198 protein-coding genes, 4 tRNA genes, 3 pseudogenes and 1 riboswitch (1 of these 206 only partly in view) are annotated in these 226,071 nt (G+C 71.4%); of the genes and pseudogenes, 145 read left to right on the forward strand and 60 right to left on the reverse strand.

The window, feature by feature from the left end; genetic code table 11:
- The 4 genes from ACZ4Z2_RS11345 to ACZ4Z2_RS11360 form a co-directional block, all read right to left on the reverse strand.
- Window positions 1–655, reverse strand: a 655-nt coding sequence (locus ACZ4Z2_RS11345; RefSeq protein ID WP_468074709.1) for a 2-oxoacid:acceptor oxidoreductase family protein, incomplete at its 3' end; no start/stop codon positions are given.
- A gap of 411 nt (window positions 656–1,066) precedes the next feature.
- Window positions 1,067–1,726, reverse strand: a complete 660-nt coding sequence (locus ACZ4Z2_RS11350) for a LuxR C-terminal-related transcriptional regulator (RefSeq protein WP_468075095.1) — start codon at window positions 1,724–1,726, stop codon at window positions 1,067–1,069.
- 931 nt (window positions 1,727–2,657) lie between these two features.
- On the reverse strand, window positions 2,658–3,998 hold the full coding sequence (locus ACZ4Z2_RS11355; RefSeq protein WP_468074711.1) for a sensor histidine kinase: 1,341 nt from the start codon (window positions 3,996–3,998) through the stop codon (window positions 2,658–2,660).
- Window positions 3,999–4,156: 158 nt separating this feature from the next.
- Window positions 4,157–5,380: a sensor histidine kinase gene (locus ACZ4Z2_RS11360; protein WP_468074713.1), complete on the reverse strand. Its 1,224-nt coding sequence runs from the start codon at window positions 5,378–5,380 to the stop codon at window positions 4,157–4,159.
- A 285-nt stretch (window positions 5,381–5,665) separates the two neighbouring features.
- Between ACZ4Z2_RS11360 and ACZ4Z2_RS11365 the strand changes: the two genes are divergently transcribed.
- The 12 genes from ACZ4Z2_RS11365 to ACZ4Z2_RS11420 all read left to right on the forward strand — a co-directional run bounded on the left by ACZ4Z2_RS11365 (window position 5,666) and on the right by ACZ4Z2_RS11420 (window position 17,666).
- Window positions 5,666–6,079 (forward strand): NADH-quinone oxidoreductase subunit A, encoded by a 414-nt coding sequence (locus ACZ4Z2_RS11365; protein WP_055523485.1) that lies wholly within the window; start codon window positions 5,666–5,668, stop codon window positions 6,077–6,079.
- Window positions 6,070–6,861: an NADH-quinone oxidoreductase subunit B gene (locus tag ACZ4Z2_RS11370; protein ID WP_468074715.1), complete on the forward strand. Its 792-nt coding sequence runs from the start codon at window positions 6,070–6,072 to the stop codon at window positions 6,859–6,861. The genes ACZ4Z2_RS11365 and ACZ4Z2_RS11370 overlap by 10 nt, the downstream gene beginning before the upstream one ends.
- Window positions 6,858–8,423, forward strand: a complete 1,566-nt coding sequence (locus tag ACZ4Z2_RS11375) for an NADH-quinone oxidoreductase subunit C (RefSeq protein WP_468074717.1) — start codon at window positions 6,858–6,860, stop codon at window positions 8,421–8,423. The genes ACZ4Z2_RS11370 and ACZ4Z2_RS11375 overlap by 4 nt, the downstream gene beginning before the upstream one ends.
- Window positions 8,420–9,388 carry a complex I subunit 1/NuoH family protein gene (locus ACZ4Z2_RS11380; protein ID WP_468074719.1) on the forward strand — a complete coding sequence of 323 codons (969 nt, stop codon included), beginning with the start codon at window positions 8,420–8,422 and terminating at the stop codon, window positions 9,386–9,388. Before ACZ4Z2_RS11375 ends, ACZ4Z2_RS11380 begins: the two co-directional genes overlap by 4 nt.
- 2 nt (window positions 9,389–9,390) lie before the next feature.
- Window positions 9,391–9,990 carry a NuoI/complex I 23 kDa subunit family protein gene (locus ACZ4Z2_RS11385; protein ID WP_468074721.1) on the forward strand — a complete coding sequence of 200 codons (600 nt, stop codon included), beginning with the start codon at window positions 9,391–9,393 and terminating at the stop codon, window positions 9,988–9,990.
- A complete protein-coding gene (locus ACZ4Z2_RS11390) occupies window positions 9,987–10,646 on the forward strand; it encodes an NADH-quinone oxidoreductase subunit J family protein (protein WP_468074723.1) in 660 nt (219 codons plus the stop codon). Before ACZ4Z2_RS11385 ends, ACZ4Z2_RS11390 begins: the two co-directional genes overlap by 4 nt.
- Window positions 10,646–10,999, forward strand: a complete 354-nt coding sequence (gene nuoK, locus ACZ4Z2_RS11395; RefSeq protein WP_468074725.1) for an NADH-quinone oxidoreductase subunit NuoK — start codon at window positions 10,646–10,648, stop codon at window positions 10,997–10,999. Before ACZ4Z2_RS11390 ends, nuoK begins: the two co-directional genes overlap by 1 nt.
- A complete protein-coding gene (locus tag ACZ4Z2_RS11400; protein WP_468074727.1) occupies window positions 10,996–12,987 on the forward strand; it encodes an NADH-quinone oxidoreductase subunit 5 family protein in 1,992 nt (663 codons plus the stop codon). Before nuoK ends, ACZ4Z2_RS11400 begins: the two co-directional genes overlap by 4 nt.
- 6 nt (window positions 12,988–12,993) lie before the next feature.
- Window positions 12,994–14,568: a complex I subunit 4 family protein gene (locus ACZ4Z2_RS11405; RefSeq protein ID WP_468074729.1), complete on the forward strand. Its 1,575-nt coding sequence runs from the start codon at window positions 12,994–12,996 to the stop codon at window positions 14,566–14,568.
- A complete protein-coding gene (locus tag ACZ4Z2_RS11410; RefSeq protein WP_468074731.1) occupies window positions 14,565–16,136 on the forward strand; it encodes an NADH-quinone oxidoreductase subunit N in 1,572 nt (523 codons plus the stop codon). Before ACZ4Z2_RS11405 ends, ACZ4Z2_RS11410 begins: the two co-directional genes overlap by 4 nt.
- A 271-nt stretch (window positions 16,137–16,407) precedes the next feature.
- A complete protein-coding gene (gene htpX, locus ACZ4Z2_RS11415) occupies window positions 16,408–17,271 on the forward strand; it encodes a zinc metalloprotease HtpX (RefSeq protein ID WP_468074733.1) in 864 nt (287 codons plus the stop codon).
- The gene (locus ACZ4Z2_RS11420) at window positions 17,268–17,666 is read left to right on the forward strand and encodes a YccF domain-containing protein (protein WP_468074735.1); all 399 of its coding nucleotides are present in this window, start codon (window positions 17,268–17,270) and stop codon (window positions 17,664–17,666) included. The genes htpX and ACZ4Z2_RS11420 overlap by 4 nt, the downstream gene beginning before the upstream one ends.
- On the opposite strand, the gene ACZ4Z2_RS11425 is transcribed toward ACZ4Z2_RS11420, so the two are convergent.
- The gene (locus ACZ4Z2_RS11425) at window positions 17,660–18,961 is read right to left on the reverse strand and encodes an APC family permease (RefSeq protein WP_468074737.1); all 1,302 of its coding nucleotides are present in this window, start codon (window positions 18,959–18,961) and stop codon (window positions 17,660–17,662) included. The genes ACZ4Z2_RS11420 and ACZ4Z2_RS11425 overlap by 7 nt on opposite strands.
- 121 nt (window positions 18,962–19,082) lie before the next feature.
- On the opposite strand from ACZ4Z2_RS11425, the gene ACZ4Z2_RS11430 reads away from it, so the two are divergent.
- Window positions 19,083–19,349 (forward strand): GlsB/YeaQ/YmgE family stress response membrane protein, encoded by a 267-nt coding sequence (locus ACZ4Z2_RS11430; protein ID WP_055539388.1) that lies wholly within the window; start codon window positions 19,083–19,085, stop codon window positions 19,347–19,349.
- 104 nt (window positions 19,350–19,453) lie between these two features.
- Here ACZ4Z2_RS11430 and ACZ4Z2_RS11435 read toward each other — a convergent pair whose 3' ends face one another.
- A complete protein-coding gene (locus ACZ4Z2_RS11435) occupies window positions 19,454–19,942 on the reverse strand; it encodes a YajQ family cyclic di-GMP-binding protein (protein WP_159771632.1) in 489 nt (162 codons plus the stop codon).
- A gap of 246 nt (window positions 19,943–20,188) precedes the next feature.
- Here ACZ4Z2_RS11435 and ACZ4Z2_RS11440 point away from each other — a divergent pair.
- Together ACZ4Z2_RS11440 and ACZ4Z2_RS11445 are read left to right on the forward strand one after the other, a co-directional pair.
- Window positions 20,189–20,270 (forward strand) — tRNA-Tyr (locus tag ACZ4Z2_RS11440).
- Between the two features lie 399 nt (window positions 20,271–20,669).
- A pseudogene (locus ACZ4Z2_RS11445) lies at window positions 20,670–20,819 on the forward strand (XRE family transcriptional regulator); the annotation flags it as partial.
- 235 nt (window positions 20,820–21,054) lie between these two features.
- On the opposite strand, the gene ACZ4Z2_RS11450 reads toward ACZ4Z2_RS11445, so the two are convergent.
- Both ACZ4Z2_RS11450 and ACZ4Z2_RS11455 read right to left on the reverse strand, forming a co-directional pair.
- Entirely contained in the window at window positions 21,055–21,570 is a 516-nt protein-coding gene (locus ACZ4Z2_RS11450) for an RDD family protein (RefSeq protein WP_468074739.1), read from the reverse strand.
- A 650-nt stretch (window positions 21,571–22,220) separates the two neighbouring features.
- Window positions 22,221–22,661 carry a cupin domain-containing protein gene (locus ACZ4Z2_RS11455; RefSeq protein WP_468074741.1) on the reverse strand — a complete coding sequence of 147 codons (441 nt, stop codon included), beginning with the start codon at window positions 22,659–22,661 and terminating at the stop codon, window positions 22,221–22,223.
- A 201-nt stretch (window positions 22,662–22,862) separates the two neighbouring features.
- Here ACZ4Z2_RS11455 and ACZ4Z2_RS11460 point away from each other — a divergent pair, with 201 nt between their 5' ends.
- Window positions 22,863–23,069: a hypothetical protein gene (locus ACZ4Z2_RS11460; RefSeq protein ID WP_468074743.1), complete on the forward strand. Its 207-nt coding sequence runs from the start codon at window positions 22,863–22,865 to the stop codon at window positions 23,067–23,069.
- Between the two features lie 146 nt (window positions 23,070–23,215).
- Here the strand turns inward: ACZ4Z2_RS11460 and ACZ4Z2_RS11465 are convergent, their stop codons facing one another.
- Window positions 23,216–23,872 (reverse strand): SDR family oxidoreductase, encoded by a 657-nt coding sequence (locus tag ACZ4Z2_RS11465; RefSeq protein ID WP_468074745.1) that lies wholly within the window; start codon window positions 23,870–23,872, stop codon window positions 23,216–23,218.
- A 121-nt stretch (window positions 23,873–23,993) separates the two neighbouring features.
- On the opposite strand from ACZ4Z2_RS11465, the gene ACZ4Z2_RS11470 reads away from it, so the two are divergent.
- Window positions 23,994–25,067: a hypothetical protein gene (locus tag ACZ4Z2_RS11470; RefSeq protein ID WP_468074747.1), complete on the forward strand. Its 1,074-nt coding sequence runs from the start codon at window positions 23,994–23,996 to the stop codon at window positions 25,065–25,067.
- A 180-nt stretch (window positions 25,068–25,247) separates the two neighbouring features.
- Here ACZ4Z2_RS11470 and ACZ4Z2_RS11475 read toward each other — a convergent pair whose 3' ends face one another.
- Complete coding sequence (locus ACZ4Z2_RS11475; protein ID WP_468074749.1) at window positions 25,248–26,528, reverse strand: amidohydrolase family protein; 1,281 nt, start codon at window positions 26,526–26,528, stop codon at window positions 25,248–25,250.
- Between the two features lie 422 nt (window positions 26,529–26,950).
- Here ACZ4Z2_RS11475 and ACZ4Z2_RS11480 point away from each other — a divergent pair.
- The 8 genes from ACZ4Z2_RS11480 (at window position 26,951) to ACZ4Z2_RS11515 (ending at window position 32,258) form a co-directional block, all read left to right on the forward strand.
- Window positions 26,951–27,023 (forward strand) — tRNA-Thr (locus ACZ4Z2_RS11480).
- Window positions 27,024–27,069: 46 nt separating this feature from the next.
- Window positions 27,070–27,142, forward strand: a tRNA-Met gene (locus ACZ4Z2_RS11485).
- Window positions 27,143–27,232: 90 nt separating this feature from the next.
- Complete coding sequence (gene rpmG / locus ACZ4Z2_RS11490; RefSeq protein WP_003948671.1) at window positions 27,233–27,397, forward strand: 50S ribosomal protein L33; 165 nt, start codon at window positions 27,233–27,235, stop codon at window positions 27,395–27,397.
- A 170-nt stretch (window positions 27,398–27,567) separates the two neighbouring features.
- Window positions 27,568–28,020, forward strand: coding sequence for an FAS1-like dehydratase domain-containing protein (locus tag ACZ4Z2_RS11495; protein ID WP_468074751.1), 453 nt, complete (start codon window positions 27,568–27,570; stop codon window positions 28,018–28,020).
- A gap of 2 nt (window positions 28,021–28,022) precedes the next feature.
- A complete protein-coding gene (locus ACZ4Z2_RS11500) occupies window positions 28,023–28,451 on the forward strand; it encodes a MaoC family dehydratase (protein WP_468074753.1) in 429 nt (142 codons plus the stop codon).
- Window positions 28,452–28,558: 107 nt separating this feature from the next.
- Complete coding sequence (locus tag ACZ4Z2_RS11505; RefSeq protein ID WP_468074755.1) at window positions 28,559–29,128, forward strand: TetR/AcrR family transcriptional regulator; 570 nt, start codon at window positions 28,559–28,561, stop codon at window positions 29,126–29,128.
- Window positions 29,129–29,214: 86 nt separating this feature from the next.
- Window positions 29,215–30,648: an MFS transporter gene (locus ACZ4Z2_RS11510; RefSeq protein WP_468074756.1), complete on the forward strand. Its 1,434-nt coding sequence runs from the start codon at window positions 29,215–29,217 to the stop codon at window positions 30,646–30,648.
- A 554-nt stretch (window positions 30,649–31,202) separates the two neighbouring features.
- Window positions 31,203–32,258: a UDP-N-acetylmuramate dehydrogenase gene (locus ACZ4Z2_RS11515; protein WP_468074758.1), complete on the forward strand. Its 1,056-nt coding sequence runs from the start codon at window positions 31,203–31,205 to the stop codon at window positions 32,256–32,258.
- Between the two features lie 18 nt (window positions 32,259–32,276).
- On the opposite strand, the gene ACZ4Z2_RS11520 is transcribed toward ACZ4Z2_RS11515, so the two are convergent.
- Window positions 32,277–33,311 carry an adenosine deaminase gene (locus tag ACZ4Z2_RS11520; RefSeq protein ID WP_468074760.1) on the reverse strand — a complete coding sequence of 345 codons (1,035 nt, stop codon included), beginning with the start codon at window positions 33,309–33,311 and terminating at the stop codon, window positions 32,277–32,279.
- A 192-nt stretch (window positions 33,312–33,503) separates the two neighbouring features.
- Window positions 33,504–34,730 carry a pyridoxal phosphate-dependent aminotransferase gene (locus ACZ4Z2_RS11525; protein WP_468074762.1) on the reverse strand — a complete coding sequence of 409 codons (1,227 nt, stop codon included), beginning with the start codon at window positions 34,728–34,730 and terminating at the stop codon, window positions 33,504–33,506.
- 250 nt (window positions 34,731–34,980) lie between these two features.
- Between ACZ4Z2_RS11525 and ACZ4Z2_RS11530 the strand changes: the two genes are divergently transcribed.
- The 10 genes from ACZ4Z2_RS11530 (at window position 34,981) to ACZ4Z2_RS11575 (ending at window position 48,416) form a co-directional block, all read left to right on the forward strand.
- Window positions 34,981–35,053 (forward strand) — tRNA-Trp (locus ACZ4Z2_RS11530).
- A gap of 115 nt (window positions 35,054–35,168) precedes the next feature.
- Entirely contained in the window at window positions 35,169–35,456 is a 288-nt protein-coding gene (gene secE / locus ACZ4Z2_RS11535) for a preprotein translocase subunit SecE (protein WP_033528314.1), read from the forward strand.
- A 76-nt stretch (window positions 35,457–35,532) separates the two neighbouring features.
- Window positions 35,533–36,366 (forward strand): transcription termination/antitermination protein NusG, encoded by an 834-nt coding sequence (gene nusG / locus ACZ4Z2_RS11540; RefSeq protein ID WP_468074764.1) that lies wholly within the window; start codon window positions 35,533–35,535, stop codon window positions 36,364–36,366.
- Between the two features lie 159 nt (window positions 36,367–36,525).
- A complete protein-coding gene (rplK, locus tag ACZ4Z2_RS11545) occupies window positions 36,526–36,960 on the forward strand; it encodes a 50S ribosomal protein L11 (protein WP_037858373.1) in 435 nt (144 codons plus the stop codon).
- Between the two features lie 113 nt (window positions 36,961–37,073).
- Window positions 37,074–37,799 carry a 50S ribosomal protein L1 gene (gene rplA / locus ACZ4Z2_RS11550; RefSeq protein WP_468074766.1) on the forward strand — a complete coding sequence of 242 codons (726 nt, stop codon included), beginning with the start codon at window positions 37,074–37,076 and terminating at the stop codon, window positions 37,797–37,799.
- Window positions 37,800–38,050: 251 nt separating this feature from the next.
- Window positions 38,051–38,956 (forward strand): SCO4651 family lipoprotein, encoded by a 906-nt coding sequence (locus ACZ4Z2_RS11555; RefSeq protein ID WP_468074768.1) that lies wholly within the window; start codon window positions 38,051–38,053, stop codon window positions 38,954–38,956.
- A 293-nt stretch (window positions 38,957–39,249) separates the two neighbouring features.
- On the forward strand, window positions 39,250–39,780 hold the full coding sequence (gene rplJ, locus ACZ4Z2_RS11560) for a 50S ribosomal protein L10 (protein WP_468074770.1): 531 nt from the start codon (window positions 39,250–39,252) through the stop codon (window positions 39,778–39,780).
- Between the two features lie 121 nt (window positions 39,781–39,901).
- Window positions 39,902–40,291: a 50S ribosomal protein L7/L12 gene (rplL, locus tag ACZ4Z2_RS11565; RefSeq protein WP_283288197.1), complete on the forward strand. Its 390-nt coding sequence runs from the start codon at window positions 39,902–39,904 to the stop codon at window positions 40,289–40,291.
- Window positions 40,292–40,937: 646 nt separating this feature from the next.
- On the forward strand, window positions 40,938–44,423 hold the full coding sequence (gene rpoB / locus ACZ4Z2_RS11570) for a DNA-directed RNA polymerase subunit beta (RefSeq protein WP_359698672.1): 3,486 nt from the start codon (window positions 40,938–40,940) through the stop codon (window positions 44,421–44,423).
- A 93-nt stretch (window positions 44,424–44,516) separates the two neighbouring features.
- On the forward strand, window positions 44,517–48,416 hold the full coding sequence (locus ACZ4Z2_RS11575; RefSeq protein ID WP_468074772.1) for a DNA-directed RNA polymerase subunit beta': 3,900 nt from the start codon (window positions 44,517–44,519) through the stop codon (window positions 48,414–48,416).
- 154 nt (window positions 48,417–48,570) lie between these two features.
- Here ACZ4Z2_RS11575 and ACZ4Z2_RS11580 read toward each other — a convergent pair whose 3' ends face one another.
- Window positions 48,571–48,978: a hypothetical protein gene (locus tag ACZ4Z2_RS11580; RefSeq protein ID WP_468074774.1), complete on the reverse strand. Its 408-nt coding sequence runs from the start codon at window positions 48,976–48,978 to the stop codon at window positions 48,571–48,573.
- Between the two features lie 287 nt (window positions 48,979–49,265).
- Window positions 49,266–49,343, reverse strand: a pseudogene (locus tag ACZ4Z2_RS11585) (Crp/Fnr family transcriptional regulator); the annotation flags it as partial.
- A 323-nt stretch (window positions 49,344–49,666) separates the two neighbouring features.
- On the opposite strand from ACZ4Z2_RS11585, the gene ACZ4Z2_RS11590 reads away from it, so the two are divergent.
- The 9 genes from ACZ4Z2_RS11590 (at window position 49,667) to ACZ4Z2_RS11630 (ending at window position 61,412) form a co-directional block, all read left to right on the forward strand.
- Window positions 49,667–50,218, forward strand: a complete 552-nt coding sequence (locus ACZ4Z2_RS11590; RefSeq protein ID WP_468074776.1) for a DUF1707 and DUF4190 domain-containing protein — start codon at window positions 49,667–49,669, stop codon at window positions 50,216–50,218.
- 962 nt (window positions 50,219–51,180) lie between these two features.
- Window positions 51,181–51,552: a 30S ribosomal protein S12 gene (rpsL, locus tag ACZ4Z2_RS11595; RefSeq protein WP_003948652.1), complete on the forward strand. Its 372-nt coding sequence runs from the start codon at window positions 51,181–51,183 to the stop codon at window positions 51,550–51,552.
- Between the two features lie 2 nt (window positions 51,553–51,554).
- The gene (gene rpsG, locus ACZ4Z2_RS11600) at window positions 51,555–52,025 is read left to right on the forward strand and encodes a 30S ribosomal protein S7 (protein WP_009330725.1); all 471 of its coding nucleotides are present in this window, start codon (window positions 51,555–51,557) and stop codon (window positions 52,023–52,025) included.
- 39 nt (window positions 52,026–52,064) lie between these two features.
- Window positions 52,065–54,191: an elongation factor G gene (gene fusA / locus ACZ4Z2_RS11605; RefSeq protein WP_055537300.1), complete on the forward strand. Its 2,127-nt coding sequence runs from the start codon at window positions 52,065–52,067 to the stop codon at window positions 54,189–54,191.
- Between the two features lie 156 nt (window positions 54,192–54,347).
- Window positions 54,348–55,541 (forward strand): elongation factor Tu, encoded by a 1,194-nt coding sequence (gene tuf / locus ACZ4Z2_RS11610; RefSeq protein WP_055537301.1) that lies wholly within the window; start codon window positions 54,348–54,350, stop codon window positions 55,539–55,541.
- A gap of 226 nt (window positions 55,542–55,767) precedes the next feature.
- Window positions 55,768–56,319 (forward strand): RNA polymerase sigma factor, encoded by a 552-nt coding sequence (locus ACZ4Z2_RS11615; RefSeq protein ID WP_468074779.1) that lies wholly within the window; start codon window positions 55,768–55,770, stop codon window positions 56,317–56,319.
- On the forward strand, window positions 56,316–56,921 hold the full coding sequence (locus ACZ4Z2_RS11620) for a hypothetical protein (protein WP_468074781.1): 606 nt from the start codon (window positions 56,316–56,318) through the stop codon (window positions 56,919–56,921). The genes ACZ4Z2_RS11615 and ACZ4Z2_RS11620 overlap by 4 nt, the downstream gene beginning before the upstream one ends.
- 165 nt (window positions 56,922–57,086) lie before the next feature.
- On the forward strand, window positions 57,087–60,263 hold the full coding sequence (locus ACZ4Z2_RS11625; RefSeq protein ID WP_468074783.1) for a glycosyl hydrolase 115 family protein: 3,177 nt from the start codon (window positions 57,087–57,089) through the stop codon (window positions 60,261–60,263).
- A 69-nt stretch (window positions 60,264–60,332) separates the two neighbouring features.
- Window positions 60,333–61,412, forward strand: coding sequence for an endo-1,4-beta-xylanase (locus tag ACZ4Z2_RS11630; protein WP_468074785.1), 1,080 nt, complete (start codon window positions 60,333–60,335; stop codon window positions 61,410–61,412).
- A gap of 12 nt (window positions 61,413–61,424) precedes the next feature.
- Here the strand turns inward: ACZ4Z2_RS11630 and ACZ4Z2_RS11635 are convergent, their stop codons facing one another.
- From ACZ4Z2_RS11635 to ACZ4Z2_RS11645, 3 genes are all read right to left on the reverse strand, one after another.
- On the reverse strand, window positions 61,425–62,030 hold the full coding sequence (locus ACZ4Z2_RS11635; protein WP_468074787.1) for a Uma2 family endonuclease: 606 nt from the start codon (window positions 62,028–62,030) through the stop codon (window positions 61,425–61,427).
- Window positions 62,031–62,079: 49 nt separating this feature from the next.
- Window positions 62,080–62,970, reverse strand: coding sequence for a helix-turn-helix domain-containing protein (locus ACZ4Z2_RS11640; protein ID WP_468074789.1), 891 nt, complete (start codon window positions 62,968–62,970; stop codon window positions 62,080–62,082).
- Between the two features lie 199 nt (window positions 62,971–63,169).
- Entirely contained in the window at window positions 63,170–63,661 is a 492-nt protein-coding gene (locus ACZ4Z2_RS11645) for an ATP-binding protein (protein WP_468074791.1), read from the reverse strand.
- A gap of 155 nt (window positions 63,662–63,816) precedes the next feature.
- Between ACZ4Z2_RS11645 and ACZ4Z2_RS11650 the strand changes: the two genes are divergently transcribed.
- Together ACZ4Z2_RS11650 and ACZ4Z2_RS11655 are read left to right on the forward strand one after the other, a co-directional pair.
- Window positions 63,817–64,692: a helix-turn-helix domain-containing protein gene (locus tag ACZ4Z2_RS11650; RefSeq protein ID WP_468074793.1), complete on the forward strand. Its 876-nt coding sequence runs from the start codon at window positions 63,817–63,819 to the stop codon at window positions 64,690–64,692.
- Window positions 64,689–64,895 carry a DUF397 domain-containing protein gene (locus ACZ4Z2_RS11655; protein ID WP_468074795.1) on the forward strand — a complete coding sequence of 69 codons (207 nt, stop codon included), beginning with the start codon at window positions 64,689–64,691 and terminating at the stop codon, window positions 64,893–64,895. The genes ACZ4Z2_RS11650 and ACZ4Z2_RS11655 overlap by 4 nt, the downstream gene beginning before the upstream one ends.
- A 15-nt stretch (window positions 64,896–64,910) precedes the next feature.
- Here ACZ4Z2_RS11655 and ACZ4Z2_RS11660 read toward each other — a convergent pair whose 3' ends face one another.
- Window positions 64,911–65,075, reverse strand: a complete 165-nt coding sequence (locus ACZ4Z2_RS11660) for a PIN domain-containing protein (RefSeq protein ID WP_468075097.1) — start codon at window positions 65,073–65,075, stop codon at window positions 64,911–64,913.
- A gap of 386 nt (window positions 65,076–65,461) precedes the next feature.
- On the opposite strand from ACZ4Z2_RS11660, the gene ACZ4Z2_RS11665 reads away from it, so the two are divergent.
- On the forward strand, window positions 65,462–66,289 hold the full coding sequence (locus ACZ4Z2_RS11665; RefSeq protein ID WP_468074797.1) for a hypothetical protein: 828 nt from the start codon (window positions 65,462–65,464) through the stop codon (window positions 66,287–66,289).
- Window positions 66,290–66,310: 21 nt separating this feature from the next.
- On the opposite strand, the gene ACZ4Z2_RS11670 is transcribed toward ACZ4Z2_RS11665, so the two are convergent.
- Complete coding sequence (locus ACZ4Z2_RS11670) at window positions 66,311–69,364, reverse strand: poly(A) polymerase (protein ID WP_468074799.1); 3,054 nt, start codon at window positions 69,362–69,364, stop codon at window positions 66,311–66,313.
- 5 nt (window positions 69,365–69,369) lie between these two features.
- Window positions 69,370–71,118, reverse strand: a complete 1,749-nt coding sequence (locus ACZ4Z2_RS11675) for an RNA ligase family protein (RefSeq protein WP_468074801.1) — start codon at window positions 71,116–71,118, stop codon at window positions 69,370–69,372.
- A gap of 126 nt (window positions 71,119–71,244) precedes the next feature.
- Here ACZ4Z2_RS11675 and ACZ4Z2_RS11680 point away from each other — a divergent pair, with 126 nt between their 5' ends.
- Complete coding sequence (locus ACZ4Z2_RS11680) at window positions 71,245–71,370, forward strand: hypothetical protein (protein WP_468074803.1); 126 nt, start codon at window positions 71,245–71,247, stop codon at window positions 71,368–71,370.
- Window positions 71,371–71,580: 210 nt separating this feature from the next.
- On the opposite strand, the gene ACZ4Z2_RS11685 is transcribed toward ACZ4Z2_RS11680, so the two are convergent.
- From ACZ4Z2_RS11685 to ACZ4Z2_RS11700, 4 genes are all read right to left on the reverse strand, one after another.
- The gene (locus tag ACZ4Z2_RS11685) at window positions 71,581–72,780 is read right to left on the reverse strand and encodes an HTTM domain-containing protein (RefSeq protein WP_468074805.1); all 1,200 of its coding nucleotides are present in this window, start codon (window positions 72,778–72,780) and stop codon (window positions 71,581–71,583) included.
- 1 nt (window position 72,781) lies between these two features.
- Window positions 72,782–73,582, reverse strand: coding sequence for a DUF5819 family protein (locus tag ACZ4Z2_RS11690; protein ID WP_468074807.1), 801 nt, complete (start codon window positions 73,580–73,582; stop codon window positions 72,782–72,784).
- Window positions 73,583–73,735: 153 nt separating this feature from the next.
- On the reverse strand, window positions 73,736–74,479 hold the full coding sequence (locus ACZ4Z2_RS11695) for a hypothetical protein (RefSeq protein WP_468074809.1): 744 nt from the start codon (window positions 74,477–74,479) through the stop codon (window positions 73,736–73,738).
- A gap of 373 nt (window positions 74,480–74,852) precedes the next feature.
- Entirely contained in the window at window positions 74,853–75,569 is a 717-nt protein-coding gene (locus ACZ4Z2_RS11700) for a hypothetical protein (protein ID WP_468074811.1), read from the reverse strand.
- A 938-nt stretch (window positions 75,570–76,507) separates the two neighbouring features.
- On the opposite strand from ACZ4Z2_RS11700, the gene rpsJ reads away from it, so the two are divergent.
- From rpsJ to truA, 31 genes are all read left to right on the forward strand, one after another.
- Window positions 76,508–76,816, forward strand: a complete 309-nt coding sequence (gene rpsJ / locus ACZ4Z2_RS11705; protein WP_003948644.1) for a 30S ribosomal protein S10 — start codon at window positions 76,508–76,510, stop codon at window positions 76,814–76,816.
- Between the two features lie 16 nt (window positions 76,817–76,832).
- Window positions 76,833–77,477: a 50S ribosomal protein L3 gene (gene rplC, locus ACZ4Z2_RS11710; protein WP_103781446.1), complete on the forward strand. Its 645-nt coding sequence runs from the start codon at window positions 76,833–76,835 to the stop codon at window positions 77,475–77,477.
- Window positions 77,478–77,484: 7 nt separating this feature from the next.
- Window positions 77,485–78,141 (forward strand): 50S ribosomal protein L4, encoded by a 657-nt coding sequence (gene rplD, locus ACZ4Z2_RS11715; RefSeq protein WP_468074813.1) that lies wholly within the window; start codon window positions 77,485–77,487, stop codon window positions 78,139–78,141.
- On the forward strand, window positions 78,141–78,560 hold the full coding sequence (gene rplW, locus ACZ4Z2_RS11720) for a 50S ribosomal protein L23 (protein ID WP_468074815.1): 420 nt from the start codon (window positions 78,141–78,143) through the stop codon (window positions 78,558–78,560). The genes rplD and rplW overlap by 1 nt, the downstream gene beginning before the upstream one ends.
- A gap of 38 nt (window positions 78,561–78,598) precedes the next feature.
- Window positions 78,599–79,435, forward strand: coding sequence for a 50S ribosomal protein L2 (gene rplB / locus ACZ4Z2_RS11725; RefSeq protein ID WP_055517283.1), 837 nt, complete (start codon window positions 78,599–78,601; stop codon window positions 79,433–79,435).
- A 12-nt stretch (window positions 79,436–79,447) separates the two neighbouring features.
- The gene (gene rpsS, locus ACZ4Z2_RS11730; RefSeq protein WP_010036728.1) at window positions 79,448–79,729 is read left to right on the forward strand and encodes a 30S ribosomal protein S19; all 282 of its coding nucleotides are present in this window, start codon (window positions 79,448–79,450) and stop codon (window positions 79,727–79,729) included.
- A gap of 44 nt (window positions 79,730–79,773) precedes the next feature.
- On the forward strand, window positions 79,774–80,121 hold the full coding sequence (gene rplV, locus ACZ4Z2_RS11735; protein WP_055517281.1) for a 50S ribosomal protein L22: 348 nt from the start codon (window positions 79,774–79,776) through the stop codon (window positions 80,119–80,121).
- Window positions 80,121–80,942 (forward strand): 30S ribosomal protein S3, encoded by an 822-nt coding sequence (gene rpsC, locus ACZ4Z2_RS11740; protein ID WP_468074817.1) that lies wholly within the window; start codon window positions 80,121–80,123, stop codon window positions 80,940–80,942. The genes rplV and rpsC overlap by 1 nt, the downstream gene beginning before the upstream one ends.
- Window positions 80,943–80,947: 5 nt before the next feature.
- Window positions 80,948–81,367, forward strand: a complete 420-nt coding sequence (gene rplP, locus ACZ4Z2_RS11745) for a 50S ribosomal protein L16 (RefSeq protein WP_055710749.1) — start codon at window positions 80,948–80,950, stop codon at window positions 81,365–81,367.
- Window positions 81,367–81,591 carry a 50S ribosomal protein L29 gene (gene rpmC, locus ACZ4Z2_RS11750; RefSeq protein ID WP_007494763.1) on the forward strand — a complete coding sequence of 75 codons (225 nt, stop codon included), beginning with the start codon at window positions 81,367–81,369 and terminating at the stop codon, window positions 81,589–81,591. Before rplP ends, rpmC begins: the two co-directional genes overlap by 1 nt.
- Entirely contained in the window at window positions 81,591–81,878 is a 288-nt protein-coding gene (rpsQ, locus tag ACZ4Z2_RS11755) for a 30S ribosomal protein S17 (protein WP_006130775.1), read from the forward strand. Before rpmC ends, rpsQ begins: the two co-directional genes overlap by 1 nt.
- Window positions 81,879–82,189: 311 nt before the next feature.
- Complete coding sequence (rplN, locus tag ACZ4Z2_RS11760; RefSeq protein ID WP_003998823.1) at window positions 82,190–82,558, forward strand: 50S ribosomal protein L14; 369 nt, start codon at window positions 82,190–82,192, stop codon at window positions 82,556–82,558.
- A 2-nt stretch (window positions 82,559–82,560) separates the two neighbouring features.
- The gene (gene rplX / locus ACZ4Z2_RS11765; RefSeq protein ID WP_055517275.1) at window positions 82,561–82,884 is read left to right on the forward strand and encodes a 50S ribosomal protein L24; all 324 of its coding nucleotides are present in this window, start codon (window positions 82,561–82,563) and stop codon (window positions 82,882–82,884) included.
- Complete coding sequence (gene rplE / locus ACZ4Z2_RS11770) at window positions 82,884–83,441, forward strand: 50S ribosomal protein L5 (RefSeq protein ID WP_020135807.1); 558 nt, start codon at window positions 82,884–82,886, stop codon at window positions 83,439–83,441. The genes rplX and rplE overlap by 1 nt, the downstream gene beginning before the upstream one ends.
- A 5-nt stretch (window positions 83,442–83,446) precedes the next feature.
- A complete protein-coding gene (locus ACZ4Z2_RS11775) occupies window positions 83,447–83,632 on the forward strand; it encodes a type Z 30S ribosomal protein S14 (protein ID WP_049567381.1) in 186 nt (61 codons plus the stop codon).
- A 213-nt stretch (window positions 83,633–83,845) separates the two neighbouring features.
- A complete protein-coding gene (gene rpsH, locus ACZ4Z2_RS11780; RefSeq protein ID WP_007384075.1) occupies window positions 83,846–84,244 on the forward strand; it encodes a 30S ribosomal protein S8 in 399 nt (132 codons plus the stop codon).
- 24 nt (window positions 84,245–84,268) lie between these two features.
- Window positions 84,269–84,808: a 50S ribosomal protein L6 gene (rplF, locus tag ACZ4Z2_RS11785; RefSeq protein ID WP_468074821.1), complete on the forward strand. Its 540-nt coding sequence runs from the start codon at window positions 84,269–84,271 to the stop codon at window positions 84,806–84,808.
- A gap of 3 nt (window positions 84,809–84,811) precedes the next feature.
- Window positions 84,812–85,195, forward strand: coding sequence for a 50S ribosomal protein L18 (gene rplR, locus ACZ4Z2_RS11790; protein WP_159771704.1), 384 nt, complete (start codon window positions 84,812–84,814; stop codon window positions 85,193–85,195).
- A 36-nt stretch (window positions 85,196–85,231) separates the two neighbouring features.
- On the forward strand, window positions 85,232–85,837 hold the full coding sequence (rpsE, locus tag ACZ4Z2_RS11795; RefSeq protein WP_058923758.1) for a 30S ribosomal protein S5: 606 nt from the start codon (window positions 85,232–85,234) through the stop codon (window positions 85,835–85,837).
- A gap of 2 nt (window positions 85,838–85,839) precedes the next feature.
- Window positions 85,840–86,022 carry a 50S ribosomal protein L30 gene (gene rpmD / locus ACZ4Z2_RS11800; RefSeq protein WP_003974250.1) on the forward strand — a complete coding sequence of 61 codons (183 nt, stop codon included), beginning with the start codon at window positions 85,840–85,842 and terminating at the stop codon, window positions 86,020–86,022.
- Between the two features lie 2 nt (window positions 86,023–86,024).
- Window positions 86,025–86,480: a 50S ribosomal protein L15 gene (rplO, locus tag ACZ4Z2_RS11805; RefSeq protein ID WP_055517269.1), complete on the forward strand. Its 456-nt coding sequence runs from the start codon at window positions 86,025–86,027 to the stop codon at window positions 86,478–86,480.
- Window positions 86,481–87,004: 524 nt separating this feature from the next.
- The gene (gene secY / locus ACZ4Z2_RS11810) at window positions 87,005–88,318 is read left to right on the forward strand and encodes a preprotein translocase subunit SecY (protein WP_468074823.1); all 1,314 of its coding nucleotides are present in this window, start codon (window positions 87,005–87,007) and stop codon (window positions 88,316–88,318) included.
- Window positions 88,318–88,980, forward strand: a complete 663-nt coding sequence (locus ACZ4Z2_RS11815; protein WP_468074825.1) for an adenylate kinase — start codon at window positions 88,318–88,320, stop codon at window positions 88,978–88,980. The genes secY and ACZ4Z2_RS11815 overlap by 1 nt, the downstream gene beginning before the upstream one ends.
- 131 nt (window positions 88,981–89,111) lie before the next feature.
- Complete coding sequence (gene map / locus ACZ4Z2_RS11820) at window positions 89,112–89,948, forward strand: type I methionyl aminopeptidase (RefSeq protein WP_468074827.1); 837 nt, start codon at window positions 89,112–89,114, stop codon at window positions 89,946–89,948.
- A 256-nt stretch (window positions 89,949–90,204) separates the two neighbouring features.
- Window positions 90,205–90,426 (forward strand): translation initiation factor IF-1, encoded by a 222-nt coding sequence (gene infA, locus ACZ4Z2_RS11825; RefSeq protein WP_003948620.1) that lies wholly within the window; start codon window positions 90,205–90,207, stop codon window positions 90,424–90,426.
- 71 nt (window positions 90,427–90,497) lie between these two features.
- A complete protein-coding gene (gene rpmJ / locus ACZ4Z2_RS11830) occupies window positions 90,498–90,611 on the forward strand; it encodes a 50S ribosomal protein L36 (protein WP_003998809.1) in 114 nt (37 codons plus the stop codon).
- Between the two features lie 196 nt (window positions 90,612–90,807).
- The gene (rpsM, locus tag ACZ4Z2_RS11835; protein ID WP_030571236.1) at window positions 90,808–91,188 is read left to right on the forward strand and encodes a 30S ribosomal protein S13; all 381 of its coding nucleotides are present in this window, start codon (window positions 90,808–90,810) and stop codon (window positions 91,186–91,188) included.
- Between the two features lie 66 nt (window positions 91,189–91,254).
- Window positions 91,255–91,659 (forward strand): 30S ribosomal protein S11, encoded by a 405-nt coding sequence (rpsK, locus tag ACZ4Z2_RS11840; RefSeq protein WP_003956432.1) that lies wholly within the window; start codon window positions 91,255–91,257, stop codon window positions 91,657–91,659.
- 154 nt (window positions 91,660–91,813) lie between these two features.
- Entirely contained in the window at window positions 91,814–92,836 is a 1,023-nt protein-coding gene (locus ACZ4Z2_RS11845) for a DNA-directed RNA polymerase subunit alpha (RefSeq protein ID WP_003966937.1), read from the forward strand.
- A gap of 162 nt (window positions 92,837–92,998) precedes the next feature.
- On the forward strand, window positions 92,999–93,508 hold the full coding sequence (gene rplQ / locus ACZ4Z2_RS11850) for a 50S ribosomal protein L17 (RefSeq protein WP_468074829.1): 510 nt from the start codon (window positions 92,999–93,001) through the stop codon (window positions 93,506–93,508).
- 143 nt (window positions 93,509–93,651) lie between these two features.
- Entirely contained in the window at window positions 93,652–94,515 is an 864-nt protein-coding gene (truA, locus tag ACZ4Z2_RS11855; protein WP_468074831.1) for a tRNA pseudouridine(38-40) synthase TruA, read from the forward strand.
- A 20-nt stretch (window positions 94,516–94,535) separates the two neighbouring features.
- Here truA and ACZ4Z2_RS11860 read toward each other — a convergent pair whose 3' ends face one another.
- Window positions 94,536–95,426, reverse strand: a complete 891-nt coding sequence (locus tag ACZ4Z2_RS11860) for a hypothetical protein (RefSeq protein ID WP_468074833.1) — start codon at window positions 95,424–95,426, stop codon at window positions 94,536–94,538.
- Window positions 95,427–95,793: 367 nt separating this feature from the next.
- Between ACZ4Z2_RS11860 and rplM the strand changes: the two genes are divergently transcribed.
- The 3 genes from rplM (at window position 95,794) to glmM (ending at window position 98,410) form a co-directional block, all read left to right on the forward strand.
- Complete coding sequence (rplM, locus tag ACZ4Z2_RS11865) at window positions 95,794–96,237, forward strand: 50S ribosomal protein L13 (RefSeq protein WP_134040861.1); 444 nt, start codon at window positions 95,794–95,796, stop codon at window positions 96,235–96,237.
- A 42-nt stretch (window positions 96,238–96,279) separates the two neighbouring features.
- Window positions 96,280–96,792 carry a 30S ribosomal protein S9 gene (gene rpsI / locus ACZ4Z2_RS11870; RefSeq protein ID WP_055517251.1) on the forward strand — a complete coding sequence of 171 codons (513 nt, stop codon included), beginning with the start codon at window positions 96,280–96,282 and terminating at the stop codon, window positions 96,790–96,792.
- 259 nt (window positions 96,793–97,051) lie between these two features.
- Window positions 97,052–98,410 (forward strand): phosphoglucosamine mutase, encoded by a 1,359-nt coding sequence (gene glmM / locus ACZ4Z2_RS11875; RefSeq protein ID WP_468074836.1) that lies wholly within the window; start codon window positions 97,052–97,054, stop codon window positions 98,408–98,410.
- Window positions 98,411–98,512: 102 nt separating this feature from the next.
- On the opposite strand, the gene ACZ4Z2_RS11880 is transcribed toward glmM, so the two are convergent.
- Together ACZ4Z2_RS11880 and coaA are read right to left on the reverse strand one after the other, a co-directional pair.
- Window positions 98,513–99,454, reverse strand: coding sequence for a DUF389 domain-containing protein (locus tag ACZ4Z2_RS11880; RefSeq protein WP_468074838.1), 942 nt, complete (start codon window positions 99,452–99,454; stop codon window positions 98,513–98,515).
- Window positions 99,455–99,518: 64 nt separating this feature from the next.
- Window positions 99,519–100,508, reverse strand: a complete 990-nt coding sequence (gene coaA / locus ACZ4Z2_RS11885) for a type I pantothenate kinase (protein ID WP_468074840.1) — start codon at window positions 100,506–100,508, stop codon at window positions 99,519–99,521.
- 190 nt (window positions 100,509–100,698) lie between these two features.
- Between coaA and ACZ4Z2_RS11890 the strand changes: the two genes are divergently transcribed.
- Window positions 100,699–100,908, forward strand: a complete 210-nt coding sequence (locus tag ACZ4Z2_RS11890; RefSeq protein WP_055536765.1) for a hypothetical protein — start codon at window positions 100,699–100,701, stop codon at window positions 100,906–100,908.
- A gap of 36 nt (window positions 100,909–100,944) precedes the next feature.
- Here the strand turns inward: ACZ4Z2_RS11890 and ACZ4Z2_RS11895 are convergent, their stop codons facing one another.
- Window positions 100,945–102,384, reverse strand: coding sequence for an NAD(P)H-hydrate dehydratase (locus tag ACZ4Z2_RS11895; RefSeq protein ID WP_468074842.1), 1,440 nt, complete (start codon window positions 102,382–102,384; stop codon window positions 100,945–100,947).
- A gap of 281 nt (window positions 102,385–102,665) precedes the next feature.
- Complete coding sequence (locus tag ACZ4Z2_RS11900) at window positions 102,666–103,037, reverse strand: holo-ACP synthase (RefSeq protein WP_468074844.1); 372 nt, start codon at window positions 103,035–103,037, stop codon at window positions 102,666–102,668.
- Window positions 103,038–103,229: 192 nt separating this feature from the next.
- Here ACZ4Z2_RS11900 and ACZ4Z2_RS11905 point away from each other — a divergent pair, with 192 nt between their 5' ends.
- Entirely contained in the window at window positions 103,230–103,382 is a 153-nt protein-coding gene (locus ACZ4Z2_RS11905) for a hypothetical protein (RefSeq protein ID WP_468074846.1), read from the forward strand.
- A gap of 20 nt (window positions 103,383–103,402) precedes the next feature.
- Here the strand turns inward: ACZ4Z2_RS11905 and glmS are convergent, their stop codons facing one another.
- Entirely contained in the window at window positions 103,403–105,250 is a 1,848-nt protein-coding gene (gene glmS, locus ACZ4Z2_RS11910; protein ID WP_468074848.1) for a glutamine--fructose-6-phosphate transaminase (isomerizing), read from the reverse strand.
- A 243-nt stretch (window positions 105,251–105,493) separates the two neighbouring features.
- Between glmS and ACZ4Z2_RS11915 the strand changes: the two genes are divergently transcribed.
- The 5 genes from ACZ4Z2_RS11915 to ACZ4Z2_RS11935 all read left to right on the forward strand — a co-directional run bounded on the left by ACZ4Z2_RS11915 (window position 105,494) and on the right by ACZ4Z2_RS11935 (window position 109,940).
- Complete coding sequence (locus tag ACZ4Z2_RS11915) at window positions 105,494–106,408, forward strand: L,D-transpeptidase (RefSeq protein WP_468074850.1); 915 nt, start codon at window positions 105,494–105,496, stop codon at window positions 106,406–106,408.
- Between the two features lie 58 nt (window positions 106,409–106,466).
- The gene (gene alr / locus ACZ4Z2_RS11920) at window positions 106,467–107,633 is read left to right on the forward strand and encodes an alanine racemase (protein ID WP_468074851.1); all 1,167 of its coding nucleotides are present in this window, start codon (window positions 106,467–106,469) and stop codon (window positions 107,631–107,633) included.
- A gap of 189 nt (window positions 107,634–107,822) precedes the next feature.
- Entirely contained in the window at window positions 107,823–109,070 is a 1,248-nt protein-coding gene (locus tag ACZ4Z2_RS11925) for an alpha/beta fold hydrolase (protein ID WP_468074853.1), read from the forward strand.
- Window positions 109,036–109,596, forward strand: coding sequence for a tRNA (adenosine(37)-N6)-threonylcarbamoyltransferase complex ATPase subunit type 1 TsaE (gene tsaE / locus ACZ4Z2_RS11930; RefSeq protein WP_468074855.1), 561 nt, complete (start codon window positions 109,036–109,038; stop codon window positions 109,594–109,596). The genes ACZ4Z2_RS11925 and tsaE overlap by 35 nt, the downstream gene beginning before the upstream one ends.
- A gap of 158 nt (window positions 109,597–109,754) precedes the next feature.
- The gene (locus tag ACZ4Z2_RS11935) at window positions 109,755–109,940 is read left to right on the forward strand and encodes a hypothetical protein (protein ID WP_468074857.1); all 186 of its coding nucleotides are present in this window, start codon (window positions 109,755–109,757) and stop codon (window positions 109,938–109,940) included.
- Window positions 109,941–110,054: 114 nt separating this feature from the next.
- Here the strand turns inward: ACZ4Z2_RS11935 and ACZ4Z2_RS11940 are convergent, their stop codons facing one another.
- Entirely contained in the window at window positions 110,055–110,615 is a 561-nt protein-coding gene (locus ACZ4Z2_RS11940; protein ID WP_468074859.1) for a L,D-transpeptidase, read from the reverse strand.
- A 124-nt stretch (window positions 110,616–110,739) separates the two neighbouring features.
- On the opposite strand from ACZ4Z2_RS11940, the gene tsaB reads away from it, so the two are divergent.
- The 4 genes from tsaB to ACZ4Z2_RS11960 are packed head-to-tail and all read left to right on the forward strand — an operon-like array spanning window position 110,740 to window position 113,234.
- Complete coding sequence (gene tsaB / locus ACZ4Z2_RS11945) at window positions 110,740–111,393, forward strand: tRNA (adenosine(37)-N6)-threonylcarbamoyltransferase complex dimerization subunit type 1 TsaB (RefSeq protein WP_468074861.1); 654 nt, start codon at window positions 110,740–110,742, stop codon at window positions 111,391–111,393.
- Window positions 111,390–111,893, forward strand: coding sequence for a ribosomal protein S18-alanine N-acetyltransferase (gene rimI / locus ACZ4Z2_RS11950; protein WP_468074863.1), 504 nt, complete (start codon window positions 111,390–111,392; stop codon window positions 111,891–111,893). The genes tsaB and rimI overlap by 4 nt, the downstream gene beginning before the upstream one ends.
- On the forward strand, window positions 111,886–112,983 hold the full coding sequence (gene tsaD, locus ACZ4Z2_RS11955) for a tRNA (adenosine(37)-N6)-threonylcarbamoyltransferase complex transferase subunit TsaD (RefSeq protein ID WP_468074865.1): 1,098 nt from the start codon (window positions 111,886–111,888) through the stop codon (window positions 112,981–112,983). Before rimI ends, tsaD begins: the two co-directional genes overlap by 8 nt.
- Window positions 112,980–113,234, forward strand: coding sequence for a hypothetical protein (locus tag ACZ4Z2_RS11960; protein WP_468074866.1), 255 nt, complete (start codon window positions 112,980–112,982; stop codon window positions 113,232–113,234). The genes tsaD and ACZ4Z2_RS11960 overlap by 4 nt, the downstream gene beginning before the upstream one ends.
- Before the next feature lie 33 nt (window positions 113,235–113,267).
- On the opposite strand, the gene ACZ4Z2_RS11965 is transcribed toward ACZ4Z2_RS11960, so the two are convergent.
- Entirely contained in the window at window positions 113,268–114,104 is an 837-nt protein-coding gene (locus tag ACZ4Z2_RS11965; RefSeq protein WP_468075100.1) for an alpha/beta hydrolase, read from the reverse strand.
- Window positions 114,105–114,533: 429 nt separating this feature from the next.
- Complete coding sequence (locus ACZ4Z2_RS11970) at window positions 114,534–115,244, reverse strand: PH domain-containing protein (RefSeq protein ID WP_468074868.1); 711 nt, start codon at window positions 115,242–115,244, stop codon at window positions 114,534–114,536.
- Between the two features lie 88 nt (window positions 115,245–115,332).
- Between ACZ4Z2_RS11970 and ACZ4Z2_RS11975 the strand changes: the two genes are divergently transcribed.
- Both ACZ4Z2_RS11975 and ACZ4Z2_RS11980 read left to right on the forward strand, forming a co-directional pair.
- Window positions 115,333–116,181, forward strand: a complete 849-nt coding sequence (locus tag ACZ4Z2_RS11975) for a helix-turn-helix domain-containing protein (protein ID WP_468074870.1) — start codon at window positions 115,333–115,335, stop codon at window positions 116,179–116,181.
- Window positions 116,178–116,429 (forward strand): DUF397 domain-containing protein, encoded by a 252-nt coding sequence (locus ACZ4Z2_RS11980; RefSeq protein ID WP_468074872.1) that lies wholly within the window; start codon window positions 116,178–116,180, stop codon window positions 116,427–116,429. The genes ACZ4Z2_RS11975 and ACZ4Z2_RS11980 overlap by 4 nt, the downstream gene beginning before the upstream one ends.
- Window positions 116,430–116,437: 8 nt before the next feature.
- Here the strand turns inward: ACZ4Z2_RS11980 and ACZ4Z2_RS11985 are convergent, their stop codons facing one another.
- From ACZ4Z2_RS11985 to ACZ4Z2_RS12000, 4 genes are read right to left on the reverse strand one after another with little or no spacing between them, the layout of a single operon-like run.
- The gene (locus ACZ4Z2_RS11985; protein WP_468074874.1) at window positions 116,438–118,753 is read right to left on the reverse strand and encodes a beta-xylosidase/alpha-l-arabinosidase; all 2,316 of its coding nucleotides are present in this window, start codon (window positions 118,751–118,753) and stop codon (window positions 116,438–116,440) included.
- 54 nt (window positions 118,754–118,807) lie between these two features.
- Entirely contained in the window at window positions 118,808–119,713 is a 906-nt protein-coding gene (locus ACZ4Z2_RS11990; protein ID WP_468074876.1) for a carbohydrate ABC transporter permease, read from the reverse strand.
- Between the two features lie 4 nt (window positions 119,714–119,717).
- On the reverse strand, window positions 119,718–120,620 hold the full coding sequence (locus ACZ4Z2_RS11995) for a carbohydrate ABC transporter permease (RefSeq protein ID WP_468074878.1): 903 nt from the start codon (window positions 120,618–120,620) through the stop codon (window positions 119,718–119,720).
- Window positions 120,617–121,951, reverse strand: coding sequence for an ABC transporter substrate-binding protein (locus ACZ4Z2_RS12000; protein WP_468074880.1), 1,335 nt, complete (start codon window positions 121,949–121,951; stop codon window positions 120,617–120,619). The genes ACZ4Z2_RS11995 and ACZ4Z2_RS12000 overlap by 4 nt, the downstream gene beginning before the upstream one ends.
- Window positions 121,952–122,160: 209 nt before the next feature.
- On the opposite strand from ACZ4Z2_RS12000, the gene ACZ4Z2_RS12005 reads away from it, so the two are divergent.
- From ACZ4Z2_RS12005 to ACZ4Z2_RS12025, 5 genes are all read left to right on the forward strand, one after another.
- Window positions 122,161–123,222 carry a LacI family DNA-binding transcriptional regulator gene (locus tag ACZ4Z2_RS12005; protein WP_359696033.1) on the forward strand — a complete coding sequence of 354 codons (1,062 nt, stop codon included), beginning with the start codon at window positions 122,161–122,163 and terminating at the stop codon, window positions 123,220–123,222.
- A 155-nt stretch (window positions 123,223–123,377) separates the two neighbouring features.
- Window positions 123,378–124,769 (forward strand): glycoside hydrolase family 10 protein, encoded by a 1,392-nt coding sequence (locus ACZ4Z2_RS12010; RefSeq protein ID WP_468074882.1) that lies wholly within the window; start codon window positions 123,378–123,380, stop codon window positions 124,767–124,769.
- Between the two features lie 91 nt (window positions 124,770–124,860).
- Window positions 124,861–125,919, forward strand: a complete 1,059-nt coding sequence (locus ACZ4Z2_RS12015; protein ID WP_468075102.1) for an LCP family protein — start codon at window positions 124,861–124,863, stop codon at window positions 125,917–125,919.
- Window positions 125,920–126,073: 154 nt separating this feature from the next.
- Complete coding sequence (locus ACZ4Z2_RS12020; RefSeq protein ID WP_468074884.1) at window positions 126,074–126,430, forward strand: YciI family protein; 357 nt, start codon at window positions 126,074–126,076, stop codon at window positions 126,428–126,430.
- A 47-nt stretch (window positions 126,431–126,477) separates the two neighbouring features.
- The gene (locus ACZ4Z2_RS12025; protein WP_468074886.1) at window positions 126,478–127,845 is read left to right on the forward strand and encodes an RNA polymerase sigma factor; all 1,368 of its coding nucleotides are present in this window, start codon (window positions 126,478–126,480) and stop codon (window positions 127,843–127,845) included.
- Between the two features lie 52 nt (window positions 127,846–127,897).
- Here the strand turns inward: ACZ4Z2_RS12025 and ACZ4Z2_RS12030 are convergent, their stop codons facing one another.
- A complete protein-coding gene (locus tag ACZ4Z2_RS12030; RefSeq protein WP_468074888.1) occupies window positions 127,898–129,109 on the reverse strand; it encodes a class I SAM-dependent methyltransferase in 1,212 nt (403 codons plus the stop codon).
- Between the two features lie 739 nt (window positions 129,110–129,848).
- Between ACZ4Z2_RS12030 and ACZ4Z2_RS12035 the strand changes: the two genes are divergently transcribed.
- From ACZ4Z2_RS12035 to groL, 3 genes are all read left to right on the forward strand, one after another.
- Window positions 129,849–130,415, forward strand: a complete 567-nt coding sequence (locus ACZ4Z2_RS12035; RefSeq protein ID WP_468074890.1) for a polysaccharide deacetylase family protein — start codon at window positions 129,849–129,851, stop codon at window positions 130,413–130,415.
- 238 nt (window positions 130,416–130,653) lie between these two features.
- Entirely contained in the window at window positions 130,654–130,962 is a 309-nt protein-coding gene (gene groES, locus ACZ4Z2_RS12040) for a co-chaperone GroES (RefSeq protein ID WP_468074892.1), read from the forward strand.
- A gap of 112 nt (window positions 130,963–131,074) precedes the next feature.
- Window positions 131,075–132,703 carry a chaperonin GroEL gene (groL, locus tag ACZ4Z2_RS12045; RefSeq protein ID WP_468074894.1) on the forward strand — a complete coding sequence of 543 codons (1,629 nt, stop codon included), beginning with the start codon at window positions 131,075–131,077 and terminating at the stop codon, window positions 132,701–132,703.
- 74 nt (window positions 132,704–132,777) lie between these two features.
- On the opposite strand, the gene ACZ4Z2_RS12050 is transcribed toward groL, so the two are convergent.
- The 3 genes from ACZ4Z2_RS12050 to ACZ4Z2_RS12060 all read right to left on the reverse strand — a co-directional run bounded on the left by ACZ4Z2_RS12050 (window position 132,778) and on the right by ACZ4Z2_RS12060 (window position 135,275).
- Window positions 132,778–133,485 carry an ester cyclase gene (locus ACZ4Z2_RS12050; RefSeq protein ID WP_468074895.1) on the reverse strand — a complete coding sequence of 236 codons (708 nt, stop codon included), beginning with the start codon at window positions 133,483–133,485 and terminating at the stop codon, window positions 132,778–132,780.
- Window positions 133,486–133,595: 110 nt separating this feature from the next.
- A complete protein-coding gene (locus ACZ4Z2_RS12055; RefSeq protein ID WP_468074897.1) occupies window positions 133,596–134,369 on the reverse strand; it encodes an SDR family NAD(P)-dependent oxidoreductase in 774 nt (257 codons plus the stop codon).
- 216 nt (window positions 134,370–134,585) lie between these two features.
- Window positions 134,586–135,275: an MOSC domain-containing protein gene (locus ACZ4Z2_RS12060; protein WP_468074899.1), complete on the reverse strand. Its 690-nt coding sequence runs from the start codon at window positions 135,273–135,275 to the stop codon at window positions 134,586–134,588.
- Window positions 135,276–135,355: 80 nt separating this feature from the next.
- On the opposite strand from ACZ4Z2_RS12060, the gene ACZ4Z2_RS12065 reads away from it, so the two are divergent.
- On the forward strand, window positions 135,356–136,252 hold the full coding sequence (locus ACZ4Z2_RS12065) for a LysR family transcriptional regulator (RefSeq protein ID WP_468074901.1): 897 nt from the start codon (window positions 135,356–135,358) through the stop codon (window positions 136,250–136,252).
- Between the two features lie 105 nt (window positions 136,253–136,357).
- On the opposite strand, the gene ACZ4Z2_RS12070 is transcribed toward ACZ4Z2_RS12065, so the two are convergent.
- On the reverse strand, window positions 136,358–136,687 hold the full coding sequence (locus ACZ4Z2_RS12070; RefSeq protein WP_468074902.1) for a WhiB family transcriptional regulator: 330 nt from the start codon (window positions 136,685–136,687) through the stop codon (window positions 136,358–136,360).
- 391 nt (window positions 136,688–137,078) lie between these two features.
- Between ACZ4Z2_RS12070 and ACZ4Z2_RS12075 the strand changes: the two genes are divergently transcribed.
- The 4 genes from ACZ4Z2_RS12075 to ACZ4Z2_RS12090 all read left to right on the forward strand — a co-directional run bounded on the left by ACZ4Z2_RS12075 (window position 137,079) and on the right by ACZ4Z2_RS12090 (window position 141,498).
- Entirely contained in the window at window positions 137,079–137,690 is a 612-nt protein-coding gene (locus ACZ4Z2_RS12075; RefSeq protein ID WP_003948568.1) for a response regulator transcription factor, read from the forward strand.
- A gap of 257 nt (window positions 137,691–137,947) precedes the next feature.
- Window positions 137,948–138,523: a sigma-70 family RNA polymerase sigma factor gene (locus ACZ4Z2_RS12080; RefSeq protein WP_005481141.1), complete on the forward strand. Its 576-nt coding sequence runs from the start codon at window positions 137,948–137,950 to the stop codon at window positions 138,521–138,523.
- Between the two features lie 226 nt (window positions 138,524–138,749).
- On the forward strand, window positions 138,750–140,255 hold the full coding sequence (guaB, locus tag ACZ4Z2_RS12085) for an IMP dehydrogenase (protein ID WP_468074904.1): 1,506 nt from the start codon (window positions 138,750–138,752) through the stop codon (window positions 140,253–140,255).
- Window positions 140,256–140,373: 118 nt separating this feature from the next.
- Window positions 140,374–141,498 carry a GuaB3 family IMP dehydrogenase-related protein gene (locus ACZ4Z2_RS12090; protein WP_055522669.1) on the forward strand — a complete coding sequence of 375 codons (1,125 nt, stop codon included), beginning with the start codon at window positions 140,374–140,376 and terminating at the stop codon, window positions 141,496–141,498.
- 661 nt (window positions 141,499–142,159) lie between these two features.
- Here ACZ4Z2_RS12090 and ACZ4Z2_RS12095 read toward each other — a convergent pair.
- Complete coding sequence (locus ACZ4Z2_RS12095) at window positions 142,160–143,368, reverse strand: nucleotide sugar dehydrogenase (RefSeq protein ID WP_468074907.1); 1,209 nt, start codon at window positions 143,366–143,368, stop codon at window positions 142,160–142,162.
- 280 nt (window positions 143,369–143,648) lie between these two features.
- Between ACZ4Z2_RS12095 and ACZ4Z2_RS12100 the strand changes: the two genes are divergently transcribed.
- On the forward strand, window positions 143,649–145,355 hold the full coding sequence (locus tag ACZ4Z2_RS12100) for a glycerol-3-phosphate dehydrogenase/oxidase (RefSeq protein ID WP_468074908.1): 1,707 nt from the start codon (window positions 143,649–143,651) through the stop codon (window positions 145,353–145,355).
- Between the two features lie 31 nt (window positions 145,356–145,386).
- Here ACZ4Z2_RS12100 and ACZ4Z2_RS12105 read toward each other — a convergent pair whose 3' ends face one another.
- Entirely contained in the window at window positions 145,387–146,520 is a 1,134-nt protein-coding gene (locus tag ACZ4Z2_RS12105) for a serine hydrolase domain-containing protein (RefSeq protein WP_468074910.1), read from the reverse strand.
- 386 nt (window positions 146,521–146,906) lie between these two features.
- Here ACZ4Z2_RS12105 and ACZ4Z2_RS12110 point away from each other — a divergent pair, with 386 nt between their 5' ends.
- The 5 genes from ACZ4Z2_RS12110 to ACZ4Z2_RS12130 all read left to right on the forward strand — a co-directional run bounded on the left by ACZ4Z2_RS12110 (window position 146,907) and on the right by ACZ4Z2_RS12130 (window position 158,722).
- On the forward strand, window positions 146,907–149,096 hold the full coding sequence (locus tag ACZ4Z2_RS12110) for a serine/threonine-protein kinase (RefSeq protein ID WP_468075103.1): 2,190 nt from the start codon (window positions 146,907–146,909) through the stop codon (window positions 149,094–149,096).
- Between the two features lie 533 nt (window positions 149,097–149,629).
- Window positions 149,630–152,368, forward strand: coding sequence for a protein kinase (locus tag ACZ4Z2_RS12115; RefSeq protein WP_468074912.1), 2,739 nt, complete (start codon window positions 149,630–149,632; stop codon window positions 152,366–152,368).
- 178 nt (window positions 152,369–152,546) lie between these two features.
- Window positions 152,547–154,604: a protein kinase domain-containing protein gene (locus ACZ4Z2_RS12120; protein WP_468074914.1), complete on the forward strand. Its 2,058-nt coding sequence runs from the start codon at window positions 152,547–152,549 to the stop codon at window positions 154,602–154,604.
- Window positions 154,605–154,935: 331 nt separating this feature from the next.
- Window positions 154,936–156,822: a serine/threonine-protein kinase gene (locus tag ACZ4Z2_RS12125; RefSeq protein ID WP_468074916.1), complete on the forward strand. Its 1,887-nt coding sequence runs from the start codon at window positions 154,936–154,938 to the stop codon at window positions 156,820–156,822.
- A gap of 115 nt (window positions 156,823–156,937) precedes the next feature.
- The gene (locus ACZ4Z2_RS12130; protein ID WP_468074918.1) at window positions 156,938–158,722 is read left to right on the forward strand and encodes a serine/threonine-protein kinase; all 1,785 of its coding nucleotides are present in this window, start codon (window positions 156,938–156,940) and stop codon (window positions 158,720–158,722) included.
- Between the two features lie 34 nt (window positions 158,723–158,756).
- Here ACZ4Z2_RS12130 and ACZ4Z2_RS12135 read toward each other — a convergent pair whose 3' ends face one another.
- A complete protein-coding gene (locus ACZ4Z2_RS12135) occupies window positions 158,757–161,045 on the reverse strand; it encodes a glycosyltransferase family 4 protein (protein WP_468074920.1) in 2,289 nt (762 codons plus the stop codon).
- A gap of 362 nt (window positions 161,046–161,407) precedes the next feature.
- On the opposite strand from ACZ4Z2_RS12135, the gene ACZ4Z2_RS12140 reads away from it, so the two are divergent.
- The 5 genes from ACZ4Z2_RS12140 (at window position 161,408) to ACZ4Z2_RS12160 (ending at window position 169,443) form a co-directional block, all read left to right on the forward strand.
- Window positions 161,408–162,799: a diacylglycerol/lipid kinase family protein gene (locus ACZ4Z2_RS12140; protein WP_468074921.1), complete on the forward strand. Its 1,392-nt coding sequence runs from the start codon at window positions 161,408–161,410 to the stop codon at window positions 162,797–162,799.
- Window positions 162,800–162,918: 119 nt separating this feature from the next.
- Window positions 162,919–164,700 carry a serine/threonine-protein kinase gene (locus tag ACZ4Z2_RS12145; protein ID WP_468074923.1) on the forward strand — a complete coding sequence of 594 codons (1,782 nt, stop codon included), beginning with the start codon at window positions 162,919–162,921 and terminating at the stop codon, window positions 164,698–164,700.
- 183 nt (window positions 164,701–164,883) lie between these two features.
- Entirely contained in the window at window positions 164,884–166,539 is a 1,656-nt protein-coding gene (locus tag ACZ4Z2_RS12150; RefSeq protein WP_468074925.1) for a succinic semialdehyde dehydrogenase, read from the forward strand.
- 79 nt (window positions 166,540–166,618) lie between these two features.
- Entirely contained in the window at window positions 166,619–168,430 is a 1,812-nt protein-coding gene (locus ACZ4Z2_RS12155; protein WP_468074927.1) for a GMC oxidoreductase, read from the forward strand.
- Window positions 168,431–168,714: 284 nt separating this feature from the next.
- The gene (locus ACZ4Z2_RS12160; protein WP_468074929.1) at window positions 168,715–169,443 is read left to right on the forward strand and encodes a hypothetical protein; all 729 of its coding nucleotides are present in this window, start codon (window positions 168,715–168,717) and stop codon (window positions 169,441–169,443) included.
- Window positions 169,444–170,281: 838 nt separating this feature from the next.
- Here ACZ4Z2_RS12160 and ACZ4Z2_RS12165 read toward each other — a convergent pair.
- Window positions 170,282–170,731, reverse strand: a complete 450-nt coding sequence (locus ACZ4Z2_RS12165) for a chorismate mutase (RefSeq protein ID WP_468074931.1) — start codon at window positions 170,729–170,731, stop codon at window positions 170,282–170,284.
- A gap of 458 nt (window positions 170,732–171,189) precedes the next feature.
- Between ACZ4Z2_RS12165 and guaA the strand changes: the two genes are divergently transcribed.
- A complete protein-coding gene (gene guaA / locus ACZ4Z2_RS12170) occupies window positions 171,190–172,770 on the forward strand; it encodes a glutamine-hydrolyzing GMP synthase (protein WP_468074933.1) in 1,581 nt (526 codons plus the stop codon).
- Between the two features lie 62 nt (window positions 172,771–172,832).
- Here guaA and ACZ4Z2_RS12175 read toward each other — a convergent pair whose 3' ends face one another.
- Window positions 172,833–173,342, reverse strand: a complete 510-nt coding sequence (locus tag ACZ4Z2_RS12175; RefSeq protein WP_468074934.1) for a pyridoxamine 5'-phosphate oxidase family protein — start codon at window positions 173,340–173,342, stop codon at window positions 172,833–172,835.
- 211 nt (window positions 173,343–173,553) lie between these two features.
- Between ACZ4Z2_RS12175 and ACZ4Z2_RS12180 the strand changes: the two genes are divergently transcribed.
- Complete coding sequence (locus tag ACZ4Z2_RS12180; protein ID WP_468074936.1) at window positions 173,554–174,348, forward strand: class II aldolase/adducin family protein; 795 nt, start codon at window positions 173,554–173,556, stop codon at window positions 174,346–174,348.
- A 42-nt stretch (window positions 174,349–174,390) separates the two neighbouring features.
- Here the strand turns inward: ACZ4Z2_RS12180 and ACZ4Z2_RS12185 are convergent.
- Window positions 174,391–175,114, reverse strand: a pseudogene (locus tag ACZ4Z2_RS12185) (DUF4429 domain-containing protein).
- 333 nt (window positions 175,115–175,447) lie between these two features.
- Here ACZ4Z2_RS12185 and ACZ4Z2_RS12190 point away from each other — a divergent pair.
- The gene (locus ACZ4Z2_RS12190) at window positions 175,448–176,701 is read left to right on the forward strand and encodes a hypothetical protein (RefSeq protein ID WP_468075105.1); all 1,254 of its coding nucleotides are present in this window, start codon (window positions 175,448–175,450) and stop codon (window positions 176,699–176,701) included.
- Between the two features lie 316 nt (window positions 176,702–177,017).
- Window positions 177,018–177,551, forward strand: a complete 534-nt coding sequence (locus tag ACZ4Z2_RS12195; protein ID WP_468074938.1) for a DoxX family protein — start codon at window positions 177,018–177,020, stop codon at window positions 177,549–177,551.
- Between the two features lie 600 nt (window positions 177,552–178,151).
- On the opposite strand, the gene ACZ4Z2_RS12200 is transcribed toward ACZ4Z2_RS12195, so the two are convergent.
- Window positions 178,152–179,741 (reverse strand): PspC domain-containing protein, encoded by a 1,590-nt coding sequence (locus ACZ4Z2_RS12200; protein ID WP_468074940.1) that lies wholly within the window; start codon window positions 179,739–179,741, stop codon window positions 178,152–178,154.
- 166 nt (window positions 179,742–179,907) lie between these two features.
- On the opposite strand from ACZ4Z2_RS12200, the gene ACZ4Z2_RS12205 reads away from it, so the two are divergent.
- Window positions 179,908–181,197 (forward strand): PspC domain-containing protein, encoded by a 1,290-nt coding sequence (locus ACZ4Z2_RS12205; protein ID WP_468074942.1) that lies wholly within the window; start codon window positions 179,908–179,910, stop codon window positions 181,195–181,197.
- Complete coding sequence (locus ACZ4Z2_RS12210; RefSeq protein ID WP_468074944.1) at window positions 181,194–182,096, forward strand: LuxR C-terminal-related transcriptional regulator; 903 nt, start codon at window positions 181,194–181,196, stop codon at window positions 182,094–182,096. The genes ACZ4Z2_RS12205 and ACZ4Z2_RS12210 overlap by 4 nt, the downstream gene beginning before the upstream one ends.
- 254 nt (window positions 182,097–182,350) lie before the next feature.
- Here ACZ4Z2_RS12210 and ACZ4Z2_RS12215 read toward each other — a convergent pair whose 3' ends face one another.
- Window positions 182,351–183,430, reverse strand: a complete 1,080-nt coding sequence (locus tag ACZ4Z2_RS12215; protein WP_468074946.1) for a C40 family peptidase — start codon at window positions 183,428–183,430, stop codon at window positions 182,351–182,353.
- 482 nt (window positions 183,431–183,912) lie between these two features.
- On the opposite strand from ACZ4Z2_RS12215, the gene ACZ4Z2_RS12220 reads away from it, so the two are divergent.
- On the forward strand, window positions 183,913–184,266 hold the full coding sequence (locus ACZ4Z2_RS12220; protein ID WP_468074948.1) for a hypothetical protein: 354 nt from the start codon (window positions 183,913–183,915) through the stop codon (window positions 184,264–184,266).
- 76 nt (window positions 184,267–184,342) lie between these two features.
- On the opposite strand, the gene ACZ4Z2_RS12225 is transcribed toward ACZ4Z2_RS12220, so the two are convergent.
- Complete coding sequence (locus ACZ4Z2_RS12225) at window positions 184,343–185,542, reverse strand: C40 family peptidase (RefSeq protein ID WP_468074950.1); 1,200 nt, start codon at window positions 185,540–185,542, stop codon at window positions 184,343–184,345.
- 9 nt (window positions 185,543–185,551) lie between these two features.
- Window positions 185,552–185,726, reverse strand: a riboswitch (cyclic di-AMP (ydaO/yuaA leader).
- A gap of 273 nt (window positions 185,727–185,999) precedes the next feature.
- On the opposite strand from ACZ4Z2_RS12225, the gene pcrA reads away from it, so the two are divergent.
- Window positions 186,000–188,498, forward strand: a complete 2,499-nt coding sequence (gene pcrA, locus ACZ4Z2_RS12230; protein WP_468074952.1) for a DNA helicase PcrA — start codon at window positions 186,000–186,002, stop codon at window positions 188,496–188,498.
- 103 nt (window positions 188,499–188,601) lie between these two features.
- On the opposite strand, the gene ACZ4Z2_RS12235 is transcribed toward pcrA, so the two are convergent.
- Window positions 188,602–190,176 carry a M23 family metallopeptidase gene (locus ACZ4Z2_RS12235; RefSeq protein WP_468074953.1) on the reverse strand — a complete coding sequence of 525 codons (1,575 nt, stop codon included), beginning with the start codon at window positions 190,174–190,176 and terminating at the stop codon, window positions 188,602–188,604.
- A gap of 462 nt (window positions 190,177–190,638) precedes the next feature.
- A complete protein-coding gene (locus ACZ4Z2_RS12240) occupies window positions 190,639–191,487 on the reverse strand; it encodes a lipase family alpha/beta hydrolase (protein WP_468074955.1) in 849 nt (282 codons plus the stop codon).
- 693 nt (window positions 191,488–192,180) lie between these two features.
- Between ACZ4Z2_RS12240 and ACZ4Z2_RS12245 the strand changes: the two genes are divergently transcribed.
- Window positions 192,181–192,597 carry a cobalamin B12-binding domain-containing protein gene (locus ACZ4Z2_RS12245; protein ID WP_059127249.1) on the forward strand — a complete coding sequence of 139 codons (417 nt, stop codon included), beginning with the start codon at window positions 192,181–192,183 and terminating at the stop codon, window positions 192,595–192,597.
- A 210-nt stretch (window positions 192,598–192,807) separates the two neighbouring features.
- On the opposite strand, the gene ACZ4Z2_RS12250 is transcribed toward ACZ4Z2_RS12245, so the two are convergent.
- Both ACZ4Z2_RS12250 and ACZ4Z2_RS12255 read right to left on the reverse strand, forming a co-directional pair.
- Window positions 192,808–194,436, reverse strand: a complete 1,629-nt coding sequence (locus ACZ4Z2_RS12250) for a DUF5691 domain-containing protein (protein ID WP_468074957.1) — start codon at window positions 194,434–194,436, stop codon at window positions 192,808–192,810.
- 190 nt (window positions 194,437–194,626) lie between these two features.
- Window positions 194,627–195,985: an SWIM zinc finger family protein gene (locus ACZ4Z2_RS12255; RefSeq protein ID WP_468074959.1), complete on the reverse strand. Its 1,359-nt coding sequence runs from the start codon at window positions 195,983–195,985 to the stop codon at window positions 194,627–194,629.
- A 133-nt stretch (window positions 195,986–196,118) separates the two neighbouring features.
- Here ACZ4Z2_RS12255 and ACZ4Z2_RS12260 point away from each other — a divergent pair, with 133 nt between their 5' ends.
- The 7 genes from ACZ4Z2_RS12260 (at window position 196,119) to sucD (ending at window position 207,815) form a co-directional block, all read left to right on the forward strand.
- The gene (locus ACZ4Z2_RS12260; protein WP_468074961.1) at window positions 196,119–197,312 is read left to right on the forward strand and encodes an ATP-binding protein; all 1,194 of its coding nucleotides are present in this window, start codon (window positions 196,119–196,121) and stop codon (window positions 197,310–197,312) included.
- Window positions 197,291–199,912, forward strand: a complete 2,622-nt coding sequence (locus tag ACZ4Z2_RS12265; RefSeq protein ID WP_468075107.1) for a DUF5682 family protein — start codon at window positions 197,291–197,293, stop codon at window positions 199,910–199,912. The genes ACZ4Z2_RS12260 and ACZ4Z2_RS12265 overlap by 22 nt, the downstream gene beginning before the upstream one ends.
- Window positions 199,913–200,066: 154 nt before the next feature.
- The gene (locus ACZ4Z2_RS12270; protein WP_468074962.1) at window positions 200,067–201,269 is read left to right on the forward strand and encodes a vWA domain-containing protein; all 1,203 of its coding nucleotides are present in this window, start codon (window positions 200,067–200,069) and stop codon (window positions 201,267–201,269) included.
- A gap of 379 nt (window positions 201,270–201,648) precedes the next feature.
- Entirely contained in the window at window positions 201,649–202,734 is a 1,086-nt protein-coding gene (locus tag ACZ4Z2_RS12275) for a hypothetical protein (protein WP_468074964.1), read from the forward strand.
- Window positions 202,735–202,992: 258 nt separating this feature from the next.
- On the forward strand, window positions 202,993–205,149 hold the full coding sequence (locus ACZ4Z2_RS12280) for a hypothetical protein (RefSeq protein WP_468074965.1): 2,157 nt from the start codon (window positions 202,993–202,995) through the stop codon (window positions 205,147–205,149).
- A 583-nt stretch (window positions 205,150–205,732) separates the two neighbouring features.
- Entirely contained in the window at window positions 205,733–206,911 is a 1,179-nt protein-coding gene (gene sucC / locus ACZ4Z2_RS12285; protein ID WP_468074967.1) for an ADP-forming succinate--CoA ligase subunit beta, read from the forward strand.
- A gap of 19 nt (window positions 206,912–206,930) precedes the next feature.
- A complete protein-coding gene (gene sucD, locus ACZ4Z2_RS12290) occupies window positions 206,931–207,815 on the forward strand; it encodes a succinate--CoA ligase subunit alpha (RefSeq protein WP_055523184.1) in 885 nt (294 codons plus the stop codon).
- A 241-nt stretch (window positions 207,816–208,056) separates the two neighbouring features.
- On the opposite strand, the gene ACZ4Z2_RS12295 is transcribed toward sucD, so the two are convergent.
- Window positions 208,057–209,091, reverse strand: coding sequence for an RNA polymerase sigma factor (locus ACZ4Z2_RS12295; protein ID WP_468074969.1), 1,035 nt, complete (start codon window positions 209,089–209,091; stop codon window positions 208,057–208,059).
- Window positions 209,092–209,340: 249 nt separating this feature from the next.
- Here ACZ4Z2_RS12295 and ACZ4Z2_RS12300 point away from each other — a divergent pair, with 249 nt between their 5' ends.
- Window positions 209,341–211,467 (forward strand): cell division protein PerM, encoded by a 2,127-nt coding sequence (locus ACZ4Z2_RS12300; RefSeq protein ID WP_468074971.1) that lies wholly within the window; start codon window positions 209,341–209,343, stop codon window positions 211,465–211,467.
- A gap of 45 nt (window positions 211,468–211,512) precedes the next feature.
- On the opposite strand, the gene ACZ4Z2_RS12305 is transcribed toward ACZ4Z2_RS12300, so the two are convergent.
- Window positions 211,513–212,301, reverse strand: a complete 789-nt coding sequence (locus ACZ4Z2_RS12305; RefSeq protein ID WP_468075109.1) for a hypothetical protein — start codon at window positions 212,299–212,301, stop codon at window positions 211,513–211,515.
- A 537-nt stretch (window positions 212,302–212,838) separates the two neighbouring features.
- Here ACZ4Z2_RS12305 and purN point away from each other — a divergent pair.
- A complete protein-coding gene (purN, locus tag ACZ4Z2_RS12310; protein WP_055521971.1) occupies window positions 212,839–213,468 on the forward strand; it encodes a phosphoribosylglycinamide formyltransferase in 630 nt (209 codons plus the stop codon).
- Window positions 213,465–215,048: a bifunctional phosphoribosylaminoimidazolecarboxamide formyltransferase/IMP cyclohydrolase gene (gene purH / locus ACZ4Z2_RS12315; protein ID WP_468074973.1), complete on the forward strand. Its 1,584-nt coding sequence runs from the start codon at window positions 213,465–213,467 to the stop codon at window positions 215,046–215,048. The genes purN and purH overlap by 4 nt, the downstream gene beginning before the upstream one ends.
- Window positions 215,049–215,379: 331 nt before the next feature.
- Here purH and ACZ4Z2_RS12320 read toward each other — a convergent pair whose 3' ends face one another.
- Window positions 215,380–215,961, reverse strand: coding sequence for a hypothetical protein (locus ACZ4Z2_RS12320; RefSeq protein ID WP_468074975.1), 582 nt, complete (start codon window positions 215,959–215,961; stop codon window positions 215,380–215,382).
- 396 nt (window positions 215,962–216,357) lie between these two features.
- Here ACZ4Z2_RS12320 and ACZ4Z2_RS12325 point away from each other — a divergent pair, with 396 nt between their 5' ends.
- From ACZ4Z2_RS12325 to ACZ4Z2_RS12335, 3 genes are all read left to right on the forward strand, one after another.
- Entirely contained in the window at window positions 216,358–217,212 is an 855-nt protein-coding gene (locus tag ACZ4Z2_RS12325) for a bifunctional methylenetetrahydrofolate dehydrogenase/methenyltetrahydrofolate cyclohydrolase (protein WP_055521975.1), read from the forward strand.
- Between the two features lie 340 nt (window positions 217,213–217,552).
- On the forward strand, window positions 217,553–218,068 hold the full coding sequence (locus ACZ4Z2_RS12330; protein WP_468075111.1) for a DUF3017 domain-containing protein: 516 nt from the start codon (window positions 217,553–217,555) through the stop codon (window positions 218,066–218,068).
- Between the two features lie 374 nt (window positions 218,069–218,442).
- The gene (locus tag ACZ4Z2_RS12335) at window positions 218,443–218,934 is read left to right on the forward strand and encodes a helix-turn-helix domain-containing protein (protein ID WP_468074977.1); all 492 of its coding nucleotides are present in this window, start codon (window positions 218,443–218,445) and stop codon (window positions 218,932–218,934) included.
- A 66-nt stretch (window positions 218,935–219,000) separates the two neighbouring features.
- Here the strand turns inward: ACZ4Z2_RS12335 and ACZ4Z2_RS12340 are convergent, their stop codons facing one another.
- Window positions 219,001–219,534: a peptidoglycan-binding domain-containing protein gene (locus ACZ4Z2_RS12340; RefSeq protein ID WP_468074979.1), complete on the reverse strand. Its 534-nt coding sequence runs from the start codon at window positions 219,532–219,534 to the stop codon at window positions 219,001–219,003.
- Between the two features lie 560 nt (window positions 219,535–220,094).
- On the opposite strand from ACZ4Z2_RS12340, the gene ACZ4Z2_RS12345 reads away from it, so the two are divergent.
- The 3 genes from ACZ4Z2_RS12345 to ACZ4Z2_RS12355 all read left to right on the forward strand — a co-directional run bounded on the left by ACZ4Z2_RS12345 (window position 220,095) and on the right by ACZ4Z2_RS12355 (window position 224,019).
- Window positions 220,095–221,393: a helix-turn-helix domain-containing protein gene (locus ACZ4Z2_RS12345; RefSeq protein ID WP_468074981.1), complete on the forward strand. Its 1,299-nt coding sequence runs from the start codon at window positions 220,095–220,097 to the stop codon at window positions 221,391–221,393.
- A gap of 521 nt (window positions 221,394–221,914) precedes the next feature.
- Window positions 221,915–222,904 carry a malate dehydrogenase gene (locus ACZ4Z2_RS12350; RefSeq protein WP_468074983.1) on the forward strand — a complete coding sequence of 330 codons (990 nt, stop codon included), beginning with the start codon at window positions 221,915–221,917 and terminating at the stop codon, window positions 222,902–222,904.
- 170 nt (window positions 222,905–223,074) lie between these two features.
- Window positions 223,075–224,019 (forward strand): hypothetical protein, encoded by a 945-nt coding sequence (locus ACZ4Z2_RS12355; protein WP_468074985.1) that lies wholly within the window; start codon window positions 223,075–223,077, stop codon window positions 224,017–224,019.
- Between the two features lie 16 nt (window positions 224,020–224,035).
- Here ACZ4Z2_RS12355 and ACZ4Z2_RS12360 read toward each other — a convergent pair whose 3' ends face one another.
- Window positions 224,036–225,178 (reverse strand): FAD-dependent oxidoreductase, encoded by a 1,143-nt coding sequence (locus tag ACZ4Z2_RS12360; protein WP_468074986.1) that lies wholly within the window; start codon window positions 225,176–225,178, stop codon window positions 224,036–224,038.
- Between the two features lie 123 nt (window positions 225,179–225,301).
- Here ACZ4Z2_RS12360 and ACZ4Z2_RS12365 point away from each other — a divergent pair, with 123 nt between their 5' ends.
- On the forward strand, window positions 225,302–226,071 hold the 5' portion of the coding sequence (locus ACZ4Z2_RS12365) for a TetR family transcriptional regulator (RefSeq protein ID WP_468074988.1). Its footprint extends 91 nt past the window's final position; 770 of the gene's 861 nt are visible here — the first part of the coding sequence; it begins with the start codon at window positions 225,302–225,304; the stop codon falls past the right edge of the window.

Below are 226,071 nucleotides of genomic sequence, written 5' to 3' on the forward strand. Positions count from 1 at the left end.
TGGCGAACTTGGTCTTGAGGAACTTCTCGGTGCCTTCGGTGGGGCGGTGGTACATCCAGGACAGCAGGCCGAGCGCGAACATGTTCTTGCTGCGTTCGGCTTCTTTGCGGGTGAGGTCGAAGTCCTTGAGGGCCTCGACGGTGAGGGTGGTCAGGGGGACGGGGTGGACGTGGTAGGCGTCCAGGGAGCCGTCGTCGAGGGGGCTGGTGGTGTAGCCGACTTTCTGCAGGGCGCGTTTGGTGAATTCGTCGGTGTTGACGATGATCTCGGCGCCGCGGGGGATGTCGGTGATGTTGGCTTTGAGGGCGGCGGGGTTCATGGCGACCAGGACGTCGGGTGCGTCGCCGGGGGTGAGGATGTCGTGGTCGGCGAAGTGGAGCTGGAAGCTGGAGACGCCGGGCAGGGTGCCGGCGGGGGCGCGGATCTCGGCGGGGAAGTTCGGCAGGGTGGACAGGTCGTTGCCGAACGAGGCGGTCTCGGAGGTGAAACGGTCACCGGTGAGCTGCATACCGTCACCCGAATCACCCGCGAACCGGATGATCACCCGATCGAGGCGGCGGACGTCCTTGGTCCCCGTCGGTTTGCGCTGTTCCCCCAGCTCTCCCAGAACGGCCTCGTCGGCCTGCTCCGCTGGGCTGCTGACCTGGCTGGTCACTGAACTGGACCTCCCTTGAGGCGGCTGTCCGGGAACGACCGTCCCAGCGGCCCTCCCGAGACCAACCCTACGTCGGTGCTGCGGACCTTCCCTTGACCGTTCGACTGTTCGACGCGCTTTTTCGGCCCCTCGCCGCCCTCGCTCCACCCCGTCCCGCACACCCACTGAACCGCCACCCAAGACGCTCCCCCGGAAGTGACGGTTCTAGTACCGGCGGGTCGGGCGCGTCGGGCGGAGAGGGGGCGGGCGGCTGGTGTTAGGGGGGTGAGACGGGGGCGGTAGGGGACGGGCGGCGAGTGTAGGAGGCGCCGGGTGGGACCGGTATGCCAGGCCGGTCAGAATGTCAGACAGGCGGGGCCCATCAGACTTCGTACAGGCGGGGCCATCAGGACTTCGTGCAGGTGGGGCCGGTCAGGAATTCAGATACGTGAGGACGGCCAGCACCCTCCGGTGGTCCCCGTCGCTCGGGGACAGCCCGAGCTTCAGGAAGATATTGCTGACGTGCTTCTCGACGGCACCGTCACTCACCACCAGCTGCCGGGCGATCGCGGAGTTGGTCCGCCCCTCCGCCATCAGCCCCAGCACCTCGCGCTCCCTCGGGGTGAGCCCCGCGAGCACATCCTGCTTACGGCTGCGCCCCAGCAGCTGGGCCACCACCTCGGGGTCGAGCGCGGTGCCGCCGCCGGCCACGCGCACCACCGCGTCGACGAACTCCCGCACGTCCGCCACCCGGTCCTTCAGCAGATATCCGACGCCCCGGCTGGACCCGGCGAGCAGCTCGGTGGCGTACCGCTCCTCCACGTACTGCGACAGCACGAGCACCCCCAGCCGCGGGTGCTCCTTCCGCAGCTGCACGGCGGCCCTGACGCCTTCGTCGGTGTGGGTCGGCGGCATGCGCACATCGGCGACGACGACATCGGGCAGCTCCCCCTGCGCGGCGAACTCCCCGATTGTCTTGATCAGCGCGTTGCCGTCCCCGACCCCCGCGACGACCTCGTGCCCCCGGTCGGTCAGCAGCCGGGTGAGGCCCTCCCGCAACAGCACCGAATCCTCGGCGATGACCACCCGCACCTTGTCCTCCACGATCCCGTCCCCCCGCAAGCCCGAAGCCGGCCGTCATCCTGGCCGGCCCACCCGACGGCCCCAGCATCCCAGCATCCCGGTCCCTCCACGCCACCCCGACACCCTCGCGCGCAAGAACCCCGCCACGTCTTGGCCGGTTACCGCCGCCGGGGCGCCCGCGCTACCTGCGCTGCCGGTCCGCCGGGCTGCCGGTCCGCCCGCGTTACCTGCGCTGCCGGGCTGCCGGTCCGCCGGGCTGCCGGGGCGCCCGTGCTACGTGCGCTGCCGGTCCGCCGGGCTGCCGGTCCGCCGGGCTGCCGGGGCGCCCGTGCCACGTGCGCTGCCGGTCCGCCGGGCTGCCGGGGCGCCCGTGCTACGTGGGCTGCCGGTCCGCCGGGCTGCCGGGGCGCCCGTGCTACGTGGGCTGCCGGTCCGCCGAGCTGCCGGGCCGCCCGCGCCATCGGACCGCCGGGCCACCTACGCCACCGGGCTGCCAGGCCTCCGCGCCTCCGCGCCACGGTGCCCCCCGGTCCGCCGGGCTGCCAAAACCCCGCGCCCCGCGCCTCAGCGCCCCGCGCCTCCGCGCCACCTTGCCGCCGGGCCGCCGGGCCGCCGGGCCGCCGGGCCGCCGGGCCGCCGGGCCGCCGGGCCGCCGGGCCGCCGGGCCGCCGGGCCGCCGGGCCACCGGGCTGCCAGGCCCTCGCGCCTCCGCACCCTGGGAGCCGCCGGGCCGCCGGGCCACCCGCGCCTCCGCGCCACCGCGACCCGGCCCCCGGGACACCGCCACCCACCACACGGCGAAGCGCGCCCGGAGCCTCCGCTCCGGACGCGCCCTGGTGGTCCCGCCCGCAGTGCCGCCGAACGCCACGCCCCCGCTCCCGCTGCCGCCGAACGCCACGCCCCCGCCCCAGCGGCCGGGCCGGGGGGCCGGGGGCCCCGATCAGGCCCGCCAGGGCAGCTCCGCCGTGACCCTGGTGGGTCCGCCGGCCGGTGAGTCCACGACCAGCACCCCGTCGACGGCCCCCAACCGCTCCGCCAGCCCGGCCAGCCCCGACCCGGCCGCGATGTCGGCGCCGCCCCTCCCGTCGTCGATGACCTGGAGCATCAGCCGCCCCTCGACCTTCCACACGTCCACCACGGCCCGGGAAGCACCCGCGTGCTTGCTGACGTTCTGCAGCAGCTCGGACACCGTGAAGTAGACGATCCCCTCGATCGCCGGCACCGGCCGCGCGGGCAGATCCACCTCCACCACCACCGGCACCGCGCAGCGGGCCGCCACCGCGGACAGCGCCGCGTCCAGCCCACGGTCGGTCAGCACCGCCGGATGGATGCCCCGCGCCAGGTCCCGCAGCTCCCGCAGCGCCGTCTTCACCTCGCCGTGCGCCGAGTCCACCATCCGCGCCGCCTCGCGCGGATCCTCGGTCACCTTCTCCTTCGCCACGCCCAGATCCATGGCCAGCGCCACCAGCCGCGCCTGCGCCCCGTCGTGCAGATCCCGCTCGATGCGCCGCAGATCGGCCGCCGCCGTGTCCACCACGACCCCCCGGTCCGACTCCAGCTCCACCACCCGCGCCCCCAGCCGGGACGGCCCGAGCAACGCCGACACCATCACCCGGTCCACCGTCGTCAGCCCCCGCACGATCCACGGCGTGGCCATCGTGAACAGCAGCCCCACCAGCGCCGTCACGGTCACCTCGAACGCGTTGTCGAGATACACGGCGTGCCCCTCGTCCCCGTACAGCTGCACCCCGTCCTGTCCGACCCACATCGGGAACACCCAGAACCACAGCGGATACGTGAGCATCGCCCAGCCGTACGCCCAGAAGTTCAGGGCGACCACGAAGGAGAACAGCGACCACGGGAACTGGACCACGGCGTACAGCAGCTGCCGCCAGGACGACCCGCTGCGCAGCACGGCGCCCATCCACGCCAGCGCCCCCCGCTTGCGCACCCGCAACGGCTCCGGCGCGGCCACCTCCACCCCGAGCAGCGCCCGCGCCCGCGCCCGCTCCATCGCCCCGAGCCCCCGGCACCCCGCGAGCCCCGCCGCCAGCACCGGCACCCCGAGGAACGTGACCAGCAGGCCCACCCCGACCGACAGCATCGTCACCGCGTACGTGAACATCAGCACGCCGATCGGGAAGCCGAGCATCACATAGCCGAACTCCCGCCAGCTACGCCCCTCGAACGGCGCCCGCAGCCCCGCCGGCACCCGGTGCCGCCGTTCCGCCCCGGCTGCGTCGTCCCAGCCGCCGTACCCCTGCCCATACGCGGATTCCATAACCGCCACTCCTCCTCACCCGCACTCCGACCGGAGCGCGCCACCACCTGGCGTACTCCCACCCTCCACGCCCCCGGCCGCCCGAACCATCCGGCCCGTCGGCGTCCGGTTCCGGGGGTTAACCCCACCCCTCGGCCCCGCCCTCGGTCCCGCCCCGCCTACCGGTCCCGCCAGGGCAGTTCCGCGGTGATCGTCGTGGGCCCGCCCGCCGGGGAATCGACCACGAAGAGACCGTCGACCGCGCCCAGCCGCTCCGCGAGGCCGGCGATCCCCGTGCCGCCGTCGACGCTCGCGCCGCCGCGCCCGTCGTCCCACACCTGGATCAGCAGCCGGTCGTCGGACCGCCAGACGTCCACGGCCGCGGACCTCGCCCCGCTGTGCTTGCTGACGTTCTGGAGCAGCTCCGAGACCGTGAAGTACGCGATCCCCTCGATGGCCGCCGCGGGCCGCGCCGGGAGATCGACCGTCACCTTCACCGGGGCGGTGCACCGCGAGGCCACCGAGGACAGCGCCGCGTCCAGGCCCCGGTCGGTCAGCACCGCCGGATGGATGCCCCGCGCCAGATCCCGCAGCTCCTGGAGCGCCAGCTTCACCTCGCCGTGCGCCTCCGCCACCATCGAGGCCACGGCGTCGTCGGCCTGCCCCTCCAGCAGCTTCTCCTTCGCCAGCCCGAGCCCCATCGCCAGGTTCACCAGCCGGGCCTGCGCCCCGTCGTGCAGATCCCGCTCGATCCGCCGCAGATCGGCCGCCGCCGTGTCCACCACGACACCCCGGTCCGACTCCAGCTCCGCGATCCGCCGCTCCAGCTCGTCCGACGGCGACAGCAGCGCCCGCACCATCGCCCGGTCCGCGTTCGCCAGCCCCCGCACGATGTACGGCAGCACCGGCCACGCCACGAACAACCCCGTGAGAGTGATCGTGAACGTCGCGATCCCCCACGGCAGCCGGATCAGCTCGTACAGCATCGAACGCCAGCCGACCGGGTCCTTCACACTCATCCACACCTGCGCGACGAACCCGTCCGCGCCGCCCCGCATCGGCAGCGGACTCGGCTCGTCCACCGTCACGTCGAGCAGCGCCCGCGCCCGTATCCGCTCCAGCTTGCCCAGCTGCCGGGCCCCCAGCAGCGCGGCCGCGAGCAGCGGGAAACCGATCACCGTCAGCGTCAGGAAGGCACTCGTGAACAGCACGGTCGTCACGAAGGTGAACCCGATCAGCGACATCGGCAGATTCGCCAGCAGATGCGCGATCTCCTTCCACGTGTGCGCCTCGAACGCGAGACGCGCCGGAGGCAGCGGTTCGGAGGGCGTGCGGCTGGAGGGCAACGGGCGCCCGGACGGCCGTCCACGGCCGGTCGAGGGAGGAGAAAGGGGCTCGGTCATGGCCACAGCCTGCCCGCCCGCGCCCCACCGGCGCCATGAGGCGAACCGCCCGACCCCCCTGGGGAAAACCCCACCGCAGCCGCCTCGGCACCGGCCCGGTCGGCAGCGAAGACCTTGGCCCGCCCGAGGAATCACGGCCCTGCGCGTGCCGAGCTGTGACGGGCTGCTTACGGTCTCTTTAGCAGGGCCTAGACTCCCGTGCGTACAGATCGTCGAACAGTGGCGTATGTATGGCGTACGGAGCGCGTACGTACAGGTCGCCAGGTGAGGGAACGAGGGGCGGACGTGCCGGAACCGACCGTCGCCGTCGCGGCGGAGTACGTCGTGGCGGCGGACTACTTCCAGTCCTACTCGGTGGTCGGACTGCTCGCCGCCGTGGGCGTGCTCTTCGTGGCCATCGCCTTCGGCGCGGGACGCCTGCTGCGCCCCGAGGTCCCCACCCGGGAGAAGCTCCTGACGTACGAGTGCGGCGTCGACCCCGTCGGCGAGCACTGGGCCCACACCCAGGTCCGCTACTACGTGTACGCCTTCCTCTACGTCATCTTCGCCATCGACTCGATCTTCCTCTTCCCCTGGGCGACCGTCTTCGCCGACGACGGCTACGGCGCGACCACGCTGGTGGAGATGTTCGTCTTCCTCGGCTTCCTCGCCGTCGGCCTGCTCTACGCATACAAGAAGGGCGTCCTGGCATGGACGTGACGCCAGAAACGACCGCCGCGCAGTCCGCTCCGCGGCCCGCCGACGGGTCCACCCCGCAGCCTGTGTCCCCGCTGCCCGTGTCCCACCCGCTGCCCGTGTCCCACCCGCTGCCCGTGTCCCACCCGCAGCCCGTGTCGCTCCCGGAGCCCAAGCGGCTGGGCGCCCTCGCGCGCCTCGCGCCCGAGCCGATGAAGGTGATCCTCAACTGGGGCCGCCGCTACTCGCTCTGGGTCTTCAACTTCGGGCTGGCCTGCTGCGCGATCGAGTTCATCGCCGCGTCGATGGCCCGCCACGACTTCATCCGCCTCGGCGTGATCCCCTTCGCGCCGGGCCCCCGCCAGGCCGACCTGATGGTCGTCTCCGGCACCGTCACCGACAAGATGGCCCCGGCCGTGAAGCGCCTCTACGAGCAGATGCCGGAACCGAAGTACGTCATCTCCTTCGGCGCCTGCTCCAACTGCGGCGGCCCCTACTGGGACTCCTACTCGGTGACCAAGGGCGTCGACCAGATCATCCCGGTCGACGTCTACGTCCCCGGCTGCCCGCCCCGCCCCGAGGCCCTCCTCCAGGGCATCCTGAAGCTCCAGGAGAAGATCGCGAGGGAGTCCCTGGGGGAGCGGTACGGCCACGGAACGGCCACCGCGACCGCATCGGCCGCCGGGGCGGACCCGGCTCCGGCCCGCCCGTCGCCGGCGGCCCTCCAGAGCGACCTGGTGAAGCCCCCGGCCCGGCCCGCCGACACCGGCACGACCGACAGCTCCAGTGAGGAGGGGGACCGGTGACCGGCTGGCTCCCCGCCCCCGCCGAGGAACTCTTCGGCGCGGACGCCACCGCCGAGGAGTCGTACGACGTCCTCACCGTCGACGTGCCCGCCGCCTCCTGGATCGAGGCCCTGAGCACCGCCCGCACCACTCTGGGCTGCACCTATTTCGACTGGCTGAGCGCGGTCGACGAGCCCGGCACCGGCTTCCGGGTCTCGGCCCACGTCGTGGCCCTGGCCCCGGTCCGCCGCCTCCTGGTGCGCACCACCGTCCCGCACGAGTCGCCGGTGCTGCCCACCGCCGTGAACGTCTACGCCGGTGCCGCCTGGCACGAACGCGAGACCCACGAGATGTTCGGCGTCCGCTTCGAGGGCCACCCCGGCCTGGACCACCTCCTCCTCCCCGAGAACTTCGAGGGCCACCCCCTCCGCAAGGACTTCGTGCTGGCCGCCCGGGTCGCCAAGGCATGGCCCGGCGCCAAGGAACCCGGCGAGTCCGAGCACGGCGGCCCCAAGCGCCGCCAGATGCTCCCGCCCGGCGTCCCCGACCCCAACGAGTGGGGCCCCCTCAAGGGCCAACTCCCCCCAGCCCCGGCCCGCCCCACCCGAACCGCCGGCGACCGCCCGACCCGAACGGCGGGCGACCGCCCGACCCGGGCCACCGGCGACCGCCCCGCCGGGGCCGCAGCCGACCGGCCCGTACGACGCACCCGTACGGCGGCGCAGGGCTCGGCAAGCCAGACGGCCGCCGAGCCGACGCCGACATCGCCCCCGGACGCCTCGGGGACCCCGGCTGCACCGGCCTCTCCGACGCCGCGTCGTAGCCGTACGGCGGCGCAGGGCTCGGCGAGCCAGACGGCCGGCGAACCGACGCCGGGGACCCCGGCCTCCCCGGCTGCACCGGCCTCTCCGACGCCGCGTCGTAGCCGTACGGCGGCGCAGGGCTCGGCGAGCCAGACCGCCGCCGAGTCGGCGTCGTCGCCCGAGGCACCGTCCGCGCCCACGACGCCGCGCCGCGCCCGTACCGCCTCCGGCGGCTCGGCGAGCCAGCGCACCCCGTCGGCCGACGCCCCCGGCGAGCCCCCGGCCCAGAACCGACCCGCACGCCCCGCCGCCCGCAGCGCCGACGCCCCGTGGCACCACGCCCGCCCGGCCTTCGAGGAGCCCACACCGGAAGCGGAGCGCGCTCCGACGGAGCCGAAGCCCGCGCCTGAGCCGGAGTCACAGGCCGAGCCCCCGACCCCGCCAAAGCAGCAGCCCCAGCCCCCGAAGCCCGAGGCCGAACCACCGGCGGCGGAACCCGGGCCCGCGCCCGCGCCCGAGCCCTCCCACCCGCCCGAGGCTGCACCCGGCGCCAAGACCGAACCGGCCTCCGGCACCGAACCCGCGCCCGCGCCCGCGCCCGGCACCGAAACCCCGGCGGAGCCTCCCGCGTCCCCGGGCACCCCCGGTGACCACGCCCCCGGCGACGGGAACGACACGCCCGCCGACGAGACCCCGGACGAACCCCCCGCCCCCGCACCGGCCCCCGCCCCGGAGCCGCCGCCCACCACCCCCGAACCCCCCGCAGGAGGCCCGCGGTGAACGACGCCCTCGACGTCGCCCTGCGACTCCTGCTCGTCTTCGTCGTCTTCCTCACGTTCCCCCTGATCATCGGTCAGACGGAACACAAGGTGATGGCCCACATGCAGGGCCGCCTCGGCCCCATGTACGCCGGCGGCTTCCACGGCTGGGCCCAGCTCGTCGCCGACGGCGTGAAGTTCGCCCAGAAGGAAGACATCGTCCCGGCCGGCGCGGACCGCCGTATCTTCCAGCTCGCCCCGGCCGTCGCCCTCCTCCCGTACCTCCTCGTCCTCCTCGCCATCCCCGTCGGCCCCGGCGAGGGCGCCGTCGGCGAGGTCGTCGACGCGGGCATCTTCTTCGTCCTCGCCGTGATGGGCGTCGGCGTCCTCGGCTCCCTGATGGCCGGCTGGGCCTCCGCGAACAAGTTCTCCCTCCTCGGCGGCCTCCGTACCGCCGCCCAGCTTCTCGCCTACGAGCTCCCGATGCTCCTGACGGCCGCCTCGGTCGCGATGGCGGCCGGCACGGTCTCCCTCGTCGGCATCCTCGACGCCTTCCAGTGGTGGTGGCTCCCCTGGCAGATCGTCGGCGCGATCGTCTTCTTCGTCGCCGGCCTCGCCGAACTCCAGCGCCCGCCGTTCGACATGCCGGTCGCCGACTCGGAGATCATCTTCGGCGCCTACACCGAGTACACCGGCCTCCGCTTCGCCCTGTTCCTCCTCGCCGAGTACGCCGGGATCGTCGTCCTGTGCGGTCTGACCACCGTCCTCTTCCTCGGCGGCTGGCACGGCCCCTGGGGCGCCGACGGCCTCGGCTGGGTCTGGACCCTCCTGAAGACCGCCGTCCTCGCCTTCCTCGTGATCTGGCTCCGCGTGACCTACCCCCGGTTGCGCGAGGACCAGCTGCAGAAGCTGTCCTGGACCCTCCTCGTCCCCCTGTCCCTCGCCCAGATCGCCCTCACCGGCGTCGTCAAGGTGGTGATCCGGTAACCATGGCCCCCATCCCCGGTAGTGGTCTCGCCAAGGGCCTGGCCGTCACCCTCCGCACGATGACGCGGAAGACGGTCACCGAGCAGTACCCGGACGCCCAGCCCGAACTCCCGCCCCGCACCCGCGGTGTCATCGGCCTCTTCGAGGAGAACTGCACCGTCTGCATGCTCTGCGCCCGGGAGTGCCCGGACTGGTGCATCTACATCGACTCCCACAAGGAGACCGTCCCGCCCGCCGCCCCCGGCGGCCGTGAGCGCAGCCGCAACGTCCTCGACCGCTTCGCCATCGACTTCTCCCTCTGCATGTACTGCGGTATCTGCATCGAGGTCTGCCCCTTCGACGCGCTGTTCTGGTCCCCCGAGTTCGAGTACGCCGAGACCGACATCCGCGAACTCACCCACGAGCGCGACAAGCTCCGCGAGTGGATGTGGACCGTCCCGTCCCCGCCCGCCCTCGACCCCGGCGCCGAGGAACCCAAGGAACTCACCGCCGCCCGCAAGACCGCCGAGAAGCTCGCCGCCACCCAGCAGGCCGAACAGGCGCAACGCGCGGGTCAGGCCGAACAGGCCGAGCAGGCGCAGCCGGGGGAGGGGAACGCATGAGCGTCTCCGCCGCCACCGCCGTGACGCTCGCCGCCACGCACCACCACCCCGCCCTGGCCGCCGTCGAGACCCGGGGCTTCCTCTCGCCGACCGGCGTCGAGATCGCCTTCCTCCTCGTCGGCCTGGTCACCCTCGGCGCCGCGATCGTCGCCGTCACCACGCGCCAGCTGGTGCACGCCGCCCTGTGGCTGGTCGTGGCGCTCGGCGGCCTCGCCGTCGAGTACCTGCTGCTCACCGCCGAGTTCATCGCCTGGGTCCAGGTCCTCATCTACGTCGGCTCCGTCGTCGTGCTCCTCCTGTTCGGGCTGATGCTCACCAGGGCCCCGATCGGCCGCTCCCCGGACGCCGACTCCGGCAACCGCTGGGCCGCCCTCACCGTGGCCGTCGCCGCTGCCGCCGCCCTCGTGTGGGTCGTCGTCGACGCCTTCCGTGCCACATGGATCGACCTCGACGGCCCCGCCGCCGGCTCGACCAAGGACACCGGCAAGAGCCTCTTCCAGAACTGGGTCCTCCCCTTCGAGGCCCTCTCCGTCCTCCTCCTCGCCGCCCTGGTCGGCGCGATCGTCCTCTCCCGCAAGGCCAGAGCGACCCCCGACGAACCGAAGCCCCCCACCCCGGCCGACACCCCCGACGCGTCCGAGGGAGGGGTCCGCTGATGCACCTCGCCTATCCCGTCGTGCTCTCCGCCCTCCTCTTCTGCACGGGCCTGTACGGCGTCCTCGCCCGCCGCAACGCGATCCTGGTCCTGATGTCCGTCGAGCTGATGCTCAACGCCGTCAACCTCAACCTCGTCGCCTTCGACGTCTGGCTCAGCAAGGCCGCCGAGGAGACCCTCCACTCCGGGCAGGCCCTGACCCTGTTCACCATCACCATCGCCGCCGCGGAGATCGGCATCGGCCTGGCGATCGTCCTCGCCGTCCACCGCAACCGCGGCACCGCCGACATCGACAAGCTCCGCGACACCGCCGAACGACCCGAGCGGAACGAGAAGGCCGAGGCCAGCGCGTGACCACGACCACCCTCGCCGTCCTCGTCCCCCTCCTCCCGTTCCTCGGCGCCGCCGCCGGACTGCTCCTCGGCCGCACCGCCCCCGGCTTCGGCCGCCCCATGGCCGTACTCCCGACCCTCACGGCCTTCGCGCTGGCGGTGCTGGTCGCCGTACGCCAGGGCGGCGACAGCCCGGTCGTCGCGGCCACGCAGCTCACCCCGACCGGCTCGGTGCCCATCGACCTCGCCCTGTACATCGACGGCTTCGCCGCCCTCGTCGCCGTGGTCGTCGGCCTGGTCGCCACCTGCGTGCAGATCTACTCGACGGGCTATCTGCGCGACGACCCCCGCTACCCCTCGTACGCCGCTCTCGTCTCCCTCTTCACCTCCGCGATGCTGCTCGTCGTCTACTCCGGCGACCTGATGGTCCTGCTGGTCGGCTGGGAGATCATGGGCATCTGCTCCTACTTCCTGGTCGGCCACTACTGGGAGACCCCGGAGGCCCGCGCCGCCTCCCTCAAGGCGTTCCTGGTCACCAAGCTCGGCGACGTCCCCTTCCTGATCGGTCTGTTCGCCCTCGCCGCGGACGCCGGGTCGTTCCGCGTCACCCGGATCCTCGGCACCGTCGCCGACGGCGGCCTCGACCACCCGACGCTGATCGCCCTGCTGCTCCTCGCCGGAGTGGCCGGCAAGTCCGCGCAGTTCCCCCTCCACACCTGGCTGCCCGACGCGATGGCCGGCCCGACGCCCGTCTCCGCGCTGATCCACGCCGCGACGATGGTCGCCGCCGGTGTCTACTTCATCGCCCGTCTCCTCCCGGTCTTCACCGCCTCCGCGGCGGCCCTGGTCGTCCTCGCCGTGATGGCCGCCGTCACCATGGCCGGCTCGGCCCTCGCCGCGCTCGCCCAGGACGACATCAAGCGCGTCCTCGCCTACTCGACGATCGGCCAGCTCGGCTACATGACCGGCGCCCTCGCCGTCGGCGACCGCGGCGCCGCCGTCTTCCACCTCATCTCCCACGGCGCCTTCAAGGCGCTGCTGTTCCTCGCCGCCGGCGTGATCATCCACGCCGCCGGCACCAACTCCCTGGCCGCCATGTCCCGCATGAGCAACCTCCGCGCCCGCGTCCCCGACGCCTACTGGACGATGACCGTGGCGCTCCTCGCCCTCGCCGCGATCCCGCCCTTCAGCGGCTTCTTCTCCAAGGAGTCCGTCCTCGGCGCCGCCGAGACCGCCGCCGAGGGCCACACCGAGCACATCCCCGGCGCCGCCGGATGGACCGTCCTCGTCGCCGGTCTGCTCACTGCCCTCCTCACCGCCGCGTACGCCACCCGCCTGTGGCTGCGCGCCTTCCGCGGCCAGGGCGACGAAGCCCCCGACCACGGCCGCCAGCCGCTGAGCATGACCACCGTCCTCTGGGTCCTCGCCGTCCCGTCCCTCGCCCTCGGCGCGCTCGCCTACGGCACCCTCCCCGACTGGTTCGACGGCGACGATCTGGCCCCCACCCTCACCACGTCCGTCCTCGGCACCGGCCTCGCCCTCACCGGCGGCCTCGTGACGTACGCGGCCTGGCGGTACACCACGGCCCTGGCCCGCACCCCGCTCGGCGCGGTCGCGGCCCACCCCGAGGCGGACGCCGCGACGGTCGAGGCGGAGGCCATCGCCAGCCACGCGCCCGCCTACGGGGACGTGGCCTCGGCACCCGACCCGACGGACCCCTCCCGGGTCCTGCTCGGCCCGCTGCACCGCCACGCCGCCGTCGGCTTCCACCTCGACGCCGTGTACGACACCCTCTTCGTCCGCCCGGTCCAGACCGGCGCGCGACTCGTCCGGTTCCTCGACCGCGAGGTCGTCGACACCTACGTACACGGCGCGGGCGCACTGCCCCGCCTGCTCGGCGCGGCCGTACGGCGGGCGCAGACCGGCAACGTGCAGACCTATGTGAGCGCGCTGCTCGCCGGCACCGTCGTCCTGGTGGTCGCCGCCCTCCTCGTCGCCACGGGAGCGTGAGCAGGCGTGATCGATATCAACGAGTCCGTGATGCAGTTCCTTCTGGCGTTCGTCGTCGTCGGCCCGCTCATCGGCGCCGCCGCCGCTCTCCTGCCCGCCCCGCCGGGGCTGAAGGGGAAGTCACCCGAGCAGGCCGTGCTCCGCCACGGCGTCACCGTGACCGGCGCGGTGCTCATCGCCGCGATCGTCCTCGCGCTCGGCTTCGACCACGACCATCCGTCGAGGATGCAGGCCAGCACCGACATCAGCTGGATCCCCGCACTCGATGTGCGCATCCACCTGGGCATCGACGGCATCTCCCTCCCCCTCCTGGTCCTGACCGCGCTGCTGACCTTCCTCTGCGCGCTCTACTCGTACTTCAAGCTGCCCTCGGGCCCGTCCCCGAAGGCGTTCGTCGCCCTGCTGCTCGTCCTCGAGTCCGGCACCCTCGCGACCTTCGCCGTCCTCGACCTGCTGCTGTTCTTCCTCGCGTTCGAGATGGTCCTCATCCCGATGTACTTCCTCATCGCCCGCTGGGGCGGTGAGCAACGCACGCGGGCCGCTTGGAAGTTCATCCTCTACACCCTGCTCGGTTCCGTGGTCATGCTGCTCGGCCTGCTCCTGATCGGACTCAGGGCGGGCACATTCGACATGGTGGCACTCACCACTGACAATCACCCCGAACTGACCACATCCGTGCAGGTCATCGCCGTTCTGACGATCGGGATCGGGCTCGCGGTGAAGACCCCGATGTGGCCACTGCACAGCTGGCTGCCCGACGCGCACACCGCCGCCCCGACCGTCGGCTCGGTGCTGCTGGCCGGCGTCCTGCTGAAGATGGGCACCTACGGGTTCGTCCGCATCCTGCTGCCGATCACCCCCGACGGCTTCCGCACCTTCGCGCCGTACCTCGCCGCCTTCGCGGTCGTCGGGATCATCTACGGGTCCCTCGCCTGCCTCGCCCTCGCACGGCCGGGCGCCAAGGGCGACCTCAAGCGCCTCATCGCGTACTCCTCCGTCGGCCACATGGGCTTCGTGCTCCTCGGCATCGCGACGATGACCCCGACCGGAGTGAACGGCGCCCTGTTCGCCAACATCGCCCACGGCCTCATCACCGGCCTGCTGTTCTTCCTCGTGGGCGCCCTCAAGGACCGCACCGGCACCACCGACCTCGACGCCTTGGCCCAGGACACCGGCGCCGCCCTCTACGGCAGGGCGCCGCGCCTCGGCGGCCTGCTCGCCTTCGGCGCCGTCGCCTCCCTCGGACTGCCCGGCCTCGCCGGGTTCTGGGGCGAGATGCTCGCCCTGTTCGGCGCGTTCCGGCCCGCCGACGACCTCAGCCGCCCGGCCTTCCTCACCTTCATGGCGATCGGCGCGTTCGGCACCCTCCTCACCGCCGCGTACATGCTGATCGTGGTCCGCCGCGTCTGCATGGGCGCCGCCCCGCAGGAGGGGCCCCGGCTCGCCGACGTACAGACGTACGAGTTCGCGGCCTGGACCCCGCTCGTCGCCCTCACCGTCCTCGCCGGTCTCTGGCCCGCGGCCCTCCTCGGCCTGACCGATCCGGCCGTGCAGCAGCTCCTCGCAGGAGGCACCCGATGAGCTCCCTGGCCCCGACGACGGCCCTGACCGCGGCCCAGGCGCCGGCGCAGGCGTCGACGCAGCCGCTGGCCGAGTCCGTCGTCCAGTCCGTCGACTGGCTCGCCGTCGCGCCGCCCACGATCGCCGCCGTCGTCGGCCTCGCCGTGCTCGTCGCCGACCTCTTCGTCGGCGACACCAGGAAGGCCCTGCTCGGCTGGGTGTCGGTCGGGGGCCTCGCCCTGTCGCTGCTGGCCCTGGTGCCCCTCCTGGACGGCGACCGCGGCACCTTCTGCCTGAGCGGCACCCCCGACGTGTGCAGCTACACCGCGGACCGCTTCACCCTCGTCATCCAGTTCATGGTGCTCGGCGGCGCCCTCCTCGCCGCCCTGCTGTCGATGACGGCATTGAAGGACGCCGACAAGGAACTGCCCGAAGGGGAGTTCTGGTTCCTGCTCCTGTCGTCCGCCGCGGGCGCCGCCCTCCTGCCCGCCTCCCGCGATCTCGCGACCCTCGTCGTGGCCCTGGAGGTCGCCTCGCTGCCCGCGTTCGCCCTCGTCGGCATCCGCCACGGCGACAAGCGGTCCTCCGAGGCGGCCCTGAAGTTCTTCCTGTCGTCCGTCACCGCGACCGCCGTCAGCCTCCTCGGCATCAGCTTCGTCTACGCCACCACCGGCACCCTTTACCTCACCCAGATCGCCGACCGCGTCCAGCACGTCGACGGCCAGCTCCACACCGTCACCCAGACCGGCGTCGTCCTCACCCTCATCGGGTTCGCCTTCAAGACGGCCGCCGTACCGTTCCACTTCTGGGTCCCCGACACCTATGTCGGCGCCCCCCTCCCGGTAGCCGCCTACCTGTCGGTCGTCGGCAAGGCGGTCGGCTTCTCCGGGCTCATCCTCGTCACCGTCGTCGCCCTCCCGTCGTACGCCGACGTCTGGGGCCCCGCCCTCGCCGCGCTGGCGGCCCTCACCATGACCGTCGGCAACGTCGGCGCCCTCAGACAGCAGTCCACGCGCGCGTACAGCGCGGTCCGCCTGCTCGCCTGGTCGTCCGTCGGCCAGGCCGGCTACCTCCTGGTGCCGATCGCGGCCGCCGCCTACACCGACGACGCCGAGCAGGCCATCGGCTCCACCGTCGCCTACGCGCTGATGTACGCGGCCGTCAACCTCGGCGCCTTCGCCGTGGCCGCCCTCGTCGGCCGCACCAGGACCCTCAACCGCGTCAGCGACTACCGCGGCCTGTACGCGTCGAGCCCCCTGACCGCGCTGCTGCTGGGCTTCTTCCTGCTCTGCCTCGCCGGACTGCCGCCGGGCATCATCGGCCTGTTCGCCAAGGTCACCGTCTTCTCGGTGGCGGTCGACGCGGGCCTCGGCTGGCTCGCCGTCGTCATGGCGGTCAACGTCGTGGTCGCGCTGTTCTACTACCTCCAGTGGACCGCGCTGCTGTTCCGCGCCCCCGAGGGCGAACCCCAGCCGCACCGCCTCCCCGCCCCCCTCACGATCGCGATCGCCCTCACCGGAATCGTCGGCATCGCCCTCTCCGGCGCCCCCCAGCTGATCCTGCGCTTCGCCGACACGGGCCTCTTCTAGCCCGCACCGCCCTCTTCCACGGGCGGTCGGCCCGGCAGGCACAGCCGCCCCTGGGCATCCGGCACGCACGCGTGGGCACTCGATGCCCCGTACACGCGTGCGTGCCGAGGCGTCCGGCCGTCACCCGGACGGCTCCGCCCCGGCCCGCGCGCACAAGGGAACTAGTGCCTCCCGCCTGGCGTTGACCAGTTCGGGAGGGTCCACTGAGAAGTGGAGTCAACAGCGACAGCAGGCAATGGGTTCCCCTGCCGCACGACTTGGAGGGCGTACCGTGCACCGCCGGCACAACGGGCTCAGGACCGCCGTACTCCTCGGGGGACTGTCCGCACTCATCATCGTCATCGGAAGTCTCTTCGGCCGGACGGGCCTGATCATCGCGGTCGTCGTCGCCCTCGGCACGAACGCGTACGCCTACTGGAACAGCGACAAGCTGGCTCTACGCGCGATGCGCGCCCGCCCGGTCAGCGAGTTCGAGGCCCCCGCCCTGTACCGCATGGTCCGCGAGCTCTCCACCCAGGCCAGGCAGCCCATGCCCCGCCTCTACATCTCCCCGACCGACGCCCCGAACGCGTTCGCGACGGGCCGCAACCCGCGCAACGCGGCCGTGTGCTGCACGGACGGCATCCTCCGCCTGCTCGACGAACGGGAGCTGCGCGGCGTCATCGGCCACGAGTTGAGCCATGTCTACAACCGCGACATCCTGATCTCGTCGGTCGCGGGCGCACTCGCCTCCGTGATCATGTTCCTGGTCAACTTCGCCTGGCTGATCCCCATCGGCCGCTCCGACGACGACGACGGCCCCGGACTCCTCGGCATGCTGCTGATCATGATCCTGGGCCCGCTCGCCGCCAGTCTCATCCAGCTCGCGATCAGCCGCTCCAGGGAGTACGAGGCCGACGCCTCGGGCGCCCAGCTCACCGGTGACCCCCTGGCCCTCGCCGGCGCCCTGCGCAAGCTCGAAGCGGGCACCAAGCAGCTCCCGCTGCCCCCGGAACCCCGCATCGAGACGGCGAGCCACATGATGATCGCGAACCCGTTCCGTCCAGGCCAGGGCTTCTCGAAGATGTTCTCCACGCACCCGCCCATGGCCGAACGCATCGCCCGACTCGAGAAGATGGCAGGTCGCCCCCAGTGAAGACGATCCTCAACATCATCTGGCTCATCCTCAGCGGCTTCTGGCTCTTCCTCGGCTACGTGGTCGCGGGACTCCTCCTGTGCGTCACGATCATCGGCATCCCTTTCGGCATCGCAGCGTTCCGCATCGGCGTCTACGCCCTGTGGCCCTTCGGGTACACCACGATCGAACGCCGTGACGCGGGCGCGCCCTCGTTCCTCGGCAACGTCCTGTGGCTGGTCCTGGCGGGCTGGTGGCTCGCGCTGACCCACATCTTCACGGGCCTGGCGCTCTGCATCACGATCATCGGCATCCCGTTCGGCATCGCCAACTTCAAGCTGGTCCCGCTCTCCCTGATGCCGCTGGGCCGCGAGATCATCTCGACGGACGAGCCGTTCGCCGCCGGACGCTACTGACCGGAGGGGCCGGAGGGGCCTGAGGGGCCGGAAGGACCGGAGGGGCCGGAGCGCCGCCACCACCGCCGTACGAAGTAGGCCGCGGCCCCGGCGCCCAGCACGGCGGCACCCGCCGCCACCGACACCGCGGGCAGCGCGAACGCCACGACGACACAGCCGACGAGCCCCACCACGGGCACGAACCGCGAGACCGGCGCGGAACTGAGCGTCCAGGCGGACGCGTTGGCGACCGCGTAGTACGCGAGCACGCCGAACGAGGAGAAGCCGATCGCGCCCCGCACATCGACGGTCGCGGCCAGCACGGCGACCACCGCGCCGACGGCCAGCTCCGCCCGGTGCGGCACCTGGAAGCGGGGGTGCACGGCGGCCAGCGCCCCCGGCAGATGCCGGTCACGGGCCATGGCCAGCGTCGTCCGCGAGACGCCCAGGATCAGCGCCAGCAGCGACCCCAGCGCGGCCACCGCCGCACCGACCCGCACCACCGGCACCATTCCCGGCACCCCGGCCGCCCGCACCGCGTCGGCCAGCGGGGCCGTCGCCTGCCCGAGACCGCCCGAGCCCAGCACGGACAGCACGGCGACCGCGACGGCCGCGTACACGACGAGCGCGATGCCCAGCGCGAGGGGGATCGCGCGGGGGATGGTGCGCGCCGGATCGCGCACCTCCTCACCCAGGGTCGCGATGCGCGCGTACCCGGCGAACGCGAAGAACAGCAGTCCGGCCGCCTGGAGCACGCCGCCCACGCCACCCGACGTCCCGATGTCCAGCCGCCCCGCGTCGGACCGGCCGGACGTGAGGCACACGACGACCACGGCCGCGAGGACGGCCAGCACGACGGCGACGATCACCCGCGTCAGCCAGGCCGACTTCTGGATGCCGCCGTAGTTCACGGCGGTCAGCGCCACCACGGCGGCCACGGCCACGGCGTGCGCCTGCTCCGGCCAGACGTACGCCCCCACGGTGAGCGCCATCGCCGCGCACGAGGCGGTCTTGCCGACGACGAAGGACCAGCCGGCCAGATACCCCCAGAAGGCGCCGAGCCGCTCCCGCCCGTACACATAGGTGCCGCCCGAGGCGGGGTACAGGGCCGCGAGCCGTGCGGAGGACATGGCGTTGCAGTAGGCGACGACGGCCGCGAGCGCGAGACCGAGGAGCAGCCCGGACCCGGCGGCGTGCGCCGCGGGCCCGAGGGCCGCGAAGATACCGGCGCCGACCATCGATCCGAGGCCGATGATCACCGCGTCACCGACGCCGAGCGTGCGCCGCAGTCGGGCGTCCGAAACGGGCTGTGTCATGAGCCGCACCCTACTGACCAGCGCAACCACCGGACATACGGGAGGCGTCCTCCAGGACAACAGAGCACGACGCGACACCCGGCGTCCCGCGGGGCACGGCGCAGAAGGGCAGGTTCACGGCATGAGCATCATCGGCTGGATCGTTCTGGGGCTGTTGGCCGGCGCCATCGCCAAATTCCTGCTGCCGGGCCGCGACCCGGGCGGCTTCATCGGCACGACCCTGATCGGCGTCGCGGGAGCGTTCATCGGCGGCTGGATCTCCGCCCGCTGGCTGGACCACCCGATCAGCAAGGACTTCTACGACGGCGCCACCTGGGCGGCCGCGATCGGCGGCTCCCTGGTCCTGCTGATCGCCTACCGCCTGCTGTTCGGCCACTCCCGCCGCTGAGGAGCCACGGCCGCGGAGAACGGGTGGGCCCGCGGCCCGGCCGAGCGCCCACCCGCCACGCGGTACCGGCGAAAACCTCTGCTCCCGGACCGCCGGTCGTGCTCTTACCGGTAGTTGACGAACTGGATCGCGAAGTCGAAGTCCTTGCCCTTGAGGAGGGCGATCACGGACTGCAGGTCGTCACGGCTCTTGGAGCTCACCCGGAGTTCGTCGCCCTGGACCTGGGCCTTGACGCCCTTGGGGCCCTCGTCGCGGATGATCTTCGCCACCTTCTTGGCGTTCTCCTGGGAGATGCCCTCCTGGATCTCCGCGAAGATCTTGTACTCCTTGCCGGACAGTTGGGGCTCGCCCGCCTCCAGCGCCTTCAGGGAGATCCCCCGCTTGATCAGCTTGGACTGGAAGACGTCGAGGACGGCCTTCACCCGGTCCTCGGAGTTCGCCTCCATCAGGATCTTCTCGCCGGACCACGAGATCGAGGCGCCGACGCCCTTGAAGTCGTAGCGCTGCGAGATCTCCTTGGCGGCCTGGTTGAGGGCGTTGTCGACCTCCTGCCGCTCGACCTTCGAGACAATGTCGAAACTGGAGTCGGCCATGTCCTGTGGCTCCTTGTATCGGGGTACCGGGGGGCGTGCCGGGACCATCGGGTACGTGTCGGCGCGCGCGAAAAGCGATCGCCGAGCCCGGTGTCAGGTCCCGCGCCGCATCCGGACAAGCCTAGCCACCCAGCCCCCTCCGAGTACTGATCAATCAGGTGGCGAAGCACCCCCACGCATCAGGTATCGTTTACGTCGTCGCCACGGAGCACCGCCGAAAAGCGGTTCGAAGGGCGCCAAATCCCAGGCGGTGTGCCCGAGTGGCCAATGGGAGCGGACTGTAAATCCGTCGGCTTAGCCTACCCAGGTTCGAATCCTGGCGCCGCCACAGGACTGAAAGGGCCCGTGACCAGCAGCAATGCTGATCACGGGCCCTTCTGGTGTTCAGGCTGACCGTGGGGCGTTCTCCAGGGCTCTGCCCCACCTTGTCTCACCCTGATTCGCCTGTTGACCAGTGCATGTGGGGCATCCGTGGGGCACGTCGTCACGCCCAATGCTCCAGCGCCGCGTCGATTCGGGGCGTTGGCCATGGCCGTGGCTCCGTCGAGGCACTTCGCGTTGACCTTCAGCAGGACGGCGACCGAGTGGCCGGCACGTCGCGCGACTTCCACCGGGTCGACCCCGGAGTCCAGCCAAAGGGAGACGCATGCGTGACGAAGATCATATGGGCGCGCGGCGAGCGGAGAGACGTGCTGCTGCGGCGTGAGCGCCTTCGTGCGGGCGCGGGCCCACATTCGTGCGAGCCAAGGCGGGGCTTCACACCGATCTTGCCCAAGCGCACCTGTCCCGTGCCGAGTACGAGGACGCGAACACCCACCTGCGGCAGGCGCGGCTCGTGGCAGGCCGCACCGGATCGGTGCGGCAACGCCGTCGTGTTGGTCGCCCAGGAGAACCCCTGTCTCGCCGCGTACTCGCAGACCGGCTGACCGATGAGCCGGAGGGCCGTACCTCGGCAGCGGGGTGCGGTCCTTCGGGCGGCCGCCGCCGCCCGTCCGATCCGTCGCCGGACGCCCGCCCTTCCAGCGCGACGACGACATGGCCCTGCTCTGGGCCCACCAGGCGCGGGCCCCGGGCCGACGCGTGACCTTGGTGGCGGTGCCCGGGCCGGCCGCTCACCGGCCGCGCATGATCACCCTGCTGCCGACCAGCCGGTCGTGCAAGCCCTGCCTCTTCCCGCTGAGGAAGGTCACCGTGCCCTGCGCGACCAGGAACACCGGCACCGTGCCCAGCACGACGTTGCTCAGATGGCGGACCAGCGCTGCACCGTAGGAGAGACGCCCGCCGCCCTCGGCGTCCCGGACGACCTCCATGCCGAGGAGCCGCTTGCCCGGCGTGGCACCCCAGCGGGACACGCTGAGGGGCGAGTACAGCAGCAGGAAGGCGAAAGTCCACACCGCGGCTGAGGCCAGCCAGACGCCACCTCCCAGGGACGCCGCGCCGAGGAGGCGGTCGAGGGCGGTCAGTGGGCCCACGACGGTGACGACGGCGATGACGATGTCGATGGCCACGGCGAAGCCACGCCGCAGGACGTCACCCGGGGAACCGGGCAGCGAACGAGAGCTGACCGTCATCCAGGGATAGGGCTGGAGCGGACCGAGGTCGTCGCCCGATGACAGGGGGCCGAGCATCTCTCCACACTTTCTGTCTGGTAACCGTTCTCCGGCCACGGACGGGGCGAACAGGCGCGGAGTATATGCCGACGTCAATTGCTCGCTCTGCGAGCGGTGGGGCCCATACCGCCCCTCCCGACACGCTCCATGAGCGGCGCTGCCGGCGGCTGGGCGAGTGGCGCGCGAGCGCGCGTGAGGCGGCGTTGCCGCGCCCGACGGCGCCACGGCGCCGGACCAGTTCGCCCTCCCCCTCGAAGACAGCTGGGCGGCCCGGTGGCCGCCTTCCCGGCTTGCCTCGTACCGACCGGTCCGGGGCGGCTTCCCGTGCCGGGTCCCCCCAGGCCCTGTCGTCCGCAACGCGGCTACTGCGCCTATCGACGCTCCGAGCAGCTCGCAAAGTCATGTCGACGGGAGTGGGCCTCGGAGTCGCGCGCACTCCGCTCGTTGTTCATAGGCCCGGCGCGTAGAGGCAGTCGAGCGCCATCCAAGTGCGCCTTGTGGGGTACTGGTGGGGCAGCTGGGGGCTAGTAGGCGGGAATTCCCAGGTCACAGCATGTAGATCCGTCGGCTCAGCCTAGGGATCGGCCCTGTTTGAGCGGGACCGGCGCGAGGTGAGGTGTCTCACGCGGCAGGTGCGCGGCGGTGCGCGGTCTCGACCGGTGCCCCCCTCACTCGAACGGACATCCGAGGTTCGGGGCGTCCTGGGAGAACGGGGCGCCGTGCGGCAGGACGTAGAGCACCGTGAGCACGAGCGGGACGTCGCCCAGGTTGCGGCCGATGTGGACGTTGCCGGGGCCGGCGGGCTCCCGCACGGTGCTGCCCTGCCGGTAGACCCCATCGGAGGCGCACGTCGAGTCGAAGTGGCTGAGCGTGCCCTGCCGCACATAGCCGTACAGCGGCCCGTCGTGGAAGTGCCAGCCGGTGGCCTGACCGGGCGGCACGGTGATCTCTCGGACGACGTAATCGGTGTCGCCGACCGTCTTCTGCGCGATCAGCTTCGCCGTGACGCCCGGGCCGGGCGGAGTCGCGTGGGCGGTGCCGCCGGCCAGGACAGTCACGGCGACGACCGCACCGGTGGTCGTGGCGCGCAGCGAGGGACGCAGACGCATGGGAGGGGCCTCCAGGCTCGTGTGGGCGCGCGATGGCATGCCGTTGTGAACATAGAGCCGCGCAGGGCCAGTTGGGGATCCCGCCCGCGAATCCTTCACGTCCGTGCCATGCCACTGTGCCCCTGCCGGTGTGCCATGCCCCTGCCCGTGCCGCGGACAGCCGTACGACTCGGCGCACCCGTCACCGGGCACACTGACCCCATGTCATCCCGTCGCAGGAACTGCCCCGAGTGCCGTCGTGAGATCGCCGTCGTGGCCGGACGGTTCGCGCGGCACGACCCGCCGGGCGCGAGCGGGGACCTCGTGTCGTGCCCCGGATCGCGCAGGCCGGCCCAGATCGGGGCGGCCCAGCCCGCGCTCGACGGATACGCCGTCCCGGAGTTCCCCGGCCAACTGCCCCTCTTCTGACGCCGACCGGCTCCACCGAGCAGCCCTCGGCCGCCCGCCAGGCGCCCTGACCGCCACCGACGCCGGAGTCGAACCGCTGGGTCGCCCGCCACCGACGCCGGAGTCGAACCGCTGGGTCGCCCGCCACCGACGCCGGGGTCGAACCGCTAGTTGCCCGCCACCGACTTCACCGCCACCGACACCGGTGTCGAACCGCTGATCGTCTCCAGGACCAGGCCGGCCGTGGCCGGGGTCTCCAGGAGCTCCGCCAGGACCGCGGCCACGTCGTCGCGGGGGATGGGACCGCGACCCGTGGACGCCTCCAGGCGTACCAGACCCGTGCCGGCGTCGTCCGTCAGCTGACCGGGGCGCAGGATCGTCCAGTCCAGCGCGTCCAGCCCCCGGACGTACGCGTCGGCCTCGCCCTTCGCGCGCTGGTACACGTCGAAGACCTCGTCGCCCTCGTGGTCCGGGTCCGCGCCCATCGACGACACGACCAGATGACGTCGCACCCCCGCCCGCACCGCCGCGTCCGCGAACAGGACCGCCGCGCCGCGGTCCACCGTGTCCTTGCGGGCCGCGCCGCTGCCCGGACCGGCGCCCGCCGCGAAGACGGCGGCGTCCGCGCCCCGCAGATGTCCGGCGACCTCCTCCACCGAGGCCGACTCCAGATCGCAGTGCACCGGTTCGGCGCCGGCCGCGCGCAGGTCGTCCGCGTGCTCGGCGCGGCGGATCAGCCCCGCGACCTCGTACCCGCGGGCGACGAGCAGTCGCTCCAGCCGCAGCGCGATCTGACCATGTCCTCCAGCGATGACAATGCGCATGTCTTCGACCGTACGCCCGAACGAATGTGTTCGCCGCACAACCATCCCGGCGCCTCGTGTGTCTCACCAATGTTCGCCGTGTCGGCGAGCGCCGGAACCATAGGGGGACGTCATCACCGCCATGCACACATCCGTCGTACGTACGTCCCTGGCGCGCGCGTCCGCCGCCGGGGCGCCCGTCTTCCGCCGCGCCTTCACCGGCGCCGGTTGCGCCGCCGCCGTCCTCGTCACGGTCGCCGCGTGCGGCACCGTCCAGAACCTCAGCGCCGGGCAGAAGGTGGACAACGCCGTCGAGCGGCTCGGCGAGCAGAAATCGCTGGCGTTCGGCATACGGCTGGACGCCGACCAGGACGACCTCACCGCGCTGATGGGCGAGGACAGTGAGGAAATGCCGCCGGAGATGGCGGAGTTCTTCACCGGGCTGAGCGTCGACGTGACGGTCCGCTCGAAGAAGCCGCTGGCCGAGTCCGGGGAGAAGGACCTCGTCGGCGTCGGCATGAAGATCTCCGGCGACGAGCAGGTCTTCACCGAGTACCGGCTCGTCGGCGACTACATGTACTACCGCGCCGACATGGAGGCCATGGGCGAGGCGATGGGCATGCCGTTCCCGTCGCCCGACGACATGGACGAACTTCCCGAGAGCGAGCAGCACCTGAAGCCGCTCTTCGAGGGCGACTGGGTCAAGATCAACACCGCCGACCTGGAGAAGGCCGGTGAGGAGGCGGGCGGTTCCGGCTCGCGCGGCTCCGGCGAACTCGACGCCAAGACGCAGAAGAAGATCCTCGACGCCGTGCGCGGTGTCATCGCCCGCGAGGTCAGCTTCAAGGCCAAGGACGGCAAGGACGGCGCCGAGGTCATCACGGCCAAGGCCAACTTCCGCGAGCTGCTCACCGGTGTCTTCGACAAGCTCCAGCCGATCGAGGACGACCTCCCGCCGGGCGCCGAACTCCCCACCGGGAACGACCTGAAGGACGCGCCGAACAAGAAGGTCGCCGTCGACTTCACCATCAAGAACGGCGACCTGACCCGGATCGAGACCGACCTCGCCGTCCTCGCCGAGGACGCGAAGGGCGCGAAGGCCCCCCTGGTCCTCACCTTCGGCAAGGCCGGCGCCATCAGCGCCCCCACGGGCGCCTCCGAGATCCCGGTCGACGACTTCGGCGGCCCCCTGGGCGGCGGGATGCTGGGCGTCTGACGCCCACTCCGACGGGGCCGGCACAGACCCCGTTGGGCACGATCCGACACACCGGGCACGCGCGCGTGGAGCAGGAAGACACCCACGCGCGCGTGCCCGCACGCATGTCCAGGCCCCGTCAGCAGCCCCAGCCCCAGCCTCCGCAAGGACCCCCGGCCTCCCCGCCCCTCTGCGACGCCCCTACGTCCCCGAGAACGGCTTCCCCCGCCCCTGCCGGGGAAGGTCCGGCACCACCCCCGCCGCCGACCCGCAGAACTCCCGAACCGCGCTGGTGCGTGCCACCACACGCCCCCGGTGGACGACGATCCGGCTGTACGCCAGTGAGAGCACCCCGGCGAGCCGGTCACCCCGTACGGCGAGCAGCTCCGCGGGAAAACCGGCCTCCACGCGGACCTCGGGCAGGCCGAGGGCCGCCCGCGCCGCCCCGCTCACCGCGTCGTACGCCTCCTCCGCGCGCAGCCCCTCCCGCGCCGCCAGCAGATAGGCGGCCTCCAGCGGATCGCCCCGCCCCACGGGGTTGGAGACGTCCCGCAGGGCCCCGCTGCCCGCCGCGACCCGCACCCCGGCCGCCCGCAGCAGCCGTACGGGGGCGGCGCCCCGGCCGTCGACGGTGCCGCAGCCGCCCTGGGGCAGGGCGACGACGGTCACCCCGGCGGCGGCCAGCTGGTCCGCCGCGCGGGACGCGGCCGGGGAGGGCAGGCGCGCGAGCCCCGCGCACGGGCCGAGGGTCACGCCGGGGCGCAACCCGCCCGCCATGGCCACGAGCCGGGCGAGCCGGGCCGGGTCGTCGGCGTCGGTGTGCAGATCGACCGGGCACCCGTGCTCGGAGGCGAGACCCAGCACCGCCTCGACGTACCCGGCGGGGTCGGGGTCCAGATCGGGGCAGCCGCCCACCACGGAGGCGCCCATCTTCACCGCGTCCCGGAGCATCGCGAGCCCCTCCGCCCCCGCCACGCCGGTCAGCAGCCGCGGCATCGCCACCGCCGTCACCTCGACGAGCCCGCGCAGCGCCAGCCGCGCCCGCAGCACCGCCGCCAGCGCCCCGAGACCCTGGACGTCCCCCACGTGCACATGCGAGCGCAACGCCGTGGCCCCGTGCGCGAGCTGGAGCAAAGCGGCCTCGGTGAACCGCCGCTGGACGTCCTGGCCGTCGTAGGGGACCGGCCCCTCGACCTCGGCCGACAGGGCCGTGTCGCCGTGCGCGTGCGGTTCGGCGGGGGCGGGCAGGAGCAGATGCCCGGCGAGGTCCACCCGCGTGGCGGGGGCGCGGGAGGCGGCCGTACGGCCCGTCCCCAGGCTCCCCGCCGTGCCCACCGCCTCGATACGGCCGCCGCCCAGCCGTACGTCCACGACCCGGCCGTCCACGAGCCGCGCACCGCACAGCAGCAGGGCGCCGGGTTCGTCCGGGCCCGAGGGCGGGTCGGACGAGGAGGGGGACGGCTGCGGCTGGCTGTCGGGCATCGCGCTCCCAGAGGCTCGGCGAGGGCTGCACGGCGGAGGCGGACAGGGACGGTGGAACGGGGGCCGGCGGACGCGGATCGGGGACGTGGAGCGGGACGGAGGGGACGGGGCTCGGGAACGGCAGGCGGGGGACACAAGATCACGCAGAGTGAGAAGAGCCTAGGCGGGCCGTCCTGCCTCGGCGGGGAGGAGCGCAATAGTCGTACCGGCGTGGTTCATGTGCCGTACCGGTGTGGTTCCTGTGCCGACGCGCCACCGCCGAGGCCGAGAAAGGCGGGCCGTACGAGGCGTGCGGGGCGGGGGGACGGGGGTGGCCGAAGCCCCGGCCCACCTCCCGGAAGATCCCCGCGCGGCCCGGCGAAGCGGGGCCCGGAAACGGATTTGGGCGAACGGCGGTGGGGCGTGTAATGTCTTCATCGCTCGCCCCAATAGCTCAGTCGGCAGAGCGTCTCCATGGTAAGGAGAAGGTCTACGGTTCGATTCCGTATTGGGGCTCTGGTGTGAAAGGTTCCCGCCGCAAGGCGGGGTCCGATCGCATCACAGCGGTGTAGCTCAGTCGGTAGAGCAAGCGGCTCATAATCGCTGTGTCACCGGTTCAAGTCCGGTCACCGCTACTGACAGTAGCCGATTGCGGGGTCGGTCCTTCGATCGGCTACTCTTCTTTGCGTTAAATCAGTCCTATCCGTTCGTCAAGGAGCACTCACGTGGCTGCCACCGACGTCCGCCCGAAGATCACGCTGGCCTGCGTGGAGTGCAAGGAGCGGAACTACATCACCAAGAAGAACCGGCGTAACAACCCGGACCGTCTTGAGATGAAGAAGCACTGCCCGCGTTGCAACGCGCACACCGCGCACCGCGAGACGCGATAAATCAGGCTCGTACGCGAGGCCGTTCCCGAGAGATCGGGGACGGCCTCGCGTCGTTGAGTGACCCGTACCGGCCGGTACCGCCGACCGGTACGAGCCAGGCCCCGCGGCCGACCGCCGAGCCCCGGCCGGCGGCCGCCGTTCCCGCTGAGCATTCAGGAGGTGCCGAGCCCATGGCGCTCGACCAGTCCTTCGTGGGGCGGTCCTACCCGCCCACCGATCCGTACGAGGTCGGCCGGGAGAAGATCCGTGAGTTCGCGGAGGCCGTGGGGGACGCCAACCCGGCGTACACGGACCCGGACGCGGCCAAGGCGCTCGGGTACCCCGATGTGATCGCCCCGCCGACCTTCGTGTTCTCGATCACGTTCAAGGCCGCGCGGCAGGTCGTCCAGGACCCCCAGCTGGGGCTCGACTACAGCCGCGTCGTGCACGGCGACCAGAAGTTCGCGTACAAGCGCCCCGTCCGGGCCGGTGACCGGCTCACCGTCACCTCGACCATCGAGGGCATCAAGTCCCTGGCGGGCAACGACATCCTGGACGTCCGCGGCGAGGTCCACGACGAGGCGGGCGAGCACGTCGTCACCGCCTGGACCAAGCTCGTGGCCCGCGCGGCCGAGGAGGCGTGAGCATGACCGCGAAGATCTCCTACGACGACGTCGAGGTCGGCACCGAACTGCCCGCCCAGACCTTCGGCGTGACCCGCGCCACCCTCGTCCAGTACGCGGGTGCCTCCGGCGACTTCAACCCGATCCACTGGAACGAGAAGTTCGCCAAGGAGGTCGGCCTCCCCGACGTCATCGCGCACGGCATGTTCACCATGGCCGAGGCGATCCGCGTCGTCACCGACTGGACCGGCGACCCCGGCGCGGTCGTCGAGTACGGCGTCCGCTTCACCAAGCCCGTCGTCGTCCCCAACGACGACCAGGGCGCGACCGTCGAGGTCACCGCCAAGGTCGGCGCCAAGCTCGACGACAACACCGTCCGCGTCGACCTCACCGCCATGAGCGCGGGCCAGAAGGTGCTGGGCATGTCCCGAGCGGTCGTACGCCTCGCCTGACGGCACCAGGACCCGGCGTAAGGGGCGTTCTCCCTCCCGGAGGCGCCCCTTACCCATGGGCGCGCACCCTCTTGACTTAGTTAGTGATTGAGCACTAACTTTCTCGCATGGTCAGGATGAGCGCGGAGGAGAGGCGCGAGAGCGTCATCCGGGCGGCGACGAGCGAGTTCGCCCGGGGTGGCTACCACGGCACGTCGACCGAGTCGATCGCCAAGCGGGTCGGGGTCTCGCAGCCGTATCTCTTCCGGCTCTTCCCGGGCAAGAAGGCGATCTTCCTCGCGGCCGCCGAGCGGTGTGTGGAGGACACCATCCGCACGTTCGCGGAAGCCGCCGAGGGCCTGGAGGGCGAAGAGGCCCTGCATGCCATGGCCAACGCCTACACCAGGGTCATCGCCGAACACCCCGAGCGCCTGATGATGCAGATGCAGATGTACGTCGCCGTGGGTGCGGCCGAGCAGGCGGGCGACCACGAGTTCGGCGAGGCGGTGCGGGCCGGTTGGATGCGCCTGTGGGACACGGTCCACCTGCCGCTGGGTGCGGACGCCAACGAGACCACGCTCTTCCTGGCCTACGGCATGCTCGTCAACTGCCTGGTGGCCATGGGCTTCCCGCCCGAACACCGGGTCTGGGAAGGGATGTACCCGTCGGCCCGCGCCAAGGGCCGGCTGGAGAAGTAGCGACCGGGGTGAGGGCGGATGCCGCCGTCTCCCCATGTCCGCAAAAGTTATTGATCAATAACTAACCAACATTCGCTGGGGGAGAGATGCCGAAGGAAACCGCACCCACCCGCTCAGGGGCCGTCTGGGCGCTCATCGTGACCAGCGTCGCCGGATTCATGGCGGCCCTGGACAACCTGGTCGTGACGACCGCGCTGCCCTCCATCCGGGAGGACCTCGGGGGAGAGCTGCACGACCTGGAGTGGACCGTCAGCGCGTACACGCTCACCTTCGCCGTCCTGCTGATGTTCGGCGCGGCCCTGGGGGACCGGTTCGGCAGGCGACGGCTGTTCCTCGTCGGGATCACGGTGTTCACGGGGGCCTCCGCCGCGGCGGCCTCGGCACCCGGCATCGACTCGCTGATCGCCGCCCGGGCGGTCCAGGGAGTCGGCGCCGCGATCATGATGCCGCTGACGCTCACCCTGCTCACGGCCGCGGTCCCGCCCGCCAGGCGCGGGATGGCGTACGGCGCCTGGGGCGCCGTCAACGGCCTCGCGGTCGCCTCCGGGCCCCTCATCGGCGGCAGCCTCACCGAGCACATCTCCTGGCAGTGGATCTTCTGGCTGAACGTCCCCCTCGGCCTCGCCCTGCTCCCGCTCGCCCGACTCCGCCTCCAGGAGTCCCACGGCACCGGCGCCCCGCTCGACATCACCGGCACCCTGCTGGCCAGCGGCGGCCTCTTCGGCGTCGTCTACGGCCTGGTCCGCGGCCCCGCCGACGGGTGGACGTCCGGCCCGGTGCTGGTGTGCCTCTTCGCGGGCACCGCGCTGCTGACCGGCTTCGTGGTCCACGGCGTCCGGGCGGCGAACCCCATGCTCCCGATGCGGCTGTTCCGGTCCCGCGCCTTCGCGGGCATCAACGCGGCGAGCATGCTGATGTTCCTGGGCATGTTCGGCTCGATCTTCCTGCTGAGCCAGTACATGCAGGGTGTCCTCGGCTACTCGCCCACCGAGGCGGGGCTGCGGATGCTGCCCTGGACCGGGATGCCGATGCTCGTCGCACCGATCGCCGGGATCCTCTCCGACCGGATCGGCGGCCGCCCGGTCGTCGCCACGGGCCTCTTCCTCCAGGCCGCCGGCCTCGGCTACCTGGCCTATGTGGCCACGACCGACGTCTCCTACTCCGCCCAGCTGCCCGGCCTCATCGTCAGCGGCATCGGCATGGCCCTCTTCTTCGCCCCCGCCTCCCACCTGGTGATGTCCAGCGTCAGCACGACCGAGCAGGGCATCGCGTCCGGCGCGAACAACGCCCTCCGCGAGGTGGGCGGCGCGCTGGGCATCGCGGTGATGTCCTCCATCTTCGCGGCGCAGGGCGGCTACGAGACGCCTCAGACCTTCGTGGACGGCCTCCGTCCCGCACTGGCGGTGGGCGCCGCGGTGGTCGCCCTGGCGGGCGCGGCGGCCCTGGCGATACCCCGCGGAAGCGCCACGCCGCGCCCCACACCGGAGCCGACCCCGACCCCGCGGAAGGTCCCCGCGTAACCCCTGCCGGGCGGCCGACCCCCCACGCACCCCGGCGCAACGGGGCGCCGCCCGCCCACCCGTGCCGCCCCACCGGCACGACTGCCCGCAGGGACCAGGGAGAGGTGGCACACACGTCACCGACGTGGCACGAGCCGAGACGGTGGGTGGGCCGCGTACGACCGGGTCGGCACACGCCTCGGAGGCGTCGCAAGCCCGTGCGGCGGGTGGGCCGCGTACGGACGTGAGGGGGTGTGTCGGGGGGTGTCCGCCCGCAGCGGTTGGCGCGTCAACTGGTCCCGCTTCCCGAGAGACCGATTTCGCGCCGTTCCGAGGACGGACACCCCCCGGCGCGCCCCCGACCCACCCACCCCCGTAGGCGAACGCGAACCCCACCCCACCCACACAGGCCGCCGCAGGCATCCGCGCCACGCACCCACCCGCAGGCATCCGCGCCACGCACCCACCCGCACAGGCCGCCGCAGGCACCCCGCCACACGCCCCCCGCACCCCCGCCACACGCCCATCCCCACCCCCGCCCCCGAGGCACCCGGTGTCCTCGTACTCTTGAGCGCGTGCAGGAACGACACGATGCCCCCCTCGCCCCGCTGACCACCTTCCGGCTGGGCGGCCCCGCGGACCGGCTGGTCACCGCCACCACCGACGACGAGGTGATCGCCGCCGTCCGCGAGGCGGACGACACCGGCACCCCCCTCCTCCTCATCGGCGGCGGCTCCAACCTGGTCATCGGCGACAAGGGCTTCGCCGGCACCGCCCTGGTCATCGCCACCAAGGGCATCACCCTCGACGGCACGAAGCTGGAGCTCGCCGCGGGCGAGGTCTGGACCGACGCCGTCGCCCACACCGTCGACGCCGGACTCGCCGGCATCGAGTGCCTCGCCGGCATCCCCGGCTCCGCCGGCGCCACCCCCATCCAGAACGTCGGCGCGTACGGCCAGGAGGTCTCCTCCACCATCACGGAGGTCGTCGCCTACGACCGCCGCACCCGCGAGACGGTCACCCTCCCGAACGCCGACTGCGCCTTCTCCTACCGGCACAGCCGCTTCAAGAACGACCCCGACCGCTACGTCGTCCTCCGCGTCCGCTTCGACCTGGAGGACGCCGGCGGCCTCTCCGGACCGATCAAGTACGCCGAGACGGCCCGCGCCCTCGGCGTGGAACCCGGCGACCGCGTCCCCCTCGCCGCCGCTCGCGAGACCGTGCTGAAGCTCCGCGCAGGGAAGGGCATGGTGCTCGACCCCGAGGACCACGACACCTGGTCCGCCGGTTCGTTCTTCACGAACCCGATCCTCACGAACGACGAGTTCGCCGCGTTCCACGCGCGTGTGCGCGCCCGCCTCGGCGACGACGTCACCCCGCCCGCCTACCCCGCGGGCGACGGCCACACCAAGACCTCCGCCGCCTGGCTCATCGACAAGGCCGGCTTCACCAAGGGGTACGGCACCGGCCCGGCCCGCATCTCCACCAAGCACACCCTGGCCCTCACCAACCGCGGCGCGGCCACCACCGAGGACCTCCTGACCCTGGCCCGCGAGGTCGTCACCGGCGTCCGGGACGCCTTCGGCATCACCCTGGTCAACGAGCCGGTGACGATCGGCGTCAGCCTGTAACTACGCGGGCACGAGCCACTACCCGGACACGAGCCACGCGTCCACCCCCGCCAGCAGCCGCGCCTTCGTGTCGTCCGGCGCCGCCGACCCCCGGATCGACTGCCGGGCCAGCTCCGCCAGCTCCGCGTCGGTGAAGCCGTGATGCGCGCGGGCGATCTCGTACTGCGCCGCCAGCCTGGAGCCGAACAGCAGCGGGTCGTCGGCCCCGAGAGCCATCGGCACACCGGCCTCGAAGAGCGTGCGCAGCGGCACGTCCTGCGGCTTCTCGTAGACCCCGAGGGCCACGTTCGACGCGGGGCACACCTCGCACGTGACGCCCCGGTCCGCGAGCCGCTTCAGCAGCCGCGGGTCCTCCGCCGCGCGCACCCCGTGCCCGATCCGGTCGGCGTCCAGATCGTCCAGGCAGTCCCGCACGGACGACGGCCCGGTCAGCTCACCGCCGTGCGGCGCGGACAGCAGCCCGCCGTCGCGCGCGATCGCGAACGCCCGGTCGAAGTCCCGCGCCATGCCGCGCCGCTCGTCGTTGGACAGTCCGAACCCGACGACGCCCCGCTCCGCGTACCGCACCGCGAGCCGCGCCAGCGTCCGCGCGTCCAGCGGGTGCTTCATCCGGTTCGCGGCGACCAACACCCGCATCCCGAGGCCGGTCTCCCGCGCCGTCGTGTCCACCGCGTCCAGGATGATCTCCAGCGCGGGAATCAGCCCGCCCAGCCGAGGGGCGTACGACGTCGGATCCACCTGGATCTCCAGCCAGCCGGACCCGTCCCTGACGTCCTCCTCGGCGGCCTCCCTCACCAGCCGCTGGATGTCCTCCGGCTCCCGCACGCACGAGCGCGCCGCGTCGTACAGCCGCTGGAAGCGGAACCACCCGCGCTCGTCCGTGGCCCGCAGCCGTGGCGGCTCCCCGCTGGTCAGCGCGTCCGTCAGCGCGTCGGGCAGCCGTACGCCGTACTTGTCGGCCAGTTCCAGGACGGTCCCCGGCCGCATCGACCCGGTGAAGTGCAGGTGCAGATGGGCCTTCGGCAGTTCAGAGAGATCACGTACACGCTCCATCGCCCGATCCTGCCGCACGCCACGGCCGTCCCGGTAGCGGAATCCCTGAACGTGGTCTTGCTCGCACAAACGAATGAGGGCGGGCACCTCCCGGAATTCGGAAGATGCCCGCCCCAAGCGGACGGCCGGCCGACGGACCGGCGGGCCGGCGGACCGGCCGACGCACCGGCGGGCCGACGGGTCGGCGGAACGTCAGTCCGTCGCCTCGGCCAGCAGCTTCTGGATACGCGACACGCCCTCGACGAGATCCTCGTCACCCAGCGCGTACGACAGCCGCAGGTAGCCCGGCGTGCCGAACGCCTCGCCCGGGACGACCGCGACCTCGGCCTCCTCCAGGATCAGCGCGGCCAGCTCGACCGTGTTCTGCGGCCGCTTGCCCCGGATCTCCTTGCCGATCAGCGCCTTCACCGACGGGTAGGCGTAGAACGCGCCCTCGGGCTCCGGGCAGAGGACACCCTCGATCTCGTTGAGCATCCGCACGATGGTCTTGCGGCGCCGGTCGAACGCCTCGCGCATCGTCGCCACGGCGTCCAGGTCGCCGGACACCGCGGCGAGGGCGGCCGCCTGGGCGACGTTGGAGACGTTGGAGGTGGCGTGCGACTGGAGGTTGGTCGCGGCCTTCACCACGTCCTTCGGGCCGATGATCCACCCGACGCGCCAGCCGGTCATGGCGTACGTCTTGGCGACGCCGTTGACCACGATGCACTTTTCGCGCAGCTCGGGCAGGAGTGCCGGCAGCGAGGTGAACGTCGCGTCGCCGTAGACGAGGTGCTCGTAGATCTCGTCCGTCAGCACCCACAGGCCGTGCTCGACGGCCCAGCGGCCGATCGCCTCGGCGTCCTCGGCGCTGTAGACCGCGCCGGTCGGGTTGGAGGGGGAGACGAAGAGGACGACCTTCGTCTTCTCGGTGCGCGCGGCCTCCAGCTGCTCGACGGAGACGCGGTAGCCGGTGGTCTCGTCGGCGACGACCTCGACCGGGACACCGCCGGCCAGGCGGATCGACTCCGGGTACGTCGTCCAGTACGGCGCCGGGACGATCACCTCGTCGCCCGGGTCGAGGATGGCGGCGAACGCCTCGTAGATGGCCTGCTTGCCGCCGTTGGTGACGAGGATCTGCGCGGGGTCGACCTCGTAGCCCGAGTCGCGCAGCGTCTTCGCGGCGATCGCGGCCTTCAGCTCGGGCAGACCACCGGCGGGCGTGTAGCGGTGGTACTTCGGGTTCTTGCAGGCCTCGACGGCCGCCTCGACGATGTAGTCGGGGGTCGGGAAGTCGGGCTCACCGGCGCCGAAGCCGATCACCGGACGTCCGGCGGCCTTGAGGGCCTTGGCCTTGGCGTCGACGGCGAGGGTCGCGGACTCGGAGATCGCGCCGATGCGGGCGGAGACCCGGCGCTCGGTCGGAGGGGTTGCAGCGCTCATGGGGCCCATCGTTCCAGACCGGAAACGCGCCCGGCACACGGGTTTCACAGTCTGAACGGCACAGGAACAACCGTCCGTCCGCGCACCCGGCCGCGGTCGATCTTCGACGCACAACGCCCCACCGGACGCTTTCTGTTCGACGACGGGCCTCGGACCACGTACACTCTCACCTCGTTGGCCTTCACCGGCCGCAGCCTGGGGTGCACACCTAGCACTCGGTCGCATGCGGTACGTTGGTGGAGAACCACAAAGGGTCGTAGCTCAATTGGTAGAGCACTGGTCTCCAAAACCAGCGGTTGGGGGTTCAAGTCCCTCCGGCCCTGCTACACACTCCTCACGCCAGGATGTGTGCGCATGTACGTACAGCAATGTTCCGCCGTGCGGCTCAGACCGGGCGCGGCACGGCCACGGACCCGGACCGGAATCAGGTGAGGATGAATGACGGACGCCGTGGGCTCCATCGACACGCCTGATGCCCAGGACGAGGTGCCCGAGGACAAGAAGAAGACCCGTAAGGGCGGAAAGCGCGCCAAGAAGGGCCCGCTGAAGCGCCTCGCGCTCTTCTACCGCCAGATCGTCGCGGAGCTGCGGAAGGTCGTCTGGCCCACCCGCTCCCAGCTGACGACCTACACCACCGTGGTCATCGTCTTCGTCGTCATCATGATCGGTCTCGTGACTGTGATTGACTTCGGACTCGACAAGGCCGCCAAGTACGTCTTCGGCTGAGCCGACTGCGAAGGGCGCCGTACCAGGCGCCCCTTTCGCGTGTTCCACCCCTTGTATCCAGGAAGAAGCAGCCACAGTGTCTGACCCGAACCTGAACGACGCCATCGAGCCGGACCAGTCCGTGGATGATGAGCTCGACATCGTCGAGGGAGCGGACGAGGTCGACGAGTTCGAGGCTGCGGAAGCCGAGGCGGGGGAGCCGGCCGAGGAAGAGGCCGTGCACGTCGTGGACGACGAGGCCGAGGCCGCCGAGGAAGCCGAGGAAGAGGCCGCCGAGGAAGAGGCCGAGCCGGTCGACCCGGTCCAGGCCCTCCGCGAGGAACTGCGGACCCTGCCCGGCGAGTGGTACGTCATCCACACCTACGCCGGTTACGAGAACCGCGTGAAGACCAACCTGGAGCAGCGCGCCGTCTCGCTGAACGTCGAGGACTACATCTTCCAGGCCGAGGTGCCGCAGGAAGAGGTCGTCCAGATCAAGAACGGCGACCGCAAGACCATCCGCCAGAACAAGCTCCCCGGCTACGTCCTGGTGCGTATGGACCTGACGAACGAGTCCTGGGGCGTCGTCCGCAACACCCCGGGCGTCACCGGCTTCGTGGGCAACGCCTACGACCCGTACCCGCTGACCCTGGACGAGATCGTCAAGATGCTCGCGCCGGAGGCCGAGGAGAAGGCCGCGCGTGAGGCCGCCGAGGCCGAGGGCAAGCCCGCTCCGCAGCGCAAGGTCGAGGTCCAGGTGCTGGACTTCGAGGTCGGCGACTCGGTCACCGTCACCGACGGCCCCTTCGCCACGCTGCAGGCGACGATCAACGAGATCAACGCCGACTCCAAGAAGGTCAAGGGCCTGGTGGAGATCTTCGGCCGCGAGACCCCGGTCGAGCTTTCCTTCGACCAGATCCAGAAGAACTGACGAAGACTCGAAAGCGGCAGGTCAGGTCGGTCCTCGTGGGGACCTCCTGACCTGCTCGTTTTTGGCCGCGCATCTATACCCGTTATCGTTGTGCGGTATGCCTTCATCTGGCCGCGAACCGGATGAGGGCGCACTCGAATCGAAAGGACCCGGAGAGCTATGCCTCCCAAGAAGAAGAAGGTCACGGGGCTTATCAAGCTCCAGATCAACGCCGGTGCGGCGAACCCGGCTCCGCCGGTCGGCCCCGCGCTCGGTCAGCACGGCGTCAACATCATGGAGTTCTGCAAGGCCTACAACGCGGCGACCGAGTCGCAGCGTGGCTGGGTGATCCCGGTGGAGATCACGGTCTACGAGGACCGCTCCTTCACCTTCGTCACCAAGACCCCGCCGGCCGCGAAGATGATCCTCAAGGCCGCTGGTGTCGAGAAGGGCTCCGGCGAGCCCCACAAGACCAAGGTCGCCAAGATCACCGAGGCGCAGGTCCGCGAGATCGCGCAGACCAAGCTGCCCGACCTCAACGCCAACGACCTGGACGCCGCGTCGAAGATCATCGCCGGCACCGCCCGTTCCATGGGCATCACGGTCGAGGGCTGATCTCAGCCTCGTAGCACCTTCGTAGAACCATGCGGGCGCCGTGAAGGCGGTCGCACGTGGCAGGGCCTGCTCGGCCCGTACCACGACTCCTTTCAGAACACACAGGAGCAGTTGTGAGCAAGCGCAGCAAGGCTCTCCGCGCTGCGGACGCCAAGGTCGACCGGGAGAAGCTGTACGCCCCGCTCGAGGCCGTCCGTCTCGCCAAGGAGACCTCCACGACCAAGTTCGACGGCACCGTCGAGGTCGCCTTCCGTCTGGGTGTCGACCCTCGTAAGGCCGACCAGATGGTCCGTGGCACCGTGAACCTCCCGCACGGCACCGGTAAGACCGCCCGGGTCCTGGTCTTCGCGACCGGTGACCGTGCCGAGGCCGCTCGTGCCGCGGGCGCCGACATCGTCGGCGCCGACGAGCTCATCGACGAGGTGTCGAAGGGCCGTCTGGACTTCGACGCCGTCGTCGCCACCCCGGACCTCATGGGCAAGGTCGGCCGCCTCGGCCGCGTGCTCGGTCCCCGTGGTCTCATGCCGAACCCCAAGACCGGCACCGTGACCCCGGACGTCGCGAAGGCTGTCACCGAGATCAAGGGTGGCAAGATCGAGTTCCGCGTCGACAAGCACTCGAACCTGCACTTCATCATCGGCAAGACGTCCTTCGAGGACGACAAGCTGGTGGAGAACTACGCGGCGGCCCTGGAAGAGATCACGCGTCTCAAGCCGTCCGCCGCCAAGGGTCGCTACATCAAGAAGGCCGCCATCAGCACCACGATGGGCCCCGGCATCCCGATCGACCCGAACCGCACCCGCAACCTCCTCGTCGAGGAGGACCCGGCCGCCGTCTGAGCCCACCGCTCACCAGGCAGCCGCGTCGCGCACGCATAGCACGGACGAGCCCCGCACCTTCCGAGGTGCGGGGCTCGCCCCTTTTCGGTGTACGGGCCTTTTGGCGTGCGGGTCTTCTTGGCGTACGGGTCTTCTTGGCGCACGGGGCCTTTCTCCCGTCCGCCGCCCGAAAGCCGGGGACAGCGCTTGCCCGGCCGCGCTAGTGTCCCTTCGGCCCCGTACTGGTGGGGCGTGAGTGCATGGGGGGACACATGAGGTTTTCCACGGCCGGCTCCGTACGCCGTCGCCGAACCGTCGGCGCGGTCGTCGCGGTCGTCCTGCTCGGTACCGCCGCCTGCGGGTCGCAGACGGGTGCCGGGCCGGACCCGAAACTGACGCCCGGTGAGGCCGTGGCCCGGGCGGCGGAGACGACGACGGGCATCACCTCGCTGCGGTACCGGGTGACCGGCACGGTGCCCGAGCACGGCCGGATACGGGCCGAGGCGTCCATGGCCGTCGACCCGACTGTCATGCGCATGAAGATCACGGGTCTCGGTGACGCGGCGGACAAGCCGGTGGACGTCCGCTTCGTCGGCGGCGCCCTGTACGCCCAGGCCGACACCAAGGTCCTCGGCGACACCAGCGGCAGGCACTGGGCCAAGGCCGAGCCGGCGGTGTGGGGCGCCGGCACCGCGGACAACCGCTCGTACGGTGTGCTGCCCCGCCAGCTGGAGGGCAGCCCCCTCGTGCAGTCCACGATCCTCGCGGGCGCCCGGAAGGTGCGGAAGACCGGCACCGAGACCGTCGACGGCACCCCGACCACCCACTACGCCGGCGAGGTCACCAGCAAGGGGCTGAGGAAGGCCCAGTTCGCCGCCGGGGACAAGAAGACCAGGGACCTGCGGATGAACGGCCTCGACCAGTTCCTGGGCCTGAGCCTGCGGTACGGGAGCGAGCTCACCGTGGACCTGTGGATCGACGGGGACGGCCGGGCCAAGCGGTTCCGGCTGAGGGGCGACACCAGAGGGCTGGACGCCGAGGGACGCGAGGTCGACACCGGCCCGCTGGATCTGACGTTCACCTTCCTGGACATCGACCCGGCGGTGGACGTCGAGCCCCCGAAGGCCGACGACACGGTGGACCTCGGCGAGCTGGCGGACAGGGCCGGGAAGGGCTGATCCGTGCTCCCCGGGAGCGGATTTGCTTGACGGCGACGCCGTCCCGTATTCTTCCGGAGAAGCCAAAGACCGCTGGTCGTTGCCGTGTGCTCGTTGAGAGGGCTCGGTGGCCGAAGGATCCGCTGAATGCGGACGACCCGCGCAGGTGACTGTGGAAGTTGCTCCTGGATCAGTTCCGTGTCCAACGGAATCCATTCGGTTGAGCTACGCCCCGTGCGCCTGCGCCGGGGCGTTTCGTTTTGACGCAGCCCCTTCCGAGCGGTCCTCATCACCCGGAAGGAGGCCGACGCTCTATGGCAAGGCCCGACAAGGCTGCCGCGGTGGCCGAGCTCACGGAGCAGTTCCGTAGCTCGAACGCCGCCGTGCTGACCGAGTACCGGGGTCTCACCGTGGCGCAGCTCAAGACGCTGCGTCGTTCGCTCGGTGAGAACGCCCAGTACGCCGTGGTGAAGAACACGCTGACCAAGATTGCGGCCAACGAGGCCGGGATCACGACGCTCGACGACCTGTTCAACGGTCCGACGGCGGTCGCCTTCGTCACCGGTGACCCGGTGGAGTCGGCGAAGGGTCTTCGTGACTTCGCCAAGGACAACCCGAACCTCGTCATCAAGGGCGGTGTCCTTGACGGCAAGGCGCTGTCCGCCGACGAGATCAAGAAGCTCGCGGACCTCGAGTCCCGCGAGGTTCTGCTCGCCAAGCTGGCGGGCGCCCTGAAGGGCAAGCAGACGCAGACTGCTCAGCTCCTCCAGGCGCTCCCGACGAAGCTCGTCCGCACCGTGGACGCGCTTCGCGCCAAGCAGGACGAGCAGGGCGGTGCCGAGTAACTCGGCTCGCGAAATGGCCGCGGCCTGAGGCGCTGAGCCACAGGCAGAGGCCGTAGCGGGCCGAACGTACGCCCGCCAGACATGTACATCCGGCACCAGCCGAATTAGTGGAAGGAAAGCCATCGTGGCTCTCACCCAGGACGAACTGCTCGCCGAGTTCGAGAACATGACCCTGATCCAGCTCTCCGAGTTCGTGAAGGCGTTCGAGGAGAAGTTCGACGTCACCGCCGCCGCCGCGGCCGTCGTCGCCGCCCCGGCTGCCGGCGGTGCCGCCGGTGGCGCCGAGGCCGTCGAGGAGAAGGACGAGTTCGACGTCATCCTCACCGGTGCCGGCGACAAGAAGATCCAGGTCATCAAGGTCGTGCGTGAGCTCACCTCCCTCGGCCTGAAGGAGGCCAAGGACCTGGTCGACGGTGCGCCGAAGCCGGTTCTGGAGAAGGTCAACAAGGAGGCCGCGGACAAGGCCAAGGAGTCCCTCGAGGGCGCCGGCGCCTCCGTCGAGGTCAAGTAAGACCTCGCTGGTCCGCCAGCTTTCCGGGCCCGCGAGGGCCTGTGCCACGCAGATCCGAGACGAGTGACAAAAACTCGTTCGAATCTGTAACGCGAGCGCACCGAAGGGCGATCACCCAACTGGGTGGTCGCCCTTCGGCGTTCCGGGACGTCGAGTGACGGCTGCCTTGCGCTGTCGGTGGCGGCGAGTATGGTGATCTTCGTCGTGCCTCCGAGCGCCCGGGTGACGGGCCGCGAGTGACGATCGCGGCATGCGGAGCGGGCATGAGGGGCCTTGACGAACAGCACGCAGCGCGCAATTCTCAGGACGCGTCGTCACACCGATCCGAACTCCGAGGCATGGATCGACGACGAAGAGGGCAGTATCAACGTGCATTGAGGGCGTGGGCTTGCGCAGGTGTCGAGAACAACGAGGGTCTCGAAAAACCCGCACTGGACATCAGTGTGCCAACTGGCTACACTGACCCTTTGCGCTGCCTGTTAGCTGTCCCCTGCCCGTCACCAGGGGCATGCCCTCGCTTGAGCATCGACGAAGAGACCACTCCTGACCTGGTTTTATTGATCAGTTCAGGAACAGCCTTCTCGCTTTGCGCAGGAGAGGGGCCGGTACGCGCGTAGTGAGTCCGAGCCCTCGGAAGGACCCCCTCTTGGCCGCCTCGCGCAACGCCTCGACCGCGAATACGAACAACGGCGCCAGCACCGCCCCGCTGCGCATCTCCTTTGCAAAGATCAAGGAGCCTCTCGAGGTTCCCAACCTGCTCGCGCTGCAGACCGAGAGCTTCGACTGGCTGCTCGGCAACACCGCTTGGCAGAGTCGGGTCGAGGAGGCTCTGGAGAACGGACAGGACGTCCCCACCAAGTCCGGTCTGGAGGAGATCTTCGAGGAGATCTCCCCGATCGAGGACTTCTCCGGGTCGATGTCGCTGACGTTCCGCGACCACCGCTTCGAGCCGCCGAAGAACAGCATCGACGAGTGCAAGGACCGTGACTTCACGTACGCGGCCCCGCTCTTCGTGACGGCCGAGTTCACCAACAACGAGACCGGCGAGATCAAGTCCCAGACGGTCTTCATGGGCGACTTCCCGCTCATGACCCACAAGGGCACCTTCGTCATCAACGGCACCGAGCGTGTCGTGGTGTCGCAGTTGGTTCGTTCGCCGGGTGTCTACTTCGACTCCTCCATCGACAAGACGTCCGACAAGGACATCTTCTCGGCCAAGATCATCCCCTCCCGGGGTGCCTGGCTGGAGATGGAGATCGACAAGCGCGACATGGTCGGCGTCCGTATCGACCGCAAGCGCAAGCAGTCCGTGACCGTCCTTCTCAAGGCGCTCGGTTGGACCACCGAGCAGATCCTCGAGGAGTTCGGCGAGTACGAGTCCATGCGCGCCACCCTGGAGAAGGACCACACCCAGGGCCAGGACGACGCGCTGCTCGACATCTACCGCAAGCTGCGCCCGGGCGAGCCCCCCACGCGTGAGGCCGCGCAGACGCTGCTGGAGAACCTGTACTTCAACCCCAAGCGCTACGACCTCGCGAAGGTCGGCCGCTACAAGGTCAACAAGAAGCTGGGTGCGGACGCCCCGCTCGACGCGGGCATCCTGACCGTCGAGGACATCATCTCGACGATCAAGTACCTGGTGAAGCTGCACGCGGGCGAGACCGAGACGGTCGGCGACCGGGGTACGAGCATCGTCGTCGAGACCGACGACATCGACCACTTCGGCAACCGTCGCCTGCGCAGCGTCGGCGAGCTCATCCAGAACCAGGTCCGTACGGGTCTGGCTCGTATGGAGCGCGTCGTCCGTGAGCGCATGACGACCCAGGACGTCGAGGCGATCACGCCGCAGACCCTGATCAACATCCGGCCGGTCGTCGCCTCCATCAAGGAGTTCTTCGGCACCAGCCAGCTGTCGCAGTTCATGGACCAGAACAACCCGCTGTCGGGTCTGACGCACAAGCGTCGTCTCTCGGCGCTGGGCCCTGGTGGTCTGTCCCGTGAGCGGGCCGGCTTCGAGGTCCGTGACGTGCACCCGTCTCACTACGGCCGTATGTGCCCGATCGAGACGCCCGAAGGCCCGAACATCGGTCTGATCGGTTCGCTCGCCTCCTACGGTCGCGTCAACGCGTTCGGTTTCGTGGAGACGCCGTACCGCAAGGTCGTCGACGGCGTCGTCACCGACGAGGTCGACTACCTGACGGCCGACGAAGAGGACCGGTTCGTCATCGCGCAGGCCAACGCCACGCTCGACGACGACCTGCGCTTCACCGAGAACCGCGTCCTGGTCCGCCGTCGTGGTGGCGAGGTCGACTACGTCCCCGGTGACGACGTGGACTACATGGACGTCTCGCCGCGCCAGATGGTGTCGGTCGCGACCGCCATGATCCCGTTCCTCGAGCACGACGACGCCAACCGTGCCCTCATGGGCGCGAACATGATGCGTCAGGCCGTGCCGCTGATTAAGTCCGAGGCCCCGCTCGTCGGCACCGGCATGGAGTACCGCTCCGCCGTGGACGCCGGCGACGTCGTCAAGGCCGAGAAGGCCGGTGTGGTCCAGGAGGTCTCCGCGGACTACATCACCACCGCCAACGACGACGGCACGTACATCACGTACCGCCTGGCCAAGTTCGCCCGCTCCAACCAGGGCACCTCGGTCAACCAGAAGGTCATCGTCCACGAGGGCGACCGCATCATCGAGGGCCAGGTCCTCGCCGACGGTCCCGCCACCGAGAACGGTGAGATGGCGCTCGGCAAGAACCTGCTCGTGGCGTTCATGCCGTGGGAGGGTCACAACTACGAGGACGCGATCATCCTGTCGCAGCGCCTCGTGCAGGACGACGTCCTCTCCTCGATCCACATCGAGGAGCACGAGGTCGACGCCCGTGACACCAAGCTCGGCCCCGAGGAGATCACCCGGGACATCCCGAACGTCTCCGAGGAGGTCCTCGCCGACCTCGACGAGCGCGGCATCATCCGGATCGGTGCCGAGGTCGTCGCCGGCGACATCCTCGTCGGCAAGGTCACGCCCAAGGGTGAGACCGAGCTGACGCCCGAGGAGCGCCTGCTCCGCGCGATCTTCGGTGAGAAGGCCCGTGAGGTCCGTGACACCTCGCTGAAGGTCCCGCACGGCGAGATCGGCAAGGTCATCGGCGTCCGCGTCTTCGACCGCGAGGAGGGCGACGAGCTTCCCCCCGGTGTCAACCAGCTGGTGCGCGTCTACGTCGCGCAGAAGCGCAAGATCACCGACGGTGACAAGCTCGCCGGCCGTCACGGCAACAAGGGTGTCATCTCCAAGATCCTGCCCATCGAGGACATGCCGTTCCTCGAGGACGGGACCCCGGTCGACATCATCCTCAACCCGCTCGGTGTGCCGTCCCGAATGAACCCGGGACAGGTCCTGGAGATCCACCTCGGCTGGCTCGCCAGCCGCGGCTGGGACGTCTCCGGTCTCGCCGACGAGTGGGCGCAGCGTCTGCAGGCCATCGGCGCCGACAGTGTCGCCCCCGGCACCAACGTCGCCACCCCGGTCTTCGACGGTGCCCGTGAGGACGAGCTGGCGGGTCTGCTGCAGCACACCATCCCGAACCGCGACGGCGAGCGCATGGTGCTCCCGTCCGGCAAGGCGCGGCTGTTCGACGGCCGTAGCGGTGAGCCGTTCCCGGACCCGATCTCGGTCGGCTACATGTACATCCTCAAGCTGCACCACCTGGTCGACGACAAGCTGCACGCCCGTTCGACCGGCCCGTACTCGATGATCACCCAGCAGCCGCTGGGTGGTAAGGCCCAGTTCGGTGGCCAGCGCTTCGGTGAGATGGAGGTGTGGGCGCTGGAGGCTTACGGCGCCGCGTACGCCCTCCAGGAGCTGCTGACCATCAAGTCCGACGACGTCACCGGCCGCGTGAAGGTCTACGAGGCCATCGTCAAGGGCGAGAACATCCCCGAGCCCGGCATCCCCGAGTCCTTCAAGGTGCTCATCAAGGAGATGCAGTCTCTCTGCCTGAACGTGGAGGTGCTGTCCAGCGACGGTATGTCCATCGAGATGCGTGACACCGACGAGGACGTCTTCCGCGCTGCGGAGGAGCTCGGCATCGACCTGTCCCGGCGCGAGCCGAGCAGCGTCGAAGAGGTCTGACGGGAGTTCGGCCGGGCTCGTGACGAGCCCGGCCGGCCCCAGGACCCCCGTATCAGACCAAAGACTTACAACCCTGAGAGGGATTGACGCATAGTGCTCGACGTCAACTTCTTCGACGAGCTCCGGATCGGTCTGGCCACCGCTGACGACATCCGTCAGTGGAGCCACGGCGAGGTCAAGAAGCCCGAGACGATCAACTACCGCACCCTGAAGCCCGAAAAGGACGGACTCTTCTGCGAGAAGATCTTCGGTCCGACCCGGGACTGGGAGTGCTACTGCGGCAAGTACAAGCGCGTCCGCTTCAAGGGCATCATCTGTGAGCGCTGCGGCGTCGAGGTGACCCGCGCCAAGGTGCGCCGCGAGCGGATGGGCCACATCGAGCTGGCCGCTCCCGTCACCCACATCTGGTACTTCAAGGGCGTTCCGTCGCGGCTGGGCTACCTGCTCGACCTCGCCCCGAAGGACCTCGAGAAGGTCATCTACTTCGCGGCGTACATGATCACGTACGTCGACGAGGAGCGCCGTACCCGCGACCTGCCCTCCCTGGAGGCGCACGTCTCCGTCGAGCGGCAGCAGATCGAGAACCGCCGGGACGCCGACCTGGAGGCCCGCGCCAAGAAGCTCGAGACCGACCTGGCCGAGCTGGAGGCCGAGGGCGCCAAGGCCGACGTGCGCCGCAAGGTGCGCGAGGGCGCCGAGCGTGAGATGAAGCAGCTGCGCGACCGTTCGCAGCGCGAGATCGACCGTCTCGACGAGGTGTGGACCCGGTTCAAGAACCTCAAGGTCCAGGACCTGGAGGGCGACGAGCTCCTCTACCGCGAGCTGCGTGACCGCTTCGGCACGTACTTCGACGGCTCGATGGGTGCCGCGGCGCTGCAGAAGCGCCTGGAGTCCTTCGACCTGGACGAGGAGGCCGAGCGCCTCCGCGAGATCATCCGTACCGGCAAGGGCCAGAAGAAGACCCGTGCGCTCAAGCGCCTCAAGGTCGTCTCCGCGTTCCTGCAGACCAGCAACAGCCCCAAGGGCATGGTGCTCGACTGCGTGCCGGTCATCCCGCCGGACCTTCGCCCGATGGTGCAGCTGGACGGTGGCCGCTTCGCGACCTCCGACCTGAACGACCTGTACCGCCGTGTGATCAACCGCAACAACCGTCTGAAGCGCCTGCTCGACCTGGGTGCTCCGGAGATCATCGTCAACAACGAGAAGCGCATGCTTCAGGAGGCTGTTGACGCCCTCTTCGACAACGGTCGTCGTGGTCGCCCGGTGACCGGCCCCGGTAACCGCCCGCTGAAGTCCCTCAGCGACATGCTGAAGGGCAAGCAGGGCCGTTTCCGTCAGAACCTGCTCGGCAAGCGTGTGGACTACTCCGCGCGTTCCGTGATCGTCGTCGGTCCGCAGCTGAAGCTGCACCAGTGCGGTCTGCCGAAGGCGATGGCGCTGGAGCTGTTCAAGCCGTTCGTGATGAAGCGCCTGGTCGACCTGAACCACGCGCAGAACATCAAGAGCGCCAAGCGCATGGTGGAGCGCGGCCGCACGGTCGTGTACGACGTCCTCGAAGAGGTCATCGCCGAGCACCCGGTTCTGCTGAACCGTGCTCCCACCCTGCACCGCCTCGGCATCCAGGCCTTCGAGCCGCAGCTGGTCGAGGGCAAGGCCATCCAGATCCACCCGCTCGTCTGCACCGCGTTCAACGCGGACTTCGACGGTGACCAGATGGCCGTGCACCTGCCGCTGTCCGCGGAGGCGCAGGCCGAGGCCCGCATCCTGATGCTGTCCTCGAACAACATCCTCAAGCCGGCCGACGGCCGTCCGGTGACGATGCCGACCCAGGACATGGTCCTCGGTCTGTTCTTCCTCACCACCGACGGCGAGATGCGGAACGTGAAGGGCGAGGACCGCTCCTTCTCCTCCGTGGCCGAGGCGATCATGGCGTTCGACGCCGGCGAGCTCTCGCTGCAGTCGCGCGTGGACATCCGCTTCCCGGTGGGCACCATCCCGCCGCGCGGCTGGACCCCGCCGGCGCGCGAGGAGGGCGAGCCGGAGTGGCAGCAGGGTGACACCTTCACCCTGAAGACCACGCTGGGCCGCGCGCTCTTCAACGAGCTGCTGCCCGAGGACTACCCGTTCGTCGACTACGAGGTCGGCAAGAAGCAGCTCTCCGAGATCGTCAACGACCTCGCCGAGCGCTACCCCAAGGTCATCGTGGCGGCGACGCTCGACAACCTGAAGGCGGCCGGCTTCTACTGGGCGACCCGTTCCGGTGTCACCGTGGCCATCTCCGACGTCGTCGTCCCCGAGGCGAAGAAGGAGATCGTCCGCGGGTACGAGGCGCAGGACGAGAAGGTCCAGAAGCAGTACGAGCGCGGTCTGATCACCAAGGACGAGCGCACGCAGGAGCTCATCGCGATCTGGACCAAGGCGACCAACGAGGTCGCCGAGGCGATGAACGACAACTTCCCGAAGACCAACCCGATCTTCATGATGGTGAACTCGGGTGCACGAGGCAACATGATGCAGATGCGTCAGATCGCCGGTATGCGTGGTCTTGTGTCGAACGCGAAGAACGAGACCATCCCGCGCCCCATCAAGGCCTCGTTCCGTGAGGGCCTGTCCGTGCTGGAGTACTTCATCTCCACGCACGGTGCCCGTAAGGGTCTGGCGGACACCGCCCTGCGTACCGCCGACTCGGGTTACCTGACCCGTCGTCTGGTGGACGTCTCGCAGGACGTCATCATCCGCGAGGAGGACTGCGGCACCGAGCGCGGTCTGAAGCTGCGGATCGCCTCGAAGGACGAGACCGGTGTCCTGCGCAAGGCCGACGACGTCGAGACCAGCGTCTACGCCCGCATGCTCGCCGAGGACGTCGTCATCGACGGCAAGGTGATCGCGCCGGCCAACGTGGATCTCGGCGACGTGCTCATCGACCAGCTCGTGCACCACGGTGTCGAGGAGGTCAAGACCCGCTCGATCCTGACCTGTGAGTCCAAGGTCGGTACGTGTGCCATGTGCTACGGCCGCTCCCTGGCCACCGGCAAGCTGGTCGACATCGGTGAGGCGGTCGGCATCATCGCCGCCCAGTCCATCGGTGAGCCCGGTACCCAGCTGACGATGCGTACCTTCCACACCGGTGGTGTGGCCGGTGACGACATCACCCAGGGTCTGCCGCGTGTCGTCGAGCTCTTCGAGGCCCGTACCCCGAAGGGTGTCGCCCCGATCTCCGAGGCGGCCGGTCGCGTCCGCATCGAGGAGACCGAGAAGACCAAGAAGATCGTCATCACGCCGGACGACGGCAGCGACGAGACGGCCTACCCGATCTCGAAGCGCGCCCGACTCCTGGTCAGCGAGGGCGAGCACGTCGAGGTGGGCCAGAAGCTCACCGTGGGTGCCACCAACCCGCACGACGTGCTGCGCATCCTGGGTCAGCGTGCCGTCCAGGTCCACCTGGTCGGCGAGGTCCAGAAGGTGTACAACTCGCAGGGTGTGTCGATCCACGACAAGCACATCGAGATCATCATCCGGCAGATGCTGCGCCGCGTGACGATCATCGAGTCCGGTGACGCCGAGCTGCTGCCCGGTGAGCTGGTCGAGCGCTCGAAGTTCGAGACCGAGAACCGTCGTGTGGTCCAGGAGGGCGGTCACCCGGCCTCCGGTCGTCCGCAGCTCATGGGTATCACCAAGGCCTCGCTGGCCACGGAGTCCTGGCTGTCGGCGGCGTCCTTCCAGGAGACGACGCGAGTCCTCACGGACGCGGCGATCAACGCCAAGTCCGACTCGCTGATCGGCCTCAAGGAGAACGTCATCATCGGTAAGCTCATCCCGGCCGGTACGGGTCTGTCCCGCTACCGCAACATCCGGGTCGAGCCGACCGAGGAGGCCAAGGCCGCGATGTACTCGGCCGTCGGCTACGACGACATCGACTACTCGCCGTTCGGCACGGGCTCCGGCCAGGCCGTTCCGCTGGAGGACTACGACTACGGTCCGTACAACCAGTAAGGCGTACGTCTGCTGAAGGGCGCCCACTCCGCTCCGTGCGGGGTGGGCGCCCTTCGGCGTGCTCCGGGGCGCGGGTCAGCGCCCGCTGTCCACGTGGGTCTGCAGGCGGTGCGGCCGGGTGGGGAGTCGGGGGGCGAGGCGAGCAGCCGTGCGATCACTCTCTCCTCCTCGCAGCGGCGCTATTGGCCGCGGACGCCCATGGGCGCGGCGCCCACCCGGGCGGCCTCCTCGTTGGGCGATGTCCTCGTGGGATGTCCTCGCGCGGCACGTCCATCAGCTGCGGGGCGAAACCGAGTCCGGCCGCGTGTTCGTCGGCGCGGAGCTCCGCGCGGCGGGACAACGCGGCGACCAGATACGGCGTGGCCAGAGGGAGGAGCACCAGACCGTAGGGGGCGGTCGCCACGGCGAACAGGGCGGCCCCCGGGACGCCGATCACGACGGCCGCGGTGCCCACGGGGAGGCGGTCGATGTGCGCGGCCGGCCGGCGGAGAAGGCGCCAGGTGAGCCGGGCCGGCAGGGTGTACCAGAAGGTGATCAGCGAGGCCCGGGCGTGCCCTCCCACGTGGTGACCCAGCTCGTGTGCGAGCGCTCCGGCGAGCTGGGGGGCGTCAGGGACCTGAGCGAGTGGCTGGTGACGCCGACGATGTGCCCGGCGGCCGCCATGGCCGCTTCGTGGCCTCCTCCGGGGTGGGGTGGCGCAGCGGGTACAGCCAGCGGGCGAGGAGGCGTTCGCAGGGCCGGTGGAAGGGCCAGCTCCCCCACCGTGCGCGCCGTGTAGGCCCGGAAGGCCGGCGAGGCGCTCGCCGCCCAGCAGCCGACCGGGATCCACCAGGGCGGGCCGGACAGGGCGCGGTCCTCCTTCTCCAGCCGGGCCAGGAAGGGCACGCGGTCGTCGAAACCGTCGTCGTCCCACGCGCGCGTACGCCCCCGGTCATGCCCGCGCCCCCGCGTCCACCTGTGCCGGTGCCGTCGATTCCGCGCCCACTCAACGGACTTGAGGCGGCCACGCGGGAAACGGGCGGCAATCGGCCGCTGGCCGACACTCGCCCCTCGTCGCGGACGCCGATCGCCCGGTCGCCCGGTCGGTCGCCGATCCGGGAGACGGGTGGGCGCCGATCCGGGACACGGGTAGTCGCCGAACCGGGACACTGGTAGCGGAAACGAAACACAACCGGCGTCGGGGAACCTGTGCCGGGGGACGTGCGTTGGAGCATCATTGGAGGCACAACCAGTCCGGGGGAGTGTTTCTCGTGTCGAACCCGTCGTGGCAGCCGATGCCGTGGCAGGCGCAGGGCAGTAGTCCATCGCTGCTCGCCGCCCATGCCGATCGTGAGCGTGCCGTGGACGTCCTGCGGGCCGGCTTCAGTGAGGGCCGCCTCCAGCAGGACGAGTATGAAAAGCGCATCGAGCGGGCCTACACGGCGCGCACGGTGGGTGAGCTGGCCCTTCTGGTCGCCGATCTGCCCCAGGGGCCGTCGGCCATGCAGCCGAGCGCCATGCCCGCGATGCCCCCGGTGGTCCCGCGGACGTTCATGCCGGCGCCCGCCCCGCCGCCGCCCACCAACGGCAAGGCCGTCGGTGCGATGGTCTGCGGTGTGCTCACCACGATGACCATGGGGCTCACCGGTATCCCGGCCGTCATCCTCGGCCACACCGCCCGCTCCGAGATCAAGCGCACCGGCGAGGGCGGCGAGGGCTTCGCCCTGGCGGGCCTCATCCTCGGCTGGCTCTCGGTCGCCGGCTGGGCGTTCTTCCTGGCCATCATGATCATCGCCGGGGTGGCGTCGGAAAGCGGAGTATGACCCCGGCCGCGCCGACGACCAGGGCCTGATCCCGGCCACCCCAGGGACGCGAGGAACTACGCGCCCAGCCCTCCACCCCCGCACTCGCCGAGGGCCTGCGCGCCTCAGGGTGACCGGCCCCCGCTCGCCGAGGGCCTGCGCGCCTCAGGGTGACCGGCCCCCGCTCGCCGAGGGCCTGCGCGCCTCAGGGTGACCGGCCCCCGCTCGCCGAGGGTCTGGGCGTCTCAGGGCGACTGGCCCGCACTTGCCGAGGGTCTGGGCGTCTCAGGGCGACTGGCCCGCACTTGCCGAGGGTCTGGGCGTCTCAGGGTGACCGGCCCGCACTTGCCGAGGGTCTGGGCGTCTCAGGGTGATCGGCCCGCACTTGCCGAGGGTCTGGGCGTCTCAGGGTGATCGGCCCGCACTTGCCGAGGGTCTGGGCGTCTCAGGGTGATCGGCCCCCGCTCGCCGAGGGTCTGGGCGCCTCAGGGTGACCGGCCCCCGCTCGCCGAAGGCCCGCGCGCCCCGCGGCGCCCGGCCCGCACCCGCCGAGGGCCCGCGCGCCCCATGGCGCCCCGGGTCGCCGAGGGCCTGCGCGCCCCATGGCGCCCCGGCCCCCACCGCCCGCACCTTCCGGCGTCCGTCCCCCCGGCCCCCACCGCCCGCACCTTCCGGCGTCCCGTACCCGCCCGGCGCCCCCCTCGCCCCGGGTGACAAGGCACCCCCGGTCGGGCCCAGCGCAGCGGCTACCCATTTGTTTTGACCGTAGCGAATGCGATAGGTACGCTCAGACCTTGTGCCTGGGGTGTGCCCTGGCTCTCGTGCGTGCCTTGAACCGCACAGGTGGGAGCCGTAAGCGGACGCCGTAATCTGCGCCCTTCTGCCTCGCGGCGGGAACCCGCAGTATTCGACACACCCGACCGCGTGGGTCGGAGATGTTCCGGGTTAGCTTCACCATTCGGCACACAGAAACCGGAGAAGTAGTGCCTACGATCCAGCAGCTGGTCCGTAAGGGCCGGCAGGACAAGGTCGAGAAGAACAAGACGCCCGCACTCGAGGGTTCCCCTCAGCGCCGCGGCGTCTGCACGCGTGTGTTCACGACCACCCCGAAGAAGCCGAACTCGGCCCTGCGTAAGGTCGCGCGTGTGCGTCTGACCAGCGGGATCGAGGTCACCGCTTACATTCCGGGTGAGGGACACAACCTGCAGGAGCACTCCATCGTGCTCGTGCGTGGTGGCCGTGTGAAGGACCTGCCGGGTGTTCGCTACAAGATCATCCGCGGCTCGCTCGACACCCAGGGTGTCAAGAACCGCAAGCAGGCCCGCAGCCGCTACGGCGCCAAGAAGGAGAAGTAAGAATGCCTCGTAAGGGCCCCGCCCCGAAGCGCCCGGTCATCATCGACCCGGTCTACGGCTCTCCTCTTGTCACGTCGCTCATCAACAAGGTGCTGCTGAACGGCAAGCGCTCCACCGCCGAGCGCATCGTCTACGGCGCCATGGAGGGCCTGCGCGACAAGACCGGCAACGACCCGGTCATCACGCTGAAGCGCGCTCTCGAGAACATCAAGCCGACCCTCGAGGTCAAGTCCCGCCGTGTCGGTGGCGCCACCTACCAGGTGCCGGTCGAGGTCAAGCCCGGCCGCGCCAACACCCTGGCGCTGCGCTGGCTGGTCGGTTACTCCCGCGCCCGTCGCGAGAAGACCATGACCGAGCGTCTGCTCAACGAGCTTCTCGACGCCTCGAACGGCCTCGGTGCGGCCGTGAAGAAGCGCGAGGACACCCACAAGATGGCCGAGTCCAACAAGGCCTTCGCGCACTACCGCTGGTAGTCGCAGACCCCATCGAGACCGAGAGAAGACTGAAGCCTTATGGCTACCACTTCACTTGACCTGGCCAGGGTCCGCAATATCGGGATCATGGCCCACATCGACGCGGGCAAGACGACCACCACCGAGCGGATCCTCTTCTACACCGGCGTCAGCTACAAGATCGGTGAGGTCCACGACGGCGCCGCCACCATGGACTGGATGGAGCAGGAGCAGGAGCGTGGCATCACGATCACCTCTGCTGCCACCACCTGTCACTGGCCGCTTGAGGGTGTCGACCACACCATCAACATCATCGACACCCCGGGTCACGTCGACTTCACCGTCGAGGTGGAGCGTTCGCTCCGCGTTCTCGACGGCGCCGTGACGGTGTTCGACGGCGTTGCCGGCGTGGAGCCGCAGTCCGAGACGGTGTGGCGTCAGGCCGACCGTTACGGCGTGCCCCGCATCTGCTTCGTCAACAAGCTGGACCGCACCGGCGCCGAGTTCCACCGCTGCGTGGACATGATCTCGGACCGCCTGGGCGCCCAGCCGCTCGTCATGCAGCTCCCCATCGGCGCTGAGGCCGACTTCAAGGGCGTCGTGGACCTGGTCCGCATGAAGGCGCTCGTGTGGTCCGCCGAGGCCGCCAAGGGCGAGATGTACGACACCGTCGACATCCCGGCCACGCACACCGAGGCCGCCGAGGAGTGGCGCGGCAAGCTGCTCGAGGCCGTCGCGGAGAACGACGAAGAGCTGATGGAGCTGTACCTGGAGGGCGAGGAGCCCACCGAGGAGCAGCTCTACGCGGCGATCCGTCGTATCACCATCGCGTCCGGCAAGGGCACCGGCACCACGGTGACCCCGGTGTTCTGCGGCACCGCGTTCAAGAACAAGGGCGTCCAGCCCCTGCTCGACGCGGTCGTGCGCTACCTCCCGACGCCGCTTGACGTCGAGGCCATCGAGGGCCACGCCGTCAACGACCCGGAAGAGGTCATCAAGCGCAAGCCGTCCGACGACGAGCCGCTGTCCGCGCTGGCGTTCAAGATCATGAGCGACCCGCACCTCGGCAAGCTCACCTTCGTCCGGATCTACTCCGGTCGCCTGGAGTCCGGCACCGCCGTGCTGAACTCCGTCAAGGGCAAGAAGGAGCGCATCGGCAAGATCTACCGCATGCACGCCAACAAGCGTGAGGAGATCGACTCGGTGGGCGCCGGCGACATCGTCGCCGTCATGGGCCTGAAGCAGACCACCACCGGTGAGACGCTGGCCGACGACAAGCAGCCGGTGATCCTGGAGTCCATGGACTTCCCGGCCCCGGTCATCCAGGTCGCCATCGAGCCCAAGTCGAAGGGCGACCAGGAGAAGCTCGGCGTCGCGATCCAGCGCCTGGCCGAGGAGGACCCCTCCTTCCAGGTCCACTCCGACGAGGAGACCGGCCAGACCATCATCGGCGGTATGGGCGAGCTGCACCTCGAGGTGCTGGTCGACCGTATGCGCCGTGAGTTCAAGGTCGAGGCCAACGTCGGCAAGCCGCAGGTCGCCTACCGCGAGACGATCCGCAAGGCCGTCGAGCGCGTCGACTACACGCACAAGAAGCAGACTGGTGGTACCGGCCAGTTCGCCAAGGTGCAGATCGCGATCGAGCCGATCGAGGGCGGCGACGCCTCGTACGAGTTCGTGAACAAGGTGACCGGTGGCCGCATCCCGAAGGAGTACATCCCTTCGGTGGACGCCGGTGCGCAGGAGGCCATGCAGTTCGGCATCCTCGCCGGGTACGAGATGACGGGCGTCCGCGTCACGCTTCTCGACGGTGCCTACCACGAGGTCGACTCCTCCGAGCTGGCGTTCAAGATCGCCGGTTCGCAGGCCTTCAAGGAGGCCGCGCGCAAGGCCAGCCCCGTGCTGCTCGAGCCCATGATGGCCGTCGAGGTCACCACGCCCGAGGACTACATGGGTGAGGTCATCGGCGACATCAACTCCCGCCGTGGTCAGATCCAGGCCATGGAGGAGCGGGCCGGTGCCCGTGTCGTGAAGGGCCTCGTGCCCCTCTCGGAGATGTTCGGCTACGTCGGCGACCTGCGCAGCAAGACGTCCGGCCGCGCCAGCTACTCCATGCAGTTCGACTCCTACGCCGAGGTTCCGCGGAACGTCGCCGAGGAGATCATCGCGAAGGCCAAGGGCGAGTAACTCAGTAGAGTTCCAGCCTTTAGGCTTGACTCCGGAGCCTTACGGGGTCAAACCCCCGCGAACGCGGATGTTTGACCCCGGGGCCCGGGCTTTCCAGCAAAGATCACCTGGCGCCGATGAAGCAAGGCGTTCAGAACCACTCCACAGGAGGACCCCGTGGCGAAGGCGAAGTTCGAGCGGACTAAGCCCCACGTCAACATCGGCACCATCGGTCACATCGACCACGGTAAGACGACCCTCACGGCCGCCATTACCAAGGTGCTGCACGACAAGTACCCGGACCTGAACGAGGCCTCGGCCTTCGACCAGATCGACAAGGCTCCTGAGGAGCGCCAGCGCGGTATCACCATCTCCATCGCGCACGTCGAGTACCAGACCGAGTCGCGTCACTACGCGCACGTCGACTGCCCGGGTCACGCCGACTACATCAAGAACATGATCACGGGTGCGGCGCAGATGGACGGCGCCATCCTCGTGGTCGCCGCCACCGACGGCCCGATGCCGCAGACCAAGGAGCACGTCCTCCTGGCCCGCCAGGTCGGCGTTCCGTACATCGTCGTCGCCCTGAACAAGGCCGACATGGTGGACGACGAGGAGATCCTGGAGCTCGTCGAGCTCGAGGTTCGTGAGCTCCTCTCCGAGTACGAGTTCCCGGGCGACGACCTGCCGGTCGTCAAGGTCTCGGCGCTCAAGGCGCTCGAGGGCGACAAGGAGTGGGGCCAGTCGGTCCTGGACCTGATGGACGCCGTCGACTCCGCCATCCCGGAGCCGGAGCGCGACGTCGACAAGCCGTTCCTGATGCCGATCGAGGACGTCTTCACCATCACCGGTCGCGGTACGGTCGTCACCGGCCGTATCGAGCGTGGTGTCCTCAAGGTCAACGAGACCGTCGACATCATCGGCATCAAGACCGAGAAGACCACCACCACGGTCACCGGCATCGAGATGTTCCGCAAGCTGCTCGACGAGGGCCAGGCCGGTGAGAACGTCGGTCTGCTCCTCCGTGGCATCAAGCGCGAGGACGTCGAGCGCGGCCAGGTCATCATCAAGCCGGGTTCGGTCACCCCGCACACCGAGTTCGAGGCCCAGGCCTACATCCTGTCCAAGGACGAGGGTGGCCGCCACACGCCGTTCTTCAACAACTACCGTCCGCAGTTCTACTTCCGTACGACTGACGTGACCGGTGTTGTGACCCTCCCCGAGGGCACGGAGATGGTCATGCCGGGCGACAACACCGAGATGAAGGTCGAGCTCATCCAGCCCGTCGCCATGGAAGAGGGCCTGAAGTTCGCCATCCGTGAGGGTGGCCGGACCGTGGGCGCCGGCCAGGTCACCAAGATCAACAAGTGAGTTTGCTGATCTGACCTGGTAGCTCCAGCACGAGCTCCCAGAAGGGGCCCGTACGACTTCGGTCGTACGGGCCCCTTCGCCGTTCCCGGCGTCTCGTCGTCTCCGGCAACGGTCTCCGGTAACGCCTTCGCCCTCCCCGGCCAAGTACAGGTGACAGCATGACCGACGACGGGAGGTACACACCTTGGCACCGGACAGCAGAAGCCGGGGCGGTCCGCCGGGAGAGATGTACGATCCCGTGGCCTTCGAGGTCTTCTACCGCCGCCATGTCGACACCGTCACCCGGTTCATGGCCCGGCGGGTCACCGACCCGCACACCGTCGCCGACCTGACCGCCGAGACGTTCCTCGCGGCCATCGACTCCGCGCACGCCTACCGCGCCGACCTCGGGAGCGAGACGGCCTGGCTCTACGGCATCGCGCGCAACGTCGTCGCCGCGGAGGCCCGGCGCAGCGCACGCCAGAGCGTCCTCGGCAGCCGTATCGCCGGCCGCCGGCTGCTCGACGGCGACGACATCGACCGGCTGGAGGAGAAGCTCGACGCGGAGGCGGCCGGGCGCCGGGCGCTGGCCGCGCTGGCGGGGCTGCCCGACGGGGAACGCGCGGTGATCGAACTCGTCGCGGTCGACCAGCTCAGCGTCACGGAGGCGGCGACGGCCCTCGGGATACGCAAGGTCACGGCGCGGGTGCGGCTGCACCGGGCGCGCAAGGCGCTGCGGTCGGCCGCGGCGCCGCTGGATCAGGGGGCAGGGCTCAGCTACGCAGGGGGAAAGGCATGACGACGAAGACGGGCAGGACGGGCAAGGCGGGGCAGACCTTCGAGGACCGGCTGCTGGGCGAACTCCAGCGGGAGATCGCGCTGCGGGCGGCGGACCGGACGGAGGAGGAGCCGGTGATCCGGCGTCGGGTCACACCTCGGCGGGCCCTGGTGGCGCTCGCTGCGTGCGCCGTGGCGGCGGGGGTCGTGGTCGGGTTGCCGTCATCGACCGGTGGGTCGCAGGCGTACGCGGTGGAACGGAACGAGGACGGCACCGTCAGCGTGACCCTCGATGAACTCGTGGCCTGGGAGTACCGGGGGGAGGTGGCCGAGAGGCTGCGTGACGTGGGTGTCCGGACGAGTTTCGACAGGCCCCGGAGCGGCTATGTCTGCGCGAAGCCGCGGGGTGAGTCGGCTGAGCCTGAGGCCAGGAAGGTCACGGATCCGACCGCTCCCTGGACGTACACCCTGCGCCCCGGCGACACCCTGGTCTTCGAGGATCCAGAGCCGATCAAGGACTCGATCAGCCCGGCCGGGAGCATGTACGCGGTGAAGGGGAAGGCGAAGCCCTGCCGGGAAGTGCCCTACGAGGGGCTGGCGGAGTTCGAGGCGTCCGTGAAGTAGAGCTGCCGAGGGACCGGACGCCGCTGACCGTGCGGGCCCTCGACGTTCCGGCTCTCGAAACTATTCGACGCGCACGACCCGTTGTCCCCTCGCTTCACTCCCTCCACCATTTGTCATGTCGCTGAGCAAATCCCGGCTTCGGGACGACCGGTCGAGGGGTGTGGCATGTCCGCGGACGTCAACCGTAGAACCGTTCTGGGCGTGGGCGCGGGGCTTGCCGTGAGCCCCGCGCTGCCGGGGGTCGCGTGGGCGGACGACGGAGCCGGTGGCGGTGCCGGGGGCGGGGACGGCGGTGGGGGCGGGGCGCTCCGGGTCTGCGACCCGGGGGCGTACCTGTCCTTCTCCCCGGCCCCCGGCGCGTTTCCCCTGGTCGGGGTGCCGGTCGTGGTCAGTCCGGAGGACCATCCCGGGGTCTTACGGGTCGCGGGGGACCTGCGTGACGACATCGAGCGGGTGACGGGGGTGCGCCCGGGGGGCTCGATGGCCCGCGAGGTGGTCCTGGTGGGGACCATCGGGCGGAGTCCGCTGATCGACGGGCTCGTGAGCGCGGGGAAGCTCGACGTCGGCGGGGTGCGGGGGAAGTGGGAGACCTCGTTGCAGACGGTCGTGGAGCGGCCGATGCCCGGGGTGGAGCGGGCGTTCGTCATCGCGGGCAGCGATCCGCGCGGCACGATCTTCGGGGTGTACGACGTGTCGTACGGCCTCGGCATCTCCCCCTGGTACTGGTGGGACGACGTGCCGCCGGTGCGCCGGGACGAGGTGTACGTGCTGCCCGGCCGGTACAGCCAGGGCACGCCGGCGGTGAAGTACCGGGGGGTCTTCATCAACGACGAGAACCCGGCGCTCGGGACCTGGGCGCCGGCGTTCTTCGGGCCCGGCAAGGCACCCGGCTACCCCGGCGGGTTCAACGCCGACTTCTGGGCCAAGGTCTTCGAGGTGCTGCTCCGGCTGAAGGGGAACTACGTCTGGCCGGCGGTGTGGGGGAGGGCGTTCGCCGAGGACGACCCGGAGAACCACGCGCGCGCCAAGGAATACGGGATTGTCATGGGCACGTCTCACGAGGCGCCCATGATGCGGGGCATCGAGGAGTGGAACCGCCATGCCGTACCGGCGGTCAGGGACTCCTCCGGGGCGATCGTGACCCCCGGCCGCGACCCCTACGGGGGCACGGGGGAGTGGTCGTACCGGCGGAACGCCGAGGCCATCAGGGCGTACTGGCGGGACGGCATCCGGCGCATGGTCGACGAGGACTTCGAGGGCGTCGTCACCCTGGGGATGCGGGGGAACGGCGACACGAGCCTGCCCGACGGCGACGGCATCGAGCTGATGACGGAGATCATCGCGACGCAGCGCCGGATCATCGAGGAGGTGACCGGGAGGCCGGCGGACGAGACCCCGCAGGTGTGGACCCTCTACAAGGAGGTCCAGCGGTACTGGGACCGCGGCCTGCGGGCGCCGGACGACGTCACGGTCGTCCTGACGGACGACAACTGGGGGAACATCCGCAAGCACCCCGACCCGCGCGAACCCCGTCGCGGGGGTTACGGGCTGTACTACCACTTCGACTACGTGGGCGTCGGCCGCAACTACAAGTGGGTCGACACGGCGAACCTCGCCAACCTGTGGGAGCAGTTCCACGTGGCCGACGCCTACGGCAACCACGGCCTGTGGGTGGCGAACGTCGGTGATCTGAAGGGGAACGAGCTGCCCACGGAGTTCTTCCTGAACTACGCCTGGAATCCCGGGCGTTGGGGACTGGAGAACCTGGAGGAGTGGGAGCGGGGGTTCGCCCGGCAGAACTTCGGGGGGAGGTTCGCCGACGAGATCGCCGAGGTGCTGGACGCGTACGGGCAGTTGCAGGCCCGCCGCAAGCCCGAGCTGCTGAACCGGCGGATCACCCTCGATCCGTCGAAGGACCCGGCGAAGGACGAGCGGGCCATCGTCTACGACGACGAGGAGACGCCCTTCTTCTTCGGGCACCGCGAGCTGGAACGCGTCACCGAGGAGTGGCGCGCGCTGGCCCGGCGGGCGGAGCGGCTCGGGCGGAAGCTGCCGGCCGGTGTCCAGGACGCCTGGTTCGAGCTGGTCGGCTACGCGGTCCTGGCGACGGCGAACCTCTACGGCCTGCGCGAGGACGAGTTCGAGAACCTGCTGTACGCACGGCAGGGGCGGGCGGCGACCAACGACCGGGCGGCGGCCGCTGAGGCCGGCCTGGCCAGGGACTTCGCCCTCGCCGACCGTTTCAACACCGAGATCGCCGGCGGGAAGTGGCGGGGCTTCCAGACCCAGCCGCACATCGGGTACGGGGACGTCGAACGCTACGGCCCCAACGCCCCGTGGCAGCAGCCCGAGAAGGACCACCAGGCGCTGCCGGACGAGATCTTCCCCAAGGTGCGGCGGATCGAGGTGCCGCAGGCCGCGGAGCTGGGGGTCGCCGTCGACGGGGCGGACGACCGGGGGCTGTGGTGGCCGGGCGGCGCGTCCGGCGCGGCGGCCGTGCTGCCGGTGTTCAGCCCGTACCAGACACGGCCCCAGCAGTACGTCGAGATCTTCAACCGGGGCCGTACGCCCTTCTCGTACCGCATCGAGCCGTCGGTGCCGTGGCTGGTGGTCGACCGGTCGCGCGGCCGGGTCGAGCAGCAGGTGCGGGTGACCGTACGGGTCGACTGGGCGCGGGTGCCGGCCGGTGGCGCCGAGGGGACGCTGACGGTGAGCGGGGCGGGGGCCTCGGTGACGGTGAAGGCGGTCGCCGAGAAGCCGTCGGCCCGGCAGGCGCGGGCGCTGCGGGGCTTCGTCGAGGCGGGCGGGTACGTCGCGATCGACGCGGAGCACCACACGCGGGCGGTGGGTTCGCCCGGCGGGCGGGTGCGGTGGCGGCGGATCGAGCGGATCGGCCGTACGGGGGCGGGGATGGCCCCGTGGCCGGTGACGGCGGCCCGGCAGACACCGGGTGGCGCCGGGCCGCGACTGGAGTACGAGGTCGGCCTGCTGTCGGTGCCGGCGGGCGGCGAGGTGACGGTCCTGGCGTACGTCTCGCCGCGGAACCCCGCGCTCCCGACGGGCGGCCTGCGCTACGCGGTGTCCTTCGACGACGCGGAACCCCAGGTCGTCGACATCCACGCCGTCACCGGCGCCGACGACGGCCTGATGAACAAGCAGTGGGCGCGCCACACCTCCGACAACGTGAACGTCACGGCGACCCGGCACACGGTCGCCGGGCCCGGGGTGCGGCGCCTGAAGTTCTGGATGGTCGACCCGACGGTGATCCTGCAACGCCTGGTGATCGACACGGGTGGGCTGACGCCGACGTATCTGGGGCCGCTGGAGAGCCGCCGGGTCTGACTGCCGGGATTGTGCGTCGGCGCATCAGCCTGCCGGCGCTGAGAGCTGGAACTGAGAGAGGAACCACGCATGAGGCACATCAACCGCTTCCGCATGCCCGCGCTCGCGCTGGCCGCCGGAACGCTGCTGTCCACGGTGGTGGCCGTGCAGCCGGCGACGGCGAGTGAGGAAGGGGAAGGGCCGTCACTGCGCGCGCTGGCCGCCCGCGCGGGCGTACGCATCGGGACGGCCGTGGACATGACGGCGCTCGCGGACGACCGGACGTACCGCAGGACGACGATCCGCGACTACAACTCGGTCACCGCCGAGAACGTCATGAAGTGGGAGTCGGTGGAGCCGGAGCGTGGCGTCCACAACTGGAAGCCGGCCGACGACCTGGTCCGCTTCGCCCGGGCGCACGGCCAGGTGGTCCGGGGCCACACCCTGGTCTGGCACAGCCAGCTCCCGGCCTGGCTGACGAGCGGGGTGGAGGACGGCTCGATCAAGCGGGACGAGCTGCGGAAGATCCTCCGCGACCACATCACCGCCGAGGTGAAGCGGTACAAGGGGAAGATCCAGCAGTGGGACGTGGTGAACGAGGTCTTCGAGGAGGACGGTTCGCTGCGGAACTCGATCTGGCTGCGTGAGCTGGGCCCCTCCTACATCGAGGACGCCTTCCGCTGGGCCCACGCGGCCGACCCGAAGGCCAGGCTCTTCCTCAACGACTACAACGTCGAGGGCGTCAACGCGAAGTCCACGGCGTACTACGAACTGGCGAAGCGGCTGCGCGCCAAGGGCGTCCCCGTCCAGGGCTTCGGCATCCAGGGCCACCTCGCCATCCAGTACGGCTTCCCGGGGCAGGTCGCCGAGAACCTCGCCCGCTTCGGGGCGCTGGGGATGCAGACCGCGTTCACCGAGGTCGACGTGCGGATGATCCTGCCGGTCGACGAGACCAAGCAGGCGACCCAGGCCGACTACTACCGCCGCTTGCTGGACGCCTGCCTGGGAGCCCGGAGCTGCAAGTCCTTCACGGTGTGGGGCTTCACCGACAAGTACTCCTGGGTGCCGGGCGTCTTCGACGGCGAGGGCTCGGCGACACCGATGGACGAGACGTACGGCCGCAAGCCGGCGTACGAGGCGCTGCGGGAAGGGCTGGCGGAGGGGAGGTGACCCGGCTCGCCCTCAGCCCTTCTCCGGGGCCGGGTAGCGGGGCAGGTTCTCCGTGGAGATGGTCCAGTCGGCGATGGTGACGTCCTCGCCGTAGACGAAGTCCTTGCGGGTCGCGTAGCGGGGGCCGTCCGGGGTGGAGTGGATGTCGGTGAGGACGGCGCCCGTGCCGGTGCGGGGGTCGAACACCGCGTACACCGGGATGCCGAGGAGGGGGTAGTCGCGGACCTTCCCGACCCAGTCGTTGTCGGGGTTGGAACGGGACACGACCTCGACGGCGGCGACCAGTGTCCGTGGGTCGAAGGAGCCCGGGACATCCATGTCCGCCCAGGAGATCACCATGACGTCGGGGTGGCGCATGATGCCCTCGGGCTCTGCTTCGACGTCAGGTGTCCCCGTGTGAGCGACCAGATCCTCCGGCATGACCTTCTCCAGACGCTTCCGCAGATGCAGCGTGGTCAGCTCGTGTGGTCCGACGGGCGCCATCATGTCGTGGACGATTCCTTCTCTGGTGATCTCGAACTTGCCGGGGAGGGTGTCGTCCATCGACTGAACGAAGTCCCGCATGGCCCGGTAGGGGTGAGAGGCGCCGTGCTGTGCGTTGTCCGGGTTGATGGTCATGGCGCTCGCTCCTCGTCTGTGCCCGGAGGCAAGGATCGTCACGTTCATGCTAGGTGGCCTCCACGAGGTCGGGCGTGGTGTGGTTGGGCCCGCAGTCGCGGCAGCGGCTGCCCCTCGGGCCCCGGAAGCCGCGGTCGCAGCCGTCGCAGTTCGTCATCGGGTACTGGACCCGGACGGCCGGTGGTGCCGCGGGCGCCCGGAACGGGGGCGGGGGTGGCAGCTGGGCCGTGAGGCGGTGGGCCAGGAGGGCGACCGGGCGGTGGATCGGCTCCGACGGGAGGTCTTTCGCCAGGGCGTGGCGTACGGCGGTGGGGCTGAGGTCGCGCTCCAGCCAGGCGGCCACGCCCGGGGCGAGGTGGGCGGTGTCGCAGGCCGAGAGGAGGAGGCGGGGGTCCGTGCGGCGCAGGTCGGCGAGGAGGTCGGTGGCGGTCTGGAGGAGGCTGGGGGAGCGGTAGGCGGGCTGGGGGACGGCGGGGAAGGGCTTGCGGGGTGGCTTCTTCGCCGGGCGGGAGGGGTGCGTGCGGCGTGCGGGCTCGGCCGCCGCGTGGCCGCTGCGACCGGGCTGGTTGCAGGAGATCGTGCGGGTGACGATGCGGCCCGCCGACGTGCGTACGCGCTCGCGGCGCAGGTAGCCGTGGGCCTCCAACTCGCGCAGGGCGGCCGCGATACGGGTCGCGCCCTCCGTGAAGCGGGCCGCGAGGCTCTTGATGTCGACGCGGGCGCTCTGCGGCAGCGACTGGATGTGCGTGGCCAGCCCGATCGCCAGGAGCGACAGCTCCGGGTGTTGCGCGAGGTGATTGCCGATCACCGTGAAGCGGGTGGTGTGGCGGGTGTGGTCGTGGACCAGACCGCCGCCGGAGTGGCTCCGCCGGTTCGGGTGCTTGTTGTCGGCAAGCCCGGCGTGGGCGCGCGAGGGCGCGCTAAGGTTCTGCGTATCCATCGGGAAGGTCTCGTCTTCCTTGGTGGTCAGGCCCTCGCACTGGGATTGCCGTCCCGGCGGGGGCCGTCGCATGTCTGCGGTTGTGTTGCGCTGAGAGTAAGGCGCGTAACCGGTCCCGGCGCCAGCCGAGTTGGCGATGTTCACTCGCGAGGGTGAGGCCGCTCGGCGGGCGGGAGGGGTGGGGCTTGGTGGGGTCCTTTCACCTGTGAGTTCTTTGGAAAAGACGGCCCGTGCCACCGGAGCACGTGCCGCTGGGTGCCGGTGTCGGGCTGAGGCGGACCTCCGCCCAGATGGTCTTGCGTGGGGGACGCCCCGGCGCGGTTCCCCAGCGGTCCGCGAGTGCCTCGACCAGAAGCAGACCGCGTCCGGACTCGTCGTCGGAGGTGGGGCGCCGGGCGCACGGAAGCCGTTCGGCGCGGGTGTCGGTGACCTCGATGCGGAGGGTGTCGCCGATGACGTAGAGCGTCACGTCGAAATCGCGCCCCTGGACCCGCCCGTGTGTGGCCGCGTTGGCCGCCAGCTCCGCGACGATGTGCTCCGCCGGGTCGGGTGGCAGTCCCCAACTGCGCAGTTGCTCGGTCGCGAGCAGGCGGGCGAGGCGGGCCCCGCGTGGCGTGGAGGACAGCCGCACGCTGAAGTTGCGGATGGGGCTGCGGCGTTCGGTGTCAGGGCCGACGGTTTCCGTATTCACGTCACTCAGCGTGGCGGTGCGCGCCTACTGTGAACAGTGACTGCGCTGATACGTACGGTGACTGTCCGGGCGTTGTCCGGTCGTGTCGGGCCTGTCCGGAAGGGCCGTACGGGTAGGGGGCGTTGAGGCGCGACGGTACGGCGGAGAGGTGCGCGATGTTGGTGGACGGCGACGCGGGGCGGCTCAAGACGGAGGCCGACGAGCCGGGCTGGGAGGTGGATCCGGACGACGAGTGGGGCGTCGCGGTCATCGCCACGGTCGGGCGGCAGTTGAAGCTGCGGCGGGAGGCGGTGGGGATGCGGGCCGCCGACTTCGGGAGGGCGGTCGGGTACGGCGAGGATCTCGTCTACAAGATCGAGGGTGGGAAGCGGATTCCCAGGCAGGAGTACCTGGACAAGGCCGACACGGTGCTGAACGCGGGCGGACTCATCGCGGCGGCCTGGGAGGACGTGAAGAAGGTCCGGTATCCGAAGAAGGTGCGGGCGCTGGGGAAGATGGAGGCCAAGGCGGTCGAGATCGGGCTGTACGAGTGCAACAGCGTCCACGGCCTCTTGCAGACCCCGGACCATGCGCGGGCCGTGATCGGGGCGGCGCAGCCTCCGTACTCGCCGGACGATGTGGAACGCATGGTGGCCGCTCGTCTGGCCCGGCAGTCGGTCTTCGAGCGTGACCCGGCTCCGTCCGTGCACTTCGTCCTGGAAGAGGCCCCACTGCGTCGACAGGTCGGGGGCACAATGGTGTGGCGACGGCAGCTCGAACGTCTGCTGGAGGTGGGGCGCTTGAACCACGTCACGCTTCAGGTCATGCCGACGAACACCGATGCCCACCCTGGGCTGGACGGCAACATCGAGTTGCTGAAGTTCCCGGACGGTACGGCGGTGGGGCGCTCCGACGGCAAGTTCAGCGGGCGGCCGGTCTCCGACCCGAGGCAGCTCCGCATCCTTGAGTTGCGGTATGGCACCATCCGGGCGCAGGCCCTCCCTCCACGGGAGTCGCTGGCCTTCATCGAGCAACTGCTGGGAGAGACATGATGCGCAAGGCCCCCGGGGATGCCTCCGAACTTGCCTGGTTCAAGAGCAGTTACAGCAGCGGCACCGACGGCGAGTCCTGCGTCGAGATCGCCGTGGCCCCCGGCGCCGTCCACATCCGCGACTCCAAGAACCTCGGTGGGCCTCGGCTCGCGCTCGCGCGGGACGCGTGGGCGGAGTTCGTGACGTACGCGTCCGGTAGCTGACCACGCGAAGTTCGTTCAGCGGGCTGCCTGCTGTCCGCTGACGAGGGAGAGATCGGGCCGGATTTTCGCGATGGCGGCGAAGTCGTCGTCGACGTGGAGCAGGGTCAGGCCGTGGTGTTCGGCGGTGAGTGCGATCAGGATGTCCAGCAGCGACGGGCCGCGATGGTGGCCGATCTTCACCAACCCTCTGCACCTCGATGATCTTCGGCCATGGGTCGTCGATCGCGGGAACCCAGCCGAAGGACTGGCCGAGCATGGTGAAGAAGGGCTCGTAGTCGCGGTCGGCACGCAGTCCGGGCATCAGTTCGGACTCGACGGGAGGGCAGATGGCCACAAGGCCGCGCGCCACTCGGTCGGGCCACGGAGCGCCGAGTCGGCCACGCAGGAGACGCCACACGGCGGAGGTGTCGGCCAGGTAGGTCACAGCCCGTCTCGCTCCCTGGCTTCAAGGACGTCAGTCTAAGGCGGCGAGCGTGACGAACCTCGGGGCAGGCCCTCCGCCGAGGCATGAGCACGTCATTGGTACTGTGCCGCCCCCCGTACCCATCTCCTTCGAAGAGGTGTGCATGCACACAGGCAGACGGTCCGTCGCGGTGGCCGCGCTCGCGGGAGCGTTGGCGCTCTCCGTCCTGAACGCGCCGACGGCCAACGCGGCGGACACGGGCATCACCGTGTCGGACATCGTCATCAACAAGGGCAAGCCGATCGTGGTCGGCACGTCGAAGGTGGTGGAGCCGCCCATCTCCTTCAACATCGCGCTGCCGACCGGGTACAGCACGGCTGATCCCTCCCGGTACGAGGCGTACCCCTTCCTCTACCGCGGCACCATGGCGACCGCGGCCGACACCGGCGAGAACTTCATCCAGCCGAGCGGCTACACCTGCTACGAGATCGACTCCAAGCACGCCCGCTGCGAGGGCGAGCTGTACATCGACCCGCACCCGAGTCAGGAGCACGTCGACTCCAACGCCGACGCCACGACGTGGAAGGTCGGTGTCGCGCTGCGGCTGTGGAAGGCCGACGGCGGTCTCAAGACCGGGGAACTGGAGACGCGGTCCAAAACCGCCCAGCTCAAGCGCGCGGCCAGGGCGACCGTCAACGCCACGCCGGAGCCGGTCGCCAAGGGCAGGACGATCACCGTCACGGGCAAGCTGACCCGGGCGAACTGGAGCACCAAGACGTACGGCGCCTACGGCGGCCGTACGGTCAGCCTCCAGTTCCGCGCCAAGGGCGCCGACACCTTCCAGACGGTCAAGAAGGTCACCAGCAGCAGCACCGGCGGCCTCAAGGCGAGTGTCACCGCCTCCACCGACGGTTCCTTCCGCTGGGTGTACTACGGCAACTCGACGACCGGCGCCGCGACCAGCGCGGCGGACTACGTCGACGTGCTCTGACCACCTCAGTACAAGGTCGGGTCAGTACAGGGTCGGCACCTCGCCCCCCTCGGCCCGGGTGAGCGTGACGCCCGCCAGGCCGCGTAGCCGGTGTTTCGCCACCGCGTCCAGCGCGTCGGCGGTCGGCGGGGTCGGCCCCAGGCCGATGGCGAAGCGGGCGGGGGCCGTGCCGAAGGGGCGGGGCCAGGCGTGACACCCGGGAGCCGCTTCGGCGAGGTCGGCGATCAGGGCCCGCATCCTGCCCCGTACCCGGCCCTCGTCCGCGGCTCCGCCCACCGTCACGATCGCCCAGGCGGCGTGGCGGCGGTGGAGTGGGGGAGGGGTGAGGGCGTCCGACCAGGGGCGGCCCTCCTCCAGCAACTCCCAGGCTCGGAACAGCTCCTGTGTGATCAGGTCACGCATACCCGTCGTGACCTGATCCGTGCAGGGGCGGACCGGGGGTGAGGGTGTGGTGATCGTGAGGGGGAGCGGGGACCTCTCCGCTCCGCCCACCGGCTCTCGCCAGTCCCACGCCGCCCACGTCGCGAAGAAGTTCCGCAGGAGGTCGGCCGGGGGCAGGTCACCGGCCTCGCTCACCGTGCGGGCCGCCAGGACGGTCCAGGCCAGGCCCGGCAGCCCGCCGAACGGCGCCGAGTCCAGGCCGCGGGCCCTCGCCCACGCCTTGACCTCGACGGCCAGCCGGGCGAAGGCCGCCCGGTGGGGGCCCACCGAGGCGAGCACCGCGTCCGCGTCGCTCACCGCGCTGAGCGCGATCGCCGCCGCCTCGCCCAACTCGGCCCGGCGGGCCACCGCCTCGGCGGGGTCCAGCGAGCCGGTGGCCACGACCACCAGGTCGACGTCCACCCCGTCGAGCCGCAGCCGCAGCCCCGGCACCCGGGCCCCGACCACCTCCCGCACGCCGGTCGCCTCCGGGAGTGCGGTGCTCAACTCCTCCCGCAGGGAGGGGAGTTCGACGGTGCCGGGGAGCGTCGCGACCAGGTCCAGGTCGGCGCCGGGCAGGGCACAGCCCATGCGCCGGGAGCCGACCACGTGGACAACGCCGTGGCCGACGCCGTGGCCGAGGCTGTGGGGGAGGGCCGCGGCGATCCGGCGGGCGAGGCGGTCGGCCACGGCGTCGTCGGCCCCGCTGGTGTCGGCCACGGCGTTGTCGGCCCCGCTGGTGTCGGCCACGGCGTCGTCGGCCCCGCTGGTGTCGGCCACGGCGTCGTCGGCCCCGCTGGTGTCGGCCACGGCGGTGTCGGCCCCGCTGGTGTCGGCCACGGCGGTGTCGGCCACCCCGCCCGCCCCCGGCGTCTGTTTCCGCTGCCCGGAGGACAGCGCCTCCCCCCGCTGCCCGGAGGACAGCGGCTCCTCCCGTGCCCAGTGGACCTCGCCGCTCCCCAGCGTCACCCAGGCCCGTACGCGCATCGGTTCGTCGCCGCGCCGCGACAGGAGGGCCAGCCGGTCGACCCGGGCCGGCAGCGGGGCGAGCCGGTCGGCGCAGTCGGCGGCCAGGGCGTTCGGGTCGGTGGTGCGGCCCAGGCTGAGGTGCGGCGTGAAGCCGTCGCGGCGGCCCCGGCAACGGGGGAAGCGGCTCACGAGGGCCCGGTGCAGGTCCGTCCACGGTTCCTCACCGGCCGCCGCCGGGTCCAGCCAGACCGTCGCGTCCTCCCGGTGCCCGAACCAGTGCACGCCCTCCAACCGGGCGTCGAACGCGGCCGTCGGTGCGGTGGCCAGCACGGTCGCGGCCTGCTCGAAGGCGTGTTCCGGTACGAAGCCGAAGAGGACGTTGACGTGCGGGGGCCAGCGGTGGATCTGCGGGTCGTGCGCCCGGCGGATGTCCTGGAGCGGCGGCCACAGCTCCTCCGGCGGCAGCCACGCCAGCGCCGTACGGGCCGTCGGCGGGGCGTAGCACACATCGGTGAGCGCCCTGGCGGAGGCGCCCGCCGGAGCGGACGGATCCGTCGTGAGGTCCAGCTCGACGCGTACCGCGTAGTGGTCGGAGATGTGGAGGCCCTCCGCCGTGGGCCGGTCGCCGTACAACTCGGCCCGGCGCACACGCAGGCCGTCGCCCGCCGAGCGCAGCAGCACCCGGTCCAGCCGGGAGGCCCGGCCGCTCAGGGAGGAGATCGCGGCGAGGGGGTTGGCGCCGGGGTCGAAGGTCGGGGTCGTGTCACCGGGGCCGTGCGCCTCGCTCCACGCGTCCCGCATCCCGAGGGCCACCTGCGGTGTGTCACCGCCGTCGTTGAAGTCGCCCAGGAGGACCAGCTCGGCGTCCAGACCGGCCAGCCCCTCGGCGATACGGGACAGCTCGGCCGTACGGCGTCCGGCGCCGTCCGCCGAGTGGTCGCTGCTGAGGTGCGTCGCCGCGACGGCCAGGGGGCCGGCGGTCGTCTCCACGACCACGGCGGTCACCCCCTTGTGCGGGCCCAGCGCGTGATGCGCCGCCTCCCGCACCGGGAGCCGGCTCAGGAGCAGCAGACCGCACTCGTCCACGTCACGGCCGCGAGGGTCCGTGCCCAGCGTCCAGCCCGACCGGAGCCATGGGTCCCGCAGCAGCATGGCCAGCAACTCCGTCTCGACCTCCTGCAACGCGATCACCTCCGCGTCGGCGTCGCGCAACGCCCGCAGCAGCGACGGTCGCCGCCGGGCACTGTCGATGCGGTCGGCGTCGTAACGGTCCCAGAGGGTGTTCCAGGTCAGGACGCGCACGATGCCGGCCGGCCCGCGCGAGGCGATGTCGGCGGGGGCGGTCGTGGCCACCGGAGGCGCGGGCACCCAGTCCTCCTCGGCGGCGTTCCAGACGTGGGGCGTGCGGGGCGTGAAGAACGGCGCCCGCAGCCGCCGGGCCTCCCGTACGCGCCCGGCGTCGGTCGCGTCGATGCGGTCCACGCCGGTGGTCCGGTCCCACACCACCTCGCCGTCGGCCTCGAAGAACAGCACCCGGTGCCACGGGATCTCGCCGCCCGGCACGAACGCGGGCAGCGGGACGCGCTTGGGCTCGGCGCCCCGCTGCATCACGCCCAGCACGAAGCGGGCCGGGTCGAAGCGGGCGTCCCAGCGCACCCGGTGGTAGATCTCCTCGCTCGTACGCACGTTCCTCAGACCTCTTCCTCTACGGTCCCGCTCGCCCCGATGTACCAGGTGCGGTGGGCGTCGCCCGGGTACGGCGGGCTGAACCGGCGTATCTGCGCGGTGAGCACCTCCTGCGGCACCGGGTGCTCGCGGCGGCCGTTGCGCCGTACCAGCTCCTCCTCGTCGACGAGGACCACGGCATGGGTGAGCAGGGCGTCCCGGCGCTGGGCGACCGCGTGCACGAGCGAGCGCTGCTGCCGGGTGAGCGACGTGGCGTCCCACACCACGGTCCCTCCGGCGGCCAGCGCCGCGTCCAGCCGGTCGAGTCCCGTGCGCAGCACCTCGGCGTTGGCCCGCTGATCGGCGCGCGCGCCCCGGGCCGCGCGCAGTTCGTCCAGGGAGACGTACGCGTCCACACCCGGCAGCTCCCGCGCGAACGTGCTCTTGCCGCTGCCCGCCGGCCCCACCAGCTGGATCAGCGACGGGAAGCCGCCGGCGCGCCACCGCCAGGTCGCGGCCACGGCCTCCTCGGAGACCACGCGGCACGCGCCGTCGGCGGCAGCACGGCTCACACCACTCCCACCGGCGCCCGCGAGCGCGCTGATCCGCCCCCGCGCGTACGCCTCCCGCGCCTCGGCCCGGCACCGGGCCGCCGCGTCGGCGGGCAGGTCGGTGAAGGCGTTCCGCAGCGCGTCCCAGTCCGGGCGGCCGATCTCCTCCGCGTGCAGCGCGGACCACTCCGCCTGCTCCCGGGCCTCGTCCGTCTCCGCCGTGGCCCGGGCCACGGCGTGCAGCAGCCCGAGGTCGGCGGTGTACGCCATCCGCAGCAGGCCCGTCCGCCGGTCCTCGTCCGGATACGGCCGGTGCAGCGCCGGGTGCAGCCCGACGACGTCCGCCACGCGCCGCGCGAGCGGCAGGCCCACGACCCCGGCGAGCCGCGCCGCGAGCCACCCCCGCTGCCCGTTCCGGTCGCGCAGCAGCGTGGCGAGGGCCCCGACGAGCCGGTCGTCCCCGGTGAACCCGGCCGCGTCGAACCGCGCGAGAGCCGCCGCGTCCCCCACTTCCCCCGGTTCCCCCGCACCGGGCAGCCCGACCGCCTCCGCCAGCGCCGCCGCGTCGACACGGGCCCCCGAGCGCACGTCCCACAGGGCGGCCCGCGGCCCCAGCCCGTTCTCGACGACCGCCGCGTGCATCCAGTGCGTGTCCGTCCGGACGTGCCCGGCCCGTACCCACTTGGCCACGCGCGCCCCGAACTCCGCCGCGCCGAAACCGTCCGCGACCCGGACGACGTACCCCTCCTGCCGCCCGAGGTCCAGCCGCAGCGCCCGGAGCGCCCGCTCGTCGAACTCGCCCCGCCACAGCACCCGCGGCACCGGGATCCCGAGCCCGCGCAGAAAGGCGACCGTGCCGTCCCAGTCCAGGCAGCGGCCCCCGGCGTCCCACACCGAGAAGCCGTAGAACCAGCTCTCCAGGTCCTCGTACGCGAGCGAGTGCCGGGCGAACATGTTCTCCCCGCACACCCGCCACCCCTCGGGGATGGACGGTCCGACCCGCGCCTGGAGCGCCTTGACCCAGGTGCGCGAGGGGTGGTGGGCGGAGTCGAGCGACCGGGCGTGGAGGCCGTCGGCGTACAGCGTCGTGTTCTCGCCGTCGAGCTTCTCGGTGACGACCACCTCGCGCCCGCGCAGCCCGGACAGGTCGGCGACCCGGACGTCGTCCGGTGTCGCGCCGGGGGACCAGGGCAGGTGCCGGGTCCGCGGATAGTGCGTACGCATGATGGTTGTTCCCCCGCCCGAGCGCCGTACCGGCGTGCCTGATCAGCGTAGGAGCGCGTGGCGACGGCGGGCCAACGGATTAACCGGACTCTAGGTCCCGCCAAGAAACCCGGACTGGAGTCGGCGGTGGACCGGCGGGGCGGCCGCTGGTTCGTGATCGCGCTGGTGGCCGTGGCGATGGGCCTGCGCGACGTCACCACGCTCGGGGCGTCGGTCCCGGACGTGCCGACGACCTCTCGGCCCGCGCCCTGACCGCCCTCCTCGGCGGCCTCCCGCCGATCGCCGACACCCCGCCCAGCTGGGCGACCCCGGCGGAGCGCAACTCGGTACGCGGCTGAACCCGAACTCCGGCCGCCGCTCTCTCCTCCGCACGGACGGCCGCCGCCCTGCGCCCGCGCGCACGACGGTGCCCCCCGCCTTCCTCTGCGAGGGGCACCGTCGTGTGCGCGAACGGTCCACGGCTCAGGCGGTCGCGAGCCTCCTGGCCGGCACGATCCGGGGGAGCCGGGCGCAGCGGGCGCCGAGGGCCACCAGAAGCGCGGTGGGGAGGAAGACGACGTCGCAGGCCAGCATGACCAGGGAGAAGAAGGGGAGACCGAGGAGCAGGGCGATGCCCAGATGCTCACCGATCATGACGAACACCAGCACCGTCTTGACCTTGCGGTTGATGAGGGTGACGGGGAAGGCGACCTGGAGCATGACCGTCCCGTAGCTCAGCAGCAGGACCAGCACCGAGTTGGCCGCGACGAGCCCCGACAGCCACGGCCACGGCGAGAAGTAGTCCAGGTGCAGCGCGTAGTGCAGGGCACTGCCCTCCTGCCAGCGGGGGCCCTGCACCTTGTACCAGCCCGACGTCGCGTAGACCAGGCAGATCTGCGCGGCGATCACCAGCATCGAGGCGTTGTGCAGCATCGAGGACCCGGCGTCCAGCAGCGCCCGCCCCTCGCTGTCCGGGTACCAGCGGTTGACGGCGTACCACAGCCCCTGCACACCCCACAGGGTCCACAGCACCAGCGGCCATCCGGTGTCCAGGCCGAACGCCAGCAGCAGGAACAGACCGCAGGCCGCCCACAGGACCACGCCCGTACGGTCCCCGCCGGCCTCCTCGCGCCGCTGTCGGGCCGCGGCGCGGCGCGCGTCCAGGGACCAGACCTGGGCGCACCGCGTGAACATCAGGTAGATCACCATGATGCGCATCAGGTTGTCGCCGCCGTCCCCCACCAGGGGGTTGCGGTTCTCCAGCGAGAGCACGCCGATCATGAGCAGCACACTCATGGTCCTGGTGCGCCAGCCGATCATCACGGCCAGGGCGGAGGCGATGGTCAGGGTGTACACGATCTCGAACCAGACGCGCCCGTCCGACCAGTGCAGAACGCTGAACGTCCCGTCGAGCCGCCCGATCTCCAGCGCCATCTCGTACGACAGCGGACTGCGGTCGCCGAACAGCACCCGGCGGTGCGGCCACTCCCTCAGGAAGAGACCGGCGACGGCCAGGCCCAGGCCGATACGGAAGATGGCGGCCTGATAGGGGGCGCGGGTGGTGCACGCGAGGCGCGCGAAGCGGACGAAGGCTTCCTGGACGCGGTCGCGCAGGGACCGCCGGGGGGCCGGCGGCTGGGGCGACGGGGTCGGCCGGGTCGTCGTAGGCGTAACGGTGCTCACTTCACAGCCCCTTGTAGTCCTGGTCGGTCACCGGCCACCACGGACGAACCCGGAAGGTGGTCGTGTCGGGCGGTTCCTCGGAACTCCACGAAGGGGGCTGGACCATCAGGTAACGGCCCGCGAGCTGCACGGCCGTGATCGGCCGGCCCTCCCACTCCCGCCCCACCCGCTGCAGGGCGATGCGCTTCAGGTAGTCGACGGCCATCCGCCCCCGGACGCCCTTGGGGCGGTCGTTCGGGCCGTGCCAGTTCTCGGAGGTGTCCCAGGCGTTGCGGAGGAGGTTCTGGTACGCGTGGCTCGGCGCCGGGTCCCCCTGGATCGCCTCCACGTCGCGGGCCGTCAGGTTGATCCAGTCCGAGACGCGGGTCGTGCCGTCGCCGCCCGTGGTCCGCAGCCGCACCCCGACGGCGGCGTTGCGCGCCAGGGGATCGGGGGCGAACAGCTTCCAGTTCTGCTGGAACTCGGGTTCGAGATACCCGCTGATCGTCCGCTGGTTGCCCGCCTTGAGGGCGTTCGGCGGGGCCAGGTACAGAAAGGTCATGACCAGATGGGTCACCAGGGCGCCGGCCAGGAGGACACCGGTCGCGGTCAGCACGCCGGCGGAGGTGCGGGACCACTGGCGGCGGGTGGCGTCGTCCGTCCCGGGCGCCTGTCCGTCGCTCGGGGGCTGCGCCCCGGCGGTCTCGGGCCCGGGAGTGCGGGGGGCGTTCTCGTGGGCGCCCGGTCGCGGCGGGGGCAGGTACTGCGTCGTCGGGGCCGCAGTGGTCGAGCGTCCTGCGGCGGCTTCGCTGGAGGGTTCCATCGTGTTCCTTCTGCTGGGCGGCCCGAACGGCGGGGAGGCTCCTCGCCGCACGGGCCGCACGCCTGATGGTCACCTGGGACTCAGGGAAGGCATCAGGCAGAACCAGGCGATCTCAGCAGCGGCCGCTCGACGCGGCGGCGACCGCTTTTTCGCTCAGTCGAGGGGGCAGTTGTTGACGCGGACCCCGGTGAAGTTGATGTCGGGGTGCGCCGCGCTGAGCAGGTCGGCGATCCGGTTCCGGTGGAATCCGGGGTTCTCGTAGTACTGGCCGAACTGGAGGACGTACATGAGCGTGGGGTCGGTCGGCGCGTTGTTGGCGATGCCGAGCTGCGAGCGGGTCGGGGGGGCGCCGAAGACGGAGCTGTAGGTGGTGCCGCCCTCCTCAACCGTCAGGCCCGGGTTGTAGCCCGTCGGGCCCCAGGACTCGGGGTGGTTGCGCCAGTAGCCGGGCGAGCACCACTCGGGCTCGCTCGGGTTGGCGCCGTTGGCCGGAGCCGCGGGGGCCGCCGGTGCCGCGGGGGCGGCCGGGGCTGCGGGCGCGGCCGGGGCCGCCGGGGTGCCGTTCGACGCCGCCGGAGCAGCCAGGCCGATCAGGCCCGTCGTCAGGCCGATGTCGCCGAGGATCTTGGGCGCGAACGCCAGGTTCTGCGTGCAGAAGCCGAAGTCGTGGCCCTTGCAGCTGTGGTGCAGGTTGTACTTGTTGACCTTCTTGGGCTCCTGGTGGTGCCCCTTGTGGTGGCCCTTGCCGTCGTGCTTGCCGTGCTCGTCGTCGGCGGGGGACGCGGTCTTGTGCGCCGCCCAGGGGCTCTGCCAGCCGAGGGCCTGGGAAGCGGTGGTGCTGCCCAGCGTGACGGCGAGTACGGACGCTCCCACGAGGAAGGCTCTAGTGGCCCGCATGACGCTCCTTTCCCTGTTTATCCGCGTGGGATTACGACTCCCACGTTCCGGAAAAATTAGAGCCAGGTCGGAACGGCGAAATCAAATACGTCGACGCGGTGCGCCCATAGGGAAATAAAGATGCACCGAAAGGGCGGTCTCTCATCGCATTTAATGACGGAATCTGCGGCCGTTCCGGGAAATTTAATTCGCGATCAATTGGTCGAGCATTCGCCAAACAGAGGATCGAAACGGCCCCACACGGGCGGCCAGGCCTCCGTGGCGCGCAGCGGTGCGGAACTGCAACCCCGCCGGCAAGGCCCCCGGCCGATCCGCCCCGACTGTCCCCTGCATCCTGGCCGCCCAGCCTGTCCTGTCCGTTCTGGGTCTCGCGTCACGGTCGCGGTCCGGCCGCGTACCCGTTCGCGCCCTTCCGGGTCCGGAGAATCCCCAAGGCATAGGCGAGTCGAATATCCAGGTGTGCCGGATTCGAGTGAAAGGTTTTTTCTCCGAGGCCCCGGAAATCCAGGACCGTCCCCACGCCCCCGGTTCGCCAGCGGGTCCGTGTGGGCCGGAAAGCGTAGTCGTCGATCTCGCCGTTCAGGAGGTCGTGGACCTTGACGGCCAGCAGGCACACCGCCCAGACCGGGGCTGTCGTGACATAGACGAGCCACGAGTACCAGGTGCCCTCCCTGCCCGTGACGGCCGGTGGTGCGCCCACCGGCCCCGCGGCCCAGCGGGCCCGGCGCGGCCACGGCAGGAGCCGGCCGGAGCTACGGGTGACCCGTGCCAGGAGCGTCCCGTCGGCGGCGCGGACGTCGTGGACGTCCGGGGCCGCCGGGTGGACCGAGCAGCACAGCGCGCCGCCCGTCCCGTCCACGATCCAGAAGGGAGGGAAGGGGGAGGAGGGTGAGGGCGTCTCGCGGACCCCCGACCGCCCCGGGCGGGGCGCGAAGACCCTGGCGAGCGGGACGTCCCGGCCGCCGTGCGCTCCTGGCGACCGGATCGCCGACACCGGCTCCGCATCGGCGGGCACCCCTGGCGGGAGCGGATGGATCGCGGCGGCGGAGCGCTCGGCGGAGACCCGGAACGAGTACGACCTGGTGTGCACGGCGTCATTCAAACGGGTCGGGCCACCCCCGACGGCAGCAGGTGCCCCCGGCCCCGCAATACGCCCACCCGCCTCGCATACGCCCACCGGGATCACCCGCCTCGCATACGCCCACCGGGATCACCCGCCTCGCATACGCCCACCGGGATCAACGGGTGGCCTCTCCTCCTCGGCGGCAGGGCTCTCGGTTCAGGCGGCAGGGTTCTCGGTTCGGGCGGCTGGGCTTCCGGCCTGGCGAGGGGCCTCTCGGTCCCGGCGGACGGGCTCGGGCTCTTGGTCCGGACGACCCGTCGTGCCCGGCGGGCGGACTCGCGACCCCCGAGGTGGCCTCCCGCCCAAGGCGGGCACCTTCGCGCCCTCGGCCGGTGCCCTTCTCCCAGCCCCCGGCAGCCCCTCGCACTCGCGGGTGCATGGCCTCCGGTAGCCGCTCGACCGGGTCCGGAGGCCATGCCCCCGGGTCCCGCCCCCGGGTCCCGCCCCCGAGTCCCGCTCCTGAAACCCGCCCCCGAGGCCCCGCTCCAGGGCGCTGGTTTGACCTTGGTCACTCTCGGGGTAATCTCTCCGGCTCGATTGGCGGAGGCCCTGCCCCATATGGCAGACTGTCCGAGTTGCTCGGTCGAGTGTTGATGCTGCACGCCTCCCGCCGGGGGGACCGGAAGCGAGTCCCACAGTACTCGTCGCTCTAACTGCCTCACGGCAGCGCTGGGGCGGACGTACGGGAATCTTCCGGGAAGTGTGGCGCGGCGCCGGCCAGGCGCCCGGTGGGCCTCCGCCCCCGGTCCGCGGTTCCGGTAGGGCCGCGTTCCCGCGCAAGGGATGTTCGGACAAGGGACATCTGTGTCAGCGGAAGCGCGACACGCCCGACCGCGTGGGTCGGAGGACGGTACAAGGGAACACCGGGTTCCAGAGCGTTAGAGAGACAGGACTACTGAGTAGCCATGGCGGGACAGAAGATCCGCATCCGGCTCAAGGCCTACGACCACGAGGTCATCGACTCCTCGGCGAAGAAGATCGTCGAGACGGTGACCCGCACTGGTGCGTCGGTCGCGGGCCCGGTGCCGCTGCCCACTGAGAAGAACGTGTACTGCGTCATCAAGTCGCCGCACAAGTACAAGGACTCGCGCGAGCACTTCGAGATGCGCACGCACAAGCGCCTGATCGACATTCTCGACCCCACCCCCAAGACCGTTGACTCTCTGATGCGACTCGACCTCCCGGCCGGTGTCGACATCGAGATCAAGCTCTGAGGGCGGTGATCTGAGAATGGCTAAGCAGATCAAGGGCATCCTGGGCGAGAAGCTCGGCATGACGCAGGTGTGGGACGAGAACAACCGTGTTGTTCCGGTCACCGTCGTCAAGGCCGGCCCCAACGTCGTGACCCAGGTTCGTACCAACGACGTCGACGGCTACGAGTCGGTCCAGATCGCCTTCGGCGAGATCGACCCGCGCAAGGTGAACAAGCCCCTCAAGGGCCACTTCGCCAAGGCCGACGTCACCCCCCGTCGCCACCTCGTCGAGATCCGCACCGCGGACGCCTCCGAGTACACGCTGGGCCAGGAGATCACCGCTGAGGTGTTCGAGGCCGGCGTGAAGGTCGACGTCACCGGCAAGAGCAAGGGCAAGGGCTTCGCCGGTGTCATGAAGCGTCACAACTTCGGTGGCCTCGGCGCCGGTCACGGCACCCAGCGCAAGCACCGCTCGCCCGGTTCCATCGGTGGCTGCGCCACCCCGGGCCGTGTGTTCAAGGGCCTCCGCATGGCGGGTCGCATGGGCAACGAGCGGGTCACCACCCAGAACCTGACCGTCCACGCCGTTGACGCGGAGAAGGGTCTGCTGCTCATCAAGGGCGCGGTTCCCGGTCCGAACGGCGGCCTCGTCCTGGTCCGCACCGCGGCCAAGGGGGCCTGAGGTACCGATGAGCACTGTTGACATCCTTTCGCCTGCCGGCGAGAAGACCGGAAGCGTCGAGCTCCCCGCGGAGATCTTCGGCGTGGAGAAGGTCAGCATCCCGCTGATCCACCAGGTCGTCGTCGCGCAGAACGCGGCTGCCCGCCAGGGCACGCACAAGACCAAGACCCGCGGCGAGGTTCGTGGTGGCGGTAAGAAGCCTTACCGTCAGAAGGGCACCGGCCGTGCGCGCCAGGGCTCGACCCGCGCGCCCCAGTTCGCCGGTGGTGGCGTCGTGCACGGTCCCGTGCCGCGTGACTACTCGCAGCGGACCCCGAAGAAGATGAAGGCCGCGGCCCTGCGCCACGCCCTCACCGACCGGGCCCGTCACAACCGCATCCACGTCGTCTCCGGCGTGATCGAGGGCGAGGCCCCGTCCACCAAGGCCGCCAAGAGCCTGTTCGGCAAGATCTCGGAGCGCAAGAACCTGCTCCTGGTCGCCGAGCGCTCCGACGAGGCCGCGTGGCTCTCCGCCCGCAACCTGCCCCAGGTCCACATCCTGGAGCCGGGCCAGCTGAACACGTACGACGTGATCGTCTCGGACGACGTGGTCTTCACCCAGGCCGCTCTCGAGTCCTTCGTCGCCGGCCCGAAGGCCAACGACACCGAAGGGAGCGAGGCCTGATGGCTACGCGTCACCCGAGCATTGCCTCCAAGGCTGCGAAGGCCGCCAAGGCCGCGCGCGTCGCCAAGGCGCGCCGCCACGCCACCGAGGGCAAGAACACCGTCGTCACCCCGGCGAGCAAGGCGTACACGGACCCCCGTGACGTCCTGATCAAGCCGGTCGTGTCCGAGAAGAGCTACGCGCTCCTCGACGAGAACAAGTACACGTTCATCGTCGACCCGCGGGCCAACAAGACCCAGATCAAGGAGGCCGTGCAGTCGGTCTTCTCGGTCAAGGTCACCGGGGTCAACACGATCAACCGCCAGGGCAAGCGCAAGCGGACCCGCACGGGCTTCGGCAAGCGTGCCGACAGCAAGCGCGCGATCGTGACCCTCGCTGAGGGCGACCGTATCGACATCTTCGGCGGTCCGACCGCGTAAGCGGGTCGGATCGTCCGATATCGGACGAGGACTGAGAAATGGGAATCCGCAAGTACAAGCCGACTACGCCGGGCCGTCGTGGCTCCAGCGTCGCCGACTTCGTCGAGATCACGCGGTCCACGCCGGAGAAGTCGCTGGTCCGCCCCCTGCACAGCAAGGGCGGCCGTAACAACGCCGGTCGTGTGACCGTTCGCCACCAGGGTGGCGGACACAAGCGCGCCTACCGAGTGATCGACTTCCGTCGTCACGACAAGGACGGCGTGCCGGCGAAGGTCGCGCACATCGAGTACGACCCCAACCGCACCGCGCGCATCGCGCTGCTGCACTACGCCGACGGCGAGAAGCGCTACATCCTCGCCCCGCGCAACCTGCAGCAGGGTGACCGCGTCGAGAACGGTCCCGGGGCCGACATCAAGCCGGGCAACAACCTGGCCCTCCGCAACATCCCGGTCGGTACCACGATCCACGCGATCGAGCTCCGTCCCGGTGGCGGTGCCAAGTTCGCCCGCTCCGCCGGTGCCTCCGTGCAGCTGCTCGCGAAGGAGGGCGCCTACGCCCACCTCCGCATGCCCTCCGGTGAGATCCGCCTGGTCGACGTGCGCTGCCGCGCCACCGTCGGCGAGGTCGGCAACGCCGAGCAGAGCAACATCAACTGGGGCAAGGCCGGCCGCAAGCGCTGGCTGGGCGTCCGCCCGACCGTTCGCGGTGTGGCGATGAACCCGGTTGACCACCCCCACGGTGGTGGTGAGGGCAAGACCTCCGGTGGTCGCCACCCGGTCAGCCCCTGGGGTCAGAAGGAAGGTCGTACTCGTTCGCCCAAGAAGGCGTCGAACAAGTACATCGTCCGCCGCCGCAAGACGAACAAGAAGCGCTAGGAGCGGGTTTAGATGCCGCGCAGTCTCAAGAAGGGGCCCTTCGTCGACGACCACCTGATCAAGAAGGTGGACGCCCAGAACGAAGCCGGCACCAAGAACGTCATCAAGACCTGGTCCCGTCGCTCGATGATCGTCCCGGCCATGCTCGGCCACACGATCGCGGTGCACAACGGCAAGACCCACATCCCGGTGTTCGTCACCGAGTCGATGGTCGGCCACAAGCTCGGCGAGTTCTCGCCGACGCGCACCTTCCGGGGTCACGTCAAGGACGACCGGAAGTCGAAGCGCCGCTAACCGCGGATCGCATTCAGACACGTAAGTAACTGAGAGGGACAACCATGGAAGCCAGGGCCCAGGCGCGGTACATCCGCGTCACGCCCATGAAGGCCCGCCGCGTGGTGGACCTTATCCGTGGCATGGACGCCACGGAGGCTCAGGCGGTCCTGCGATTCGCCCCGCAGGCCGCTTCCGTGCCCGTCGGCAAGGTGCTCGACAGCGCCATCGCCAACGCCGCGCACAACTACGACCACACGGACGCCAACTCGCTGTTCATCAGCGAGGCGTACGTCGACGAGGGTCCGACCCTGAAGCGGTTCCGTCCGCGTGCCCAGGGCCGTGCCTACCGGATCCGCAAGCGGACCAGCCACATCACCGTGGTCGTCAGCAGCAAGGAAGGAACCCGGTAATGGGCCAGAAGGTTAACCCGCATGGGTTCCGGCTCGGTGTCACCACGGACTTCAAGTCCCGGTGGTACGCCGACAAGCTGTACAAGGACTACGTCAAGGAAGACGTCGCCATCCGTCGGATGCTGACGTCCGGCATGGAGCGCGCCGGTATCTCCAAGGTGGAGATCGAGCGCACCCGTGACCGTGTCCGCGTCGACATCCACACCGCGCGTCCGGGCATCGTCATCGGCCGCCGCGGCGCGGAGGCCGACAAGATCCGCGGTCAGCTGGAGAAGCTGACGGGCAAGCAGGTCCAGCTGAACATCCTCGAGGTCAAGAACCCCGAGACCGACGCTCAGCTGGTTGCCCAGGCCGTCGCCGAGCAGCTGTCCTCCCGCGTCTCCTTCCGTCGGGCCATGCGCAAGAGCATGCAGTCCGCCATGAAGGCCGGCGCCAAGGGCATCAAGATCCAGTGCGGTGGCCGCCTCGGCGGCGCCGAGATGTCCCGCTCGGAGTTCTACCGCGAGGGCCGTGTGCCCCTGCACACGCTCCGCGCGAACGTGGACTACGGCTTCTTCGAGGCCAAGACGACCTTCGGCCGCATCGGTGTGAAGGTCTGGATCTACAAGGGCGACGTCAAGAACATCGCCGAGGTCCGCGCCGAGAACGCCGCTGCCCGCGCGGGTAACCGCCCGGCGCGCGGCGGTGCCGACCGCCCGGCCCGTGGTGGCCGCGGTGGCGAGCGGCGCGGTCGCAAGCCGCAGCAGGCTGCCGGCGCCGAGGCCCCCAGGGCCGAGGCTCCCGCTGCCGCTCCGGCTGAGAGCACCGGAACGGAGGCCTGACCGACATGCTGATCCCCCGTAGGGTCAAGCACCGCAAGCAGCACCACCCCAAGCGCAACGGCGCTGCCAAGGGTGGCACGCAGGTTGCGTTCGGCGAGTACGGCATCCAGGCGCTCACCCCGGCGTATGTGACGAACCGCCAGATCGAGGCCGCTCGTATCGCCATGACGCGTCACATCAAGCGTGGTGGCAAGGTCTGGATCAACATCTACCCGGACCGTCCCCTCACCAAGAAGCCTGCCGAGACCCGCATGGGTTCCGGTAAGGGTTCTCCGGAGTGGTGGATCGCCAACGTCAAGCCCGGACGCGTGATGTTCGAGCTGTCGTACCCCAACGAGAAGATCGCCCGTGAGGCCCTGACTCGCGCCGCCCACAAGCTGCCGATGAAGTGCCGGATCGTCAAGCGCGAGGCAGGTGAAGCGTGATGTCGGCCGGTACCAAGGCGTCCGAGCTGCGCGAGCTGGGCAACGAGGAGCTTCTGGCGAAGCTCCGCGAGGCCAAGGAAGAGCTGTTCAACCTCCGCTTCCAGGCGGCGACCGGACAGCTCGAGAACCACGGCCGTCTGAAGGCGGTCCGCAAGGACATCGCGCGGATCTACACCCTGATGCGCGAGCGTGAGCTGGGCATCGAAACGGTGGAGAACGCCTGATGAGCGAGAACAACGTGACTGAGACGAACACTGAGGCGCGGGGCTTCCGCAAGACCCGTGAGGGCATCGTCGTCAGCGACAAGATGGACAAGACCGTCGTCGTCGCCGTCGAGGACCGCAAGAAGCACGCCCTGTACGGCAAGGTCATCCGCAGCACGAGCAAGCTCAAGGCGCACGACGAGCAGAACGCCGCCGGCGTCGGCGACCGCGTCCTCCTGATGGAGACCCGGCCGCTGTCCGCCACCAAGCACTGGCGCGTCGTCGAGATCCTCGAGAAGGCGAAGTAACCAAGCGGGGTTCGCCCCGCTGCCCCGCCGGGGGACCGACCCCGGACTCCGGTCCGAGGGGTCGCTCCCGGCGCGGGTTTCGCCAGACCGAACAAAAGACCGCCGCCCGGCGAGCTCCGTGAAACGACTTACGGAGCCGCCGCCGGGAACCCCGGCCGAGGTGCGTGAAGCACTCGCGCTCGTCGCGAGAGCCGCTCCGCCGTCCGGCCGGGCCGGCACGTAATTCCTGCGGGGGTATCCCGGCAGGACGGTTCCGCCAGGCTCTCCGGTTAAACCCCCGGAGGGAACCGGCAGACAATCAGGAGATAGACGTGATCCAGCAGGAGTCGCGACTGCGTGTCGCCGACAACACTGGTGCGAAGGAAATCCTTTGCATCCGTGTGCTCGGTGGCTCCGGTCGCCGCTACGCGGGCATCGGTGACGTCATCGTCGCCACCGTCAAGGACGCGATCCCCGGTGGCAACGTGAAGAAGGGTGACGTCGTCAAGGCGGTCATCGTTCGCACCGTCAAGGAGCGCCGCCGTCCGGACGGCTCGTACATCCGCTTCGACGAGAACGCCGCCGTCATTCTGAAGAACGACGGCGACCCTCGCGGCACCCGTATCTTCGGCCCCGTCGGCCGTGAGCTGCGCGAGAAGAAGTTCATGAAGATCATCTCGCTCGCGCCGGAGGTGCTGTAAGCATGAAGATCAAGAAGGGCGACCTGGTCCAGGTCATCACCGGTAAGGACAAGGGCAAGCAGGGCAAGGTCATCGCGGCCTTCCCCCGCGAGGACCGTGTCCTGGTCGAGGGTGTCAACCGGGTCAAGAAGCACACCAAGGCCGGCCCGACCGCCAAGGGTTCGCAGGCCGGTGGCATCGTCACGACCGAGGCCCCGATTCACGTGAGCAACGTTCAGCTCGTCGTGGAGAAGGACGGCAAGAAGGTCGTCACGCGTGTCGGTTACCGCTTCGACGACGAAGGCAACAAGATCCGCGTTGCCAAGCGGACGGGTGAGGACATCTGATGGCGACCACCACCACTCCGCGTCTGAAGACGAAGTACCGCGAGGAGATCGCGGGCAAGCTGCGTGACGAGTTCAAGTACGAGAACGTCATGCAGATCCCCGGCCTCGTGAAGATCGTGGTCAACATGGGTGTGGGCGACGCCGCCCGCGACTCCAAGCTGATCGAGGGCGCCATCCGCGACCTCACCACGATCACCGGTCAGAAGCCGGCCGTCACCAAGGCCCGCAAGTCCATCGCGCAGTTCAAGCTGCGTGAGGGCCAGCCGATCGGTGCCCACGTCACGCTCCGTGGCGACCGCATGTGGGAGTTCCTGGACCGCACCCTGTCGCTCGCGCTCCCGCGCATCCGCGACTTCCGTGGTCTGTCCCCCAAGCAGTTCGACGGCCGTGGCAACTACACCTTCGGTCTCACGGAGCAGGTCATGTTCCACGAGATCGACCAGGACAAGATCGACCGCACCCGGGGTATGGACATCACCGTGGTGACCACGGCGACCAACGACGCTGAGGGCCGCGCGCTCCTTCGTCACCTCGGCTTCCCCTTCAAGGAGGCGTGAGCGAGATGGCGAAGAAGGCTCTGATCGCGAAGGCTGCCCGTAAGCCGAAGTTCGCCGTGCGCGGCTACACCCGCTGCCAGCGGTGTGGCCGTCCGCACTCCGTGTACCGCAAGTTCGGCCTGTGCCGCGTGTGCCTCCGTGAGATGGCTCACCGTGGCGAGCTGCCGGGCGTGACCAAGAGCTCCTGGTAATCCCGCCTTTTAGGGATTCCGGAAGCTCTCGGTAAGCACTGGGCGTGTCAGGTGCCCTCCCCTCCATGGCTTAGGCTTGGAGGGTTGGGCGCCTGATAGTCGCCCGTACGACTTACTACGCCGTAGGTCCACCGCACCGCACCCGCCTCGTCTCGGATCGAGGAGAGGGATGGGCACCTGGAAACCCCGGCGAGAGAGGCCGAAGGCCAATTCATGACCATGACTGATCCGATCGCAGACATGCTTACGCGTCTGCGGAACGCGAACTCGGCATACCACGACTCCGTGACGATGCCGGCATCGAAGATCAAGTCGCACATCGCGGAGATCCTCCAGCAGGAGGGCTTCATCACGGGCTGGAAGGTCGAGGACGCCGAGGTCGGCAAGAACCTCGTCCTGGAGCTGAAGTTCGGCCCCAACCGTGAGCGCTCCATCGCGGGCATCAAGCGGATCTCCAAGCCCGGTCTCCGGGTGTACGCGAAGTCCACCAACCTGCCGAAGGTGCTCGGCGGCCTCGGCGTGGCGATCATCTCCACGTCCCACGGGCTCCTCACCGACAAGCAGGCCGGCAAGAAGGGCGTGGGTGGGGAAGTCCTCGCCTACGTCTGGTAGCGGAAGGGAACGGAGGAAACAGCTATGTCGCGTATTGGCAAGCTCCCCATCACGGTTCCCGCCGGCGTGGACGTCACCATCGACGGCCAGACGGTCTCGGTCAAGGGCCCCAAGGGCACGCTGACCCACACCGTCGTGTCGCCGATCGAGATCGCCAAGGGTGAGGACGGCGTCCTGAACGTCACCCGCCCCAACGACGAGCGTCAGAGCAAGGCCCTGCACGGCCTGTCCCGCACGCTGGTGGCGAACATGATCACCGGCGTGACCCAGGGTTACGTGAAGAAGCTCGAGATCAGCGGTGTCGGTTACCGCGTCACCGCCAAGGGTTCGAACCTCGAGTTCGCTCTCGGCTACAGCCACCCGATCACCGTCGAGGCGCCCGAGGGCATCACCTTCAAGGTGGAGACCCCGACCCGCTTCCAGGTCGAGGGCATCGACAAGCAGAAGGTCGGCGAGGTTGCGGCCAACATCCGCAAGCTGCGCAAGCCCGACCCGTACAAGGCCAAGGGCGTCAAGTACGAGGGCGAAGTCATCCGCCGCAAGGTCGGAAAGGCGGGTAAGTAAGCCATGGCATACGGCACGAAGATCGCTAAGGGCGACGCTTACAAGCGTGCTGCCATCAAGCGGCGCCACATCCGTATCCGTAAGAAGGTCAACGGTACGGCTGAGCGTCCCCGCCTGGTCGTGACCCGCTCGAACCGCCACATCGTGGCCCAGGTGATCGACGACCTCAAGGGTCACACCCTTGCGTCGGCCTCCACCCTGGACGCGTCCATCCGTGGTGGCGACGACGACAAGTCGGCGCAGGCCGGCAAGGTCGGCGCCCTGGTCGCCGAGCGTGCCAAGGCCGCTGGTGTCGAGGCCGTCGTGTTCGACCGTGGTGGTAACCGGTACGCGGGTCGCATCGCGGCCCTGGCCGACGCCGCCCGCGAAGCCGGGCTCAAGTTCTGAGCCGCTTGTAGCTAGCGGAAAGAGAGAGGTAATCCAATGGCTGGACCCCAGCGCCGCGGAAGCGGTGCCGGTGGCGGCGAGCGGCGGGACCGGAAGGGCCGTGACGGCGGCGCTGCTGCCGCCGAGAAGACCGCGTACGTTGAGCGCGTCGTCGCGATCAACCGCGTCGCCAAGGTTGTGAAGGGTGGTCGTCGCTTCAGCTTCACCGCGCTGGTCGTGGTGGGCGACGGTGACGGCACCGTGGGTGTCGGTTACGGCAAGGCCAAGGAGGTGCCGGCCGCCATCGCCAAGGGTGTTGAGGAGGCCAAGAAGCACTTCTTCAAGGTCCCCCGTATCCAGGGCACCATCCCGCACCCCATCCAGGGTGAGAAGGCTGCCGGCGTCGTGCTGCTGAAGCCCGCGTCCCCCGGTACCGGTGTTATCGCCGGTGGTCCGGTGCGTGCCGTGCTCGAGTGCGCCGGTATCCACGACGTGCTGTCGAAGTCGCTCGGCTCCGACAACGCGATCAACATCGTGCACGCGACCGTGGAGGCCCTGAAGGGCCTGCAGCGTCCCGAGGAGATCGCGGCCCGCCGTGGTCTGCCCCTGGAGGACGTCGCCCCCGCGGCTCTGCTCCGTGCGCGTGCCGGGGCGGGTGTGTGATCATGGCGCAGCTCAAGATCACGCAGGTCAAGTCCTACATCGGCAGCAAGCAGAACCACCGTGACACCCTGCGCTCCCTTGGTCTCAAGGGCATCAACACGCAGGTCGTCAAGGAGGACCGCCCCGAGTTCCGCGGCATGGTGCACACCGTCCGCCACCTCGTGACGGTCGAGGAGGTCGACTGATCATGGCGGAGAACAACCCGCTCAAGATCCACAACCTCCGTCCCGCCCCGGGTGCCAAGACCGCCAAGACCCGTGTCGGTCGTGGTGAGGCCTCGAAGGGTAAGACGGCCGGTCGTGGTACCAAGGGCACCAAGGCCCGCTACCAGGTTCCGGAGCGCTTCGAGGGTGGCCAGATGCCCCTCCACATGCGTCTCCCGAAGCTGAAGGGCTTCAAGAACCCGTTCAAGACCGAGTTCCAGGTCGTGAACCTCGACAAGCTGGCCGCGCTCTACCCCGAGGGTGGCGAGGTCACCGTCGAGGGTCTGGTGGCCAAGGGTGCCGTTCGCAAGAACAGCCTCGTCAAGGTCCTCGGCCAGGGCGAGATCTCCGTGGCGCTGCAGGTGACGGTCGACGCCGTCTCCGGCTCCGCCAAGGAGAAGATCACCGCCGCCGGCGGCAGCGTCACCGAGCTCATCTGAGCCCGGGCGGCCGCGCCGCGCAGCACGTACGAAGGCCGGGTGGTTCCCCTCAGGGGGAGCCGCTCGGCCTTCGGCGTTCACTTGGCGCGAAATGGCGGCTGCCCCCGGCCCGGTCCCGCCCCCGGGGGAACTCGGGCGGCAGGGGAATCGTCGTACACCGTGGTGACTGTGCGGTGGCTGTCCGCGCGATGTGTACGGAGTCCCGCGCACCTTGTGTGCCGGTTCGCCCCGTTCGCCGTCGCGACCGACGACGGGGGGAGGGGCTCGGCGGATGATCCCGTTCGGCGTAGTGGACTCGAACGCGTGACGGGATCCGGTGAACGGCGGGCGATCGCGAATTGCTCGCCGCGCAAGCGAACTTCACCTGGCTGCACAGGCACTGTTAGAGTCCGTGAGGTCCACCTGTGCCCGCGCGAGGAAAGCCGTTCGGTGTCGGGGTGGTAGAAAACATCGTTCGGCCCACCGGGGCCCTGTTGTAACGACTAGTCCCTACCGCGCGCGTCGCGGAGGTCGCAGGAGGAACCGTGCTCACCGCGTTCGCCCGGGCGTTCAAGACGCCCGACCTGCGCAAGAAGCTGCTCTTCACGCTCGGCATCATCGTGATCTACCGGATCGGTACGCACATCCCGATCCCCGGCGTCGACTACAGCGCGGTCCAGTTCTGCGTGGACGCCGCGAAGACGAACTCGGGCCTCTTCGGCCTGGTCAACATGTTCAGCGGTGGTGCGCTGCTGCAGATCACGATCTTCGCGCTCGGCATCATGCCGTACATCACGGCGAGCATCATTCTGCAGCTGCTGACCGTGGTGATCCCGCGCCTCGAAGCCCTCAAGAAGGAGGGCCAGGCCGGTACCGCGAAGATCACGCAGTACACGCGTTACCTGACCGTGGCGCTGGCGATCCTCCAGGGCACCGGCCTGGTCGCCACGGCCCGGAGCGGCTCGCTCTTCCCGACCTGCACGCAGGCCAGCCAGATCGTGCCGGACCGGTCGATCTACACCACCGTCGTCATGGTCATCACCATGACCGCCGGCACGGCGCTCGTCATGTGGCTGGGTGAGCTGATCACCGACCGCGGCATCGGCAACGGCATGTCGATCCTGATGTTCATCTCGATCGCCGCCACCTTCCCGTCCGCGCTGTGGGCCATCAAGGAGCAGGGCGACCTGGCCGACGGCTGGATCGAGTTCGGCACCGTCATCGCCGTGGGCCTGGTCATGGTCGCGCTCGTGGTCTTCGTCGAGCAGGCCCAGCGCCGCATCCCGGTCCAGTACGCGAAGCGCATGATCGGCCGCCGGTCCTACGGCGGTACCTCGACGTACATCCCGCTGAAGGTGAACCAGGCGGGTGTGATCCCCGTCATCTTCGCGTCGTCGCTGCTCTACATCCCGGCGCTGATCGTCCAGTTCTCCAACTCGACGGCCGGGTGGGCCGCCTGGGTCACCGAGAACCTGGCGGACACCGCGGCTCCGGTGCACATCGCGATCTACTTCCTGCTGATCGTCTTCTTCGCCTTCTTCTACGTGGCCATCTCGTTCAACCCCGAGGAAGTCGCGGACAACATGAAGAAGTATGGTGGCTTCATCCCGGGCATCCGGGCTGGCCGACCGACCGCTGAGTACCTCTCCTACGTGCTCAACCGGATCACCTGGCCGGGTTCGCTGTACTTGGGTCTGATCGCTCTCGTGCCGACAATGGCGTTGGCCGGTTTCGAGGCAAACCAGAACTTCCCGTTCGGCGGTACCAGCATCCTCATCATCGTGGGTGTGGGTCTGGAGACGGTGAAGCAGATCGAGAGCCAGCTCCAGCAGCGCAATTACGAAGGGTTCCTCCGCTGATGCGAATCGTCCTCGTCGGGCCGCCGGGTGCGGGCAAGGGAACGCAGGCCGCGTTCCTCGCCGAGAACCTGTCCATCCCGCACATCTCCACGGGCGACCTGTTCCGGGCCAACATCAGCAAGCAGACGGAGCTCGGCAAACTCGCGAAGTCCTACATGGACAAGGGCGAACTGGTGCCGGACGAGGTCACCATCGCGATGGCCAAGGACCGCATGGAGCAGCCGGACGCCGTGAACGGCTTCCTGCTCGACGGCTTCCCGCGCAACGTCTCGCAGGCCGAGGCGCTGGACGTGACGCTCCAGGAAGAGTCCATGACCCTGGACGCGGTGCTGGACCTGGAGGTCCCCGAGGACGAGGTCGTCAAGCGGATCGCCGGCCGCCGCATCTGCCGGAACGACTCCGCGCACGTCTTCCACGTCACGTACAAGCAGCCCCAGCGGGACGGCGTGTGCGACGTCTGCGGCGGCGAGCTCTACCAGCGCGACGACGACTCCGAGGAGACCGTCCGCAAGCGCCTGGAGGTCTACCACACCCAGACCGAGCCGATCATCGACTACTACAAGGCCCAGGGCCTCGTGGTGACGATCTCGGCGCTCGGCAAGGTGGACGAGGTCACCCAGCGCGCGATGGACGCACTGAAGCGCGAGGACGACGGCCAGTAGCCGTCAGCGGTACATCGGCCGCGGTGCCCGGGAAGGGCGCCGCGGCCGTACTGTTGTGTAGGCAGCCCGGCACCACGAGCCGGGGCACGGTAGACGCCCGCAGGCGGAGAAGACGGAGAGCGCAGGACCCCATGGTGCAGATCAAGAGCCCCGAGCAGATCGCCAAGATGCGCGAGGCGGGGCTGGTCGTCGCCGCCATCCACGCGGCCACCCGTGAGGCGGCCGTGCCGGGCGCCTCCACGAAGGACCTCGACGACGTGGCCCGCAAGGTGCTGGCGGAGCACGGCGCGAAGTCGAACTTCCTCGGGTACGGCGGCTTCCCCGCGACCATCTGCACGTCGGTCAACGAGGTCGTCGTGCACGGCATCCCGAGCGACGACGTCGTCCTGAAGGACGGCGACATCATCTCCATCGACTGCGGCGCCATCGTCGACGGCTGGCACGGCGACGCCGCGTACACGGCGTTCGTCGGCTCCGGGCACGCTCCCGAGCTGATCGAGCTGTCGCGGGTCACCGAGGAGTCCATGTGGGCCGGGATCGCCGCGATGAGGCTGGGCAACCGGCTCGTCGACATCTCCCGCGCCATCGAGACCTACATCCGCCGGCAGCCCAAGCCGGGCGGCGGCAAGTACGGGATCGTCGAGGACTACGGCGGCCACGGCATCGGCACCGAGATGCACATGGACCCGCACCTGCTGAACTACGTCGAGCGGCGGCGCGGCAAGGGGCCGAAGCTGGTGCCCGGCTTCTGTCTGGCGATCGAGCCGATGGTGTCCCTGGGCACGCCGCGGACGGAGGTCCTGTCGGACGACTGGACCGTGGTGACGACGGACGGCACGTGGTCCTCGCACTGGGAGCACTCGGTGGCCCTCACCGAGCAGGGCCCGCTGGTGCTGACGGCGCCCGACGGCGGCAAGGCGAAGCTGGCGGAGCACGGGATCACCGCGGCGCCCGACCCGCTGGGCTGAGACAAGCCCGCTGGGCTGAGACAAGCCCCGGCACCCGCGGTCCCGGCGTCAAGCGTCATGCGCCCCCTCGACCGGCCTCCGGCCCGGCAGAGGGGGCGCTGCCGTGGCGGAATAAGGATCATCCGGAGTGGGCAGTCATACCGAATTCGTGTTTCTGGTGGCGCTGACGTAGACTGACTCGTCGGCTCTCGTGTGCCCGTGTGTCCTCATGCGGTCGCGGAGAGTCGATCAAGGTAGTCGATTCGAAGGGCGAAGCGTGGCCAAGAAGCAAGGTGCCATCGAGATCGAGGGCACTGTCGTCGAGTCTCTGCCGAACGCCATGTTCAAGGTCGAGCTCCAGAACGGCCACCAGGTCCTGGCACACATCAGCGGCAAGATGCGTATGCACTACATCCGCATCCTCCCTGACGACCGGGTCGTGGTGGAGCTGTCTCCGTACGACCTGACGCGTGGCCGGATCGTCTACCGCTACAAGTAGATCTTGCCCGCACTCCGTGCCCCGGTCCGCCGGGTCGCGGGTGATGGCACTGACCCGGAGAACCTCACCCAATGAAGGTCAAGCCGAGCGTCAAGAAGATCTGCGACAAGTGCAGGGTGATCCGCCGTCACGGTCGGGTCATGGTCATCTGCGAGAACCCGCGCCACAAGCAGCGCCAGGGCTGACGCACGTTCGACCGCTCCCTCTGCATCGATATCGCAGGGATTCGCGCGACGCGAGCTGAATATGTTCATACGCAGGGCCCAGGCGCCGAAGGTGCCTGACACCCCCGGTCGGAGGCCGGGGACCCGGTTCGTACCTGGTACGGCGGCCGGGAGCCGGTTCTGCGGAAGACCTCCGAAGATCACCAGGAGCCATTGAATGGCACGCGTTTCCGGTGTTGACATCCCGCGCGACAAGCGCGTGGAGGTCGCCCTCACCTACGTGTTCGGCATCGGCCGGACCCTCTCCCAGCAGACGCTGGCCGAGACCGGTATCGACCCGAACACCCGCGTTCGCGACCTCTCCGAGGAGCAGCTCGTCGCGATTCGTGAGTACGTCGACAACAACATCAAGACCGAGGGTGACCTCCGTCGCGAGATCCAGGCCGACATCCGCCGCAAGGTCGAGATCGGTTGCTACCAGGGTCTCCGTCACCGTCGCGGTCTGCCTGTCCGCGGTCAGCGCACCAGCACCAACGCTCGCACCCGCAAGGGCCCGCGTCGCGCCATCGCCGGTAAGAAGAAGCCGGGCAAGAAGTAGTCCACAGCGGACTTCGCCGTCCAGCGGTCTTCGCTGTAGGACCGACCACCTCCCGTAGGAGTACAGATGCCCCCCAAGGGTCGTCAGGGCGCTGCCAAGAAGGTGCGCCGCAAGGAAAAGAAGAACGTCGCTCACGGCCACGCGCACATCAAGAGCACGTTCAACAACACGATCGTCTCGATCACGGACCCCTCGGGCAACGTGATCTCCTGGGCCTCCGCCGGCCACGTCGGCTTCAAGGGCTCCCGGAAGTCCACGCCGTTCGCCGCGCAGATGGCCGCCGAGTCGGCCGCCCGTCGCGCGCAGGAGCACGGCATGCGCAAGGTCGACGTGTTCGTCAAGGGCCCGGGCTCGGGTCGTGAGACGGCCATCCGTTCGCTTCAGGCGACCGGTCTCGAGGTCGGCTCCATCCAGGACGTCACGCCCACCCCGCACAACGGCTGCCGTCCCCCGAAGCGTCGTCGCGTCTGACCTCGGTCGGCCGCTTCGCGGTTCTCGGTTCCGGGCGGTACGACCCTTCGGGGGCGTATCGCCCGTACCCTTGCAGTACCCACGCTTTTCACGGGCGTGGTTTCCGTCGGGCGTCAAATAGCGGGCGTCCACGACAGAAGGATCTGATCCACACATGCTGATCGCTCAGCGTCCCTCGTTGACCGAAGAGGTCGTCGACGAGTTCCGCTCCCGGTTCGTGATCGAGCCGCTGGAGCCGGGCTTCGGTTACACCCTCGGCAACTCCCTCCGCCGTACGCTCCTGTCGTCGATCCCGGGTGCGGCGGTCACGTCCATCCGTATCGACGGTGTCCTGCACGAGTTCACCACCGTGCCGGGCGTCAAGGAGGACGTCACCGACCTGATCCTCAACATCAAGCAGCTGGTCGTCTCCTCGGAGCACGACGAGCCGGTCGTGATGTACCTGCGCAAGCAGGGCCCGGGTCTGGTCACCGCCGCCGACATCGCGCCCCCGGCCGGTGTCGAGGTGCACAACCCCGACCTGGTCCTCGCCACGCTCAACGGCAAGGGCAAGCTGGAGATGGAGCTGACGGTCGAGCGTGGCCGCGGTTATGTCTCCGCCGTGCAGAACAAGCAGGTCGGCCAGGAGATCGGCCGTATCCCGGTCGACTCCATCTACTCGCCGGTGCTCAAGGTCACGTACAAGGTCGAGGCGACCCGTGTCGAGCAGCGCACCGACTTCGACAAGCTGATCGTCGACGTCGAGACCAAGCAGGCCATGCGTCCCCGTGACGCCATGGCGTCCGCCGGTAAGACCCTGGTGGAGCTGTTCGGTCTGGCGCGCGAGCTCAACATCGACGCCGAGGGCATCGACATGGGTCCGTCCCCGACGGACGCCGCCCTCGCCGCCGACCTGGCGCTGCCGATCGAGGAGCTCGAGCTCACCGTTCGGTCGTACAACTGCCTCAAGCGCGAGGGCATCCACTCCGTGGGTGAGCTCGTGGCTCGTTCCGAGGCCGACCTGCTCGACATCCGCAACTTCGGTGCGAAGTCGATCGACGAGGTCAAGGCGAAGCTGGCCGGCATGGGCCTGGCCCTGAAGGACAGCCCGCCCGGATTCGACCCGACCGCCGCGGCGGACGCCTTCGGCGCCGACGACGACGCGGACGCCGGGTTCGTGGAGACCGAGCAGTACTAAGAGCTCGGGTTCGACTGCAGGATCTTGACTGCGGGCCGTGTGTGGCTGGTCGCGCAGTTCCCCGCGCCCCTGACGGGGCGCGGGTCTCCGACGGGCATCCGCCCGCTCGGATACTGACTCCGGTACCTGATACGGCCGGGGCAGACACCTAGGAGAAACACCATGCCGAAGCCCACCAAGGGTGCCCGTCTGGGCGGCAGCGCCGCGCACGAGAAGCTGCTCCTCGCGAACCTCGCGAAGTCGCTCTTCGAGCACGGCCGCATCACCACCACCGAGGCGAAGGCCCGCCGTCTGCGGCCGTACGCCGAGCGTCTGGTCACCAAGGCGAAGAAGGGCGACCTTCACAACCGCCGCCAGGTGCTCTCGGTCATCACGGACAAGAGCGTCGTGCACACGCTCTTCACCGAGATCGGCCCGCGGTACGAGAACCGCCCGGGTGGCTACACCCGTATCACCAAGATCGGTAACCGTCGTGGCGACAACGCGCCCATGGCTGTCATCGAGCTGGTCGAGGCGCTGACGGTCGCGCAGCAGGCCACCGGTGAGGCCGAGGCCGCCACCAAGCGTGCCGCCAAGGACGCGGACGCGGCTGCCGCCGAGACCAAGGTGGACACCACCAAGGCCGACGACGCCGCCGCGGACGAGGCTGCCGAGGAGTCCAAGGACGCGTAAGCGTTCTGCCGGGAGCTGTGTGTCGGCGGCTGCGGGTTCGTAGTGGCTTGTCGCGCGGTTCCCCACGCCCCTTGATCGGCGTCGAAGTGGGCCCGTTCCCTACAGGAGCGGGCCCGCTTTCGTGTTCCTGAGAGGATCTCTGTGTGAGTGACGATGTGGCACCCGGGTTCGTGCGGGTGCGTCTTGATCTTTCGTACGACGGGACCGGGTTCTCCGGGTGGGCCAAGCAGGCCGCGGGGCGGCGGACCGTGCAGGGGGAGATCGAGGACGCGCTGCGGACCGTGACGCGGTCGGCGACGACGTATGAGCTGACCGTGGCGGGGCGGACCGACGCCGGGGTGCACGCCCGGGGGCAGGTGGCCCATGTCGACCTGCCGCGGGAGGTGTGGGACGAGCACCACGGGAAGCTGCTCAAGCGGCTCGCAGGGCGGCTGTCGCGGGACGTACGGGTGTGGGCGCTCCGGGAGGCGCCCAGCGGCTTCGACGCGCGGTTCTCGGCCGTCTGGCGGCGGTACGCCTACCGCGTCACCGACAACCCCGGCGGCGTCGATCCGCTGCTGCGCAACCACGTGCTGTGGCACGACTGGCCGCTGGACGTGGACGCCATGAACGAGGCCGCGCGGGGGCTGCTGGGCGAGCACGACTTCGCGGCCTACTGCAAGCGGCGCGAGGGGGCGACCACCATCCGCACGCTCCAGGAGCTGAGCCTGGTGCGGGGCGACGACGGGATCATCACGGCGACCGTGCGGGCCGATGCCTTCTGCCACAACATGGTGCGGTCGCTGATCGGCGCGCTGCTCTTCGTGGGGGACGGGCACCGGGGGGCCGACTGGCCGGGGAAGGTGCTGGCCGCGGGTGTGCGGGACTCCGCCGTGCACGTCGTACGGCCGCACGGGCTGACCCTGGAGGAGGTCGGCTACCCCGCCGACGATCTGCTGGCCGCGCGGAACAAGGAGGCGCGGAACCGGCGGACCCTGCCGGGCGCGCCCGGGGGCGGCTGCTGCTGACCCCGGGCGGCCGGTCGCGGCTACTGCGCGTTGGCCGCGGCGGCCGCCTGGGCTTCGCCCCGGCGGCGGATCTGCTCGAAGGTCGCCTGGGCGAGCTGGTCGCCGGCGGTGTAGACGGAGGTGTCCTTCTCCGTGACGTCCTTGCCGGTGGTGAAGCCGGAGAGCGTGAAGTAGGCGTAGCGGCCGTAGGAGTTGACGGTCGTACGGCAGATCGCCGAACTGCAGAAGACGGGGACGCCCTCGCCGGAGAGGGAGACGATGGTGCTCTTCTTGTCCCAGGCCGTCTTCACCTTGGTCGCCTGGGCCTCCGTGTCGAACAGGGCGACGCCGATCGTGGTCGCCACCTTTTCCCGGTGGTACGTCACGCGCATGAAGCGGGTGCAGTCGTTGCTGTTCAGGAGCTTGCCGAGGGTGCCCCGGACGGCCGAGGCGCAGTCCTTCGCGGAGGCGGTGGGGCCCTTGCGGTAGACGACGTCGTCGGCCCGCGTCAGCTGGGACCCCGGGAAGAGGATGTCCGGGCTGATCGGCGCCCTGTCCTTGCCCGAGCTGGAGATGAACTCCTTCGGGTCCAGCGGCGGCGGCGCGGTGGTGGGCTCGAACGAGGGGTCCGTCTTCGTGCTCGCGCTGGGGATGCCCCCGGTGCCCGGCTGATCGCCCGGCTGGTTCGCCGTGCTGTTCGTGCCCCCGCCGCTGTCGGTGTTCACGACGGCGACGGCCACGGCGGCGCCGATCCCGACGGTGGCTATGGCGCCGCCGACGATCATCAGCAGTCTGCGGCGCTTGTTGCGCGTCTCGGACTGCTCGGCCAGTGCCGCCCAGTCCGGGGTCTGGTTGGAGGAACCCCACTGATCGCCCCACGGATTGTGGGAACCCCCGGGGCTCCACTGAGACCCCCCCTGCCCAAAGCTCATGGGGCGCATTTTAGACGGGGGACAGGGGCGGATGGTCAGTGTCCAGAGGCAGTTGAGCCCCTAGCGTGATCTGGCGGGCGGGGGCAAACTGTCGCCAACCGGGGGTGGTCGGGACGATCGTCCTCACGACCGGGGTGGGCCGACCGCCGGAGCCGTTTTGACCCGTCCGGGGCCGCACGGCTATTCTTCAGGTTCGTTATGTGTATTGGCTTGCTCATTCTCACGTGAGACGCCCTTACACCGGTCCACCGGGCCGATGACCAGCGACCAGCACGCGGTTTGCGTCACCGCTGTGCGGTCAGGGCTGTCGTGATCGTCTTCGGTGACCTTGTCAGGAACCTCACTGAAGAAGCGAAGGCTACGAACCGTGCGTACGTACAGCCCCAAGCCCGGCGATGTGACGCGTCAGTGGCACGTCATCGACGCTCAGGACGTTGTCCTGGGTCGTCTCGCCACCACCGCCGCGACCCTGCTTCGCGGCAAGCACAAGCCGATCTACGCGCCCCACGTCGACGCTGGTGACTTCGTCATCATCATCAACGCGGACAAGGTGCACCTGTCCGGCAACAAGCGGACCCAGAAGATGGCCTACCGCCACTCCGGTTACCCGGGTGGTCTGCGCTCCGTCCGTTACGACGAGCTGCTGGCGAAGAACCCCGAGAAGGCCGTCGAGAAGGCCGTCAAGGGCATGCTTCCCAAGAACTCCCTGGGCCGTCAGATGCTCTCCAAGCTGAAGGTCTACTCGGGCGACCAGCACCCGCACGCTGCCCAGCAGCCGGTGCCGTTCGAGATCACCCAGGTCGCGCAGTAAGTCCGGCCGCCCCCTAAGCCTGAAGAGAATCTGAGGAGAATCGTGGCCGAGACCACTGCCGAGCAGCCGCTCGAAGAGCTTGACATCGACAGCTACACCACGGAGTCGGACGTCCCCGTCGAGGGCGAGTACACCACCGAGTCCATGGCCTCCCGCTTCGGCGAGCCCCAGCCGGCCGCCGGCCTGGGCCGCCGCAAGAACGCCATCGCGCGCGTCCGCATCGTGCCGGGCACCGGCAAGTGGAAGATCAACGGGCGGACGCTCGAGGACTACTTCCCGAACAAGGTGCACCAGCAGGAGGTCAACGAGCCGTTCAAGGTTCTTGAGCTCGAGGGCCGCTACGACGTCATCGCCCGTATCGCCGGTGGCGGCGTCTCCGGCCAGGCCGGTGCGCTCCGTCTCGGTGTCGCCCGCGCCCTGAACGAGGCCGACGTCGACAACAACCGTGGCGCCCTCAAGAAGGCCGGCTTCCTCCGCCGCGACGACCGTGCGGTCGAGCGCAAGAAGGCCGGTCTGAAGAAGGCCCGCAAGGCTCCGCAGTACAGCAAGCGCTAAACACCGCTCCGCTGCACCGCACGCAACGCCCCGGTGGCACGTACCTGTGCCGCCGGGGCGGTTTGCGTAGCAGGGCCGCTTGTTTCCCGCACGACTACACGCACACTGCCGGTACAACCCCGAACGGGGGAGGACAGTCTCAGGGGATGTACTTGGTCCGGGCAGTGCCGGGACACTCGGGGGACAACCGGTGGGGGACGCCCGGTACGGGACCACCGGGTACGAGCCGCACATTCTCAGCAATTCGGAGGACACCACAGTGGGACGACTCTTCGGCACGGACGGCGTGCGCGGTGTCGCCAACGCGGATCTGACGGCCGAGCTCGCGCTCGGACTCTCCGTCGCGGCGGCACACGTACTCGCCGAGGCGGGCACCTTCGAAGGCCACAAGCCGGTGGCGGTGGTCGGACGGGATCCGCGAGCGTCCGGGGAGTTCCTGGAGGCGGCCGTGGTGGCCGGCCTCGCCAGTGCGGGCGTCGACGTGCTGCGCGTCGGTGTGCTGCCCACCCCCGCGGTGGCGTTCCTCACCGGCGAGCTGGGCGCCGACCTCGGCGTGATGCTCTCCGCCAGCCACAACGCCATGCCCGACAACGGCATCAAGTTCTTCGCCCGCGGCGGGCACAAGCTCGCCGACGAGCTGGAGGACAAGATCGAGGCCGTGTACGAGGAGCACCGGACCGGTGCGCCCTGGGACCGGCCGACCGGCGCGGGCGTCGGGCGGATCCGCTCCTACGACGAAGGGTTCGGGCGGTACGTCGAGCATCTGCTGTCCGTGCTGCCGAACCGGCTGGAGGGGCTGAAGATCGTCCTCGACGAGGCGCACGGCGCGGCCGCCGGGGTCTCCCCGGAGGCGTTCACCCGGGCCGGGGCCGAGGTCGTCACCATCGGGGCCGAGCCGGACGGGCTCAACATCAACGACGGGTGCGGGTCCACGCACCTCGGGAAGCTGCGTGCCGCCGTCGTCGAGCACGGGGCGCACCTCGGCATCGCGCACGACGGCGACGCCGACCGGTGCCTCGCCGTGGACCACGAGGGCAACGAGGTCGACGGGGACCAGATCCTCGCCGTGCTCGCCCTCGACATGCGGGAGCGGGGGGCGCTCCGCTCGGACACCGTCGTCGCCACCGTCATGTCCAACCTCGGCTTCAAGCTGGCGCTGGAGCGGGAGGGGCTGCGGCTCGTCCAGACGGCGGTCGGGGACCGGTATGTGCTGGAGGAGATGAAGGAGCACGGGTACGCCCTCGGCGGCGAGCAGTCCGGGCACGTCATCGTCCTGGACCACGCGACCACCGGCGACGGCACGCTGACCGGGCTGCTGCTGGCGGCGCGGATCGCGCGGACCGGGCGCACGCTCAAGGACCTCGCGGGGGTCATGGAGCGGCTGCCGCAGGTGCTCATCAATGTGCCGGACGTGGACCGCACGCGGGTGGGGACGTCCGCGGAGCTGGCCGCCGCGGTGGCCGACGCGGAGCGGGAGCTGGGGTCCACCGGGCGGGTGCTGCTGCGGCCGTCGGGGACCGAGCCGCTGGTGCGGGTGATGGTGGAGGCGGCGGATATCGAGCAGGCTCGGTCCGTCGCCGGGCGGTTGGCCGACGCGGTGAAGTCGGCGCTCGGGTAGGGCGTCGGTTCCGGGTTCGGGGTGCCGGGTTCTGTGGTGTGCGGGCTGCGGGTTCGTCGTGGCTTGTCGCGCAGTTCCCCGCGCCCCTCAGGTGCCCGGGAGTCATCGGGCGCCCTTCGTCGCTGCTCGTTGCTTTGACCAGAGGTACTTCTGGAGGACCATGGTCAGGGTTGCCGCCAGGATGATGCCCGCGAGGTTCAGCAGGAGTTGGTTGGTCGAGCCCACCGTCTGCTTCGTGTCGCCGTAGGCCGCGGCGACCGCCGCGTTGGCGGCGGCCGGGACCGTGGTGACGGAGATGGCCACGCCGACCAGGGCGCCCGACTTCGCCGACGTCAGGGAGAGGGTGCCCGCGATGCCGGCGAGGACGGCGACGATGAACGAGAACGCGTCGGGGGCGTAGACGAACGCGGTGTTCGGGCGGGCGGCCTCCAGTTTGGCCTCGGTGAAGTAGCCGAGCGCGTCCATGAAGACGGTGAAGCCGACCGTCATCGCCATCGCCATCGCGAAGCCCACGAGCAGGGCGATCAGTGAGCGGAGCGCCAGCCGCGGCCGGCATTGCACGATGGCCGTGCTCAAGCCGGCCAGGGGGCCGAACTCGGGGCCGACGGCCATCGCGCCGACGATGAGGATCGCGTTGTCGAGGACGACACCGCACGCGGCGATCATCGTGGCGAGGGTGATGAAGGCGACGTAGGTGACGGAGAGCGTCGACTCCTCGTGCGTCGCGTCCGCCAGGTGCTCCCACAGCACGGCGTCGGCGCCCTCGCCCGGTGCCTCCTTCTCGGCGTTGTCGGCTCGCTTGGACAGCGACAGGTCGATGTTCTCGACGGCGATCGAGCCGGTCTTGTCCAGGTGCAGCTCGCGGAGCGCGCCGATCAGGTCGTCGCCCGCCTCCCGCGCGACGTCGCACATGACGATGTCGCCGGAGGGGTTGCGGGCGGCGCCCGGCACCACGACGAGGTGAGTGGTGCCGACCGTCGACTCGATCAGGCGTACCACCTCGTCGGTCCGGTCGGCCGGGGTGATCAGGCGCAGATGCAGCATGGTGCCTTTTTAACAGCACCCGTCGAACAGCCCATCGCCCCGGGTGCGGGCACCCGGCCGGGCCTCACAGTTTGCGCAGGCTGAGGCGCTTCACCTTGTGGTCGGAGCCCTTGCGGATGATCAGGGTGGCGCGGCCCCGGGTGGGAGCGATGTTCTCGATCAGGTTGGGCTTGTTGATGGTGCGCCACTGGGTGCGGGCGTAGTCGAGGGCCTCCTCCTCGGAGACCTGGGTGTACTTGCGGAAGTACGAGGACGGGTCCTGGAAGGCGGTGCCGCGCAGCTTCCGGAAGCGGTTGAGGTACCAGCGTTCGACGTCCTCGGGGTGGGCGTCCACGTACACGCTGAAGTCGAAGTAGTCCGCGAGGCCGACGCGGGTGCGGCCGTCCTTGCCGGGGAGGGCGGGCTGGAGGACGTTCAGGCCCTCGACGATGAGGATGTCGGGGCGGCGGACCGTGAGCCGCCGGTCCGGGACGATGTCGTAGATGAGGTGGGAGTAGACGGGGGCCGTCACCTCGCCCTTGCCGGCCTTGATGTCGGCGACGAAGCGGGTGAGCGTACGGCGGTCGTACGACTCGGGGAAGCCCTTGCGGGAGACCAGGCCGCGTTCGCGGAGGTCCTTCATGGGGAGCAGGAAGCCGTCCGTGGTGACCCGCTCCACGCGCGGGTGTTCGGGCCAGCGGGCGAGGAGCGCCTGGAGGAGACGGGCGACGGTGGACTTGCCGACGGCCACGGAGCCCGCGACGCCTATGACGAACGGGGTGCCCGACTGGGAGCCCTGCTCGCCGAGGAACGTGTTCAGGGCGCCGCGCAGGCCGTCGGTGGCGCCCACGTAGAGGTTGAGGAGCCGGGACAGCGGCAGGTAGATGTCCCGTACCTCGTCGAGGTCGATGACGTCGCCCAGGCCACGCAGCTTCTCGACCTCCTCGGCGGTCAGTGGCAGCGGCGTCTTGTCGCGCAGCGCGCTCCACTCGGTACGGGTGAGGTCGACGTAGGGAGTCGCCTCCGGCCTGGGCCGGTGGGCGCTCCGCGGCAACGGGGAGACCGGTGAGATCACAGTCCATTGTTAACGGAGTTCGAACGGGGTGGCGGGGTGGGGTCCGTCACCCTCGGCCGGGGCACGGTAGCCGATCGGGTCCTCAACGCGGGTGAAATGTGGTGAAGGTATGGACCTGGGGTGTCGGGAGGGCTAGCGTCCCCGGCACTCGGGAGGGAGCCGCCTCCCGACTTACCTGAGGGGCGATCGGGTGGCTTCCGTATGGTCTACGCGCGCTGACCAGGAGTTCGCCGGGCAGGTCTGCAGCGAGCTGGCGGACGATCTGCCGGACGAGGATCTGGGCGAGTGTCTCGACGACGCCATGGACATGTACCGGATGGGCAGCAAGCCGCGGTGCGAGGAGGTCGAGTATCTGGGGATGGTGCGGGACGCCATCGACCGGATCGAGGAGGGGGAGTGACGGCCCCCCCACTCTTTCGCCGTGGGCGGGTGACGGTCAGTCCATGACGTCCCGCCAGGCCGCCGGGATGGCGTCCGCGACGTCCTGCGCGGCCGTGGGGGCGCCGTTCGCGGCGTAGCGGCCCGCCAGGCCGTGGAGGTACGCCGCCGCGCTCGCCGCGTCCAGCGGCCTGAGGCCGGCGGCCAGCAGGGAGCCGGTGAGGCCGGAGAGGACGTCGCCGCTGCCGGCGGTGGCGAGCCACGGGGTGCCCGTGGGGTTCACCCGGACCGGGGTGTCGTCGTCGGGGCCGGCGATCAGGGTCGTGGAGCCCTTGAGGAGGACCGTCGCGCCATAGCGGCGGGCCAGCTCCCGTACGGCGGTCAGCCGGGCCGACTCGACCTCCTCGCGCGCGACGCCCAGCAGCGCCGCGGCCTCGCCCGCGTGCGGGGTCATCACGGTCGGGGCGGTACGGGCCCGTACGGCGGCCACGTCCGCGAGGCGCAGGCCGTCGGCGTCGAGGAGCACGGGCACGTCGGTGGAGAGCGCCTCGGCGACCGGGGCCGCGTCGTCGCCCGCGCCGGGGCCGGTCACCCATGCCTGGACCCGGCCGGCCTTCTTCGGGCCGCTGTCCGACACGAGGGTCTCCGGGAAGCGGGCGAGGACGGTGTCGGCGGCCGGGCCCACGTAGCGGACGGCACCGGCGCCCGAGCGCAGGGCGCCCGCGACCGCGAGGACCGCGGCGCCCGGGTAGCGGACCGAGCCGGCGGCGACGCCCACCACTCCGCGGCGGTACTTGTCGCTCTCGGGCGCCGGGTGGGGGAGGAGGGCGGCCACGTCGGCGTGCTGGAGGGCCGCCAGGTCGGGGGTGGCGGGAAGGGTGTCCGCCAGGCCGATGTCGATCAGGCGGACCGAGCCGGCGTACTCGCGGGCCGGGTCGATGAGCAGGCCCGGCTTGTGGGTGCCGAAGGTGACGGTGAGGTCGGCGCGGAGGGCTGTGCCGTGCACCTCGCCGGTGTCCGCCTCGACGCCGCTCGGGAGGTCCACGGCGACGACCGTGGCGCGGGAGGCGGTGACGAGTTCGGCGAGGCGGGCGGCGTCGGGGCGGAGGCCGCCCTTGCCGCCGATGCCGACGATGCCGTCCAGGACGAGGTCGGCGCGGGCGATGGGCTCCGCCGCGGTGGACGGCGTGGTGGTGGTGCCGCCGGCTCGGAGGAGGGCCTTGAGGGCGTCCCGGTGGGTGCGGTCCGGGGCCAGCAGGACGGCCGTCACTCCCGCGCCGCGCTTGGCGAGGCGGGCGCCGGCGTAGAGGGTGTCGCCGCCGTTGTCCCCGCTGCCGGTGAGGAGGACGACGCGGCTGCCGTAGACCCGGCCGAGCGCGTCCGCGCAGGCCGCGGCGAGACCGGCGGCGGCGCGTTGCATCAGGGCGCCGGGGGGGAGTTGGGCCATGAGGGCGCGTTCGGCTGAGCGGACGGTTTCTACGCGGTGGGCTGAGCGCATGGGGTCGAGTGTGCCCTGTTCTTTTGGCCGGGGGAGGTAGGAGGGGGTGAGCCTTGGGGTTGGGTGCGCGGTGGGGGGCGGGCGGGCGCCCAGTAGCTCGGGGGTGCGCGGTTCGTTGGCGGGTGCGGGTGCGTTGTGGTTTCTCGCGCAGTTCCCCGCGCCCCTGAAGGCTTGGGCCTGCGGCCCCGCTTTCAGGGGCGCGGGGAACTGCGCGAACGGCCCCCACCCACCCGCACCCGCCGAACAAACAGCGCACCCCCGAGCTGCTGGGCGCCCCGGCCTCAGCCCTCGGCGACCACCACCGCTGACGCCACCCCCGCGTCATGGCTCAGGGAGATGTGCCAGGACTTGACGCCGAGCGTGGCCGCGCGGGCCGCCACCGTGCCGGTCACCCGGAGGCGGGGCTGGCCGGAGGGCTCGACGTAGACCTCCGCGTCGGTCCAGTGGAGGCCCGCGGGCGCGCCCAGGGCCTTCGCGAGGGCCTCCTTCGCCGCGAAGCGGGCCGCGAGAGAGGCGATGCCTCGGCGTTCGCCGCTCGGGAGGAGGAGTTCGTCGGGCAGGAAGAGGCGTTCGGCCATGGAGGGGGTCCGTTCCATGGCCGCGCGGAAGCGGTCGATCTCGGCGACGTCGATGCCGACTCCGATGATGGGCATGGCCTGCACCCTACGGCGCGTCGCCCCCGGTAGGGGCGCCACACCGGGCCAGCCCCGCCCGGCGCCGGTGCCGGCGGCCAAATCCCTGCGCGCCACGCCCTGTTATCGGCTGGCCCGGCCGTACCGCGCGTCGAGATCATGTTGCGATTCGGCACCCACCACCCGGGAGAGGTCCTCGTGAAGAAGAACCGCATGACCGCCGGCTTACCCCTCGTCATCGGCTCCGTGATCGCCGCCGGCAGCGTCGCCCAGGAGAACTACGGCGGTGCCGTGTTCGCCGTGGTGGCCTGTGGCGCCATCTCGCTCGTCCTGCGGATCAGGGCGAATCCCGGCCAGGGCCGCTGAGGCGGTAGCCCCCGCTCCGCTCACTCCACCGTCACCGACTTCGCCAGGTTGCGCGGCTGGTCCACCTCGTTGCCGCGGGCCGTGGCCAGTTCGCAGGCGAAGACCTGGAGGGGGACCGTGGAGACCAGGGGCTGGAGCAGGGTGGGCGTCGCGGGGATGCGGATGAGGTGGTCGGCGTAGGGGGCGACCGTCTCGTCGCCCTCCTCGGCGATGACGATCGTGCGGGCGCCGCGGGCGCGGATCTCCTGGATGTTGGAGACGATCTTGTCGTGGAGGAGGGAGCGGCCCGCGGGGGAGGGGACCACGACGACCACCGGGAGGTCCTCCTCGATCAGGGCGATCGGGCCGTGTTTCAACTCGCCCGCCGCGAAGCCCTCCGCGTGCATGTAGGCCAGTTCCTTGAGCTTGAGGGCGCCTTCCAGGGCCACGGGATAGCCCACGTGGCGGCCGAGGAACAGCACCGTGTTCTTCGTGGCGAGGGTGCGCGCCAACTCCCGTACCGGCTCCATCGTTTCGAGGACGCGCTCGACCTCGCGGGAGATACGGGAGAGGTCGCGGATCACCGCCCGGATCTCGTCGCCCCACTTGGTGCCGCGCACCTGGCCCAGGTAGAGCGCGACCAGGTAGCAGGCGACCAACTGGGTCAGGAACGCCTTCGTGGAGGCGACGGCGACCTCGGGGCCCGCGTGGGTGTAGAGGACCGCGTCCGACTCGCGGGGGATGGTCGAGCCGTTGGTGTTGCAGATCGCGAGGACCCGGGCGCCCTGTTCGCGTGCGTGGCGCACGGCCATCAGCGTGTCCATGGTCTCGCCGGACTGGGAGATCGCGATGACGAGCGTGCGGTAATCGAGGATCGGGTCGCGGTAGCGGAACTCGCTCGCCAGCTCCACCTCGCACGGCACCCGCGTCCAGTGCTCGATGGCGTACTTGGCGATGAGGCCGGCGTGGAAGGCCGTACCGCACGCGACGATGACCACCTTGTCCAGCTCGCGCAGCTCCTGGTCGGAGATGCGGACCTCGTCCAGCGTCAGCGAGCCCGCCGTGTCGATACGGCCCAGCAGGGTGTCCGCGACCGCCTTCGGCTGCTCGGCGATCTCCTTGAGCATGAAGTAGTCGTAGCCGCCCTTCTCGGCGGCCGACGCGTCCCAGTCGACGTGGTACGAGCGGACGTCGGCGGGGCGGCCGTCGAACGTCGTCACCGTCACGCCGTCGCGGCGCAGCTCCACCACCTGGTCCTGGCCCAGCTCGATCGCGGAGCGGGTGTGGTCGATGAACGCGGCGACGTCCGACGCGAGGAACGCCTCGCCCTCACCGACGCCGACCACGAGGGGGGAGTTGCGGCGGGCGCCCACGACCACGTCCGGCGCGTCCGCGTGCACGGCGACGAGCGTGAACGCGCCCTCCAGACGGCGGCAGACCAGCCGCATCGACTCGGCGAGGTCGTCGCACGACGAGTACTCCTCGGCGAGCAGATGGGCGACGACCTCCGTGTCCGTCTCGGAGGCCAGTTCGTGGCCCCGTTCGGTCAGTTCGGCGCGCAGGGAGGCGAAGTTCTCGATGATGCCGTTGTGGACGACGGCGACCCGGCCCGCGTTGTCCAGGTGCGGGTGGGCGTTGGTGTCGGTGGGGCCGCCGTGGGTGGCCCAGCGGGTGTGGCCGATCGCGGTGGAACCGCTGGGCAGCGGACGGCCGACCAGCTCCTTCTCCAGGTTCACCAGCTTCCCGGCCTTCTTGGCGGCGGCCAGGCCCCCGTCGGCCGGGACCGCCACGCCCGCCGAGTCGTACCCCCGGTACTCCAGCCGCTTCAGCCCGGCCAGGACCACGTCGAGCGCGGACTGCGATCCGACGTATCCCACGATTCCGCACATATCAACCCCTGTGGTGTCCGGTGGTGTCCGGTGATGTCGTCCTGGATGGTGCTGCCGTGCTGGTGTCGCTGTCGTCTTCCGGTGATGCCGTCGCGCGCGACCTGTCGTGCGCCCTCTGTGACTGTACGTGACGATCGGGTCCTGGGTGAGCCCTCACATCGGGTGACCTGGCGCGCGATATTCGGGTGACCCGGCGCGCGCGGCGCACTCCCGCGCGTCTGGGCGGCACGTACTGCTGATCACATGACGAGCCGACAAACCAAGCGCGTGACCTTTCGCACGGTCGCCGTGCTCCTCGCCCTGGTGAGCGTCCTGCCGCTGGACAGCGCGACGGCCCAGGCGCCGTCGCCCGCCCCCGCGCCCGGCGGCGACCCACTCGTCCCCGGCGTGCCGCCCGGCCCCCATCAGCCCTGGCACCTCGACACGCCCGACCAGGTGCTCCCGCCCCGCGTGTACCGGCCGAGCCCGCTGGAGGAGGCGGTCGAGCCGAGGAGCGCGGCGGCCGGGACGTACGACCTCATCGAGTACGTCCCGCTGAGTGAGGCCGCGGCGGTCGCCGAGGCCAAGCTCACCTGTACGACGGCGACGGGGCCGTACCAGAAGCAGGTCGAGCGGTGGCTCAAGCTGAAGAACGCGAACGCGAAGCAGTCCAGGGCGGACTGCCTCGCCATCCGGGCGTTCCAGATCAAGCAGGGCATCAAGCCGGCCATCGGCTTCGCGGGGCCGGTGACCTGGGCGCGGATGCAGTACCTGTCGGCCCGCAAGAACCCCAACGCGGCGGGCAGGTGCCCGGTCCGCGCCCACCGGGTGGCGTGTGTGGACCTGACGCGGCAGCTGACCTGGGTGCAGAAGGGCAAGAAGGTGGTGTTCGGGCCGGTGCCGATGCGCAGCGGGCGGCGGCAGTACCCGACCCGGGCGGGCTGGCACACCGTGTACTGGAAGCACAAGAACCACTGGTCGACGCTCTATCACCAGCCGATGCCGTACGCCCAGTTCTTCAGCGGGGGGCAGGCGTTCCACGCCGTGTACGGGTCCATCTACACGGAGATCGGGTCGATGGGCTGCGTGAACCTGCGGCTGGCGGACGCGCGGACCCTGTGGGGGGTGCTGAAGACCAAGGACCGGGTCTTCGTCTGGGGGCGGCGGGCGGGGAAGTGAGCCCCCGGTCGTGGGGCGCCGTGGGGGTGTCCCGGGGCTCTGAGACACTGGGGCTGACATGAGTGAGACAGCGCCTTCGCGGACCGCGCCCCTGCGGGCCCGCGCCGAGATCGATCTGGATGCCCTGCGGGCCAACGTGCGGACCCTGCGCGCGCTGGCGCCGGGTGCCGCCCTGATGGCCGTCGTCAAGTCCGACGCGTACGGCCACGGGGCGGTGCGGTGCGCGCGGGCCGCGGTCGAGGCGGGCGCCGCGTGGCTGGGCACGGCCACGCCCGAGGAGGCGCTGGCGCTCCGCGCGGCGGGGCTGCCGGGGCGCATCATGTGCTGGCTCTGGGCGCCCGGCGGGCCCTGGCGGGAGGCGATCGAGGCCGACCTCGACGTGTCCGTCAGCGGTCTGTGGGCGCTGCGGGAGGTCACCGAAGCCGCCCGCGCGGCGGGCGCACGCGCGCGCGTGCAGCTGAAGGCCGACACGGGCCTCGGGCGGAACGGCTGCCAGCCGGACGACTGGGCGGAACTGGTCACCGAGGCGCTGCGCGCCGAGGCGGAGGGGCTCGTCACCGTCACCGGGCTCTGGTCGCACCTCGCGTGCGCCGACGAGCCGGGGCACCCGTCCATCGCCGCCCAGCTCGACCTGTTCCGCGAGATGGTGACGTACGCGGAGGCCCAGGGCGTACGGCCCGAGGTGCGGCACATCGCCAACTCGCCCGCCACGCTCACCCTTCCGGAGAGCCACTTCGACCTCGTCCGGGCGGGCATCGCCCTCTACGGCGTCTCGCCCAGCCCGGAGCTGGGCAGTTCGGCCGACCTCGGACTGCGTCCCGTGATGCGGCTGAGCGCCTCGCTCGCGCTGGTCAAGCATGTGCCCGGCGGCCACGGCGTCAGCTACGGGCACCACTACGTCACGCCGGGCGCCACGACGCTCGGCCTCGTCCCCGTCGGCTACGCGGACGGCATCCCCCGGCACGCCTCCGGCACCGGGCCCGTGCTCGTCGGCGGCAAGTGGCGGACGGTCGCGGGGCGTGTCGCGATGGACCAGTTCGTCGTCGACCTCGGCGGGGACGAACCCGCCGCCGGTGACGAGGTGGTGCTGTTCGGCTCCGGCGACGGCGGCGAACCGACCGCCGAGGACTGGGCGAAGGCGGCCGGAACCATCGCCTACGAGATCGTGACCCGCATCGGAACCCGCGTCCCCCGCGTCTACGTCGACACGGGTGGGCAGGCGTGAGGAGTCCCGTACCCGCGAACGGGTGACAGTGTGAGCTGCCCCGCTCGGGTGAACACGCCCGCGCCGCCGCGAGTACCACACGAGTAAGCGCGAGTACACCACGAGTAAGTGAAAGACGAACGAGACGGGAAACTCCGTACGGGTGTGCGGAAGGGCTAGGGCCCGAGGACCGGCGAAGAGGAGCGGGATGTGAGCGAGAGCAGCGCGGAGGCCGTGGAGGCCGTCGCGAGCGCGGCCGCCACAGCCGCGTCCGCCGCCACCGCCGGCGGGACCTGGCGCAGGGCGGGCGTAGCGGGGGCGGCGATAGGTGTGGTCGCGGCGGGCGCGGCCGCCGGTGTCGCCATAGAGCGGCTCACCGTGGGCCGCGGCATGCGCAGGAAGGCCCGGCTCGCGCTCGACTCCACGGGCCCGTACGGGACGCTGCGCGGCACCCCCGGCAAGGCGTACGCCGACGACGGCACCGAGCTGTACTACGAGGTCGACGACATCGAGCCGGAGGCCGGCCTCGCCCCCCGCAGACGCCGGCTCTTCGGCCGCAAGGCGCCCGCCCCCGTCACCGTCGTCTTCAGCCACGGCTACTGCCTCAACCAGGACTCCTGGCACTTCCAGCGGGCCGCGCTGCGCGGTGTCGTACGGACCGTGCACTGGGACCAGCGCAGCCACGGCCGCTCCGGGCGCGCCCAGGCCCTCGACGGGGATCCGGTCACCATCGACCAGCTCGGGCGCGACCTCAAGGCCGTGATCGACGCGGCCGTGCCCGACGGGCCCATCGTGCTCGTCGGGCACTCCATGGGCGGGATGACCGTCATGGCGCTCGCCGCTCACTACCCCGAGCTGATCCGCGAGAGGGTCGTCGCCGTCGCCCTCGTCGGTACGTCGTCGGGGCGGCTCGGCGAGGTCAACTTCGGGTTGCCCGTCGCGGGCGTCAACGCGGTGCGGCGGGTGCTGCCGGGGGTGCTCAGGGCGCTCGGGCAGCAGGCCGCGCTGGTGGAGCGGGGGCGGCGGGCGACCGCCGATCTGTTCGCCGGGATCATCAAGCGGTACTCGTTCGCGTCGCGGGACGTCGACCCGGCGGTCGCGCGGTTCGCCGAACGGATGATCGAGGGCACGCCCATCGACGTCGTCGCCGAGTTCTACCCGGCGTTCACCGAGCACGACAAGACGGAGGCGCTCGCGGCCTTCGCCGAGCTGCCGGTGCTGGTGCTGGCCGGAGTCCAGGACCTCGTCACGCCCAGCGAGCACAGTGAGGCGATCGCCGATCTGCTGCCGGACGCGGAGCTGGTGCTCGTGCCGGACGCCGGGCACCTGGTGATGCTGGAGCACCCCGAGGTGGTCACCGACCGGCTCGCCGACCTGCTGACCCGGGCGGGGGCCGTGCCGGCGGGGGCTACCGTAAGTGGTTATGGAAGCGCCAGCAGCACGGTACGTCCCGGGTGAGCCCGGGGTCGTCTCCTCAACGCCTTCGTCCTCGTCGTCCGGGACCTCCGTCGAGATCGTCGTGCGGTCTCCCGAGCAGATGCTGGAGTTGGGCCGTCGTCTGGCCAAACTGCTGCGTTCGGGTGATCTCGTCATGCTCAACGGGGAGCTGGGTGCCGGGAAGACCACCCTGACCCGGGGGCTCGGGGAAGGGCTCGGGGTGCGCGGAGCCGTCACCTCGCCGACGTTCGTCATCGCGCGCGTGCACCCCTCCCTGGGGGAGGGGCCGCCGCTCGTCCACGTCGACGCGTATCGCCTGGGCGGCGGGCTGGACGAGATGGAGGACCTCGATCTCGACGTCTCGCTGCCGGAATCGGTGATCGTGGTCGAGTGGGGCGAGGGGAAGGTCGAGGAGCTGACCGACGACCGGCTCCACGTCGTCATCCACCGGGCGGTCGGCGACACGACCGACGAGGTGCGGCACGTGACCGTCACCGGGCTCGGGGAGCGGTGGGCCTCCGTCGAGCTGGGTGTGCTCTCGGCCTGAGGCTGGGAGGGGGGCGCGTCTTGTGGGGGCGCGTCCTGTGTCGGTTCCGACAAGGTGTCGGCAAGATGTTGCTTTGGCGCGTCCGGCGTGGTCACATGGTAACCAGTCCTTGGTTAGGTCTGCCTAACTTGGTTCGCCGGTGGCAGCGGGAGGCGTCCATGCAGGGTTCGGAGCGACGGGATTCCGGTGCGGCGTCCGGTGTGACCTCCGGGGTCGCCGGGGTGTCGATGCGGGACCTGTTGGCCAGCTGTGCGGCGGCGAAGGCGGTGTCCACGCCGGAGGCCCCGCCGGTTCGGGCGGAGGGGCGGCGGCCCGCGGAGAAGCGGCACCCTCGGGCTGCGTAGAGGTTGCGCGCCGGGAGGGGTCCTGGGCCGTGTCGCGGCTGCGGGTGGGTGAGGGCTTGTCGCGCAGTTCCCCGCGCCCCTTTTGTGTGCCCCCTTGCTTCGACAGGCACCCCCTTACTCGACCACGACCACCTTTGTGCCGATGCCCGCGAACTGCCACATCGCCTTGCCGTCCTTGCGGGACTCCCGGATGCCGCCCGTCTTGACCGCGGGGTCGGGCTGGGGGGTGGAGCCGTCCACCGCCGCGCTGAAGCCGATGACCACGCCGTCGACCGAGGCGAAGCGGACGACGTGCTCGATGGGGGTGCCGTCCGAGCCGGTGATGGCGGCGGAGCGGGACGTGACCGTGTAGGTGGCGGGGGTGGGGTCCACCGCGCTGGGCGTGACCTCGAAGGTGCGGGTGACCTTCTCGTTCGCGCCGACCAGCCAGACGCGGTCCTCGTCGAGGGAGTAGACGACACGCTCGCCGGTGCCCGACCCCTTGGGCAGGAGCAGGTCGTCGTCCTTCTCCTTGCCGGCGGGCGTCTTGGACTTCTTGGCCGCCGGCGTCTCGGAGGCGGACGGCTTGCCGAGGTCGTCCGGCGCTTTCGCCGACGCCTGGTAGGTGAGGAAACCGACTGCGGCGATCGCCGCCGCCGTGAGCCCGGCCACGAATCCCGAGCTGCTGCTGGCCACCTTCTGCGCCCACCTCTCGTACGCACGTACGCCCTTGATGTACGTCTGTGCTGTGACGGTAGCAGCAGGGGGACGGTGCACCGGGTCGGCCGTGGCCCGGGCCGAAGCGCCGTAGGCTGTTTGCGTGCTCTTGCTCGCTCTGGATACCGCCACCCCCGCCGTCACCGTCGCGCTGCACGACGGGACGGATGTCGTCGCCGCGTCGAGCCAGGTGGACGCCCGTCGCCACGGGGAACTGCTGCTGCCCGCCGTCGACCGGGTCCTCGCCGAGGCGGGCGCCCGCCTCGACGCCGTCACCGCGATCGTCGTGGGCACCGGGCCCGGCCCCTACACCGGGCTCCGCGTCGGCCTGATGACCGCCGACACTTTCGGCCTCGCCCTCGGGGTCCCCGTCCACGGCCTGTGCACCCTCGACGCGCTCGCGTACGCGGCCGACGTCGAGGGCCCCTTCGTGGTGGCCACCGACGCCCGGCGCAAGGAGGTGTACTGGGCCCGGTACGAGGACCCGCGCACCCGGGTCACGGACCCGGCCGTCGACCGGCCCGCCGAGATCGCCGAAGCCGTGGCCGGGCTGCCGGCCGTGGGTGCGGGGGCGCTGCTCTACCCCGACACCTTCCCCGACGCCCGCGCCCCCGAGCACGTGACGGCGGCGGCGCTCGCCGCCCTCGCGGCGGAGCGGCTGGCCAAGGGCGAGGAGCTGGAGGCGCCCCGGCCGCTGTACCTGCGCCGGCCGGACGCCCAGGTGCCCAAGAACTACAAGGTGGTCACCCCCAAGTGACGACGCCGGTGCTGCGCGAGATGCGCTGGTGGGACATCGAGCCCGTCCTGGAGCTGGAGAAGGACCTCTTCCCCGAGGACGCCTGGTCCCGCGGCATGTTCTGGTCGGACCTGGCCCACGCGCGCGGGCCGGAGGCGACCCGGCGGTACTTCGTGGCCGAGTCCCCCGAGGACGGGCGGATCGTCGGGTACGGGGGCCTCGCCGCCGCCGGTGACGTCGCCGACGTCCAGACCATCGCCGTCGCCCGCGACCACTGGGGCACCGGCCTCGGCGCGCTGCTCCTGACCGAGCTGCTGCGGGCCGCGACCGCGTTCGAGTGCGCCCAGGTGATGCTCGAGTGCCGCGTCGACAACGTCCGCGCCCAGAAGCTGTACGAACGCTTCGGTTTCGAGGCGATCGGCTTCCGCCGCGGCTACTACCAGCCGGGGAACGTGGACGCCCTCGTCATGCGCCTCAACGACCCCTCCACATCCGTACAAGGAACCGAGATCAATGGCTGACGAACCCCTGGTCCTGGGGATCGAGACCTCCTGCGACGAGACCGGCGTGGGCATCGTCCGCGGCCACACCCTCCTCGCGGACGCGGTCGCGTCCAGTGTCGACGAGCACGCCCGTTTCGGTGGCGTGGTGCCCGAGGTGGCCTCCCGCGCCCACCTGGAGGCGATGGTCCCGACCATCGACCGCGCGCTGAAGGAGGCGGGCGTCAGCGCGAAGGACCTCGACGGCATCGCCGTCACCGCCGGTCCCGGACTCGCGGGCGCGCTGCTCGTCGGCGTCTCGGCGGCGAAGGCGTACGCGTACGCGCTCGGCAAGCCCCTCTACGGCGTCAACCACCTGGCGTCCCACATCTGTGTGGACCAGCTGGAGCACGGGGCGCTGCCCGAGCCGACGATGGCGCTGCTCGTGAGCGGCGGACACTCCTCGCTGCTGCTGTCGACGGACATCACCTCGGACGTCCGGCCGATGGGCTCGACCATCGACGACGCGGCCGGCGAGGCCTTCGACAAGATCGCCCGCGTGCTCGACCTCGGCTTCCCCGGCGGCCCGGTCATCGACCGCTACGCCAGGGAGGGCGACCCGGAGGCGATCGCGTTCCCGCGCGGGCTCACCGGGCCCCGCGACCCGATCTACGACTTCTCCTTCTCCGGTCTGAAGACCGCCGTCGCCCGCTGGATCGAGGCCAAGCGCGCGGCCGGCGAGGAGGTGCCGGTGCGGGACGTGGCGGCCTCCTTCCAGGAGGCGGTGGTGGACGTCCTCACCCGCAAGGCCGTACGGGCCTGCCGCGACCAGGGTGTCGACCATCTGATGATCGGCGGCGGTGTCGCCGCCAACTCCCGGCTGCGGGCGCTCGCCCAGGAGCGCTGCGAGGCGGCCGGTATCCGGCTGAGGGTGCCGCGCCCCAAGCTGTGCACGGACAACGGCGCGATGGTGGCCGCGCTCGGGGCGGAGATGGTCGCGCGGAACCGCGCCGCCTCCGACTGGGACCTGTCCGCCGACTCCTCCCTCCCCGTCACCGACCCGCATGTGCCGGGCGTCTCGCACACGCACGACCACGTCCACGAGGTCAGCAAGGAGAACCTGTACTCGTGACCGTCGCCCTGATGTGGGAGGCCCGGGCGCTCCCCGGCCGGGGCGAGGATCTCCTCGCCTGGGCCCGGGACCAGCGGCTCCCGGTACGGCCGCTGCGGCGCGAGACGTTCCGGGCGCCGCAGGACCGGGTGCTCGTCATCACCTGGTGGGACGCGGAGTACGACGCCGAGCTGCCGGAACTGCCGGAGCCCGACGCCGGGTTGGTCGGCCGGGCGGTCCACCGGTGGCGGTTCGAGTCGCTGGGTGAGTGATGTGGCTCGGGTGACGCGGCTTGATCCGCCGTGTCAGGCGCTGAGGGCCGTGCGCAGGGTGGTGGCCATCAGGTCGATGGCCTCCTTCCCCGCCTCCACCGGGCCGGTGTGCGTGAAGTAGTGGTCGACGCCCTCGAAGCAGCGGTGGGCGACCGGAACGCCCGCGGCTTCCAGCGCCTTGGCATAGGCGTCGCCCTCGTCGCGCAGCCGGTCGTGCTCCGCGGTGATGACCAGCGCGGGCGGCAGTCCGGTCAGGTCGTCGGCGAGCGCGGGCGACACCAGCGGATGCGTCAGGTCGGCGGGGTCCGGGACGTAGGCGGCGGTGAAGATCCGCATGAGTCCCGGCGCGAGCAGGGGCTTGGCGATGGGGGACTGCTTGGTGGCCGGGTCGGCGAGCTGGTCGAGCGGCGCCGAGTCGATGATCTGCAGGCGGGGCGTGAACGTGCCGCGGTCCCTGGCCGTGCGGCAGACCGCGGCGGTCAGATTGGCCCCGGCGCTGTGTCCGCCCACGGCGAGCCGCGAGCCGTCCCAGTTGTGGGCGGGGCCGTTCTCGGCCACCCAGGCGGTGACGTCGTACGCCTGGACGACGGGGGCGGGGTACGTCTGCTGCGGGGCGACACCGTAGTCCACGTTGATCACCACGCAGCCGGCCGTGGCGGCTATGTAGCGGCACAGGTGGTCGTCCTGCTCGGGGCGGGCGACCACGAAGCCGCCGCCGTGGAAGTTGACGTAGACCGGGGCGGGGTCGGGGGTCGTGGCGGGCGGGCGGTAGACGGTGCAGGTCACCGTCCCGGCGCCGGTCTCCACCTGGAGGGTTTCCGTGTGCTTCGGGATGTCGGTGAAGCGCAGGTCCTCGTGCACCCGGCTCATGATCCGGCCGAAGAGCAACTGGACGCCTCTGGCCTGCATCTGTGTCTTGAGTGGCACGGCGAGTCCCATCGCTACAAAGTTAAATCAACAGGAATCCTGATGATGGGGTCTCGTCGGGTGCGCACGCAAGAGGGAACGCGAGCCGATTGCCGCGACCCCGCGCGCCGCAGGCAACCTTCCTCGCCGCAAGGCGTCCTTCCCGGTGGCACGCCCAGGAGATCCCCCCGGGGGTGCGGCCACCTCGATCGTCAAGGACGGTGCCGTGATGTTGGACCCCTCCCGCTGCCTGGACGTCCCGGAAGGCTTCGACGACTCGGAGGAGGACAGCCAAGTACCGCGGCGAGGACGAGCCGTTGTGCCTGAGCGTGTACTTCGTGTTCGAGCCGCCCGACGAGGACGAGGACGAGGACGAGGGCTGAGAGGCCGGTGTCACGAGGCCCGGGCGGCCCGAGCCTCGCCGACGCGGTCCAGGGCGAGGAAGGCGACCGGGAGGCAGAGCAGCGGGACGCACAGGACCAGCAGGAACGTGTGCGTCGGCCGGTCGGTGAAGAGGAGCCAGCTGTCGAGGACGAACATCGCGACCGCGACCACCACGACGACGACGGCCGACCGCCGCCACGCCGTGCGTTGCCGCGCCCCGCGCTCGATCCGCGCGTCCACGTCGGGCCGCGTCTGCGGCGACACGAGCCCGAGCCGTACGGCGGTGGCGTACAGGTCGGCGACCTCGGCGATCGGGTCGGCCAACTGGTGCTCGTCGATGTGCGGGAGGCGGGCGCGGCGGCCGTCGGCCGCGTACAGATACCCCGACCAGCGAGGGAAGCCCCGCTTGTTGTCCTCGACCCGGATGCCGTAGACGTTGGACCAGGGCCAGGTACGGGTACGCAGCGCTCCGCGTACGGTGACGCCCTCGGCGGTGACGGACGTGCGCGCCCGCCACTGCTCCAGTACCGCCCGGCCGATGGCGACCGTCCAGACGGCGAGGGCGAAGCCGTTCCAGACCGATGCGCGGGACTCCGTCATCGCGAGCGCGGACGAGGCGCCGACCAGTACGCCGGTGGCCACCAATAGGACGGACTGGGCCGGCATCCGCCGGGTCCCGCGGTACTCCCGCGCTATGCCGCTGCTGTCCTGACCGCTCATCGCCACTCCGTTCACGTGCCCGCGTACTGGGAGGAGAGTACGCGGCGTTCGATGGACAGTACGGTGAGCGCCCCGTCACGCTGGGTTGATGGTGCACGGTGTTGAGTGGGCGTCACAGGGGCCGGGTGGTGAGCCCGAGTCGTCGGACAGCATGAAGGCGTTCGGTGCGGTGGTGCAGGCGCTGCGGGAGCACGCCGGGTTGAGCCGGGAGGAGTTCGGGGCGCGCGTCCATCTGTCCAAGCACTCGGTCGCCTCGATCGAATTGGGGCGCCGGTTGGCGGACCAGCGGTTCGTGGAGCTGGCGGAGGGGGTGACGGGCGCGACGGGGGCGGTTCGGGGGGCGTTCCGGCACATGAGCCGACAGCCGGGGCTGGCGGCTTGGTTCAGGACGTGGGCGAGGTTGGAGCGGGAGGCGGTGTACCTCGCCACGTATGAGTGCCGCCTGGCGCCGGGGCTGTTGCAGTCGGAGGGGTACGCGCGAGCGGTGTTCAGCAACCGTCTTCCGCCGCTGTCGGACGAGCAGTTGGAAGCGCAGGTCGCGGCGCGCATGGAGCGGCAGCGGATGTTTCGTGAGCGCCCCAACACGTCGTTCAGCTTCGTCGTGGACGAGCACGTCGTCCGGCGTCGGCTGGGCGGCGCCGAGGTCCTGCGGGGGCTTATCGATTACATGCTGGCGTGCGCTCACCTGCGCAACGTCGAGATCCAGATCGTTCCGCTGGAGTGCGAGGCGCACGCGGGGCTGGATGGTCCGCTGGCTCTGCTGGAAACACCTGACGGGCGCCATCTCGCCTATGCGGAGGGGCAGGAGACCGGGCGGCTGGTCGCCGACGCAAAAGAGGCCGCCGTACTGCACCGCCGATATGCGACACTCCGCGCACAGGCCCTCAATCCGCTGGACTCCGTGGGCCTGTTGGAGCGGATCAGAGGAGCGCTATGAGCACCACCGAACTGGCCTGGTTCAAGCCCAGTTACAGCGGTACCGAGGGCGACAACTGCGTCGAGGTCGCCCTGGAATGGCGCAAGTCCACCTACAGCGGCACCGCAGGCGACAACTGCATAGAGGTCGCCGCAACCCCCCGCACCATCCACGTCCGTGACTCCAAGGACACCACCCTCACCCCCCTCGGCCTCCACCCCTCCGCCTGGGCCGCCTTCGTTCCGTTCGCGGCGGCCCAGGCCGGCTGAGCAGCGCGTCAGTCGACCGCCCGGACCTCCGTCTCGCAGTGCAGGCGGCGGTCCGGGCCCACCTCGCGTACGGGGCCCTTCAGCGCGAAGCGCACCCCGTGGCGGACGTCGGAGCTGGACGCGGCCACGCGGAGTTCCAGGGTGCCCGGTTCCACCACGAGGCGGCCCGTGCGGTCGGCGAAGCACGACACGTCCGCGTGGAAGCGGAACCGCACGCGGCGGGCCTCGCCGGGCGCCAGGTCCAGGCGCTGGTAGGCGACCAGGCGGATGTCGGGGCGGGTCACCGTGGCCACCGGGTCGTGGAGGTAGAGCTGCACGACCTCCGCGCCGGGCCGGTCCCCGGTGTTGCGTACGGTCACCGCGACGTCGTACTCGCCGTCCGTGCCGATCTCCGGTACCCCGTCACCGCCGCCCTCGAAGTCGGTCCACTCGAACGTCGTGTACGAGAGGCCGTGCCCGAAGGGGTACAGCGGGGTCGGGTCGATGTTGCTCGCCCCGCCGAACAGGCCCATGGGCGGCTGGAGGTACGTCCACGGCTGGCCGCCGGGGCTCTTCGGGACGCTGACCGGGAGGCGCCCGGAAGGGGTGATGCGGCCCGACAGCACTCCCGCCACCGACGGGCCGCCCTCCTCGCCCGGGAAGAACGCCTGGACGGAGGCGGCGAGCCCGCCGTGCCAGCGGCCCAGCGCGTAGGGGCGGCCGGTGAGGAGGACCAGGACGACCGGCGTGCCCGTGGCGACGAGCGCGTCCAGCAGCTTCCCCTGGACGCCCGGGAGCCGGAGGTCCTCCGCGTCGCAGCCCTCACCGGAGGTGCCCCGGCCGAAGAGGCCGGCGCGGTCGCCGAGGACCGCCACGCAGATGTCGGCCTCGGACGCGCGGGCGACCGCCTCCGTGAACCCTTCCGTGTCGTCGCCGTCGACCGTGCTGCCCGGTGCGTAGGTGATCTTCGCGTCGGGCAGTTCGGAGCGCAGGGACTCAAGGACGGTCGGGATCTCGATGCCGAGGGCGGTGTCGGGGTGGGCGGGCAGGACGTGGGAGGGGAAGGAGTAGCAGCCCAGCATGGCCAAGGGGTCGTCCGCGCGGGGGCCGACGACGGCGATCCTGACGTCGGGGGCGAGCGGCAGCACGGCGTCGGGGTTGTCCAGCAGTACCACCGACTCCTCGGCGAGGCGGCGGGCCAGGGCGCGGTTGCGGGGCGGGTCGAAGTCGACCGGGGCGGTGGCCGGCTCGGGGCTCCAGTCCTCGTCCAGGAGGCCCAGCTCGCACTTCTGGAGCAGGACCCGGCGGGCGGCCACATCCACCAGGCACTCGGGGATCTCGCCGGCCTTCACGGCTTCGACCAGGGGCTCGCCGTAGCAGCGCAGGCTCGGCAGCTCCACGTCGATCCCGGCGGCCAGCGCGGCGTGCGCGGCCTCCGCGCGGCTGCCCGCCACCCGGTGGTTGGTCTCCAGGAAGCCGATGCCGAAGTAGTCGGAGACGACGGTGCCGGTGAAGCCCCAGTCGTTGCGGAGGAGTTCGGTGAGCAGGGCCCGGTCGGCGGACACGGGGATGCCGTCGGTCTCCGTGTACGCGGCCATGACCGAGCGGGCACCGCCCTCCCGCAACGCCATCTCGAACGGCGGCAGGACCACGTCCGCGAACTCGCGCACGCCGGCGCGTACGGGCGCGTGGTTACGGGCGCCCACGGACGCGGCGTACCCGGCGAAGTGCTTCAGCGTGGCCACGATCCCGGCGGACTCCAGTCCCCGGACGTACGCCGAGCCGATCGTGCCCACCAGGTACGGGTCCTCGCCCACGGTCTCCTCGACCCGCCCCCAGCGCGGGTCGCGGACGACGTCGAGAACGGGGGACAGGCCCTGGTGGACGCCGACCGACGCCATGTCCCGGCCGATGCTCCGGGCCATCTCCTCGACGAGGGACGGATCGAAGGTCGCGCCCCAGGCGAGGGGCACCGGGTAGGCCGTCGCGCGCCAGCTGGTGAAGCCGGCCAGGCACTCCTCGTGGGCGACGGCCGGGATGCCGAAGCGGTTCGCGGCCATGATGCGGCGCTGGAAGCGGGCCAGGACCCGCGCGCCCTCCTCGGGGTCGAGGGGGGCCGTGCCGAAGACGCGGGTGAGCTGCCCGAGGCCCCGGGTGATCAGCTCGTCGAAGTCGAACGCCTCCGTCATGCCCGCCTCGTCGGGGGCGATGTCCTCGCCGTTCGCGTCGTTCTTCACCCACACGCCGTACAGCTGCGCGGTCTTCTCTTCGAGGGTCATCCGGGACAGCAGGTCCTCGACCCGCTCGGCGGCGGGCAGGGCGCGGTCACGCCAAGGGGTGGTCATGAAACTCCTGTCGGTGGTCGGTGAGTTTCAGGGATGCGCAAAGGGCTCGCCTGCTCACTTGCCGCCCACGCCCATCAGCCCGCCCACCAGGGCCCGTCGCGCCACCAGGTAGACGGCGAAGATCGGGATGCCGGAGAGGACGACGGAGGCGAGCACGGCGGGGATGTTGACGCCGAACTGGCTGACGTAGTTGAAGAGGCCGAGGGTGAGGACCCGCGGCCCGTCGGACTGGGTGAAGATCAGCGGGAACAGGAACCCGTTCCACGCCTGGAGCGCCGAGTAGATCACCACGGTGCTGATGCCGCCCTTGGCCAGCGGGATCGTCAGCTGGAAGAGCATCCGCGTGGGTGAGGCGCCGTCCAGGGCCATCGCCTCGTACAGGTCCTCCGAGACGTCCCGCAGACTGCCGACCAGCACCAGCACGGACACCGGCATCGCGAAGGCCGCCGTCGGCAGGATGACCGCGAGCAGGGTGTCGTACAGGTCGAGCTTCGCGATCAGCAGGTACAGCGGGACGACGACCGCCTGGGCGGGGATCGCCACGCCGAGCAGGAACAGCCGGAACGCGGCGTTCGACCAGCGGTTCCGGGTGCGGACGGCCACGTACGCGAGCGGGATGGACAGGACGAGGACGATGCCGACGACCGCCACGGCGACGAGTGCCGTATTGGTCATCAGATGACCGAAGCCGCTGCTCAGGACCGTGTTGTAGTTGTCGAGCGTCGGGTCCGTGGGCGGCCTCAGCGGGTTGCCCGTCAGGGCGTTGTCCGTGCCCGTGAGGGAGGCCGACAGCATCGCGTAGATCGGGATCAGGACGATGACCAGCCAGACGAACGCGCCGAGGCCCGCGACCGGGTTGGGCCGCCGCGTCCAGTGGCGGCGCCGGCGGGTGGCCGTCGGCGGTTCTCCCCCGTCCGGGCGCCGGGTCTTCGCGGGGCGCGCCAACGTGTCGTGTGACATGGCGTCACATCCCTTCGCGGGTGCTGCGCATGGAGCCGAACCCGGTCAGCCGCACGAGGACCAGCGAGAGGCCCGTCGCGGCGATGACGAGGAACGTCGCGATGGCGCTCGCGTAGCCGAAGTCGTACTGCTTGAAGCCCGCCTCGTACATCAGGTACGGCAGGATCGCGGTGTCCGTGCCCGGGCCGCCCTTGGTGAGGATCAGGACCGTCTCGAAGTACGTCAGCGAGCCGACCACGATCAGGACCGTGGACGTGGTGATCGTGTGCCGCAGCTGCGGCAGCGTGATCGAGAAGAACTGGCGGTAGCGGCCGGCGCCGTCGATCGCGGCCGCCTGGTAGAGGACCTCCGGGATCTGCCGGGCCCCGCCCTGGTAGATCAGCGTGTGGAACGGGATGAACTGCCAGCCGCCGACGAAGACGATCGCGAGGAACGCGCCGCTCTGCGAGCCCAGGGTGTCCGCCTGGATGATGCCGAAGTTCGGGTCGAGCAGCGCGTAGAACAGGATCGCGATGGCCGTGGAGGAGAGCAGGAACGGCACGAAGAAGATCGCGGACAGCACCGCCCGGTTGCGCTGGCGTCCCGCCGCCCACACGCCGAGCAGCAGCCCCACGACCGTCTGGAACGCCCAGCTGGCCACGGTCAGGACCACCGTCAGCGTCAGCGACTGGGTGAGGCGGGGGTCGTCGAGCAGCTTCTTCCAGTTGTCGAGGCCCACCGGCCGGGGGTCGCCCAGGCCGTCCCAGCTGGTGAAGGACAGATAGAGCGCGAGGCCCATCGGCACGACGGCGAAGAAGGTGAAGAAGAGCACGGCGGGCAGGGCCCAGACGGCGTGCGGGCGGCCCACCCGCGACGCCTTCCCGGACCCCTGCCCGACCGCGGAGGTCTTCTGGACCGTCGCGGTCACTTCAGCCCCTTGCAGGCCGTCACGAACTCGCTCGGCGACGACTTCCCCGCGAACAGCTTGCCTATCTCCGTGTGCATCTTGGTGCCGAGCGCGTCACCGAGCGCCTGGTCCCAGGAGAGCGTGAACGCGGGCGCCTTCTCCACCAGGTCGTACTGGAACGCGGCGTACTCGGGGTTCGGCGCGGACGCCAGGAGCTTCTTCGCGTTGGAGGTGGTCGGCACGTCGCCGTTGGCGATCAGGTCCTTGGCGTACGCCTCCGACGCGCACTCCTTGAGGAAGCCGATCGCCAGGTCCTTGTTCTTCGTACGGGCGTTGATGGACCAGTAGTTGGTGGGGTTGCCGACGACGTTGCGGACGTCGCCCGTGCCGCCCTCCACGGTCGGGAACGCGGCCCAGCCCAGGTTGCTCTTGGCGAAGTCCGGGAACTTGCCGAGCTGCGTGGAGTACTCCCAGGAGCCCATCAGGTGCATGGCCGCCTTGCCCTTGGCGAAGACCGCCGGGGCGCCGCCGTTGACGTACGACACCGAGGTGAACTTGGAGCCGAAGGCGCCGTCGTCGACGAGCTGCTTGACCAGTTCGGCGGCCTTGAGGACCGCCGGGTCGCCCCAGCCCTCGGAGTCGCCGTCCTGGATGCGCTTGAAGACCTCGGGGCCGCCGAGGCGGTCGACCAGGTACTCCAGCCACATCAGGTTGGGCCAGAGGTCGGAGCCGCCGAGCGCGAACGGGGTGATCTTCGCCTTCTTCAGCTTGGCGTTGATGTCGAGGAGCTGGTCCCAGGTGGTGGGCGGCTGGAGCTTGTGCTCGGCGAAGACGGACTTGTTGTAGAAGAGGATCACCGGCTGCATCCCGCGCATCGGGATGCCGTAGTGGCGGCCCTTGAGGTCGCCGGCGGACAGCACGGACGGCAGGAAGCCGCTCTTGAGGACCGGGTCGTCCGCGATGATGTCCGTGAGGTCGACGAGCTTGCCGGCCTCCTCGTACGTCCTGATGGAGCCGCCGCCCCAGTTGAAGAACACGTCGGGGGCGCTCGGGGAGCCCATGGCCGTGCGGAGCTTGGGGGAGTAGTCGGAGCCGGGGACCTTCTGGAGCTTGATCGTGCCGCCGGCCTTCTTGGCGGCGGCCGACTTGTTGTAGCGGTCGACGGCGGCCTGCTGGACCTTCACCGCGTCGTCGCCGTAGACGAACGCGGTGACCGTCTTGCCGTCGCCGGCCCCGGAGCCGCCGGAGCCGCAGGCGGTGAGGCCGGCGCCGAGTCCCGCGGTGGCCAAGGAGGCGGTACCGGCGCCGAGGAACCAGCGCCTGCTGAACGTCCGCCCTCTGTTCGACTCCATTGACAAGCACCTCTCACGAACGTTTCGGATGTATCGGCCGTGCGGTTGTGCGGGTGGTGCACGGTGGTACGGCTGCGCCGCGCACCGTGGTGCGGGGTGGTGCGGATGTGCGGTCCTGCGAATGTTTCGTCTGTCTCTTCGAATGTTCCGGGAACGTATGGCTGTCGAAAGGGTTCGTCAAGGGGTCGCGCAGGGATACGATCCGGCCCATGAACTCCGCGAAGCCAGAGGAAACCCAGACAAGAGCGCGCGTGTCGCAGTCCACGCAGACCGCGACGCTCGCTGAGATCGCCCGTCAGGCCGGCGTCTCCGCTCCGACTGTTTCGAAGGTGCTCAACGGCCGTGCGGATGTCGCCCCCGCCACCCGCACCCGGGTCGAGGAGCTCCTGCGCGAGTACGGCTACCGGCGCCGACGGGCCGAGGCGACCCGGTCCCCGCTCATCGACCTCGTCTTCCACGAGCTGGAGAGCGCCTGGGCCATGGAGGTCATCCGGGGCGTCGAGAACGTCGCCCGCGAGGAGGGCCTGAGCGTCGTGCTCTCCGAGAGCGCGGGCCGGCTCACCCCCGGCCGGACCTGGGCCGACCAGGTCGCCGCCCGCCGCCCGCACGGCGTCGTCCTCGTCCTGTCCGGGCTCGACGAGTCGCAGCGCGCCCTGCTGACCAGCCGCTCCATCCCCTTCGTGGTGATGGACCCGGCGGGCGACCCCGGCGCCGACGTGCCGTCGATCGGCGCCACCAACTGGCAGGGCGGACTGGCCGCCACCCGGCACCTCGTCGAGCTGGGCCACCGCCGCATCGGCGCGATCACCGGGCCCTCCCGGATGATGTGCAGCCGGGCCCGCGTCGACGGCTACCGGGCTGCCCTGGAGACCGCCGAGCTGCCCGTCGACCCGGGGCTGATCAGGGCCGGGGACTTCCACCACGAGACGGGGTACCGGCTGGGCCTGGAGCTGCTGCGCCGCCCCGACCGGCCCACCGCCGTCTTCGCCGGGAACGACCTCCAGGCGCTCGGCCTGTACGAGGCCGCCCGTGAGCTGGGGCTGCGCATCCCGGAGGACCTGAGCGTCGTCGGGTTCGACGACCTGCCGGTGGCCCGCTGGGTGGGGCCGCCGCTGACGACCGTACGGCAGCCGCTGATGGAGATGGCGGAGGCGGCGGCCCGGCTGGTGCTGGACCTCGGCCGGCAGGACGGCGCCTCGTCGGCGACCCGGGTGGAGCTGGCGACGAGCCTGGTGGTGCGCAGCAGCACGGCGCCGCCGCCGGAGGCGTAGGGCGGCTCCGGGTCGCCTCGGGGTGCCGTCGGGCGGTTGTTCCGCGTGTTCCGCGTGTTCCACGTGTTCCGTGCGTATTGACGTGGGTTCCGGGCGCCCCCACACTGCTCCGCAGTCAATCGGTTGCACGACCGAAACTTTCGGAGGCACCCGCAATGAGAACCTCCCCGAGCACGTCCCCCGGAACCCGGCGCCCGTCTTTAGGGGCCCGCCTCGCCGCCCTGTTCACCGGCGTGTCCGCGGCCGCCGCCCTGCTCGTCGCCGCCCCCGCCGCCCACGCCGCCGACACACCGCTGCGCGACCTCGCCGCCGCCAAGGGCAAGGCGATCGGCACCGCCGTGACCGGCTCCAAGCTCACCGGCACCTACGGCGCCATCGCCGGCCGGGAGTTCAACTGGCTCACCCCCGGCAACGCCATGAAGTGGGGCTCCGTCGAGCCCAGCCGCGGCAACTTCAACTGGACCGAGGCGGACCAGATCGTCGACTTCGCCGAGGCCCACGACCAGGACGTACGCGGCCACACCCTCCTCTGGCACAGCCAGAACCCGGACTGGCTGGACAAGGGCACCTGGACGCCCGCCCAGCTGCGCCAGCTGATGACCGACCACATCGCGCTCGAAGTGGGCCGCTACAAGGGCCGCCTCGCCGCCTGGGACGTGGTGAACGAGCCGTTCAACGAGGACGGCACCTACCGCCCGACCCTCTGGTACAACGGCCTCGGCGCCGACTACATCGCCCAGGCGCTGACCGCCGCCCGCGCCGCCGACCCGGCCGCGAAGCTCTACATCAACGACTACAACGTCGAGGGAATCAACGCGAAGTCCACGGCCCTCTACAACCTGGTCAAGGACCTCAAGGCGCGCGGCGTCCCGATCGACGGCGTGGGCCTCCAGGCCCATCTGATCCTCGGTCAGGTCCCGTCGACCTTCCAGCAGAACATCCAGCGCTTCGCCGACCTGGGCCTGGACGTGGCCATCACGGAACTCGACATCCGGATGCAGACGCCCGCCACCGACGCCAAGCTGGCGCAGCAGCGCACCGAGTACGAGGCCGTGTTCAAGGCGTGCGTGGCCGTGCCCCGCTGCACCGGCGTGACCGTCTGGGGCTTCACCGACTCCGACTCCTGGATCCCGGAGGTCTTCCCCGGCGAGGGCGCGGCCACCCCGTACGACGAGAACTACCGGCCCAAACCCGCCTACTACGGCATCGTCTCCGCGCTAGGCGGCACGGTCACCGAGCCCCCGCCGCCGACCGGCTGCTCGGCGTCGTACAGCGTCCAGAGCCAGTGGAACACCGGCTTCACGGGCTATGTGACGATCAGCTGCGCCGCCGGGTCCTCGCTCTCCTCCTGGCGGGCCAACTGGACGTTCGGGGCGGGCCAGCGCATCACCACGGCGTGGAACGCGGTCTGCACCCAGACCGGGGCGACGGTCAGTTGCTCGAACGCGTCGTGGAACGGGAGCGTGCCGAGCGGCGGTTCGGTGATGTTCGGCTTCAACGCGTCCTGGAGCGGCAGCAATCCGGTCCCGACGGTGACGCTGGGCTGAGCGGTCCCCCGAGAGTCGCTGCGAAAAGTATGAGAATTTACGAAGGAATGGGCGCAGGAGTTCACGCTCGTCATAATTCGGACGTACGTTCCTGTGTGTGAAGGGTGAAGAAGACGAGGAGTACGAGGGCGCGGGCAGACGGCCGCGTTGGCTGAAGATCGCCGGAGGCACGCTCGCCGGCGTCCTCGTACTCGGTGCCGCGGGCGCGGGCTGGGCGTTCTGGCGGCTCAACGACAACATCCGAAGCGTCGACATCAACAGCGCGCTCGGCGACGACCGCCCGGCGAGACCCACGCCGACCGCGGCTCCTTCGGCGTCCGACGCCGCCGAACCGCTGCCGAGCGGCGCCCTGAACATCCTGGTCCTCGGCTCCGACTCCCGCAGCGGCAGGGAGAACGCTGAGCTGGGCGGCGGCGGCGAGACCTCCGGTGCCCGCTCCGACACCGCGATGGTCGTCCACATCGACGAGGGCCGCACCGCGGCGACGATCGTCAGCATCCCCCGCGACACCCTGGTCACCCGCCCGTCCTGCCCCCTGGAGTCGGGCGGTTCCACGGCGGTCGCGTACAACGCCATGTTCAACAGCGCGTACGCGGTGGGCGGTCCCGTCTGCGCCGTGAAGACCGTCGAGTCCCTGACGAACGTCCGCATGGACCACTACATCGAGATCGACTTCGCGGGCTTCGCCGAACTGGTCGACGCGCTCGGCGGTGTCACCGTCACCACGGACGAGGACATCGACGACGAGGACAGCCACCTGACCCTGGAGGCCGGCACCCATCACCTCGACGGCACACAGGCCCTGGCCCTGGCCCGGACCCGTCACGGCATAGGCGACGGCAGTGACCTCGGCCGCATAGGTCTCCAGCAGAAGCTGGTGAAGGCCCTGCTGGACCAGATCTCCGCCACCAGCCTCCTGACCGACCCCGCCGAGCTGTACCGGGCCGCCGACGCCGTCACCGGCAGCCTCACCACCGACACCGGCCTCGACTCCCTGAGCGACCTCGTCAGGCTGGGCCAGAGCCTGAAAGGGCTGTCGTCCGACGCGACGAGGACGGTGATGATGCCGGTCGTCCCCGCCCCCTACGACCCCAACCGTGTCGTCGCGGACGAGCCGGAGGCGAAGGAGCTGTGGGACTCGCTGAGGTGAGCTGAGCTGAGCTGAGCTGTGGTGACGGCGCGGCGGACCCGTCAAAAAAATTCCTCGAAGAAGTTCGGCTCGCGTGTCGATCCGGTGTCTCCTCGTTCGACGCAAGGGGTGAGAGGCGGGGAGAGACCCCGCCGCCCCTGCCGAAGGAGCCACCATGCCGCGCTATCTGTCGATGGTCCGGATCGACGAGTCCACCGCCCCCGCCGAGGGCCCGAGCCCCGAGCTGATGCAGCGGATGGGCGACCTGCTGGAGGAGATCACCAAGGCCGGGGTCATGCTCGACACCGCCGGGCTGCTGCCCAGTGCCCAGGGCAAGCGGGTCCGCTGGTCGGGCGGCGAGCTGTCGGTCACCGACGGGCCGTTCACCGAGACCAAGGAGGTCGTCGGCGGCTACGCCCTCATGCAGTGCAAGGACATGGACGAGGCCGTCGAGTGGGCCACCCGGTTCGTGAAGGTGCACGAGGAGCACTGGACGGTGACCTGCGAGGTGCGGGAGATCGCGGAGGGCTGAGGGGTCCCGCTTGGCCGGGGCGCCCCGCGGGTGTCTGATGGTGGGTTGTGACACCACAGCCCACCATCGGCACCGGAGGCGCGGGGCGCGCCCCGGCGGACCCCCGCAAGGCCATCGAGACCGTCTTCCGCATCGAGTCGCCCCGTATCATCGCCGGGGTCGCCCGGATCGTGCGGGACGTCGGGATCGCGGAGGAGCTGGCCCAGGACGCGCTCGTCGCCGCGCTGGAGCAGTGGCCGCGCGACGGGGTCCCGGACAACCCGGGCGCCTGGCTCACGACCACCGCCAAGCACCGGGCGATCGACCTGGTGCGCCGCCGGGAACGCTACGCGCGCAAGCTGGAGGAAGTCGGCCGGGACCTGGAGGCGGCGAACCCGGCGGGGCAGTACCTGGACGCGCCGTCCGACCCCGACGACATCGACGACGACCTCCTGCGCCTCGTCTTCACGGCCTGCCACCCCGTGCTCTCCGCCGAGGCCCGCATCGCCCTCACCCTCCGCCTCCTCGGCGGCCTCACCACGGCGGAGATCGCGCGCGCCTTCCTCTCGCCGGAGGCCACCGTCGCGCAGCGCATCGTCCGAGCCAAGCGGACCCTCGCGCAGAAGGGCGTCCCCTTCGAGGTGCCCTACGGCCCCGACCGCGAGGCCCGCCTCGACTCCGTCCTGGAGGTCATCTACCTCGTCTTCAACGAGGGGTACGCCGCCACCGCGGGCGACGACCTGCTGCGCCCCGCGCTGTGCGAGGACGCGCTGCGGCTCGCTCGCGTCCTCGCGGAGCTGATGCCGAAGGAACCCGAGGTGCACGGGCTGGTGGCGCTGCTGGAGCTCCAGGAGTCACGGGCCGCCGCCCGCACGGGCCCGAGCGGTGAGCCGGTGCTCCTCAAGGACCAGGACCGCCGCCGCTGGAACCGCCTCCTCATCGCCCGCGGCTTCACCGCGCTGGGCCGCGCCACCGCCGCGGCCCACGGCAACCCCGGCCCGTATACGCTCCAGGCCGCCATCGCCGCGTGCCACGCCCAGGCGTACACCTACGAGGAGACCGACTGGCCGCGCATCGCGACCCTGTACGCCCTGCTGGCCGCCCGTTCGCCGTCGCCGGTGGTCGAGTTGAACCGCGCGGTCGCCGTCTCGATGGCCGACGGCCCTGCCGCCGCGCTGGAGATCGTCGACCGCCTGGCCGCGGAACCGGCCCTGCGGGACTACCACTTGCTCCCGAGCGTCCGGGGCGACCTCCTCACCCGCCTGGACCGCGGCGACGAGGCCCGCGAGGAGTTCGAGCGGGCGGCAGCCCTCGCCCGCAACGAACGAGAACGGGAACTGCTGCTCACCCGGGCGAGGAAGACAGGGGAGGGCAGCGGGGAAGGAGGGCAGCGGGGAGGACAGTGCCGCCCCCTGACCGCCGGGCCCCTCGGATGACCGCCGGGTCCCTCGGATGACCGCCGGGTCCCTCGGATGACCGCCGGGCCCCTCAGACCGGACGGCCGATCAGCATGGTCGGCGCGCCCGCCACCCGGGTCAGGAAGACCGTCGCCGAAGCGGTGCCCTGCGGCTTCGGCAGGGCCTTGCGGCGCAGTTCCTCCGGCTCGACGGCCGACCCCCGCTTCTTCACGGTCAGGACGCCGACCTCCCGTTCCCGCAGCAGGGCCTTGAGCTTCTTGACGTTGAAGGGCAGGACGTCGGTGATCTCGTACGCGGTCGCGTACGGGGTGACGTGGTGCTCGTCGGCGGTGATGTACGCGATCGTGGGGTCGATCAGCCCGCCCTCCAGATCCTCGGCGACCTCGGCGACCAGATGCGCGCGGATGACGGCGCCGTCCGGCTCGTACAGGTACCGCCCGACCGGCCGGACCGCCGGGTCGGGCAGCATCGTGGCAGGTGAGGCGTAGATCCCCGCCTCCGAGGGGAGCAGTACCGCCCGCCGCGCCCCCGGTGTCCCGTCGGGGCGGAACCACAGCACGGCCTCCTTCACGTCCCCGCCGTCCGAGATCCACTCGGCCTCGGCCTCCGGCGGGATCGCCTCGTGCGGAATGCCCGGTGCGATCTTGAGCGCGCCGAGCGGCGCCTTCAGCGCGGCCGACACGGCCCACGACAGCGGCGGTGAGTACGCCTCCGGGTCGAAGATCCGGCCGCGTTTGGCGGAGCGCCGGGCCGGGTCGACGAACACGGCGTCGTACCCGGCCGTGTCCACCTCCGTCACGTCCGCCTCGCGCACCTCGATCAGATGGGCGAGCCCGAGCGCGTCGGCGTTGGCGCGGGCCGCCGCCGCGGTCAGCGGGTCGCGGTCGACGGCCAGGACCCGGATACCGGCCCGCGCGAACGCGATCGCGTCCCCGCCGATCCCGCAGCACAGGTCGGCGACCGACCCCACGCCGAGCGCCTGGAAGCACTCCGCGCGGTACGTCGCCACGCTCGTCCGCGTCGACTGCTCGACCCCGTTGGGCGTGAAGAACATCCGCGCCGCGTCCTCGGCCCCGAACTTCGCCACCGCCCGTTGCCGCAGCCGCGCCTGGGCGATGGCCGCCGAGACGAGGTCCGCCGGGTGCGTACGGCGCAGCCGGGTCGCCACGGCCAGCTCCCGCGCCGGTTCCACCCCGCGCACCTCGTGGAGGAGGGCGCGGCCCTCGGGGGTCAGCAGGGGGGCGAGGAAGGAGTCGGTGGAGTCGGGGGAGAGGTCGTTCACCGGGCCATTGTGGGCCACCCGGTGGACGGGCGTGCCGGTGGTGGCGGTGTCGGGCCGGGGCGCTGGGCGCGCCCTGCGAGGATGCGGCGCCATGCGACTCGTACGACAAAATGATGAAACGAGGGTGAAGCGGACGAGTTTCAGGGCGCAGGCCGGCGGCAGACGACGGGCCGCACGCACCATGCCCGCGCTGCTGCTCGCCGCGTCAATCATCGCGTCGGGGTGCGCCGGGGGCGACGGGAGCGCTGGGGGCGCTGGGGGCGCCGTGGGTGGCATCGGGGGCACCACGTCGCGGGACGGCACGCCCACGACGAGCTCCACGGAGAGCGGACAGCAGGGGACGGCCCCGGTTCACGGCCACGCCGCCCCACCGCCGGGGCATGGCGCCGACCTGCCCGGCCACCCCGCCCCGCCGTCGGGGCGTCGCGTCGATCCGCCCGGCCACCCCGCCCCACCGTCGGGGCGTCGCGTCGATCCGCCCGGCCACCCCGCCCCACCGCCGGGACGTCGCGTCGATCCGCCCGGCCACCCCGCCCCGCCCTCGGGGCATCGCGTCGATCCGCCCGGTCGTCAGGCCGAGCCGGCCCGTCGCCGCGCGGGGCGGCCCCAGGCCACGGCCCGGCCGCCCGCGTACCGTCGCTGGGGGCTCTCCGACCCGCTCGCCCCTGCCCCGGCGAACCCCGACCGGCCGCCCGCGCCCCGGGGCGCACGCCCCGGGCTGGCTCCCGTCGTCGAGCGCGTGGCCACCCGCGACAAGGTGGTGTTCCTGACGTACGACGACGGAGTGGAGAAGGACCCGCGCTTCGTGCGGATGGTGCGGGAGTTGCGGCTGCCGGTCAGCGTGTTCCTCACGGACAGCGTCGTCGGCCCGGGCTACGCCCACTTCGCCCGGCTCCGCGCCGTCGGCGCCACCGTGCAGAACCACACCCTCGACCACACCGCCCTGCGCGGCCTGCCGTACGCCGGCCAGCGGGCCGAGATCTGCGGCCAGCAGGACAAGCTGAGGCAGCGCTTCGGTATCCGCCCCACCCTGTTCCGCCCGCCCTACGGCGTCCACGACACCACCACGCTCCGCGCCGCCGCCGACTGCGGCGTCACCGCCGTCGTGCTGTGGCGCGCGTCCATGGGCCTCGACGGCTTCCGCCCCGCCGCCGGCGACCGCCTCCGGCCCGGCGACATCGTCGTCGTCCACCTCCGGGGCGCGGGCCCGCCGAACGGTGCCACCCTCACCCACGTGACCACGACGCTCCTGCGCCGCGTGCAGGAACAAGGTCTGACGGTGGGTCGTTTGGAGGATTACCTCTGAGGAGCGCCTCCGCGGGCGGAACCTCACGGCAACCCGGGGTCCCGCACCACGCCACGCGGCCGCAATTAGCAGTCCGCTTGACCGAGTGCTAACCACGGTCATAGTCTCAGGTCTGGCACTCCCCCCTGGAGAGTGCCAACCACGCGACGGGCAGGTCCGGCACCCGCGACGACGGATCCACCTGGTCGCCACCTCAGACAGTTAACCCCGTGAGATCTCCGAAGGGGGAGGTCGGATCGTGACGACCACCAGCTCCAAGGTTGCCATCAAGCCGCTCGAGGACCGCATCGTGGTCCAGCCGCTCGACGCCGAGCAGACCACCGCCTCTGGCCTGGTCATCCCGGACACCGCGAAGGAGAAGCCCCAGGAGGGCGTCATCCTCGCCGTGGGCCCGGGCCGCTTCGAGAACGGCGAGCGCCTGCCGCTCGACGTGGCGGTCGGCGACATCGTGCTGTACAGCAAGTACGGCGGCACCGAGGTGAAGTACAACGGCGAGGAGTACCTCGTCCTCTCGTCCCGCGACGTGCTCGCGGTCATCGAGAAGTAAGACCACCTCAGAAGTTTTCGAGCTGCGCCCCTGGCCCCCGCGAGCACCAACAAGCCGGGCGCCCGGGGCGCAGTTTCTTTTCCCCTAGATTTCCGAGAGGGCTCACGCTCCCATGGCGAAGATCCTGAAGTTCGACGAGGACGCCCGTCGCGCCCTCGAGCGCGGCGTCAACAAGCTTGCCGACACGGTCAAGGTGACGATCGGCCCCAAGGGCCGCAACGTCGTCATCGACAAGAAGTTCGGCGCCCCCACCATCACCAACGACGGTGTGACCATCGCCCGCGAGGTCGAGATCGAGGACCCGTACGAGAACCTCGGCGCGCAGCTGGTGAAGGAGGTGGCGACCAAGACCAACGACATCGCTGGTGACGGCACCACCACCGCCACCGTGCTCGCCCAGGCGCTGGTGCGCGAGGGCCTGAAGAACGTCGCCGCGGGCGCCTCCCCGGCCGCCCTGAAGAAGGGCATCGACGCCGCCGTCGCCGCGGTCTCCGAGGACCTCCTCGCGTCGGCCCGCCCGATCGACGAGAAGTCCGACATCGCCGCCGTCGCCGCGCTGTCCGCCCAGGACCAGCAGGTCGGCGAGCTCATCGCCGAGGCGATGGACAAGGTCGGCAAGGACGGCGTCATCACCGTCGAGGAGTCCAACACCTTCGGTCTGGAGCTGGACTTCACCGAGGGCATGGCCTTCGACAAGGGCTACCTGTCGCCGTACTTCGTCACGGACCAGGAGCGCATGGAGGCCGTCCTCGACGAGCCCTACATCCTCATCCACCAGGGCAAGATCGGCGCCATCGCCGACCTGCTGCCCCTGCTGGAGAAGATCATCCAGACCAACTCCTCGAAGCCGCTGCTGATCATCGCCGAGGACGTCGAGGGCGAGGCGCTCTCCACCCTCGTGGTCAACAAGATCCGCGGCACGTTCAACGCCGTGGCCGTCAAGGCCCCCGGCTTCGGCGACCGCCGCAAGGCGATGCTGCAGGACATGGCCGTCCTCACCGGCGCCACCGTCATCTCCGAGGAGGTCGGCCTCAAGCTCGACCAGGTCGGCATCGACGTGCTCGGCACCGCCCGCCGCGTCACCGTCACCAAGGACGACACCACGATCGTCGACGGCGCCGGCAACTCCGAGGACGTCCAGGGCCGCGTCGCCCAGATCAAGTCCGAGATCGAGAACACCGACTCCGACTGGGACCGCGAGAAGCTCCAGGAGCGCCTCGCGAAGCTGGCCGGCGGCGTGTGCGTGATCAAGGTCGGCGCCGCCACCGAGGTGGAGCTGAAGGAGAAGAAGCACCGTCTGGAGGACGCCATCTCCGCGACCCGCGCCGCGGTCGAGGAGGGCATCGTCTCCGGTGGTGGCTCCGCGCTCGTCCACGCCGTGAAGGTCCTCGAGGGCAACCTCGGCAAGGACGGCGACGAGGCCACCGGTGTCTCCGTCGTCCGCAAGGCCGCCGTCGAGCCGCTGCGCTGGATCGCCGAGAACGCCGGCCTGGAGGGCTACGTCATCGTCTCCAAGGTCGCCGAGCTGGAGAAGGGCAGCGGTTACAACGCCGCCACCGGCGAGTACGGCGACCTGGTCAAGGCCGGCGTCATCGACCCGGTCAAGGTCACCCGCTCCGCCCTGGAGAACGCCGCCTCCATCGCCTCCCTCCTCCTCACGACCGAGACCCTGGTCGTCGAGAAGAAGGAAGAGGAGCCGGCCGAGGCGGGCCACGGCCACGGTCACGGCCACGCCCACTGAGGCAGCCGCCGCCCACCGGGCAGCCAGGTGAGAAGCCCCCGTTCCGCGCGCCGGAACGGGGGCTTCTCCCGCGTCTACTTCTCCAGTCCTTCCAGCACCCCCAGCTGTCCCATCAGCGACAGCCGGTCGTACTGCCACCAGCCCTCGGTGAGCTTCCCGTCCGGCGCGCAGCGATGGAATGTCATCCCGGTCATGGAGACGTTCCTCCCGGTGGGCGCGATACCGAGGAACTCGCCCTTGTGCGTGGCGTTCCACGTCCACCGCGTGCACACGCGGTCGCCCTGGGCCAGCTGGTCCTCGATCGTGAACGAGAAGTCGAAGCCCGTCCGCCACATCGCGAACTCACGCCGGGCCGCGTCCATGCCGATGACGTCCTGCGGGTTCGCCGGGTCGTGGTCGTGATAGTCCTCCACCAGCAGATCGTTCATCGGCGGCAGCTCACCCCGCGCGCCCAGCGTCTCGAAGAACCTCCGTGCGGTGTCCGCGTTCAGCTGCTCGTCGCGCACCACGTCCAGATCCGTGAAGGTCGGCATCTCGTCGCAGAGCGCCACCATCTCGTTGAAGATCCGGTCCGTCTCCGGCAGCTGGGAGTTCCGCATGGCCTCCTCGTACGACGGGAACTCCACGATCTCGACGAAGTGCGCCTCGTCGGACCGGTCCCTGCCGATCATGCTGTGCGTCGCGGTCCGCTTCCCCTTGGTCTGTTCGACCCACCTGTCCATCAGCCGGTCCATCTCGTCGAACCGGCTCGTCCTGCAGTCGATGAGCTGCACAAACGTCACAAGACCACCTCCGGCCCCCCTGGGTCCGGTCGGACAGCTCCATTCTCTCCCCGCACCGCCTGCCGCTCACCCGCTGCCGCTGGACGACGAGCCCGCCCCGGCCCGCCCGGCTACTGGGGCCCGTACTTCCGCCCCGTCTTCGAACTGACCCCGCCCAGCAGTCCCCGCGGCAGCACCTTCACCACGCCCATCAGGGTCTTGTAGCGCGGATCGGGGATCGACACCGTCTTGCCGCGGGAGAGGTCGGTCAGGGCCGCCGTGACCAGTTTGTCGGCGTCGAGCCACATCCACCCCGGGATGTTGTCCGTGCCCATGCCCGCCCGCTCGTGGAACTCCGTGCGGACGAAGCCCGGGCACAGCGCCATCAGACGGACACCGCTGCCGGCCAGGTCCTTCGCCGCGCCCTGGGTGAACTGCACCACCCACGCCTTCGACGCCCCGTACGTCCCCCGCGGTACGAAGGCCGCCACCGACGCCACATTGACGACACCGCCCCGGCCGCGCTCCCGCATGGCCTCGGCCGCCGCGGAGGTCAGCCGGAGCACCGCCTCGCAGTGCACCTTGAGCATCTTCAGCTCGTCGGCCATCGAGACGTCGAGATAGCGGCCCTTGTTGCCGAACCCGGCGTTGTTGACCAGCAGATCGACCGGGCTCTTGCGGTCGGACAGCCGCTTCGCCACCGCCTCGATGCCGTCGTCCGTCGCGAGATCCGCCGTCAGGACCTCCGCCTCGATGCCGTGCCGGTCGTGCAACTCCGTGGCCTGCTCCCGCAGCCGTTTCGTGTCACGCGCCACCAGCACCAGGTTGTGCCCGTCCGCCGCCAGCCGCCGTGCGAAGGCCGCGCCGATACCCGCGGTCGATCCCGTAATCAGAGCCGTTGTCATGGCGCAAGGGTAGTGACCCGGACCGCGCTGATCCGCTTGCCCACGGCGCCGGAAGTCCCGGTGGCACGGCAGGGGCGGCGGGCAGCCGGGTGACGGGCGGAGACGGTCGGCCGCCCGACTCCGGACGTCGAAGGTGTCGTCGCCCCCGCCCGTCGTCCGGATACCGCCTGGGCCGCAGTCGTGCGGTGGGCCCGACGGTGCCTCAGCGGACCCGGGTCATCGACCAGTTGGGGCGTCGCCCGCGCCCTGCCGGCCGGCGTACTTCCGTGCCGACTCCAGGATCTCCGAATGGAGTGCCTCGCCCGCGGCCAGCAGACGGGGCAGCAGCTCGCGCTCGTTCATCGTGGCCCGGAAGGCGAGCGCGACGGTGACGTCGTGGTCCGGGCGGTGGACGATCTCGATCGGGTCGCCCGCCCGGATCTCGCCCGGCCGCACGACCCGCAGATACGCCCCGGGCTCCCCCTTCCCCGCGAAGCGCTTGACCCAGCCGCGCTCACCGAGGTGCCGCTGGAAGTTGAGACACGGAACGCGGCCGGAGGTGACCTCCAGGACGACCTCGTCGCCGATCCGCCAGCGCTCCCCGATCAGAGCGTCGGAGATGTCCAGCCCCTCCGTCGTCAGGTTCTCCCCGAACGACCCGCTCGGCAGAGGTCGCCCCAGCTCGCGCTCCCAGGCGTCCAGATCCTCGCGGGCGAACGCGTAGACCGCCTGGTCGTTCCCCCCGTGGTGCTGCCGGTTGCACACCGCGTCACCGGCCAGTCCGCTGCCGCCCACCCCCTTGGGGCCGGGCGCGGCCACCCGCACCGGCCCGGTCACCGGCCGCTTGTCGATCCCTGTCACGCTCTTCGACTCCTCGGGGACGTCGACCGCCGAGGGCCGCCCGAGGTTCAGTGACAAAAGCTTCATACAGGCACGCTAGGCGAGCGACAGTCAAAGCGTCGACACGATATTCGCCGCCACTTCCAAGCCGCCCTTATGCTCGACCCGTGATCGAGGCCCGTCATCTCCGCGTCCTGCGTGCCGTCGCCGCCACCGGATCCTTCTCGGCGGCCGGCCGCGAACTCGGCTGCACCCAGCCCGCCGTGAGCCAGCAGATGAAGGCGCTCGAATCGTCCGTCGGCACACCGCTGCTGGTGCGCGGCGGCCGCGAGATGCGGCTCACCCAGGCGGGCGAGGCGCTCGTACGGCACGCGGCCGGGATCCTCGCCGGTCTCACCGCGGCCGAGGAGGAGGTCGCCGCGATCGCGGGACTGCGCGCCGGACGGGTCCGCCTGGTCTCCTTCCCCAGCGGCAGTTCCACCCTCGTGCCCACCGCCCTCGCCGCCCTCCGCGCCGCCCACCCCGGCACCCGGGTCTCCCTGGAGGAGGCCGAACCGCCCCGCTCCGTCGAACTGCTCCGCGAGGGCGACTGCGACATCGCGCTCGCCTTCCGCTACGAGGGCGCGGCGGGCGCCGAGGAGTGGGACGACCTGGTCGTACGCCCCCTGCTCACCGACCGTCTCGTCGGCCTCGTTCCGCAGGGGCACCGGCTGGCCCGTGCGGGATCCATCGGCATCGGGGAACTGGCGGGGGAGTCCTGGATCGCCGGCTGCCCCCGCTGCCGGGGCCAGCTGGTGCGGGTCTGTGAGAGCGCCGGGTTCACCCCCCGGATCGACTTCGCCACCGACGACTACCCGGCGGTGGTCGGTCTGGTGGGCGCGGGCCTCGGTGTCGCGGTCCTGCCGGAGCTGGCCATCGAGTCGGTGCGGCCCAAGGGCGTACGGATGATCACGGTGGAGCCGGCGGTGCACCGCGAGATCGTGGCGCTCACCCTGCCGGACCTGGCCCAGGTGCCCACGGTCGCCGCGACGCTGGACCAGCTGGCGAGGGCCGCCACCCGGTAGCCGGTCCGGGCCGAAGTCGGATCCCTCCCTGGGCGACCGCCGAGTCGTGGAGCGGTCGTACGCGCTGTCGTGGCGTCCGCGCGGGACACCTGCTGAAACGTTCCTTCAGTTGTTCGAACCGGCGTCGCCCGCAGGCGCGGACGCCGACACCAGGCGGTGCCGGGCGCGCCCCATGAGCTCCTCGCGCTCGTCCTCGGTCAGCCCGCCCCACACGCCGTACGGCTCACGGACCGCCAGGGCGTGGGCCGCGCACTGGGCGCGTACCGGGCAGCGCATGCAGACCTCCTTGGCCGAGTTCTCACGAGCGCTCCGCGCCGCACCGCGCTCTCCCTCGGGGTGGAAGAACAGTGAGCTGTCCACCCCGCGGCAGGCCGCGAGGAGCTGCCAGTCCCACAGATCAGCGTTCGGTCCGGGAAGGCGGGAGAAATCTGCCATTACGTGTCCCCTTGTAGCCGTTCTGAGAGGGATCGGTGCCCATGACCGTACATGGACTATCTAAGGAGATGAAAATATGACTCATTGCGAATCTAGCTCCAGACACCAGCAAATAGGAACAAAAGCGGCTGAATGGGGCATAGGTTGTGATGAAACGTTGAGGGTCTGTTGTGCATGTCTGCACCGTGTCCGTGCCCTCACGTAGAGTGCCGAAGGTGACCAGCCATCCCGTAACTCTTTCGAGTGACCGTCGTTGAGAGGTCGGAGGCGGTTGAAGGAATAAGTGCTCGGGCAGGCGTTCGTGTCCGCTCGTGAGTGTCGACCGCACAGGTGACGATTTCGTACCAGCCTGGAGGCTCAAGGTGACGCGCATCAGCTGCGGAGGACGGCCATGACATCCGTCCTCGTCTGCGACGACTCCCCGCTTGCCCGAGAGGCGCTGCGCCGCGCGGTGGCGACCGTGCCCGGCGTCGAGCGCGTGACCACGGCGGCCAACGGCGAGGAGGTCCTCCGCCGCTGGGGGGCCGACCGCTCGGACCTGATTCTGATGGACGTACGCATGCCCGGCCTGGGCGGCGTCGAGACCGTTCGGCGGCTGCTGTCCGCCGACCCCGGTGCGCGCATCATCATGCTCACCGTCGCCGAGGACCTGGACGGCGTGGCGCTCGCCGTCGCCGCCGGCGCCCGCGGGTATCTGCACAAGGACGCCTCCCGCGCGGAGCTGCGCGCCACGGTGACGCAGGCCCTCGCCGACCCCACCTGGCGGCTCGCCCCGCGCCGGCTGCGCTCCGCCGAGATGGGCGCCGCGCCCACGCTCACCGCGCGGGAGATCCAGGTGCTGGAGGGCATGAGCCACGGCCGTTCGAACGCGGAGATCGGGCGTGAGCTGTTCCTCTCCGAGGACACCGTGAAGACCCACGCGCGGCGGCTGTTCAAGAAGCTCGGTGCCTCGGACCGGGCGCACGCCGTGGCGCTCGGCTTCCGCTGGGGTCTGGTCCGCTGAGTTGAGCCGTGACGGGGGTAGGAGAATCCCCGCTCACCACCAGGTGGGCGGGGGTGGCCGAGCGGTCCACCGGATGCCCGCTGCTCGTTTCGCCGCGGATGCCGCATCCTTGAGGTGTGGAGTTCCTCGGGGAGCAGTCGAACGAGCGGGAGGGGAGGGCGCAGGAGATGAGTTCCGGCGCGCCTACTCATAACGCTTCGGTGCACAACCATGGACGTGGCGCCACGGACCGGACGGCCGCAAGGCACCATGGACCGATGCGCGACGACGAGACGACGGTGATCGGTGCGCTCGTGCATCGCGCCGTCGACGGGGACGAGCAGGCCACCCACGATCTGCTCGCCCATGTCCACCCCTTGGCCCTGCGCTATTGCCGCACCCGTCTGTCCCGGCTGCCCGGTGACGCGCGGCACTTCGTGGAGGACCTGGCGCAGGAGGTCTGCGTCGCCGTCCTCCTCGCGCTGCCCCGCTACAAGGACACCGGACGGCCGTTCGAAGCCTTCGTCTTCGCCATCGCCGGCCACAAGGTGGCCGACCTCCAGCGCGCCGCGATGCGCCACCCCGGCTCGACGGCGGTCCCCTCGGACGAGATGCCCGAGCGCCCCGACGACTCCCTCGGCCCCGAGGAGCGCGCCCTGCTCAGCAGTGACGCCGAGTGGGCCAAGAAACTCCTGGCCAACCTGCCCGAGAACCAGCGGGAGCTGCTGCTGCTGAGAATCGCCGTCGGGCTCACGGCCGAGGAGACGGGACAGATGCTCGGCATGTCGCCCGGCGCGGTCCGCGTGGCGCAGCACCGGGCGCTGAGCAGGCTCAGGGCACTGGCCGAACAGTAGGAACCACGCTGGCCGAGCAGTAGGAACCACGCTGGTCGAGCGCGCGGGCCGGCGTTCTTGCCGGCGGCTGGGAAGGCGCCCCGCATGAACAGGCGGGGCGCCTTTTCCGTATGACGTACGTACGAACATACGAAGCCCGGGATGACTTCGTACCGTGGAATGTGTGCTCCGCGCTTCCCGTTAGCATGGACATCCGCACCGATCAAGGCCATTTGGGGAAGGTGTCATGACTGCCAACGTCGACGGAGTGCCCGAAAAATTCGCGACGCTCGGGCTGACCTACGACGACGTGCTGCTGCTGCCGGGCCCGTCGGACATGGCTCCCGACGAGATCGACACCGCCTCGTACGTCTCCAAGAACGTGCGGGTGAACATCCCGCTGCTCTCGGCCGCGATGGACAAGGTCACCGAGTCCCGCATGGCCATCGCCATGGCCCGCCAGGGCGGCGTGGGTGTCCTGCACCGCAACCTGTCCATCGAGGACCAGGCCAACCAGGTCGACCTGGTGAAGCGCTCCGAGTCCGGCATGGTGGCCGACCCGATCACCGTGCACCCGGACGCCACGCTCGCCGAGGCCGACGCGCTGTGCGCCAAGTTCCGCATCAGCGGCGTTCCGGTGACCGACGGCAACAAGAAGCTGCTGGGCATCGTCACCAACCGTGACATGGCCTTCGAGACGGACCGCTCGCGCCAGGTCCGCGAGGTCATGACGCCGATGCCGCTGGTCACCGGCAAGGTCGGCATCTCCGGCGTCGAGGCCATGGAGCTGCTGCGCAAGCACAAGATCGAGAAGCTGCCGCTGGTCGACGACTCGGGCATCCTCAAGGGCCTCATCACGGTCAAGGACTTCGTGAAGGCCGAGAAGTACCCGAACGCCGCGAAGGACGGCGAGGGCCGTCTCCTCGTCGGCGCCGCCGTCGGTGTCGCCGGTGACGCCTTCGAGCGCGCCCAGGCCCTCATCGAGGCGGGCGTCGACTTCATCGTCGTCGACACCGCGCACGGCCACTCCCGCCTGGTCGGCGACATGGTCGCCAAGATCAAGTCGAACTCGACCGGCGTCGACGTCATCGGCGGCAACATCGCCACCAAGGACGGCGCCCAGGCCCTCATCGACTCCGGCGCGGACGGCATCAAGGTCGGTGTCGGCCCCGGCTCCATCTGCACGACCCGTGTCGTCGCCGGCATCGGCGTCCCGCAGGTCACCGCCATCTACGAGGCGTCCCTCGCCGCCAAGGAGGCCGGCATCCCGGTCATCGGCGACGGTGGCCTTCAGTACTCGGGCGACATCGCCAAGGCCCTGGTCGCGGGCGCCGACACGGTGATGCTCGGCTCGCTGCTCGCGGGCTGCGAGGAGTCGCCGGGCGAGCTGATGTTCATCAACGGCAAGCAGTTCAAGTCGTACCGCGGCATGGGGTCGCTCGGCGCCATGCAGTCCCGCGGCGACCGCAAGTCGTTCTCCAAGGACCGCTACTTCCAGGAGGGTGTCGCCTCCGACGAGCAGCTCGTCCCCGAGGGCATCGAGGGCCAGGTGCCCTACCGCGGCCCGCTCTCCTCGGTCGTCCACCAGCTGGTCGGCGGTCTGCGCCAGTCGATGTTCTACGTCGGCGGCCGGACGGTCCCGGAGCTCCAGGCCAACGGCCGCTTCGTGCGGATCACCTCCGCGGGTCTGAAGGAGAGCCACCCGCACGACATCCAGATGACCGTCGAGGCGCCGAACTACAGCCGTAAGTAGCCAGCCGTAGTCAGGCAATGGACCTGGTGGGGGCGGTCCCGGTGCATCCGGGGCCGCCTTCGTCGTGCCCGTCGGCGATACTGGAAGACGCTGAACGCTTCAGGGAAAGGCCACACACGTGACTGAGATCGAGATCGGGCGCGGCAAGCGCGGCCGCCGGGCGTACGCCTTCGACGACATCGCCGTCGTCCCCAGCCGTCGTACGCGCGACCCGAAGGAGGTCTCGATCGCCTGGCAGATCGACGCCTACCGCTTCGAGCTGCCCTTCCTGGCCGCCCCCATGGACTCGGTCGTCTCCCCGGCCACCGCGATCCGCATCGGCGAGATGGGCGGCCTCGGCGTACTGAACCTCGAAGGTCTGTGGACGCGGTACGAGGACCCGCAGCCGCTGCTCGACGAGATCACCGGCATGCCCGACGAGGCCGCGACCCGCCGCCTCCAGGAGATCTACGCGGCTCCCATCAAGGAGGAGCTGATCGGGCAGCGCATCAAGGAGGTGCGCGACTCCGGAGTGGTCACCGCGGCGGCGCTCTCCCCGCAGCGCACGGCCCAGTTCTCCAAGGCCGTCGTGGACGCGGGCGTCGACATCTTCGTCATTCGCGGTACGACCGTGTCGGCGGAGCACGTCTCCGGCTCGCACGAGCCGCTGAACCTGAAGCAGTTCATCTACGAGCTGGACGTCCCGGTGATCGTCGGCGGCTGCGCCACGTACACGGCGGCCCTGCACCTGATGCGGACCGGCGCGGCCGGCGTCCTCGTCGGCTTCGGCGGCGGCGCCGCCCACACCACGCGGAACGTGCTGGGCATCCAGGTCCCGATGGCGACGGCGGTGGCCGACGTGGCCGCGGCTCGCCGGGACTACATGGACGAGTCCGGCGGCCGGTACGTGCACGTCATCGCCGACGGCGGTGTCGGCTGGTCCGGTGACCTCCCCAAGGCGATCGCCTGCGGCGCCGACGCGGTGATGATGGGCTCCCCGCTGGCCCGCGCCACGGACGCGCCCGGCAAGGGGCACCACTGGGGCATGGAGGCGGTGAACGAGGAGCTGCCGCGCGGCAAGAAGGTCGACCTCGGCACCGTCGGCACGATCGAGGAGGTCCTGACCGGGCCCTCGCACACGCCCGACGGCTCGATGAACCTCTTCGGCGCGCTGCGCAGGGCCATGGCCACCACCGGGTACAGCGAGCTGAAGGAGTTCCAGCGCGTCGAGGTGACGATCGCGGACTCGCAGCACAAGCGGTGAACTGACACCGCGCTCGACTTGAGCGGAGGGAGGGGCCCGGTCACCCACGGGGGCGACCGGGCCCCTCTTCGTGTGCCCAAAGGGGCTGGTGGGGGCGTGGGTTGCGGTGGGGGCGCGCAGTTGCGTTCGGGGTGAATGTGGGCCAAATGGGCGAAGAGGGCCGATAGCGTTCGTGATCGGCGCCCCAGTTCTTCTGGGGCCCCCTTCCAAGGACACGGTCCGGACCCCGCCCTCGGGGCCCGGCCCGATCTCCGACGAACCGTCCACCGGGCTACTGGGCGGTGTCGTGGAAGGGGGCGCCCATGGGACGTCACCGCAAGCCCACCCGCTGGGACCGACTCCGTCTTCGGATGGTGCAGTGCCGGAGGAGGTGGATCTTGCGGCTTTACGGATGGTGAGCGGCCGCCCCCAGGAAGACTAGGGGCGGACACTCCGTGAACCATCCAGGAGCCTGCCGCAGTAGCCGCTGCGGTGGGCTCCACCTTCTTTTGTGAGGCGGTGGGCGGCCGCCCCCACGAAGACTAGGGGCGGACACTCCGTGAACCATCCAGGAGCCTGCCGCAGTGCCCTCTGCGGTGGGCTCCATCTGTTTGTACGGTACCGGGCGCCGGACCGCGGCTGCCACCGGTGCCGGAGTGTCGGGCGGCGGCGTGCGCCCCGTTCACAACCTGTGCGCCGCCCCGGTGGGCGTGGCTCCGCGGGTGTCCAGGAGGAGCTGGGCCTTGACCGACAGGCCCTGGAGGTCGTAGGTGCGGTGGTGCTGGAGGAGGATCGTCAGGTCGGCGTCGGCGGTGGCCTCGTAGAGGGAGTCGACGCGGGGGACCGGGCGGTCGAGGACGCTCCACGCGGGGACGTGCGGGTCGTGGTAGCTGACGTGCGCGCCGAGTTGGAGGAGCCGGCGGGCGATCTCCTCCGCGGGGGTGCCCTGTTGGTCGGGGACGTCGGGCTTGTAGGTGACGCCGAGGAGGAGGACGCGGGCTCCGCGGGCCGACTTGCCGTGCTCGTTGAGGAGGGTGGCGGCGCGCTGGACGACGTACTGGGGCATGCGGTGGTTGACCCGCTGGGCCAGTTCGACCATGCGCAGCGAGTGCGGGGCCTGGCCCGACAGGTCCTGCGCGAGGGCGTGGCCGCCCACGCCGGGGCCCGGGCGGAACGCCTGGAAGCCGAACGGCTTGGTCTCGGCGCAGCGGATGACGTCCCACAGGTCGACGCCGAGGTCGTGGCAGAGGACGGCCATCTCGTTGACGAGGGCGATGTTGACGTGCCGGTAGTTGGTCTCCAGCAACTGCACCGTCTCGGCCTCGCGCGGTCCACGCGCGCGTACCACCTTGTCGGTGAGCCGGCCGTAGAAGGCGGCCGCCGACTCGGTGCAGGCAGGGGTGACGCCGCCGATCACCTTGGGGATGTTCGCGGGACCGAAGTCGCGGTTGCCCGGGTCGACGCGGGCGGGCGAGTAGGCGAGGTGGAAGTCGCGGCCCGCGCGCAGCCTCGACCCTTCTTCGAGGAGCGGGCGCAGGAACTCCTCGGTCGTGCCCGGGTGCACCGGTGACTCCAGGATGACCGTGGTGTGCGGGCGCAGCCGGGCGGCCAGGACCCGGGCGGCCTCCTCCACCTGGGTGAGGTCCGGCGCTCCGTCGGCGCCCATGGGCACGGGGACGCAGATGACCGCCGTACGGACCCGGCCGAGTTCCGCGGGGCTGGTGCCGGGCTTGAAGCCGCGGGCGAGCATGCGGCGCAGTTCGGCGGGGGTGAGGGAGCCGCGTTCGGGGCCGGTGCGGTAACCGAGCGTGGGGATGCCGGCGTCGACGGCGGCCTGGGCCAGCGGCAGGCCGAGCTGGCCGAGTCCGATGACGGCGAGATCTGCGGGCATGGCGTGAGCCGTCCTTCCCAATAACCGAAGCGGGACAGACGCGCAAGCCCTGTGGACTGGATGAGCGAGCGCAATGTCAGACTAGGAGTAAATATGACCGATCTGCTGGATTGGGCAGGGTATGTCGTCGCGCGTCCCGGAGAGTTGTCCACAGGCTGGGGGCGGGTGGTGGCCGATGTCGGGCAACACGGTCAGAATTCTGGGCAGGGGGATGTGAGCAGGGTCTTGCTTGACGGGCATCGACAGGTGGGACCGGCGCGACAAACAGCGGGAGGCAGCGGTGAGGACAGCGGCACTGGGACCGGCACAGCGCGCCGAGTCACTGGCGGGTATGGCCGAGCGCGAGCTGGACGTGCTGGTCGTGGGTGGTGGCGTGGTCGGTGCGGGCACGGCCCTGGACGCCGTGACACGCGGCCTGTCCACGGGCCTCGTCGAGGCCCGTGACTGGGCGTCGGGCACGTCGAGCAGGTCGAGCAAGCTCATCCACGGCGGCCTGCGCTATCTGGAGATGCTCGACTTCGCCCTCGTCAGGGAGGCCCTGAAGGAGCGCGGGCTGCTCCTGGAGCGCCTCGCACCCCATCTGGTGAAGCCCGTGCCGTTCCTCTACCCCTTGCAGCACAAGGGCTGGGAGCGGTTCTACGCGGGCTCCGGCGTCGCCCTGTACGACGGGATGTCGATGGCCCGCAGCCACGGCCGGGGCCTGCCCCTGCACCGCCATCTGAGCCGCCACCGCGCCCTGCGCGTCGCGCCCTGCCTCAAGAAGGACGCGCTGGTCGGAGCCCTCCAGTACTACGACGCCCAGATGGACGACGCCCGCTATGTCGCCACCCTGGTGCGCACGGCCGCCTCGTACGGCGCGAAGGTCGCCAACCGCGCCCGCGTCACGGGTTTCCTGCGCGAGGGCGAGCGGGTCGTCGGCGCCAAGGTGCAGGACGTCGAAGGGGGCGGGGAGTACGAGATCCGCGCCAGGCAGATCGTGAACGCCACCGGGGTGTGGACCGACGACACCCAGGCGATGGTCGGCGAGCGCGGACAGTTCCACGTACGGGCGTCCAAGGGCATCCATCTGGTCGTACCCAAGGACCGCATCCACTCCACGACCGGGCTGATCCTGCGGACCGAGAAGTCCGTTCTCTTCGTCATCCCCTGGGGACGGCACTGGATCGTGGGCACCACCGACACCGACTGGGACCTGGACAAGGCCCACCCCGCGGCGTCCAGCGCGGACATCGACTACCTGCTGGAGCATGTGAACTCCGTCCTCGCGGTGCCGCTCACCCGAGACGACGTACAGGGCGTGTACGCCGGGCTCCGGCCGCTGCTCGCCGGGGAGTCGGAGGCCACCAGCAAGCTCTCCCGCGAACACATCGTCGCCCACCCCGTACCGGGCCTGGTGGTCGTGGCCGGCGGCAAGTACACGACCTACCGGGTCATGGCCAAGGACGCGGTGGACGCCGCCGTGCACGGGCTCGACCAGCGGGTCGCCGAGTGCGTCACCGAGGACGTGCCGCTGCTCGGCGCCGAGGGATACCGGGCGCTGTGGAACGCGCGAGCGCGGATCGCGGCGAGCACCGGGCTCCATGTGGTGCGCGTGGAGCACCTGTTGAACCGGTACGGCTCCGCGACCGAGGAGGTGCTCGACCTCATCGCCGGCGACCCCTCCCTGGCCGAGCCGCTCCAGGGCGCCGACGACTATCTGCGCGCCGAGGTCGTGTACGCCGCCTCGCACGAGGGCGCGCGCCACCTCGACGACGTGCTCACCCGCCGTACCCGCATCTCCATCGAGACCTTCGACCGGGGGACGCGCTGCGCCCGGGAGACGGCGGAGCTGATGGCGCCGGTGCTCGGCTGGGACAAGGACCAGATCGAGCGGGAGGTCCAGCACTACGAGAAGAGGGTCGAGGCCGAGCGGGAGTCGCAGCGTCAGCCGGACGACCTGACGGCCGACGCGGCGCGGCTGGGGGCGCCGGACATCGTGCCGTTGTAGGGGGCGAGTGGCATCGCCGTGCCCGTGGCCCCTACCGGCTACCGGCTGCGGGGCAGAACTCCGCCGCCAGCAGCGCCGGTTCCAGGTCGGGGTCCGCGGGCGCGTCCGTGTTCACGCGGTAGGTGAGGACGTGACGGCCGTCGACGGTGGCCGCGGTGCGGACGTAGCTGCCCGCGATCCGGCCGTTGTGCCCCCACACGGTGGTGCCGCACGGGAGCCTCACGGGATAGAGGCCCATGCCGTACGCGCCGTGTGCGGCACGGGTGTCGAGCATCTCGCGCAGCTGACGGGGCGGCAGGAGGTCGCCGCCGAGCAGGGCACCGTAGAAGCGGTTCACGTCGGCGAGGGTGGTGACGAGTTCGCCCGCGGCGCCGGCGACGCGCGGGTCCAGGGCGGTGACGTCGGAGCCGTCGGCGGAGTAGGCGGGGCCGTGCGGGTCGGGCAGTGAGGAGCGGGCGCCCGGGAAGGACGTGCCCGTCAGGCGGAGGGGAGCGATGACGCGGCGCTCGGCCTCGGTGGCGTACGAGTTGCCGGTGACCTGCTCGATGACCAGGCCCAGCAGCACGTAGTTGGTGTTCGAGTAGAAGAAGCGGCCGGGGGCGGCCGGGGGGAGGGAGAGCGCGATGCGCACCGCCTGACGCGGTGTCACGGGGACGGTTCCGTCGGTGGCCGCGGTGAAGTCCGCGAGGCCGCTGGTGTGCGTGAGCAGCGCGCGCAGCGTGATGCGGCGGCCGTCGCCGCCCTCGCCCCGGACCAGGTCCGGCAGATGGTCCTCCACCGAGTCCGACAGCGACAGCCGCCGTTCGGCGGCCAACTGGAGCACGACCGTGGCGAGGAACGTCTTCGTGATGCTGCCGGCACGGAAGTGGTCGTCACGGCGCAAGGGCTCGGGCACCCCCTCGTCCCGGTCCTCCGCCACGGCCGCCCACCGGCCGTCCGCCTCGGCGTGGGCGTAGCGGGAGCCGGACGGGTCGTCGGCGAGCAGGGCGGCGGCGGGCGCGTGGCCCCGGGTGACCAGGAGGGGGAGGACCGCGTCCGTGGTCGCCGCGACATGGGCCCGGGAAGCCGTCGGGGCCACGGCCAGCAGGAACAGGGCCACGGGGACGGCCAGGTGGGCCAGGGGCTTCCTGGGTGTCACGGGCATGGGCGTCCTGGTCGGTGGCATCGGCTCTCCCTGTCGCGGCCCATCATGCGGGACGGACTCGGACGCCGCCCGAGCGGGGCCCCGGCTCCGGGGGCTCCGGTGGGTGACCCGACGTGCTCCGTCTCCGCTGGCTGGTTCTCGTCGTCCTGCCCCGTCGTTCCGACCCGCTCTCAGAAGACGTCCGCCGCACCGGCGCCCGCCGCCTCAGAAGCCCTTTCTCGCACGCCGCACGGGGTGTGGGAACCGGGCCGACGGGGCGACTATGCCCGACCCGGCTGTGAAGTGTGGGTGGGCGCAGTGAGGGTCCGGGGAGAAGCGGTGGCTGGTTGAGGGCACCCTGGGCGAGGGGCGCTTGGCGGGTGGGTGACAATGGAGGCTCTGTCAGGGCGGGTTGCATGAGGGGACGCATGTCGGAGGCGGAGCGGGCTGGGGAATCCCGTCAGGACAAGGACGCACGTCTCCTCGCCGGGCGGTACCGGCTGGGAGGGGTGCTCGGTCGAGGCGGCATGGGCACGGTGTGGCGTGCCGAGGACGAGACGCTGGGCCGTACGGTCGCCATCAAGGAGCTGCGGTTCCCGTCGAGCATCGACGAGGACGAGAAGCGGCGGCTGATCACGCGCACACTGCGTGAGGCCAAGGCGATCGCACGGATCCGCAACAACGGCGCGGTGACGGTGTTCGACGTCGTCCACGAGGACGACCGGCCCTGGATCGTGATGGAACTCGTCGAGGGCAAGTCGCTCGCCGAGGCCATCCGTGAGGACGGCGTGCTCGAACCGAGGCGCGCCGCCGAGGTGGGGCTCGCGATCCTCGACGTGCTGCGCGCAGCGCACCGCGAGGGCATCCTGCACCGGGACGTGAAGCCGTCGAACGTACTGATCGACAAGCATGACGGTCGCGTCGTCCTCACCGACTTCGGTATCGCGCAGGTCGAGGGCGACCCGTCCATCACCTCGACCGGCATGCTCGTGGGCGCCCCCTCGTACATCTCGCCGGAGCGGGCGCGCGGGCACAAGCCCGGCCCCGCCGCGGACCTGTGGTCGCTCGGCGGTCTGCTGTACGCGGCGGTCGAAGGTGTGCCGCCGTACGACAAGGGGTCGGCCATAGCGACGCTGACCGCGGTGATGACCGAGCCGGTCCCGGAGCCCAAGCGCGCCGGGCCGCTGAAGGACGTCATCTTCGGGCTGCTCACCAAGGACCCCGAGCGGCGGCTGGACGACGCGGGCGCGCGGGCGATGCTCAACACCGTGATCCACGCGCCCGACCCGAAGGACGCGGCGCCGCTGGACGCGACGCAGCTCGTGCCGCTGCCCTTGGTGCCCGAGGAGCGGCCCCGAAAGGGCGGCTTCGGCGGGCTCGGCGCCAAGCGGGGCGACGAGGCCGGGGAGCGGCCTCGCGCGCCTCGCTGGTCCATGCGCAAGGGCGCGCCCGAGGCGGGGGCGGCCGCCGCCGCCACCGCCGGGCCGAGCACGACCGGCAGCGCGTCCGGCGCGGCCGCGGCCGCTTCGACGGCGCCCCTCAAGCCCGCGAGGCCGGCCGTGCCCGCCGAGCCGGCCACTGCCGCCGAGCCCGCGAAGCCGGCCGCTGTCACCACGCGGTCCGCGTCGGTCGGGCTGTCGTCCGGGGCGGCCACCGGCGGCGCGGCCGGTGCGGCGAAGGCCGGGACCGCCTCGGGCCCGAGCGCCGGCAAGCCGGCCTCCGGGGCGCTCGGGGCGCGGGGTGCCGACACCGGTACGGGCGGCTCGACCCCCTCGGGGTGGCCGCGGGTGCCGCCGCCGGACCTGCCGCCGCGGCCCGTGCCCAGGGCGCCGATCACCGACGTGGTGTCGCGGCGGACGCTGGCGGTCATCGCCGTGGCCGTGGCGCTGGCCGTCCTCGGGACCGTACTGGCGTTCGCGTTCAGCGGCGACGACGGCAGCGCCGACAACAGCAAGGGCGCCGGCACCAAGGCCGCCGTGTCCGCCGGAGCCTCCTCGGACAGCGGAGCCAAGGGGGAGGACGCGGACAAGGGCACGGGCAAGGACGCGGACAAGGGCTCGGTACCCAGCCCCGACGGCGAGACCTCCGAGGAGGCCACGGGGTCGGGCGACTCCGCGAGCAACTCGCCCGACACGGACTCCGGCGCGTCGAGCGGTTCGGGCGGCGGCTCCGGGTCGTCGAAGGACATCTCCGCCGAGACGTACAAGAGCGGCCAGGGCTTCTCCATCGGACTGCCCGAGGGGTGGAAGTACCAGTCGACGGGCGCGGCGGGCGCCCGGTTCGCGGGGCCCGACGGGCAGAAGCTGCTCGTGGGGTGGACGAGCACGCCGAAGGACGACCCGGTCGCCGACTGGAAGAACCAAGAGCAGTACATGACCCGCTCGCAGTACCGGCGGATCCGCATAGAGGCGGTGGCTTACCGGGGCTGGAACACGGCCGACTGGGAGTTCACCTACGCGGAGGGCGGGACCAAGTACCGGACGATCGACCGCGGATTCGTGGTCGACGACCGGCAGGGCTACGCGCTGATGTACACGGCCAAGGCGTCCGACTGGAGCGGCGAGCTGCGCAAGAACACTTGGAAGACGTTCACCAAAACGTTCCGCCCCAAGTCGTGAGGCGCCGGCTGCGCCGCTGAGTGCCACGGGCCGTCCCGGCGCTCCCGGTCGGCGCGCGGGAGGCGCTCCGAGGCATGCGGGACGCGGTCGGCGCGGCGGGTGTGATGACGTGAGTCCGCGGCGCGCCGGGGCGGTTCGGGCACCGGTCGACGAGCGGTAGCGGGTGCGTCGGCGGGTGGTTCGGGCGTGCGGCGGCCGCTGTTGTGCGCCGGTGCCCATCTCGTTATGGAGCCGTGAGGATGCCGCTCCGACCCGATGCGCCGTACGGGGGCGTGCGGGGGCACGGGATGGTGTGAGCTCGCCCGATGCGAGTTCGGCTGGGGGAGTTGTGCCCGCCCGGTGAGTTCGGGGACGGGTGTTCCGGGGAAGATCGATGGCGTTCGAGCGCATTCGAGACGGGTGAGATATCGCATCCCCTCAATGCGGGTTGCCTCAGGCACGTATCGTGAATGGCTGCGGACCGTACGCATCCAGAACGGAACGGGTCGCCGGGCGAACGGAATTGACCAACCAGGCGGTCGGGGGAGGGCATCGTGGACGAATACGCGGGACGAGTACTCGCGGACCGTTACCGTCTGCCACTCCCGCCCTCCGACGACTACGAGTTCGCCGAGAGCCGGGCCTTCGACACCTACAGCGGCCAGGAAGTCCTCGTACGGCAGGTGCCGTTGCCCGAGGTCGTCGAGGCCGAGGTGCTCGACGCGGACGGACTGCCCGAGGGGTACGTGGCCCGGGACCGCGGGGCACGCCGAGGCGGAGGGCGGCCCGCGCGCGGGGCCACCGACCCGGCCGTACGGCGGGCGATCGAGGCCGCGCAGGCCGCCGCGCAGATCCCCGACCACCCACGGCTCGACCAGGTCTTCGACGTGTTCGCCGAGGGCGGTTCGCTGTGGATAGTGAGCGAACTGGTGCCCGCGCGGCCCCTCTCGGCCCTGCTGGCGGACCAGCCGCTCACCCCGTACCGGGCCGCCGAGGTCGCCTCCGACGTGCTCACCGCGCTGCGGGCGCTGCACGCGCACGGCTGGGTGCACAGCAACATCACCGAACGGACCGTGCTGGTCTGCGACGACGGCCGGGTCATGCTCACGGGGCTGGCGGTCGGGGCCGCGGAAGAGGCCCTGTGCGGGTACGACCCGGTGCCCGCGCGGGACTTCGAGGACGGCACCGGCACACCGGGCGGTGGCCCGGGCGGCGCGGGCGGTGTTCCGGGGGTGCCGGGCGGGGGTCCGGTCGTGCCGGGTGGCCGTGGTCCGGGCGGATCCGGGGCCGGTTACGGAGGCGTCACGGGAGCCGCGGGGCCCGGTGTCGGCGGTGGACGTCAGGTTCCGGGGGCGCTCGGGGCCGGGGGTGCCGGGGCGCGTGGGGCGTCCGCGCCCGGCGGCGCTCTGCCGGGCGGTTCCTACGGTGGCCAGGCCCTCGGCGCCGGGGCCGGTGCGGCGGCCGGGGACCCCGAGGCGGCACGCCGGGCCGCGATAGAGGCGAGAGCGGTCACCGACCCCTCGGAGGCACAGCGGGCCCTGGACGCCGGCGGAGACGTCCGGGCGGCGCGGGCGGGCGCGATCGCGGCGTACCGGGCGGGGGCCCGCGCGGCGGCCCGCGTCCAGGACGACCGGCCTGGCGGCCCCGGCACCGGGCTCCCCGCACAGCGGCCGGCGCCCGGCGCGGCCCAGGACGGCCCGGCACCGTCGGCCACCGGCCGCGACGACGGCCTCCCACCGGGCCTGGAGACGACTCCCGTGCCCCCGGGGCAGATCGCCGACCCGTACGGCGTCCGCGCGGGCGGCGGCGCGACGACCGCCTGGCACGGCGCGCAGCCCCGCGGCCCCCTGCCCGCCCCCGGCACAAACGGACGGAACGACCCGGCTCCGCGCGACGCGCGCCCCGGCGGTGCGCCCGGCGACGGCGCCCTCGTGAGCGACACGCCGCTGCCCGCTCCGGCGGTGGACGCCACGCCGTGGGACCGGGCCGCCCGGACGGCACAGGGACGGGGACCCGCCACGGCCCTCGCCGCCGAGCGGGCGCGGCAGGCGCGGATGGCCGTCGTGGGACCGGTCACCGAGCGGTGGGCACCGGAACAGGCCGGGCCCGTGCACGAGAACTGGCAGCTGGCGGCGCCGATCGGACCCGCGACGGACCTGTGGGCGTTGGGGGCGCTGCTGTTCCGCGCGGTGCAGGGGCACGCCCCCTACCCGGAGGAGAACACCGCCGAGCTGGTCGAGATGGTGTGCTCGGAGCCGCCCGCCTTCGCCGAGGAGTGCGGACCGCTGCGGCCGGTCGTGGAGTCGCTGCTGCGTCAGGACCCCACCGAGCGACTGGACTTCGAGGAACTGCGCGGCTGGCTGCGCTCCCTCGTGCGGTCGGCGCCGGAGCCCGAGGCCGGGACGCACGTCGTGTCCGCGCCGCCCGTGAACGCGAGCCGCCTGCCGATCGTCCGGCGGCGCGGCGAGCTCGTCCGCAGGCGCCGCGCCGGACTGCCCGCGACCAGCGCCCACGCCCGCCACCGGCGCGCCCGGCAGGAGAAGGCCCCGCAGCCCCGCAAGCTCGGGCGGAACCTGCTCCTGCTGATCCTGCTCGCGCTGGCCGCGGCGGTCGCGTACGCCATGGTGTTCATGCCGAAGGCCGAGCCGAGCAGCGACGGCGTCGGCAACGGCGGGCGGACCGACGCCGCCGGGCAGCCGAGTGCCGCGCCGGAGGCCAGCAGCCAGTCCCGACCCGACCAGAACTCCAGTTCGCCCGACGGGGGCGAGGAGGGGGAGGGGCAGGCGAGCCCGTCGGAGTCGTCCGGCTCGGAGGAGACCCAGACCGGCGGCCCCGAGGTCGCCCAGGGCTTCACCCTGCGCAAGGACGCCGAGGGCTTCCAGGTCGCCGTCGCCAAGGGCTGGGACCGCAGCCCCAGGAACGGCCGCGGCCAGGTCGTCTACTCCCGGGGCAGCTTCGAGCTGATCGTCGTACCCGGCCGGGACAGCACCGCGACGTACGGCAGCGATCCGCTGAAGTACCAGCGGGAGGGCGAGCGGGAACTCCAGCCGTTCCGCGACTCCACCTGGGCCACCTCCGCGGGCATGCGGCTGGTCGAGGTCGGCGGGGTCACCATGGCCGAGGGGCAGTTCACCTGGCAGGACGCCCAGGGGCGCGGCGTCTTCGTACGGAATCTCGCGATACTCCTCGACGGCAAGTACCACGTGGTGCAGGTGCGCGGCCCGGAGGCCGAGCGCGACGAGGTGACACGGCTGTACGAGCAGGCCGCGGACACCTACCGGGTGTCCGGCTGACCCTGCCACGCGGGGGAGTCGGGCGCCCGGACCACCATGGTCGGCGGAAGGTTGCGCTCCGCTCGCGGAAGCGAGAACCGTCACAGTGCTGTCTCTGTGCGGTCGTGCCGGTTTCCCGGCGGGAGCACCGCTCCTTAACCTGACCCTGTCAAGAGCATTGCGGGGCAACGTGAATCAGATGCAGGGCCGGCTCATCGCCGAGCGCTACCGGCTCGTCGACGTCATCGGCAGCGGCGGCATGGGCAGGGTGTGGCGCGCCCGGGACGAGGTGCTGCACCGGGCCGTGGCCGTCAAGGAGTTGACGGCAGCGCTGTACGTCTCGGAGAACGAGCAGGCCGTCCTGCTGGCCCGGACCCGGGCGGAGGCGCGCGCGGCGGCGCGGATCAACCACTCGGCCGTCGTCACCGTGCACGACGTGCTGGAGCACGACAACAGGCCGTGGATCGTCATGGAGTTGGTCGAGGGCGTCTCGCTCGCCGACGCCGTCAGGGAGCAGGGCCGCGTCGAGGCGCGGGAGGCGGCCCGGATCGGGATGTGGGTGCTGCGCGCGCTGCGGGCCGCCCACCAGGCCGGTGTCCTGCACCGCGATGTGAAGCCCGGCAACGTCCTGCTCGCCGAGGACGGCCGGGTCATGCTGACCGACTTCGGGATCGCCCAGGTCGAGGGCGACACGACGATCACGCGCACCGGGGAGATCGTCGGCTCGGTCGACTACATCGCGCCCGAACGGGTGCGCGGGCACGAGCCCGGGCCCGCGTCGGACCTCTGGTCGCTCGGGGCGACGCTGTACACGGCCGTGGAGGGCAAGTCGCCGTTCCGGCGCACGACTCCGCTCACCACGATGCAGGCCGTGGTGGGGGAGGAGGCCGCCGAACCGGTGGCGGCGGGCCCGCTCGGCCCCGTCATCACCGCGCTGCTGTGCAAGGACCCCGCCGTGCGGCCCGGCGCGCAGGACGCCGAGCTGATGCTCGCCGAGGCCGCGGAGGGCCGACGTCCGCGCGTCGCCGAGGCGTACGTGGCCACGCGGCAGCAGGCGACGGGCGCGGTGGGCGCCGTGGGGGAGGCGGGGGAAGCCGGTACGGATTCCGGTCAGCGTGTTCGGGACGCGGTGAGCGGGGCGGACGGAGCGCCTGAGACGGACTCCGGGTCCGCGAGCCGCTCGCGCGGGGCGGAGGGCCGGCTCGGGTCCGGCAGTGGGCCGGGTGGCGGGGACGGTTGGGCCGGCAGTGGGTCGCGTGGTGCGGATGGTTGGGCCGGCAGTGGGTCGCGTGGTGCGGATGGTTGGGCCGCGAGTGGCTCTTCCGGTGCCGACGGGGGATCCGGGGGCGGCGTTCGCGGGGCGCACGGGGGGTCGGGAGAAGGCGTCGGTCCCTACGGTGTGCGTGAGGGTGGTGCTGGTGGTGGCCACGCCGCCCCGGCGTACGGCGGGACCCGTGGCGGTGGGCCCGGCGGGGCCCCGGGCGAGGTGTACGGAGCCGGGCGTCCCGGTGGGGGCGCCGTGTCGCCCGGCGCCTTCGCCACACCGGCGGTCGCCTTCCCTCCCGGCGCCCAGGCGGTCGGCCACGCCCCCGCCACCCCGCCCGGCGGCGCCCCCCGGCGCGGACGCGGACGTACCGTCGCGCTCGTCGCCGTGCTGGCCGCGCTGATCGGGGGCGGTGGCGCCGCAGCGATGTACTACGCGGACGAGTGGCGGGCCACGCACACCTCCGCCACGGCCGGTACGACCGCCGGGACAGGCGGCACGACGACGGGGCAGGGCCAGCCGGCGACGGACAGCGTCCCCGAGGGATGGGTCCGCGTCGAGGACCCGGAGGGATTCAGCCTCGCCCTGCCCGAGGGGTGGAAGCGCCAGGTGGAGGGCGCGCAGATCGACTACACGCCGGACGGCGGCAAGCACTTTCTCCGGGTGGCCGTCGACGACTCCCCGGACTTCGACAGCCCGTACCAGCACCAGCTCGACCTGGAGGAACAGGTGGAGGGCCGGCTCCCCGCGTATCGGCGGACGAGCCTGAAGGAGAGCCTCTACCGCGACCGTCCGGGCGCGCTCTGGGAGTTCACGTGGACCGCCGCCCAGGACACCGACTTCCCCGGCCCGCGCCGGGCGATCGAGCAGACGTATCTCGCCCGCGACGGCGTCGAGTACACGATCTACATGTCCTCGCCCGCCGCGGACTGGGACACCGCGCGCGAGCAGTTCGACACGGTGCTGCGCAGCTGGCGGGAGGCGCGGAAGTGACCTGCCCGGCGTCGGAGTAGACCGGCCTCGACGGTCCCCGGCGCCGGGCGGACGCCATCCGCGCTGACGACGTCCGCGCTGACGACGTCCGACTGACGGTGTCCGCGCTGACGACGTCCGACTGACGGTGTCCGCGCTGACGGTGTCTTCGAGGATGGCGTTCTCGCGGATGGCGTCTTCGCGCACGTCGAGCGGAAGTTGACCGGTCAACGGCTCCGGGGTCCACGCACGGCGCGTGCGCGGCGCTCGTGAGACGCGCGTACGTCGCTTGTCGGCCAGCCCGGTTCCGCGGCACCGGAGGGTTTCGGTCCGGTGCGGCATGATGGGGCGCATGGGGACCGAGGGGGACAACGTCCGCGTCATAGCGGGCCGGTACCGGCTGGAGGCCAGGGTCGGCCGCGGCGGTATGGGCATCGTGTGGCGCGCCACCGACGAACTCCTCGGCCGGCGTGTCGCGGTCAAGGAGCTGGCCCTGGACCCCTCGCTCCCGGAGGAGACGTCCCGGCAGCTGCGCGAACGCACCCTGCGGGAGGCCCGGGCGGTGGCCCGGCTCGGACACCCGCACATCATCGTCGTCCACGACGTCGTCGAGCAGGACGAACGCCCCTACATCGTCATGGAGTTCGTCGACGGCGGCTCGCTCGCGGAGCGGGTCGCGGCCGACGGTCCGGTCGACGCGCGGGAGGCGGCCCGGATCGGGCTCGCCCTGCTGGCCGCGCTGCGGCGGGCGCACGACGAGGGCGTCCTGCACCGCGACCTCAAACCCGCGAACGTCCTGATGGAGAAGGGCACCGACCGGGTCGTGCTCACCGACTTCGGCATCGCCCAGGTCGCGGGGGCCACCACGCTCACCGAGAACGGGTCGTTCGTCGGATCGCCCGAGTACACCGCCCCGGAGCGGATGTCCGGGGTCCGTACCGGGCCGGAGTCCGACCTGTGGTCGCTGGGCGCGCTGCTGTGCACGGTGCTCAGCGGGGAGTCGCCGTTCCGCCGCGACTCGTTGGGCGGCATCCTGCACGCCGTCGTCTTCGACGAGATCCGGCCCCCGGCCCAGGCCGCCCCGCTGCTCCCCGTCATCCGCGGGCTGCTGGAGCGCGACCCCGACCGCCGGCTCGGCGCGGCGGAGGCGGAGCGGCTGCTGCGCGTGTTCCGGGAGACCGGCCGTACACCGAGACCGCCCAAGGGGCCGCGTGCCTCGACCGGTTACACCCCGACGCGGCACGACGTGCCGCGCACGCCCCCGCCGACCGCCCCGCCGCTCGCCCGGAGGGACGCAGCGGAAGCCGGGTACCGGGACCAGCCCGAACAGCCGGCCGGGTACGGGCAGTCCGGGCAGCCGGGTCAGCCCGCATACTCCGGGCAGCCCGGGCAGTACGGCGGGCTCGGGGACCACGACGTGACGGCGCTGCGGGAGCAGCCCACGCAGCCCCGACGGCCGCAGCCCACCCGGAGCATCCTGGTCGCCGCCGCGCTGGTCGCGGCGATGGCCGGGGCCGGGGTGTCGGCGGCCGCGCTGCTGCTGGGGGACGGCGGCGGCCCCGGGGGCGGCACACCGACGACCTCCGCGCCGCGCACACCCACCTCGCACGCGCCGTCCGGCACGACGAGTCGGCCGAACGGACCGGACACGCCCGGCACCGCCGGGTCGTCCGGCGCCTCGGGCGCGGCGTCCGGGACGTCGGGCGCGGCGTCCGGGACGACGGCGGGCACCTCGTCGGGCACGACGGGCGGCGCCGCGCCCACCGTGACGCGGTCGCGGGCGGCCACCGCGCCGACCGTGCCCTCCGGGTACCGGCTCGCCGAGGACGAGCGGGGCTTCGCCCTCGCCGTGCCGGAGGACTTCACACGGGAGCCGCAGGGGGAGCGGGTCTTCTACATGTCGCCGGGGCAGTCGATCCGGATCGGCGTCAAGGTCGACGACCCGGAGGAGGGCGGGCCGGTCGCCGTGATGCGGCGCGCCCACGAGAAGGGCCCCTCCACGAACCCCGGGTACCGGGACGGGCGCGTCGCCGAGACCAGGCACCAGGGGCGGCGCGCGGCGCTCTGGGAGTTCACCTGGGACGGCTTCAGCTCGGCGGAGGGGCCCCGCCACACGTACGACCTCTGCTGGGAGCGGGACGGGAAGCTGTACGACGTCTGGGTCTCGGCGCCGGTCGGGAGGGTGAGCGAGGCGAAGGAGTACTTCGACGTCGCGGTGGACACCTTCGAGGGTCCGTGAGGGGACGTCACCCTTCGCGAGCAAAAGGGAAATAAGGGGCTTCCCGCGTCACGGGTCTGTGACTGGGAAGCGGCCGGGCTGGAAGCCACGGGCTTGCCGCGATACAGATGAGCATATGAGCAGCAACGGGGGAGCCCCTTACGGATCCGGCGAGCCGACGAGTTTCGGTCTGCAACCGCCACAGCCCGCCGTGCCGTACCCCGGGAACCCGTACGCGCAGCCGACGCCGCCGACGCCGGACCGGGCGATGCCGCCGGCCCGGCAGCCGGCGCCGCAGCAACACCCCCAGGCGCAGCCGCACCCCCGACCCCAGCCGGACTCGCCGTCGTACTCCGCCTCGCCGGCCCCGCCCGCCCCGTCGCCTTCGCCCACCTCGCCCGCCCCGTCGGCGCACCCCGCGCGGGACCCCGGCGCCGGGCGGCTGATCGCGGGCCGCTACCGGCTGCTCGCCAAGCTCGGGCACGGCGGGATGGGCACGGTGTGGCGGGCCAAGGACGAGACGGTGGACCGCGAGGTCGCCGTCAAGGAGCCCCGCGTCCCGGACCACCTTCCCGAGCGTGAACGGGCCAACGCCTATGAGCGGATGCGCCGCGAGGCACGGGCCGCGGCCAGACTCGATCACCCGGCGGTCGTGAACGTGCACGATGTGGCGGTCGTGGACGACCGGCCATGGATCGTGATGGAGCTGGTGCAGGGGCGTTCCCTGGGCGACGCCCTCCAGGAGGGCACCCTCGGGGTGCGCGACGCGGCGAGGATCGGCCTGGAGGTGCTGGGCGCGCTGGAGGCCGCGCACGCGGCGGGCATCCTGCACCGCGACGTCAAGCCCGACAACGTCCTGCTCGGCCGCCACGACCGGGTCGTCCTCACCGACTTCGGCATCGCCCAGATCGAGGGCGAGACCAATCTGACGGACACCGGCGGTTTCGTCGGTTCCCCCGAGTACATCGCCCCCGAGCGCGTGCTGGGCCAGCGCCCCGGACCGGCCTCCGACCTCTGGTCGCTCGGCGTCGTCCTCTACGCCGCCACCGAAGGGGTCTCGCCCTTCCGGCGCAGCAACACGCCCGCGACCCTGCAGTCCGTCCTCAACGCCGCGCCCGCCGCGCCCGCGTCGGCCACGGGCCCGCTCGCCGAGGCCATCAACGGCCTGCTCCAGAAGGACCCCGCGCGCCGCCCGACCGCCGCCCGCGTCCGCGAACTCCTGGAGGCCGCCGCGAACCCGCCCGCCCCGGCGCCCACCCAGATCGTCCAGCAGATCGCCGCCCCGGCCGGGAGGGGACTGCGCCTCGGCCCCAAGACCCTCGCCGGCCTCGCGGCGGCGGTGGTGGCGGCCGCTGTCACGGCGTACCTGGTCGTGGCCGAACCCTTCGCGGGACCCCTGCCGGACGGCTGGGAGCAGCGGGATCTCGGGGGCAGGGTCGCCGCGAGCGTGGGCGTGCCCGGCGACTTCACGAAGGACAAGTACGAGCCGGACGAGGCGGACGACACGTACGCGTCGTACAGCGACCCGAGCGGGCTGATCCAGATCGCCGTGGACCGCGACATCAAGGCGGACGACAAGGAGAAGCAGATCCCGGCCACCGCGCTGGACAAGGCGTACGCCGACTGGGAGATGCTCAAGGACGGCGAGTACTCCTGGGGCATCGCCGACGACCCGGCGCCGAAGGGCAGGCCGAAGGAGGCCACGTTCCAGGAGCGCGACGCCGCCGAGAACACCATCGTGTACACGACCACCGACAGCGAGTCGCCGAGGCTGCGCGAGGCGCGGGTCCTCTACTACCGGGCGGACAACGGCGACACGTACCGGCTGTGGATCGACTATCCGGGCAAGGGGCACTTCACCGAGCAGGGCCGCGAGATCGCCCGTACGGCCGTCGAGACCCTGAAGATCGACAAGCTCTAGGCGTGCCGTAGAGGGCTAAGGGGGCTCCGAGGGCTCAGGGGTCGGTGCCGGTTTCGGGCATGGTGTCCGGCCGGGACAGGGTCACGGCCAGGTCGTTGGTGACGGTGAAGAAGAAGCGGGCCCGCGCGGACCCGCCCGACCGCGTGGGCAGTGTGACCGCCGGGTACTTGTCGGTGTCCTTGCGGTCCACGACGTCGCCGAACAGCCGTCCCAGGCGGATGGGTTCGGCGTCGGCGGCCGGGCGCAGGAAGAGGTCCCAGACCACCTTGCCGGACGCGGTCGGCTCCGGCAGGGACGGCAGCCGCCCATGGAACCGGCGCCCGTGGGGCGGTTGTCCGGGCCGCGGTTGTCCGTGGAGCGGGCGTCCGTGGCGCGAGTGGCCTGGGGGCGGTTGTCCGTGGGGTGGGTGGTCGGGCAGCGGTGGTCCGTCGGGCGAGGGCCCGTCGGCGGGCAGGGCCGGTGCTTCGAAGTCCTCCGCCTCTGTGCCCCGGGCGACGCCCATGAGCGCCGCGCCCGCGCCGAGTTCGGCGCCGTGCAGCACGCCCTCCACGGCCGCCGACCCCTCACCGACGGGCAGTGCGGTGACCTCGGCGTGGGCGGCGCGGAGGAACGTGCGCAGGGCGAGGTAGCCGTCCTTGGTCGTGTACGGGATCCACCACGTGACCGGGCCAGTACCGTCGGTGAACTCCGCGGCCAGCAGGTTCCGCTGCTCCACGAGCCCCGCGCGCAACCGGCGCCGAACACCGTCCCCCGCCCGCTCCGCGTACACATCCCAGCGCCCCTCGGAGAGGGGCGGACGGGTGCGGCTCAGCAGCGCGGTCCAGCCGTTTTTTCCGGCGCCGCCCGGCGACTGCCGAGGCGTCTGCCGCCCCAGCGGTACGCGGATCTCGTCGTCGCCGTGCCGATGGCGCAGGACCAGTACGAGGTCCTGCCCGCGCGTGTCGGCCCAGTCGACCGACACCCGTACGTCCTGCCCCGCCTCGACCCGGCAGTCGCCCCGTGGGCGGGACGGCCGGGGATCGGTCCGGGGCGTGGGCGCCGCCCCCTGCCGCTCCGCCCGCCGCCCCGGACCGGCTCGCCGTACCCACCGCGCCGGCGCGGCGAGGCCCGTGCCCCGGGCCCGGACCGGCGTCGCGAAGCCCAGCCACCGGCCCAGTCCCGCCACCCGGCCCGGACGGCGGGCGCCCAGTACCTCGGTGATGAGCCGCTCGTACTGGTCCGCGACGGCGGCCGGCTCGTACCGCTGGACCGTGGTGCGGCCGGCGGTGCCCAGGGTGTGGCGGAGAGCCGGGTCGTTGATCAGGCGGAGCAGTCCCGTGGCGAGGGCGTCCGGGTCGTCCGGGACGACGAGGAGGCCGTCGGAGCCGTCGGTGATGATCTCGCCGGGGCCGTGGGGGCAGTCGGTGGCGACCACGGGGACCCCGGCGTGCATGGCCTCCAGGATGGTCATGCCGAAGGACTCCCACGCGGAGCTGACGACGGCCACGGACGCCTTCGCCCACTCGGTCTCCATGGTGGTGTGCGGCCCCATCAGGAAGACGTGGTCGCTCAGGCCGTGCGCCGCGACGGCGGCGCGCAGGGGCGCGCGCTCCGGTCCCTGACCGTGGATCCGCAGCCGCCACTCGGGGCGTTCGGCGACGACCTTGGCGAATGCCTCGACGAGCAGGTCGTAGCGCTTGACCGGCACGAGCCGCCCGGCGGCCATCACGAGCGGCGCCCGCAGATCGGAGGGCTGGACGGTGGGGCGGGGCGCGGCGTTGGGAATGTCCGTGATCAGGGTGCGCGGACCGGGCAGCCGGCGGCGGTGGTCGGCGGCGTCCCGCGCGGAGACGGTGACGAACGCGTCGAGGCGGCCGATCGCCTCGTTCTGCGCGGCGCGCACCCCGGGCACGTGGTTGTCGTACGACAGGTGCTCCTGCCCGATGCGGACCGCGTGCCGCGGACCGTGCCCGGCGAGGACGACGACCAGCGCGGGACGGGTCGCGACGAGGACGTCGGCGTCGGTCGTGTCGAGGAAGGCGCGCAGGCGCGCGTCGGTCAGAGCGGTGTAGCGGTGGGCGAGGACCTCGGTGGGCGGGACGAGTGCGGAGGGCCGCGCCATCAGCTCGTGGCCGCCGTCGTACGCCGGGGAGTCGGGGCGCTCGTCGACCAGCGGGACCAGGCGGACGTCGCCGCCCACGCCGAGCAGCGGCTCCGCCGCAGTCCGGAACACGGAGACGATCTCGACCTCGTGCCGGGCGGCGAGCGCCCCGGCGAGGTTCAGGGTCGAACGGACCGTGCCGCCGATCGCGTAGGCGTTGTGCAGCAGGAAGGTGATCTTCATGGGTGCTCGGACTCCGCGTTCGTCGGCCACGCCGACTCGTCCAACACCCCGCCGCACGGTCAGGAACCGGCCCGCCTGCCGACCATGACCCCAATGGGGGTACGCGGGTCGTGGCGTCGTACGGCGCTCGGGAGCGCGTTCGTGACGGCGCCCGTGACGGCGCCCGTGACGGCGCTCGGGATACGTTCGGGAGCGCGTTCGGGAGCGCGTTCGTGACGGGGCTCGGGACACGTTCGGGAGCGCGTTCGTGACGGGGCTCGTGACGGCGTTCGAGCGGTTGATCGGAAGGTCATCGCCTTGGCCCGCCCCCTGGCCCTACCATGCCGTGTCGAGTGCATGATCGGCGCGGAGGGCGGGCGGGCGTGGGCATCGAACACCTGGACGTGCGGGCTCATGCTCGCCAGCGGTGGGCGGCACGGGCCGCCCTCGGCTGCGCGGCGCTGGCCGTCCTGCTGCCGATCGTCTACGCGCGCGAGGCGAGCCTGCTGCTGGTCGCGGGACTGCTGCTGGGCGCCGGTATCACGGTGGCCGCGCTGTGGTGGGTGCTGACCCATCGGGGCGCCGTCCGGGCGGCGGCGGCCACGCTGGCGGTGGCCGCGCCGGTGGGTGTCATCTGGTGGTTCGCGGTCGTCAACCTGCTGTGGGTGGTGGTCGTCTCGGCCGCGCTGTGGGCCGTGGCCGTCTGGTCCGGGAAGTTCGCGCTCAGCAGCACCAAGTCGCACCGGGTGGACGTGCCCGAGCACCGCGCGCCCGCCCCGACCCGGCCCTTCCTCATCATGAACCCCAGGTCCGGGGGCGGGAAGGTCGACCGCTTCCGGCTGAAGGAGCGGGCCGAACGGCTCGGCGCCAGGGTCCATCTGCTGGACCCCGATCGGCCGGAGGACGTCGCGGTCCTGGCCCGCGACGCCGTCAGGGAGGGCGCCGACCTGCTCGGCGTCGCCGGCGGTGACGGCACCCAGGCCCAGGTGGCCGCCATCGCGGCGGCGTACGACGTGCCCCTCCTCGTCATCTCCGCCGGCACCCGCAACCACTTCGCCATGGACCTCGGCCTCGACCGCGACAACCCCGCCGCCTGCCTCGACGCCCTCACCGACAAGGGCGTCGAACTCCACGTCGACCTCGGGTACGCCAGCGGCCACCCCTTCGTGAACAACGCCTCCTTCGGCGCGTACGCCGCCGTCGTGCAGAGCCCGGCGTACCGCGACGACAAGGTCCGCACCACGCTGGAACTGCTGCCCGAACTGCTCACGCACCAGCGCGGCCCCCGGCTCACCGCCCGGATCGGCGACGCGGTGATCGACGCGCCCCAGGCCGTGCTGGTCAGCAACAACGTCTACCGCAGCGACGACCTGGTCGGCCTCGGCCGCCGTGAGCGGCTGGACGCCGGGGTGCTGGGCGTGGTCGGCGTCCGGGTCGAGAGCGCGGCCGACGCCGCGAGCCTGGTCCTCGGGCCGAACGCGCCCGGCCTCAGCCTCCTCATCGCCGACGAGATCGTCATCGAGGCCGACCGGCCGGAGATAGAGGTCGGTGTCGACGGCGAGGCCCTCGTCCTGCCCACACCCGTCCACTGCCGGATCGCGCACAAGGCACTGCGCGTACGGGTGCCGCGCGACCGGCCCGGTGTCCCCGAGCCCAAACCGCCGCTGGACTGGCGCCGGCTGCGCAAGCTCGCCGCCGCCGTCGGCCGCACCGCCCTGCCCAAGCACCGCGAACGGTACGGCTGGGCGGAGGACCTGTGGAAGCACCGGCGTTAGGGCCCCTGCCTTCGTGCGTCGCCGTCGCCGTCGCCGTCGCCGTCCCCGCCGTGGCCGCGGAGCGTGGCCACCGTGGCCGTCCATCGACATGTTCCGGTTCGGCGGGGTACTGATGTCGCATGAGCGATGACGGTGAACTCCAGCACGACGTACGCCCGTTCGGCGGTCGGGTCGCCCAGTGCGACGATCGTGTGGTCGGCGGTCGCTACCGCCTCACCGAGCGCATCGGGTCCGGCGGCATGGGCACCGTGTGGAAGGCCGTCGACGAACTGATGGACCGTGAGGTCGCCGTCAAACAGCCCAGGCTGCCGGGCGACCCCGGCGACCCGGAGGACGAGGACCGCCGCCGGGCCGCCAACCGCCTCTACCGCGAGGCCCGCGCCGCCGCCCGCGTCGACCACCCCTCGGCCGTCACCATCCATGACGTCGTCATCGACGGCGGCCACCCCTGGATCGTCATGGAGTGGGTGCGCGGCGAATCCCTCCAGCAACGGCTGCGACGCGGCGCGCTCGGCCCCGCCGAGTCGGCCCGCGTCGGCCTGGCCGTCGTCGGCGCGCTGCACGCCGCGCACGGCGTCGGCATCGTCCACCGCGACGTCAAACCGGCCAACGTCCTGCTCGGCCCGCACGGCCAGGTCGTGCTCACCGACTTCGGCATCGCCCACGTCCAGGGTGAGGAGTCGCTCACCATGACGGGGGAGTTCGTCGGTTCTCTGGAGTTCGTCGCCCCCGAGCGCGTGTCCGGCCATGGTGTCGCCGGGCCGCCCTCCGACCTCTGGTCGCTCGGCGTCCTCCTGTACGCCGCCGTCGCGGGTGCGTCCCCCTTCCGCCGTACGTCCCCGGAGTCCACGCTCGCCGCGATCCTCGCCGCCGAGCCCCCCGAACCCGCCGGGGCGGGCCCCCTCGACGCCCTGCTCGAACGGCTCCTCGCCAAGAACCCGGCGGACCGCCCGGACGCCGGGGAGACCGCCAGGATCCTGGCCGCCGTGGCGGAGGGCCGGGACCCGGACCCACGGCTGCCCTCGGAGCCGAAGCGACTCGGCGCGGAGGAGGGGACGTTGCGGCTCGTGGGCGGACGGCCGGGGGAACTCGCGGGCCAACGGCCGGGGGAGGCCTTGCGCGAGAAGGCGGCACCCGAGGCCCCGCCTGCGGCCGAGCCCGACAGCCCGTCCCCGTCCCCGTCCCTGGTCCCGTCCCCGTCGGCCACACCGCCGGTGACCGTCGACGTGCGCCGGGCCGGGCCCGCCCGGCGACCCGGTGGGCGGCCTTCCCGGCGGCTGGTCGCGGTGGGGGCCGTCGTCGGAGTGCTGGTGGCCGGCGGGGGCCTCTGGGCGGGGACGATGGTCGGCGCCGAGGCCGGTGTCGAGACCGAGGCCGGTGTCGAGACCGAGACCGGTGCCGACACCGAGGCGGGTGCCGACACCGAGGCGGGTGCCGGTTCCGGTACCCGCTGGGTCGTCCACCGCGACAAGGGGATGAACGCCGCGCTGTCCCTCCCCGGCTCGTACGAGCGGGTCCGCCTGGAGAGCGGGGAGGGCGGCCGGTCGCGCACGGTCGCCTACGGCGGCGAGAAGGTCATCCGCGTACGGCTCACCCAGTGGGACGAGGCGCCCACGTCGCCCATGAAGCAGGCCAAGGACTCCTCGGACATCGTGGGCAGCGGCGTGAAGTCGACCGCGCGGTACACGAGTACGAGTTTCGACGGGCAGGAGGCGGTGCTCGCCGACACCACCCACTACGCGGACGGCATCCCCACACGCGTGTTGGAGCTGATCGTCCGCACCGACGACGGCCGGATGTTCGAACTGCGGGTGGACATGCCGAAGGGCACGCCGGACGAGAAGAAGGGCACCACGGTGTTCAAGGGGGCACGGGAGCGGCTGAGGATCCTCGCGGGGTGACCACGGCGCTTCCGCCGGGGTGAGGCCGGGGTTCCGCACGATGTGACCAAGTCGCGACCAGGGACGCACAACGCGCTGATCAGCGCGTTCGTGCCACTGATCACTGGCATGGTGTGTGCGGCCGGTGAAAGCCTGTTACCGCCGGGTACCCAAAGTCGTCCGCTCCGGAATACCCTGCGCGTCATGACGGACTCGCAGGCCCCCGAAAAGACCGGCACGACCGCCACGGGCACGACCGGCACGGTACGGACGACCGGCACCAACCCCCTCGCACCCGCCCCGGCGGGCGCCCGTACCGCCGCCGACGTGGTCACCCCCGAACTGGTCGCCCAGCTCACCAAGGGCGTGGTCGGCTCCGGCCGGACCGCCAACCACACGCCGTTCACCGGCGAGAAGCTCGCCGACCTGCCCGAGTCCACCCCCGAGGACGTCGAGAAGGCGTACGTGCGGGCCCGCGCCGCGCAGGAAGTGTGGGCGCAGGTGCCCGTACGCGAACGCGCCGCCGTCCTGCTCCGCTTCCACGACCTGGTGCTGGAGCGTCAGGCCGAGGTGCTCGACCTGATCCAGCTGGAGACCGGCAAGGCCCGGCTGCACGCCCACGAGGAGGTGCAGGCCGTCGCGGTCGCGGCCCGCCACTACGGCCGCAAGGCCCCCGCGTACCTCAAGCCCAAGCGGCACGCCGGCGCCGTACCGACCCTCACCAAGGTCGTCGAACTCCGCCACCCGCGTGGTGTGGTGGGCCAGATCGCCCCTTGGAACTACCCGCTCGAACTCTCCGTCGGCGACGCCATCCCCGCCTTCGTCGCGGGCAACGCGGTCGTGATGAAGCCCGACACCGAGACGTGTCTGACCGCCCTGTGGGCGCGTGACCTGCTCGTCGAGGCCGGTCTGCCCGCCGAGGTCTTCCAGGTCGTCCTCGGCGAGGGCCCGGTCATCGGCCCGGAGGTCGTCAGGCACGCCGACTACGTGTCCTTCACCGGCTCCACCCGCACCGGCCGCGAGGTCGCCCAGGGCGCCGCCGCCCGCCTCGTCGGGGTCTCCCTCGAACTGGGCGGCAAGAACGCCATGCTGGTCCTGGAGGACGCCGACATCGAGAAGGCCGCCGCCGGAGCCGTCCGCGCCTGCTTCTCCTCCGCCGGTCAACTCTGCATCTCCATCGAGCGCCTGTACGTCCACGAGTCCGTCGCCGACGCCTTCCTGGAGCGCTTCGCCGCCCGCACCAAGGCGATGCGCCTCGGCACCTCCCTCGCCTACGGCGCCGACATGGGCTCCCTCGTCGGCGACCGCCAGCTGGAGACGGTCACCCGGCACGTGGACGAGGCCGTCGCGAAGGGCGCCAAGGTCGTCGCCGGCGGCGTCGCCCGCCCCGACATAGGCCCCTACTTCTACGAGCCGACCATCCTCGACGGCGTCACCGAGCCCATGGCCGTCTGCTCCGAGGAGACCTTCGGCCCCGTCGTCTCCGTCTACCGCTTCACGGACGAGGACGCGGCCATCGACGAGGCCAACGCCACGGCGTACGGCCTCAACGCCTCCGTCTGGACCAAGGACGGCCGCCGCGGTCTCGCCGTCGCCGCCCGCCTGCGCGCCGGCACGGTCAACGTCAACGAGGGCTACGCCTCCGCGTACGGCAGCGTCCAGTCCCCGATGGGCGGCATGAAGGACTCGGGCCTCGGCCGCCGCCACGGCTCCGAGGGCATCCTCAAGTACACCGAGGCCCAGACGGTCGCCCAGCAGCGCCTCCTCCCGATGGCCCCGTCCTTCGGCATGGACGACGAGAAGTACGCGCAGTTCATGAGCACCAGCCTCAAGGTCATGAAGGCGCTCCGGCTGCGCTGACAGCCGCGCCCCTCCGGCTGCGCTGACACCCGCGCCCCTCCGGGGGCGCGGTACGCACCGTTCTCGATGAGGAGAGCACGTGTCATACGACTACGACGTCATCGTCGTCGGCTCCGGCTTCGGCGGCAGCGTCACCGCCCTGCGCCTGACCGAGAAGGGCTACAGGGTCGGCGTCCTGGAAGCGGGGCGCCGCTTCACCCGTGACTCCCTGCCCAAGAGCTCCTGGGACCTGAAGAACTACCTCTGGGCCCCCGCCCTGGGCATGTACGGCATCCAGCGCATCCACCTGCTCGGCAACGTCATGGTGCTCGCCGGGGCCGGAGTGGGCGGCGGCTCCCTCAACTACGCCAACACCCTGTACGTCCCGCCGAAGCCCTTCTTCGAGGACGCCCAGTGGAAGGACATCACGGACTGGCAGGAGGAGCTGAAGCCGTACTACGACCAGGCCCGCCGCATGCTCGGCGTACGGCTCAACCCGACGATGACCCCGTCCGACGTGCACCTGAAGGCGGCCGCCGAGCGGATGGGCGTCGGCGACAGCTTCCACATGGCCCCGGTCGGCGTCTTCTTCGGTGACGGCGAGGACGCCGACGGCAAGGCCAAGGCCGCGCCCGGCGAGCAGGTCCCCGACCCGTACTTCGGCGGCGCGGGCCCGGCCCGCAACGCCTGCACCGAGTGCGGCGAGTGCATGACCGGATGCCGCCACGGCGCGAAGAACACCCTCAACGAGAACTACCTCCACCTCGCCGAGAAGGCGGGCGCGGTCGTCCACCCGATGACGACGGTCGTCGCCCTCACCGAGGACTCGCAGGGGGGCTTCGCCGTGACCACCCTGCCCACCGACCAGCGCCGCAGGGCGGGCCGGGGCGGGGGCGGGGGCAGGGGCGGTTCCGGGGGCCGTGTCTTCAAGGCCCGCCGGGTCGTCCTCGCCGCCGGCACCTACGGCACCCAGACCCTGCTGCACCGGATGAAGGCCAGCGGCCGGCTGCCCCACGTCTCCGACCGCCTGGGCATGCTGACCCGCACCAACTCCGAGGCCCTGGTCGGCGCCCAGACCGACGACCGCCGCTACCGCAAGGCCCATGGCGCCGACGTGGACTTCACCCGGGGCGTGGCCATCACCTCGTCCATCCACCCCGACGAGAACACCCACATCGAGCCCGTCCGTTACGGCAGGGGCTCCAACGCGATGGGTGGTCTGTCGATCCTCCAGGTCCCGTACGCGGGGAGCACGGCGTCGGGCGCGTCGCGCGTGTTCGGCTGGCTGTCCCACGCGGCCAGACATCCGCTGCTGGTGGCCCGTTCGCTGTCCAACCGCCGCTGGTCGGAGCGGACCATCATCGGCCTGGTGATGCAGTCCCTGGACAACTCGCTGACGACGTATCTGAAGCCGAAGGGTCCCGGCAAGGGCCTGCTGACCGCCCGGCAGGGCCACGGCGCCCCCAACCCCAAGCAGATCGAGGCCGCCTCGGCAGCCGCCTCCACGATCGCCGCCGAGATCAACGGTTTCGCCGGCAGCAACGTGGGCGAACTGATGGGCACCCCGCTCACCGCGCACTTCCTCGGCGGCTGCCCCATCGGCGCCACCCCCGAGGAGGGCGTCATCGACCCGTACCACCGTCTCTACGGCCACCCCGGCATCTCGGTCGTGGACGGGGCCGCGGTCTCCGCCAACCTGGGCGTCAACCCGTCCCTGACGATCACGGCCCAGGCGGAGCGCGCGATGTCGTACTGGCCGAACAAGGGCGAGCCCGACCGCCGCCCCGCCCCCGGAGCGGCGTACGAACGACTCCTCCCGGTGGAGCCGGTGAACCCGGCGGTCCCGGCGGACGCCTTCGGCGCGCTGCGACTGCCGCTGATGCCGGTGCCGACGGTGCCGCCGAAGAAGTAGGGCAGTCGGCCGCCGAAGCAGCGGGGCTGCCGTTCGGCGAGAAGCGGAGAAGGACCCGCACCCCCCTCCGAGCGCGGGTCCTTCTCTCGTGTGCCAGGTGTGACCAGCGAGGCATGCGAAGGGTTGCCCTCCGGATCACGATTTCTTGGAGTGACGTGAGTCACATGTGAATGTGGCCGGAGTGACGCAACGAATTCCTGGGTCTGGCTGTCACATACATGTTCGATGGGTCCGGTGGGGCCCGTGTGAGTCATGAGAAGCGCAAGGCGTAAAGGGTGGGGGACATGAAGTCGAAGATGTCGCGGGCAGCGGTGGCCGTCTCGGTCGTGGCCACGCTGGGTCTCACCGCGGCGTGCGGTGGCGGCGGTGACGACAAGGACGCCGAGAAGAAGCCGTCGGCGGGCTCCTCCGCCCCGGCCGACAAGCCGAAGGAGCCGGCGGGTCAGGGCGCCCTGACCGAGGCCCAGCTGCAGAAGGCCGCGCTGGCCAAGGGTGACGTCAAGGGCTACACCATCGCCGACATGCCGGCGGATGACATGCCCGCCGAGACCGTTCCCGCGGAGCCGGCCGCCTGCCAGCCCATCGCGAACATGTTCTTCTTCACCTCGGACCCGCAGGCCAAGGCCCGCGCCGGACGCACGGTCACCCCGAAGGACGAGCTCTCCGGCAGCGTCATCTCCCTCGCCCTCGCCGCGCATGAGCAGAGCGACGCCGAGAAGGTGATGGCCGACCTGCGCAAGGCGACCGAGAACTGCACGAAGTACGAGCACGTCGGCAACAAGTACTCCGGCATCGAGGCCCTTCCCGCCCCCGAGCAGGGCGACGAGGCCGTCTCCTACAAGATGAAGGGCGACATCGAGGGCGCCAAGATCCCGATGTCCTTCACCGTGGTCCGCAGCGGCTCGACGCTCATCGGGTTCTACTCGATGAACATGCTCGACGCCGACAAGGCGAAGGTCCCGGCGGAGGTCCTGGAGGCCCAGGTCGCGAAGCTGGAGAAGGCGGCGGGCTGAGAAGCGGCGGGCTGAGACGGCGGTCGGCTGACAAGCGGCGGGCTGACAAGCGGCGGGCTGACAAGCGGCGGGCTGAGAAGCGGCGGGCTGAGACGGCGGTCGGCTGAGAAGCGGCGGGCTGAGAAGGCGGCCGGCTGAGAAGTCGGCGCGCTGAGACAGGCCGGTGCGACACCGGCCCGGTGGGGGCGCTGCGGCGCCGCTGCGGTCGTGACATGGTGAAGGGCCCCGCGGGTTTCGTCCCGCGGGGCCCTTCACCGTCAGCACCGACGTCAGGGCAGCGCCGGTGCCTCGCAGCGGCGCCGGGGGGTCGCGCCGCTGGTGGGGGGTGGATGTCGGACCGCGCACGGGGCGCGGTACCTGGTGTCGGCCCTGGGGTGCGGGCTGCTCCTGCATCGTGGGGGCGGCTGACGGCCTCCGAAACCGTGTCGCCGCCCTCGGAACAGTCCGCCGGTCGGCCCCGGGCGTCCCCGGAGCCGACCGTTCTCTTGAGTGACCGGGCTGCTGTCCCCTGCGGTCCGGTCACAACCCTGGAGCGAGGTCCCACGGCGCACGGCACGATCCGTACGCCTCATCGCTCCAGCGGAGCCACGCGTGGTTCTTTCGGACCCGGACCTGGCTGGCACGGGCACCGGGACCAACGAAGCGCGCCGTGCGGCGGTCACGCGCCGTACGGGTGAGTCGGCAGGCGTACGTACGTGCGCCCTGCGTGCGCCGTGGCCGTCGCCGGGGGTGCGCGTGGGACGGGCCGGGGGCGGCCCAGGGAACGCGTGGGAGAACGGCCCAGGGATGGGCGGGGGCGGGGCGTCGGGTGAGGGCCCGGGACCTGTGGCCCGGCGGGTCAGATGCGGCCCCGGCACAGCTCCAGCAGGGTCATCGCGAGGGCGGTGCCCGGCTTGCCCAGGGCGTCGCTGTAGTGGGTGAGGACCTCCATCTCCCGGGAGAGGTTCACGCGCCGGCCGCCCGACTCGATCCGGGCCTTCTGGATCACGGCAGACACCGCCATCCGTTCCTGCACCAGTCCGATGATCCGGTCGTCCAGTGCGTCGATCCGCTCGCGCGCGCCACCGATCAGGCCCGCGGCCTCCGCGGTCCGAGCGCCGGTCCTCTCGGTGGCGGTGGCCCTCGGGACGCCCGCGGTCCTCTTCGTGGCGGCCGTCGTCTCCTCCGCGGTGGGGGTGGCGGCGGGGGGCGGGGTGGTTGCGGTGGCGGCGGTCGTGGCGGCGGCGGTCATGGCGGTGGCGGCGGTCGTGCCGGTGGCGGTGGTCTTCTCGGCGGTCGGGGTGGTCATCGTCGGAACTCCTCGTGTCCTGTCCGGTCCCGCACCCCGCTCCGACAGTTCCCGGAAACGTCAGGCGCCCCGGACCTTGTCGGCCCGGGGCGCCTGGGGAAGTCGCTTGTCAGTAGCTCAAGCAGCACGACCATGGCAGCCGGTGGGCCGGTTGCCATAGGTAAAGACGAAGGTCGAGTGCGCGAACATGGGCGCCAGTATGCCACGGCTCCGGAAGACCACGGTTTCCGCTGGGGCCAGGGCGCGGGGGCGGCCGGGGTGTGGGCGGGCAAGGGTGAGGGCGGGATCCGGGGTCCGGGGTTCGGTGTGGGCCGGGGTTCGGTGTGGGCCGGGGTCCGGTGTGGGCCGGGGGTCCGTTGGTGGCCGGGGGCGGAGCCTCCGGTGGGCCCGCACGACGACAGCGCACCCCGGTAGACTCGGCCACACAGACCCCCGCCCGACCCGCCGGAAGGCACCCCGTGTCATCAGCGACCTCCGCTGCCGCCGCCCCCGACACCGTCCTGGTCGTCGACTTCGGCGCGCAGTACGCCCAGCTCATCGCCCGCCGCGTCCGCGAGGCCCGGGTCTACAGCGAGATCGTGCCCAGCACCATGCCGGTCGCGGAGATGCTCGCCAAGAACCCCGCGGCGATCATCCTCTCCGGCGGCCCCTCCTCGGTCTACGCCGAGGGCGCCCCTCGCCTCGACCGCGAGCTCTTCGAGGCCGGCGTCCCCGTCTTCGGCATGTGCTACGGCTTCCAGCTCATGGCCACCACCCTCGGCGGCACCGTCGACAACACGGGCGCCCGCGAGTACGGCCGTACGCCGCTGCACGTCACCAAGTCCGGCTCGACCCTCTTCGAGGGCACCCCGGACGAGCAGTCGGTGTGGATGTCGCACGGCGACGCCTGCTCCGCCGCCCCCGAGGGCTTCACCGTCACCGCCTCCACCGACGTCGTACCGGTCGCCGCCTTCGAGAACGACGAGAAGAAGCTGTACGGCGTCCAGTACCACCCGGAGGTCATGCACTCCACGCACGGTCAGCAGGTGCTGGAGCACTTCCTGTACCGGGGCGCCGGACTGACCCCGTCCTGGACCACGGGCAATGTGATCGAGGAGCAGGTCGCCGCGATCCGCGAGCAGGTCGGCGACAAGCGCGCCATCTGCGGCCTCTCCGGCGGCGTGGACTCCGCGGTCGCCGCGGCCCTCGTGCAGAAGGCCATCGGCTCCCAGCTGACCTGCGTGTACGTCGACCACGGTCTGATGCGCAAGGGCGAGACCGAGCAGGTCGAGAAGGACTTCGTCGCGGCCACCGGCGTCCAGCTGAAGGTCGTCGACGCGGAGGAGCGGTTCCTCAAGGCGCTCGCCGGGGTCTCCGACCCCGAGGAGAAGCGGAAGATCATCGGCCGCGAGTTCATCCGCGTGTTCGAGCAGGCGCAGGCCGAGATCATCGCGGACGAGGGCCCGGCGGTGGAGTTCCTGGTCCAGGGCACCCTGTACCCGGACGTCGTCGAGTCCGGCGGTGGCACCGGCACGGCCAACATCAAGTCCCACCACAACGTGGGCGGCCTCCCCGAGGACCTGGAGTTCCAGCTCATCGAGCCGCTCCGCAAGCTCTTCAAGGACGAAGTCCGCATGGTCGGCCAGGAGCTGGGCCTGCCCGAGGAGATCGTCCAGCGGCAGCCGTTCCCCGGGCCCGGCCTCGGCATCCGGATCGTCGGCGAGGTCACCAAGGACCGCCTCGACCTGCTCCGCGAGGCCGACGCCATCGCCCGCGAGGAGCTGACGGCGGCCGGCCTCGACCGCGACATCTGGCAGTGCCCGGTGGTCCTCCTCGCCGACGTCCGCAGCGTCGGCGTCCAGGGCGACGGCCGCACCTACGGCCACCCCATCGTCCTGCGCCCGGTCTCCTCCGAGGACGCGATGACGGCCGACTGGTCGCGACTGCCGTACGACGTCCTCGCCAAGATCTCGACCCGCATCACCAACGAGGTGCGGGACGTCAACCGCGTGGTCCTGGACGTGACGTCCAAGCCGCCGGGCACCATCGAGTGGGAGTAGCCCTCCTCGGGTGAGGAAGGGTCCCGACTCGGGTGGGCGAGCCGCCCTCCTCGGGCGGGCACTCAGGTCCGTTTGAGAGTGCGCACCGGCGCTCCGGGCTTCCAGACCTGGACGACCAGATACGTCTCGTCCTCGACGTAGGTCCGTACGACCTCCGTCAGCTCGGTGCGGAAGAGGTGGAACGGCTCCGGCGGTTCCACCTCTTCGCCGTACGCGGCCTTGACGGCCGGATCCTCGACCTCCACCGCTCGCCCGCTGATCCGCACGTCACCTCCGCCCATCCCGGTACCGGGACCGGGGTTGGCCTGCAACGCGAACCGGGGGTCGCGGCGCAGGTCGAGTGCCTTCAGCGAGTCCGGCATCATCCCCAGCCACAGCTGTCCTCCGGTGAACCTGACCTCCAGTCCGGTCGTGCGCGGCGAGCCGTCCCGGCGGAGGGTGGCGAGGACGTGATGGGTGAAGGCACCGAAGCGGGCCTCCACGGTCCGGGCGAGATCGGGTTCGGCGGCGGTGAAGGCGGCCCAGTCGGCGGCACCCTCCGCCGGGACGGCGCGTGGTGTGTTTCCTGGCATGGGACGAGTCTGACGCGGATACCCGACAACCACTGTCCGGTTACCCCGAGCGACTGACGGCTCATCCCTGGGTGGTGTCCGACCGATGGGACGCTGGCGCGCTTCTGTGACTTGCGTAACGGTTGCGCACTCTCTTCAGGGAACGGACCTGTTCCGTATGGGCGACCGACGGTAACTTCCGCTTCGTAAAGGAAGTCAGTCTGGAGGACACATGCACGGGCCCACACCGCCCCTGCCCCTACCCACCGACCAGCTGCGGTTCGCCATGCCGCCGATGCACGAGTCGGTGGAGGACGAGCGGCGGCACCGCAAGGAACGGCTGGCCGGGGCCCTGCGGATCTTCGGACGGCTGGGGTTCGAGGACGGCGTCTCGGGGCACATCACCGCCCGCGATCCCGAGTTCAGCGACTGCTTCTGGGTCAACCCCTTCGGGATGTCGTTCAAGCACGTCACCGTGAGTGACCTCGTCCTCGCCAACCAGGACGGCCAGGTCATCGAGGGCCGCTACCACGTGAACCAGGCCGCCTTCACCGTCCACGCCCAGGTCCACGCCGCGCGCCCCGACGTCGTCGCCGTCGCCCACTGCCACTCGGTGCACGGCCGCGCCCTGGCCGCGCTCGGCGAACTGCTGGAACCCATCACCCAGGAGTCCTGCGCGTTCTACGAGGACCACGCGCTCTACGACAACTACACGGGCGTCGCCGTGGACGCGGACGAGGGGCGGCGGATCGCGGCGGTGCTGGGCAGCCGCAAGGCCCTGGTCCTGCGCAACCACGGTCTGCTGACCGTCGGCGACTCGGTCGACGCGGCGGCGTGGTGGTTCCTGTCGATGGAACGCTCCGCGCAGGTCCAGCTCACCGCGAAGGCCGCGGGCCGCCCCCTCCTCGTCGACCACCGACTGGCCGTCGCGACACGCGAACAGGCGGGCGGTGACCTGGTGGCGTGGATCAACTACCAGCCCCTGTGGCAGGACATCAGCCGAAGCGAGCCGGACCTGCTGAGCTGACCCACCCTGGCCCACCCTGGCCCACCGGGGAGGTGGGGGCGGTCAGAAGTCGCGCAGCACCGCCACCTTCGTGGCCGCGAACTCCTCGTCCGTGAGCAAGTCCGCGACCGCGTCCGTCTCCACGTCGGCGGGGGCCACTCAGACCCCGTCGCGGTGCAGCTCGCCCAACTCGCGCAGCCGCCGCAGCAGCACGTCGTGATGGCCCGGGACGGGGGGCGGGACAGGGGCGACGGCTGCTGCCGTCTGCTGCGGGAGCTGTCCCGGGGCGGAGGCGGGGGCCGTCCTCTGCGGCGGGAGGGGTGCCGCGGCTTCGACCGCCCCGGCGCTGTCCGTGGGGCTGTCGGTCCTGGTCGACGGGTGGGGAAGGCGGCGTCACGGCCGCCGCCACCAGCGCCGTCAGCAGATCACGGCGCGCGCTGCCCCAGAGATCGAGCGCGTACGGGTCCTTCTCGGGCGGCAGCTCGGAGAACACTGTCTCGCGGGTCACGAACCGCAGGAACCCGTCCTCGTATCCGGAGTTCGGCAACCACTCCACCTGCGCCAGATCGCCGATGCCGATGATCCGAGGACCGGTCGCCCGCTTGACCCGCAGTCGGCCCCGCCTGCGCTCGGGCTCGTAGACGACCCCCGACACCGCTTCCAGCGGAACCGTGACCTCCCCGTACGTCTGCCGGAACAGCGCGACGGAACGGTGCAGCCCCGGCGTGATCCGGACCGTGCTCCCGTCGAAGGCCCAGGTCCCGTCCCGCTGGATGATCTCGGCCATAGGGAGATTCTCCCAGCCGGGTCAACAGGACGACCCGTACTTCACCCCGCGCTCTCCTTGCACCTGATGCCCCTGCCGGGCACGGGCCGCCCTCCGTACGGCACAATTCGCTGTCATCGCGAAGCACTTGTCCGGCCGCACGCCTGTGGTAGTGAGCGGATGTACGGACGGCGCCCCGCGACGGCGGTGACGGCTTCGATGACGGTTGACGGCGTCACGACGGTGACAGCTTCGATGACGGTGACGGCGAATGCCGAGGACAGCGGACGCAGAGGCGTGCGCGGCGCGGGGAAGGCGGGCTCGGGCGTGGCGGTGCAGGAGGCGAGAGGGGGCATGGGCTCGGGTGCCCATGAGGGCGGATGCACGTGCGGGGACTGCCCGCACGGCGCGCGCACGGGACACCGTCGCGCGGTCGCCGAGTTCCTGCTGAAACGCGAGGAGTTCGCCTCCGGGCAGGGCCTGCCCGCGGCGGTCGCCCACTCCGCGTCGGCCTCCCGCCAGTGGGTCTCCGACGAACTCACCCAGTCCGCCGCCGTCGTCGCCGAACGCGGCCGCGTCGAGGGCGAGGCATGGCTCGGCCGGCTCTGGCTGCGCACGGCGCTCGTCGTCTGGGCCGCCGTCGTGGCCCTGCTCCTCGTCCAGGCGCTCACCGCGATCGGCGCGGGCTGGACCGTCGCACGCACAGCCGGGCTCGTCGCCGCCCTGCTGGTCGCCGTGGCGCTCACCGGCGCCGGCTATCTGCACCGTGCGCGTGGCGGAGCCCTCGCCCCGGTCATCGGCGAGGACAACCGCCTCTCCACGTCCCGCGCGATCGCCGCCGGCTGGGTCCTCTTCGTCGTCTTCTGCGTCCTCGTCCTGGTCGGCCGTCTGGCCGGGGCCTCCGACCACCGTGAACGCGACGCCCTCATCGCCGGGTTCGAACTCGCCCGCGGCGCCGGCATCGTCACCGTCCTCGCCGTGGTCTGCGGCATCGCCGTCCTCGTACGCCGCGTCGTCGGCCTCCGTGTCCTCGGCCAACGCCTCCAGAAGGTCCGCGCCCACCGCCCCCGCGCCGCCGACCTCCTCACCGACGACTCCTGCCGGGGCAGCTTCACCGACATCCAGTACGTGACCATCTGCGCCGTCGCCCTGGTCTTCGCCGCGGTACGCCTGGCCCGCCGCCCCGACCAGCTCCCCGACCTCCCCTGGGGCCTCGCCCTCCTCGTCCTCGTCTCGGCTGCCACCTACGTCGCCGGCAAGTACGCCGAGGGCGGCCGCCCCGTCATCCTCTCCGTCGTCCGCGCCCGCGAGGCCGGCGACCTCGACGCCCCCATCCGCAACGGCGACGACATCGAGATCCGCGGTGCCGGCTTCGTCCCGCCCGGCGCCCAGACCGCCGACCGCCTCTCCCGCATGGTCGTCCGCATCGGTCCCGTCCACGTCCACGTCCCCCTCGTCCCGGTCACCGGCGGCTTCAGCAACCCCACCGACGCGGTCCTCACCGTGCCGGTCCCCGCCGACGTCGAACCCGGCAAGGTCGACGTCCAGGTCGTGACCGCGGCGGGCGTGGAGACCAACCGCTACACCATCGAGGTCTCAGCCGACTGAACGGTCACGGGCACGCGCGCTTCGGTGTCCGCCGGGCGCGCTCCGAAGCCACCGCCCGCTGGGTCGGCGGCGCCGAGGGCCTGCCTCTTGTGGCCTCCCCGCCCTGGACGCCACGACCGGGGTCGCTGGGGGCGTGTGTGGGAGGTGAGGGGGAGTGGCGTGAGGGGGGAGGGGCCTGGGCCGTGGGGCCGCCTCCCTCGGGACGAGATCACCCAAGCCGGAAAAACTGCTCCGCGTCCTTGAGCCTTCCCACCCCTCCGAACGTATCGTCTGTTGAGGGGTCAACGGCACGGCGGACAAGAGGCGGCGCAGACTGATGACTCACGGTACTCGCACGGACTCCCACACCCCCTACCTCGACGGCGGCCACGACTGGCGAGACGCGGCCACCCGCTACGCCCTCCTGCCCCTGCGCGTCTTCCTCGGCGTCACCTTCATCTACGCCGGCCTGGACAAACTCACCGACAGCGCGTTCATGGCCGAGTCCGGCTCCGGCTCGATCGGCGACATGATGAGCGCCGCCCGCGACGCCTCAGCCATCCCGGCGTTGATCGACATGGCCCTCAAGAACCCCGTCGGCTTCGGCTACGCCATCGCCATCGGTGAACTGGTCGTCGGCATCGGCACCCTCATCGGTCTCCTCGCCCGCCTGGCCGCCTTCGGAGGCGCCCTGATCTCCCTCAGCCTGTGGCTGACGGTCAGCTGGTCCTCCAGCCCGTACTACTACGGCAACGACCTCCCCTACCTCATGGCCTGGATCCCCCTGATCCTCGCCGGCGCCCCCATCCTCTCCGTCGACGCCGCCCTCCGCTCCCGCCGCACCAGGCACCGGGTCGCCAACTACCGCTGACCCTCGCACCGTCCTCGCGGCCGACTTACGGTCCTGATCTTTTGGACCTCCTGCACTCCTGCTCCGGCGCCACTTGCGGTCGCCGATAGCCGCCGTCCCCGTGGTGTCCCCCCAGGCATCGATCCGCACAGAGGCCCAGCGACGCGGCCCGTTCAGCGAGGACCCCCGGCCCGTTGTCGAGGGCCGCGACACGGCCTTGGCCTGCGCACCACGTGGGCGGCCGGGGCGGCGGTGACGGGCCAACGCCTTGATGATCCGCTCGCGCGGTGCCCCACCCTTGCCCCACCGCCCCCGTGCCGGCCGGGTCAGCCCAGTCCACCCTCACCCGGCGACTGCCTGTCTCCGGGTATCTGCCCCGTCGATCCCGCAGACCTCGCCGATCCCGATCCGGCCAGTCCTCCCCTTCCCGCCCGGCCGGACGCCCGATGGCCCCGTATCGAGTGGTGTATGGAGGCCACGGCGCCCGCGAGGCACAGGCCGCCGAAGGTGAGCGGTAGGACGACGAACCACGGTGTCTCCCACGCGCCGCCCGCATCACCGAGGTAGATCACGCCGGCGGCGGTCACGAAGAGTCCGCCGACCAGCTTCCCGGGCTGGAAATCATGCCGCAGCACGGGCCACCTCCGCCTGTCCCAGACCGACCTCCAGGTCGAGGGTGATCGTCCCGCCGCTCCCTGAGCCCTTGGCCGGTGACAGTGTCAGACGATCGCTCTTGTCCGGCGCCACATCCACGTCCTCCTTGCCTTCGCCCGGCAGCTGGATGTCACCGAAGCCCACCTGGACGTCGAGCCGTACTGTCACGTCCGACGGGACCACGACCTTCACCTTGCCCGCCCCCACTTCCACACTCGTGGACAACGTCTGGCCCTTCGCCAGGTCCACCCGCGTCAGATCCAATGTGCCCACCCCCGTCCCCAACTCGTACCTCGCTGCCACGTCCGCGGCCTTCCCGGGCGCCCACTCGGTGCGGGCCCAATTGGTGGTGATGTTCGACGGGAGCGCCGCCGCGCACGCCAGCAGCCCCGCGGTGACAAGGGCCAGGAAGACCGACCCGGCTCCCGTCCGGCCCAGGAAGGCGCTCACCGCCATGCCCAGGCCGAACACCACCAGCGCGCAGGCCAGCCCCGTCTGCACACTGGCCGCCAGCGTGTGGTCCCCCCACGTCGCGGTGGTGCCGAGACCACCGGCGAGCAACGCCAGCAGGAAGACCCAGCCGCCTATCCAGCGCGGCCCGGGCGGCTTCGGCGCGCCCATGGTGCGTATGTCCTGCCGGGAGGGAGCGCCCCGGGCGATGTTGACCGCCGCGGAGATGTCCCGCCCATGGGTCTCCCAAGGGCCCCACAGATAGCCCGTCCCGCCGACGTGGGTGCCGTCCTTGACTATCGGATCCCGCCACCACGACGGGTAGGAAGCCGCCACGGGGGGCGCCTGGGCCTCCGGCGGTGCGTCGGCGACGGCCTGGGCCGCCAACGGGTCGGGGTCGGGAGTGCCGCGCTGACGCGACCAGTACCCCGCCCCGGCCAGGAGGAGGGAGACGATCACGGAGAACGTCAGGACGGTGCTGTTGCCCAGCATCGTGAGGAACACGCCGCAGCCGACGAGCGCGAAGAGCACGGCTGCCAGAGCCTGACCGTCGACACGGCCCGTGAGCAGCTTCCTCACCTCGTTCTCCTCCTCGTCGTCGTACGGCACGAACAGCCAGGCGAAGCCGTAGAAGATGAGGCCGAGCCCGCCGGTCGCGGAGAGCACCGCGAGCACGATCCGGAAGATCACCGGGTCCATGTCGCACTGCCGCCCGAGGCCGGCGCAGACACCGCCCAACATCTTGTACTTCCGGTCGCGGCGGAACCCCTGAGGAGTGAGCGGGGCGCCGACGGCAGCGCCGGGAGCGGCCTGGTTCGTCGGACCGGCAGAGCCGCCGGGAGCGGCTTTGCCCTTCGGACCGGCAGAGCCGCCGGAAGCGGCTTGGCCCTTCGGACCACCTTCACCCGGGGCACCTGGACCACCTGGCCCGGCCGGGGCACCTGTCCCATCCTGGCCACCCCGGTCGTCCGTGCCCTCGTGCGCGCGCGGCTCCTCCTCCGCCGTGCCCGGTGGGGGCACGGCGTCCTGCGGCTCGTTGGTCGGCCGCTGGGAGTCGGGGCCCGAGCTGGGTCCCGACTCCGATGCCGCGTGCTGGTGATCCGTCATGCGTCCATCGTGACCGCCGTGCCGGTTCGACGGCAGTCGGGATGACCCTGGTCGAACCCTGATATCCGCCCGGGGATGTGTTCGATCATGGCCCGGCCGAAGATCAGGGGCGTCTCGGGGATCGACCCTGATGCCTCGATCGGCCGTGCGTGTGAACATCGATGGCATGCCGGAAGCCGCAGCACTGCCCATCGACACTCCGCGGCCCCCGCGCAAGCTCTACCGCAGCAGCGACGGTCGCTGGCTGGGCGGGGTGGCGCGAGGGCTCGCAGGGCATCTCGGGCTGCCTGTGACCTGGGTCCGGCTCGTGTTCGTCGGCCTGTTCACGGCAGACGGCCTGGGCGCGCTGGTGTACGCGGCGTTCTGGTTCTTCGTGCCACTCGGCGTCGGCGGGGTCGACAATCAGCGGCCGTCGGCCATCACCTCCGAGACGTCCCCCGACGGCCGCCGCAGACTCGTCGCCCGCCGGCCCGACCGGGGTCAGATCGTCGCCCTTCTCCTCATGGTCGTCGTGGCCATGGTGTTCGTCGGCAATGTGAATCTGGGTGACGGTGCCAGGGCGTATCTCTGGCCGACGGTGCTGGTCGCCGCGGGTGTGGCCCTCGTCTGGCGTCAGGCGGACAACGCGCGGCGCGCACGCTGGGCCGAGGTCGGCCGCCGTCGGCGCACCCTCACCCTGCTCCGCTCGGTGGCCGGAGTCCTGCTGGTCACCGCCGGCGTCTCCGGGATATTCGTCCTGCAAGGCTCCGCCGCCCACCTCGGCTCGGTGTTGCAGGCAGCGCTCGCGGTCCTCGTGGGGATAGCGCTGCTGGCGGGCCCCTACCTCGTCAGGATGACGCAGGACCTCTCCGAGGAGCGCCTGATGCGTATCCGCGCCCAGGAACGCGCGGAGGTCGCGGCCCATGTCCACGACTCGGTGCTGCACACCCTGACGCTGATACAGCGCAACGCGGACAACCCCAACGAGGTCCGCCGCCTGGCCCGCGCCCAGGAGCGGGACCTGCGCAACTGGCTCTACAAACCCGAGGGCACCGGCAAGGACGAGGACGACGAGCCCGACACCCTCGCCGAGGCCGTGCGGCGCAACGCGGCGGAGGTCGAGGACAAGCACGGAGTCCCCATAGAGGTGGTCGTCGTCGGCGACTGCCCCCTCGACGAGGGACTGACCGCGCAGATGCAGGCCGCGCGCGAGGCGATGGTGAACGCCGCCAAGTACGGTGGCGAGGGCGGCGCCGTACAGGTCTTCGCCGAGGTCGAGGGAAGGACGGTCTTCGTGTCCGTGCGTGACCGCGGTCCCGGCTTCGATCTCGACGCGATACCCGCCGACCGCATGGGCGTCAGAGAATCGATCATCGGCCGCATGGAGCGGAACGGCGGTACGGCACGGCTCCGCGCCGTACCGGGCGGCGGCACGGAGGTCGAGCTGGAGATGGAGAGGGCGGAGACGACGTCATGAGTGACGCGAACGGGCCGAACGACCTTGCCAGGCAGACCGGTTCGGGTACGGAACCGACCGCGGGCCGGGGAGGCGACGGGGTCGCGCAGGGCCCCGGACCCGCCGGTGGCGAACCCGGTACGGCCGCGGGCCAGGAGGAGTTCGGAGGCGCCGGTGTCTCCGACGCGTCCGCGCCCGGCGGCGGCTCCGTCGGTCCCGTGGCAGGGGGAGAGCCGGCGGCCGCGGCGTCCGGGCCCGGGCGGCATGTTCGGGTTGTACTCGTCGACGATCACCGTATGTTCCGTACGGGAGTGCAGGCCGAGATCGGGCAGACGGAGCGCACGGGGGTCGAGGTCGTCGGGGAGGCACCTGATGTCGACCAGGCGGTCTCGGTGATCACGAGCACCCGTCCCGAGGTGGTGCTCCTGGACGTCCACCTCCCCGGCGGCGGTGGAGTGGAAGTCCTGCGCCGCTGCTCGGCTTTGATGGCGGACACCGAGCGGCCGGTTCGCTTCCTCGCGCTGTCCGTGTCGGACGCGGCGGAGGACGTCATCGGGGTGATCCGGGGAGGCGCGCGGGGCTATGTCACCAAGACGATCACCGGCACCGATCTCGTCGACTCCATCTTCCGGGTCCAGGACGGGGACGCCGTGTTCTCCCCGCGGCTGGCCGGCTTCGTCCTCGACGCCTTCGCCTCCACCGACGCCCCGCCCGTCGACGAGGACCTCGACCGCCTCACCCAGCGTGAGCGTGAGGTGCTGCGTCTCATCGCCCGTGGCTACGCGTACAAGGAGATCGCCAAGCAGCTCTACATCTCGGTGAAGACGGTGGAGTCCCATGTCTCCGCGGTACTCCGCAAGTTGCAGCTCTCCAACCGGCATGAGCTGACGAGATGGGCGACGGCACGACGGCTGGTGTAGGGGCGGGCGACCCACCGGCAGGGCCGCTGCCCCAGCCGCGACCACGAACCGCCCCACCTCTCAGCACCGCTCCGCCACTGGCCACCGTGCCGCCGACGGCTCCTGCGGCTCCGACGGCCCGGCCACTCGGCGGTGCTACCCCGCGCGGTAGCACCGACCCGAACCTAGTCTGACCCGAACCCGGGGGTGCCCCGAGGCACCCCGCCCCAGCCCTCCCTCTCACCCAACTCCTCAGCTCAACCCTCCGTCCTCGCTCAAGCCACCCGCGTGGCGCCGGTGAACGGCATTTCGTCGAGGGGGGCCACGCGTACCGGGGCCGAGGGGTTCGGGGCGTGGATCATCTGGCCGTTGCCCACGTAGATGCCCACGTGACTGATGCCGGAGTAGAAGAAGACGAGGTCGCCGGGGAGCAGTTCGGAGCGGGAGACGCGGCGGCCGGTGCCGATCTGGGCGTACGTGGTGCGGGGGAGGGAGACGCCGGCGGAGCGGTAGGCGGCCTGGGTGAGGCCGGAACAGTCGAAGGCGTTGGGGCCGGTGGCCCCCCAGACGTAGGGGCTGCCGAGCTTGGAGTACGCGTAGGAAACGGCTGAGGCGGCGCGGGGGTTGGGGGCGTCGGAGGTGGAAGAGACCGGTGAGACCGGGCCGGTGACGGTGCGCGGGGACGAGAGGGAGGAGCGCGAGGCGTGGCCCGTACCGGAGCCGGGGGTGCCCAGGCGGGTGCGGTCCTCGGGGGCGAGGCGGTCGAGGAGGCGTCGTGCCTCGGTCAGCTTCGAGGTCACCGTCTTCTTGTGCTGCTTGACCTCCTGCTGCTTGGTCCTGAGGGTGCCCAGTTCGACCCGGGCGGCCCCGCGGAGCCGTTCGATCTCCAGCAACTGCTGCCGTACACCTGCCACATCGGCAGCCTGGCGGCTGCCGACGCGTTCGGCGAGGGCGGCGTTGTCGAGGTACTGGTCCGGATCACCGGAGAGGGTCAGCTGCCAGGACGGGTCGATGCCACCGCTCCGGTACTGCGCGGTGGCCAGTGACCCCAGTTGCTCGCGGGCGGAGTTGAGCCGATCGGTGCGGCGGGCTGCCTGGTCGCGCAGCTCCTCCAGGTTCTCCTGCGCCTTGTCGGCCTTCTCCTTGGCGCCGTTGTACTTGTCGGTGGCGACCTCCGCCTCCTCGTACAGCTTGTCCACCTTCGCCTTGATCTGCTCGGGCGTGAGGTGGGGTTCGGCGTACCCGGTACCGTCGAAACCGGTCGCGGTCGCCGCGCCCGCGAGGGCGAGGGTCGCGGCCGTGCGGACCGTCGGGCCGCCGAGCGAGCGCTGTCTGGGCTTGCGGTGCGCTGCCACGTGGGACTCCATGTCCTCTCGTACGACCGCCGTCCGTACGTCGGAGCGCACAGACCGCCTGGGGGAGCGGTTACGCATCCGGCGGCGGCCCGCACAGGGGGGAGCGGGACGCCGCCGGACTTTCTCGGCGGTGGTGTCCGACTGCCGCCCCTGGCCCGGGCGGCGGTGGGGAGCCGGTCACCTGAGGGAGGACGCTAAACCTCACTGTGTCGGCTCGGTAACGCGTTGTACGGAAGTGGCGTGCACCGACCGCGAGGTGACCGTATGTGACCGTGGCCGCGCCTCGACGCCGCCGCAATCACGCTGTGCAATGACCGATGCGTCGATTCCTGACCGGAGCTGGGTGAGGCGGTGCTATGGGGCGCATATATGCAAGATCATCCGGGCTCTGACGGCCGCCCCTGCACGCGCCGCGCCCCCGGGCGCCGAGGCACCCGCCCCCGGTGCCCGGCCGGTCGACGCCCCCTCAATAGGCTCCGCCCATGGACGTACTCATCCACCTCTTCGTCGGGCTCCACATCATCGGGATCGCCGCTCTCCTGGGCGGTTTCCTCACCCAGATGAAGGCCATGGGCCAGGGCACCGCCCGCTTCGTCCCCGCCATGCTGCACGGCGCGCTCACCATGCTGATCACCGGAGCGATCCTCGTCGGGCTCAACCAGGCCGACGACCAGCCCGTCAACAACATCAAGATCGGCATCAAGATGGCGCTGCTGATCGTGATCCTGGGGCTGGTGTACGTGAAGCGCGACGAGGAGAGCGTGGACAAGTCGCTGTTCGGACTGGTGGGCGCCCTCACCACGGCGAACATCTTCATCGCGGTGCTCTGGACCTGAGCCGACCCGCCTCCCGGCGAACCCGCCGCTCGGACCTGTCGCGCCTGTAGGACCTGTCGTGCCTGTCGCGCGACCGCTACGCCGGCCGAACCACGCTGTGGATCGAGGACTCGCCGTCGTAGAAGATCGACTCCTCGCGGACGTAGGTCCCCGGCTTCGGGGCGTGGATCATCATGCCGTTGCCGATGTAGAGGCCGACGTGGCCGATGTTGTCGTAGAAGAAGATCAGGTCGCCGGGGCGGGCCGCGGAGAGTGAGACGGTCGTGCCGGCGTTGACCTGGTCGTAGGTGGTGCGGGGGAGGTCGACGCCGGCGGCCTTCCAGGCGGCCTGGGTGAGGCCGGAGCAGTCGTAGGAGCCGGGGCCGGTGGCGCCCCAGACGTACGGCTTGCCGATCTGCGCGCGGGCGAAGGCGAGGGCCTTGGTGGCCTTCGAGGCGTACGTCGCGTCCTCGACCGTCGTCGTGGTCCCGGTGGAGGGGGGTGTGGAGGTCTCCTGAGGGGCCTCCTGGGTTTGCTGGGTCTCCTGGGGCGCCGCGGTCTCCTGGGCCGGCTCGGCCCGTGCGGCCGTCGCCGCCTGCTGCCGTGCCAGCTCCTCCGCCTTGCGGTCGGCTTCCTCCCGCTTGCGCTGCTGGAGGTCCGCGAGGCGGGCCTTCTCCTCCGCGGTGAGCTGGGAGAGCAGTTCGCGGGCCGCAGCGAGCTTCGCCTGGACCTTGGCCTTGCTGGACTTGAGGGCGTTCTGCGACTCGGTGAGCTGTTCGAGGCCGTCGGACGCCTCCTGGCGCCGCTTCGAGGTCTCCGCCTGCTGTGTGACGTACTCGTCGACGGCCTCCTGCTGGCGGTCCGTCAGCCGGTCCATCAACTGGTTCTGGGCGAAGTACTCCTGCGGGTCGTCCGCCAGGAGCAGGGCCGCCGTGTCGGGGGCGGCGGCCCCCGTGCGGTACTGGGCGGCGGCGTACGAACCCAGCTCCTCGCGCGCTTCGTTGAGCTTTTCCGTCCGCTTCGCGACGTCGTCGAGGAGGTTGTCGACCTGTTTCTTCTGTTTTGTCGTCTTCTCCTTGGCCGAGTTGTACTTCTCGGTCGCCGTCTCCGCCTGGCGGTAGAGGTCGCCTACCTTCTTCTCGACCTCCTCCAGGCTCGGCTTGTCGTCGGTGGAGGGGGCGGCGGTGGCCGTCTGGGAGAGAAGGGCCACGGAGGTGAGGGCGGCGGTGGCGAGAGCGGGGGTACGTATGCCCGCGCGCGTTCGGACGGCCGGACGCGGCTTGCGGTGCGGCGCCATGGTTCGGCGACTCCTTCCGTGGTCCGCCTACCGAGTTAGCTGTCGGGTTCGGGCGCAAGCTTTCGGAAGGTTTGCCCTACGGCCCTCGCCGCGTACGGCGGTCGGGCCGATTCACCCCATGAGATCGGTGGGTCCCCGGCTCCGGCTGCCGTGAGGGGCGTGCCGGACTCGGCGGAGGCCGTGCGGCCCGGCGACGTTCGCCGGTTGGGTCGTACGGCCTGACCCAAGACGCTAGCCAACTGGTGTGGTCCGTGTGAAGGTTGATGTTCGATATGCCCGATACGTTTTCGTGACCTTGGCCTCGCGGGCGCGATAGGTGCTACGTTCGATCGCTCACCGTGATGGGCTGGGTGCGACTGGTGGCCGGTGGTCCCGAGGGGCGGCCCGGAGCGTGCCCGGTACGGACTTCCCGGGGCGGCCCCTCGCTGTCAGTGGGGGCGCCTAGACTCGGAGAGCGATGAGCAGCCTCTTTGACGACAGCTTCCTGGCGGACCTCCAGGCCCCCCGCGGCCGCGGCGAGGAGCCCCCGCCGCCGCCCGAGGACGATCATGTGCCGGAGTCGATTCCGGACGATCTGTTCGGCGGGAAGTTCGACGTGCCGCCGGACCGGGACGCCTACTACCGCGACGGCGCCCCACGCCCCGCGATCGACGCGGCGGCGCTCCTGGACGGGCTGAACGAGAACCAGCGCGCGGCCGTCGTGCACGCCGGCAGCCCCCTGCTCATCGTGGCCGGCGCCGGCTCCGGCAAGACCCGGGTGCTCACCCACCGCATCGCCCACCTGCTGGGCGAGCGGAATGTCCACCCGGGCCAGATCCTCGCGATCACCTTCACCAACAAGGCCGCGGGCGAGATGAAGGAGCGCGTCGAACAGCTCGTGGGGCCCCGGGCCAACGCGATGTGGGTCATGACCTTCCACAGCGCCTGCGTCCGCATCCTGCGCCGCGAGAGCAAGAAGCTGGGCTTCACCTCCTCCTTCTCGATCTACGACGCAGCCGACAGCAAGCGTCTGATGGCCCTGGTCTGCCGTGATCTGGACCTCGACCCCAAGCGTTTCCCGCCCAAGTCCTTCAGCGCCAAGATCAGCAACCTGAAGAACGAGCTGATCGACGAGGAGGACTTCGCCGCCCAGGCCACCGACGGCTTCGAGAAGACCCTCGCCCAGGCCTACGCGCTCTACCAGTCCCGCCTCCGCGAGGCGAACGCGCTCGACTTCGACGACCTGATCATGACGACGGTCAATCTGCTCCGCGCCTTCCCGGATGTCGCCGAGCACTACCGCCGCCGGTTCCGCCATGTCCTCGTCGATGAGTACCAGGACACCAACCACGCCCAGTACGCCCTGGTCAGGGAACTGGTCGGCACCTCCGAGCACCCGGTCGACGTGCCCCCCGGCGAGTACGACATCCCGCCCGCCGAGCTGTGCGTCGTCGGTGACGCCGACCAGTCGATCTACGCCTTCCGCGGTGCGACGATCCGCAACATCCTCCAGTTCGAGGAGGACTACCCGAACGCGACGACGATCCTGCTCGAACAGAACTACCGCTCCACGCAGACGATCCTCTCCGCCGCCAACGCCGTCATCGAGCGCAACGAGTCCCGCCGCCCCAAGAACCTGTGGACCAACGCGGGCGCCGGCGCCCAGATCACCGGGTACGTCGCCGACACCGAGCACGACGAGGCCCAGTTCGTCGCCGACGAGATAGACCGCCTGACGGACGCGGGCGAGGCGAAGGCCGGGGACGTCGCCGTCTTCTACCGGACCAACGCCCAGTCCCGTGTGTTCGAAGAGGTCTTCATCCGCGTCGGCCTGCCCTACAAGGTCGTCGGCGGTGTCCGCTTCTACGAGCGCAAGGAGGTCCGGGACGTCCTGGCCTACCTGCGCGTCCTCGCCAACCCCGAGGACTCCGTCCCGCTGCGCCGCATCCTCAACGTCCCCAAGCGGGGCATCGGCGACCGCGCCGAGGCGATGATCGACGCCCTCTCGCAGCGGGAGAAGATCAGCTTCCCGCAGGCGCTGAAGCGCGTCGACGAGGCGTACGGCATGGCCGCCCGGTCGACGAACGCGGTCAAGCGGTTCAACACGCTCATGGAGGACCTGCGTACCGTCGTCGAGTCCGGCGCCGGCCCGGCGACCGTCCTGGAGGCGGTCCTCGAACGCACGGGCTATCTGGCCGAGTTGCAGGCATCCACCGACCCCCAGGACGAGACCCGTATCGAGAACCTCCAGGAACTCGCGGCCGTGGCCCTGGAGTTCGAGCAGGAGTCCGCCGCCGGGGAGGGCGAGGGCGCGACGTCCGCGGGTCTCGCCGAGTTCCTGGAGCGGGTCGCCCTGGTCGCCGACTCCGACCAGATCCCCGACGAGGACGAGGACGGCTCGGGCGTCATCACGCTCATGACCCTCCACACCGCCAAGGGCCTGGAGTTCCCCGTCGTCTTCCTGACCGGCATGGAGGACGGCGTCTTCCCGCACATGCGCGCCCTCGGCCAGACCAAGGAACTGGAGGAGGAGCGCCGCCTCGCCTACGTCGGCATCACCCGCGCGCGCGAACGGCTCTACCTCACCCGGTCGTCGATGCGCAGCGCCTGGGGCCAGCCGTCGTACAACCCGCCGTCCCGCTTCCTGGAGGAGATTCCGGCCACCTACCTGGAGTGGAAGCGCAAGGGCGGCTCCGCGCCGATGGCTTCCGGCCCGGTCGGCGGGATCGCGTCGTCGCTGTCGTCGTCGCGTTCCCGTTCCTCCGCCTCGGGCGCGTCCGGCTTCGCCACCCGCCGCACCAACGAGAAGCCGGTGGTCTCCCTCGCCGTCGGCGACCGTGTCACCCACGACCAGTTCGGCCTCGGCACCGTCGTCGCCGTCAAGGGCACGGGAGCCAACGGGGAGGCGACGATCGACTTCGGCGATGCCAAGCCGAAGCGGCTGCTGCTGCGGTACGCGCCGGTGGAGAAGCTGTAGCGACCCGTCGGAGGCTCGGCGACGAGCCTCCGCCTCCGGTGACATGACTCGGGCCCCTGCTCAGCAGGGGCCCGGTTGTCGTGTTGGTGCCGGTCGGCGACGGTTACGTCGGGTCCAGTCCGTGGCTGCGCAGCCACGGCAGGGGGTCTATGGCCGAGCCGCCCGCGGGGTGGACCTCGAAGTGCAGGTGCGGGCCGGTCGAGTTGCCCGAGTTGCCCGAGTAGGCGATGACATCTCCGGCCTTGACCGTCGCACCGGAGGCGACCTTGTACGTGGAGAGGTGGCAGTACCAGGTCTCCGTGCCGTCCTTGGCGGTCACGATGACCATGTTGCCGTAGGCCGGGTTCCACTGCGTGCGCACGGTGCCGTCGGTCGCGGCCATCACGGGCGTGCCGTACGAGACGGGGAAGTCGATACCGGTGTGCAGCGACATCCAGTTGACGCCGGACTGCCCGTAGTACGCGCTGAGCCCGTGCCGGGCGACCGGCAGTGCGAACTTCGGCCGCAGTCGTTCCTTGCGGGCCGCCTCGGCCGCCGCCTTCTTCTGCTCCAGCTCCTGCTGGGCCTTGAGGTCGATGCGCTCCTGTGTGCGGCTCGCCCGGTCGGCGAAGTCGTCGGCCTCGGCGGACAGGTTCTCCAGCTGGGTGTCGAGCTGGTTGTTGGCCGTGGACGGCTTGACGGCGGTGGCGTCCGACTTGGTCGCCGCCGTCGTCTCCGTCTCGCCACCGCCGACGCCCACGGAGGCCGCCGCGATGCCCGCGACACCCATCACGCACGCCGACGGGACGGCCACGGTCAGCAGGGCGGAACGTTTGGCCGGAGCGCGGCGACGTGAGCGCGAGGCCGCGCGAGCGGCCGCCCGGCCCGGGCCGGCGCTCGCGGTGGCGGTCGGGGTGACCTCCTCCTGGTCGTCGAGGAGCGCGGCACCGCCGGGCTCGAACTCACCGTCTTCGGACGGGGCTTGGTCCTGGTCGAATCCGGCGATCGACTCGAAGGTGGCGGTCGCCTGCTGGGCGAACTCCACGGCCTCGGGGGAGGGGTGCTCGTGCGTCTCGGGTGACTCGGGGGCGCTGTCCCCGTGGTCGTACGACTCGGACGCGCTGCCGTCGTGCTCGTCCGCCGCACCGTCGGTGTTCCACTGCGTGGCGTCGAACACGCCCGTCGCGAAGTGTTGCACCCCCACCCACTGCTGGGTCTGGTCGGCGTCCAACTGATCCGTCTGACCGAGCTGTTCCGCCTGGAGCCAGCCGCTCGCGTCCCACTGGCCGCTGGTGTCCGGCCCCGCCGACTGGGACGGAACCTGGGCGAGGTGCTCGTAACCCGCGGACCAGGCCGTCGTGTCGTAGTTGCCCGTGTCGTACGCGGCTTGGTGCTGCGCGGCGTACGGGTCGTAGTTCAGCGTCTGGTGGCTGCCCGTGGACCACTGGGAGGCGTCGTAGGAGCCGGTGCCCGAGTCGCTGCCGGGAAGGTCGCCGAAAAGAGGGTCGGCTTCGAAGGTTCCGGTGGCGTTTGTCTGGGCACCCGTGGCGGAGTCAAAACCAGTGGCGGAGTGATCGCCGTACGTGGTGAAGTCGCCGTAACTGGCTCCCTGGTGGCCGTACGACGCGTAGTGCGCCGGGTCGGCATCGGAGGCCGGAGCCGGGGATGTTGCGGTCCCCGACGGGTGACGATCGTTCACCAACTTCTCTTTCGCCTCGACGACAGGGGCTGGCAGAGCAGTGCGGCGACTGTACCCGGCGGTACGCGGGCGCGACAATCTTCAACGGGTTTCACGGCCGCAGGAAACGGGCATTCGAGCGTCTTTCGGCGGTCTGTGGGTACGAGTTTGGCTTTGCGTTCGAAGTTTGTTCGATAACTCGTGGCTGTGCGGGGCCTGTGAGGCGGCCGAGTTCCGGGGTTGCGGGCGCTCCTCGACGTGTGGGTGGGTCGGCCGTGGGGCGCGTGGATGCCGAGTGGAAGGGTGTCGCGGGTCCGGCGCGTGGCGGGGGCGTGCGGACGCGCGCCGTGTTTACGCCCATGTGCCCCTAGTTGTCACCCTGTGGTCGGGTCGCGGCGGAGGCGGTGCGCTCACCGCGGTCGGTTTGGGGGTCGTGCGGAGAGCAGGGGTCGCGCCGCAGGCGCTGTCGCGCCGTTGCCGCTGTCACGCCACGGTCAGGCCGGCGGGGCGGGTCGCCGTCGGGGCCGCGTCCAGCGCCTGGCGGACCTCGTGGGCGACGGTGGGGTGCACGGGCAGGGCGAGGTGACCGATGCCGGTGACCTGGACGTTGCGCATCATGAGGTCCGGGTGGTCGATGCAGGCGGTCTCCACGGGGACCATCACATGGTCCAGATCGCTCCAGAACGCCACGAAATGCGTACGGCAGCCCGGCGCCGGCGCGCGCAACTCCTCCAGCACGTCCGAACCCGGCCGCATCTGCCGGACGATCGGGTGCGCGTTCGCCAGGGGCGCCACCTGGGTGCCGCCGTGCGGAGTGCCGAGGGTGACGAGCGTACGGATCCGGTGGTCGCCGCCGAGCCGCTGCACGTAGTACCGCGCGATCAGTCCGCCCAGACTGTGCCCGACGATGTCCACCCGCTCCCGGCCGGTGCGCTCGCAGATGTCCTCGATGTGCCGGCCGAGCAGCTCGGCGGCGACGCGGATGTCGCAGGTCAGAGGCGAGTAGTTGAGGGACTCCACATGCCGGCCGCCGTCCTGGGCGAGGGCGCGGCGCAGCAGGACAAACACGGAGCGGTTGTCGATGAAACCGTGCAGGAGGACGACCGGGGGCTTGTCCTCCGTCGGCAGCCGGGGCGCGTCCGCCGGAAGGGGCGCGGGGGTGATCCGGCGCTCCTGGACGATCCCGGACGGGTAGAGCAGGAGATGTCCGGCGAGGATCGCCAGTTCCAGGGCGGTCGCCTTGAGGAGGGCCACCGAAAGGCCCGCCAGCCTGGCGGGCAGGAGTCGCTCACAGAGCGGAAGAAGGGGCGCTGCCGCCCTGGTGACCTTCATGCCCGACCCTCCCGTCGGCAGACGGTCGGACGGCCGGCGTCCCCCCGTATGCCCTAGTGGAGAGCCCGCGGCGCGAGCGGCGGTCGGCTGGACGCGAAACCGGGTCATCCGCGGCGCTTGGTGCGTCCGCCCACATCCGGGGTGTCCGGATGCTTCCGATCCTGCAACGCGTGGTGCGTACGCGGCGCATGAGGCGCCGGTGACGCCACGGGAGCCGTGGATGTTCCTTCTGGCCCCCGCTGTCCTGCCGTCCACCGTCCGCCGGCGTCGATCCCCCACCGCCGTGGCTCCCGTGAACGGCGGGGGTGGTGCGGCGCCTTGCTGACGGCCCTCCTGTGCGCACGTTTCCGTTCGTGACGCGCGCGGCACGGGGCTGAGGTGCCCGGCAGGACTGCCGTGGCACCTCGATCCCCGCGACGCGTGAGCCGCGAGAACCGGGAACAGTGCGCGGCGAACGTGTCCCATCGTGTGATTTCCCCCTCGGTCTCCACCGCGAAACTGCCGGTTGCGGGATGCTGGGGATAACGTTCGTTCACTTCCCCGGTATGTGGTGCGGGTGGTCGTTCTGCGGAACTGATGACATGCGGACGTGCCCGGTGCGACGGGTAGTGATATGTGCGGGTTTCGCGGTACGTGCGGTATTGACGGCCGTGCTCTGTTACGGATGGGTGTAGTCGTTTCATGGAGGCAGTGATGGGTGTGGCAGCCGGTCCGATCCGCGTGGTGGTGGCCAAGCCGGGGCTCGACGGCCACGATCGCGGGGCCAAGGTGATCGCGCGGGCGCTGCGTGACGCCGGTATGGAGGTCATCTACACCGGCCTGCACCAGACGCCGGAGCAGATCGTCGACACCGCGATCCAGGAGGACGCCGACGCGATCGGACTCTCCATTCTCTCGGGGGCCCACAACACGCTTTTCGCGGCCGTGATCGAGCTCCTCAAGGAGCGCGACGCCGAGGACATCCTCGTCTTCGGCGGCGGCATCATCCCCGAGGCCGACATCCCGCCCCTCAAGGAGAAGGGTGTCGCCGAGATCTTCACCCCCGGGGCGACGACGGCGTCGATCGTGGACTGGGTACGGGCGAACGTCCGACAGCCGGCGGGCGCGTAACCGCCCCGCCGGGTCCGCCGCCCCCGAGATCCGCTGGGGATACGGGGGCGGCTTCGCGGCTGGCACCGCGTGGTGGGGCGTCTGGGGGCGGGTCGCGGGTACCTCTGCGGCGAAAAGCGTGGGGCGCAGCCCCCGCTTTTCAGGGGCGCGGGGAACTGCGCGAGAAACCCCACCCCACCCGCACCCGCCCATGAACCCGGCAGCCCCGAGCTACGAGGCGCCCGGCGTACCCGGCGGAGCCAACTCCGCTCTCATCGTCGCGCGCAGCCGCAGCGTCGTCGCCAGGCGCTGGAACGCCTCTGCCCAGTAGCCCCCGGCGCCGGGCGCCGCGTCCTCCTGTTCCTCCGTGGCCGCGGTGAGCGGTTCGAGGCGCACGGCCTCGTCCGGGTCCAGGCATCGCTCGGCCAGGCCCATCACCCCGCTGAAGCTCCAGGGGTAACTGCCGGCGTCCCGCGCGATGTCCAGGGCGTCCACCACGGCCCGGCCCAGCGGCGGCGCCCACGGCACGTCGCACACGCCGAGCAGCTGGAACGCCTCCGACAGGCCGTGCGTCCCGATGAACCCGGCGACCCACTCGGCCCGTTCGTCGGCGTCCAACGCCGCCAGGAGCTTCGCCCGCTCGGCCAGCGACACGGCCCCCGGCCCGCCCGCCTCGGGAGTGGCGGGCGCCCCCAACAGCGCCCGTGACCAGCGGGGATCGCGCTGGCGAACCGCCGCCCTGCACCAGGCGCCGTGCAGCTCCGCCTGCCAGTCGTCCGCGACCGGCAGAGCCACGATCTCCTCCGGTGTACGACCGCCGAGCCGCGCCGACCAGGCGTCCAGCGGTGCCGCCTCCACCAACTGGCCCAGCCACCAGGACCGTTCACCCCGGCCTGTCGGCGCCTTGGGCTGGACACCGTCCCGTTCCATGCCCGGGTCGCACTCGTGCGGCGCCTCGACCACGATCGTGGGTGTGTCGCCCGTACGGTCCACGGCCACGCACGCGGTCGCCCGCCGCGCCATCCGGCCGGCCAGTGCCGAGGTCGGCAGCGCGGACAGCAACTCCGCGGCGGTGGCCCGCACATTGCGGCTGCGATCGGACAGCGCGCCCTCCAGGAAGGGCTCGTCCGCCTCGCCCAGCCCCGTCCGGAGCGAGTCGAGGAACATCAACCGGTCCTCGGCTCGTTCCGTCGGCCAGGTGGTGACCAGCAACTCCCTTGCAGCACCCGCGTCCTGGGCGCGCAGGGCGGTGAGCAGCGCCACTCGCTCGGCGAACAGGCCCTCGTGCCAGAGGCGTTGTACGCGCTCCGGTTCGTCCGCGCCGGGCAGCGTCGAACCACCACCGGGCGCGGCCCGCAGTGCGAAACGCCAGTCCGTGTTCAGTCGGGCCAGCCACAACGCGCGCGTGCCCGCGAAGGACAGGGCCGCGGTTCGCAGATCCGTACGGCCGCGCGCCGCGTCGAGCAGCGCCGGCAGCATCTCCGGCGGCGCCGCGTACCCGTGCGCGTTGGCCAGCGCCAGCCACTGGGGCAGCAGCTCCATCAGGTCCGGCGCCGTGCCCCGGCGACCGCCGCCCGTGCCGGGCCGGTCCGTCAGCAGCGTCGCCAACCGGCGGGCCGCCGCCGGCGGCAACGGGGGTCGCCTGTCCGGTGCGGCGGGCTCCGGTCGCGCCGCCGCCCGCACGGGCCGCAGCCCCGCCCTGCGCCGCACGGTCTCCACCGCCGCCGCGTCCAGCAGGGCCACGGGCGCTTCCCGGCCGGACGCCGACACCGGAGGCGTACGGCGGTCGGTGCCGAGCAGAGCTGTCGTGACGAGCTCCTCCCAGGCGGCGCCCGCCTGCGCGGTTGACGTGCTCCTCATGACAGTTCCTTCCGTACGGGGACGGCCGGGTGGACGGGCCCGGCCGGTCGGCCGGTGCTCGCGAGCGCGGTGCCGCCTTCCTTCACCACAGGGCTTTCCTTCAGCACAGGTCCTCCCTTCAGCACAGGTCCTCCCTTCAGCACAGGTCCTCCCTTCAGCACAGGTCCTCCCCTCACCACAGGTCCTGCCCTCAGCACAGGGCCACCGCCTGTCCCGACGGCTCCTCCGGCCACGCCGTCAGCGGAGTGAAGCCCCGGTGGCCGCACTCGCCGAAGACCGTGACGGGGGCGCCCCCGGACAGGGCGACGAGGCGCCACAGGCCGGGGCGTGAGCGGGCGGACGGAGTGATCGGCAGGGCCAGGTCGCCTTCCGGGTCCGCCAACTGCCAGGAGTCGCCGACCGGGGTGGGTGTCACCCGGGCGAGCGTGACCGGGTACGAGTCGAGCCACGGGTCGTCCCGTAGGGCTTCGCCGTAACGGGTGGCCGCCTCGGCCGGAGTCACTCCGGGTGGCCGGATGTCCGCGGGTGCGGGCGCCGTGAACCGCTCGCCCAGGGCCGCTCTGAGCTGCCCGCCGCCCGGGTACGCCGACACCTCCGCCTCGAACGCCAGGCCCACCGGCAGCGACAGCTCGGGCGCGCGGCCCGCGGCCCCGTACGACAGGAGCAGGGCCGTACGGCCCGACTCGGCGCCGTGGAGCCAGATACGGCGCGTGGTGAGGCGGGAGTCGGACGTGTCGTACTGGGCGAGGGCCAGCCAGCGGTCACGGACCGGGGGCCCGTCCGCCGAGCCCGGCAGGCCGACACGGGAGCGGACCGTCGCCGCGAGGCCCTCCGGGAGGCTCTCGCGGCGCAGCCAGCCCTGGTCGAGCAGGTGGAGGAGGGCGCACTCTTCCAGGAGCCGGACCGGCCATCCCGTGCCCGATCCCGGTATCGCCCCCAATTCCCGTACCCGCGCGGCGAGTCCGGGAGCCTGCGCGTCGACCATGCGGGCGGCCGTCTCCTCCCACAGGCCGTATCCCGCCTGCTCCGCGGCGGCGAGGCCGCCGCGGAGCAGGTCGGTCAGGCGCTGTTCGAGCTCGGTCGCGCCCGCGGTGATGCGCTCGGCGCGCCGCTCGGCCCGGCGCCGCGCCGCCTCGGGGTCAGCGGACGTGGCCCCAGATGCCGCGCCCGTCCTCGTCGTCCTCTCCGCTGCGCGCCTGCGGCGGCCTTCCAGCCACTGCTCCGCCCAGTCCGGCGCCTGCCCAGGCGGCACCGCACCGGCGTCGCCCGCCCAGAGCAGCAGCAGTCCCAGCGCGTGCTTGCACGGGAATTTGCGGCTCGGACAACTGCACTTGTACGCGGGCCCGGATGAGTCCGCGACGTCGACCACAGTCTGATACGGCTTGCTGCCACTGCCTTTGCACAGTCCCCACACCGTCCCCTCGTCCGAAGTGCCCGCCTGCGACCACGGTCCGGCCGCGGCGAGTTTGCTTCCGGCTTTGCGCGAGGCTGCGTCAGGTGCCAGTGCCAGCACCTGCTCAGCCGTCCAGCGCACCCCCTGCTGAGTCATGTTCCGAAGGTAGATCCCACCACTGACAATTGGCTTGCGCCAATGGATTTCCGCAGGTCAGACTGGATTGTCAGTGGCGTGGTGCAGTGTGGTCAGCAGATCCGAACCGGCCGAGCTGGAGGGGGACTCAGCCATGCCTGCGTCCGTAGAAACGACCACTGTCGACCCGAGCCGCAACCAGTCCGCGCCCGCGAACGCGCACACGGAAGCGCACACGGATGCGCGCGCCCAGCGTGCGCCGGCGGGCGGCGAGGAACTGCGCCCGCACGCCGAGCACGCCTTCGCCCATGAACTCGCCGCGCTCGCGGCCCAGGACGACCGCCCCCGCCCGGTCCGCTGGAAGCTGTCGCCGTGGGCGGTCGCCACGTATCTGCTCGGCGGGACGCTTCCGGACGGCACGGTGATCACACCCAAGTACGTCGGCCCGCGCCGCATCGTCGAGGTCGCCGTCACCACCCTCGCCACCGACCGCGCCCTGCTGCTGCTCGGTGTGCCCGGTACCGCCAAGACCTGGGTCTCCGAGCACCTCGCGGCGGCCGTCAGCGGCGACTCGACCCTGCTCGTGCAGGGCACCGCCGGCACCCCGGAGGAGGCGATCCGCTACGGCTGGAACTACGCGCAGCTGCTCGCCCACGGCCCGAGCCGCGACGCCCTCGTGCCCAGCCCCGTCATGCGCGCCATGTCCGAGGGCATGACCGCCCGCGTCGAGGAACTGACCCGCATCCCGGCCGACGTCCAGGACACCCTGATCACGATCCTGTCCGAGAAGACCCTGCCCATCCCGGAGTTGGGTCAGGAAGTACAGGCCGTCCGCGGCTTCAACCTGATCGCCACGGCCAACGACCGCGACCGCGGGGTCAACGACCTGTCGAGCGCCCTGCGCCGCCGCTTCAACACCGTCGTGCTGCCGCTGCCGGAGAGCGCCGACGCCGAGGTCGAGATCGTCTCGCGCCGCGTCGACCAGATCGGCCGCTCTCTCGACCTGCCGGCCGTGCCGGACGGCATCGACGAGATCCGCCGGGTCGTCACCGTCTTCCGCGAACTGCGCGACGGCGTCACCACGGACGGCCGTACGAAGCTGAAGTCGCCCAGCGGCACACTCTCCACCGCCGAGGCGATCTCCGTCGTCACCAACGGGCTGGCGCTCGCCGCCCATTTCGGTGACGGCGTCCTGCGCCCCTCCGACGTGGCCGCGGGCATCCTCGGCGCCGTCGTCCGCGACCCGGCCGCCGACCGTGTCATCTGGCAGGAGTACCTGGAGGCGGTCGTTCGCGAGCGCGACGGCTGGACCGACTTCTACCGCGCCTGCCGCGAGGTGAGCGCGTGACGGCCCGGCAGGAGCCCCCGGCGGGCCCGCGGCCGTCCGGCGCCGGGCCACTGCTCCTCGGGGTACGGCACCACGGACCGGGCTCGGCGCGGGCGGTGCGGGCCGCGCTGGAGGCGGCCCGGCCCCGGGTCGTGCTGATCGAGGGCCCGCCGGAGGCCGACGCCCTGATCCCGCTCGCCGCCGACGAGGACATGCGGCCCCCGGTCGCCCTCCTCGGCCACGCGGTCGACGAGCCCGGCCGCTCCGCGTTCTGGCCCTTCGCCGAGTTCTCCCCCGAGTGGGTGGCCATCCGCTGGGCCCTGGAGCACGAGGTCCCCGCCCGCTTCATCGACCTCCCGGCGACGCACACGCTCGCCTGGGGGCGGGAGGACACGGCAGCCGAGCCGGACGGACCGACCTCGGGGGCGGAGGAGCCGGGGTCGGAGGGGTCGGTGTCCGCGGTGGACGCCCCGGTACCGGGTGCGGACGGCAAGGGAGCACCGGAGGGCGCCGTACCCGAGGAGGCCGAGGAGCGGAGCGGGGGCGGTGGCGCCGAGCCGGTCGAGGAGGACGCCAGGGACGGCGGTGCGGGATCCCCGGAAGACCTGGTCCGCGTCGATCCGCTGGCCGCGCTCGCGGAAGCCGCCGGCTACGACGACCCGGAGCGCTGGTGGGAGGACGTGGTCGAGCACCGGGGGACGGGCGGGGACGCGTTCGCGCCGTTCGCCGTGCTGGAGGAGGCCATGACGGCGTTGCGGGAGGTGTACGGCACCGGGGGCCATGACCGCGACCCGGTGCGCGAGGCGTACATGCGCCTGCAGACCCGGGCCGCGCAGAAGGAGTTCGGGGACGACGAGGTGGCCGTCGTGTGCGGGGCCTGGCACGTGCCCGCCCTCCGGGAGAAGCGGACCATGGCCGCCGACCGGGCCCTGCTCAAGGGGTTGCCCAAAGTCAAGGCCGACATGACCTGGGTGCCGTGGACGCACCGGAGGCTGGCCCGGGCCAGCGGCTACGGCGCGGGGATCGACTCTCCGGGATGGTACGGGCACCTGTTCGGCGTGCCCGACCGTCCCGTGGAGCGATGGCTGACCAAGGTGGCCGGCCTGCTGCGCGAGGAGGACCGGATCGTCTCCTCCGCGCACGTCATCGAGGCGGTACGGCTGGCGGAGACGCTCGCGGCGATGCGCGGGCGCCCCCTGCCGGGCCTCACGGAGACCACCGACGCCGTACGGGCCGTGATGTGTGAGGGCTCGGACGTGCCCCTGTCACTGGTGCACGACCGGCTGGTGGTCGGGGATGTGCTGGGTGAGGTGCCCGCGGCGGCGCCGGCCGTGCCGTTGCAGCGGGACCTGGCGCGGCTCCAGCGGCGGCTGCGCCTCAAGCCGGAGGCCCTGGAACGGGAGCTGGAGCTCGACCTGCGCAAGGAGAACGACGCGGAGCGCAGCCGACTCCTTCACCGGCTGCGGCTGCTCGGCATCGCGTGGGGCGAGCCCACGGTGTCGCGGAGCAGCACGGGGACGTTCCGCGAGACCTGGCGCATGCGCTGGGAACCGGAGCTCGCGGTGCGGGTCGCCGAGGCCGGGGTGTGGGGGACGACCGTGCTCGCGGCGGCGACCGCGAAGGCCGAGGCGGACGCCCTTTCCGCCCAGTCGCTCGCCGACATCACCGCCCTCGCCGAGCACTGCCTGCTGGCCGAACTGACCGACGCCCTGCCCGTGGTGATGGGGGTCCTCGCCGACCGCGCCGCCCTCGACGCCGATGTCGCCCACCTCGCCCAGGCACTTCCCGCCCTGGTCCGGTCCCTGCGCTACGGCGACGTCCGCGCCACCGACACCCGGGCGCTGACCGAGGTCGCCGCCGGGCTCGCCGAGCGGATCTTCGTGGGACTCCCGCCGGCCTGCGTCGCGCTCGACGCCGAGGCGGCCCAGGAGATGCGTCGTCATGTGGACGCGGTGCACGCGGCGGTGGGCCTGCTGGGCGACGCCGTCGGCACCGGGCACGGTGACAGAGGTGGCAGCGGTGACCGATGTGGCAGCGGTGACCTGGGCGGCCGGGGTGACACGCGTGGCATACGGGTCCGCTGGCACTCCGTCCTGCGCGTGCTGTCCGGGCGCGACACCGTGCCGGGTGTCATCCGCGGCCGGGCGGTACGACTCCTGCTGGACGACGGGGAGTTGGGGCAGGACGAGGCGGCCCGGCTCATGGGGCTCGTGCTGTCGCCTGGCACGGCTCCGGCCGACGCAGCGGCTTGGATCGAAGGGTTCGTAGGCGGCGGCTCGGGCGGCGGCATGCTGCTGGTCCACGACGAACGGCTGCTCGGGCTGGTGGACTCCTGGCTGACCGGGGTGCCGGGGGACGCCTTCACGGACGTACTGCCGTTGCTGCGGCGGACGTTCTCGGTGTACGAGCCCGGGGTGCGCAGAACGCTGGGCGAACTGGTGCGGCGCGGCCCCGGGCGGGGGAGCGCCGCGGCGGCCGGCGGATCCGGCGCCGCGGGCTTCACCGACGATCTCGACGGCGACCGCGCGGACGCGGTGCTGCCGGTGGTGCGGCTGCTGCTGGGCCTGGACGACGACCAGGCCCGCACGGACGACAACGACCTCGCGGGGGTGGCGGGATGACGAACGACGAACTGAGGGATACGGGGCGGATCGCCGGCGCGGTGGCCGTTGGGGAAGGGCACGGACACGCGCCGGGGCCACGGTCGGAAGCCCGGCCGACGACGACCGTGCCGGTGATGCCGCTGTGGGCCCGGCCTCGTACGGGGGTGCGCGCATGACGGCGAGAAGGACCAGGGACGCGGCGAACGCGACCAGCGAGGGCGCGGGTGGGAGCGGGGCCGACGAGCGGTTGCGGCGCTGGCGGCTCGTGCTCGGCGGGGACTCGGCCGACGGCACCGGATGCGCGCTCGGCGGCCGGGACGCGGCGATGGACCAGGCGCTGACCGCGCTGTACGGCAAGGGGGACAAGCCGCGGACGGGGAGGGACCGTTCGGCGGGGCTCGGGGCGTCGGCGCCGTCGGTGGCGCGGTGGCTCGGGGATATCCGGACGTACTTCCCCTCCTCCGTCGTCCAGGTCATGCAGCGTGACGCGATCGACCGGCTCGGGTTGTCCACGCTGCTGCTGGAGCCGGAGATGCTGGAGGCGGTGGAGGCCGACGTCCATCTCGTCGGCACCCTCCTCTCGCTCAACAAGGCCATGCCGGAGACGACGAAGGAGACCGCGCGGGCCGTCGTACGCAAGGTCGTCGAAGACCTGGAGAAGCGGCTCGCGACCCGCACCCGGGCCACCCTCACCGGCGCCCTCGACCGCAGCGCCCGGGTCAGCAGGCCACGCCACCACGACATCGACTGGAACCGCACGATCGCGGCCAACCTGAAGAACTACCTGCCCGAGTACCGCACGGTCGTGCCGGAGCGGCTCATCGGTTACGGGCGGGCCTCGCAGTCGGTGAAAAAGGAGGTCATCCTCTGCATCGACCAGTCGGGGTCGATGGCGGCGTCCGTCGTCTACGCGTCCGTGTTCGGGGCGGTGCTCGCCTCGATGCGGTCCATCAGCACCCGGCTCGTCGTCTTCGACACGGCGGTCGTCGACCTCACCGACCAGCTCGACGACCCGGTCGACGTGCTCTTCGGCACCCAGCTCGGCGGCGGCACGGACATCAACAGGGCGCTCGCCTACTGCCAGGCGCAGATCACCCGGCCCGCGGAGACGGTGGTCGTCCTGATCAGCGACCTCTACGAGGGCGGGATACGGAACGAGATGCTGAAGCGGGTGGCGGCGATGAAGGCGTCGGGGGTGCAGTTCGTGACGCTGCTCGCGCTCTCCGACGAAGGGGCGCCCGCGTACGACCGCGAGCACGCGGCGGCCCTCTCCGCCCTCGGCGCACCGGCGTTCGCCTGCACGCCCGATCTCTTCCCGGAGGTGATGGCGGCGGCGATCGAGAAGCGACCGCTGCCGATCCCGGACAGCGCGTGAGGGGGCGTGACCGCGGGGATGTCGGTGTCGGTCTCGGTGTCGGTGTCGGTGTCGGTGTCGGTGTCGGTGTCGGTGTCGGTGCGGGTACCTGTGCGGGTGCCTGTGCCGGAGTGTGCGGTGTGACAAGGGAGATGAATCGGACAGGGGAGGTTGAAAAGCGGACATGACAACGCATCAGCGGCGGGGGGCTTGCGCGACGGCGGGCGGTCCGTGCGAGGATCGGCAACGCTTCACAGCCTTCACACGGGTGTTCGCATCTCCACCCCTTACTCCGTAGTAGCCGCACGGGAGGAACCTCCCCGTCTTGACTCCCAGAGCCGCACTTCCCCGAGCCGGTGCCGCCCTGCGCGCGTTGCGCGGAGCCACCGGGCGCCGTGGGATGCGGGTTCTGCTGGTGGTGAGCGGGCTGTTCGTGCTCGGGCTTCTGTGCGCCGGGCAGGCGAACGCGGCAGCGGGCGCTGCGACTTCGTCCGCGGTCGACACGAGCGCCGGTGCTACGCGCCCTGGCGGTACGGAGGCTGGGGATACGGGGAGTGCGGGCCTGGGGCCTGCGGATGCTGTTCCCGGGGATCTGGGTTCTGTTGATCCGGTGGGCGCCCTCACCGATTCGGTCACCGAAGTCACCGGCGTGGTCGGTGCCGTGGTGCCGGCGGCCGGTGGGCACACCGTCGAGCCGGTGACACGGCATGCGGTGCGGCCCGTGACGGAACACGCCGCGCCTCCGGTTGACCGGGACGTGCTGCGGCCTGTCACCGAGGACGTCCTGGAGCCGGTGGCCGAGGACGTTCTGCGGCCGGTGACCGAAGGTGCGTTGCGGCCGGTGACGGAGGGCGTGTCGCGGCCGGTGACCGAGGGTGTGTTGCGGCCCGTCGGTGGTGTCGTCGAGTCGGTGACCCGGGGGTTGGGGGACGAGGCGTCGTTCCCGCCGGGGGCTCAGATGCCGTCGTGGCCTGGGGGTCCCGGTTTTCCGGGGCTCCCTGAAGTGCCGGAAGGGCCGGGGCTGCCCGAACTGCCTGAGCTGCCCGGGGCCCCTGCTTGGCCTGCGTTGCCGGGGGCGACGTCGCCTGTCGACGTGACGCCTCGGGAGCCGGGCGGGGCGCGGCCCGCGAAGGCCGGACGTGGTGACGGCGGCGGCCGTGCGCAGCACGTCGGTTCGGCTCACGTCGTGCATGGACCGTTCGCCGGCGACGGTGACGTGACAGCCGTGGCGGTGCCCCGCCGTGACGCCGGGGCGGGGGACGCGCGTGTCGGGCGGACGCCCGGGCCGCAGGGTCCCGACGGTGTGCCCACGGGTGCCCTCGGTGGTCACTCCGCGGTCGACAACGGCGGGCCGCGCCACGCCGAGCCGCACGCCATCACTTCTCTTCACCGGGCGCCGCAGAGCCTCGTGCCCGGCGCCACCGCGGTCGATCCCGCGGACGGGACCCGGGAGCGGCACCGGGACATCCCCGAGTTCCCCGGATAGGGCAGGCCGTCCTCCCCCGCCGCACTCGTCGAGCGGGGGCGTGACAGATCCGCCCTCCGTCCGGAGCGCCCCTCCTCTTCCGGAGGCCCGGACGAAACCCCTTGGAACCGGTACCGCGAGCCCGTCGTAGCGACGGAGGCGACGACGCCCGGTGCACAACCGCCGGCCCACTTCCGGGCCCCAACCCACGCGGTGGCACCGGTCGCGGTTTCCCATCCGGTTCCCACGACTCGGAATCCCGAAGGAACTGACGTACGCATGAACAAGAACATCCGCCGCTCCATCGTCATAGCCGCCGGTGTCACCGGCGCGTGGGCGCTCGGGTCCGCCGCCGCCAGCGCGGAGGAGCTGCCCGCGTCGACGCTCACCGTGCCCGACGTGAGCGTGGACGCTCCCGACTTGGACACCGCCGACACGGACACCACCGGTAAGGGCGCCGCAGGCACGGTCGGCGACACCCTGGGCACGGTCACCGGCACGGTGGGCGGCACCCTCTCCGAGGTCACCGGCGGCGTCTCGGACGTCACCTCGTCAGACGAGGTCAGCGGCGCGGCCGGGACGGTCGCCGACACCACGGCCGGGCTGGAGTCCACGTCCGACGACGCGGCGAGGGCCGTCGGCGGCCACGTCGCCGCGCAGGCCGAGAGGACCGCCGCGCCCCGGCCTATCGGGGCCGCGGACCAGGCTCGGCGCTACGTCGACGGCGAGGTCCGACACGCCGTGGGCAAGGGTTCCGGCCGGGCTGTCGGGACCACCGAGTACACCGTCGGCACGGCCCGGGCGACGGCCGAGGCGCCCCAGAGCCCCGGTGACGGGATCGACTACCTCATCGGCCCGCTGGCCGCCTTCGCCCCCGAACTGGAGGAGGCCCTCGCCGCCGCCCGGACCCGGCTCCGGGGCACCGGCGACGCCGCCCGGGGCACGGCAGCGCAGCGCCTCCACGCCGTGACCACCGGCGCGGACCGCACGGCAACCGCCGCCCGCACCACGACCCACGGCACGGCCCACGGCACGGCCCACGGCACGGCCCAGGGCTCCGCCCTCGGTATGGCCGGCGGCACGGCACACGGGGCCCACACCCGGCTCACGGCGCCGATCGACCAGGCCCGATCGCGGGTCAACACCACCACCTCGGCCGCCCGGTCCACGATCGCCGATGTCCCGGCCCACGTCACGGGCCGGATCGCGGACGTCCGTACGACGGTCGTCGACGAGACCGTCACCGCCGTCGCGCCCCCGGTCCTCGGCACGGCCGTCGACGGGGCGGCCCCGGTGGCGGGCCGTACCGCCGGCGACGTCGCGACCCTGACCGGCACGACCGTCACCCACACCACCGCCCTGACGCACGGCGCGGTCGCCGACACCACCGCCCAGGCCCACGGTGCCGTCGCCGCCACCACGGACGTGGCGTACGGCGCGGTCGTCCGTACCACCGGCGTGGCGCGGGGCGCCGTCTCCGGTACCGGCGCGCTCGCCGACCAGTCGCTGGCCGGTGTCGAGGTACTCGGGCAAGGGGTCACGGGTGACGCGTCCGCGCTCACCGGACACGTCGTGGCCGACGCACCGCCCTACGCGTCCGGTGTGGCCGCGTACGCCGTCGACGGCACGACCGACGCGGTGCTTCCGCCGGTCGCGCGCACTGTCGTGGACGGGGTGCTGCCCGTCGCCGGGCAGGCGGTTCGAGACGCGGGCGGGGTGGCGTACGGCGTCGCCGGGGATGTGACGCCGTTCGCCGAGGACGTCGTCGGCGGGGCGGGGCCGCTGGCCACGGGCCTCGTCGGGGAGCGGATCGCGCCCTTCGCGGAGCAGCTGGTCGCGGAGGACGTGGCCGGCTTCGCGGAGGAGCGGGTCGCCGAGGGCGCGGCGGCTCTGGCCGAGCGGTTGGTCGTCGAGAACGCGGCGCCGTTCGCGGGGCGGCTGGTCAGGGAGGAGGCCGGGCCGTTCGCGCAGAGCGCGGCCGGGGCGGTGCGGCCGTTCGCGGACGGCACGGTCGGTGCCGTACAGCCCGTCGCGGACGCGGTCCTCGGTCATGTCCGGCCCGTGGCCGACGGTGTCGCCGGGAGCGCGACCCGCCTGGCCGACGGCGTGGCGGCCGACGCCGCGCCCTTCGTGTACGGCATGGCGGACGGGGTCACCCCCTTCGCGTCCGGCGTGGCGGGTGACGTGGCGCCCTTCGCGCACGGCGTGACCGAGGGCGTGGCGCCCTTCGCGTACGAGGTGGCGGATGACGTCACCCCCTTCGCGCACGGTGTCGCGGGCGAGGCCGGCCCGGTCGCCGGGCAGGTCGCCCCGTTGGCCGAGGACCTCACCGGAACCGTCCGCACGACCGGCACCCCGCTGGCCGGCAACGCCGTCACCGGCGCCGAGAGCCTCGCCGACTCGACCACGCCGAGCTACGTCCCGCGCGGCCTCTGACCGTGTCCATCCGCCCTCCGTCCCCCACGGCGGCCCCGGCCCCCTCCCCCACGGCGGCCCCCGGCCCCGCACCTGCGGCGGCCGATCGGCGCAGCCGGACGACGAGCCCGGTGAAGGCGGGCGAGTGACGGCAGGCGGTTCGTAGTACTTCCCTCCGGCGGTGGAAACCCGGACGGCCGAAAACCGTCGGTCAGGTTCGGGTGGAAGCCGGCGGAGGGGGGCGGGTGGTCCTCATTGGGGAGACGATCATCCGCCGCCCCGGGCCCTTCCCCGTCGGAAAGGGCCCGGACAGGGGCCTCACCAGGCGCACCCCAGCCCGGTGAGGCCCCGCAATACGCAGCACATGCGGCTCACACCCGGCACGCCGTGCCAGTGAGCCCGGCATCATGTGACAGGTATCACCGCGCAGGTGTGACATGCGATTTAGAGGGCTCCCGGAAGCAGAGATAACCTGCGAGACGGACATGCCGCGCGCTCGGACACCGTGTGCGCCTCCCTTGTGACTCTCGGCGGACGTCACGTTGCCCTTCGCGGCACGCCCACGCATCCAACGAACCGCGATCACTGATAGGGACGGAAGCGCGTGGACCTGTTCGAGTACCAGGCGAGGGACCTCTTCGCCAAGCACGGTGTACCGGTGCTGGCCGGTGAAGTCATCGACACGCCTGAGGCGGCGCGCGAGATCACCGAGCGGCTGGGCGGCAAGTCGGTCGTCAAGGCTCAGGTGAAGGTCGGTGGTCGAGGCAAGGCCGGCGGCGTGAAGCTCGCCGCCACCCCGGACGAGGCCGTCGCCCGTGCGACGGACATCCTCGGCATGGACATCAAGGGCCACACGGTCCACAAGGTGATGATCGCCGAGACCGCTCCGGAGATCGTCGAGGAGTACTACGTCTCCTTCCTCCTCGACCGCACCAACCGCACCTTCCTCTCCATCGCCTCCGTCGAGGGCGGCATGGAGATCGAGGAGGTGGCGGCCACCCGCCCCGAGGCCGTCGCCAAGACCCCGATCGACGCCAACGAGGGCGTGACCCCCGAGGTCGCCCGCCGGATCGTCGAGGCCGCGAAGTTCCCGGCCGAGGTCGCCGACAAGGTCGCCGACATCCTCGTCACCCTGTGGAAGACCTTCGTCGCCGAGGACGCGCTCCTCGTCGAGGTCAACCCGCTGGCGAAGGTCGCCTCCGGCGACGTCATCGCCCTCGACGGCAAGGTCTCCCTGGACGAGAACGCCGAGTTCCGTCAGCCCTCGCACGAGGAGCTCCAGGACAAGGCGTCGGCCAACCCGCTGGAGGCCGCCGCCAAGGAGAAGGGCCTCAACTACGTCAAGCTCGACGGTGAGGTCGGCATCATCGGCAACGGCGCGGGTCTCGTCATGAGCACCCTGGACGTCGTCGCCTACGCCGGCGAGAACCACGGTGGCGTCAAGCCCGCCAACTTCCTCGACATCGGCGGTGGCGCCTCCGCCGCCGTCATGGCGAACGGCCTGGAGATCATCCTCGGCGACCCGGACGTCAAGTCCGTCTTCGTCAACGTCTTCGGCGGCATCACCGCGTGCGACGAGGTCGCCAACGGCATCGTGCAGGCGCTGCAGCTGCTGAAGGACAAGGGCGAGGAAGTCACCAAGCCCCTCGTCGTCCGCCTCGACGGCAACAACGCCGAGCTGGGTCGCAAGATCCTCTCCGACGCCAACCACCCGCTGGTCCAGCGCGTGGACACCATGGACGGCGCGGCCGACAAGGCCGCCGAGCTCGCGGCTGCGAAGTAAGGGACGAGGACACACAGCCATGGCTATCTTCCTCAACAAGGACAGCAAGGTCATCGTCCAGGGCATGACCGGTGCCACGGGCATGAAGCACACCAAGCTCATGCTGGCCGACGGCACGAACATCGTCGGTGGCGTTAACCCGCGCAAGGCGGGCACGACCGTTGACGTCGACGGCACCGAGATCCCGGTCTTCGGCACCGTCGCCGAGGCGATCGAGAAGACGGGCGCGAACGTATCCGTCCTCTTCGTGCCGCCGGCCTTCGCCAAGGCCGCCGTCGTCGAGGCCATCGACGCGGAGATCCCCCTCGCGGTCGTCATCACCGAGGGCATCGCGGTCCACGACTCCGCCGCGTTCTACGCGTACGCGGTCGAGAAGGGCAACAAGACCCGCATCATCGGTCCCAACTGCCCCGGTCTGATCACCCCCGGTCAGTCGAACGCCGGCATCATCCCCGGTGACATCACCAAGCCGGGCCGCATCGGTCTCGTCTCGAAGTCCGGCACGCTGACTTACCAGATGATGTACGAGCTCCGTGACATCGGCTTCTCGTCGGCCGTCGGCATCGGTGGCGACCCGGTCATCGGCACCACGCACATCGACGCGCTCGCCGCGTTCGAGGCCGACCCGGACACCGACCTCATCGTGATGATCGGTGAGATCGGCGGCGACGCCGAGGAGCGTGCCGCCGACTTCATCAAGGCGAACGTGAAGAAGCCGGTCGTCGGCTACGTCGCGGGCTTCACCGCGCCCGAGGGCAAGACCATGGGCCACGCCGGCGCCATCGTCTCCGGTTCCTCCGGTACGGCCGCCGCGAAGAAGGAGGCCCTCGAGGCCGCCGGCGTCAAGGTCGGCAAGACCCCGACCGAGACGGCGAAGCTCGCGCGCGAGATCCTGGGCGGCTGACCCACGGACTGACGGCACCTGCATCGGCATCGGAATCGGAATCGGAATCGGATCCGGCCGAACGACGCCGGGCCGGACGGGCCCGTACCCCCTGTGGGTGCGGGCCCGTCGCGTTCTCAGCGGCCGGGGCTGGGGCCCGGCGCGTGCCCCCGGCTGCAGGTGGTGGTCGGGACGGGTCGTCGGCCGCAGTCCGGCCGGTGTGGGCCGCCGGCGCCCCTGGGCCCGGTGGCTCGTCCGGGGGTCATCTGGCTTCCGGGTGCAGTCGCTCGGGGCCCGCGGCCGTCGCTGCTCTGAGTCTGGCCCGGAGTTCGAGCTGCGCGTCGGAGAGGGGGCCGGGAACCACCTTCGCGGGGACTCCGCCGACGGGGGCGCCCGGGGGGACCGGGGGCTCGTAGTGGTCGGGGGCCGTCCGGAGGGTCAGGGCGGTGGTGGTCAGGAGCACGCAGGCGAGGACGACGGCGGCGTGGATCCAGCGCTGGGCGCGCAGATCGGCCCTGGTGCGCAGCACGATCGGCCTCGTCGGCCGGGGCCGGACGTCCGCCGACAGTTCTGTCAGCAACTGGTGCAGTCGCTCGGGCGTCGTGGGTTCCGGGAGGCAGGCGGTGACGGCCGCGCGCGCGTACTGGACCCGTCCCGCCGTCGCCGGGGTGCTCGCCTCCGTCTCGGCGGCCGTGTCCGGCAGGTCCAGACCCACGCCGTCGTAGAGGACGAGAACGCGGCGGTACGGGGGCGGCAGTTTCTGAAGCGCGGCGAGCAGGGCGCGGCCGGTCGGGTCCGTCGCCGCGGCCCCTGACTCCGGCTGCGGCTCCGCCAGTGGCTCCGATGCCGACGCCGGCTGCGGCTCCTCCAGTGGCTCCGACGCCGACGCCGGCGCCGGTGGTGGCTCCGGGGTGCGGGAGCGGGCGGGGAGGTGGGGGCGCAGGCGGTTCCAGGGGGAGAGGGCGCAGTCGTGGGCCACGGCTCGCACCCAGCCGGCCGGGTCCCGGTCCACGGCCACCTCCGGCCAGCGCTGCCACGCCTGCTCGAAGGCCCGCTCGACCGCGTCGCGGGCCAGCCGACGGCTCCCGGTGAGCAGATACGTCTGCTGTACGAGGGTGGGCGCGCAGTACGTGTACAGGGCGTCGAAAGCCTGCGCGGGCGTCAGCGGCGGGGGCGCCAGCGCCGGATCGGCGGCGGCTTCGGCGTCCGTGCCGAGCGGCTGCTGATACCACTCGACCCCGGCCACGGTGTCCGCCCGCGCCTCGCCAAGAATCGCGCCCGGCGCCCCGGCATCCACCCCGGAATCACCCGCAGCCCCGTCATCGGTGTCGGCACCGGGAGCGGGTGGGGCGCCAGTCTCGGTGGGGGCCTGGGCCCCGGTCATCGGTGGTCCTCGTGTGGTGCGGAAGCCCGCTGAGAACCCTGATGGGCCGCTCTCCGGTGCGTCTGGGGGACCGCCCCGCAAACGAGAAAGCACATAAGCACATAGTGGGCGACACGTGCGCAAATACCCCGTTACGCGAGTAAAGCGCGTGTCGTTGGGAGCATGGCGGACGTGACGCACGTGACCGACCCGAACGACCCGTCCACCGCATCGGACAACCCCTCCCCGCACGGCCGGCCGGTGCCCCCGTCGACCTCCCCGGCCGGTACGCCGCCGCAGCTGTCCGCCCTGTCGCCGCTGCTCGGCCGGACCCGCCGCCGGCCGTCCCGACTGGTCGCCGGGATGCTGGGCGGAATCCTGGCGGCGGGGCTCGGCCTCGGGGCGTTCGCGGCGCTGGTGATGGTGCTGTGGATCAGCTCGCCCTACCCGGACAGCGGGCCGGGCGGGGCCCTGCACGTGGCGGCGGCCCTGTGGCTGCTGTCGCACGGAGTGGAGCTGATCCGGACCGACACGCTCTCGGGCGACCCTGCCCCCGTCGGCCTCGTCCCGCTGCTGCTCCTCGCGCTGCCCCTGGTCCTGCTGCACCGCTCGGCCCGCGACCACGCGGGGGACGGCTACGGGACGAGTGTGCGGGCGACCTGGACGGGGCTCGTCGCGGGCTACACGGCCGTCGGCGGTGCGGCCACGTTGTACGCCTCGGGTGGTGCGCTGCGGCCTTCGTGGTTGTGGGCGGTGGTGTGCGTACCGGCGCTGGCGGCGCTCGCGGCGGGGACCGGGGTGTGGGCAGCGCACGGGCGCCCCCCACTGCCCCTGCCCGCGCCCCTCGGTGGCGTGCTGGAGACGGAAGGCAGGCGACAACTGCTGACCGCGGCGGGACGGGCCGCCGGGGCGGGCGCGCTCGCGCTGGTCGGCGGCGGGGCGCTGCTGGTGGCGGTGTCCCTGGTGGGGCACGGTGACGCGGTCCGCGCCTCGTTCCCGCAGCTCACGGAGGGGTGGTCGGGTCGTTTCGCCGTACTGATGCTCTGCGTGGCGCTGCTGCCGAACGCGGCGGTGTGGGCGGTGGCCTATGCGCTGGGCCCCGGGTTCGTCCTGGGCGCCGGGTACGCCGTAACACCCCTGTCGGCGTCGGCGTCGGCGTCGGTGGCGGCCTCGGCTTCGGCTTCGGCACCGGCCGCCCTGCTGCCGCCGTTCCCGCTGCTCGCTGCGGTGCCGACGGGGGGCGGTACGCCGGTGATCTGGGTGGTGGGGGTCGTACCACTGGCCGCCGGGGTGACCGTGGGCTGGTTCACGGGGACGCGTGCGGCGGCGGAACGGGGCGCGCCGTGGTCCGTGCGCCGTACCGCCGCCGCGGCTCTTGTCGCCGCCGCCCTGTGCGCGGTGACCGTCGCCGGGCTCACCCTCCTCGCGAGCGGCCCCCTCGGAGTCGCCGCGCTCAGCCACTTCGGCCCCACCTGGTGGCAGACCGGCGGTGCGGCCGGAGCCTGGGTGGCCACCGTCGCCCTGCCCCTCGCCCTCACCTCACGCTGGTGGCGCGTCCGTGCACACAGGACGAGCCCGCAGAGGGGCACGGACCCGGCAGGGGCCACTGCCTCCGCCCGGCGGCCCACAGCACGGAAGAGGCCCACCGAGGAGCGAAGCGGCCTGACGGGCGGCCTGACGAGCGGCGTGTTCCGACGCGACGAGGGGGGCGGCCTGAGGAGCGGCCTGTTCCGACGCGACAAGGGGGCAACGGCGGAAGGGGAACGGCCCGGGAAGAAGCCGGCCGTGGCGAGCCGGAAGCGCGGGACTGCTGCGGGACCCGGAGGGGCGGTGGCCGCCTCGCGGCCGTGGGAGTTGGAGAAGGCGTTGGACGCCGCGGCGCCGCGTGAGCGCTTCGCGGATCTGTCACTGGCCGCCCTGGTGTCCACGGCCCAGGCACACGCGGATCGACATCTCGACCGGCCCTTGGACCCGCCTCTCGACCGGCCCTTGGACCCGCCTCTCGACCCGCCCGTGGACCGGCCTCCGGACCTGCCCTCGGACGAGCGAGGTGCTGCCGGGGGAAGCGCCCCGGCCGCAGATCACCCGGACCGGCCCGCCAAGGCCGCGCCCTCCGCCGCTCCACCCCACCCCGAGGCGAGCCCCTCCTCACGCCCGGGGCGGTGGCTCCGAGCCGCGGCCCGCCCGCTGTCCTCGTGGTTCTCCAGGGCGACGCGAGGTCAGGTCGCCGCGCCGCCGCAGTCCCCCGTCGGCCGTGACGAGACGGCGTCGGCCAAGGAACCAGCGAAGGCGCCGGGCCGAGCCCCTTGAGCTGGTACGTCGGCGGGGCGGCAGATCGCAGGGGCAAACGCCGGACTACTGCCCGCTGCCCAGCATCTCGCGTACCGGCCCCTCCGGGAGGAGTTCCTTGCAGGACTTCTCGGAGGCCGTGGTGAGGGCGTCGTCGACGCAGGTGTAGTAGTCCCGGTAGACGAACTGGGTCGTGAACGTGGCGAGCACGACGGTCAGGGCGAGGGACCCGGTCACAAGGCCGCTGATGGCCGCCGTCCGCTGCGGGCGGCCGCTCACCTCGGGGCGGGCCGGCGCGTCCGGGTCCGGCGTCCGGGGCTTGGCGCGCAACGCGCTGATCGCCCAGTACAGGGCCAGCGAGCCGAGCAGCAGTGCCACGTACGGCCAGGCGAACAGCGCGAAGAAGAAGGCCCACATGCCGGAGAGCAGCGCGTACCGCGCGTGACGCTGGGCGGGGTCGGTCGGGTCCCAGCGCATTCCGGCGCCCGGACCGCCCTCGGGGCCCTGACCCGGACCGCCCGGACCCTGCCCACTTGGGCGCTCACCGAAATGTCCACCGGTGGAGCGGCCGGGCTGCCGGTCGCTCCACTGACTGCCCCACGGCGAATGACCATCCCCGCCGGGGCCGCCGCCGTGCCCGCCGTCGGAGCCCTGACCGCCCGCGGGCCGCCGAGGCTGCCACGGCCGATCGGGCGCCCCCTCCGGCGGCGGCGCGAACGGGTTGTCCTCGGCCGAACCGGACGACCCCGGCTGCCCGGGCCGCTCGGCGGCGTCCTCGCTCTCGCGCGGAGGCGTGGGAGAGGAGCTCCGCTCGCGCAGCAGGAGCGAAGGAAGGCGGAGGCTGCGGTCCGGCATCAGGAGTGCGTCTTCCCCTTGGTGGATACGGCGGTCGAGTACGGCGGGTCGAGTACGGCGGTAGGTACGGCTGTGGTCGAAACGGCGGATGGGCGCAGCGGTGAACAGGTCGGTGTCGTCGGTGTCGACGGCGTCGGCTGAACACACTGCTGAGCGCGCCGGGTCCGGCGGTTGAACCGGCTGGTAGGGCTTGAGCTGTCACTTCGTGAACGCCCCGCGCACCGGCCGCGTTCCCGACCGCCTTCCCGGGCCCGCTCCTCGCAGACGCTACCTTCCGGCCACGCCCCCGTCCCACGGGGGCCGCCGGGTGTGCCGGTATCGTTGCTGACGGTCGGCCGGTTCGTAGACTTCCCCGTATCGCGGGACGTAAAGCATTCGTGTGAATGCACAAGCGCAACGTACGGGTGCATGCGATGTGCGCGTGCGCAGCGCGCACGTACGGACCCGGCGGACCGGATCGCTCCGCACGACCGTGGAGCGGTCCCCAGGAGCCCGTGCGCACCCGCACGGCACCAGAACCGCAGAAAGGGTCCCACCGTGGCCGCCAAGCCCGTGGCCAAGCGCCTCGTCGTGCTGGTATCCGGATCCGGCACCAACCTCCAGGCGCTGCTCGACGCCATCGCGGCGACCGGCGTCGAGGCGTACGGCGCCGAGATCGTGGCCGTCGGCGCCGACCGCGGCGGCATCGAGGGGCTCGCCCGGGCCGAGCGCGCCGGGCTGCCGACGTTCGTCTGCCGCGTCAAGGACCACGGCACCCGCGAGGAGTGGGACGCGGCGCTCGCCGAGGCCGTCGCCGCGTACGAGCCCGATCTGGTCGTCTCCGCCGGGTTCATGAAGATCGTGGGCAAGGAGTTCCTCGCCCGGTTCGGCGGGCGGTTCGTCAACACCCACCCCGCCCTCCTGCCCAGTTTTCCCGGGGCCCACGGCGTACGTGACGCGCTCGCGTACGGCGCCAAGGTCACCGGCTGCACCGTCCACTTCGTCGACGACGGCGTCGACACCGGGCCGATCATCGCGCAGGGCGTGGTGGAGGTCCGGGACGAGGACGACGAGAGCGCTCTGCACGAGCGCATCAAGGAAGTCGAGCGAAGGCTGCTCGTCGATGTCGTGGGGCGGCTCGCCCGCAACGGCTATCGCATTGAGGGACGAAAGGTAGTTATCCAGTGACCGCCGACAGCACTGTCACGGCCGAGAGCGGCAAGCGGGCCATCCGTCGCGCGCTCGTCAGCGTCTACGACAAGACCGGGCTCGAGGAGCTCGCCCGTGGCCTGCACGAGGCGGGCGTGGAGCTCGTCTCCACCGGGTCGACCGCCGGGCGCATCGCCGGCGCCGGCGTCCCCGTCACCAAGGTCGAGGAGCTGACCGGCTTCCCCGAGTGCCTGGACGGCCGGGTCAAGACGCTGCACCCCAAGGTGCACGCGGGCATCCTCGCCGACCTCCGGCTGGAGGACCACCGGCGCCAGCTCGCCGAGCTGGGCGTGGAGCCGTTCGACCTGGTGGTCGTGAACCTGTACCCGTTCCGTGAGACCGTCGCCTCCGGCGCCACCCCGGACGAGTGCGTGGAGCAGATCGACATCGGCGGCCCGTCGATGGTGCGCGCGGCCGCCAAGAACCACCCCTCGGTCGCGGTGGTCACCAGCCCCGCCCGGTACGCGGACGTCCTGACGGCCGTCAAGGACGGCGGCTTCGACCTCGTCGCCCGCAAGCGGCTGGCCGCCGAGGCGTTCCGCCACACCGCCGAGTACGACATCGCCGTCTCCTCCTGGTTCGCCTCGGCCTACGCGCCCGCCGACGACTCGCCGTTCCCCGAGTTCATCGCCGCCGCCCTGGAGCGCAAGAGCACCCTGCGCTACGGCGAGAACCCGCACCAGCCCGCGGCCCTCTACGTCGACGGCACCGGCAGTGGTCTCGCCGAGGCCGAGCAGCTGCACGGCAAGGAGATGTCGTACAACAACTACACCGACACGGACGCCGCCCGCCGTGCCGCGTACGACCACGACGAGCCCTGCGTCGCGATCATCAAGCACGCCAACCCCTGTGGCATCGCGATCGGTGCGGACGTCGCCGAGGCGCACCGCAAGGCGCACGCCTGCGACCCGCTGTCCGCGTTCGGCGGGGTCATCGCCGTCAACCGGCCGGTGAGCAAGGAGATGGCCGAGCAGGTCGCCGAGATCTTCACCGAGGTCATCGTCGCGCCCGACTACGAGGAGGGCGCCCTCGACGCCCTCGCCAAGAAGAAGAACATCCGTGTGCTGAAGGCCCCGGCCGCGCCCTCCCACCCCGCCGAGGTCAAGCCGATCGACGGCGGTGCCCTCCTCCAGGTGACGGACCGGCTCCAGGCCGACGGCGACGACCCGGCCAACTGGACGCTCGCGACCGGCGAGGCCCTCTCCGCCGACGAGCTGGCCGAGCTGGCGTTCGCCTGGCGGGCCTGCCGCGCGGTGAAGTCCAACGCGATCCTCCTCGCCAAGGACGGCGCCTCGGTCGGCGTCGGCATGGGCCAGGTCAACCGTGTGGACTCCGCGAAGCTCGCGGTCGAGCGGGCCGGCGCCGAGCGGGCTCAGGGCTCGTACGCGGCCTCCGACGCCTTCTTCCCGTTCCCGGACGGGCTGGAGATCCTCACCGAGGCCGGCGTCAAGGCCGTCGTGCAGCCCGGCGGCTCGGTCCGTGACGAACTGGTCGTGGAGGCCGCGCAGAAGGCGGGCGTCACCATGTACTTCACGGGGACCCGGCACTTCTTCCACTGAGCGCCGGCCAGGCCAGGACAGAGCAGAGCAGAAGGGGCGCGCCGCTCGATGCGGAGCGCCCCGCGCGTTCTCGGACCGGTACAGAGGCGTCGTCCGTTCCGCTGCGAGGCTCAAGGGGTCAGCCCACTGCTGCGTGACCGGAGCCTTCGGCTATCTGCTCCGCCCCGGTGAGACGCAGAGCGGCCCCAACCGGGTGCGCTCACTCTCGCCTCGTCCGACCGGCGGGGCCTGCCCCTGGTGAACACCGGGAGTACGGAGGGCCGTGCGCCTCCTGGAACGCCGAAGGGCCGTACCCGTGGGACGGGGTACGGCCCTTCGTGGGCTCGGCGGCTCAGTAGCGCGGGCGGTTGAACCACGCCTTGCCGTTGGCGTTGCCGACGAAGACGGCGATCAGGATGCCCAGCACCAGGTGGACCAGGCCGATCAGGAAGAACGGGTAGATGCTCAGGACGGCGGTGATGATGCCGAAGACCAGGGCTGCGACGCGTACGCCGTTGCCGCCGCTCTTGAACTTCACGGCGAGCATGATCGCGTAGACGAGCCAGCCCACGGCGAACACGGCGATCGCCCACATGAGGCCCACGGGGATGTCACCGAGCGCGTTCTGGAGCGCCGGGTCCTCGGTGTTGTCGCTGGCCGCGCTCACGGCCACCGCGCCGATCGCGTACAGCAGCACGCCGATCACCTGGAGGCCGACGATGACCCAGAGCATCACGCGGGCCGCGTTGACCGTGCTGGGCATGGTCGTGGGCGCGCCGCCCGGGTACCCGCCGCCGTATCCCTGCGAGACCGGCGGGGCGGTCGGGTAGCCGTAACCGGGCTGCTGGGGCTGGTTCTGCTGCGGGTAGCCGTAGCCCTGGGACGGCTGCTGCTGGGGCTGGCCGTAGGGGTTGTTCGGGTCGCCGAAGCTCATGGCGGGTCTCCTCCGTTGCCTTGTGCGGGGACGCGCGGCACGGGTCGGAGGAATGCCCTGGTCTGTTGTGGTCACGCCCCCCGGCAGTGCCCGCGGCACTGTGCCCCAATCGTTTTATATGCCCGCTCGGATGTCCAGCCGCATTTCCGGGACGTTGTGCAAGTGCAACACATCCGATCTTGACCGGGCGTGGCTGGGTCCGGCAGGCCGGGCTGGGCGGGGCAGGGGCCCGGGGAGCGGAGCGGCCCTCGGTCCGGCGCGGGGGTCCGGCGCGGGGGTCCGGCGCCGCGCGGGCACGCCCCGGGCACACGGCAAGGCACCCCGGGACCCCTTGGTGGATGTCCGATGGGCGGCCGGATTGGAACCGGGACCCCGTCATCCGCGAAGATTGGGGCCATGACCGCCCAGATTCTCGATGGCAAGGCCACCGCAGCCGCGATCAAGTCCGATCTGACCGCCCGCGTGGCGGCCCTGAAGGAGAAGGGCGTCACGCCCGGCCTCGGCACGATCCTCGTCGGGGAAGACCCCGGCAGCCAGAAGTACGTCGCCGGGAAGCACCGCGACTGCGCGCAGGTCGGCATCGCCTCCATCCAGCGCGAACTGCCCGCGACCGCCACCCAGGAAGAGATCGAGGCGGTGGTGCGGGAACTCAACGAGGACCCCGCCTGCACCGGCTACATCGTCCAGCTGCCCCTTCCCAGGGGCATCGACGAGAACCGCATCCTCGAACTGATGGACCCCGACAAGGACGCCGACGGCCTCCACCCGATGAACCTCGGGCGTCTCGTCCTCAACGAGCCCGCCCCGCTGCCCTGCACCCCGAACGGCATCCTCACCCTCCTCCGCCACTACGGCGTGGAGATCAAGGGCGCCGAGGTCGTGGTCGTCGGCCGCGGTGTGACCATCGGCCGTCCGATGCCGCTGCTGCTGACCCGGCGCAGCGAGAACGCGACGGTCACGCAGTGCCACACCGGCACGCGCGATCTGGCCGCCCACCTCAAGCGGGCCGACATCATCGTCGCCGCCGCCGGCTCCGCGCACCTGGTCCGGCCCGAGGACGTCAAGCCGGGTGCCGCCGTCCTCGACGTCGGTGTCTCCCGCTCCGCCGAGGGCAAGATCGTCGGAGATGTCCACCCGGGTGTCGCCGAGGTCGCCGGCTGGATCTCCCCCAACCCCGGCGGCGTCGGCCCCATGACCCGGGCCCAGCTGCTGGTCAACGTGGTCGAGGCGGCGGAGCGCAGTGCCGGCTGACGACAAGGCCCCGGGAAGGCCCGAGAGCCGGGGAACGCCCCCGGCCTCGGCGAAGCCGAGCACACCGGGGCAGCCGACGGATGCCGGAACGCCGGGGGGGCCGGCGAAGACGGCCGGGACGGGGACGTCGGCCGCGTCGGGGAGGTCGGCCGCGTCGGGGACGTCGAGTGTGTCGGCGAAGTCGGCCGGGACCGGCACGTCGGTCACGTCGCATGCATCGGTCGAGACGGGTGACTCGGCGAAGCCGGGCCGGGCCGAGAAGCCGGGCGCGGCTGTGGAGCCCGGCGCGGCTGTGGAGCCCGGCGTGGCAGCGGAGCCGGGTGGGGCGGAGAGGGTGGAGATGGCGGGGCGTACGGGGGAGACGGAGAAGGGCGGGGCGGCCGTGACGGGGAGCGCGCCCGACGAGATCGAGGTGCGGGACGCCATCAGCGTGCCCGACGCCGAGGGCAAGCCCGTCCGCGCCACCCGGCGCTTCCCGATGTTCACCAGGGACACCGCCCGGCCCGAGGGCGGCGGCCGTGCCGCGCCCCGGGACGCGCCCGCGCCCGCCCGGCAGTGGCCGATCCTCGCCGTGCTCGGCACCGTGGGCCTCGGCCTGCTGCTCACCGCGTTCGACGAGTTCCGGCTCGGCACGATCCTGGTGGGCTCGGCCCTGCTCGGTGGGGCGATGCTGCGCTGGCTGGTGCCGGACGTCGGCATGCTCGCCGTCCGCTCCCGCTTCACCGACATGGTCACGTACATCACGCTGGGCACCGTCATCGTGCTCCTCGCGCTGATGGCGCAGCCGAAGCCGCTGCTGGAGATCCCCATCCTCAAGGACACCCTGCACTTCACCGTCGGCGACGAGACCGGCTGACCGGACGCGAGACAGCGGCCCGTCCCCTCCCCCGAGTCAGGACGGACCGCCGTCGCGATCTACCCTCGTGCACGGCGGACGCCCCGTTCAACAGCTGCCGACCCGCTGTGGCACGGAAGTGACAATTCCGCCGAGGTGTCCCCACCCGGCCACGACGCCCGCACCCGCAGGTCACCTCCGGGTGCGTCCCGCCGCCGCACCCCGCCCCGCACCCCGCCCCGCACCCGCCCCCGCGTCCGCCGCGCGCCCTCCGTGCTCCGGCACGCCGTGCGGTCGCCCCACGCGCCCAGGCCGTCGACCCGCCCGGTGGGAACCGGTCCCGCCTCGGTCGTCGTCACTTGCTCAGATCCCCGACCGAGCCCAGGAGGCAGTCGATGAGCGCCTGGCAGCCGCTGCCGGACGGGCTCCCCCCGGAGGTGCAGCACTTCGTCGAGCAGATGCGGCTGCTCAAGGACCGGACGGGGCTCAGCCTGGTCGCCCTCGGCGCCCGCACCGCGTACAGCAAGTCCTCCTGGCAGCGGTACCTCAACACCACCCAGCCCCCGCCCCGCCAGGCCGTCGTCGCCCTCTGCAAGGTCGCCGGGGAGGACGCCGAACGCTTCGGCGTGCGTTGGGAGCCGGCCGTACGGGTCTGGCCGCGCCCGGCGCCGCCCCTGACGCCGGACCTCTCGTCGGCCACCCCCGGGACGGCGGACGCGGAGGCGTACGAGGACGACCCCCCGCTGCCCTGGTGGGACACCCCCGCCGAGGTGCCGGAACCACGCCGGCCAGGCCGTCTCGCCGTCTACGCCGCGCTAGGCCCTGTCGTCCTGGCGGCCCTCGTCCTCGTCGGGGCCGCACTGCTGGGGGCCGCCACGCTGTCGTGACGGCCCCTCGTCGCAGGCGGCGACGGCCTGACGACGGCTCAGGGCGTCGTCAGGCCCTCCGGAACCTCAGCTGCGCCAGTCGTACGCCGCGAGCTTCCACTTCGAGCCGACGCGTACGTAGTACTTCCCGTCGAGCCGCTTGAAGGTCACCTGGTTCACCGTGCCCGTGTACGTGACCAGGCCGTCGGCGTACGGCCCGTCGAGGAAACCGTCGGCCTGCCCGAACGTCTCCTGGCCGACGATGCCGTCGATGTCCTCCAGCTCCTCCTGCGCCTGCCAGTACTTCGTCGCCGAGCGGGTCTTCCAGCCGAAGACCCCGTCGATGTCCCACAGGGTGAAGGTGTGCAGATTCCCGCCAGCGTCCTTCCACTTGGCGCCGTCGGCGTAGAGCACGCTCTGCCACAGCCGGGTCGCGTTGCTCCTGGAGTGGCTGTTCACGGACAGCGTGCCCTCGTCGCCCCAGTCGTTGTACGCGGCACCGGAGCCGTCGACGACGTGCGGCCCGGAGGCCGTGGCGAGCGGAGCGGCGGCACCGAGCGCGAGCCCGGCCGAGGCCGTCACGGCGGCTGCCGCGAGCAGCATCCTGGCCTTGAGTTGCATGTGATCCCCCTGGTCCCCTGGTCCCCTGATCCCCGTATGACTTTCCGACAGCATCGACAGCATCGACAGCATCGACAGCATCGACAGCGTCGACGGACATCGACGGCATCGACAGGACACAGACGCCACTCACGGATCCCTGTTCGACGTGGGTGACCGTGCCTGTGCCGTGGTCGTGCCGATGTGCTGGCGAGTTCGAGGATTTACCGACGATCGGCTCGGCGCCAGGGCTAACGTGAGTATTTGGGACGGTCCGGGACGTCCCGCGCGGGGATCTGTCAATCCGCCCGGAAAGCCGGGATGTCGATGGGACACTGGACCACGGACCGGCAGGGGGCGCGCATTGGGTGTGCGCCCAGCCCGAAATGCTCCCGCACGCCCCTTTTCCGGGAACTGACATCCCGGCCGGGCGCATCCCAATGGGTAGTCCAGAACGGGGTCGAAAGAGGGCCTCGGGCTCGGTCACGGACCAGGATTCAGCGAGGGCATCATGCGCGGCACAGGGATAGTCGGCACGGGGGGCATGTACAGAGACGCTCAGGGGGAAGAGGGGGGAAGCAATGCCTCGTTGGAGGGCCTTGCCGGATGAACTCGATCCACAGGTCAAGGAGTTCGCGAGCCAACTGCGCAGGCTCGTCGACCGCGGTGGACTGAGCATCGCCGCGGTGGCCGACCGTACGGGCTACAGCAAGACGTCATGGGAGAGGTACCTCAACGGCAGACTTCTCGCGCCGAAGGGCGCGATCATCGCGTTGGCCGAGGTGACCGGCACCAATCCCGTCCATCTGACGACCATGTGGGAGCTGGCCGAGCGTGCCTGGAGCCGCTCGGAGATGCGCCACGACATGACCATGGAGGCCATCCGTATCTCCCAGGCGCGCGCCGCGCTGGGTGAGACCGGGGGCCAGGCGGCCGTCAAGGGCGGCCAGAGCGCCAGGGCGGGCCGGAGCGCGACGGCGACACCGGGCATCGCGGGGCCGGCGGGTGTCTCCCCGACGGTTCCGCCGCAGCCCCGGGGGCCGGAGGAGGAACGCACCACCCGTTCGCCGTACGGGAGTTCGACCCCGTCCTCGTCGCCGTCCACCAGCGCGTCTTCGTCGTCGCGCTACGGCAGCGGCGGGCCGGGGGCGGCCGCGAGTGCTTCCCGCGTCAACTGGGGCGCCGCCTCGCCCTCGTCCGCCCGGGGTGCGGCCGGGACACCGTCCACTCCGCCGACACCGGCCCCATCGGCCTCGACGGCGTCCCCGGCGTCCTCGTCGTCCTCCGCGGCGTCGGCCCGTGCGGGTGGTGGCGCGGCGGCTCCGTCCGGTGTCTTCGGCCCGCCGCCCGGAGGTACCGGCCGTACCGACGACGGAGGAGCGGCGCCCGGACGGCGGGTGTCGATGTTCCTGGCGGGAGCCGTCGGCGCGCTCGTCGTGATCGCGGCCGCGTTCTTCCTCACCCAGGGCGACGGCGGGGGCCAGACCGAGGGCAAGCCGCCTGCCAACACCTCGACGGGGACCGGCACCGAACCCGACCTCCCGGCCGGCGTCAAGTGCGCCGGAGCCGACTGCACCGGCAAGGACCCCGAGACCATGGGGTGCACGACGGGTGTCGTGAAGACCGCGGACGAGGCCACCGTCGGCACGGCCCGGGTGGAGGTCCGCTACAGCGAGAACTGCCGCGCGGCCTGGGCCCGCATCACCCTGGCGGCCCAGGGCGACGAAGTCCGCGTGGCGGCCGGCAAGGTCAGGCAGAAGGCGGCGGTCGAGGAGGCCGGCGACAACATCGCGTACACCTCGATGGTCGCGGTCAAGGACGCCGGCGACGCCACGGCATGCGTAACGCTGGCGTCGGGCGAGGAGGGCTGCACGGGCTGACGGGGCGGCAGCGGGGGGTGGCGCGGCGCGCGGGGGGTGGTGCGGCGCGCGGGGGGTGGTGCGGCTCTGTGGGGCGTGCGGTCCTACCGGGGGCGTTCGGGGGGTGTACGGGCGACTGATGGCGTGTCGCGCCCGAACTCCCCGCCCTCGGCGGGCCTGTGACCGTGAGTGATCCCGATCGCCCCCAAAGTAGTCAGAAATTGGAGCGCATGCCTTCCGTTCGCCTGGGCAGGCGGAAGGTACCCCCACGGGAGTCCGGCCCGCCCGGGAGATCGACCCCCCTCTCCCGGCCCGGCACCCCCACCGGCGGCCGCCCTTGGTCCACCCCCCCCAGGACCGGCGGCCGCCTTTTCTTGTGCCCGGCGCGCCAGAACGGGTCGTGTGTGGTGGGCCACACGAACCCGGCCGTCGGGGATCCTGGATGCGCGATAGCCTGACCACCGATCTCTCTTGACGCCAAGAGATCGATCAAACGTCCGGGGCAGGGACGCCCCACCGCCAGCTGTCATACGGAGAACGCCATGACCCGCACTCCCGTGAACGTCACCGTCACCGGCGCGGCCGGCCAGATCGGTTACGCCCTGCTCTTCCGCATCGCCTCCGGCCAGCTGCTCGGCGCGGACGTGCCGGTCAAGCTCCGCCTGCTGGAGATCACGCCGGCGCTGAAGGCCGCCGAGGGCACCGCCATGGAGCTCGACGACTGCGCCTTCCCGCTGCTCGCGGGCATCGACATCACGGACGACCCGAACGTCGCCTTCGACGGCGCCAACGTGGGCCTGCTCGTCGGCGCCCGCCCCCGCACCAAGGGCATGGAGCGCGGCGACCTGCTGGAGGCCAACGGCGGCATCTTCAAGCCGCAGGGCAAGGCCATCAACGACCACGCCGCGGACGACATCCGCATCCTCGTCGTCGGCAACCCGGCCAACACCAACGCCCTCATCGCCCAGGCCGCCGCGCCGGACGTACCGGCCGAGCGCTTCACCGCGATGACCCGCCTGGACCACAACCGCGCGCTGACCCAGCTGTCCAAGAAGACGGGCGTCCCGGTCTCCGAGATCAAGAAGCTCACGATCTGGGGCAACCACTCCGCCACGCAGTACCCGGACATCTTCCACGCCACGGTCGCCGGCAAGAACGCCGCCGAGGTCGTCAACGACGAGAAGTGGCTCGCCGAGGACTTCATCCCGACCGTCGCCAAGCGCGGTGCCGCCATCATCGAGGCCCGCGGTGCCTCCTCGGCCGCCTCCGCCGCCAACGCCGCCATCGACCACATCTACAGCTGGGTCAACGGCACGGCCGAGGGCGACTGGGTCTCCATGGGCATCCCGTCCGACGGTTCGTACGGTGTGGCCGAGGGCCTCATCTCCTCCTTCCCGGTCACCGTCAAGGACGGCAAGTACGAGATCGTCCAGGGTCTGGAGATCAACGAGTTCTCCCGCGCCCGTATCGACGCCTCCGTCAAGGAGCTGGAGGAGGAGCGCGAGGCGGTCCGCGCGCTCGGCCTCATCTGACGGTCACACCCCGACGGCCGCCCAGGCGGTCATCCCAGCGGTTCCACAACTCCGTTGACCCCGCAGGCCGGGTGTCACGGTCCCATAGCGGGCTCGCACAGGCTCTGTCCCGGTTTCGCCCGGGACGGGGCCTGTCGGCGTGTACGCCGCTATCGTCGTCAAACGCGTTCATGCGCACGCGCGTCGACGCAGCCGTGAACGCCCGCGACGGCAAGGGGGACTTGATGGCGCGCTGGGATCCGACGACAGGGCGCTGGGTGGACGACCCGCCCGAGCCCGTCAACGCGTGGCGGATGGCCGTGGTGATCGCCCTCGCGGCCCTGCTCGGGGGCGGCGCCGGGCTCGGCGTATGGACCCTGGCGGGACCCGACGGCGACACCAAGAACCGTACGACCGCCGCGCACACGCCCTCGTCGCCCTCCGCCCCGGAGGCGGGCGCGGGCGGCGGCGACACCGGCCAGGCATGGTCCGGAGGTGGAGATACGGGCGAAGGCGCGGACGGAGGGACGGGCGGACGTTCGAGCGGGACCGCGGGCGGAAGCGGTGACGGGAGTGGAGGCGGGAGCGGTGGCGGGAGTGGGGGCGGGAGGGGTGACGGAGGCGGTGGCGGGGGCACGTCCGGGGCGTCCGGCGGGACCCCGGCCGACAGCGCACCCGGTTATGTGCGTTCGGAGGACCCCGCCGGCTTCACGGTCGACGTCCCCTCCGGCTGGACCCGCACGGCGAAGCAGCCCGAGGGCAAGCCGGCGGTCGTGACGTACGAGTCCCCGGACGGCGCCCGGGTGCTCCAGCTCTTCGAGGTCAGCGAGGAGAGCCCCGCCGCCTCCATGGACGACGCCGAGAACGCGGACTACGGATTCGCCCGCCTCCCCGGCTACCGCGTCCTCGACCGCTCCGACGACGCCACCTACTCCGAGGTCGTCTACCGCTTCGACGGCGAGAGCGGCGCCGGCCCCCGACGGGTCATCGACCACCGCTTCCTGGCCCCCGACGGCACGCCCTACGGCGTACGGTTCAGCGCCCCCGAGTCGACCTCCCTCGGTGACCTGCGCGAGCCGGTCACCAACGCGGTGACGTCCCTGTGTCCGACGGGCGCGACCTGCGTACGCGGCTGAACCGTACTGAGCCTGCTCAGCCCCGCCCCTCCTTCTCGTGCTCCAGGAAGGCCCGCAGGAGCCAGGGGGCCGTGTTGTTCTCGGAGTCGATCTTGTGCAGGTCAGCCCCCTCGAAAGTGGGGACCTCGGCGCTGCGCTGGAACATGGGCTGCTCGTACGCGGTGAGCGCGGCCTCGATGTCGTCGGGGTGCGCGGCGAGGGCCTGGCCCAGTTCGGCTCCGTCGAGCATGGCCAGGTTGGCGCCCTCGCCGTTCGGGGCCGTGAGGTGCGCGGCGTCGCCGAGCAGGGTCACGCCGGGCACCCGGTCCCAGCGATGGCCGAGCGGCAGGGTGTGGTGGGAGCGCAGGACCGGCGCGGTGTCGCTCTCGGTGAGCAGCGCGGTCAGTTCGGGTGCCCAGCCCGCGAACTCCTCCGCGATCCGCGCGAGGGCCGAGGCCGCATCGGTGAAGTCGAGGGCCCCGAACCAGTCCTGGGACCTGCTCAGCGCCACATAGGCGTGGAGGGTGTCGCCGTCCTCCCGGTGGGCGAAGATCTCCTGACCGGGCGCGGGCGCCATCATGAACCCGCCGCCCACCGCTTTCGCGGCGGCCGGATGCCGGGTGTCGGCGTCGAACAGGTAGGTCTCGACGAACGACGTGCCCACGTACTCCGGTTCGGCGGGGGAGAGCAGGGGCCGGATCCGTGACCACGCGCCGTCGGCCCCCACCAGCAGACCGGTGGTGACGGTGTCGCCGTCGGCGAACCTCACCTCGAAACGCCCCTCGCCGAGGGCGCGGGCGCCGGTGGCCTTACGGCCCCACCGGACCGTGCCGGCCGGGAGCGAGTCGAGCAGGATCCGCCGCAACTCGCCGCGCTGCACCTCGGGACGGCCACCGGTGCCGTCGTCGGGCCTGTCCAGCAGGACGGTCCCGTCCGTGTCGAGGAGCCGCATCGCCTGCCGGCCCTCCAGGACGATGCCGCGGAACTCGTCCATCAGGCCGGCCGCGTCGAGGGCGCGCTGCCCGTCGTGTTCGTGGATGTCGAGCAGCCCGCCCTGCGTGCGGGCCGAGGGGGAGGGCTCCGCCTCGTGGACGGTGGCCGGAATGCCGTGCAGATGCAGGACGCGGGCCAGGGTGAGGCCGCCTAAACCGGCGCCGATGATCGTGACAGGAGTGGTCATGGGGGTTCCTCCGCGGGTGAGTTGGGCGACTGTGAGGGTGAGGGCGCCGCACTGGTACGCCGTTCCATGATGGTACGGCGTTCCAACATTGGAACAGCGCTCCAGTCGTGTCAAGATGGCGGCATGGCAACACGGTCGCGCCGGTCGCAGCGGCGCACAGACGCGCTCTCCCGTGAACGCATCGTCGAGGCGGCGATCGAGCTGCTCGACGCCTCGGGCGAGAGCGGGCTGACGTTCCGGGCGCTGAGCGAACGCCTCGCCACAGGGCCGGGGGCGATCTACTGGCACGTCGAGAACAAGGGCGAACTTCTTGAGGCCGTGACGGACGCGGTCGTCGCCGACGCCGTGGCGGGCGGAGCGGTCGGTGCAGGCGGGGCAGGCGGGGCAGGCGGGGTAGGCGGGGCGGTCGAAGCTGAGCCTGCGGGGGACCAGGGGGCTGCCGGTGCCGCGGCGGCCGCAGGGGCCGCAGGGGTCGCAGGGGTCGGGACCGCGGTAGAGGCCGGTGGGTCTTCGGAGTCGGCCGACGCGGCGCGGGACGGGATCCGTGCCGTCGCGCTCGGGCTGTTCGACGCGATCGACCGACACCCCTGGCTCGGGACGCAGTTGGCCACCCAGCTCTCCCGCAGCCCTTGGGGGACGGTGGCGCCACGCCTCTTCGAGAGCATCGGCAGGCAGGTCCGCGCCCTGGGCGTCCCCGAGGACAGCTGGTTCACCGCGACCTCGGCCCTGATGCACTACATCCTCGGCGCCGCCGGCCAGAACGCCGCGAACAGCGCGAGCGCCCGCGCGCTCCCGCCCGGCGTGGACCGCGCCCGCTTCCTCGACACCGTGTCGACGGCGTGGGAGGAACTCGACCCCGTGGCATACCCGTTCACCCGGGCCCTCGCCCCTCA

Source organism: Streptomyces sp. NPDC030183, assembly GCF_055573455.1.

Bases quoted from the DNA above. Each gene is read 5' to 3' on its own strand.
- ACZ4Z2_RS11470 (WP_468074747.1), top strand. From the start codon at position 23,994: ATGCACACATCCGTCGTACGTACGTCCCTGGCGCGCGCGTCCGCCGCC.
- rplJ (WP_468074770.1), top strand. From the start codon at position 39,250: ATGGCAAGGCCCGACAAGGCTGCCGCGGTGGCCGAGCTCACGGAGCAG.
- ACZ4Z2_RS12125 (WP_468074916.1), top strand. From the start codon at position 154,936: ATGGGGACCGAGGGGGACAACGTCCGCGTCATAGCGGGCCGGTACCGG.
- rplE (WP_020135807.1), top strand. From the start codon at position 82,884: ATGGCGACCACCACCACTCCGCGTCTGAAGACGAAGTACCGCGAGGAG.
- ACZ4Z2_RS12345 (WP_468074981.1), top strand. From the start codon at position 220,095: ATGCCTCGTTGGAGGGCCTTGCCGGATGAACTCGATCCACAGGTCAAG.
- ACZ4Z2_RS11455 (WP_468074741.1), bottom strand. From the start codon at position 22,661: ATGCGTCTGCGTCCCTCGCTGCGCGCCACGACCACCGGTGCGGTCGTC.
- fusA (WP_055537300.1), top strand. From the start codon at position 52,065: ATGGCTACCACTTCACTTGACCTGGCCAGGGTCCGCAATATCGGGATC.
- rplD (WP_468074813.1), top strand. From the start codon at position 77,485: ATGAGCACTGTTGACATCCTTTCGCCTGCCGGCGAGAAGACCGGAAGC.
- glmS (WP_468074848.1), bottom strand. From the start codon at position 105,250: ATGTGCGGAATCGTGGGATACGTCGGATCGCAGTCCGCGCTCGACGTG.
- ACZ4Z2_RS11410 (WP_468074731.1), top strand. From the start codon at position 14,565: ATGAGCTCCCTGGCCCCGACGACGGCCCTGACCGCGGCCCAGGCGCCG.
- ACZ4Z2_RS11615 (WP_468074779.1), top strand. From the start codon at position 55,768: ATGTACGATCCCGTGGCCTTCGAGGTCTTCTACCGCCGCCATGTCGAC.
- ACZ4Z2_RS11465 (WP_468074745.1), bottom strand. From the start codon at position 23,872: ATGCGCATTGTCATCGCTGGAGGACATGGTCAGATCGCGCTGCGGCTG.
- ACZ4Z2_RS12270 (WP_468074962.1), top strand. From the start codon at position 200,067: ATGACGGCGAGAAGGACCAGGGACGCGGCGAACGCGACCAGCGAGGGC.
- ACZ4Z2_RS12320 (WP_468074975.1), bottom strand. From the start codon at position 215,961: ATGAGCTTCGGCGACCCGAACAACCCCTACGGCCAGCCCCAGCAGCAG.
- rpsM (WP_030571236.1), top strand. From the start codon at position 90,808: ATGGCACGCGTTTCCGGTGTTGACATCCCGCGCGACAAGCGCGTGGAG.
- ACZ4Z2_RS12165 (WP_468074931.1), bottom strand. From the start codon at position 170,731: ATGACCACCCCGACCGCCGAGAAGACCACCGCCACCGGCACGACCGCC.
- rplK (WP_037858373.1), top strand. From the start codon at position 36,526: ATGCCTCCCAAGAAGAAGAAGGTCACGGGGCTTATCAAGCTCCAGATC.
- ACZ4Z2_RS11635 (WP_468074787.1), bottom strand. From the start codon at position 62,030: ATGACCATCAACCCGGACAACGCACAGCACGGCGCCTCTCACCCCTAC.
- ACZ4Z2_RS12080 (WP_005481141.1), top strand. From the start codon at position 137,948: ATGCGCGACGACGAGACGACGGTGATCGGTGCGCTCGTGCATCGCGCC.
- ACZ4Z2_RS12105 (WP_468074910.1), bottom strand. From the start codon at position 146,520: ATGCCACCGACCAGGACGCCCATGCCCGTGACACCCAGGAAGCCCCTG.
- nuoK (WP_468074725.1), top strand. From the start codon at position 10,646: ATGCACCTCGCCTATCCCGTCGTGCTCTCCGCCCTCCTCTTCTGCACG.
- ACZ4Z2_RS11360 (WP_468074713.1), bottom strand. From the start codon at position 5,380: ATGACCGAGCCCCTTTCTCCTCCCTCGACCGGCCGTGGACGGCCGTCC.
- ACZ4Z2_RS12355 (WP_468074985.1), top strand. From the start codon at position 223,075: ATGCGCACGCGCGTCGACGCAGCCGTGAACGCCCGCGACGGCAAGGGG.
- ACZ4Z2_RS11695 (WP_468074809.1), bottom strand. From the start codon at position 74,479: ATGCGGGCCACTAGAGCCTTCCTCGTGGGAGCGTCCGTACTCGCCGTC.
- ACZ4Z2_RS12175 (WP_468074934.1), bottom strand. From the start codon at position 173,342: ATGCCAGGAAACACACCACGCGCCGTCCCGGCGGAGGGTGCCGCCGAC.
- tsaE (WP_468074855.1), top strand. From the start codon at position 109,036: ATGGAAGCGCCAGCAGCACGGTACGTCCCGGGTGAGCCCGGGGTCGTC.
- ACZ4Z2_RS12055 (WP_468074897.1), bottom strand. From the start codon at position 134,369: ATGACAACGGCTCTGATTACGGGATCGACCGCGGGTATCGGCGCGGCC.
- ACZ4Z2_RS12110 (WP_468075103.1), top strand. From the start codon at position 146,907: ATGTCGGAGGCGGAGCGGGCTGGGGAATCCCGTCAGGACAAGGACGCA.
- ACZ4Z2_RS12135 (WP_468074920.1), bottom strand. From the start codon at position 161,045: ATGAAGATCACCTTCCTGCTGCACAACGCCTACGCGATCGGCGGCACG.
- ACZ4Z2_RS11450 (WP_468074739.1), bottom strand. From the start codon at position 21,570: ATGCTCGGCCCCCTGTCATCGGGCGACGACCTCGGTCCGCTCCAGCCC.
- ACZ4Z2_RS11475 (WP_468074749.1), bottom strand. From the start codon at position 26,528: ATGCCCGACAGCCAGCCGCAGCCGTCCCCCTCCTCGTCCGACCCGCCC.
- ACZ4Z2_RS12330 (WP_468075111.1), top strand. From the start codon at position 217,553: ATGGCGGGGCGTACGGGGGAGACGGAGAAGGGCGGGGCGGCCGTGACG.
- rpsH (WP_007384075.1), top strand. From the start codon at position 83,846: ATGACCATGACTGATCCGATCGCAGACATGCTTACGCGTCTGCGGAAC.
- rpsG (WP_009330725.1), top strand. From the start codon at position 51,555: ATGCCTCGTAAGGGCCCCGCCCCGAAGCGCCCGGTCATCATCGACCCG.
- ACZ4Z2_RS12130 (WP_468074918.1), top strand. From the start codon at position 156,938: ATGAGCAGCAACGGGGGAGCCCCTTACGGATCCGGCGAGCCGACGAGT.
- ACZ4Z2_RS11385 (WP_468074721.1), top strand. From the start codon at position 9,391: ATGGCCCCCATCCCCGGTAGTGGTCTCGCCAAGGGCCTGGCCGTCACC.
- ACZ4Z2_RS11665 (WP_468074797.1), top strand. From the start codon at position 65,462: ATGCACACAGGCAGACGGTCCGTCGCGGTGGCCGCGCTCGCGGGAGCG.
- ACZ4Z2_RS12020 (WP_468074884.1), top strand. From the start codon at position 126,074: ATGCCGCGCTATCTGTCGATGGTCCGGATCGACGAGTCCACCGCCCCC.
- ACZ4Z2_RS11500 (WP_468074753.1), top strand. From the start codon at position 28,023: ATGACCGCGAAGATCTCCTACGACGACGTCGAGGTCGGCACCGAACTG.
- ACZ4Z2_RS11435 (WP_159771632.1), bottom strand. From the start codon at position 19,942: ATGGCCGACTCCAGTTTCGACATTGTCTCGAAGGTCGAGCGGCAGGAG.
- guaB (WP_468074904.1), top strand. From the start codon at position 138,750: ATGACTGCCAACGTCGACGGAGTGCCCGAAAAATTCGCGACGCTCGGG.
- ACZ4Z2_RS12275 (WP_468074964.1), top strand. From the start codon at position 201,649: ATGCGGGTTCTGCTGGTGGTGAGCGGGCTGTTCGTGCTCGGGCTTCTG.
- rplX (WP_055517275.1), top strand. From the start codon at position 82,561: ATGAAGATCAAGAAGGGCGACCTGGTCCAGGTCATCACCGGTAAGGAC.
- rpsK (WP_003956432.1), top strand. From the start codon at position 91,255: ATGCCCCCCAAGGGTCGTCAGGGCGCTGCCAAGAAGGTGCGCCGCAAG.
- ACZ4Z2_RS12360 (WP_468074986.1), bottom strand. From the start codon at position 225,178: ATGACCACTCCTGTCACGATCATCGGCGCCGGTTTAGGCGGCCTCACC.
- ACZ4Z2_RS12260 (WP_468074961.1), top strand. From the start codon at position 196,119: ATGCCTGCGTCCGTAGAAACGACCACTGTCGACCCGAGCCGCAACCAG.
- ACZ4Z2_RS11860 (WP_468074833.1), bottom strand. From the start codon at position 95,426: ATGAGCTTTGGGCAGGGGGGGTCTCAGTGGAGCCCCGGGGGTTCCCAC.
- rpsC (WP_468074817.1), top strand. From the start codon at position 80,121: ATGGGCCAGAAGGTTAACCCGCATGGGTTCCGGCTCGGTGTCACCACG.
- ACZ4Z2_RS12010 (WP_468074882.1), top strand. From the start codon at position 123,378: ATGAGAACCTCCCCGAGCACGTCCCCCGGAACCCGGCGCCCGTCTTTA.
- ACZ4Z2_RS11900 (WP_468074844.1), bottom strand. From the start codon at position 103,037: ATGCCCATCATCGGAGTCGGCATCGACGTCGCCGAGATCGACCGCTTC.
- ACZ4Z2_RS12005 (WP_359696033.1), top strand. From the start codon at position 122,161: ATGAACTCCGCGAAGCCAGAGGAAACCCAGACAAGAGCGCGCGTGTCG.
- ACZ4Z2_RS12240 (WP_468074955.1), bottom strand. From the start codon at position 191,487: ATGAAGGTCACCAGGGCGGCAGCGCCCCTTCTTCCGCTCTGTGAGCGA.
- ACZ4Z2_RS12210 (WP_468074944.1), top strand. From the start codon at position 181,194: ATGAGTGACGCGAACGGGCCGAACGACCTTGCCAGGCAGACCGGTTCG.
- ACZ4Z2_RS12300 (WP_468074971.1), top strand. From the start codon at position 209,341: ATGGCGGACGTGACGCACGTGACCGACCCGAACGACCCGTCCACCGCA.
- ACZ4Z2_RS11915 (WP_468074850.1), top strand. From the start codon at position 105,494: ATGACGAGCCGACAAACCAAGCGCGTGACCTTTCGCACGGTCGCCGTG.
- rplC (WP_103781446.1), top strand. From the start codon at position 76,833: ATGGCTAAGCAGATCAAGGGCATCCTGGGCGAGAAGCTCGGCATGACG.
- ACZ4Z2_RS11690 (WP_468074807.1), bottom strand. From the start codon at position 73,582: ATGGAACCCTCCAGCGAAGCCGCCGCAGGACGCTCGACCACTGCGGCC.
- sucD (WP_055523184.1), top strand. From the start codon at position 206,931: ATGGCTATCTTCCTCAACAAGGACAGCAAGGTCATCGTCCAGGGCATG.
- ACZ4Z2_RS12225 (WP_468074950.1), bottom strand. From the start codon at position 185,542: ATGGCGCCGCACCGCAAGCCGCGTCCGGCCGTCCGAACGCGCGCGGGC.
- ACZ4Z2_RS12205 (WP_468074942.1), top strand. From the start codon at position 179,908: ATGCCGGAAGCCGCAGCACTGCCCATCGACACTCCGCGGCCCCCGCGC.
- rpmD (WP_003974250.1), top strand. From the start codon at position 85,840: ATGGCGCAGCTCAAGATCACGCAGGTCAAGTCCTACATCGGCAGCAAG.
- ACZ4Z2_RS11655 (WP_468074795.1), top strand. From the start codon at position 64,689: ATGATGCGCAAGGCCCCCGGGGATGCCTCCGAACTTGCCTGGTTCAAG.
- ACZ4Z2_RS11985 (WP_468074874.1), bottom strand. From the start codon at position 118,753: ATGACCACCCCTTGGCGTGACCGCGCCCTGCCCGCCGCCGAGCGGGTC.
- rplV (WP_055517281.1), top strand. From the start codon at position 79,774: ATGGAAGCCAGGGCCCAGGCGCGGTACATCCGCGTCACGCCCATGAAG.
- groL (WP_468074894.1), top strand. From the start codon at position 131,075: ATGGCGAAGATCCTGAAGTTCGACGAGGACGCCCGTCGCGCCCTCGAG.
- ACZ4Z2_RS11425 (WP_468074737.1), bottom strand. From the start codon at position 18,961: ATGACACAGCCCGTTTCGGACGCCCGACTGCGGCGCACGCTCGGCGTC.
- pcrA (WP_468074952.1), top strand. From the start codon at position 186,000: ATGAGCAGCCTCTTTGACGACAGCTTCCTGGCGGACCTCCAGGCCCCC.
- rpmC (WP_007494763.1), top strand. From the start codon at position 81,367: ATGTCGGCCGGTACCAAGGCGTCCGAGCTGCGCGAGCTGGGCAACGAG.
- alr (WP_468074851.1), top strand. From the start codon at position 106,467: ATGAGTGAGACAGCGCCTTCGCGGACCGCGCCCCTGCGGGCCCGCGCC.
- ACZ4Z2_RS11495 (WP_468074751.1), top strand. From the start codon at position 27,568: ATGGCGCTCGACCAGTCCTTCGTGGGGCGGTCCTACCCGCCCACCGAT.
- ACZ4Z2_RS11620 (WP_468074781.1), top strand. From the start codon at position 56,316: ATGACGACGAAGACGGGCAGGACGGGCAAGGCGGGGCAGACCTTCGAG.
- ACZ4Z2_RS11990 (WP_468074876.1), bottom strand. From the start codon at position 119,713: ATGTCACACGACACGTTGGCGCGCCCCGCGAAGACCCGGCGCCCGGAC.
- ACZ4Z2_RS12000 (WP_468074880.1), bottom strand. From the start codon at position 121,951: ATGGAGTCGAACAGAGGGCGGACGTTCAGCAGGCGCTGGTTCCTCGGC.
- rpsJ (WP_003948644.1), top strand. From the start codon at position 76,508: ATGGCGGGACAGAAGATCCGCATCCGGCTCAAGGCCTACGACCACGAG.
- ACZ4Z2_RS12150 (WP_468074925.1), top strand. From the start codon at position 164,884: ATGACGGACTCGCAGGCCCCCGAAAAGACCGGCACGACCGCCACGGGC.
- ACZ4Z2_RS12075 (WP_003948568.1), top strand. From the start codon at position 137,079: ATGACATCCGTCCTCGTCTGCGACGACTCCCCGCTTGCCCGAGAGGCG.
- ACZ4Z2_RS11775 (WP_049567381.1), top strand. From the start codon at position 83,447: ATGGCGAAGAAGGCTCTGATCGCGAAGGCTGCCCGTAAGCCGAAGTTC.
- rplB (WP_055517283.1), top strand. From the start codon at position 78,599: ATGGGAATCCGCAAGTACAAGCCGACTACGCCGGGCCGTCGTGGCTCC.
- rplF (WP_468074821.1), top strand. From the start codon at position 84,269: ATGTCGCGTATTGGCAAGCTCCCCATCACGGTTCCCGCCGGCGTGGAC.
- ACZ4Z2_RS12180 (WP_468074936.1), top strand. From the start codon at position 173,554: ATGCACGGGCCCACACCGCCCCTGCCCCTACCCACCGACCAGCTGCGG.
- rplR (WP_159771704.1), top strand. From the start codon at position 84,812: ATGGCATACGGCACGAAGATCGCTAAGGGCGACGCTTACAAGCGTGCT.
- ACZ4Z2_RS11965 (WP_468075100.1), bottom strand. From the start codon at position 114,104: ATGAGCCGGGTGCACGAGGACCTGCGCTTCACCGACATCCCGAAGCAC.
- ACZ4Z2_RS11510 (WP_468074756.1), top strand. From the start codon at position 29,215: ATGCCGAAGGAAACCGCACCCACCCGCTCAGGGGCCGTCTGGGCGCTC.
- ACZ4Z2_RS12200 (WP_468074940.1), bottom strand. From the start codon at position 179,741: ATGACGGATCACCAGCACGCGGCATCGGAGTCGGGACCCAGCTCGGGC.
- ACZ4Z2_RS11980 (WP_468074872.1), top strand. From the start codon at position 116,178: ATGAGCACCACCGAACTGGCCTGGTTCAAGCCCAGTTACAGCGGTACC.
- rplQ (WP_468074829.1), top strand. From the start codon at position 92,999: ATGCCGAAGCCCACCAAGGGTGCCCGTCTGGGCGGCAGCGCCGCGCAC.
- ACZ4Z2_RS12145 (WP_468074923.1), top strand. From the start codon at position 162,919: ATGAGCGATGACGGTGAACTCCAGCACGACGTACGCCCGTTCGGCGGT.
- ACZ4Z2_RS12245 (WP_059127249.1), top strand. From the start codon at position 192,181: ATGGGTGTGGCAGCCGGTCCGATCCGCGTGGTGGTGGCCAAGCCGGGG.
- ACZ4Z2_RS12280 (WP_468074965.1), top strand. From the start codon at position 202,993: ATGAACAAGAACATCCGCCGCTCCATCGTCATAGCCGCCGGTGTCACC.
- map (WP_468074827.1), top strand. From the start codon at position 89,112: ATGGTGCAGATCAAGAGCCCCGAGCAGATCGCCAAGATGCGCGAGGCG.
- ACZ4Z2_RS12350 (WP_468074983.1), top strand. From the start codon at position 221,915: ATGACCCGCACTCCCGTGAACGTCACCGTCACCGGCGCGGCCGGCCAG.
- ACZ4Z2_RS12250 (WP_468074957.1), bottom strand. From the start codon at position 194,436: ATGAGGAGCACGTCAACCGCGCAGGCGGGCGCCGCCTGGGAGGAGCTC.
- ACZ4Z2_RS12160 (WP_468074929.1), top strand. From the start codon at position 168,715: ATGAAGTCGAAGATGTCGCGGGCAGCGGTGGCCGTCTCGGTCGTGGCC.
- ACZ4Z2_RS12325 (WP_055521975.1), top strand. From the start codon at position 216,358: ATGACCGCCCAGATTCTCGATGGCAAGGCCACCGCAGCCGCGATCAAG.
- ACZ4Z2_RS11675 (WP_468074801.1), bottom strand. From the start codon at position 71,118: ATGCGTACGCACTATCCGCGGACCCGGCACCTGCCCTGGTCCCCCGGC.
- ACZ4Z2_RS11650 (WP_468074793.1), top strand. From the start codon at position 63,817: ATGTTGGTGGACGGCGACGCGGGGCGGCTCAAGACGGAGGCCGACGAG.
- ACZ4Z2_RS11505 (WP_468074755.1), top strand. From the start codon at position 28,559: ATGGTCAGGATGAGCGCGGAGGAGAGGCGCGAGAGCGTCATCCGGGCG.
- ACZ4Z2_RS11520 (WP_468074760.1), bottom strand. From the start codon at position 33,311: ATGGAGCGTGTACGTGATCTCTCTGAACTGCCGAAGGCCCATCTGCAC.
- ACZ4Z2_RS11880 (WP_468074838.1), bottom strand. From the start codon at position 99,454: ATGCTGCATCTGCGCCTGATCACCCCGGCCGACCGGACCGACGAGGTG.
- rplO (WP_055517269.1), top strand. From the start codon at position 86,025: ATGGCGGAGAACAACCCGCTCAAGATCCACAACCTCCGTCCCGCCCCG.
- ACZ4Z2_RS11895 (WP_468074842.1), bottom strand. From the start codon at position 102,384: ATGCGCTCAGCCCACCGCGTAGAAACCGTCCGCTCAGCCGAACGCGCC.
- ACZ4Z2_RS11935 (WP_468074857.1), top strand. From the start codon at position 109,755: ATGCAGGGTTCGGAGCGACGGGATTCCGGTGCGGCGTCCGGTGTGACC.
- ACZ4Z2_RS11555 (WP_468074768.1), top strand. From the start codon at position 38,051: ATGAGGTTTTCCACGGCCGGCTCCGTACGCCGTCGCCGAACCGTCGGC.
- rpsQ (WP_006130775.1), top strand. From the start codon at position 81,591: ATGAGCGAGAACAACGTGACTGAGACGAACACTGAGGCGCGGGGCTTC.
- ACZ4Z2_RS11430 (WP_055539388.1), top strand. From the start codon at position 19,083: ATGAGCATCATCGGCTGGATCGTTCTGGGGCTGTTGGCCGGCGCCATC.
- ACZ4Z2_RS12120 (WP_468074914.1), top strand. From the start codon at position 152,547: ATGCAGGGCCGGCTCATCGCCGAGCGCTACCGGCTCGTCGACGTCATC.
- ACZ4Z2_RS11905 (WP_468074846.1), top strand. From the start codon at position 103,230: ATGACCGCCGGCTTACCCCTCGTCATCGGCTCCGTGATCGCCGCCGGC.
- ACZ4Z2_RS11625 (WP_468074783.1), top strand. From the start codon at position 57,087: ATGTCCGCGGACGTCAACCGTAGAACCGTTCTGGGCGTGGGCGCGGGG.
- rplW (WP_468074815.1), top strand. From the start codon at position 78,141: ATGGCTACGCGTCACCCGAGCATTGCCTCCAAGGCTGCGAAGGCCGCC.
- ACZ4Z2_RS12195 (WP_468074938.1), top strand. From the start codon at position 177,018: ATGACTCACGGTACTCGCACGGACTCCCACACCCCCTACCTCGACGGC.
- ACZ4Z2_RS12095 (WP_468074907.1), bottom strand. From the start codon at position 143,368: ATGCCCGCAGATCTCGCCGTCATCGGACTCGGCCAGCTCGGCCTGCCG.
- rpsE (WP_058923758.1), top strand. From the start codon at position 85,232: ATGGCTGGACCCCAGCGCCGCGGAAGCGGTGCCGGTGGCGGCGAGCGG.
- rpsS (WP_010036728.1), top strand. From the start codon at position 79,448: ATGCCGCGCAGTCTCAAGAAGGGGCCCTTCGTCGACGACCACCTGATC.
- secE (WP_033528314.1), top strand. From the start codon at position 35,169: ATGACGGACGCCGTGGGCTCCATCGACACGCCTGATGCCCAGGACGAG.
- ACZ4Z2_RS12255 (WP_468074959.1), bottom strand. From the start codon at position 195,985: ATGACTCAGCAGGGGGTGCGCTGGACGGCTGAGCAGGTGCTGGCACTG.
- ACZ4Z2_RS11390 (WP_468074723.1), top strand. From the start codon at position 9,987: ATGAGCGTCTCCGCCGCCACCGCCGTGACGCTCGCCGCCACGCACCAC.
- ACZ4Z2_RS11970 (WP_468074868.1), bottom strand. From the start codon at position 115,244: ATGAGCGGTCAGGACAGCAGCGGCATAGCGCGGGAGTACCGCGGGACC.
- ACZ4Z2_RS11845 (WP_003966937.1), top strand. From the start codon at position 91,814: ATGCTGATCGCTCAGCGTCCCTCGTTGACCGAAGAGGTCGTCGACGAG.
- ACZ4Z2_RS11815 (WP_468074825.1), top strand. From the start codon at position 88,318: ATGCGAATCGTCCTCGTCGGGCCGCCGGGTGCGGGCAAGGGAACGCAG.
- ACZ4Z2_RS12070 (WP_468074902.1), bottom strand. From the start codon at position 136,687: ATGGCAGATTTCTCCCGCCTTCCCGGACCGAACGCTGATCTGTGGGAC.
- ACZ4Z2_RS11355 (WP_468074711.1), bottom strand. From the start codon at position 3,998: ATGGAATCCGCGTATGGGCAGGGGTACGGCGGCTGGGACGACGCAGCC.
- ACZ4Z2_RS12335 (WP_468074977.1), top strand. From the start codon at position 218,443: ATGAGCGCCTGGCAGCCGCTGCCGGACGGGCTCCCCCCGGAGGTGCAG.
- tsaD (WP_468074865.1), top strand. From the start codon at position 111,886: ATGGCTGACGAACCCCTGGTCCTGGGGATCGAGACCTCCTGCGACGAG.
- ACZ4Z2_RS11630 (WP_468074785.1), top strand. From the start codon at position 60,333: ATGAGGCACATCAACCGCTTCCGCATGCCCGCGCTCGCGCTGGCCGCC.
- ACZ4Z2_RS11460 (WP_468074743.1), top strand. From the start codon at position 22,863: ATGTCATCCCGTCGCAGGAACTGCCCCGAGTGCCGTCGTGAGATCGCC.
- rpmJ (WP_003998809.1), top strand. From the start codon at position 90,498: ATGAAGGTCAAGCCGAGCGTCAAGAAGATCTGCGACAAGTGCAGGGTG.
- ACZ4Z2_RS12060 (WP_468074899.1), bottom strand. From the start codon at position 135,275: ATGAAGCTTTTGTCACTGAACCTCGGGCGGCCCTCGGCGGTCGACGTC.
- ACZ4Z2_RS12340 (WP_468074979.1), bottom strand. From the start codon at position 219,534: ATGCAACTCAAGGCCAGGATGCTGCTCGCGGCAGCCGCCGTGACGGCC.
- ACZ4Z2_RS11640 (WP_468074789.1), bottom strand. From the start codon at position 62,970: ATGGATACGCAGAACCTTAGCGCGCCCTCGCGCGCCCACGCCGGGCTT.
- ACZ4Z2_RS11525 (WP_468074762.1), bottom strand. From the start codon at position 34,730: ATGAGCGCTGCAACCCCTCCGACCGAGCGCCGGGTCTCCGCCCGCATC.
- ACZ4Z2_RS12305 (WP_468075109.1), bottom strand. From the start codon at position 212,301: ATGCCGGACCGCAGCCTCCGCCTTCCTTCGCTCCTGCTGCGCGAGCGG.
- ACZ4Z2_RS12220 (WP_468074948.1), top strand. From the start codon at position 183,913: ATGGACGTACTCATCCACCTCTTCGTCGGGCTCCACATCATCGGGATC.
- ACZ4Z2_RS11975 (WP_468074870.1), top strand. From the start codon at position 115,333: ATGGTGCACGGTGTTGAGTGGGCGTCACAGGGGCCGGGTGGTGAGCCC.
- rplP (WP_055710749.1), top strand. From the start codon at position 80,948: ATGCTGATCCCCCGTAGGGTCAAGCACCGCAAGCAGCACCACCCCAAG.
- ACZ4Z2_RS11370 (WP_468074715.1), top strand. From the start codon at position 6,070: ATGGACGTGACGCCAGAAACGACCGCCGCGCAGTCCGCTCCGCGGCCC.
- ACZ4Z2_RS12190 (WP_468075105.1), top strand. From the start codon at position 175,448: ATGGGCTCGGGTGCCCATGAGGGCGGATGCACGTGCGGGGACTGCCCG.